We start from the raw sequence: 230,686 nt of genomic DNA on the forward strand, positions 1-230,686 counted from the left end.
ATGCGCCATCTGAATCTGGCTTTAAAAACGCCTTAGTACAACTCGACTTTGCCTTAGACGAAAACTATCAAGCAAATGATTTAATTGAGAAAATTAAAGTTAGTTCGAAATAAGCAGTAACAACTTAAGACCCTAAAGCAAGCGCCTTATTTAAGCCGCTTGCTTTGTGGTTTTTAACTCATAGCCTTGTGACTAAAGGCAAAGTGCAATCATAGCCACAGCACAAACATAACCCACTAGCCAGACTAGTGAGCGCAAAATATCCTGGTTTAAGTAGTAAAAAATACAATACAACACACGGGCAATAACATGCATAATCGCAAGGGTTTCAGTCACCTGATAGATATTATTGCTACCGATTACGACCGCCAGCGCTACTGCAAAAATAATCAACGATTCAAAGCTATTTTGGTGTGCAGCCAATGCACGAGCACCAAAGCCGGTTAGTTTTGCTTGTTGTTCACGTGGGTGCTTGTTGTCATAGCCTGACAACTTATTTTGTGCAAAAGCCACAGGTGCTTTAGCTAAATAGGGAATGAGTACTGCGATGAGTGCGCAGATAATCAGTGTTGTCATGATATTTCCTTATCTTGTTTAAATTACTCTCTACCCTATCGTAAACAAAAAAAAGCCGCTACTTATAACAGCAGCGGCCAGCAATAGCATCATTGTCACTATAGCCTAATGCTTACCTAAAAGCCCTGCGGCATATTGTCACAGCTGAGTTTTTCTCAAGTTGGTCGATAAGCTAATGCTCTCATTCTTTGGTTTTGTTACTCTAATTGCCTCTCCTAATTAATTTATTTTCAATATGACTTGGATTTTCTTAACCATTTTAGCAGCATTTATGCAGTCATGGCGCAATGCGCTGCAAAGTAAACTCAGTGCGACGGTCAGTGTTGCTGGGGTAACACTTGCTCGCTTCATTGTTGCCAGTCCTATAGCGGCCCTTTATTTATTAGCACTATATCAATACCAAGATGCAGCTTTTCCTGACTTTAACTTAGCTTTTATTAGCTACATTGTTGGTGCCAGTATTGTTCAAATCGTTGCCACTGGTTTGATGGTAAAGCTTTTTAAAATGAATAACTTTGCTGTGGGTGCCGGGCTTGCCAAAAGTGAAGCGCTAATGGCAGCGATTTTAGGTGTTATGTTTTTTGGCTCTGCACTTTCATTACTTGGCTGGATTGGGGTATTTATTGGTGCTATCGCCGTACTGCTATTGAGTGGCATCGCGAATGTTAAACACTTTAATTTAGGCACTGCCCTACTTGGGCTGGCTTGTGGCACTTCATTTGCTCTTTCATCTTCATGGATCCGTGAGGCAAGCTTAAATTCAGGACTGACTTTCCCGCACTCAGCTGCGTGGGTATTGCTGCTGATAATTAGCTTACAAACGTTGATGCTGTGCGTGTATATTGCATTCAAAGAGCGCGATACGTTTAAAAAGATGTGGCATCACAAAGGCACTACCACGGCAGTCAGTGTTTGTAGCTGCTTAGGCTCGATAGGTTGGTTTAGTGCTATGAGTTTGCAGCACGTTGCTTATGTAAAAACACTAGGACAAGTTGAAGTTTTCTTTACCATTATGGTATCGATACTTTGGCTAAAGCAGCCATTAAAACGCCAAGATACAGCAGGGCTTCTGTTAATTGCACTGGCAGCCATTCTTGTTATGCTACCTAGTTAGTTACATTTTTGTCATTAAAAAAGCGGCTATGCCGCTTTTAATTTCGTTAATGACTAATTTTAAGAGTTATCACACCACTTATTATTAAAAGTACTCCGGCAATGCGGCCAAATGTCGCAGCATCACCATAAAATAAAATACCCACCAAGAAGGTGCCTGCTGCCCCTATACCAGTCCATACAGCATAGGATGTTCCCATTGGGATATCTTTTTGCGCCAACCACAACATAAAGCCACTTGCGACCATAAAGGCAACGGCTATCGCAATACCTAACCAGCGACTGTCAGCTTCTTGAGACATTTTAAGACCAACTGGCCAGCCAATCTCTAGCAGTCCAGCAACAATTAAATACAACCACGCCATTATTGGTCTCGTTTTTTCAAGATCACGTCATATAAGTCTTCACGGCGGTCTTTTAAGTTTCTAACTGTACCTTCACTGTGAAGGATTTTCAGCTTATCCATATCTAGATCACTGAATAACAGCATTTCAGTATTAGGTGTTGCTTCATTCAAGGTTGCATCATGCGGAAACGAAAAATCAGAAGGGGTAAGAACAGCCGATTGAGAATACTGTACATCTAAACTCTCTACCTCAGGTAAATTACCAACAGAACCCGCAATCACAACATAACATTCATTTTCAATTGCACGCGCTTGTGCACAATGACGAACACGTAGGTAACTGTTTTTAGTATCAGTCCAAAATGGCACAAATAAGATATCTAACCCTTGCTTTGCAAGGATACGTGAAAGCTCAGGAAACTCGACATCGTAACAAATTTGAATACCGACACGACCTGCATCTGTTTCAAATACAGCAATTTTGTCACCCCCTTGGATCACCCAGTCATTTTGTTCGTGAGGCGTAATATGAATTTTACGCTGCTCATCAATCTTACCGCTTCGGTGACATAAATAGCTGACATTATAAATCTTATCGCCTTCAGCTAGCGGCATAGACCCGGTGATAATATTGGCATTATATTCAACTGCCATACGCGACATTGCATCACGAAAAGTTTCTGTGTACTCCGCTAAATAACGAATTGCCTCAGTTTGATTACTTTGCTCAGTGAGGCCCATTAATGGCGCATTGAAGAATTCCGGAAACAGAATAAAGTCACTTTTATAATCAGATACCGTATCAACAAAATACTCCACCTGTTTGAGAAGCTCTTCAACAGACTCAACACAACGCATTTGCCATTGTACGGCACCGACTCGGACAATTGACTTGGTTGACTCAAGTACCGTATCAGTCGGCTCAAACATAATGTTATTCCACTCTAGTAAAGTGGCATAACCGACAGATTCTTGATCTTCAGGAAGGTACTTTTTGAGTAAACGTTTTACTTGGAAGTCATTAGAAAGCTGAAAACTTAAAATCGGATCATAAAGCTCTTTGTGGTCAACTTTTTCGATGTACTCCATTGGCGACATTTCTGCACTGTGATTGTAATAACGCGGAATTCGCCCACCCGCTAAAATAGCGCGTAAGTTATACTGACGGCACAGCTCTTTACGTGCATCGTATAAACGGCGCCCAAGTCGCATCCCTCGGTGAGTTGATGATATAACCACATCTAAACCATAAAGCGCATCGCCTTCAGGGTCACTAAATACTCGGTCATGGCCATCAACAATATCTTCATAGGTATGCGGGTTCGAAAAACGAGCGTAATCTACCTGAACACTTAACGCGATGCCCACTAAAACACCATCGTCAACAATGCCTATTTGTCCTTCTGGAAACTGATCTATCAGCCTAAAAATGGTGTGGCTTGGCCATGCACCGCCAAGCCCTGGATATGCTTGGTCCATAAGAGTTTTTATTTGTGGGTACTGTTCTTTAGTTAGATTACAGATCTCTAAATGCGTTTTTTCGGCCGGCATAGATACTCCTTTTTTAGGCACGAGATAACAAGCAAAGCAAACATTCAGTCAGCATGTTTCTAGATTAGCTTTAACTAGAGTGGCATCAAATCCCCACTCTGCCAAGACCCAAAGCTTAACAAACGTGATGTGAACAAACGCTTATCTTCACTGATAAACATTCGCTGCAAGCGTTTACACAGCAAAAGCGATCAATTATAAACCTGCATTGCTCAACTTTTCATCTATAATTACGCTACACTCCATGTGTATTTGAGGTGGGATTGATCAAACGTCTACTAAAACAATCAAAGCAATCTGGCTTAGAAGAGATTGAGCACGTTAAGTTTCTAATTATTTGTAAAATTGCCTATTTCGCGCTCATTGTTCATGTCTTGCTAATCCCCGCGTTTGCCCATATAGGTGCAAACATGCTTGCTTTAGTTAATATTTTGAGTGTTCTCGCTTGGGCCAGCGGCATCTTTTTAATTAAGCAAGGACTGACTTCCCTGGCACTTCGAGTATTTTGCCTTGAAGTAATTATTCATGCTGTGATTGTCTGTGCCACCCTTGGTTTAGGTGCGGGGTTTCAGTTTTACTTGTGGACAGTCTCTTGTATTTTAATGATCGACTACCAATTAACTTTTAAACGAGCGGCAATCTATAGCTTAGTAATGATTGCCACATTCGCCCTTCTCTATGTGTTTTTTGCGGACGTTCAGTACAGCTTTGCTTACCCAGAATTACTTCCACACGTTAATGTGATAAATATTATTATTGCTGGCTTACCCATGGTATACGGCATGGGTTTAATTAGAGAAATCACCATATCACAACGAATTGAGTTAACAGAAATGGCAGCCCGCGATCCTCTCACCAAACTTTATAATCGTCGTTTTGCAAAAAAATTAATTACCTCAGCACATAAGAAAAGTATTGAGCAAGATAGCAATATTTGTATTGTTATGGCAGATATCGATAAGTTTAAAAATATCAATGACAACTACGGCCATGATAAGGGTGATACGATACTCATTAATGTTGCCAAACTAATTAGCCAATTCATCAATGATGAAGATATTGCTGTACGCTGGGGCGGCGAAGAATTTTTATTATTATTAACCAATACAGATGCAAAACAAGCCTACGCAAAAATTGAAACTTTGCGTATAAAAATCGCCGAGCTAGAAGCGCATCCTGATTTCCCTGATATCAATGTAACTATGAGCTTTGGACTCATTGAGTGGCAACCACTCGCTTCGATAGAAAAAATGTTGCAACATGCCGATGAGGCTCTTTATAGAAGCAAGCATGCAGGACGCAACCAAACGACCGTTGCCAAGGGAGAATGTCCTGCTTTTAAGGATGCTGATGCGGTTAATTAACCGCATCAATGGTGATACTGTGAGCAATCTCTTGAGGCAATAATGGCGTTAAACCATTGCTGACATAGTCGTTGAATCCAGCTCTATAAAATTCCGACAATGGATGTCCCGATTGACCACCAGGTATAGCCATAATGGCATTATCTAAGTGTCCTGGTTGTACAATAAAACGCTGCGAAGCACCAAAGCTTCGCCCTTGTACCGCAGGCATAAAGGTATCACCAAAACCAGGGGCTACAGGCATATTTAACAAGCTTTTAAGTACGGGTATTTGTTTGGCAAACGGGTGCTCAATCACTAATTCGTTGACCTTACCCCATTGCCAACTGTGTGGATTGTTGCCGTACTGCTCTGTGAGTTTAGTAATCACGCGATCAAAGGCGCCTAACATTTGTTGCTGCCAATTTTCGTACTTAGGATTTAACCATGTTTGAGGCTGAGCTTTGATAAGTTGCCAAACGGCAGGCTCTAAGTCTCGTTTTACTGGCTTTAAGCTACTATCGAGAGCTTTTAGCTTATTCTCAATTGGACTAAATAAACCATTGATCACTTCACTGCGATAACGTTTTACCAAGGTATAGCCAACTGAGTCACTACAAGCGCACGCCTGCCAATTGTTTAATTCATTTAAATATAAGGCATATTTATCGCCTGCAGCGCTAAGCTGTTTGACTAGTAATTGATGCCAAGCAGTTAAGAAGCGTGCTTCGTTATCATGTTGTAAGTCATAAAAATCTTGTTCGTTGAACTGCTGTTTTTCAAATAAGCGATCGCGAATTTGTGCAGAGCGAGCCCCCATTGCATAGCCACCATTACCAAAACGCTGATTATCTTGCGCAGAAACAACCCGTGAGTTTCCTGTCCATAACCGACCACTTTCTGGGTTTTTTACAAATGGACGCTGCGTTTCGTTTTCATGCCAAGCAGCAGGATACGCTTGCTCAGAAACAGCTAATTGATGCGGTATTTTACGAGCGGGAACTGCTCCCATATTTTTCCAAGCAGCATTACCTTTATCATCAACAACTATCAGGTTTTGTACTGGAATACCAACGTCCGCAGCAAGCGTTAATGCATCATCAACATTGTTTGCTTGCTCAAGCTTAAGCAACTCCATATCAACCGCATACTCATGGTGAGCAACCCAACTTAAGGCATAAGGTTTGCCGTTAATTTCTTTAACAGGGCCATACTCACTCATGGTTAAAGCATAATTTTCAACGTTGCCATCATTAAGTAAGATGGGTTCATCTATCAGCCAAGTTTTCTCTTTACTCTCAAGAGCAATCCAATCGGCAGTATCTAGATAACCATTAGTAAATCCCCAAGCTATTTTATTATTGGTACCAACAACAATGGCTGGAGCCCCGGGTAATGACACACCAGTTATTTGTTGCATTTCACCATTTAATGGGTAATTAAGCTGCGCACGATACCAAATAATTGGCACTGCAAATGATAAGTGCATATCGTCAGATAGCATTGCAGCACCCGTTTCAGTTAGCTGCCCAGTGACTGCCCAGTTATTACTACCAAGCTCTTTACGGTTTGCAATCTCGGTCGAAGCCCATAAAGCGTCTTTAAGCGCAGGAATACCGCCGTTATAAGGTGCAAGCTGACTGTTATCGAGCGCGGCTTGATATTGGCTTGGCTGAGTAATAAAGTCGACCATCGCTTTGCCATATAGGTCTTCGATTTCGATCAGCGTTTGGTCACGCTCAAACGTAGCAGTTTGTAAATCTAAGTACATGCTAAAAATGATTAGTAAGCTGTCTTCACTTTGCCAAGGTTTTGCTTCAGCGCCAGTGAGCAAATATTCAAAGCTATCATAGCCAACTTGAGCATGGCCTTCATTGACTCCATTTGCATATGCTTGCAATAGCACTTTATCTTTAGCAGGTAATTGCGCGACTGCAATCTGGCTACGTTTTCGTAATTGATGAAAACGCATTTTTTTATCAAGCCCAACAGCAGCTTTACCAAATAACTCACTAAGTTCACCTGCCGCATTGCGGCGCAGTAAGTCCATTTGAAAGAATCGGTCCTGACCATGAGCAAAGCCTAAGGCATAGGCCGCATCTAAACGGTTCTCGGCATGAATAACAGCCTGCCCTAAGGAGTCCCGTTCAATCTTTACTGATTGCGAAATAGCATCACTTTTACCCCGGCCATCAAGTACCGGTAAACTTAAATTTAATACGCCATAAACAAGCCCGGTTGCCAGTAACACCAATACAAACAGGCCTATGAGTAACCATTTGATTATCTTAAACATGCCAATTTTCCTTGCGCTGAAGTAACACTGTATTAACCTGGTATATTAACCTGAGTTTTATGAAAAAATAGTGTTGCGATACAAATAATTAAATTTAACGTCCTAGGTTAGCTGTTCATTGTTAATTACCACAGAAATTGTCTATAGTAGGTAGATAGTATAAAACCTGATATTTCTCATGCCGCTAGCGACCGAAGCAGATAATAAAAAACTACAAAAATTGAAGCTAGCCTTCTGGTTATCACTTGCCTGTATCGTGGTAATTGGTCTTTTAATCGAGCAAATTAATTACAATCGTGAAAAAGATGCTTTTCGCTCTCAAGAACTAGCGAAAATAAGCGCTTATCGCGCAGAACTCGAAGCAAAGATGGTTTCTAACATTCAACTTGTGCGCGGCCTTGCTGTTGCCGTTGCTGCCGAGCCAAATTTAGACCAAGCTCGCTTTACGCAAATAGCTAGCCCCTTATTTTCAACCTCCTCAGAGCTCAGAAACATCGGCGCAGCCCCAGATATGATTATCCAGATGACTTACCCTCTTGCGGGGAATGAGAAATCTATTGGACTAAACTTTTTAGAAGCCCCTCGGCAACGCGATGATGCAATTAGAGCACGAGATGAAAACCGTATTGTTATGGCTGGCCCATTAGAGCTGGTGCAAGGTGGCCAAGCGCTGATAGCAAGAATGCCCGTATTCACACCACCCGAGCTCACTTTTTGGGGATTACTCTCGGTGGTACTCGATATAGATAAGATCTACAGTAACTCAGGTTTAATTGCACTGAGTCAACATTATGAAGTTGCGCTGCAAGGGCGCAACGGCCGCGGTTCAAAAGGTGACTTTTTTTACGGTTCTAAAGACGTGCTCAACACCAACCCTCTGAGTTTTAGAATTAACTTTCCAGGTGGTGAGTGGCAAATGTATGTCACACCTAAATCTGGATGGCAGCCTCCAAGCTCTGCAATTTGGCCACTGAGACTAGCCATTATTTCATTCTGTATTTTGTTTGCTGGCGCTTCAGTATTCTTCTTACGTATGGTTGAACGACAGCACAAGAGCGAGCGAATGCTAGAAACCATGAGTAGCCTCGCCAAAGTCGGTGCTTGGTCATTCAACCTTGAGAAAAAAACCGTATATTGGTCTGACATGACCAAGCAAATATTTAAGCTTCCCCTAAATGTCCAGCCTGAATGGCCTACGAACTATACTCTTTTCAAAGCCGGTGAAAGTCGTGAAAAAATTCGCCGCCTTAACGAGCGCGCAATTAAGTATGGTGAAAGTTTTGAAACACAAGTAGAGATTATCACTGCTGAAGGTGATGAAGTTTGGGTACTGTTACACGGAGAAGCTGAGCATAAAAATGGCCGCTGTATAAAATTATTTGGCTCACTGCAAAATATTGATACCCGTAAGCGAGTAGAGCTCGAAAATAACAAGATCGCCTTACATAACGAGATCCTTGCATCATTAACCGTCAATGATGCTGTACTGACAGGTAACCTTAACCTTTCTAAACATGTCATTGTGCAAGCTATTTGCCATGCATTCGATATTGATCGCGCGAGTATTTGGTTATTCAGTGACGATCGTCAATCGCTCAACACCTTTGCGATTCACGACCAGAGTCAGCCTGAATTTAGTGAAGCAATATCACTACAACAAATTGAATTTCAAAATTATTTTGATGCCATTAATAATCACGCCGTGATAAATGCCAGTGATGCACAGCAACACCCACTGACTAGCGATTTACGTAGCAATTACCTAGATTGGTTTAATATACGCTCAATGCTCACCGTGATAATTCCAACAGGAAGCAAAACGATGGGGGTAGTGTGCGCTGAAAAATGCCATAACCGCAGACATTGGAGTAAAAATGAAGAGAGCTTTTTAATCGCTGTTGCTGCGTTAATTGGAAGTTTACACGCAAGTCAGCGCCGTATAGAGACTGAGCATCAGCTAGTCCAAGCAAAAGAGGCAGCTGAACAAGCAGTAAAAGCCAAAAGTGAATTTTTAGCGAGCATGAGTCATGAGATCCGCACACCCATGAATGGCGTGATTGGGATGCTCAATATCATTAAGCAAACCAAATTAGACAACCAGCAAAGCCATCATATCGATTTGGCGCAATCATCGGCTGAGTCTTTACTGCATATCATTAATGATATTCTAGACTTTTCTAAAATTGAGGCTGGTAAACTCGATATTGAAAATGTGAGCTTCAACGTATTAAAACTACTTGGCGATACGATTGAATCGTTTGCTATCAAAGCAGAGCAAAACAATACCAAGTTACTGTTAGATACTACACAACTTAATCATGGGTTTATTATTAGTGACCCGAATCGTATTAGACAAATCATCAATAATTTAGTGAGTAATGCCGTTAAATTCACCAAAGATGGTGAGATTATCGTCATCGCCAAACTCGAAACAAGCGACGAAGAGTTGTTTTTGAACTGCTCTGTTATTGATTCTGGCGTTGGGATTAAACCTGAAAAACAAGCCACCTTATTTGACTCATTCACACAAGCAGATGCATCAACCACACGTCAATACGGCGGGACAGGACTTGGGCTTGCGATTGTAAAACAGCTCTGCCAGTTAATGGAGGGGGATGTCAGTGTAATTAGCTCATATGGGGAAGGCAGCACCTTTAATTTTTCTGTAAAAGTTAAACGTGATCACACAAAACAAGCACCTGAACCTAGCCACATCTTAGATAAAAAGCATATTTTAATTGCTGATAACTGTAAGCTAAGTATCAATATCACCAAAAAACAGTTGCGGTTGTGGGGTGCTGAAGTAGAAGCATATAGCGATATGTCAAGCTTACTCAATTTTGCTTCAATGCCTGACAATAAAGGTTGTGATGCCATTTTAGTTGATTATCAGTTTTATAGCAGCGCAACAAAAGAGCACCAACAAGCGTTCTTAAAGTACTTTAATGCCACTAGCTGCAAACGAATTCTGATGGCACCAATGAACCTTACGGAAAAACAAACAAGACAAACAATAAAAGTTGAGAGTATTATCTTCAAACCATTAACACAGTCTGATTTATTTAATTCACTAGTAAATGACAAGTACATTGAACAGCAGCAAGTCAGTAAAGAAACGTTAATAACCAAGGCTGTAACCAATAACAGTAATACAGAGTCACAGGTTTTGCTCGTTGAAGATAATAAAGTGAATCAGATGGTCGCCGGCTCATTATTAAAACAAGCAGGCCTTAGTTTTGATATTGCCGAAAATGGTCTTGAAGCAATTGCAAAACTTTCAAGTCGTGAGCAAAGGCCTTATCTTTTAGTGTTAATGGATTGCCAAATGCCAGAAATGGATGGTTACCAAGCAACACGGGCCATTCGTGCTGGTAAAGCAGGTGCAGCTCATCAAGGGGTTAATATCGTCGCACTGACAGCAAATGCAATGCAAGGTGACAAAGAACGTTGTTTAAACGCTGGTATGAACGACTACGTCACCAAGCCCCTTAAATTTGACTCGCTCAATAAAAAGTTAACAGTGTGGCTAAGCACTGAAGAATAAAGAAAGAGAGTAAAACCATGCAATTATCATCAATTCAACAACGCGTTATTGGCTGTTTACTCGAAAAGCAAAGTACAACACCCGAACATTACCCATTATCTTTAAACTCACTTACTAATGCATGTAATCAAAAATCTAACCGTGAGCCAGTAATGTCTCTAACTGAAGCGCAAGTCCAAGATACCCTTGATGAACTTATTGCATCACGCTTGGTAACGGTTGATGAAGGACTGTCAGGGCGTGTAAATAAATATGCTCATCGCTTTTGTAATACCGAATTTGGCAGTTTGCAATTTAGTGAGCAGCAACGCGCCATTATTTGTTTGTTACTATTACGAGGCCCGCAAACACCGGGAGAACTAAGAACTCGCAGCAACCGACTGGCTGAGTTTAGTAATGTCAATGAAGTCGAAGCAGCATTAAATGCACTCATCGAGCAAGAATATGTTGCACGCTTAGCACGAGAGCCAGGCAAACGAGAAAGCCGTTACATGCACTTATTTGTAGACCCAGACAGCATTACTGAAGACATGGCAGCTAATGAGCCTTTTCAGGACAACAGTAGTGAAGTGCAACAATTACGAAGCGAAATCGAAGATCTTAAGCAACAAATTAACGCAATAAAAGCGCATTTAGGTCTTTAATAAAAATCACGCCCGTAACATAATGTATAAAACGCTGACAACCACAACGAAAAATAGGAGCTCTACCATGCGTGCCGACATTCTGGCGGAAATGAAAGTCCAACCAACTATTGATGTAAAAGCGGAAATTACCCGTCGCGTTAACTTTCTTAAAAGCCGACTTATTGCTGCGCACTCTCGCTCACTTGTATTAGGGATCAGTGGTGGTGTTGACTCATCAACCTGTGGCCGTTTATGCCAATTAGCTGTTGATGAACTAAACCAAGAGCACAACACCAACGAATATCAATTTATTGCAGTACGCTTACCTTATGGCGTACAAGCAGACGAAGACGAAGCGCAACTCGCGGTTGATTTTATTCAACCGAGTAAGCGTATGACGGTTAATATCAAAGCTGCTGTAGATGGCATGCATGAGCAAGCAATGGCTGCGGTTGTTGGTGGTAATGCTGAATTACCAGAGCAAGCTAAAATCGACTTTATCAAAGGTAATGTAAAAGCGCGCCAACGCATGGTTGCGCAATACGAAATTGCCGGTTTCTGTCAAGGCTTAGTGGTTGGTACCGATCACAGTGCAGAAAACATCACTGGCTTTTACACTAAATTTGGTGACGGAGCGTGTGATTTAGCACCGTTATTTGGTTTATCAAAACGCCAAGTTCGTGCGCTTGCTGAGCACTTAGGTGCGCCAGCTGTACTAGTACATAAAGCCCCAACCGCTGACTTAGAGTGTGACCGCCCAGGCCTTACCGATGAAGAAGCGCTTGGCTTAACTTACGATCAAATTGATGATTTCTTAGAAGGTAAAGATGTCAGCAATGAAGTCGAAGAAAAGCTAACAGCTATTTACTTACGTACTCAGCATAAGCGCCAAGCAATCCCAACGGTTTACGATGCGCTTTAAATAACGATCAATAATTCATAAATAGTAAACGACACTTCTAGGGCAATGAGTAGCAGTAAAAAGCTAATGAGTTGCCCACTTTTCACTCTTGCACACACATAAGCACCTAGCGGTGCGCCCAGCACCACAACAGGAATAGCAGCTAATAGATAGGCTTGAATTTGTGGGTTAATAGTCTCGAGGTAAAAATAATTCATAACACTTGCTACGACAGACGTCACAGCCATAATGATCACTGTGGTTGCCGTTGCACGTTGAATATTCGCGTTATATGCAATAACTAACAGCGCAAAAACAGCAATATCGGCGCCCGACCCAACCAATCCTGATGCAACACCACCAAGCGTAGCTATCAACGCGACTCGCGTTTTATTTACGGTGATCTTTGTCTGGCTACAAATATGCTGAGCTCGCCGATAAATACGCCACGCTAAGGTCAACGCAAAACATAATAATAGTGCGCTAAAGACCGCTTTCACCGCTAACCTTGGTAAGTGATCAGCAATGAAAAATAAACTCAATATAGCGCCGAAAATAGCCATTGGCGTCGCGATTAATACCACTTGTTTGTAATAAGGGATACGGCTAAAAATAATTGTTAAAGCAGCAGCTGTCATACCAAAGCTTTGTATAGCAAGAGAAAACACTTTCGCTGTCGCAGGTTCTATCGCTAATATTTTGGTCATTACCGGAAACGCTACCGCACCGCCTCCCAGAGCAGTGCCACCAGCGACAAATGAGCCAACCGCCATCGTTGCAGCAATACTCAATTGCGTCACAAAATTACTCACTGCATTAGCGGGGCCTTGCAAAAGCAATAAAGTACAATAAACAGCGATAATAAATAGCCATGGTACGGTTCGTAGCCAGCTAAATGATTTAATGACAGCAAGCATAATGAAAAAGAAAAGTATCAAGTATGGCTATTATGCCTGAGACTGAAAACCGGGCAACTGATCTATGATTGCCAGTATTGCGTAGAATGTTTGGCAACATGAATGCAGTAAAGGTGAAATAGTTCTGTAATTTGGTTTATAGTTGTTACAGTTAAATACATTACTTTTCAAATCAAAAATCTAAGGTTTTATATTAGTTTATGTCATCGCCCATTTTAATTACTGGCGCAGGCCAACGTATTGGACTCGCTGTGGCCGAGCACTTTTTAGCGCAAGGGCAAGAAATAATAGTAACTTACCGTACCCGTCATGAAGCGATTGATGTGCTTGCAGGTAAAGGTGCCATTTGTATCCATGCCGATTTTAATAATGACCAAGCTATCGGGCATTTTATTGAAGAATTAAAAACCCATACCAACCAACTCAAAGCAATTATCCATAATGCGTCTAGCTGGGACTGTGAAGCAAATAACCACGATTACGCAGACCTATTTGACAACATGATGCGTATTCACGCCAAAGCGCCCTATTTAATCAATTTAGCAGCCTCTGACTTGCTATTACATTATCAGCAAAACAGTGGCCAAGCCGCAGATATTATTCATTTAACCGATTATGTCGTTGAGAAAGGCAGTCCTAAACACCTAGCTTATGCTGCAAGTAAAGCGGCGCTTGATAATTTAACCAAGTCGTTTGCTGCTAAATTCGCACCTGCCATTAAAGTAAATGCAATTGCGCCTTCGTTGATCATTTTTAACGAACACGACAGCGACGAGTACAAAGCAAAAACATTAAAGAAATCGCTAATGGGCATTGAGCCCGGCTGCGCCGAGATTATTAACAGCGTAGAACTATTACTAAACAGTCACTACATCACAGGTCGTTCTATGCCTGTTGATGGTGGCAGACATTTAAAATAACGAATTACTGAGAAAGCTATGCACGATGATTTAAAAAACAGTTACCAGCAAATAATTAGCGCAGTGGGTGAAGATCCTGCTCGTGAAGGATTACTCGACACACCAAAGCGCGCTGCAAAAGCGATGGAGTATCTGACTAAAGGCTATCGTCAAACATTAGATGAAATCACCAACAATGCGGTATTTACTTCAGATGCCGATGATATGGTATTGATCCAAGACATTGAGCTTTACTCTATGTGTGAACATCACTTACTGCCGTTTGTTGGCCGCTGTCATATTGCTTATATTCCAAACGGTAAAGTACTTGGCTTGTCAAAGTTTGCTCGTATTGTTGACATGTATGCTCGTCGTTTTCAAATTCAAGAACAGCTAACCCACCAAATTGCTAAAGCGGTTGAAGAAGTGACTGGTGCGAAAGGCGTTGGCGTAATTGTTGAAGCAAAGCACATGTGTATGATGATGCGCGGTGTTGAAAAGCAAAACTCGAGTATGCGTACATCAGTTATGTTAGGTAACTTCAGAGCCGATCCAAAAACCCGTAACGAGTTCTTACAACTAGTTAGAGGGTAATGATGGCCAACGCAATTATTAATGTCACTAATCTCAGGCTACGAACCTTTATTGGTTTTAACCCTGAGGAACGTGAGAAAAAACAAGATGTAGTGATTAATTTAGAAATTCATTACCCTGCTGATCAAGCTTGTGAGACTGATGCGGTTGATAAAGCACTAAACTACAAGACCATCACCAAAGAAGTGATCAGCCTTGTCGAAGAAGGCCACTTTTTGCTGTTAGAAAAATTGGTTGCTGAAATTTTAGCAATTTGCCACCAGCATCAAAGTGTTCACTATGCCAAAGTGCGCGTCGATAAACCTCATGCGCTGCGTTTTGCTGATTCAGTATCACTGACCCTTGATTGGCAAAAAAGCTAAAATAGTTTTTCTAGCCCTACCGCAAAGGCAAGCACAGCTAAATAACGTGCGCCTTTGCCTAGGGTTACGAGAAACAAAAAGAGCGAAAACTTAACCCTAAAAATTCCGCCAACAACCGTTAAAGGGTCCCCGACAATAGGCAGCCAAGCAAACAACAAACTGTAAATACCGTACTTATTGAATTGCTTTTCGGCTTTGTCTATCGACTTTTCTGAAACGGGAAACCATTTGCGGTCTTTAAATCGCATGACTTGCGTGCCCAGCCAATAATTCACGCAACTCCCAAGCACATTGCCCAGGGTTGCACTTAGCCATAACAACCAAAGTAGATAGTCACCACTGGCTATCATAGCAGTCATCACTAATTCTGAAGAGCTAGGTAATAAGGTTGCGGAAATAAACGCGCTGAGAAATAACGATAAATAGGCCATAAACATCACATAAAAAAGCTCAGCAAACGGCTGAGCTTTTAATATACCCAAACCACCTTACTTTATAAATTCTATCGCCATTGGGTATTTAACTTCTTTACCATCGTTGGCTTTAATCGCCGATACTACCACCATAATTAATGAGAATAGCGCTACCAATGGTAGCAGAATGACACCAATGACAACAAACATCAGCATGAAGCAGACAATGTAGGCGATCATCATGGTTAATTGAAAGTTTAATGACTTGCGGCCATGCTCTGCAACGAGCGGCATTTCTTCTTTTTTTACAAGCCAAACAATCAAAGGCCCAATTACCGAGCCGAACGGGAAAAGCAAGCCAGCTAAGGCACTTAAGTGACAAAACATTGCCCACATGCGCTGCTCTTTATCTGCCACAATTATTTCAACTTTTTGATTATCATCCATTTTAAATTCCTTGTTATGGGTCTGTTTATTTCTCTACTATAAACCTTAATGACCTTTTACCCTAGCTAAATTGATTAAATTTAAAGCTCTCAACCAACACAAAAGGCTGTAATCAACGTTGTGATAAAAATGTGATAACTTCGTGAAGGTTTCTGGATATTGCTATTCGATACTGATATTGAATCATCAAAAACAGGAATCTAATATGAAAGCTTTACCTTTAACTTTGTTCGCTGCATGCGCAGTAACCAGCCTTGCAAGCCACGCTGCTGAGCTTGATATAAAACTAACTAACCTCACGCAAGGTTTACACTTTACCCCTATTCTCATTACTGCTCATAACAGTGACAACAAACTTTTCAGCGTTGCAATGCCTGCTTCTACAGCCTTACAAACGATGGCTGAGGGCGGCAATCTCGAGCCGTTAATGAGTGAAGCCACAGCCGCAAACAGCGATATGGTTGCCAACCCAGCTGAAGGTTTACTGGCACCAGCAAGCTCAACGATGGCTAGCTTATCCACCAAGGATGGCAATAACTACTTATCTCTAACAGCAATGCTACTGCCTACCAATGATGGCTTTGTAGGTTTAGATAGTTGGATGATCCCAGCAGAAGCTGGTACCTACACTGTTTATCTCAATGCGTATGATGCGGGTACCGAAGCCAATGATGAGCTTGTTGTTGAGGGCTCAGGCATGCCGGGCACGCCAGGCATTCCTGCTGCACCGGGTGGCAATGCGGGTATGAATGGCAGCGGCGTCACCAGTAGCGAAACAAATATGATGGTGCATATTCATCCGGGTAATTTAGGTGACGACGATTTAGAAGCGGGGATGAGCGATCTCGATAACACAGTACACAGATGGTTAAACCCAGTTGCGATGCTAACAGTTACGGTTAAATAGGAGGTTATTATGCGCTTTTCAAAAAGCTTAATTATCCTCGCATTGAGCGCCGGCCTTGCAGCCTGTGGGGATTCAGATAAATCATCAGACAACATGGATGAAGCGCTTGAAGAAATGACAATGGAAATGGGTGAGATGGCGACAAATCATCAATTTATGGTGGAGGTAGTCAACCTCACTGCTGCCCAGCCATTTTCTCCCATTGCTGTGATTGCTCACACAGAAGGCATGCTTTGGCAAATTGGCGAGCCAGCATCTGAAGCTCTTGAAATTATGGCTGAAGGCGGCGATAACAGCGAGCTACTCGCTGCAGAAATGACAATGCAAGCAGCTTCCGACGAAAGCCCATTACCACCTGGGGAGCAAGTCACATTGACCCTGACGACAGGTGAGCTTGATTCATTAAAAATCAGCTTAGCAACCATGTTGGTGAATACAAATGACGCGTTTACCGGTCTTAATGCTATAGACGTGTCTTCGTTAGCGGTTAATGAGTCACTGTCTCGCACTAGTTTTGCCTATGATGCAGGCACAGAAGCTAACTCTGAAGCACAAGGCACGATCCCTGGTCCTGCTGACTCAGGCGAAGGTTACAACGAAATGCGCGACGATACTAACCGTGTTGCAATGCACCCAGGTGTGGTTAGTCAAGATGATGGCCTTGCAAACTCAGTGCTCACTAGCCAGCATAAGTTTGATAACCCGGTTGCTCGGATCAAGATAACGCGGACGCAATAATAATCGCACTCCTTACACCGAGGTCATAAGGATGTGCCTCTGTGATTTGGAGTAAGCAATGCGCCAAGAAAAATTATTAATCGTCGAAGATGATAGAGCAATACGCCAACTTATCAGCACGCAATTACACTGCCTGAACTTACATATTGATGAAGCATCGAGCGCAGAGGCTGCAATAAAGAAGCTTGCCAGTTCGAGCTATGGCTTAGTACTGCTCGATATCAACCTACCACAAATGGATGGCTTGAGCTTATGTCGCAAAATTAAAGAGCACTACCCAAGCATTGCCGTTATTTTACTAACCGCACTCAGTAGTGACATGGACAGAGTGATTGGTCTGGAAATGGGCGCTGATGATTACATTTGCAAACCTTTTTTCGCTAGAGAGTTACAAGCACGAATAAAAACTCAATTACGGCATAGGTCGCAACTGATAGCAGCCCAATCACATCATGAAGACAGCGCTCAAGCGGCAATTCAACTTGGAGAGCTTCACATTGAATTTACCAGCCACCAAGCATTTTTAGCTGATAAGGCAATTAACTTAACCGCTACCGAATTTGATTTACTCGTTTACTTTGCCAAGCACCCAAATCATGTTTTTAGTCGCCAACAGTTACTTGACCAAGTATGGGGTTATCAACACAGCGGCTACGAGCATACAGTCAATTCTCATATAAACCGTTTACGTAGTAAATTTGAGCAGCATCACCCAGCAACCTTTATAGAAACAGTCTGGGGTGTAGGTTATAAACTAAATCCAGGTCAGTTGAGTGCAAGCTAATGAAATCAATGACGCTTTATCAAAAACTTGCTTGGTCATTGGTGCTTATTTTTAGCCTGTTGTGTGCGCTGGTTTTAAATTGGAGCAAGCAATTAGAGCAAAGCTCTGTACACCATGCCCAGCAAAACTTGCACCTCCAACTAGCCGAGCATTTAGTGCACGACAATCCACTGATCAAACAAGGTGTGTATGACTATGATGCGCTAGAAAACCTATTCCACACACTGATGATACTTGGCCCAGCTTTTGAGTTTTATTTTGTAGACCCTGAAGGTCATTTACTGACTTATTCAGCCAAGCCGGGGCAAGTCGTTAGGCAACAAATAAACTTAGGCCCAATACAGAAACTAATTGAAGACCCAACTGCCACACCGATTTATGGTGACGATCCGCGCAGCAAAGATGGCGTAAAAATATTTTCAACTGCGCCGGTTCATAATCAGCAACAGCTGCAAGGCTATTTATACGTGATTATTGGCGGGCAAGATTACGATACAACCCTTAAAAACATTAAAGCCAATGATAACCTTTGGCTTGCCGCTATGTGGTTTGTAGCCGCCTTAGTTGCGCTCTTTATTGCGATGTTGCTGTTATTTCGGTTTTTCACCTTACCACTAAAAAAACTCAATAAAGAGCTTAATAAAATAGAAGCGGCTAACTACAGCCTAACCAAAATGTCATTGGATTCTAGCTACACAGCTCATGATGAAATAGGCAATTTAAGTAAAGGCGTCAACGCCATGCTGGCGCGTATTGATGAGCAGTTTCAGTCATTACAGCAAGCCGATAAACAACGCCGAGAGTTACTCACTCACTTATCACACGATTTACGTACGCCGCTATCTTCACTGCACGGCTTTCTGGAGGTGATCAATAAACCGAATAGCCACTTAAACGAGCCTGAGCAACGTCATTATCTCAACCTTGCAATGGATAATTGCCAGCAACTAAAACAGCTGATTGAGCAAATTTTTGAATTAGCTAATTTAGAATGCGGCCAAGTAAAAATACAATCCGAGACTTTTAATTTGGGCGAGTTGATTTATGATTGTGTAGCAAAGCTTGCTCTAACAGCGCAATCAGCAGGAATTTCACTCAAGGTTATTCCCGAAATTTGCGATTTTACCGTGACGGCAGACATCGCAAAATTAGAGCGGGTGCTTACAAACTTAATCGAAAATGCCATTCGGCACACACCAAATGGCGGTGAAATTGCCGTTAAGGTTAGCCAACAAAGTGATCAGTTATACGTGGCAGTGTCTGATACCGGGGTTGGTATTCATGAGGATGAACTCAATGCGATTTTCGAACCTCACTATCAGGCGCGTAATAGTATAAAACGAGGCTCAACAGGCTTAGGGCTCGCTATTTGCAAGCAACTGCTCACCCTAATGGATAGTGAAATAAACGTAAAAAGTACCTTAGGAAAAGGCAGTGAATTTCGTTTTAATTTAGCTATGCAGGCACCCGCTTAATCACGGATGCCTGTGTTGTTATTATTTTTCGATACCCGCCAAATCGAGCATAAAGGCGTAATATAAAGCGGTATCTTGCAAGCTTTTAAAGCGCCCAGAAGCACCGCCATGCCCTGCTTCCATGTCAGTTTTGAACAGCAACAGGTTATCATCGGTTTTATATTCACGTAGCTTAGCAACCCATTTTGCCGGCTCAAAATACTGCACTTGTGAGTCGTGCAAACCGGTAGTAACTAACATATTTGGGTAAGCCTGCTTCTTTACTTGGTCGTACGGCGAATATGACAGCATGTAATCATAATAGACTTTATCGTTCGGGTTACCCCACTCGTCATACTCATTCGTTGTGAGTGGTAAGCTGGCATCAAGCATAGTTGTAACTACATCAACAAAGGGTACTGCGGCAATCACCCCTTTATATAGCTCAGGCGCTTGATTAACAACAGCCCCCATTAGCAAGCCACCCGCACTGCCACCCATGGCAAAAATATTATCTTTATCAGCATACTTTTGAGCAGCTAGAGACTTAGTCACATCTATAAAATCATTAAAGGTGTTTTGTTTCTTCAGCAACTTGCCGTCTTCGTACCAAGGGCGACCCAGCATTTGCGAGCCACGAATATGCGCAATCGCAAACACAAAACCACGATCAAGCAAACTTAAGCGTGAACTTGAAAAGCTCGGATCCATGGTCGCACCATACGAACCATAACCATATTGCATAAGCGGATTAGAGCCGTCTTTTTTGAACTTGTCTTTACGATAAACAAGGCTAACAGGAACATCGACACCATCTCGGGTAGTCACATAAACTCGCTCAGAGGCATAGTTGTCAGGGTTAAAATCACCTAACACTTTACGCTGTTTAAGCAGTGTTTTTTCGCCACTTTCTAGGTTGATATCGTAGCTGCTGCCTGGCGTCGTCATACTTGAATAGTAAACACGTAAGTTAGGGTTACCTAACTCACGATTACCATAACTAAAGACCATATAAGTTGGGTCATTAAACGCAACGACTTGCTCTTGTTGGTTACGAAGGTCGCGAATAGTGATTCGGGTTTGCCCCATTTCTCGCTCTTCGTAAACCAAATGATTGTTAAATAACTCAATGCCTTCAAGTTTCACGTTATCACGACCAGCAATTATCGTTTGCCATTGTGCTTTATCATGAGCTTTATCGCGATGCACTTTCATCAGTTGGAAGTTAACAGCATTTAAATTAGTAACGATGTAATACCAATCACCTAACTTTTTGATGTCATATTCAAGCCCTGCTTCGCGTTCAATAAAACGTTTTGGCATTGCTTTGACATCATTAGCATCAATAACCGATACACCCGAAGCACTGGTGCTGCCATGACTAATATAGATTTCTTGTTGGTCTTTACTCTTATAAATACTGGTGTAGTAACTGGTGTTTTTCTCTTCGTAAACGAGTTCGTCGTCGGCTTGCGGGGTGCCTAGCGTATGGCGATATACTTGGTAGCCTAACAGCGTTTGTAGGTCTTTTTTGATGTAGTAAAAGGTTTTGTTGTCATTTGCCCAGACTACATCACCTTCCGTGCCTTCAAGGCTTTCTGTGAGCATTTTACCTGTGGTTAAATCTTTTACTTTAATTGTGTAAATACGGCGACTCACAGTGTCTTCACCATAAGCCAGCAAATTGCCATTTGGGCTGACAGCTAAACCTGTTACGGCAAAATAGTCATGATTTTTAGCCAGCTCATTCACATTTAAGATAACCTGCTTATCCTCTCCTTGGCTATCTTTGCTGCGCACATACACTGGGTATTCGTCATCACCGCGCGTTTGTGAGAAGTAGTAATAATCGCCTTTTTTTGTCGGTACGGTATCGTCATCCTTTTCAATACGTCCTTTAAGCTCTTCGAACAAGGTGTTTTGTAGCGTTTGAGTATGTGCCAGCTTGCTTTCAACATACGCATTTTCTGCATTTAAATGGGTAATAACAGCGGCATCTTTGCGCTCATCATCACGCATCCAGTAGTAGTTATCGATACGTGTGTCACCATGAATGGTCATTTCATGAGGTATTTTTTTAGCAAGCGGAGCTACAACCTGAACTTGCTCTGTTATAACGGCTTGCTCTTTATTATCTGGGACTTTATTACACGCTGATAGAACAGCTAAAGAGAGTGCCGCAAGGCAAAGTGAATGGCCAACTTTCATGGGATTCCTGTATTAGTTTTATTATTCTGTCTCCAATATAAGTAAAAAAACGGCAACATATAAGTAGCCTTTGTGAAGCAATGTAAAAAGGGAGCCGAAGCTCCCTTTTATTGTTTACTTATCAAGTAATTACTTTTGCTTACGACGACGCATAAATGCGAACGGTGCAGCAAGTAATGTTAACCATGCTAGTGAACCTGAAGAAGATTTTTTCTTCGCTGGTTCTTCAGCTACAACATCTTCTGCCGGGTCTTGTGTCACTGCAATAGTAATAGTAACCGCTTCTGACATGTTGCCTGCAGAGTCAACCGCAGTTACTGATACTTCGATAGAGGTTGTTTGCTCATAATCGATAGCGCCAGCAACCATTAACTCACCCGCATCACTGATGCTGATGCTATCACTACCTGTCACTTCATATGTTGCGATAGGAGTCAGGTCTGCATCTGGGTCAGTCGCAGTCACAGTGCCAATTACAGTACCTTCCGCAGCGTTTTCTTGAACCGTGAATTCACCAAGCTCAGCATCGATCACAGGGTTAACTTCTTCTGGCTCGTCAGCAACGTTCATTACCTCAACAGTCACCATCGCTGGCTCAGAGATATTGCCTGCAGAATCTACTGCAACAACTTCAAGTTCAATACTCATCATGCCAGCATCGTAGTCAAGCATGTCGCTATTCATAACAACAACATCACCTGATGCAGTCACTGAAACAGCTGTAGAAGTAGAATTAACTACAATATATTCAGCGATTGGGTTAGCAAGCTCAGCACCATAAGTTGCTTCTAGTGAACCAATCACAGTATCTACCGCTGTGTTTTCGTCTACAGAGAATGACGCGTCAGCAAGAACTGGAGCAACGTCAGCATCTTCGCTTGGTGTTGCTGCGAACGCTTTTGAACCTGAGTCAGATAAGATCATGAAGTCTGCACCAGCATTCAATAATGTTGCAGAAGCACCAGGCTCTAATGAGCTAACGACTTCACCAGCTTCATCAACAAGTGCTGCATATACGTCACTTGATGCATCAGTAAATGTATATGTACCCATTGCAACATCACCTTCACCTGATGCAATTGGCGTCCACGTTTCTTCTTCTGTACGGAAACGTACATTTGCAGTCGCTTTACCAATATCATCAGCAGTAAGGCCAAATGCGCCTAGACAGCTTTGCATTGTAAGGTGGTTGTTACCAATAATTTGATAAACATTGTTGAGGTTACCCGAAGAGCTGCCATAGCCGTGAGTAAAGGTAATCGCAGTACCCGGCTCTACATCATAGAACCACTCTAGTTTACCATTTTGCACTGTAACATCGTATGTACCATCTTGGTCAATATCGAAGTCAGCCATGAAACCACCCACGTAAGAGTGTGTAATACCTTCATTCATAACCATCGTGGTTAATGTAACATAGCCGCTATCACAGATATCTGTTGGTACTGCAAATGTTTCAATAGATGCACCCACTAAATCAAAACGTTGGTCTTCATCTACATCATCAGTCATTACAGTAGGAGCAAACACTGGTTCAAGTGCTACCGCACCTGTATTTGTTATCTGATGAGCAACACCATTGTCTGTCATTACAGGCATGAAGCTCATCGCAGCATTTGCTTTTGGTAATACATGGTAAACAAGGTGGAATGCTTCATCGCTACCATCAGAGAAGATTAGCGCACCATCAAGCTCTAGTTTGGTTAAATCAGCCGTTGCATCTTGTGAGCCGATATTATCATCCGTTAATGTCCATTCTGGTAACGTTGCCGGATCAATTGTTGCTGTCACATCAAATGACATAGTTTGACCCGCAGGAACAGTGATTGAATCTGGGTAATCAAGTGAGAATGAACCACGCTCAACGTCATCTGCATAACGTTGTTCAAGAGAAAGTGTGTAAACTTTGTCTTCATTAGAGAAGTTCTTAACTTGAACAGTTTTCGTTAGCTCAACAGTTTCTGATGCACTTACTAAACCAAACGAAAGTGCCGCTTGCTTAGTATCAGCTGCCCACGCAGCTACAGGTAAATTTGCAGCTTTGTTTACATCAACAAGACCCGCACCGATGTAACTAATTGGCGCAAGTTCTGCATCCGGGTTAATTGCTAACGGCTCCATAGTCACATTTAGGTTAGCAGTGTTCATTAACGTCGCTTTGATTTCAAGCGCATTACGCTCTGGTAGCGCTTCTTTTAATAAGCTCACCGCACCTGCTGTGATAGGACCAGAGAATGAAGTACCTGTTGCGCCAGTAAGGCCATCACCTAGACCAGGATGAGCAGTCATGATGTTTACGCCTGGTGCTGTAATTTCAGGTTTTAATAGACCACCCATTGAAGGGCCACGCGATGTGAAGTCTGCAATTGCACCAGATAGAACTAAACGCTCAACTGTTAGGTTGAATGTACCACCCGCTTTTAAAGCAGTACCCGCTGCAAACGTTACACCTATTGAAGGTATAGTAACAGCAGGATCTGAACCACCCATAGGTGCTGGCGTGCCATCATCAGTGTTGTTTGCAATAATAACAAACTCAGCGCCTTTAGCTTGTGCAGCTAATACCTTAACTGTAAATGCACATGCACCACGGTCGATGATAACGCCTTTACCTGTGAAATCTACGTCATCAGCAAACGCTTCACACGCTGTCTGGTTTGCATCTGGGTAAACAAGATCCAAGTTTTCATTAGTGTAGCTAAATGCAGTTTGCGGACCAAAGCTTGCAGGCTGAACAATTGCTTCTTCGCCATTAATTGTACCGCTACCAATTGACTCTTCACCGGTAGGGTGAGTCATCGCACCTACTGAAAGTGCGTTCTCAGTGGTACTTGGGCCACCAACGATGAAAGGATATGCACCGTCATTACCTGCTGAAATTACAACGTTTGTGCCAAGCTTAACAGCTTGGTTGATGAATAGACCAACAGCATCATTGGCAATATCACCGTAGTCACCACCTAAAGACATGTTAATTACATCAACACGGTCGCTAATGTCACCATTACCATCAGGGTCCATTGCGCTTTCAAGCGCGAGAAGTTGTGCAAGACCAGGACAACCACTGTTACATACAGAGTAAACGAATAGATCTACGTTTGGCGCAATACCGTTAACAGAGTGAGAAACGTGTGTACCGTGGTTAGTTGTCACATCAATTGGATCGTTATCATAATTGATGTAGTCATAACCGCCTAATACTTTACCTTGTGGCCAATCTACAGAAGCAGGATCAGCAATTGCAGCAGCATAAGCTTCATCAGTACCCGCACCACCAAAGGCTTTATGGGTGTAATCGATACCCGTATCAAGAACAGCAACACGAACACCTTCACCTGTCGCTAATCCATTAGATACTAATGGAGTCGCTTCAATATAGTCAGCGCTGTCAGCAACATGCAATTCATAATCGTATACTGGGTAAATACCCTCTACTTGAGAGTTTGATAATAACTTAGCAACATCTTGCTTGTTACCATTAACTACGATTGAGCTTACTAGTGTTGATGTTTTTGCAACAACCTCAAGTGGTAAGTCCATGCTATTAATAGCTTGTTCTACGCTTGCTTGCGCTACTTTTGCTTGTGCTTGAACAGAGGCTACATCAACACCCATTGTTTTAGCATTAATTGATGCTGGAGCATTTAACTTAACTAGCCAACTAGTCGCTTCACTGCGTACTTTTTGTTCTTTTTTTGTTACCGCACTCGCTTTAATTAACTTTTTACCAGCAAGATTATACTTAGAAAAATCATTGGCTTGTGCACTAGCGCACATAGCACTCGTTACAGCCAAAGCAACTGCAGTTCTTTTTATTAGATTTTTAGACATGGGTTCCCCTGGGATATGTTATGTTATCGTCTAAATAGTGATTGAAACAAAGTTTCAGCACCAATATAAATCGGAAACATAAGCAAGAACAACATTACAGTTACAAAACAATTACATTTTTTACAACACAAAGCACGCTTAAAGCTTTAACTAACTGTTTGTTAAGTACTTTATTATGATTTTTTGAGTTGTAAATATTTGTAAATGAATATGATGTATTGAGTTTTGATAAAGTAGAGTACTGTCAGATGAATTCAGAAGTAATCAACATTCTTACCATGGCAAAAGTAATTCAAACAGCGGTTGCACCGGTCTTTTTAATTACAGGTATTGCAGCAACGTTAGGAGTACTTTCCAACCGCTTAGCGCGTATTACCGATCGAGCGAGACAGTTAGAACGTAAGCTTAAAGTCAGTACCGATGAAGACTTCAATAAGTCACTAACAACAGAACTAAGGGCATTGTTGAAACGCTCACGCTGCATCCATATCGCGTTTAGTTTAAGCGTGCTCAGTGCCTTATTAGTGTGCGCTGTGGTTATGTGTCTATTTTTATCACATATCCAATCAATTAACTTGAGTGTGACAATTGCAAGCTGCTTTGTCGCTGCTATGGCACTGTTAATCTGTGGCTTTTTATCTTTACTAGGCGAGGTTTTCTTAGCAACGAGAAGCATGCGCCGAGGTATGATCTTCGCCGATATTGATATAAATGATTAGGCCGTATTGACCTTTTGTGATTAATTTTAATCAACAAAGGTAAACACGCCCTAAATTAAACTTAAGTTAAGATTAACCGCAATACACTTGAATAATACACTAAGCTAAGATACAAACTCAGTTAGTTTATCTTTATGACACCTTAAGGGGCAAAAGGAATGAAATTAAAACAATTAGTATTAGGTGCTATGCTATCGACAATGGCGCTAAGTGCATCTGCAAACTCAGTTTTTGAAGAACCAAGCGATGCAATTGAGTACCGTCAGGCTGCATTTTCAATGATCCGTGTGCAAATTGGCGATATGGGCGATATGTTAAAAGGAAAAGTACCTTTTGATGCAGAACGTTTTCAAAAGCGTGCAAACAATGCAGCAGCGCTATCAAAAATGCCTTGGGAAGCTTTTGTAGCGGGTTCTGATAAAGGTGATACTTCTGCGCTTGCAGCTGTTTGGAGCGACAACGAAACCTTTATGAAAAAAGCGGTTGCTTTCCAGCAATACGCCGATGAATTAGCTGTCGCAGCACAAAGTGGCGATAAAAAAGTTATTGGTAAAGCATTCGGCGCATGGGCTAAAGGCTGTAAAGATTGCCATAAGTCTTTCAAAGACTAGTCTAGTAATAATTTAAACTAAAAAGGCGCTAAGAAGCGCCTTTTTAATGCCTTATAGCAACTTACCCAAGTAAATAGCTGAGCGGTTCAGCACCCCAAGTCGTAAATAACACCACTAAACACACTGCAAAGATAATAAAAGCAATCACTGGTGATTTAGTAACTGGCTCAGTGATTGAGACTTGCTCGCTATTTCCGGTCAACATAGGTTTCACTAAGTTTTTACCCTTAATACGGTAAATAACAATCGCCAAAACGTGCAGCACAATTGCGTACAACAAAATATCAAAATTTAAATGATGTAACCAACCCGCAAACTCTACAGTATCTGAAGAAACATGCTCTACTAGAGGGCCATCCGTTAAAATATCGTCACTGGTCATTAGACCCGAAGTTAACTGCACGATGAGTAAAGCAAAAAAGGCTATCACCATATAACTACCCGCAGCACCATGACCCGCTTTGTGCTCATTGCTTGTAAACGACTTAATAGCAGCAACAGGAGAATGAATGAGCGCAGAGAGCTTCGCCGTTTGACTACCAATAAAACCCCAAATAATACGTGTGATAATAAGCGCCAAGGTAAAGTAGCCTGCAGCAAAATGCAGCTCCAACATACCTTCTTCAGCACTAAAATAGAGTGTTGCGATGGCCGCAACTAATAACCAATGGAAGCTTCTTATAAAGCCATCCCAAACTTTAACTTTAGACATTGTAACTTTCCCTTTAAAAGACGCTAATGACTTGCAGACAGAAATTTCAATAACGGGTTCGGCTATACATTATTACAAACTTCAGTTATTTTGACACACCTCTATTTCAGCTGTTTTGATCTGAGCCATAACAACAAACATGAGCGATAAGATGCATAATTCAACATTAAGAGCCTTACTAAAAGGGTTTTTCGACATGCTTCCTTTATGTCTTGCGGTGTTACCTTGGGGGATTTTATGTGGTTCTTTAGCCGTTCAAAATGGTTTTAGTGCTTTTGAAACACAAGCTATGTCGCTATTGGTATTTGCTGGTTCTGCTCAGCTCGTCGCAATTGAGTTAATGGCTGGAAATACCCCGCTATTAACAATTTTGTTTACCACACTCATTATTAGCTCGCGGCACTTTTTGTATGGTTTAGCTATTCGTCACAAAGTCATAGACCAGCCGTTTCGTTGGCGACTTCCAGTTAGCTTTGTACTTACTGATGAATTGTTTGCTTTTTCGCATCATCACAGAGCGTATAGAACGAAAGTGCGCTTGATTTACGCGCTAAGTGCCGGGTTTAGCTTTTATATTGCTTGGAATATATGGACTCTGCTTGGTATCGTCGCAGGTAGCTTACTACCTGATTTAACGCACCTGGGGCTTGATTTTGCTATCGCTGCTACTTTTATTGCTTTAGTTATTCCTGGTGTAAAAAACCTAGCGACACTAGCTACTGTGATCACAGCAGGTGTTGTTGCAACACTATTAAAAAGTCAGGGCTTTCAACTTTGGCTTGTCACAGCAGCCCTTATTGCCATGACTGTCGGTTACCTAATTAGTCGCTGGCAAGCAAAAGAGGAGCATACACAATGATGACCACTATTTTATTGATGGCGTGTATCACCTTCTTCACACGTTACTTATTTTTGCACCGCGCATTACCCTTTAAAGTTGGCCCGAAAATGCAGCAATTTTTAAGTTTTAGCGCCCCAGCAGTACTTACCGCGATTTGGGTACCCATTGTGTTTATTAATGACGAAGGGATAAATTTAGATTGGCAAAATCCCTACCTAAGTGCTGCAGTAGTATCTGTTATAGTGGCTTATAGAACACATAACATTTACTACACAACACTAGCAGGGATGGGATTATTTATAATCTTAAGTTAAACACTGGCAAGTAAAATTGCGTGGCTTTTCTCAAGTGTAACTTGCTCACGCTCACCTAGAGCCGTCATACCGTGGCGTTCCAGCTGAGCGACAAGTTTATCTGCGACACTTTCATCGAGCTTATAGTCGCTTAAACGAGTTGGCATTTTAACACTATGGAAAAATGCTTCTGTCGCAGCAATTGCGCTATCAATAGCCGCATCTTCATCGCTGATATCAAGGCCTAATACTCGCTCAGCATATTGTAATAACTTGCCACGCTTGGTGTCTTTTTGTTCAGCCATCATACGAGGTAATACAATCGCTAATGTTTGTGCATGGTCCAAACCGTACACCGCGGTCATTTCATGACCAATCATATGAGTCGCCCAGTCTTGTGGCACACCAGCACCAATCAAACCATTAAGTGCCATAGTCGCTGACCACATAATATTCGCGCGTACTTGATAGTTATCTGGCTCAGAGAATGCCTTCGGACCTTCTTCAATAAGGGTCATTAAAATCCCCTCAGCAAAGCGGTCTTGTAATTTGGCACCGACATCATAAGTAAGGTATTGCTCCATTGTGTGCACAAACGCATCAACAATCCCATTAGTTACCTGACGCTCAGGCAATGAGAATGTCACCGCGGGATCTAAGACAGCAAAGCGAGGGCGCACAAACTCACTTGCAAACGGCAACTTATCTTGAGTATCTAAGTTTGATACCACACTGAAAGTGTTTGATTCAGAACCTGTTGCAGGCAGTGTTAGAACAACGCCCAGTGCCACTGCTGATTTCACTTCAGCACCTTTTGCTAAAATATCCCATGGTTCGCCAGCAAACTCAGCCGCAGCAGCAATAAATTTACTTCCGTCCACGACAGAGCCACCGCCGACAGCAAGGATATAGTCAATTTGCTGCTCTTTAACTAGCTCTACAGCTTTCATGCATGTTTGGTAGCTTGGATTTGGCTCAATTCCCGCAAATTCAAACCAAGTATGTTCAATCAATGCGGCTTTAACTTGATCATAAACGCCATTTTTCTTAATGCTGCCGCCACCATAAGTAACAAGTACCTTGGCATTCTTTGGGATCTCGTTTTGAATTTCTTTAATTTGCTGCTCACCAAAATGAATTTTGGTTGGATTCTCAAAGCTAAAATTTAACATGCTTACTCCCTTATATTTGTGAGTATTAATCAGTGACACAACTATTGTATTTATTTTTATACAGGGATAAAGGGAGCAAATAAATAATCACTTTTGCAGACATGCAATAATAAACCACTTAAACTGCTTTAAATTTACTGAAAAACTTAGGGTAAAGATAATGTGGCAAGGCTTAGAGGAATTTTTATATGTTGTTGAGCACGGCAGTTTTACACACGCAGCTAAAGCTATGGAAGTATCAACTTCACATATCAGTCGGCAAGTACAACAACTTGAAAATCGTTTAGGTTCTGTGCTATTTCAGCGCACCACTCGTAAAATTAGTCTCACTGATGCAGGGCGTGAATACGCTGTTAAGTTAAAAGCTATACGCCAAGAGTTAATTGATGCAAACAATCAATTACAAGGTGAGCAGCGCCAACCAAAAGGACTAATAAGAATAACGGGTGCGGGCGAGTTTGTAGCTAACCAAATCGCCCCCAAAGTCGCAGAATTTGTAAAACGCTACCCTGAGGTAGAGGTCGATCTCGACTTTAATAGTCGCAATGTCAACTTAGTTGAAGAAGGCTTTGATTTAGCCATTCGCTTTGGCAGGATGCAAGACTCAAACTTAATTGCACGCCCTTTATGTAAGCGCGTCATGACCCTCGTTGCTAGCCCTGAATACATAGCCAGTCACCCTTCTCTTAAAACGCCTTATGACCTTGCTGAGCATAACTGCTTAATTACCATGCGAAAGCGCTGGCGATTTAATATTGACGATCAAATTAAAGAAGTTCGTATCGATGGTAATTGGCGTAGCAACCACCCGCAGGCTATTTTAAATGCCGCAGTAGCAGGAGTTGGCATTGCCCATTTAGCGTTAGATATCGTGGAACCTTTTTTAAATAATGGGCAATTAGTAAGCATTCTTGAAGAGTTTCAGGTTGGCGATAACGCATCTTGGTTAGTCTACCCAAGAAAAGATCTATTACCGTTTCGTGTACGTTTACTAATAGAACATTTAACCAATGCATTTGCTGATTAATATTTGCTCTTTTAGAAATATGACAAGCAAGTTAGAATCAGTGTAACAATAATAAAAAGTTATCATTATGAACGAATTTCACCAACTCTCTGCCACCAGCCTACAAGGCCAAACTGTCGATTTTTCTGATTTTGAAAATAAGGTCGTACTTGTTGTAAATACAGCGAGTAAATGCGGTTTCACCCCGCAATACGAAGGCTTACAAGTACTTCATGATAAGTACCATGAACAAGGCTTGGTAATAATTGGCTTTCCATGTAATCAATTTGGTAAACAAGAACCTGGTGATGCTAAAGAAATAAAAGAAGGCTGCTTAATTAACTATGGTGTGAGCTTTTTGATGATGAGTAAGGTTGACGTAAATGGCGAGCATGCTCACCCTGTGTTTAGATATCTAAAATCAGAGCTGCCTGGTTTTATTACCCGCAAAATAAAATGGAACTTCACCAAATTTTTAATTGGTAAAGACGGCAAAGCAATTAAACGATACGCGCCACTTACAAAACCTGAGCAGTTCGAATCAGACATTCTTGCCGCTTTGAGCAAGTAATAAGGCCTTAAAGCAATAAAGAGGCAAATAGCCTCTTTATTTAAATTTATGCTTAGTCGTTCAAGTACTCATCAAAGTCGTCATCGCCTAAGTTTCTACGCAAGCGTTTTTGTTCAAGATAGTCTTCCAACTTCTTCTTAACGCGTTGCTTTTTCTTGTCGTGTTGATTACGCCCGACCATTTCGTACTCGTCTTCAACAAAATCGTCATCTAGCGCGTCATAACTAAATGTCTTACCCACAACCCACTCCATAAAGTGTTTGAGACCAATTCTTGAGATTAAAATTTGCTCGATGAATTGGCAAAGATTAAAAAGCTCAGTAGTTATTTAGTATCTAAAAAACCACCAAAATAAAGCCATACACCCATGCTAAATAGGTCATATGTCAATATTGTGAATAAATAGCGCTAAATTTGATTTCTGAAAAGTGAGAGTTTTTTATCGTTTCGATAAAAGTCATTTATGCATGTGTATTTTTTAGTTAATTTGACTAAAAAATGGTTAAAAAATTATTCCGTGCACTTCCAATAAAAACCCTAAAACACCATAAGCCAATGAAATAAATGAATTTATAATATTTGGCATCCTATTTGATTATATTTTTATGTCATTTCAAACAGGAAAGAAAAAAATGAAAAAGTTATTGTTACTAAGTTCTTTATTTATCGCTACCAGCGCAATGGCTCATAACGATAATGATACAAATATTTCATTCAGCGGTGAGCAATGTGATGTCGAATTTATAAATGATGTGCGTATCACTCCAAGTGAGTTAGAAGTATACACAGCCGATAATCGCAGCATGAAAATCATCGACCAACATACTTTATATATCGATGGCCAAAGCGTATCCCTTAATGCTTCACAACAGCAAGCAATTGCAGATTACTCAGACAGCTTGCGCAGCCAACTTCCTGAAGTAGCTAATATCGCACTTGATGGTGTAAAAATAGCCGGCGTAGCAATCGAAGAAGTATCAAATGCTTTCAACATTGATGGCCTAAGTGACATTTCAGAATTAATGGACGATATCAGCGTAGAAGTGCAAAACGCTTTCTACCAACAAGGTGCGTTCACAATGGGTCAACAAAACTTTGAAAAATTTGGCCAAAACTTTGAAGATCAATTCGATGAGCAAATCGAATCAGCAGTAGAGTCAGCCATGATGCAATCGATGGGCAGTATTTTAGTGGCTCTTGGCTCTGAGCTTTTAGGTTCGGGTGGCGACATGGATGAGTTTGAGCAACGTATGGAAAACATGGGCGCACAAATCGAAGCTCGCGTAGAAACCCAAGCAACTCAGCTAGAAGAGCGAGCAGATGCATTATGTGGCAGTTTTGCTGATATCGCTCATAAAGAACAAGAATTAGTGGTTCTAGTACCACAGCTAAAAGAATATCAATTATTTACTTTTAAACAGAACGCAGAGTAATTGACCAGTTAAGAAATTAACATCCCTGAACCAAAACACTTGATCCTTTCGCGCAGAGCTTGCTCTGCGCTTTTTTATTTTTTGGCCAGCACGGTCAGTTGCGATAACGTTTTAATCGCCTGTTCCAAACTTTCAGACCAAGGCAAACCATAGCTTAAGCGAAAACAACTACGGTACTTTTTACCCGCTGAGAATATCAACCCAGGGGTAATACTAATCCCTGCCTCAAGTGCCAAATGAAATAGTTTTACCGCATCATATTGGCTACCAAGATCAACCCAGATAACACAGCCCCCTTGCGGGTTACTAATACGCGCACAACTTGGCATATATTGCTGCAGGCACCAAATCATACGCTCTTTGTTGGTACTCAAGCGCTGTCTTAGCAAGCGTATATTACGGTCGTACTCACCACTGGCTATAAACTCATACAAGGTCCACTGATTTATAAGCGGCGCAGAGCAACTAAGCGCGCGCTTGTGTCGCCTTGCTTGTTCAGCAAACTTACCTGCAATGATCCAACCTATGCGGTAACTAGGTGCGGCTGTTTTTGAAAATGAGGCACAGGTGATCACTAACCCCTTTTTTGAATAAGCTTGTGCAGGAGTGGCACGCTTAGCTGTAAAATGTAGGTCGCCATAAACATCATCTTCAATGAGCACCACCTCGCGCTGCTCTAAAAGTGCCACTAATTGCTCACGCTTGGCATCAGGCATAAAACTGCCAACTGGGTTATTTAATGAGGTTGAAAACACACACGCTTTTATATCATGCTCATCGAGTGCTTGAACCAAGTCATCAAGCCATATTCCTTCATCGGGGCACAGCGGTATTTCCAGTGCCTTCAAGCCTAAGCTTTCGATTAATTCGATAATGCCAAAATAACAAGGCGACTCGATAGCAATAACATCCCCGGGTTTAGCAACGCACTTCAGGGCAATAGCCAACGCCTCTTGGGCACCATTGGTGATCACTAACTCATCGCTATCAACACCAATGCCAAAGTCCAAATAGCGATGAATGAGTTGTTTTTTAAGTGGTGCAAAACCATCCATCGGGCCGTAATTAATTGCCGATGCGCCAGCCAGTGTCATTACTCGGCGCATTGTTCTTGCCAGCGCCTTATCTGTCGGAGCTGCGGCTACTGGGTTAGCAATGCCAAATGGCACCACATTGGCTTTATGGATGGCACCATAAACTTGCTCAATCAATCCTTGCTTGTTTACTGTGGTTGGCTCTCGACTAAGCCTGACTCGCTTTGGCCGAGATTGATTTAACTGAGAAGACTTTAAAAAGTACCCAGACTTTTCTCTCGCTTCAATCAATCCTTGCCCTTCAAGTAATTGATAAGCTTGTTTTACCGTAGGAATGCTAATGTTTAGCTTATCTGCCATTTTTCTGAGCGAAGGTAATTTCTCACCCGGTAATAGCGAGCCCTGCAAGCAAAGATCTCTAACTAGCTGAATAACTTGTTGATATAAGAACTCACTGTTACTGCGACTGATAACTTGTGACATAGCCCACCAAACTGTATAGGTTGCATTTTTAGTTTTCTGTATATGTTAAGTATACAGAAGCAGATTAAAATGAACATACTTTCAATTTTTAGGTACTAACTATGAAAAGCGCCGCTCTCTACCTTGCTACAGTGCTGATCTGGGGATCGACTTGGCTAGCTATTGAGTTTCAACTAGGTGATGTCGCAGTTGAGGTCTCTTTATTTTATCGTTTTGCCATTGCAGCCATTTTAATGTGGACCTTTGTGCTAGCGAAAAAACTACCTATGCAATATTCACTGCGTGATCACGGATTTTTTGCATTATTGGCTTTATTTAACTTTGGTTTAAATTATTTAGTACTGTATTGGGCGCAGAACTACCTCAGCTCTGCAATGGCCTCAATTGCGTTCTCTATGTTGCTATTAATGAACATTATTAATACCAGACTATTCTTCGCAAAGCCGATTGCTAAACGAATTTACTTTGGCGCTTTATTGGGCGTATTAGGTATTGCCAGTTTGTTTTGGCCACAAATTCAGCAATTCGACTTGAGTAATGGTGCGTTGGTCGGGTTACTACTTGCGCTATCTGGGACCTTTGTGGCTTCATTGGGTAATATGGTCAGCGTCCGAAATTCTCAGCGCAATATTGGCGTACTTCAGGGCAATGCCTGGGGTATGTTATACAGCGCTTTAAGCCTAGCAGCTTACGTTTTAGTGAGCGATGTTGAGCTTACATTGAATGCCCCGGCCAGTTATTGGATATCGCTCTTGTACTTAGCAGTGTTTGGTACCGTAATCGCATTTGCTTGTTACTTTGCACTACTAAAAAATATCGGCCCTGAGCGCGCAAGCTATGTCATTGTATTATTCCCGCTGGTTGCGGTGGTATTAAGTACCTTATTTGAAGGATTCGAATGGCAAGCGAACACCTTTATGGGATTTAGCCTAGTGTTATTTGGTAATGCTATCGTGCTGACTCCAACTCGACAAATTAAAGCATTTTTTGCTGCACGTAACCTGCAACAAAAAAGCACCGTCCCCAGTTAGAAGTGACTATGTCGCCTCTAACACCAAGCGCTGGCAAATATTGCCGGCGCTTTTTTATGGTACATGAAAACGTAACGCTTGTTTGTGTACCTTAACTTTAGCAGGTGTAAAACCCACAAACTCACCATCGGCTTCAATAACCAACCCTTTCGTGGTTACTTCAGCACTTGTTAAATGGGTATATTCCAGTGCTTGCAAGCGGTGGTGCTTCACTAGCAGTAAATATAAAAAGCTGATCAGGTTTTTCAACAAGCCGCCAGCTGGCATGCAGTAACAGTCCAGTTGACCATCGTTTAACTTTGCCTGAGGGGCAATTTTCAAACCACCTCCAAAGTAGTGATGATTGGCAAAAATCGTCGCTAAATTACTGTAAGAGAGAGCTTTACCATTAAACTTTCCCTGAAGAGGCTGAGCCTGAAATGAAAATAGCTGTTTAATGCCCTGCCATGTATAACCAAACGAGCTAAAATGACCAGCTTTGTTTAACTCGACGACCACTTCAGCGTCAAAACCAATACCCGCAACATTAACAAAATAGCGCTGATTGATTTGGCCAATATCAATTAACTTAGTACGGCTATTGAAAATAGCCTCATACCAAGCCTGTTGCTGACAAGCAAAGCCACGAGCAAAATCATTTCCCGTGCCAGCCGGAATTAGCGCAATAGAACAGCTACTCGTCATTAATGCATTAACAGCTAAATGCAAAGTCCCATCACCACCAATCACCACAACTTGAGTCTGGCTCTTAGCTAAAAGAGCAATTTCAGCGCAATCATTCTCAAAGTTGCCTGTAGTTAAATATAACTCTGGTTCTATCTCTCTTTTTTTACATTCGTTTAGTAGCCAATCAACACTGTTTTTATGATTTTTTTTATCACTTGGCTTAATTATTATCAACATCAACGGTTACTTCTTTTCTTACGTGGCGAAAACCCAAGCTCACTCAAATTATATTAATCTGAATAATTAGTCACTTTCTCACTTTAAAAACGCATAAATAAAAATACAAAAAGTTAAAAACCTTTATTTACCTGCACTTCACTACAAACACAACTGCATAACCATGCAAACAAGAGTAAGTGCAAAAGCTTAACCCTATGTTAATAAAACACTTTCGGATTAGAAAAAGTTATCTGGCAGACTCAATTTTTATCGTTTTATTTTTGTCCAGTTTGATTGCAAAATACCCACGTTTTCAACCAAACACAACCCGGAGCAAAGTAATGAACCCAATTAATACATTAAACCAAAACGCTGCAACTCATGTTGCCGTAAAACCAACAAACCGCAAAGCTAAAATGTTGGCAAAACTTAATCGCTACGGCAAAAAGTTAGCACTTGGCGGCGCAGTACAACATAAGTAATCCCCAACCATGGTTACTTTTTAGGTGCAGTAAACACCCAACCACTAACGAAGATCCTTCTTTAGCTCCTCCGTTTACTGCCCCATCCCCTTCTTTTCAGTGAAAAACAGCAAAAAATTAAACCTTTTTACAAAAAAACGCCCTCTTTACGCTCAAAAAACAAGCAAACAAACTTTTTCCTATTTACACAGCCGATTCAGCTAAGTATTATTCTCGCATCACGACGTGGAGAGATGGCAGAGTGGTCGAATGCACCGGTCTTGAAAACCGGCAGGGGTTTGTAGCCCCTCTAGGGTTCAAATCCCTATCTCTCCACCACTTATTTTTATTTGCTGATTTATTTCAGCAAATTACAATCAGAATTATGCGCTGGAGAGGTGGCCGAGTGGCCGAAGGCGCTCCCCTGCTAAGGGAGTATAGGGTTTGTAGCTCTATCGAGGGTTCGAATCCCTCCTTCTCCACCATTTTATTGTTAAAAACCGCTTTTAAGCGGTTTTTTTATGCCCAAAAAACTTGCACACCTCATTATATTTCATGCATGCTAAGTATCTATTTGCTACACAAAGTGATGCTATGTTTCGTTTTGCTCTGTTTACTCTTGCTCTATTTGCCAGCACCTACAGCCAAGCCACTATTTATAAGTGCATGATTGACGGGGTTGCCACCTTTACAGAGAAGCCTTGTGGTAAGGATGCTGAAATCGTAAAAATTACACCATCACCAGTAAGTAATCTCACTCCAGCCACAGAGCAAGAACAGAAACAACAAAAACCAACCGACTTAAGTGTCGAGGATTACTTAAAAATTCAAAAAGCGGATCGCGAAATAGACCGCCTTCAGTTAGAAATCAAAGAGCTGCAAAAACAGCAAAATGAGCGTATTAACAGACTTAATAATATGACGCAAGATGCTGCGAACAGGTTAGGTGCAAAGTCTATTGATGACGCTATAAGTAAACAAAGCAAACGTATTAACACCTACTATAAAAGCCAAATAGCTATCCTCGAAAAGCAAGTAGCACAACTAGAAGAACACAAAAAATTACTCAAAGAACAGAGCACACAGTCCAATTAGCTTAACTTACTAAAACTGGTCAGACATGATATAACAGGTTTGCTGACTAAGTTTAGGAATCAATTGTTTTGCAAATTCACACGCTCGAAGGCTATATTCAAAATATCTATTTGATTGAATATTCAGATAAATTGATGCTACTTGATGGTTGTTGCCGCGCGGATGTTAATACCGTGTTTGACTATATCACCGAGCAACTAAAGCGCCCTATCACAAACTTAAAACTGATTGTAGTAACCCATATGCATCCAGATCATGCAGGTGGGGCGCATGCATTAAGAAAGTTAAGCGGCGCCAAAATTGCCACATCAAATGCCCCTGGACAATGGTATCGAGGCATTGATGGTTTCTTAATGCACTTAACCGATATCGCTTTGGCTTGGTGGGTCGCTGGAAGATTAAATAAAAAGCGTCATAACCTTTGGTATAGTCGTCATCTCGATGCTGATTACTACCTTACAACAGATGAAACCCTACCCGGCTTTGAGGATTGGCAGGCGCTACATAGCCCAGGTCATACCGACCGAGATATTAGTCTATACCATATCCCCAGTGAGCGAATTTACATTGCTGATTTACTAGTAAAAGTAAAAGGACAGCTAGTGCCGCCCTTTCCTGTTTTTTATCCTAAGCTGTATTTGAACTCTTTGCTGATGCTAAAAGCGCTGCAACCAAAACGAATTATGTTTGCCCACAGTAATGAAGTCAGTATTGATGACATCGACTTTGAGCAAATTTTGGCGCTGGTCCCCGAAAAACCAATGACCCATTGGCGTTCAGTAAAAGCAAAAGCCCGGCAAGCACTTAATCTAAAACGCTTTTCACAGTCGTAATAAAAGTGTTTATATCCTGCTGATCATTATAAATATGAGCAGAGACTCTTAAACCTAAGTGACGCTCATCAACAGCAATATTCGCAGCCTCAAGCGCTGCTTTAACAGCCGCTTGTTGCTCACCAAAATGCATAATGGCAGTTCCAGAGCATTTATCAGCTTGCCTTGGTGAGCACATATAATCAGCTAATTGCTCATGAAACTGTGCGAGCATTGCTAAGTTATGCGCTCGTACTTTCGCAATACCCAGCTCTGCAAAGTAATTAATACTATGCGAAGCCAAAATATAAGGTGCAACTGAAGGTGTTCCCCCCCAAAAGCGCAACGCGGTTTGATGATAAGCAAAGTGCTTAATATCAAATTCAAATGGATTTTGATGAGAAAACCAGCCAACATCTTGTGGCCGACAAAATGAAAGTTGGTTGCTGTTAACCCATAAATAAGCAGCACCAGGTCCACCACATAACCATTTCACGCTTGAGCCCAGCATAAAATCGGCATCAAGCTTAGTTAAGTCAACCTCTAGAATCCCCGCAGACTGTGCAACATCAAGCAAAGTCAATGTGTTGTGTTGCTTTGCTATATTTATAATTTCACGTATAGGTGCTTGCTGGCCTGTGTTTGAATAAACATGGCTAATGAAGACTAAATCAATTTCATTATTCGCTAAATATGACTGCCAAACGTGAGCATCGGTTAAATCTTCATGTTTTCCAATAAACACGATTTCTGCACTTTCAGGTAAAGCTTTTTGCATTGCAAAGCCCATACTTGGAAAATCACTTTCTGCCATCAACACTTTGCTGTTTTCTTGCTGAAGTCGCGGGTGCGACATCAAAAGCTTGGTTAAGCCACTCGATAAATTAACTTGCGGGCAAAACAACTCCTTTTGCGAGTTAAATAACTTAGCGAGACTGCTTGTAAATGCCTCGACACCTTGCAGCCACTGTTGCCATGGTTCTTTATTTTCATTTTGCCAAGCTGCAAAAAACTGCTGATGGAAGTGCTGCTCAGCTGATTTTAATGGTCGCCCCACAGAATGGTTAAGCAAATAGCTGCCTTGTGGAATTACAAAATCGTTTTTGTTCATTACTTAATCCACTGTTTTAATTTAGTTAAATCATCAAAACGGGTGCGAATATCATCACGTTTTGCTGCCGCACGACGATCTCGTAACTGCTCTAGTGAGTTAAGTAACATGTGTAAAGGAGGCCCACTGGCTGTGACTTTATCCATATGCTGTTGCTGCATTTTCTGTGAAGGTTGTGCAATGTATTTACTAACCAATTGATTATGATGCCCAATCGCAGTATCACCATGCAGTTTGCACACTTGAATAAACAGCTTTAAATTAGTTTGTAGCCATTCGCTATCGCGCTCAGCTTCTGCAGCTAAAAAATCATCCATAATACTTGTCATACGCATGCTTTCACGCAAAATTTGCTGATCTTCAGGCATCATATACAAGAATTTATCCACCAGCATTTGCGAGTAGCTAGGTTCATTTGCAAAACAAAGACCAAGTAATAAATCAATGACATTTATGCCCGCAAAATCACCAGCATTAGCACCACGATACACCTCTTTTCCTACTCGATACGGCTTGTAATAAGGGCGCACACAATAGAAGAAGCGGTCTGTATCAAGCTTGTTGTATAACGCATTGTTCGACTCAATAACATCTAGCAGTGCTTGCTTTGCCACTGCGAGTAAATCTGCTGCTATAGGGTGCGATATGCCCAATGGTTGAATTTTTAATAAAGCATCCGCCGCACGCTTATACGCTAAAATACCCTTGGTATTGTAATCAACAAAGATTTTCTCATCTTCAAGGTCAGTAAAGCGCTTATACAAGCCATCAACAGCTTTATTGTGCGTGGTTAAATGCGCAGTTGCGAAACGAGGAGTTACACCTATAGATGCACCAATATGCATTGCCAGTGCTGAGGCTTCGACAAGGGGGGAGGTTGTTTCACGAGAAGGCTCTGTAATCTCATGACGACGGCATGCCGCCATATACAAACCAACATTACCTAATAAATCGAAGGCGTTGTCAAAGCCTTCATCGGTATTACCTTCTGCAAGTAAGGCACGAATATGCTCATTACCTTCTTGCTCTAATTGACGTTTAAGGTCTTCACCTACACCTTCTACATTCACTTTATCGTCTTGTTGCCAATATAGTTTTTCTAGCTCGCTATTGATCTCAACAAAACGGGTGCGAAGCCAGCTATCAAATGCCTTTGTGTTCTCAGTCACAGGCTCACTCCAAAATAATTATATTGCGATAATGTTAACAGAGTTCAATGAGTGCTAATCGCCAAAATATAGACTAGAATCCATCTAGATTAGTGAAAATCACTCAAATAAAAATGAAATTAGATAAAAAAGACCAACAATTACTTAATGCTTTACAAGATAATGCAAGAACTTCTGTCTCGGAGCTAGCCCATTCTGTCAGCCTGTCAGATACTCCTTGCCTGCGCCGTATTAAAAAACTCGAATCAGCGAATGTGATCAGTGGCTACCATGCTGCCATCAATCCTAAAGCGGTTGATTTAAATGTGTCTGTGTATGCCTTTGTACGCCTAAACCAAAACTCAGTTGCCGCTGCTGAGCAATTTGAACAACAAGTTGAGAAACTTGATCATGTACTTGAGTGTTCTGTTATCTCAGGTAGTTATGATTATCTTCTAAAGATTATTGCCGCTGATTTAGAAAGTTATGAAAGCTTTGTGAAACATAAGCTAGGTAGTATTGATTGTATTGCTAACATCGAGTCGACGGTGGTCTTAAAACAAGCTTTCACTAAGCGTCATTTACCGCTAGCTTGACGCAGCTTGCTTGCAAATCAAAGATAACTCGATAAGCTAAAAACAGGCTTTAAAAGGATGCTTAAAATATGAAATTCATCAATTTAGTTGCTATCTCTTGGGCCATCAGTGGGCTATTTAGCAGCCCATTAATGGCACAGCAACAAACCTGCCTTACTCAGCTTGAAGACCAAGCACTAATGATGAAAAGTAAACGCGAAGGGCTGTTTAGAGAGCCATTACCACGCACCCATAGCACCTTTAGCTATAATATCGAGCAAGCATTTAGTGACTATTTAACCGCTGCGTACCTGCAAATTAGCAGCGAAAATCCGCGTGCTAGTTTGCCATGCCCTGTTTATACCGACACCTATCAGCAGCTTGTTGCACAAGGCGCTCGACCAGCAAACGCGACTGTTGCCGATTTAATAAGCCCATTCGAACTAAAACAGGCCGATAGCCGTAAAGCCGTACTCTTAATCCATGGTTTAACCGACTCACCCTTTACCTATCACGACCTTGCACAAGTGTATTTTCAACAAGGGTATACGGTACGCACAATTTTACTACCAGGGCATGGTACCGCTCCCGCAGCACTCAGAGACATAAATGCCGATGATTGGCAAAAGGCCAGTGTGTATGCCATTGAACGCACATTAAAAGACTTTGATCAGGTGATTTTAGGGGGTTATTCAACCGGTGCTGCACTGGTTATTGATTACTTAACTCAAGGCCCTGTCGATAATAAAATTACAGCTGCTATGTTGTTTTCACCGGCAAGCGAGCCACACAATAAAAACGGTTGGCTGGCTAAATGGGTCGATGCAATTCCATTTGTGAATTGGATTGATAAAGACGCGGATCTTGATTTTGCCAAGTATGAGTCGTTTCCATTTAGTGCAGCCTCAGCTAGCCACGAAGCAATGAGCCGTATCAGCCTTGATGAGCTTCGTTATCGTCAACAGCCTAATGTAGCAATATTTAGCACCTTTAGTGATGTTGACACCACGATAGATAACCAAGCAACCTTTAAATTACTAGCTAAACTGCACGACCCAAAAACGCGCAAAAATAATCAGCTTGATCGCCTTGTATACTATGGTGACGACAATAACATCCCAGCCAGCTTTCCTGCTGATTACCACATAATCCGTGATGACTGCGATACAGATGATTGTAAAAAAATCAAAGGGATGTCACATATTGGTATCGTTAATAAACCCAGCAACCCTTACTATGGCCGTAAAGCTTTGTACCGAAATTGCGGCAGCTATTTAGATGACGATACGCTTTATACAGCCTGCAAATACCAAGAAGACATCGTGATGGGTGAGCGCACAGCCGAAAATTTACAAGCACACAAACCCTTTGCACGACTCACGTTTAACCCTTATTTCGATAAGCTCGCTATGCATATCAGCAGTTTCATTAAAGATATTGAATCGGCAGCACAATGAGTGAGTTTAGCCACCGCTGGTTTAATCAAATAAGCGAGATTGATGCTGCTCTTTGGCAGTCATTTTTTGATGATACACCCTTTACTGATCACGCTTTTTTAGCGGCTCTAGAACAAAGTGGCTGTGTGAGTGAAGAGTCGGGCTGGCAACCCATGCACTTAGCAATTTACCAGCAAGAACAGGTCATAGCCTTACTACCCGGGTATCTAAAACATCATTCTTATGGTGAATATGTATTTGACTGGGCTTGGGCTGAAGCCTACCAACAGCATGGCTTAGAGTATTACCCTAAATGGCTTTGCGGCGTGCCATTCACGCCTATTGCTGGGCAAAGAGTTAGTATTAACTATGCTGATCCTACTGAAGTCTATGCTTACATTCAGCACATACTCACGGCAACAGCAGCGCAGTTAGACTGGTCAGGTTGGCATATAAATTTTTGCCACCAGCAGCAAGCGACTGCATTAACTAGCGACACCGTAATGCAACGTCATGGCGTGCAGTTTCAGTGGTTTAATGAAGGCTATAAATGCTTCGAGGATTTTTTAGCTTCACTCACCGCAAGAAAGCGTAAATCGCTCAAAAAAGAACGCGCTAAAATAACTGAACAGCAGATAGCCGTAGAATGGATCGAAGGTGCTGACATCAGCAAACAGCACATGCAGCAATTTAGTCATTTTTACCGCCAAACCTATTTGAAGCGCTCAGGCCATAATGGTTATTTGAATACCGCTTTTTTCGAGTTATTACAGCAAAGCATGGCCGACAAACTGGTGCTAATGTTCGCTAAATATCAAGGAGAGGTGATTGCCGCCACACTCAGCTTTAAAGATCAGAACTGTTTATATGGTCGTTACTGGGGAACGAACTATGAGCTCGATAGTTTGCACTTTGAGCTTTGCTATTACCAAGGCATTGAATACTGCATTGCCAACAAACTAAAACTGTTCCACTCTGGCGCGCAAGGTGAGCATAAAATAAGTCGAGGTTTTAAACCTGTATATACCTATTCACTGCATCATATTCAGCACGGTGATTTTGCAGCTGCCATCAGTGATTTTATAATTAGAGAACGCCAACATATGGCGCTCTATAAAGCCCAATGCGAAAGCTTACTGCCTTTTAAACAGCAATAATTGGTTGTTTGCAGGCATTTGCACATCTTCAACAAAGGTTAAGCCAGCTTGCTCAGCGAGTTGGCAAATCGCTTCAAAATCACGAATGGCACTATTTTCATCTTGCTGTTTTAAAAAAGCATCAAATTCAGCATTGCTGGCGCTGGTATACTTACCTTGATACTTAAATGGCCCATAAATACACAATTTACCTTTAGCCGCTAAATGCTTTGCTACACCTTGGAAAAAGCTCTCCACAAGCGGCCAGCTAATAATGTGCATCGTATTCGCAGTAAAAATAGCATTCACTGTTTCAACAGGCCAAGGATCATTGAGGTCGAGTGTTAATGGCGCATGCAAGTTAGATAGTTCAGCTTCTTGATGCCACTCTAAAATCCCAGGGTGATTAACCTCGCGATCACTACAATGCCACTGCAAATGTGCTAAATGCGTTGCAAAATGCACACTATGTTGCCCCGTACCAGAGCCTACCTCTAATACATTCGTCACATCAGAAAAGAACTCTTCTAATACGTTTAAAATAGGTAATTTGTTGTTTTCACAGGCTTGAGAGAAGGGTTTATCCATATAAATTAATGCACCATGTTTGGTAATTCGTGCACAACAGTAAAGCAAAAATAAATAGCAAAGTCGCGATGTATTTATTATTTAAAAATATAAAACCACTATTTTCAGCAGGTTACGATTATTAATTAATATTGGTACAGCTTATGCAATTTCTTAAGTGAATTAATCAATAGGAGTAATATTATGTATATCTCACCCTACACTGCTGTAGATGCAGCACTTGCTGCCAGCGAACGCGCTGAAAGCGAAAAAGCCGCCTTAACAAGTTGTGATGCTAGAGCAACTGTGATCGAACTACTTTCTCAATGTAATAAAGAAAATGTACAGGCGCCGAAAAAACATGAAACAGACCAGATTTTTATTCTCGGCTACAATTAATCACTCACAGTTAACCTATCCAGTCTTAGCTTCACTAGATAAGACTTGCACTAAAACCGATTAGCTGTAATGATAACAATTATCATTACAGCTAATCGGTTTTTCTATGCACTCTCACAATGCTATGCTGCAATATCAGCGGCAAATGAAATGTGTTTGCCAAAGACCAGGGCTACATGCCCCTGCACTTGTTGCTAACTATGTTGAAGCGGGTTTAAACATTGCACGCTATTACGAAAAGCATCACAACTTTATTTTGCAAGAGCTGTATCTAAGACGCACCTTTCATGAATTGCTTGAAAAGATGTGTGATTCATTAGTACATAATGCAATTCGTAAACAATGTTTGGCTCAGCTTTATAAACCGCAACTTGCGCTAAAGCGTTATTACAAAACTCATAACTGTATTGAAAAGTATTTCAGTTTGGAGCGAGAAGCATGTCTTCTCAGCCAAGAATTTAACCCGATTTAGGAGTGTTTATGAGCCAATTTAGAACCGAATCAGATAGCATGGGCGAACTACAAGTCCCAGCAGACGCTTTGTATCAAGCTCAAACGCAACGTGCTATCAACAATTTTAAAATTAGTGGCTTAGCCATGCCTAAGCAATTTATCACAGCCCTCGCCTATATTAAGCAAGCCGCCGCACAAAGTAACGCCGCATTAGGTCACTTGAACCAAGGCAAAGCGAAAGCAATTGAGCAAGCATGCCAAGAAATCATCGATGGTAAACACTTTTCAGAGTTTCCTGTTGATGTATTTCAAACCGGCTCTGGCACTAGCTCTAATATGAATGCCAATGAGGTAATAGCGACACTGGCAAGCCAACTGGCAAACGAAACTATTCACCCCAATGATGACGTGAATATGGGACAAAGCTCAAATGATGTGATCCCCACAGCAATTGCTGTAAGTAGCGCTATTAACATCATTTATGAACTATTTCCTAAACTAGATAAACTCAGTCAAAGCTTGCAAAACAAGCAAGCCGAAGTCGGCCATATTGTTAAAACTGGTCGCACTCATTTAATGGATGCCATGCCAGTAAGTTTTGCGCAAACATTAGCTGCATGGCAGTTACAAGTCGATCACGCCATGACAGGTATTCGCCAAGCACTAGAGCGGGTTTGTGAACTTGCACAAGGTGGTACAGCCGTTGGTACTGGTATCAATGCCGATCCAGCGTTTGCCGGTCAGTTTTGTCAGCACTTAAGTGAGAATTTAGGTATTCGCTTTAGCCCGAGCAAAAACTTCTTTTATAACATAGGTTCACAAGATGCTATTGTAGCGCTTTCGGGTCAGCTTAAGGTATTAGCCGTAGCACAGATGAAAATAGCCAATGACCTGCGCTGGATGAACTCAGGCCCCCTTGCAGGCCTTGGTGAAATCGAGCTTCAAGCCTTACAGCCAGGCTCATCAATTATGCCAGGTAAAGTAAACCCAGTAATCCCTGAAGCTGCAGCTATGGTCAGCGCACAAGTTATTGGCAATGACGCCACTATTACTGTGGCTGGTCAAGCTGGTAATTTTGAACTTAATGTGATGCTACCTGTGATTGCCTTAAACATTCTGCAAAGTATCGAACTGCTGGCTAATAGCAGTGAGGCACTTGCAGATAAAGCGATTACCAGCTTTAAAGTAAACCAGAGCAATGTTGATAAAGCACTCGCCAAAAACCCAATTCTGGTTACGGCACTTAATCCGGTGATCGGCTATAGCAAAGCAGCTAAAATTGCCAAATTAGCTTATCAAGAAGGCCGTCCAATTATTGATGTTGCTGCAGAACATACTGATATCTCACGTGAAGAATTGAGTGAGTTACTCAACCCAGCCAAACTAACCCAAGGCGGTTTGTAATCCTTTAATACTCCTGTAGCTCTGTGATAACAGAGCTACTTTCTGAAAACTAACGTTTTTATTGCTCCACTTTGAGCAATGTGTATGATAGTGAGTACTTATTCAACGATTTTTAGGTATGTTATGCGCTATCCTCTATTGGCAATTTTATTTCCTGTGTTATTAACTGCGTGCTCTGACGCTGCAACGGATGGGCAAGCCGAATCAACGGCAACAAGCGATAAACTTGTCGAGACACCAAAAGCCGTAAAAATAGAAAATACTGAAGAAGTGACTAAAGCAGCTCCAGATAAAGCCACTATCAGCTCAGCCCATGAGCAGCTTAAACAATTAATCGATGATCCAAGCTGTGATAACAGCAGCCAATGTAAAGTATTACCTGTTGGTAGCCGTGCCTGTGGCGGCCCAAGTAGCTTCATTGTTTATTCAACCAAAACAGCTGACACGGCTGAAGTTGAAAAACTTGCAAAAGATATCACTGCCCTTGAAAAACAATTTAACGCAGCGAACGACATGATGAGTATTTGTCAGCATCTAACCGCACCAGGTGCGCAGTGTTCTGCTAATACTTGTGTTAAAATCGAAGGCTCAGCGGCAAGTGTATACTAAGGAATAAGCAATAATGGTTCGTTCATCGACTTTAAAGAAACTTTTCATCACTACAACTATGTTAGCAAGTATTGCTTTAACGGGTTGTGAAACAACAACGTCGGGTAGTTCTGTGCGCGTTGATTTGAGTGATTTAAATGATCAGCTGAACGATATCGTTAGTAATAATAGTTGTACAGCTAGTTTTCAATGTAAGGTGTTAGAAGTCGGTGAAAGAGCATGTGGTGGCCCAAGCCGCTATGTGGTCTATTCAACATTGAACACGGCACAAGAAAAAGCAGAGCAACTTGCTGAGCAAATTACAGCAGTTGAGAGGTCATCTGGTCAAGCATTAACAGTTAACGACTGTTCACCTGTCTTACCGGTACAATCGCTGTGTATCTCACAGCAATGCCAAGCCATCGAGATTAAGTAAGTAATGCAATAAGGCCGGATACTATCACCACGCTGATGATACAAATCCCGGCCTTATAAATGTATTTTACATGCATTGTATTATGCACCCAGTAAGCATAAATGTAGCGAACAAAGTAACTTGCTGCAGTGCCAAATAATGCAAAAATAACTAAATACGCAAGTAAAATAATATCCACAGTCATGCCACTTCTTTCAAACATCTAGTCTCAGTGTAAGGGCTTAAAGAAGTAAAGGCAAAACCTTAGCTTTTTTTACTATGTTCAATGAGTAATTCAGCAACCCGCTGCTTTACAGCACGCTTATCATCGGCTGCAACACCAAAACGCTCAGCCAATAAGGCAATCTCTTCATCATTTAAGTTAAACGATAAACGCTGCCTGGTTTTTTTCGATTTAACGTCGAGCTCCAAAATCTTACGGATCATATCTGATGGGGTAAGCTCTTGGTCAATTGCTTGTTTTTTTATTGATTTTTGCACTTCACTGCTTAAATCAAACGCCATTTGCGTGGCTCTTACGGCCTGCTCCTGACGCTGCCACTTGGCTTTTGCATCACTCACTTGGCATCCCCAGGAAATAAATCAACAATATCGCTAATTGGTCTAGTTAACGTGAGTGATACTTCTGTTTCACCGCCTTCCCAGATCTCAATATTTAAACTATGTGATTCATCATCAGAGCTTAAACAAATCATTTCACACGGTTCACCGCCTTCGTCTTCGTAACGAGGTAAAGGCTGATTACGGTAATCCTTATTATGGAAATAACACACATAAGGGGCTTCTGTTTGTTTATAGCTTGATGCTAAAAAGTGGCTAAAGCGTTCAGGGCTATTCTGCACATTAATTGCCGTTAGCTCATCTTCATCAAAAATACGAGCGAACTCATCAAGGGTAAAAATCTCATCAACATCATCACGCTGAATTTTGATCGCAAAGTTTGCCCATTGTTCACCGTCATCTGATTCAATTTGCAAAAACACCACTTGGCCAGATTCACTCTCGAGTACCAGCTCATACTCTGCACTACGTTGATACTGATACGTTTGCACATCAATAACACGCAGTGTCTGTCCTTTTAACCAGCTTGGGTAAGCGAACGAATCAATCACAGTTAGCATATCACCAACGAGTAATTGGCTTGGATCAGTAAGCTGACGCTCTGGGGCTTTTTTAGATTTAAAAAAGTTAAACATTGGCTGACTCCTTGTTGAAGCAAAAAAGGTAACCCAATGCGTGGGTTACCTTTTGTCTTTCCGTTAACTGATTAGCTATTTTGTTTTGCTTTAATACGCGCCAAAATATCTGCGCTTTTTGGGTTGGTATCGCCGATACCCGCTTCAGCCATTTTCGCTTTTAAATCATCGCCGTTAGTATCAGCTTCTAATTGCTTAGCCGCACCTAACTGGTCTTGACGGTCTTGCTGGCGTTGTTTAATACGCTCTAGAGACTCGCGTGCTGATGTCATTGATGAACTATTAGTATTTAGCGTGCTGTTAACAGCCATTGTTGCTTGCTGCACACTTTCAGTCGTTTTAACCATAGTTAATTGACGTTGGTTTTCTTTAATCGACTTTTCAGCTTCTTTAACTTGCTGCTTTAGTTGCACAATGTGGTTACTAAAGCCAGCTAACACTTCTTCGTGCTCTGCTTTTTCAGCTTCGAAATCACCGATTTTTTCTGCGATTTCTAATGCTAACGCTTCGTTACCTTTTTCAAGTGCTTGACCTGCATACGCTTCATGTTCTGCAATTGATGCATCTAGCGCGCTAATTTTACGCTTAGTTTGCATCTCTTTTGCCATTACTTCGGTAAGGCTTTTCTTAGCGCGTTGTAAGGCATTTTGTGCATCAGCAATTTCTTGTTCAAAGATACGGATACCGTTTGCATCAACAACTGCTTGTCCTGCTTCACGAGCGCCACCACGTACAGCTGTAAATAGTTTCTTTAAAATACTCATAATCTTAACTCCAGAAATTGCTAATTAATCGTTTAAATAAATGGTCACGGCTTCAAGTGCATCAATCGCATTGTCCGCCAGTGTTACCAACTCATGGGTAATATCATCAAACGATGAATTAACCGATAGCGCGCCAAAAATAGCGTATTTGTCATCAATTTTTGCAAATGCGCTTAATGGAATTGGCACATTTAAACGTAGTAACGTTTCGTTTAACTCATTACGCATATCTGCTTGTACTTCGTTTTCAGCAAACAGGTAGCTAATACACAGTAATTGCTCTTCTGTTTGAGTAACAAAGATAGGTAACTCATCATTCCCATCGACGATAACTTGTAACACATCTTGTTCACCTTCGTTGGCAATCAAGAAAGACTCAAAGCTCACACCTTCTGTTTCAAAAGAAGCCAGTTTGATTGATAGTTCATTTAATTCCATGTCTCACCTTTTTACGTTTTGACATATTATGTCTGAGTTAAGATTTGCATAGCCGACATATTATGTCAACTATAAAATATCAATTTTTGTACAATTCGGTTTCAACTTGCCACGCTTGGCGGTAATAATCATATAAGGTTCCAGAACCTAATCTATTGACTTCTATCGTGTTTACTTGTTCAAAAAAATGATTCGGGAACACAAAAGAAGCCAATAAATATTCTTTACTTACCCAACGAGATGGCACTGGTAATTCGTTAGTTTCACGAATTCGCTGACTTGCTGATTTGCCAGCCGTGGTCGCGATTGTCCAACCCCATTGACCAAACGAAGGAATATTTTGTTGGTATTGCTCAACATAACCAAAGCCAGCTGCTTTCATTGTTTTAGCAATACTTAAAAACGCTTTTTTCGCATGATAAGGCGATGTTGATTGCACAGCCACAGCCCCATCAGGCGCCAACAACTGACGCACATGATTATAAAAATAGTCACTGTACATCTTATTAAGGTCAGGATGGTTAGGGTCTGGTAGGTCAATCAAAATAGTGTCAAAGCGCATGCCTTTTGCCAACATAGCTTCAACTTCTAAAAAGGCATCTGCAATGCGAATATCAGCGCGAGGATCACTCATAGAATGCTTATTTAGCGCTGTTAACCGTGTTCTTATTTCCTCTGGCGCGTCATATTCACCGGCCTCATTGCCAAATAAGTTTAACAACTGACCATCTAAATCAACCAAGGTGACATGCTTTACTGGCCACTTCAAAACATCGCGCAATGCAAGCCCGTCACCACCCCCGATGATCAACACGCGGTCATGACGATTTGAAGCCAACATAGCAGGATACACAAGCATTGAATGATAAATTTGCTCATCCACACTTGAGAACTGTAGACGGCCATTGAGGTAAAGATCAGTAATTGCATTCGGCTGATTGCGACTTAAACGCTCGGTTAACACTAAGTGCTGATACTTGGTTGCTTGCGAGTATATGACTTTATCTTTGTATAAAACATTGCTGAGGTTTTTCATCCAGCTGGTGCCAAGCACGAGCACAAATGCAAAAAACATCAACAACAGTACATGGCAAACCAACAATAACTTAGCGAAGCGAACATGTTGATGATAGCGCCATAAAAACACCAGACCAGCAATAATATTAAACAACGCCGTCCAAGCTGCCGCTTGCATAATTGGCATTGCAAGCATAATGCTTACCCAAATCGCAGCACCGACACCGGCGCCAATATAATCAGCCCCGTAAATAGTACCCGCATTATTTTCTAAAAAGCGACCATAAACCTGCTGGCGAATACGCGCGATCAAAGGGATCTCCATACCAATTAATAGCCCGAGTAATAGGCCAAACACATAGGGTAAGAAACGTGACCACTCCTGTAGCTTTTCAAATACATAGCCGTTAAGGACAGTATCCGCAGGCAGGTTAAAAATTTCAGAGAAGATATGCGGCAATGAATAACTCACAGCGATAACGCTAGCAATCGCTAAAATACAGCCCATGCCGACCAAAGCAATAATACTCTCAAGCCAAGCAAAAGCAGTAAATGCATCTTTAAACCAACGCGCTAAAAAAGCACCGATACCCATAGCCACAATCATGGTACCAATCATGGCATAAATGGCGCTCTCGACCGAGCCTAGAACCCGACCTGCATAATGAGATAGCAGATATTCATAAATAAGGCCGCACCCAGCGAGTACGGCCATAACAGTTATTAATAGGAAGTCATGCCCAAGTAGATTGGCCCTACTTGGGGCGCTTGTTGTAGTAGACACTTAATTAGGCACCTAACAAGGTTGCCATAGTCGAACCTATCGCAAATGAAACCGCTGCAGAGATAGCAGCTACACCTACGTTTTTCTGGCGGTTTACTTCATCTGAAATATCACAGCCTGATAAGATGATTTTGATAGTCACTAAGTGTAATAAAATGAAGGCAACTAAACTTACCGCTGCACTTAATGCCCAGTAACCTAAACTAGCAGCAATGTTGTCAGCCGCATAAGGAGCGATACCTGATGCAGCAGTTAATGCCAATGCACTACCCACTAAAAAGCCAGCGTAACGAATACCCACCGCTAAGTTGCCGTCGATAACCGCTTGTTGCAAGCAGTCACCACTGCGATTAGTACGCTTGAATAACTGCACTCGATATTGGCTGATCAATAGCATCGCAATGCTGCCAATTGCAAAGGCCGCGATCACGATTGGAATACCATGCCAGCCTTCGGTCGCCACCCAAAATAAAGCTGAGCGAATAACAATAGCTACACTCACTACATGACCAAAATCAATCAATGCAGCAGTTGCGTTGCCTTTTACGATTTCGTCATGCAGACTCACTTTACGAAGCGCTACCTTGTCTTGGAAGAAATGACCAAGCTTAATAAGCACAATAGCCATCACACCATAACCTAGCATTTGTAATGCTTCTTGTTGTAGGGTAGGTGCAAATGCGCCGCTGCTTACACCACTAAGAACAATGGCAAGTGCCACAAGTCCGGCCGCAAAACTAATACCAAAAGCAAAATTGTCGCGCTCAGTTATTTCATCATTAGCATGTAAATTAGATACCCAGCCTTTGATAAATTTTAGGCTGACAAATAAAGCGATAATGATTGCAAAGTCGATTGCTAAAGCTTGCAACGACCAAGTTGTTATTCCATTAAATTCATACATATGTTGTAACTCCGGTGGTTATTCTTTTCACTACTTACCGCGGCTAATGCCACGTGATGTTCTGCTCGAGCTGTTTCGTAATGACCCAGAGCTTTTACTGTAACTACTGCTAGAAGCATAGCTACTACGGGTGCGTGGTGGTGTATAGCTGCTTCGGCTTAATCCAGATGCACCACTGCGTTTAGTGGCATACGGACTAGTGAATTGTTTACCCTGGCGTTGATAAGACTGACGAGTACGCGTCTCTACCGTTTGTTGTGCTTTAATCTGTTTTGGGCTCGAATAACGATAACGGCCATAGTCATTGTAATAGCTGTACTTTCTGTTTCTGCTCCAGCGACCATATTCAACTCGGTCGAATACATCGCCCAACATACGATACATCCCATACCAAACCCAAAAGCTTGTACCGTTGCTATTAGTTTGCCACTGCCCATAGTTAGGGTTACCGACCAATTGGTTACCAACGCTTTCACCTTCAGCTGCTTCACTAATAGCGCCAACCCTTGCTAGTGACCCTTGCGACATGTCTGCAAGCATATTGATAGGATCAGTAAGCGCATCTTGAAATAAAGATGGCTTAGCAGCATCACGAATGAGATCAAGTTGATGAAGGGTATCTTCATAAGGTGGTATTAGATAAGTAGACTTAACATCTGCTAAGCGTTGTGTAAGACCTGTATAAATAGCCCCGTCACGGGTCGCATCAAGACTAATTACTCGTGCGATCTCAGAAAGTTGCGGCTGCTGCTCAGCAAGCACCTGTCCGTATTGTTTAAGTATCGTCGCATTACGCAAAGAGCCATTATCAAGCGCTGTACCAAGCTGATTTAATTCAACCTCAGCTTTTTCTATGGATTGTTGTATTGTTTGTTTCAGCTGCTCTTCTTTCGACTCACAGCCCATAAGCAAGCTTACCAAACAAAACAGGCTAATAAGTTTCCAAGCTTTTATTTGAGACATTCATGTCACCTGATTGTGGTTTAAAAACGCAAATAGTTTTACATAGCTCAGGTACTAAACCAAGATTAAAATTGCAACAAAGGGTAAATTTGGTTGGTACGTTGGGTGGATCGCAGCGAAACCCAACACAGAGCTATCAGCGTTCAGCCGCTTTGTGGAGGTGTTTGGTGCTGAGTCTCCCTCTGCCAGAGGCTCTAGGAAAAGTGTAGTTGTAGCAATGACTTTAGCCATGAATGTGTTGGTTAAGGTCTAGATTCGGCACTGACGTGCCTCCTACAAGGTTTTGTTGCTGAGGGAGTCTCCGCACTATACAACCCCACATTTCAGCTGACGGCTGACGGCTGAAAGCTGACAGCTCCCAAACGCAAAAAAGCCCGACTCTTTCGAATCGGGCTTTCTTTAATTTGGAGCCTGGCAATGTCCTACTTTCACATGGCAAATGCCACACTATCATCGGCGCTGTTTCGTTTCACTACTGAGTTCGGCATGGGGTCAGGTGGGTCCAAAACGCTATTGTCACCAAGCAAATTTGGGTCGTTAATCGCCTTAGCAATCAACTAAAATTCGGAATTCTGATATCAAGTAAATGTCTACTTTAGTTTCTTAACTTCTGTCTGTTACGCTGTCACAAAACGCGTTTGGCGTTGTATGGTTAAGCCTCACGGGTAATTAGTACAGGTTAGCTTAATGGCTCGCACCACTTCCACATCCTGCCTATCAACGTTGTAGTCTTCAACGGCCCTTCAGAGACTTTAAAAGTCTAGTGAGAACTCATCTCGAGGCCTGCTTCGCGCTTAGATGCTTTCAGCGCTTATCAGTTCCGAACGTAGCTACCGGGCAGTGCCATTGGCATGACAACCCGAACACCAGCGGTTCGTTCACTCCGGTCCTCTCGTACTAGGAGCAACCCCTCTCAATTCTCAAACGCCCACGGCAGATAGGGACCGAACTGTCTCACGACGTTCTAAACCCAGCTCGCGTACCACTTTAAATGGCGAACAGCCATACCCTTGGGACCGACTTCAGCCCCAGGATGTGATGAGCCGACATCGAGGTGCCAAACACCGCCGTCGATATGAACTCTTGGGCGGTATCAGCCTGTTATCCCCGGAGTACCTTTTATCCGTTGAGCGATGGCCCTTCCATTCAGAACCACCGGATCACTATGACCTACTTTCGTACCTGCTCGACGTGTCTGTCTCGCAGTTAAGCTGGCTTCTACCATTACACTAACCGTACGATGTCCGACCGTACTTAGCCAACCTTCGTGCTCCTCCGTTACTCTTTGGGAGGAGACCGCCCCAGTCAAACTACCCACCAGGCACTGTCCGTAACCCCGATTAGGGGCCAACGTTAGAACATCAAAACTACAAGGGTGGTATTTCAAGGACGGCTCCACAAAGACTAGCGTCTCTGCTTCAAAGCCTCCCACCTATCCTACACATGTAGGTTCAATGTTCAGTGCCAAGCTGTAGTAAAGGTTCACGGGGTCTTTCCGTCTAGCCGCGGGTACACAGCATCTTCACTGCGATTTCAATTTCACTGAGTCTCGGGTGGAGACAGCGTGGCCATGGTTACACCATTCGTGCAGGTCGGAACTTACCCGACAAGGAATTTCGCTACCTTAGGACCGTTATAGTTACGGCCGCCGTTTACCGGGGCTTCGATCAAGAGCTTCGTCCGAAAACTAACCCCATCAATTAACCTTCCGGCACCGGGCAGGTGTCACACCGTATACGTCATCTTGCGATTTTGCACAGTGCTGTGTTTTTAATAAACAGTCCCAGCCACCTGGTCACTGCGGCTCCCGTCCGCTTAGAGAGCAAGTCTCATCACAGATAGGAGCGTACCTTCTCCCGAAGTTACGGTACGATTTTGCCTAGTTCCTTCACCCGAGTTCTCTCAAGCGCCTTAGTATTCTCTACCTGACCACCTGTGTCGGTTTGGGGTACGATTCGGTATAATCTGAAGCTTAGAGGCTTTTCCTGGAAGTATGGCATCAACAACTTCACACCCTTGGGTGCTCGTCTCGTGTCTCAGTCTTAAGAGTCCGGATTTTCCTAAACTCTCAACCTACTCACTTTCACATGGACAACCAACGCCATGCTTGTTTAGCCTGCTCCGTCCCCCCATCGCAATTATACCAAGTACGGGAATATTAACCCGTTTCCCATCGACTACGCCTTTCGGCCTCGCCTTAGGGGTCGACTTACCCTACCCTGATTAACATGGGATAGGAACCCTTGGTCTTCCGGCGTGCGGGTTTTTCACCCGCATTATCGTTACTCATGTCAGCATTCGCACTTCTGATACCTCCAGCATACCTCCCGGTACACCTTCAACGGCTTACAGAACGCTCCCCTACCACTCAAACAAAGTTTGAATCCGCAGCTTCGGTGCATAGTTTAGCCCCGTTACATCTTCCGCGCAGACCGACTCGACCAGTGAGCTATTACGCTTTCTTTAAAGGATGGCTGCTTCTAAGCCAACCTCCTGGCTGTCTGGGCCTTTCCACATCGTTTCCCACTTAACTATGACTTTGGGACCTTAGCTGGCGGTCTGGGTTGTTTCCCTCTTCACGACGGACGTTAGCACCCGCCGTGTGTCTCCCGGATAGTACTTTACGGTATTCGGAGTTTGCAAAGGGTTGGTAAGTCGGGATGACCCCCTAGCCTTAACAGTGCTCTACCCCCGTAAGTATTCGTCCGAGGCTCTACCTAAATAGATTTCGGGGAGAACCAGCTATCTCCCGGTTTGATTAGCCTTTCACTCCTAGCCACAGGTCATCCCCTAACTTTTCAACGTTAGTGGGTTCGGTCCTCCAGTTGATGTTACTCAACCTTCAACCTGCCCATGGCTAGATCACCGGGTTTCGGGTCTATACCTTGCAACTAAACGCGCAGTTAACGCTCGCTTTCACTACGGCTACCCTAATCGGTTAACCTCGCTACAAAATATAAGTCGCTGACCCATTATACAAAAGGTACGCAGTCACCCTCGAAGGGCTCCTACTGCTTGTACGTACACGGTTTCAGGTTCTATTTCACTCCCCTCACAGGGGTTCTTTTCGCCTTTCCCTCACGGTACTGGTTCACTATCGGTCAGTTGGGAGTATTTAGCCTTAGATGATGGTCCACCTATATTCAGTCAAAGTTTCACGTGCTCCGACCTACTCGATTTCACTTAAGATGCATTTTCGTGTACGGGACTATCACCCTGTATCGTCAAACTTTCCAGAATGTTTCACTAACACATAATAAGCTTAAGGGCTGGTCCGGTTTCGCTCGCCGCTACTTCCGGAATCTCGGTTGATTTCTGTTCCTACGGGTACTTAGATGTTTCAGTTCTCCGCGTTCGCCTCGTTAACCTATGTATTCAGTTAACGATACCTGCAAGCAGGTGGGTTTCCCCATTCGGAAATCCTAGTCTCAAGCGCTTTTTACTAGCTTGACTAGGCTTATCGCAAGTTAATACGTCCTTCATCGCCTCCAACTGCCAAGGCATCCACCGTGTACGCTTAGTCACTTAACCATACAACCCAAACGGGTCTTTGTTAGTGACAGCTGTTAACTTCGCCAGAAGTTAATTCATCAAATAATGATGAGAATACTAAAGTAGATACCAATTAATCTTTCGATTAATGGCATATTTTTTACTTTTGAAAACTCTTTATAGATACAAGTATCTATAAGAATTTTAATATCAGCTTTCCAAATTTTTAAAGAGCAAGAGAATAAACTTCTCAAAATTAAACACACTCTATTCTCAAGCAGTTTATTACCTGATTAAGAATGTTTATTTTTAAGGAGTAAAAGTGGTGGAGCTAAGCAGGATCGAACTGCTGACCTCCTGCGTGCAAGGCAGGCGCTCTCCCAGCTGAGCTATAGCCCCACATATGCTGGTACTTACTGTTTAGTTTCCACTTCAAAGAAGTGGTGGGTCTGAGTAGATTTGAACTACCGACCTCACCCTTATCAGGGGTGCGCTCTAACCAACTGAGCTACAGACCCAAACAATAAGTGTTGTTCTCTTTACAATCAACAATCATCTGTGTGGACACTACGAACAAATAAGTTCTAAATCGTATAAGGAGGTGATCCAGCCCCAGGTTCCCCTAGGGCTACCTTGTTACGACTTCACCCCAGTCATGAATCACTCCGTGGTGAACGTCCTCCCGAAGGTTAGACTATCCACTTCTGGAGCAACCCACTCCCATGGTGTGACGGGCGGTGTGTACAAGGCCCGGGAACGTATTCACCGCATCATTCTGATATGCGATTACTAGCGATTCCGACTTCATGGAGTCGAGTTGCAGACTCCAATCCGGACTACGACGCACTTTAAGTGATTCGCTTACCCTCGCAGGTTCGCAGCACTCTGTATGCGCCATTGTAGCACGTGTGTAGCCCTACACGTAAGGGCCATGATGACTTGACGTCGTCCCCACCTTCCTCCGGTTTATCACCGGCAGTCTCCTTAGAGTTCCCGACCGAATCGCTGGCAACTAAGGATAGGGGTTGCGCTCGTTGCGGGACTTAACCCAACATCTCACAACACGAGCTGACGACAGCCATGCAGCACCTGTATCAGAGTTCCCGAAGGCACCAAACCATCTCTGGTAAGTTCTCTGTATGTCAAGTGTAGGTAAGGTTCTTCGCGTTGCATCGAATTAAACCACATGCTCCACCGCTTGTGCGGGCCCCCGTCAATTCATTTGAGTTTTAACCTTGCGGCCGTACTCCCCAGGCGGTCTACTTAATGCGTTAGCTTTGAAAAACAAGTCCGAAGACCCGAGCTTCTAGTAGACATCGTTTACGGCGTGGACTACCAGGGTATCTAATCCTGTTTGCTCCCCACGCTTTCGTACATGAGCGTCAGTGTTGACCCAGGTGGCTGCCTTCGCCATCGGTATTCCTTCAGATCTCTACGCATTTCACCGCTACACCTGAAATTCTACCACCCTCTATCACACTCTAGTTTGCCAGTTCGAAATGCAGTTCCCAGGTTGAGCCCGGGGCTTTCACATCTCGCTTAACAAACCGCCTGCGTACGCTTTACGCCCAGTAATTCCGATCAACGCTCGCACCCTCCGTATTACCGCGGCTGCTGGCACGGAGTTAGCCGGTGCTTCTTCTGTAAGTAACGTCACAGCTAAGTGCTATTAACACTTAACCTTTCCTCCTTACTGAAAGTGCTTTACAACCCGAAGGCCTTCTTCACACACGCGGCATGGCTGCATCAGGCTTGCGCCCATTGTGCAATATTCCCCACTGCTGCCTCCCGTAGGAGTCTGGGCCGTGTCTCAGTCCCAGTGTGGCTGATCATCCTCTCAAACCAGCTAGGGATCGTCGCCTTGGTGAGCCATTACCTCACCAACTAGCTAATCCCACTTGGGCTAATCTTATGGCGTGAGGCCCGAAGGTCCCCCACTTTGGTCCGTAGACATCATGCGGTATTAGCAGTCGTTTCCAACTGTTGTCCCCCACCATAAGGCATATTCCCAAGCATTACTCACCCGTCCGCCGCTCGACGCCAAAGGTGCAAGCACCTCTTCGTTTCCGCTCGACTTGCATGTGTTAGGCCTGCCGCCAGCGTTCAATCTGAGCCATGATCAAACTCTTCAATTAAAAGTTTTTTCTGTCCCGAAGGACATGCTCAATGAATTCTGAATTTTGATTCTTTCGAATCGAATTGACTGTGCTGAAACAAGTAAACTTGTTTCCGTTGGTCACTCAGTTCAATTGAGACTCTAAATTTGTTTGCGTCATCTAGCTAACTAGAATTTGCTGTTAGAACTCAATCTGTACGAGTGCCCACACAGATGATTGCTTTATATTGTTAAAGAACGTTGCGACGTTGTCGCTAGGGATGCGTATAATACATCCTTAATTTTTCGAGTCAACACTTAATTTCAAACTTTCTTTCGATAATTTGAAACCGAAGTTTCACTTAACTCTCTGCTACGTTGTTCAGCGTCTTTCGTTGCTGCCCGCCGTGTCAGTGGGGTCGCATTATAGGGAGATGGATTTTTTACGCAAGCACTTTTTTCAATAAAATTTAAAAAAATGTACTGTTCGCTCAGCTTTTGAACTAAACACCCTGAAACTGGGTGTTTTACAATCAAATTAGGGGCCTTTTGATGTATTTCTTTGCTTCGCTGTTACACTAGACTGAGCGAATTTTTAAAATTTAAGGTGAATTTATGACTATCCGTTCTTATAAAGGGATCACTCCGACATTCGATAATAGTGTTTATATTGATGAGTCATCAGTTTTAGTAGGTGATATTTCGCTTGGCAAGGATTCAAGTGTTTGGCCTCTTGTTGCTGCGCGTGGTGATGTTAACTATATCCGTATTGGTGAGCGTACGAACATTCAAGACGGCAGTGTTTTACATTTAACTCGTGCCTCTAAGTCAAATCCAGATGGTTACCCCCTTATAATTGGAGATGATGTCACTGTTGGCCATAAAGTCATGCTACACGGCTGCCAACTTGGTAATCGTATTCTTGTGGGGATGGGTGCAATAGTGATGGACAATGCAATTGTTGAAGATGATGTGATCATTGGTGGTGGTTCATTGGTCCCACCTAATAAGCGTTTAGAGTCAGGTTACTTATATGTAGGTAGTCCGGTTAAACAGGCCCGCCCTTTAACAGAACAAGAGCGCGCCTTTTTAAAAATTTCTGCTGACAATTATGTTCAGCTTAAAGATGAATACTTAGCTGAGGGCTAAAACACCTCGGTTAATTCAATTTGTCCTGCCGAGTTATACTGTTCATCTTCGATCAGTTTCTCGGCGAGCTCTTCGTAATCGAAACGATAAGATTCAAAGTAATTAACTGCGCTGTTTTGGGCGGCAAAATCATACTTGCTGGTATCAATAATACACTCCACCATCAAGCCACTTACTTGAGCAAAGAACACCAACTGCTTTTCATCGGGCTTAAATTCAAGTCGGTCGATAAATTGGATAGCTTGATTCACGCAATTTCTCCTGCTTTAAGCGCGTTCACAATGGGAAGAATTTCTGGCATTTTATTGCGCCATACAAAATAAGCTTGTGCAGCTTGACCAACCAGCATGCCACAACCATCGAGTGTTAAACATGTTGGGTTAATCGACTTAACCCAACTAATGAATGCCGTATCATCATTCGCGTAAAACATATCGTATGCGCACTGGCACTTTGCAACGTGCTGCTGTGCTATACCTGGCAAGTCTCCAGTTACACTACTTGATGTAGAATTGATAACCACATTATAGTTACTTGCTGGGATATCATTTAAACCACAACCTTGCACATCTATCTCCCCCTTAAAATGACTTGCAAGTGCTTGCGCTTTCTCAACGGTACGGTTGGCTATTGTTAAGCTTTCGATTTGTTCATTCAATAATGGTTGAATGACACCTCTCGCCGCACCACCCGCTCCAATAAGAAGTACTCGCTGACCTTTTAAAGTGACATTATTGGCTAAAAGGTCTTTAACCAGCCCTACACCATCGGTGTTATCACCGAGTAAGCGGCCATCTTCGAGTTGTTTAATGGTATTAACGGCCCCGGCTATTTTTGCTTGTTCTGTTAGTTCATCTACCATGGCAAAAGCCTGCTCTTTAAATGGCAAAGTGACATTAGCCCCTTTACCACCAGCAGCGAAAAACCCAGTGACAGTTTTTTCAAATGCATCTGTTGGTGCTAAAATGGCGCTGTATTCGATTTGCTCGTTTAATGATGCAGCAAATTGTGCGTGTATTGCGGGTGATTTCGAATGTTTGATTGGATTTCCAAAAACCGCGTATTTGTCCATAGTGAAGCAACCTCTTCGCCCTGTAGAGCTTTATTAATATTATGATTAAACGACTTTTTTCTAAATCGAAACCAATGCCTGAAACGCCTACCCCAGAAAAAACACCTTATGAAATTATTGGTGGTGAAGCAGGAGCTCGAGCAATTGCAAATCGATTTTACGACATAATGGCCACTGATGAATACGCCAAACCATTATATGATATGCATCCTCAGCCTTTAGATAGAATTCGCCAAGTATTCTTTGAGTTTTTATCTGGCTGGCTGGGCGGCCCCGACCTATTTGTTGAAAAATATGGTCACCCGATGCTAAGAAAGCGTCACATGCCTTTCCCTATTGATCAAGACTTACGTGACCAATGGATGCATTGTATGAATAAAACGCTCGATATCGAAATTGATAACCCACTACTTCGCGAAGGGTTAAGACAATCTTTATCGCAACTCGCCAGCCATATGATCAATCAAAACTAACTAAGCTTTGCGCTATATCAATGTACGCTTTTTTTAAATAAAGATAATAAATTTTCCTTAATTTAGAAAAAGCGTCGTCGCATGAAATCAATCCAATTTAAAATTTATGCCCTGTTGGCACTGACAGGCGTATTGGTATTATTTGCCAGTATATTCAGCAGCGCCAAGCAACAACATGAATTAGCGCAAGATACCGTTGAAAGTAACATAAAACTGCTTGCCGATAATTACTTTGATTCTATTAACACCATGATGCTAACTGGCACTATGGCTAATCGTGAAATTCTGAGTACTAAATTAAGAAGCCACCCTAATATTGAAGATGCCCATATCATACGTAGTCCAATCGTTAATAAAATTTATGGGTCAGGAAATGCCAACCAGGTTGCGACTAACGATACTGAGCGAAAAGCACTGACAGGTACTGAAGCATTATTTATTGATAATCAAAATAGCACGATGACCTATCTGAAGCCTATGTTTGCTCGCAGTGATTATAAAGGCACTAATTGCTTAGGCTGCCATCAAGCGCAGGAAGGTGATGTATTAGGAGTAGTAAAAATTAGTTATTCGTTGGCTGATATTGAGCAAGAAGTATCACAAAACACCTTAATGAATACACTGCTATTAACTGCTATTTTCATTTCTGCATTTTCACTGCTGGCAGTGATGTTTAGAAAAGTATTTATTAAACGCTTGAAAGTCATTAGTCATACTATGCACTTAGCAACCACCAATAAAGATTTAAGCCTCACTGTAGACGACAGCAATAATGACGAACTGAGCTCACTTGCCACCAGCTTTAATCACATGATTGGCGCCTTTAAGGATAATATTGCGCAGGTTTCCCACTCTTCTAAGGTATTGATCCATTCAGCCGAAAGCATTTATGCCTCAGCAGATGCCACGGAACAGGCTATCTTAAAGCAAAAGCAAGGAACAGACTCTGTCGCTGCCGCCATCAATGAACTCGAAAGTTCATCAAGCGAAGTTAAAAACACCACGCATTTTGCTTCTGAGAAATCAGAACACAGTAACCAACTTGCACAGCAAAGCTTGCATGTTGCAGAACACACTGAGCAAAGTATCAATCAACTTGCGGCTGATGTTAGAGCGGCCGCCGAGCAAGTAACTCAATTACAAACCCAAACGTTAGACGTTGGTAAAGTACTTGAGGTGATCAGTAGTATTGCTGAACAAACTAACTTACTTGCGCTCAATGCGGCTATTGAAGCCGCCCGTGCAGGAGAAGCTGGTCGAGGATTTGCCGTTGTGGCCGATGAAGTGCGCACTTTGGCAACCCGCACCCATGACTCAACCGACGAAATTCGCCGCACTATAGACAAATTACAAAGTGAAGCGGCACACACCGTTAATACTATGAATAACTCTTGTGAAGAAGCAGACGAGCGTGCAGTCCAAGTTAAGCAAGTAGCTAAAGCATTACGTGATATTTCTTCACAAATGAGTGAGATAAATCAGCTTAACGTGCAAATTGCTGATGCCACTGAACAGCAAAATTTGGCGGCTGAAGAAATTAACCAAAGCGTTATAGCAATTAGTGATAATGCCGAGCACTCATTAGTCGATGCGCATGAAAACCAAAAAGTCAGTGAAGAGCTGTTGTCGTTAGCACGTTCACTGGATGAGCAAGTAAGGCGCTTTAAATTAAGCTAAATTGCACGTTTTTTATGCAACTGCTAGAGTTGTTATGAGTATTTCATAGTAAATAAGGATGTTTAAATGAAATTTATAACAACTCTTTTAGTCTGCATTGGTATTAGTGCGGCGCTACTATTGACCTATCAGTACAGCGTGAATGATTCCGCTAATCAAATAAGCACTATTAATGAATATATTTATCATGACGATATTCAGCAAATTGCTCAATCACTTCTCAGCCAAGGTAAAACGTCACAAAGCGATAAGCTTGAACAAAGTATTGTTGATGGTTTTGATAAGCTTATTCAGCACCCTGAATATTTTGAAGTGAAACTTGATTTCTATGCCTGTGATATCAGTCAGTGCTTAACACAGGTTAGCGCACCTATTGATACAACATCTGATCAGCTAGAGATATTAAAAGCAGAAGTGCTATTTAGTGTATTGGCAGAGCTGCCTAACAGTGACAGTGTTGCCACCCTAGTTGAGGGTGACAACATAATGTTGATTAGAGTGGTTTCAATACTTGATTAAAGCTGCCACTGGCGTGCAACTAGATCAGATTCTTTGCTATTTAACCAGTCTTGAGGGCGTAAATAGTACTGATACAGCTTAGCCTCTGGGCTGTCTGCAGCTGGTACATAGTTATATTCCCAACGTGCTAGTGGTGGCATCGACATTAAGATAGACTCAGTGCGTCCACCTGTTTGTAAGCCAAATAATGTTCCGCGGTCCCAAACAAGATTAAACTCAACATAACGACCACGACGATACAATTGGAAGTCGCGTTGTTGCTCAGTTATTGGCGTGTCTTTACGGCGCTCAATAATAGGTAGGTAAGCATCTAAATAACCATTTCCTACCGCCTGCATGAAAGCAAAGCTTTGTTCAAAGCCAAGCTCATTTAAATCATCAAAAAATAAGCCACCAACACCACGTGTTTCGTCGCGGTGTTTTAAATAAAAGTAATCATCACACCAGTTTTTATATTTGTCGTAAACCTCTGCACCAAATGGCTGGCATAAATCGCTTGCCACCTGATGCCAATGTTGTACATCTTCAAATACAGGGTAAAAAGGCGTTAAATCAAAACCGCCACCAAACCACCAAATTGGCTCTTCGCCTTCTTTTTCGGCAATAAAGAAACGCACGTTGGCATGGCTAGTTGGAATATGTGGGTTATTAGGATGGATCACTAATGACACACCGCATGCATGAAAGCTACGACCAGCGAGCTCTGGACGATGCGCTGTTGCTGATGCTGGCATTGAAGCACCAAACACATGCGAGTAATTCACCCCACCCTGTTCAATGACATTGCCACCTTGGATAACACGAGTACGGCCACCGCCGCCTTCTGCACGTTGCCAATTATCTTCAACAAACTTTGCTTTGCCGTCGGCACTTTCAAGGCCCTGACAAATTGTATCTTGCAAGGCCATTAAATAGGTTTTAACTTGTTCGAGTAGCTCGCTTTGCATGTTTATCCTCTAAATACTTTTCCGGTCGCTGCGTCTTTGATCACACTTGGTTGGCTGTTGCCACCTAACGGCTCATCAACATAAAAATCTACCGTATCAGCAAATTCGCTTTTCGCTTGTGCGATAGTCATTACCGTTTCTTGACCAGTTAAGTTTGCACTTGTTGAAACCAAAGGCTTACCAAATTGCTGACACAAAGCTTTTACCGTCGGATGATCAGTAACACGCACAGCAATAGTATCAAACTGACCTGTTAACCACTTTGGCGTTTCTTTTGCAGCCGGCATCACCCAAGTGATAGCTCCTGGCCATTGTGAAAAGATATCAGCACGTTTATCCATTGGGATTTTGGCATCATCTACATACTTTAATAACTGGCCATAATTGTCAGCAATTAAAATTAAGCCTTTTTCTACAGGGCGTTGTTTGATGGCTAAAAGCTTTTCAACCGCGGCTTGGTTATCAGGATCGCAACCAAGACCAAAAACAGCTTCGGTTGGATAAACAATCACGCCACCTTGCTGCAAAGCATCAATTGCATTGGTTGGTTGTGCAACAGGATCAGACAAAGAAACTCTCCTAAAAAACGAATTACAAGTACATTAAGACTCGACTAACTTATGCATACACGACTTCTGAGGGCATTGTAACACAACACCTGAAGCTGTTTTCTTTTCGGTCATAATTGGCCAATGACAGGCCGGACACTCGGTCGCCACGGGTTTATGATTAAGTGTATATTTACAACGCGGATAGCTATCACAAGAATAAAAGGTTTTGCCAAACTTATTACTACGCGCAACCAGCTGACCTTTTTTGCATTTAGGGCAAGTAGGTAATTTAGGGGCATCGTCAGGCTCTTCATCATGAGCAATATAATGGCATTCTGGGTAACCAGTACAACCGATAAACATGCCATAACGGCCATTTTTAATTACCAATGGTTTGCCACACTCAGGACAGGCACTGTCTTCGAGAACTTTTATTTGTTGGCTATCATGATGTGCTAAAGGACGGATGTAGTCACACTTGGGGTAACTGGCACAGCCTAAAAAAGGGCCTGACTTTGAGTTGCGCATAACCAATTCAGAACCGCATTTAGGGCAAACCTCATACTCTTTTTCGAGTGCATGTTTATCTGCAGAAAAAAGAGAATGGTCGATTTTACTCATAAGATTCCTGTGGGGTTGGCTAATTTTCGCCTAATATACCCAAACTCAACAAAGATACAAGCAAAGTCGAACTAATGTAATACATCCGCTGGTTCGTCAAATATTAAGTCTTCCATTTGCGCGTAAGCTTGCTCTGAGCCCGGCACATTAAATAACACCATAAGGACCACCCACTTTAGATCTTCCAAAGAAATATATGGTTTATCCAAAGCACACAGTCTGTCTATAACCATTTCACGAGTTACGGTGTTAATTACACCAATTTGCTCGATAAACATTAAAAAACCTCGACACTCAACACTCAGCATTTGGCATTCACTATCGGTGTAAATACGCATGGCATGTTGTGGCTGGGCATTAAGGTATGGATAGATGTCGCTTTGTTGCAAATCAGCCAGTTGCTCTAACCAATCAAGGGCTTTGTAGATTTCAGGTTTATTGAAGCCAGCACGAACTAACTCATCGGTAAGCTCATTCTCTTCAGTAAAGATTTCAGCTTCACTATGGATATAGTTTTCAAAAAGATACATGAGGATGTCAAACATGTTTATGTCCTCCTAGTCTTATATAACCATCGAGTACTCGTTCGATTTTATCTGCGAGCTCTAAGTCGAGTAACCGAGCTTGTACTTCGTTTACTGGTAATTGGCTTCGCTGTGTTATTTGATCAACACTTGTAACCTCATACCCTATACTTTTGAACACTGGGCAGTCGGGTTCATCTGCAATAGGCTGTTCTATACTATATAGACTGTTTTCACAGAAAAAGCTCACTTCATCAAGAATATCACTAATATTTTCTGTCAATTTAGCGCCTTGCTTAATTAAAAAATGACTTGCTTCTGAAAGTGGACTTTTTATCGAGCCTGGCACTGCAAACACCTCTTTATTCTGCTCAAGCGCATAGCGTACCGTTACCAGTGAGCCACTTTTAATTTGCGCCTCAACAATCAGTACTCCTAATGACAACCCAGAGATAATACGGTTTCGGCGCGGAAAGTTCGCTGCATTAGCAGCCGTGCCAGGTAGGAATTCAGAAACCAACAAGCCCTGCTCTGCAACTTGTTTGATAAGTAAGCTATGGCGTCTTGGATAAGCAATATCGATACCCGTGCCAAGTACAGCTATGGTATTGCCTGAGCCCGCTAATGCGCCTTTATGAGCAGCGCCATCAATCCCCATAGCCATACCTGATGTAACTGTCATTCCAACAGAACAAAGTTGATGGGCAAACTCGGCGGCTACTTCAATTCCTGTAGGTGTTGCATTACGGCTACCAACAATAGCTATTTGCGGTGACAGTAATAGTTCCGTGTTACCTAAACAAAACAATAATATAGGAGCGCTGGCTATTTGCTTGAGTAACGGCGGATAGCTGTCATCAAAATAACTAATGACCTTGATTTGCAGCTTAGCTATCTGCGCTTGATAGTGTGCAACTAACTGCCAGTCAGTATTAACTAAGTTATCGGCTTGGCTCTTTGATAAGCCGAGCTGCTGCAGCTCTGAGATAGTTAATGTAAATAACTCTCCCAGCGGCTGTTTTTGACTTAATGCAAGAAGACTTTTGATCCCAAGCCCTTTACATAAATAAAAGGCAAGCCAATGGGATAGCTTGCCTGAAACCTGTGCCATGCTCCCTCCTTAGAGCACCCAATTTGTGAGTTAGTTTATAACTGCATAATCTCCAACTCGGATCGGATGCTGATTTTTCACTATCAGTGCATAGCTAACGTTGTCATATACCTTAAACACCATTAGCTCACCGACTTTTTCCTTTGGCATATGCCATACATTACTGTCTTCATCACTTTCAATACCTAAAAGCTCATTTGCATCAGTCATGAACTTCTCTAGGCTGTTAGAATCTTCGCGGTAACGCGGACCATTGCGACCGTCATACACTTCTGGTGATTGACGTTGAATATCAAGTACAAAACCTGGCTTCACTTGGTCAGCACCTAAGTTTAGTACAACAATATCCATGGTACTAAATTCACGCATTTCATTAGCTGCGGCGATAATAGTGCCATCTAAAGCAACTTCTGGGCGCTTCATAGTGAAATAGGCAGGCATCATTTGCCCTTCCATTGCTGGCATTAAGAAGTCATTAGGCTTGATCTCTTGTTTTACCAACTCAACCTTGACAGAGGCAGGTACACCGTTTTCCGCATCACCGCTTCTAAATGCTCGAACAATCGCCACAAGCTCCGCTTTGTTCGCCAGTACTTCATTTGTATTTGGATCGACAAGGTCATTACCTTTACGGTATACACCATAAGCCTCGTTTAGTGTTAAATCACCTTTAACGTAAAGAGTGTGACCAATAGTGTTCATTTTGGTATTAACGCTGGCACCTAAAATATACGGCTTTTGTGCAATAATATCGGCGCTAATTGCTTGCTCATAAGTCAAATATGGGCGTAACAACTCCAAAGGCAACGTTGGCACAGCTTGCTTACCCTTTGGTGTAATTCGCCCTTCAGGAGAGAGCTTTTTATAACGCGGATTTTTAACTAAACGTGGATTTCCGTCTTTATCGTAAATTAAACTGAGCGCATCACCCGGGTATATTAAATGCGGATTCGCGATTTGCGGGTTCATCTGCCACAAATCAGGCCATTGCCAAGGCTGGTCAAGATACACGCCAGAGATATCCCAAAGCGTGTCACCTTTTTTTACAACATATTGTTTTGGCGCATCTTTTTTAATTGTTAAGACATCAGCAGCTACCGAAAAAGCACAGCTAAAGGCTAACAAAGCCGCAACTAGTGGGTATCTCATTTGGCTTCCTTGAGTTGTTTTTAGATTATTATCGACCAAAACCTGTTAAAGGTGAACACGAATGGCTAAAATAAGAGCATACAATACCCTAAATGAATCACAAGTGTAAAAGGTAACTATGGCTAGGTTAGAAGTTTTGAGATTTCCGGATGAGCGTTTGCGTACAATCGCGAAAGAAGTACCAGAAGTAAACGATGAAGTTCGTCAAATCGTCAAAGACATGCTTGAAACTATGTATGACGAAAACGGTATCGGCTTAGCAGCAACGCAAGTAGATATCCACCAGCGAATTGTGGTGATCGACGTATCTGAAGAGCGCGACCAACCGTTAGTATTAATCAACCCAGAAATCACTAAGAAAGATGGCTCAACAGTCAGTGAAGAAGGCTGTTTATCAGTCCCTTATTCATACGCAAAAGTTGACCGCGCAGAAACTGTTACTGTTAAAGCGCTTAATGAAAATGGTGAAGAATTCAGCTTAGACGCTGACGAGCTATTAGCGATTTGTATTCAGCATGAGCTTGATCACCTTAAAGGCACTCTTTTTATTGATTATCTATCGCCTTTAAAGCGCCAACGTATCCGTAAAAAGCTTGAAAAAGAAGCTAAGCTGGCTGCTAAATCATAAGTTCATCAATAGGAATATCTGTGACACAACCATTACGCATTATTTTTGCTGGTACGCCGGACTTCGCTGCGCGCCATTTACAAGCACTGATTGACTCAGAGCACGACGTTGTTGGTGTTTATAGCCAACCAGATCGCCCTGCGGGCCGAGGTAAAAAGCTAAAAGCCAGTGAAGTTAAAGAGCTAGCACTTGCCCATGACTTACCTGTATTTCAACCGCAATCACTAAAATCTGATGAAGCGCTTGCAGAACTTACAAGCCTAAACGCAGATATCATGATTGTGGTGGCATACGGCTTATTATTACCAAAAGCTATTTTAGATGCTCCGCGCTTAGGGTGCTTAAATGTGCATGGTTCTATTTTACCTCGCTGGCGTGGTGCAGCGCCTATTCAGCGTGCTATTTGGGCTGGCGACCGTGAAACAGGTGTAACAATAATGCAAATGGATGAAGGCTTAGATACAGGCGACATGCTGCATATCAGCCGCTGCCCGATTGATAGCACAGAAACCAGTAGCTCTTTATACAATAAACTAGCTGCGCTAGGTCCTGATGCACTGATTAGTACTATTAATCGCCTTGCTGCAGGTGAAATCACGCCAGAAAAGCAAGATGACACGCAAGCAAATTACGCGAAAAAGTTATCTAAAGATGAAGCCAATATTGATTGGTCAATGGATGCTGAGCAAATTGAGCGTAATATCCGTGCCTTTAACCCATGGCCTGTTTGCTTTACCGAAATGGCAGGACAAACAGTAAAAATTTGGCAGGCTGAAGTTGTATCGCAAAGTGCGCAAGCAGGTGAAATCATTGCTGCTGATAAGCAAGGTATCTTAGTCGCCTGTGGGCAAGGTGCACTTAAAATCACCCTTCTTCAACCACAAGGTAAAAAACCAATGGCTGTTAGTGACTTTCTAAATGGTCGCAGTGATTGGGTTGAACCTGGCTCAGTATTAGGTCAAAGCAATGAGTAATGTAAGAGCACTTGCTGCTGAAACCCTCTACAACGTGGTCGATAAAGGTGCATCACTTAATCAAGAACTACCTTTTGCAAGCCAAGGATTATCACCTAAAGATAAAGCCCTGCTGCAACAGATTTGTTACGGTGTGCTGCGCTATTTACCTAGCCTAGAAAATTATTGCCAGCAACTTTTAGATCAACCGCTAAAAGGCAAGCGCCGTATTTTCCAATTCTTGTTGTATGTGGGTATTTACCAACTTCAACACATGCGTGTACCGCCTCATGCGGCAATCAGCGAAACGGTTAATGCGCTTCAGCAAATGCGCGCTCTTGGTTTAAAAGGCCTGATTAACGCTATTTTACGCAGTTTCCAACGTGAACAAGCTGAGCTTGAAGAAAAAGCACAGCAAATTCCTGTTTGCAAATTTAACCACCCAGGTTGGTTTATCAAACAAGTAACCGCTGCCTACCCTGATAATTGGCAAGAAATCCTTGAGGCGAATCAGCTTCAAGCTCCTATGTGGTTACGAGTAAATCAAGCGCAATACAGCACCCAAGAATACAGTGAGATGCTTAAAGCGAATGATATTGAGCATACCCTCAATGCGAATTTTCCTGATGGTATTAAGCTAGCAAAACCTTGTGATGTATACGCATTACCAGAGTTTGATACTGGCGCTTGCTCAGTACAAGATGCCGCGGCACAATTAGCTGCGCGTTTCCTAGCACCAGAAAATGATGATGTCATTTTAGATGCATGTGCAGCGCCAGGTGGTAAAACGTGCCATATTCTAGAGCTTGCTGATGCCGACGTATTAGCACTTGATAGCGACAGCGAACGCCTAGAACGCGTTAAACAAAACTTAGTGCGTATTGGCTTAACTGCTGATCTACAATGTGCAGATGCATCACAGCCACATATTTGGTGGGATGAACAGCAATTCGACCGTATTTTGCTTGATGTGCCCTGCTCAGCAACGGGCGTAATCCGTCGCCACCCTGATATAAAATGGCTACGTCGTGCATCTGATATTGAAGACCTCGCTAATTTACAAGGCGATATACTAAATAGTATCTGGCCTCTACTTAAGCCTGGTGGTACGTTAGTCTATGCAACCTGCTCTGTATTACCGCAAGAGAACCAACAACAAGTTGCTAAGTTCCTTGCCAATAATCAAAGTGCTGAACACATACCTTTGCATGAAAACGACACCCCAACGATACCTGGCCTACAATTACTGCCTGGTGAAAGTGACGGTTTCTACTACGCAAAGCTAGTTAAAAAACACTAATAAGAACAAGCTATGAAAATAATCATACTCGGTGCCGGACAAGTTGGTGGCACATTGGCAGAAAACCTCGTCGGTGAGCAAAATGAGATCACCGTTGTCGATATCGACGGTAACCGTTTGCGAGAGTTACAAGATAAGTATGACTTACAAGGTGTTACTGGCCACAGTGCTCATCCCGATGTATTGCGTCGTGCAGGTGCCGAAGACGCCGATATGATTATTGCCGTAACCAGTTCTGACGAAGTGAACATGGTTGCTTGCCAAGTGGCCTATAGTATTTTTAATACACCAACCAAAATTGCCCGTATTCGCTCAGAGCAATACTTAAAGTATCGTGAGAAGCTATTCCATAACGATGACTTACCTGTTGATCACTACATTGCTCCTGAAGCGTTGGTGACTAAATATATTCGTCGCTTAATCGATTATCCGGGTGCTTTACAAGTATTACAATTCGCTGATGGCATGTTATCGCTGGTTGCGGTGAAAGCGTATTACGGTGGCTTGCTGGTTGGTTATGCACTTTCGGCCTTGAAAGAACATATTCCGAATGTCGAAACCCGTGTAGCGGCTATTTATCGTCAAGGTAAAGCTATAAAGCCGCTTGGCACAACCGTTATTGAAGCTGACGATGAAGTATTCTTTATCGCAGCAACCAAGCACATTCGAGCAGTAATGAATGAACTTCAAAAACTCGAACGTTCATACAAAAAGATCATGATTGCCGGTGGTGGTAATATCGGTGCGGGTCTTGCTCGTTCACTTGAGAAGAACCACAGCGTTAAACTGCTTGAACGCAATAAAGAGCGTGCTGCGCAGCTATCTGAAATGCTTGATAACACCGTGGTGTTTTGTGGCGATGCCTCTGATCAAGAGCTGTTATCTGAAGAACATATTGAACAAGTTGATGTATTCATCGCAGTCACTAACGACGATGAAGCAAACATTATGTCTGCGATGCTGGCAAAGCGTATGGGCGCACAAAAGACCATGGTGCTTATTCAGCGTGGCGCTTATGTTGATTTAGTTCAAGGTGGTGAGATTGATATTGCTATATCGCCCCAACAAGCAACAATCTCGGCGCTATTAACACATGTTCGCCGTGGTGACATTGTTAATGTTTATTCGTTACGTAAAGGTGCAGCAGAAGCAATTGAAGCTGTCGCTCATGGTGATGAGCATACTTCTAAAGTTGTTGGCCGAGCAATTGCTGATATCAAGCTACCAGCAGGAACAACTATTGGTGCTATTGTGCGTAACGATGATGTACTGATTGCCCATGACGATACCGTTATTCAGTCTGGTGACCACGTAATCATGTTTTTGATTGATAAAAAGCATATTACGGTTGTTGAAAAGCTGTTTCAGGTAAGTGCGATCTTCTTGTAAACGAGAGCTTATAAACGAAAAAAGCAGCCATAACGGCTGCTTTACGACTCTTGAAGTGAAAGTACCTAACTTTTCAAAAAGATTCTATTGAATCTGTGCGAACTCTTCTTTCGAAAGCTCGCCATTACCATCGCTATCTAGCTTTGGAAATAACTTTTCAAGCTGCATATTTTCAGACGCTTCTTCTTTACTGATCACGCCATCACCGTCGGTGTCAAAAGTTGCAAAGCTTACACCTTGTGCAAAAGCTGCCGATGATGTTGCTAGTGCTAAAATTGCGATTGTTGTGCTTAACTGCTTCATAATAATTACCTTAAAATTTGAAAAGAGTGAAATCCGTTTCTGAGATCCTTGTTTAGTGGAAACTGGTTTATTACGAGTTAATTACGTTACTCTGCTTCTGAAAATTCTGCTTCAGTAAGAACACCGTCACCATTCACGTCTAAGGTTTTAAACTGCGACATAATTTTTGCATCAACGGCCGCTTCACTTTTACTGATCACGCCGTTACCGTCTACGTCTAAGGTGTCAAAGTCAGTTGCTGCAAAAGCCGCTGAAGAAGATGCAAGTGCGATTAAAGCTAATGTTTTGTTTACTGTTTTCATAATGATATTCCTTCAATATTAAGAGTGTTAGCTGATCGCACTTCCAGTGTTGTCCTCTTTCATGGATTCCCTTATCCACTTAGGCTGTCTTTGGCAGCTCAGAACTAATCAGCTAGATAAACTGGTTTTGCTTAATCACATTAAGCTTTAGAAAATTCTTGTTTCGATAACTCACCGTTACCGTCAGTGTCTAATTCACTGAATTTGCTCATTAGCTCTGCATCAACAGACGCTTCGCTTTGGCTGATAACACCGTTGCCGTCAACATCTAGGGTATCGAAATCACTCATTGCAAATGCTGCTGATGAAGATACAAGTGCCATAAGTGCTAATGTTTTATTTACTGTGTTCATAATGTCATTCCTTCAAAGTGTGTAGTCTTGAGTTAGGAAGTCCTTTTCAATGTGTCCTTACAATGAAATTAAGCTTTAGAGTACTCTTGTTTAGACAGCTCACCATTGCCGTCTGTATCAAGCTCTTTAAATTGGCTCATTAACGTTTCGCTTACTGATGCTTCGCTTTTGCTGATAGCGCCATCGCCATTCACATCGAGTGTGTCAAAATCAGCGGCAAACGCTGCTGATGAGGTTGCAAGAGCTACAAGTGCTAAAGTTTTGTGTAACGTTTTCATAATCACTATTCCTTCAATGTTGTCTCAACTGTGATAGAGGAAATTTTCCTGAATCAGTTTTTCTCTGTGTTCGCTTAGACTATTTCAACTTCGATGCCAAAGTTAAAAAGAATAATAAAATCAGTATTTTGAATTGAACTTTCGAGAATTTATGATGAATAGAGCGATTTATTTGTTGCTGTTTTGCAACAGGCTCAGTGATTGGTTTTACGCTCCCTTTAAAATCAATAAGTTATAAAGATTAAAATGGAGACAATAACGATTAACTCGGATTAGAAAACAAAAAAATGAGGTGTTCGAAAATAAACCCTATCTGAACAACGAAATTTAAAGAAAAAAATCGAAATTAATTTAACTCATAACAGATTGATTTTATTGGTTATTTAAATTTATTTATAAATTAATTTTGATATTTATAGGGTTAAATCGGGGAAAATAGCCATTTTGTTGCAAAATGGCGAATTGGTAGCCGGAATTAGCTGTCTAATACCGAAAGGTCAATTAAGTGCTCTTTCATAAACGCTTTCATCTCATCTTCACTTGTATCAAGCTGTACACCCAGCATAAAACCACCCGCTCTTTTGCGAACGCTACATACTGTGCCACTAAACTCTCGTTTACTGAGTGTGATTTGACAGCTTTGTCCTTTAAAAGCGGTTAAGTCGTTACTGCTATTAATATCAAACTGCACGCCCGTAAGTGAAATATCTTTAATAAGTCCCGCAAGTGTTTGCTCTGCAATCACTAAGTTTGCAGGGAATAACGTAGGAATACGCGCTTCACTACGCAAGCTATAAAGCTGTACTTGCTGAGGAAAGTCGAGAAAAATTAAGCGATGTGGATGCGATGCCAAGGCGTTTATTTGCTGACGAAAAGCAATCACTTGCCCACCTCCCGCTTCAAGTACGGCGCGTATAACGACCATTACACCGTCTTTAATGACATCACTACTATTCGCTAAACGCTTTGCTGATGGATAGTTAAGAATGATGTACTGATCATTCATCAAACCAATAAATTCTGTTTTTACCCGTTTACTGTCGGTTGGTGTGGTAATTTCAACATCCACCAAGCTACCTGCAGGGATACAGGTTAGTTTCTCAAGATTGCGTTGTTTTTGAGTTTTTGGCACAGTAATGCCTCCACTTCTTGATAATCACCTTGCTTTGGTTAGCCTCGCCAGAAGGTAGGCGTAAACAGTACTAGTAGGGTGAATATTTCTAAACGACCAAATACCATTGCAATAGTAAGTAGCCATTTTGCCGTATCTGAAATCGCCCCGTAATGAGCAGCGACTTCACCTAAACCTGGGCCTAAGTTATTTAAGCAAGCAGCTGTAGCAGAGAATGCACTGATGTTATCCATACCAGTGCCCATCAGCGCCAACATGATAATGACAAACACCAAAGCATACGCAGAGAAGAACCCCCAAACCGCTTCGACAACTTTATCTGGCAGTGCCTTTCGGCCTAATTTAATTGAGTAAATAGCACGAGGATGCACAAGGCGGTTAAGCTCTCGAATGCCTTGCAAGTATAACAAGAACACGCGAACTACTTTCATACCGCCACCGGTAGAACCTGCACAGCCGCCAATAAAGCTTGAAAAGATAAGTAAAATTGGTAAGAACAGTGGCCATGCCGAAAAGTTATCGGTCGCAAAGCCTGCTGTTGTACTCATTGACACAGCTTGAAACATGGCTTGATCAAGAGTCTCATCACCATCCGCATAAATATTATTTGATGACAACACAGTAAAGCAGACAATTACCAATGCTAATTGAATCAATAAAAACACTTTAAATTCAGGGTCTCGTAAATAGGCCCGAATGCTGCGTGACGATACCGCCGCATAGTGAAGCGAGAAGTTAATTGCCGCAATAAGCAAAAACACCACACAAATAAAATTAATTACAGGGCTATCGAACTGCCCCATTGATGCGTCATAAGTAGAAAATCCACCAATCGCGATAGTAGAGAAGGCATGACAAATTGCATCAAACCAATCCATTCCTGCAGCCCAATATGCCAGCGTACAAGCAATGGTAAGCGACACATAGATATACCAAAGATGCTTTGCGGTATCAGCAATACGCGGCGTCATTTTCGAGTCTTTAACCGGACCCGGTGTTTCTGCACGGTATAGCTGCATGCCACCGACGCCTAGCATAGGCAGGACCGCCACCGCGAGTACGATGATCCCCATACCACCTAACCATTGTAATTGTTGGCGGTAAAATAGGACTGATTTAGGTAGGTATTCAATGCCTGTAAGTACGGTGGCCCCTGTGGTTGTTAGTCCTGAGAAAGCTTCAAATACAGAGTCCGCTAGCGAAAGATTAGGTTCTTGTAAGAACACTAAAGGTACCGCTGCGAAGGTGCCTAGTACCAACCAGAACAATACGACAATCAGGAAGCCTTCACGAGCTTTTAAATCACCGTGCTCATGGCGGTTTGGATAATAAGCCGCTAAACCAATCACTACACTAAAAATGAAAGCGAGAACAAATGGCACACCACCACCGTCTTTGTAGATCAAAGACACGAGTGCCGGTGGCACCATAGTGATACTAAATAACGCCACCAGCTGGCCGAGAATTTTTATTATGGTACGAAATTGCATCTAGGCGTATCGCTTTCTTATTAATTGTTTAGCTAATACAGTTTATTGTCTTACAGCCTTAATTGTAAGTAAACGCAATGTATTATTTTTAGATTTCAAACTTTTCTGACTTTTAGGCTAACTGCACCGTGAGTCAGTTCATGAATATCATCAACCGCTTGCTCCGCCTGACGACTATCGATTTCGATTTGCCAAGTGATGTTTTCTGCAAACTGTTTTTCGATATGAAGCACCTGGTACTGATTTTTTAATAGCTGCTCTATAGCCCCTTGTACGCTGTAATCACTTTGGCCTATCAGCTCAACACTAGGTACTTTGGTAATAGTTTTAAGCTCACGCATCGCATTATTTAAACTACCACCGTAGGCGCGCACAAGCCCACCAGTACCGAGCTTAATGCCACCGAAATAACGGGTTACAACCGCTGTAATTTCACCAATACCAGATCCAGTTAGTACATTTAGCATTGGCTTGCCGGCAGTGCCATTAGGCTCCCCATCATCCGAAAAGCCATATACATGGCTACCACCGGGATTACCTGCAACATGCGCCCAGCAATTATGACGAGCATCGCTGTATTTATCTTGAATCTCTTTGATAAAGGCTTTTGCTGCCGCAAGATCTGGGGTGTGGGCAATATGCACAATAAAGGTGCTTTTTTTGATTTCTTCTTGGTAAAAAACCGGCTCAGCCGGATATTGGTATTCAGACATAATTGCTTATCTAAAAAAATGGGGCCTAATGGCCCCGATATTCACTAACCTAAATCGTTAATCTAAGTGTAGATCACGGGTCATGTTTTCTAGGCTATCTTCATGAACGATGATGTTATCTTCAATACGGATACCGCCGAATGGCTTAAGCGCTTCAACTTTTTCCCAGTTTATGAACTGCTTGTTGTCTGTTTGCGCAAGGTCACCTAATAATGAGTCGATAAAGTATAAACCAGGTTCAATAGTAAATACTTGGTTCTTTTCAATTAATCGAGTACAACGAAGGAATGGATGACCTTCTGGCGGAGCTTGGTGTGCACCAGTATCATCAGCCATAAAGCCACCCATATCGTGTACTTGTAAGCCAAGGTGATGACCAAGACCATGCGGGAAGAAAGTAGAAGTAATACCACGTTCAACAATTTCAGCTGCTGGTAATTTCACAATATTAAAGTCGCTTAGCACTTGCGCTACACGCTGGTGGCAATCTAAATGCAATTCACCATATAACAAGCCAGGCTTTAATGCTTTACCTAAAGCAATTTGATGCTCTGTCATTACTTTAATTAAATCGCTAAATTCACCCGACTTTTTAAAGTCATAAGTACGCGTGATATCAGCCGCATAGCCATTAAAGTTCGCACCAGCATCAATAAGAAAAGAATGATGTGAATGCGGCGCTTTAGGCTCAAAATGCGTGTAGTGTAAAATTGCACAGTTTTCATTTAGCGCAACGATATTACCGTAAGGCATTTCGTTTTCACTCTGACGCGTTGCCATGAGGTAAGCTTGCTGAATATCAAACTCTGAACCACCAGCAAAAAAAGTATCACGTGCAGCTTTGTGGCCATCTACCGCGATTCGGTTAGCTTGACGTAAACACTCAAGCTCGTACTGGGTTTTATAAGCGCGATGAAAGTGTAGGTAATTCATTACTGGCTCTGGGTTCATAATGCTAAAGCCCAGCGCTTGTGCTACTTCTAGGTATTCACCGATATAGGCAAATTTTTCTTTATCATAAGGAAGCAGCTTTTCGACCTGATCTGGCTGTACTAATAATTCAATATCAAAATACTCAGCCCAAAAATCACGCGGTTCGTCAGGCACTTTATGCCAAAAGTCCACAGGACGATAAAAAATCAGTTTTGGCTTAGATGCACCATCAACCACAATCCAGCAATGTGGGTTGTCGATTACTGGTAACCAAGCTTTAAATTGCGGATTCACCTTAAACGGATAATACATGTCATCTAAAAACTGACGTTTAGCCTGACCTGAGTGAATTACTAACCCTTCTAAACCTTCACGCTCTGTGATTGTACGAGTGCGTTGTTGCAAGGTTGCAATATGTTCGGCGTATAACACCGCTAATTTATCCATAGTAAACCCATCTTTAGTAAATTTAACTTGTTAGCAGTCTAACATAGCCAGCACTATCCCCCAACTGAGGGAGGATAGTGTGACACATCTTGTTTAACCACCCATCGACATATCTAGGATCGGTGCCAATACATTGCCGTCACGACCTAATCGAGTGTGATAAACCTGTCTGTAGGCAAACACATTCTTAACGTAGTTTCGTGTTTCGGTATAAGGAATTAACTCTATCCACAGTTCAGCTGGCATTGCTTGCTCTGGGATCCAGCGTTTAATGCGATGATAACCTGCATTGTAAGAAGCCGTAGCAAGGATTTCATTGCCATGATTTTTCTTTTTCAAATACTGCAAATATTCACTACCTAGACGTATATTAGTACGAGGCTGATATAACTGCCTGCGTGACACTGTACTCTTATTCATATACTTAGCAGTACTTGGTAACAACTGCATCAAACCATGAGCATTGGCATGAGAGCGTGCATCTGGCGCAAAAGAGCTTTCTCGACGCGAGATAGCAATACTCCAAGCAACATCGATATGGCTGCGGTTGCTATAAGTGGCAAACACATCTTTAAACGCAAATGGGAAACGTAAATCGACATAATCCCACTCTTTTATTTGCGCCAAGGTATAAATAGTGCTGTCGTACCAATCTAGCTCAGCAGCAAGTAAAGACGCAGCAAGCTTTTCTTCTTTAGTAGATGTATCCGTTAAATAATTCCATTCACGACGCGCAGATGTATAACGCTCAAGCTCATACAAGGCGCGAGCTCGCTTAAAACCAGGGGCATTTGCCACTTCAAGCTTAAGCTTATTACTAATATTGATATCTTTGTTATTTAAACTAACCGGAATACCCAAGCGTGCAGATGCTAAAAAGCCGTAATAATCACGTTCTTTAGCCACCGTTTGCCAAATTTCACGAGCTCGCTCGACGTCACCACGTTGATTTAAGCTATATGCCAACCAATATTGTTGACCCAAACTCAGGTTTTCTTTACCCGTGAAAAACGCCACAATGCCAGACCAATCTTGTCTCTCTAGCATGTTCCCTAGCTGCCATTGCATTAGTTTACGAGTTTGGCGCTCTTTAGGTACTTTGTTTAACCAAAAGCGTGCTTGTTGATGACCGCTCGAGGCAAGCGAAAGCGCAAAGCTGTAGTAAACATCGGCTTTTTGCTCGTCGGTGTAATCGAACATAGCTTCGAGCTTTTCCCAAGCTCGTAATGCCAAATCTTTATCTCGCCATACTAAGCGCTTAACCCCATAGAGTGCAATTTGCCCTTCTTTAGTCGACTTTTTCTTGTAGCGATAAAGACCCGCAGCAGCACTTGGGTCTCTTCGTACCTTTAAATATAAATCAGCTAAATATTGATCAGCCCGAGGCAATAATGTTTTTAAGTAAGGAATTAAGCTTGATGAGCCCCCTTCAGCAGCCAGACTAATACGCTGCCAAACTCGCTCTTGGGTTTGGTAACCCTTTTTCTTCCACAACGAGAATAATCCATCACACTCTTTTGGCTGTGACTCCCCAACAACCCATAAATCAGTAACTTGGTTCATTATGGCTTTTTCAGGTGCCCCCAAGTCCAATTGAAAGCTTAAGTAAGGGCACGTTAATTCGTTATTGCTCGTTTCGCGATAATTTCGAATATATGCAGCTTTCTTGTTGTACTTTTTTAAGTAATTAAGCCATGCCTTTCGTACAGGCCATTCTAGTGGCGTGTTTTGATAAATATTAAGATAGTTCTCTATTTCCGTTTGGTGTTTAAGGCTTGGGTTGCGTTGCCAATATGCCTTTTCGACATAAGGTTTCAACGGATGATCAAGTCCATTTGCTGCCTCTTTCATGTCTTGATAATCACCGTAACGCGCCTTTTTTTCTGCTTTTAAAAAAGCGTCATGTTTATCGTTGGCTTCAGCTGCAAAAAAAGGAAAAAGTAATGCGGCAGCTGTCCAACCAAGGAGTTGTTTTTTCATGATGACCTTTAACAAAAATTAAAGAATTAATAACAAAAAACTTCTGCTACACCTTAGCACCAAACCAGCTATATTTTAACCAATCGCGATAAAGCGCAGTAAATTTTTCGTTGCATTTTCATTTTAAAGCAAGCACACTGATTGAAATGCAAACTCATCGTACCAGTCTTAGTTAATAAACTAGGGAGAATAATAATGTTATATAAAAGCGATTCATTTGAAGTTGCTTTCATCAAGGACAACATCGCCGAGTTTAAGTTCTGTGCAGACGGCTCAGTAAATAAACTTTCGCAGCAAACCTTGCAAGATTGCGCTTTAGCATTAAAAGAATTGGCAACAAACTCAGATATCAAAGGCATGGTGTTCACCAGCGATAAAGATCATTTCATTATCGGTGCCGATATTTTCGAATTTTTACCTACTTTCACTAAACCTCAAGAAGAACTAGTTGCATGGATCAAAAATGCAACTGATGTTTTTGACGCAATTGAAGATTTACCTTTCCCAACCCTAAGTGCGGTAAACGGCATGGCGCTTGGTGGTGGATGTGAGTGGGCACTTGCTACCGATTATCGCGTTGCTAGCTCTAACGCTAAAATTGGCCTACCAGAAGTTAAATTAGGCATTATGCCTGGTTTTGGTGGCACAGTTCGCCTGCCACGCCTTATTGGCGCTGATAATGCGATGACATGGATCACTACAGGTAAAGAAAACCGTGCTGCGGATGCCCTAAAAGTAGGTGCGTTTGACGCGGTAGTTAGTGCTGACAAACTTTTAGAGTCAAGTATTGCAACACTTGAGCAAGCAATTGCTGGCAAGCTAGATTGGCAAGCAAAACGACAAGTAAAATTACAGCCACTGAAAATGAACCGTGTTGAGCAAGGTATGAGCTTTGCTATGGCAGAAGGTATGGTAATGGGTCAGACAAAAGGTCATTACCCAGCACCTGTTATGGCTGTAAAAACAATCAAAGCTGCTGCAAACTGTGAACGCGCTGAAGCAATGGCTATTGAAAACGCTAACTTTGCTAAACTTGCAGCAACAAGCGAAGCTGCCGCGCAAACCGGTATTTTCTTAGCTGACCAATACATTAAAGGTAAAGCGAAGAAGCAAGCTAAACACAGTGGGCTTGAGATCAAACAAGCAGCTGTATTAGGTGCAGGTATTATGGGTGGCGGTATTGCTTACCAGTCTGCTTATAAAGGCACACCTATTATCATGAAAGACATCAACCAAGATGCACTTGATTTAGGTATGGGCGAAGCATCTAAGCTACTAGGTAAGAAAGTACAACGTGGCCATATGGCGATGGATAAGATGGTTGCCACCTTAGGCAAGATCAAACCAACGTTAAATGATGCAGACCTACAAAGTGCTGATATCGTTGTTGAAGCCGTGGTTGAAAACCCTAAAGTGAAGCAAGCTGTTCTTGCGGGTCTTGAAAAAGACTTACCAGCAGGCACTATCCTAACTTCAAATACGTCAACTATTCGTATTGACGAGTTAGCATCTGCACTTGAAAAACCAGAAAACTTCTGTGGTATGCACTTCTTTAACCCTGTGCCGAAAATGCCATTAGTAGAAATCATCCGTGGTGAAAAAACTTCAGAAGCAACAATTAATGCAGTTGTTGATTACGCATTAAAACTTGGTAAATCACCTATCGTTGTAAACGACTGCCCTGGTTTCTTTGTTAACCGCGTACTATTCCCTTACTTTGCAGGTTTCAGCAAACTTGTTGTTGAAGGTGCTGACTTCACTAAAGTTGATAAAGTAATGGAAAATGTATTTGGTTGGCCAATGGGTCCTGCATATCTACTTGATGTTGTAGGTATCGATACAGCTTACCACTGTACTGGTGTAATGGCTGACGGCTTCCCTGAGCGTATGGCTCGCCAAGATAAAGACCCTGTTACTGTATTTGCAAACGAAAAACGCTTTGGTCAGAAAAATGGTGCTGGTTTCTACCAATACGCGCCGGACCGTCGTGGTCGCCTGAAAAAAGCAAAAGATGCAACAGCAACTGAGCTACTAAGTGCTATCACTGATGCACCTAAAGATTTCGACAAACAAGAAATCATTGACCGTTGTATGATTCCTATGATCAACGAAGTACTACTTTGTTTACAAGAGGGTATCGTAGCGTCACCACAAGAAGCTGACATGGCGCTAATTTACGGCATTGGTTTCCCTCCATTTAGAGGCGGTGCATTCCGTTACTTAGATCAAACTGGTTTAGCGAACTTTGTTGCAACAGCAGACAAGTACGCTCACTTAGGTGCGATTTACCAAGTATCAGATGAAACTCGCAAGTGGGCCGAAGAAGGCCGTGTATTCTATAAGGTGGAAGGATAAGAAACATGAATAATCCAGTAATCGTAGATTGTATCCGCACACCAATGGGTCGTTCAAAGAACGGCGTATTCAAAAACAAGCGTGCGGAAGATTTAAGTGCTCACTTAATGAAAGGTTTGTTAGACCGTAACCCAGCCGTTGATCCAGCATCAATTGATGATATTTACTGGGGCTGTGTTCAACAAACGTTAGAGCAAGGTTTCAACATTGCTCGTAATGCGGCATTACTAGCCGGTATCCCTCACTCTGTACCAGCGGTAACGGTTAACCGTTTATGTGGTTCATCAATGCAAGCATTACATGATGCAGCACGCGCTATTATGACTGGCGCTGGCGATACCTACATCATTGGTGGTGTTGAACACATGGGTCACGTACCTATGACTCATGGTAATGATTTTCACCCAGGTTTATCAACGTCTGTAGCACAAGCTGCTGGCGTAATGGGTTTAACTGCTGAATACCTTGCAACGCTTCACGGCATTAGCCGTCAGCAGCAAGACGAATTTGCTTACCGTTCACACCAACGTGCACACGCTGCAACAGTTGAAGGTCGTTTCCGCCGTGAAATCCTAGCAATGGAAGGTCACGATGCAGATGGTTCTTTAATCTTAGTTGAAGACGATGAAGTAATTCGTCCTGAGACGACTGTTGAAGGCTTATCGCAACTACGCCCTGTATTCAATCCAGCATCAGGTAGCGTAACTGCAGGTACTTCATCTGCACTTTCTGACGGCGCGTCAGCAATGCTTGTCATGAGCGAAGAGAAAGCAAAAGAACTTGGTTTACCAATTCGTGCGCGTATTAAATCAATGGCTGTTGCAGGTTGCGATCCATCAATTATGGGTTATGGTCCTGTTCCGGCATCGCAAAAAGCACTTCAACAAGCAGGTATCACAATTGACGATATCGATGTTGCAGAGCTGAACGAAGCATTCGCAGCACAATCTCTACCAGTATTAAAAGACCTAGGTCTGATGGATGTGGTAGATGAAAAAGTTAACCTAAATGGTGGTGCAATTGCACTTGGTCACCCACTAGGTTGTTCTGGTTCACGTATTAGCACAACGCTTGTTCACCTAATGGAAGACAAGAACGCTAAATACGGTCTAGCAACTATGTGTATTGGTTTAGGTCAAGGTATTGCAACTGTATTTGAGCGCGTAGAGTAACGAGCTCACACCAAACATCTTGGTGATAAAAAGGCGCACTGATTTGCTCAGTGCGCCTTTTTTATTTGCTTTGCTTTAGGTTATTGAAACAGGCGGCAATAGAAAGTTAAAATAGCCGCTTATTAATTGTCTCTTTCATTCAAAAGGTCAGCCATGAGTTTTGATAATCCCGATCACCAATTAGATGCACTTGGCCTTCGTTGTCCAGAACCTGTCATGATGGTGCGTGGCGCAGTGCGTAAAATGAAAGATGGTGAAACATTACTTATCATCGCCGATGACCCATCAACTACCCGTGATATTCCAAGCTTTTGTACTTTTATGGATCACACACTTCTGGCTAAAGATGTAGAACAAGCACCGTATCGATACTTGGTGAAGAAAGGGCTATAACGAGTTACGTTAAACTATTAAAATTAAGAGTGAGCATTAAATCAATATCATATGCTCACTCAATCGGCTTCAAACTGACAGCTGAAAGTTTAGAGCTTTACTTTCGGGTTACCGTCACTTTTGGTTGATTACTGTTACGGTAATCAAAGCTCACTACATACACGCCTTTTGCAGCGGGTTTAAAGCTGAAATAATTGTAGATGGTATTACAGTCTGCATTGGCGGCTTGGCCTAGCACTAATGATTGCCCTGCTGGGTCCATATCACTGTAACCACAGTTATAGCCTTCGCTAAAATCTGCATCCGCTACTTTGAATTCATAAACCTTACCAGGTGTAGAAAACTTAACGTCGGTTTGGAATATGCCTGGTGCAACTTGCTCTAATTGATACTGCGGCTCGGCATCCCACAAGGTAAAATCACCACGTAAGTACATAGTACGGTCAAGCTCTTTACTTGGCAGAATATCGTCAATGCTTGGCATTTGCATTTGGCTAGAACAGGCTGTTAATAAGCCTGCTAATGCTAAAGTAATTACACGTTTCATTACTATTCCTTATGCTACAAAAAAGCCAGCACTGAGCTGGCTTTTATTAATTGGCTACTGCTTACTTCTGAAGTACAGAAATATCAGCAATATCTAAAAACAGACGGCTTAGTTGGCTTAACAATGCTAAACGGTTTTGTTTAACCGCTTCGTCATCGGCCATTACCATAACGTTATCGAAGAAGTTATCAACACTCTCACGGATACCCGCAAGTTGTGACAATGCTTCTTGGTAATCGCCATTTGCATATAAAGGTGCAAGCTCAGTTGCAAACTTAGCAACGTGTGACGCTAATACTTTTTCTGCGTCATCGCTTAATAGGCTCTCATTCACATCACCTTGTGTTGTGATGTCATTCTTAGCCAAGATATTGCTTACACGTTTATTTGCTGCTGCAAGCGCTTCTGCAGCGTCTAATGTACGGAAGTGACTTACCGCTTTAACACGGCGGTCGAAATCAACTGGTTTAGTTGGGCGACGTGCTAGTACGGCTTGAATGACATCAACTTCGATACCTTCATCTTGATACCATGCGCGGAAACGACCTAACATAAACTCAAACACATCTGTTGATACGTTTAGGTTCGTTAGCTTTTCACCGAATAGCGTTTGTGACTTAGCAACAAGGTCTAAGATATCTAGCGGTAATGATTTTTCAACCATGATGCGTAATGCACCGATAGCTGCACGGCGTAGTGCAAATGGGTCTTTGTCGCCTTTTGGCGCTTGACCAATACCAAAAATACCCACCAGCGTATCAAACTTATCAGCAATTGCTACTGCACAGCTGATCACATTGGTTGGTAAATTATCACCCGCGAAGCGAGGCATATATTGTTCATTTTGCGCTAGTGCAACTTCTTCGGCTTCACCGTCGTGACGAGCATAATGCATACCCATTACACCTTGTACGTCGGTAAACTCCATCACCATTTCGGTCATTAAGTCTGTTTTACTTAATAAACCTGCACGCTTAGCCAGCTCGGCATCGGCACCTAATTGCTCCGCAATGTAACCTGCAAGTTCACTGATACGCTCAGATTTGTCTTTTAACGTACCCAATTGCTTTTGGAATAAAACAGTATCTAGCGATTCTAAACGGCTCTCTAGCGTTTTCTTCTTATCTGTTTCGTAGAAGAACTGCGCATCCGCTAAACGAGGACGAACAACTTTTTCGTTACCAGCAATTACCACGCTTGGATCTTTACTTTCGATATTTGAAACAAATAGGAACTTGTTTAGTAAGTTGCCATCTTGGTCTAATAACGGGAAGTACTTTTGGTCGTCCTTCATAGTATAGATAAGCGCTTCTGAAGGAACATCTAAAAATGCTTCTTCGAATGTTGCTGTCAGCGTTACTGGCCATTCAACCAAGGATGTTACTTCTTCAAGTAAGTCTTCATCCATCGCTACTTTTGCATTTACAGCGCTAGCTGCTGCTTCAATTTGTTCGCGAATTTGTGCTTTACGCGCTTCGAAGTCAGCGACAACATAAGCAGATTTAAGAACATCAAACACGTCATCTGCGTGGTTAATTGTTACTTTTTCTGGATGATGGAAACGGTGACCTTGTAATTGGTTGCCAACTTGCTTACCAAGGATTTCACCTTCGATTAGCGTGCTACCAAATAAAATAGTCGCAGTGTGCACTGGGCGGATAAATTGTGTTTTATTTGCACCCCAACGCATTGGTTTAGGGATAGGTAATTTAGCAAGCGCTTTGTTTACAGCATCGCTCATAAGCGAGGTAGTTGCTTGACCTTCAACCTGTGCTTTGTGTAATAACCAAGCACCTTTATCTGTTTCTAGCGTTTGTGCGTCGCTTACATCGATGCCACAACCACGAGCCCAACCCATTGCGGCTTTAGTTGGGTTGCCATCTGCGTCAAAAGCCGCTGCTACTGCAGGGCCGCGTTTTTCTACAACCTTATCACTTTGTTTAGCTTCAAGTGCAGTAACACGTAAACCTAAACGACGTGGTGATGCGTACCAATTAACGCCTTGATGAGCTAATTCTAAGCTTGCAAGCTCAGCTGCTAAGTTCTCAGCAAACGACTCAGCAAGTTTACGAAGTGCTTTCGGTGGCAACTCTTCAGTGCCAATTTCTACTAATAAATTTTCTGCTGACATGCTAATTCTTAATCCTTACAAAGCGGGAAACCAAGAGCTTCACGGGCATCATAGTAACTTTGCGCACATGCTTTAGATAAAGCACGAACACGTAAGATATAACGTTGACGTTCTGTTACTGAGATAGCGTGACGAGCGTCTAATAAGTTAAACGCATGTGATGCTTTCATTACTTGCTCATAAGCTGGTAATGGTAAGCCTGCTTCAATTAGCTTTTCGCTTTCTTTTTCACAGTGATCAAACTGTGCAAATAAGAACTCAACATCCGCTTGTTCGAAGTTATAAGCCGATTGCTCTACTTCATTTTGATGGAATACATCACCGTATGTGACACGACCCATAGGACCATCTGCCCATACAAGGTCATAGATACTATCTACGCCCTGAATGTACATTGCTAAACGCTCAAGACCATACGTGATCTCACCTGTTACTGGTGAGCACTCTAGGCCACCTACTTGTTGGAAGTAAGTGAACTGCGTCACTTCCATGCCGTTCAACCAGATTTCCCAACCTAGACCCCAAGCACCTAATGTAGGCGACTCCCAGTTGTCTTCTACGAAGCGAACTTCGTCAGTTAGCGTATCGATACCTACCGCAGCTAAAGAGCCTAAATAGAGCTCTTGGATGTTCTCTGGTGATGGTTTTAATACTACTTGGAATTGGTAGTAATGTTGTAAGCGGTTTGGGTTTTCACCATAACGACCATCAGTTGGACGACGGCATGGTTGAACATACGCGCTCGACATTGGCTCTGGACCAATCGACTTTAAGAAAGTTAACGGATGAAATGTCCCTGCTCCCACTTCCATATCGAGTGGTTGAGCAATCACACAGCCTTGCTGTGCCCAATAGTCCTGTAAAGCCAGGATCAAACCTTGGAAGGTTTTAACGTCATATTTTTGCATATTTGGCTTATAGTATCTGGTGCGTTTAGTCTGAAAATTGCTCTCAGTATACCTTGTGTGCAGTAAGGTTTTAAGCAGTTTGTGCTTTTTCAGCAATAAAAAAAGGAGCCAGTTGGCTCCTTTTTAATTATCAATTCTAACTTTACACGTCTAAGTTAACTACACGTAGTGCATTCGTTTCAATGAAGTCACGACGAGGTTCAACTTGGTCACCCATTAGTGTCGCGAACAATTGGTCAGCTGCAACCGCATCTTCAATTGTTACTTTCAACATACGACGTGCGCCTGGGTCCATGGTGGTTTCCCAAAGTTGATCTGGGTTCATCTCACCTAGTCCTTTATAGCGTTGGATATAAAGGCCACGTTTCGATTCACTAATTAACCACTCTAATGCATCAACAAAGTTATCAACAGCATGAGTTTTCTCACCACGTTGAATATATGCGCCTTCTTCAAGTAAGTTAGCAATGTTAACACCTGTCGCTGCAATGCGTTTGTAGTCACGAGATGTAATGAAGTCGAAGTTCAATACATGCGCTTTGTCCACACCATGTTGGCGAATATTCACAACAGGATAATACATGTTGCGTTCTGTATCGTGCTCAGTGCTCGCGTGGAAAATAGTTGCATCTTCATCGCGTGCAATTAAGTCTTCAACAAGCGTGTTAGTCCACTCTTTTACTTTTGCTTCATTTGCTAAATCAGCTTCTGTAATTTCGCTTTGATAGATTAAACGTTCCATAACCGAATTTGGATATTTACGTTTTAAACGTTCAATTACTTTTACTGTATTTTGATAATCGTGAACAATTCTTTCTAATTCTTCACCTTCAAGTGCAGTTGCACCTTCACTCGTATACAGTGCAGCATTGTTCAATGCTAATGACGTTAGGTAATCAACAAGCGCTGGGTCATCTTTAATGTAGCGTTCTTGCTTACCTTTTTTCACTTTATAAAGTGGTGGTTGCGCAATATAGATAAAGCCTTTTTCTACAATCTCTGGCATTTGACGGTAGAAGAAAGTCAGTAGCAAGGTACGAATGTGAGAACCATCCACGTCCGCATCGGTCATAATAATGATACGATGATAACGAAGCTTTTCAGGGTCATATTCATCACGACCAATACCACAACCTAATGCTGTGATTAATGTCGCTACTTCTTGCGAAGAAAGCATCTTATCAAAGCGTGCTTTTTCAACGTTAAGAATCTTACCTTTAAGTGGCAAGATAGCTTGATTTTTGCGGTTACGACCCTGCTTAGCTGAACCACCTGCAGAGTCACCCTCCACTATGTATAGTTCTGAAAGTGCTGGATCTTTTTCTTGGCAATCAGCCAATTTACCTGGTAAACCGGCTAAATCCATTGCGCCTTTACGACGTGTCATTTCACGCGCTTTACGAGCTGCTTCACGTGCACGTGCTGCATCAATGATTTTGCCAACAACAGTTTTAGCATCAACAGGATTTTCTAATAAGAACTCTGTTAGTTTTTCTGCCATTGCTTGCTCTACAGCAGATTTCACTTCACTTGATACTAGTTTATCTTTAGTTTGTGATGAGAACTTAGGATCAGGTACTTTAACACTTACAACTGCAGTTAAGCCTTCACGAGCGTCATCACCCGTTGCATTGCTTGTTGTTTTCGCTTTTTTGTTAAAGCCTTCTTTTTCCATGTAGTTATTTAGCGTACGCGTTAATGCGGCTCTAAAGCCAGCTAAGTGCGTACCACCATCACGTTGTGGAATGTTGTTTGTAAAACAATAAATGCTTTCTTGGAAACCATCGTTCCACTGCATTGATACTTCTACACTAATACCGTCTTCTTCACGCTCATGAGTAAAGTGGAAAACACTTTTATGTACAGGTGTTTTGTTACGGTTTAGATATTCTACGAATGCCTGAATACCACCTTCATATTTAAAGTGGTCATTTTTAGCTTCTTCACGCTCATCGGTAAGAATGATACTTACACCAGAGTTTAAGAACGAAAGCTCACGTAAACGCTTTGCTAAAATATCGTAGTGGAAGTTTAAGTCAGTGAATGTTTCACCGCTTGGCCAAAAACGTAATTCAGTACCGGTGTCAGTTGCATCACCAATTACAGCTAATGGTGCATCTGGTACACCCATAGTATAAGTTTGTTGGTGAATTTTGCCTTCACGACGAATTGTCAGTTGTAGTTTTTCAGATAGCGCATTTACAACCGAAACACCTACACCGTGTAAGCCACCCGATACTTTATATGAGTTATCATCGAACTTACCACCAGCGTGAAGTACCGTCATGATAACTTCAGCCGCAGAAACACCTTCTTCTTCGTGAATAGATGTAGGAATACCACGACCGTTATCTCTTACAGAGACTGAACCGTCTAAGTGAATCGTTACAAAAATATCATCACAATGACCAGCTAAGGCTTCATCGATAGAGTTATCAACAACCTCAAACACCATGTGGTGTAGGCCTGTACCGTCATCGGTGTCCCCTATATACATTCCTGGACGCTTTCTTACTGCGTCTAATCCTTTAAGTACTTTAATACTCGACGAATCGTAATTCTCAGACATGGTTAATCCCACTTATCTTGTTATTAGGTTGCCATGTTTCACGTGGAACATTTTTAGTTCTCGTTGCATGGGTTCCACCACAGCAGAAATACTTTCAGATAAAATTGATGAGATAAAAAGTTGCGAATCGCAATGAGTCAAAAGCTGACCCACTTTTTCTTTTGTATCTTCACCCAGTTCTGAAGGTAAGTCATCTATTAGCAATATAGATTGCTTATCTGTTTCTGACTCAATTAAGCTATTTTGCGTTACTTTTAACGCATAAAGCAAGAGCTTCAATTGACCACGAGAAAATGTATTTTCTACACTGTTACCAGAAACACTAAAACTAAAATCAGCTTTATGCGGCCCCTTACTTGTGAAACCTTGTTTGGCATCACGTTCAAAGCTTTGCTCAAGCGCCTCTGAGAGCGTTTCACTCTCTTTCCAGCCCGCATGAAAGTTAATTTCTAAATCGCTTACAAGCGTTAATTCTGCACACATTTTATCAAAAAACTGCTGCTTAAACCTACTTATATACGCGATTCTTAAATTATTTATTTGTTCAGCTAGTCTAACAAATTCTTTATCCCAAAACTTGATCTGTTCGAAATAATCTCGAGGTTTACTTTTTAATAAAGCATTGCGTTGTTTCAGTACTTTATTAAAGGACTGCCATAAATAAAAAAAGTCATGTTCCACGTGGAACAATCCTAAATCGAGAAATTTTCTACGCTCTTTTGGGCCACCAAAAAACAATGAATAGCTTTCAGGTGTAATAACTTGCACCGGTACTAGCTGCGCTAATTCAGAAATTTTACGGCTCGTTTTTCCCTGAATCTTTAAAGATGTTTCACCCGCTTGGTTTTTACTAATACCAATTGGGATAGACAAGTCGTGTAGTGCTTTTCGACCATGTATCACAAACTTGTCTTGTTGATGCTGAATGATATTTTTATGTTTGGCGGTACGAAATGATTTACCGTGAGAAAGGAAATAAATCGCCTCAAGGAGACTAGTTTTTCCGCTGCCATTTTCGCCGTAGATAATGTTTATGCCATTAACCGGCTCAAGTGTCAGCGCCTCAATATTCCGAAAATTATTGAGGCTTAAATGACTTAAACTCATATAAGCTTATAGGCGCATCGGCATAACAACGTACATAGCTTCTTCGTCACCCGCACCTTCAATTAGCGCACTGCTATTAGAATCTGCAAGCGTAAACGTAACATCTTCTGTTTTTAATGTATTAAGTACATCAAGGACATAAGAAACGTTAAAGCCAATTTCAAGTTCGCCGCCTTGGTACATTACTTCAACGACCTCTTCAGCTTGTTCTTGCTCAGGGTTGTTTGCTGTAATTTTTAATAAACCTTCAGACAGGTTTAAACGTACGCCACGGAACTTTTCATTCGATAAAATAGACACTCGCTGAAAAGCACTACGTAGCCATTCACGGTTAGCAGTAATCACCTTGTCACCACCACGCGGCAATACTCGACGATAATCAGGGAAACGACCATCAACTAGTTTACTGGTAAACGTAAATTCAGTATCAATAATACGAATATGATTAGCACCGAATTGAATGGTAACTAGCTCATCATCAGCCACCATTAGGCGCATAATTTCTTGTACACCTTTACGTGGAATAATTAACTGACGTTGCGTATTTAATGATTGCGGTAATTGCTTTTGTGCAATCGCCAAACGGTGACCATCTGTAGCCACTGTTTTAATATCTGCGTTATCAACTTCAAAAGACATACCGTTTAAATAATAACGTACGTCTTGATTCGCCATAGAAAAATGCGTGCTTTCTAAAAGCTTGCGTAACTCTAAACGCGTTAGTTGAAATTCAACTTCACCATCCCACTGCTCAAGATTCGGAAAATCTTCAGCGGCAAGCGTTGTTAAAGAAAAACGGCTTTTACCACTGGTTAGTAGTAACTGATGATCTTGGCTACTTAACGTAAGGTCTGAGCCATCAGGTAAACTTTTACAAATATCGAGTAACTTTTTAGCTGGTAAAGTGAGTTGCGTATCAGTGGTATCTTCACCTACAAACACACTCGCCACTAACTCAATTTCAAGATCGGTACCCGTCATCGAAAGTTGTCCGTTTTCAACAACTAAAAGTACGTTCGATAAAATAGGTAAGGTGTGCTTACGCTCAATCGCACCAGACACTTGAACTAAAGGTTTTAAAAATTGCTCTCTTGATATTGTTATTTGCATAATAAAGTCGGCCTTAAGATGACAAGGTTCTTATTAAGTTTTGATAATCTTCTTTCACTTCGTGGCTTTCATCACGTAGTGATTTAACTTTACGACAAGCGTGTAATACAGTTGTGTGATCGCGACCACCAAAAGCGTCGCCAATCTCAGGTAAACTGTGATTTGTAAGTTCTTTTGATAATGCCATGGCCACTTGACGTGGTCTTGCTACTGAACGGCTTCGACGTTTAGATAATAAGTCTGACACACGAATGCGGTAATACTCAGCAACTGTACGTTGGATATTATCTATCGTTACCAGTTTATCTTGCAGAGCAAGTAAGTCTCGCAGGGCTTCTTTTACAAAGTCGATCGAAATCGGACGACCAGTAAAGTTTGCATTAGCAATAACGCGGTTTAACGCCCCTTCTAATTCACGCACATTTGAACGCAATTTTTTAGCGATAAAAAAGGCCACTTCATGGGGTAAATTAATTTTACTTTGCTGCGCTTTTTTCATCAAAATGGCAACGCGCGTTTCAAGTTCTGGCGGCTCAATAGCAATTGTTAAACCCCAACCAAAACGTGATTTAAGGCGATCTTCAACCCCTTCTATCTCTTTGGGATAGCGGTCTGAAGTTAATATAATCTGTTGATTTCCTTCAAGTAAAGCGTTGAAGGTATGGAAAAACTCTTCTTGTGAGCGCTCTTTATTAGCGAAAAATTGAATATCATCGATCATCAATGCATCAACACTTCGGTAATAACGTTTAAATTCTTCAATGGCATTATTTTGCAGCGCTTTAACCATATCTTGCACAAATCGCTCTGAGTGCATATAGACAATTTTAGCGTCTGGCTTATTTGCCATAATACCGTTACCAACAGCATGTAATAAGTGAGTTTTACCTAAGCCCGTACCACCGTATATAAATACAGGGTTAAATGCTGAACCTGGGTTATCTGCAACTTGAGTCGCTGCAGCTTTTGCTAATTGGTTTGATTTACCTTCAACAAAGCTATCAAAAGTATAATTTTCTTTAATGTTTGATTTATAACCTGATTTTGGTGCAGGTTCTACCGCTGCTTTTTCAGGCTTTGGCTGTTGCTTTTCGGCAGCTTGTTGTGGAACAGATGCGCTAGCTTCTGAAGCAGCCGGTGCTGATGCCACTTGGGCATTTAAAATTGGTTTACTACCAACATCAAAACGTAGCTCAGGTGCTTCATCACCACAAATTTCAACGAGTAGTTCATTAATACGGTTTAAATACTTTTCTCTCACCCAATCCAAAACGAAACGGTTAGGTGCATATATAGTCAACGTATCTTCGGTACTTTCTGCTTGAAGTGGTCTTACCCACATACTGAATTGCTGTGAAGGCAATTCATCTTGCAATACATATAAACAACTTTGCCAAACCGACAGATACACAGTTAAACTCCCAGAGATTTAATTTTTATTCCCGTTCATCTTTAATGATGGAAAATCAAACATTTATTGCTAATCTTTGACCAACTTTCTTGGCCCAGACCGACTATTATGAAGGTACTTTATCCACAAGTACAAGATTGATTTTTATGAAAAATATGATCTCAGCAACATAAAAGAATAAAACACTGATTTTTAAGAAATTTATTTTTTAAGCTCGAACAGTGATCATAACAAATTTGCAGGCAGATCGCGATCAAATTCTACGATCGAATTGGCTTTTCCCAAGCTTTTATTCACTTTTTATACAGAGGCTGTGGAAAACTTCTTATTTATGATGATCCTATATGATCACGAAAAAGGATCCTTTATAATTACTACCTCTGCAGCGTTTTAATGATTGACTTTTATTGTCTTCATCTATAATATCTCGCGCTCGCAATGGCACCTGTGCCAGGATCGCGACCTGCATAGGATGTTTTAACCTTAACCGATCGGATGGAATTGTTATGAAAAGAACTTTTCAACCTAGCGTTTTAAAACGCAAACGTACACACGGTTTCCGTGCTCGTATGGCATCAGCAAATGGCCGTAAAGTATTAGCTCGTCGTCGTGCTAAAGGCCGTAAAGTTCTTTCTGCTTAATATAAGTGGAAGACTTTAGCTTCAGCAGGGAGTTACGTCTGTTAACTCCCTCGCATTACTCTCGAATCTTTAATGAACCAGCACGCGCTGCGACTCCTTTCTTTACTCTATTAGCTAAACGCAATGACCAAACTAATCCTCGATTAGGTCTTACGGTCGCAAAAAAACGCGTTAAAAAAGCCTGTCAACGTAATCGAATTAAACGACTTGCTCGCGAAAGTTTCCGTTTAAATCAACATAAAATCGATAACATTGATATTGTGCTTATGGTTAAAAGTGGTATTGATGAACAGTCCAACGAAGAGCTAACAAAGCAACTAAATAAATTGTGGCGAAAAATTAACGAACGCTGCAAGCCTGGTGCACCTAAACCACCACCATTTAAAAAACGCCCGAATAAATCAGCTAAATCTAATAAACAAGCCTGATAGCAATAGAATTACAGGCTTAATTAAGGTATCTTTAGCTCACCTTTTAATCATGCATTTAAAATTCTACGATGGGAATTTAAATTCATGGTATCCATTGACTAAATTAACGCAGGGGCAGACACATCATGAGGTTACTTAAACCACTTGTTGCTATTCCAAAGCGCTGTTTAGTCATGCTAATACGCGGCTATCAAAAATGGATAAGCCCACTATTAGGCCCGCATTGTCGTTTTAATCCAACCTGCTCTAGTTACGCTATTCAAGCAATTAATTTGCATGGAAGTGTAAAAGGCAGTTGGTTAGCTGTTAAACGCATATTAAAATGCCACCCTTTACATGCTGGTGGGGATGATCCCGTACCGGCAAAAAATCATATTAACCACCAACACGAGAAATAAGAGCTGTTATGGAATCGCAACGCACGTTTTTATTAATCGGCTTGATGCTTGTGTCGTTTTTATTATTTCAAGAATGGAATAACGACTACAACGCACCAAAAGCTGATCCAAGTGCCACAACACAAACACTAGGCGCAACTACACCGGAATCTGATGACTTTATTCCAGCATCATCTGACGGTGAAGTTCCAGCTGTAACGACAGCAAAGCGCTCAGTTATCGATGTAACAACTGATGTATTCACTGTTAAAATTGACACCCAAGGTGGTGACATTATTGAAGCAGACTTACTTCAGTACGAAGAGGTAAAAGGCGGTGAAACACCTTTCATGCTACTTGGTGAGTTTGACGGTAACCAATACTTCTCGCAAAGTGGCTTAATTGGTTTAAATGGCCCAGAGACAACCCTGAAAGGCCGCCCTGTTTATAAAACCACACAAAAAGCATTCACTTTAACGGGTGATGAGCTACGTGTACCACTTGAGTTTACTGACAGTAAAGGTGTGACGTTTACTAAAACTTATATCTTCAAAAAAGGCGACTACGCTGTAGATTTAGAGTACACAGTAAACAACGTAACAGCTGATCCAATTCAAGTTCAGTTATACACGCAAGTAAAACGCACAGTACAAGAAAAAGGTAGTTTAGTAGATCAAAACTACTTAGGCGGCGCATATGGTACTGAAGAAGAGCCATATGAAAAGTACAGCTTCTCAGATATGGCTGATAAGAACCTTAATATCACTACATCTGGCGGCTACATTGCATTTATTCAACACTACTTTGTAAGTGCATGGGTACCTAAGCAAGACCAACAAAACACTCTTTACACTAAGCTTGTATCTGGTAATGCGGCAATTATTGGTACTAAAGGTGAAGCAGTTAACGTACAAGCGGGTACGCAAGCAACACTTAGCTCAACTTACTATATGGGCCCGAAAGAGTCTGACGTACTAGAAGCAATTCACCCAGACTTAGATTTAACCGTAGACTACGGTTGGTTATGGTTTATCTCACAACCACTATTCGTATTACTTAAGTGGTTACACAGCATTCTAGGTAACTGGGGTCTAGCTATCATTGCAATCACGGTTATCGTTAAGACAGCAATGTACCCGCTAACAAAAGCACAATACACGTCAATGGCGAAGATGCGTGCATTACAGCCTAAAATGGCTGCGCTAAAAGAGAAGTATGGTGATGACCGTCAAAAATTCGGTCAAGCTATGATGGAAATGTACCGCAAAGAAAAAGTGAACCCTATGGGTGGCTGTTTCCCGCTGTTACTACAAATGCCAATCTTCTTAGCATTATTCTACGTATTCTTAGAATCAACAGAGCTACGTCATGCTGAATTCTTTTTATGGTTAAATGACTTATCAGCAATGGACCCATACTACGTATTACCGGTTTTATTTGGTTTAAGTATGTTCATCACTCAAAAGCTGCAACCTATGACGGTTACTGACCCTATGCAGCAAAAAATGATGACCTTTATGCCAGTAGTATTCTCTATTTTCTTCTTGTGGTTCCCATCTGGCCTAGTACTTTACTGGTTAGTATCGAACCTTATCTCAATCGCACAGATGCTAATCATCTACCGCGGTATGGAGAAAAAAGGTATTAAGGTAAGAGGCTAAACTCTTAACCCAATAAAAAAGGCGCTAACTGCGCCTTTTTTAATGCCTGAAAATAGCTAACCGAGTATAGGAGAATAAACTTGATTGGGCATACTACGTTCAGTAAAGCTCAAACTTGTAGTTAGCAGCGAAGCAACCACCAAACCGATTGCAATCACCCCAGATAAACCAAGCCACTTTCCAGTCGTTGTTTTACGCTTAACCCTAAGCCAACTCATATAGATGCCAGCAGCGCTTACAAAGCTCATCAATGCACCAAATAATCCCCAAATAAGCTTGGTACCAATTCCTGCAAAGTTACCAAAGTGCAGCGGATCTGCGGTGTCTTTAATTCGTGGAAGCAGGTTTAGTTCTTCCCCTTTTTGTATACCAAGAACTTCACCGGAACTTGGTTTTAAATAAACCCGGTTAGCACGTAGGCGTAGTAAAATATCATCGTTGTAACCACGCACTTCAATAGGCTGATTTGCTTCATTAGGATAACGAATATAGCGAATATCAAGGCTAGTAAATGCCTGTTGAGCGGCTTCATAAGCAGCAGCTAAACTAATTGGCGATAGACCTTTGCGAGGACTTTGTTTTTTAAACTCACTCAAGGCTTGTGGACTAGATACATAGTGAGGTACCTTCGCGGTTTGCAGTCCATGTTCTATCAGATACCAACCCCCTGTGATGGCCATCACAGCAATAAACCATAAACTCCAAAGCCCTAACAGCTTATGCCAATCAGACCAACTACTGCGCTTATCAAGGCTAAGCGCAGCAGGTTTTTTTATAAAACCTTGCCACCAGCGCCGATACACATAAAAACTCGAAACCAATAAAATAACGAGTAAAACACTCAAACTGGTGACGATTAGTTTACCCGTCCAGCCCATCGACAAGTTCATATGCCAGTTACGTAAAAACCGCGATATCCGCGCCCACTCACCTTCACCGAGTAAGCGACCCGTTGCTGCATCTAAATACACAAAACGAAATGAATCACCGACTTTAAGGGCCGCTTCAGTGGCTAGGTAATCTTGCTTATGACGTTGTATATAGAGTAACTGAGCTTGCGGATAATGCTTATTAAGGGTGTTTTCGAGAGCTTGGTAGTTAGTAGAGGCAGAAGAAGTTAAAGCACGGTACTTAGCGTCTGTTAAGTATTCGAGTTCATGACTTAACGTAGCGAGTGTCCCCGATACGCAGGTAACAAAAAGCAGGACTCCAACAAAGAGTCCTGCCCATGAATGTAAGTTAAACCAACTTTTAGCGTTCACACGCCACCATTAAAAGTTGTATTTAGCACTTAAATAGACACGGCGTGGTTCACCAGGAAAGTGCCCTGTTCGCTCGATAAAGCCACTGCTTGCGTATTCTTTATCAAACAAGTTCTTAACTGATAGCTGCCATTGCCAGTTATCAACGGTTGTTTGCCACGCCATGTTGTAAATAGTGTAAGGTTTAACGCGTTGACCCCCTAAACTAAGCTGTTCATCAACATAATCTAAACCAGCAGAAATAGATGACGATAAACTAGCTAGCTCATAGCGTGTCCATATACCTAAAGTATTTTGCGGTGCGTTGGCAAATTTATCGCTATCAGGAATTTGGTTACGAATGCTGTCATTTGCTTCAGTAATACGGGCATCATTATAGGCGTAGCTTGCAGTAACCACCCAGCGCTCAGTGATATCACCAACCACTTCTAGTTCAAAACCTTTACTTTGTACTTCACCCACCGCAACTAAGTCATCAACGCCGTCGCCTGCGACATCACCCAATAAACTAGGCTGCAGAATGTTTTTACGTACGATATCGTACACAGCCATATTAACAGCAAGTATGTCTTCTAATAATTTGGTTCTTAAACCTAACTCATTAATACGGCTAGTCTCTGGCGAGAATGGTCCGCCTTTTGCTGTTTCTTGATCACTGGCACCCTGTGGTACAAAGCCAGTACCATGAAGCGCATAAGGAAAGAACATATTGTTAATGTTATAGCTGGTACCAATACGGTAGGTTAAGTCGCTATCAGAAAACTCGGTTTGATTTAACAGATCTTTATCTTCAAAACGGTCATATCTTAAGCCAGCAGTAACACTCCAATTTGCAGTTATATCAAGCTGATCTTGCAAGTACGCACCAAAGCGAGTGCTATTTGTTTTACCTAACCTTGGTTTAATACTATCAAGATCATAATCATCAGCAGAGGTTAAACCATATTCAGGATCGTTAAGAGCAAGGCCTGGTACAGGGCCTCCTTTACTCTGTTGCTTTGCTGTGCGGTAAGCACTTTCAAAGTCATGCTCATACCAGTCACTACCAAGCAGCACTTGATGTTGCATGTCTGCAATTATAAATTCTGCAATCGCATTAGCAGTTAAACTAAAGCCTTCGTTTTCACGTACTTGATCACGAAACTCACGATGGCTCCAATCTACAATACCGTCGTCATCAGTATCTACAAGCCCTCTTGGCTCATGGTAGTTTTGTACTTCTTTGTTATCAAAATAGCGTGTTGTGACATCTGTTCGCCAAATATCATTAAATTCATGTTTTAAAGTCGCCTGATAGACATGCGCTTCTACATTTTGAAAGTCAGTAGCTTCGTTATGGTTCCAGCTAATATCAGTCAGAAAATGTCCATTATCATCTGCTGCTATACCACGTAAACGTGCTCCACCCAACTCCTGCTCTATATAGGTATACTGAGTGGTCAATTCGGTTGTACTATTTATGAGCCAAGTATAACCAAGATCAACAATGGTATTATCGCTGCTAGTATTAGCACGGAATGGTTTTTCAGTATCACGGTAAATGCCAACACGGTAAGCATGGTTATCAAGTGATTCGCTCAATGTTCCTGTGCTTTCTAATGCCCCACTGAAGAAGTCATCATTACCCACTTCAACTTCAATACTGTGCTCACTGGTGAATTTTGGCTTCTTAGTTACATAGTTAATAATACCGCCTGGATTACCACTACCGTATATAGCGCCAGCAGGCCCTTTTAAAACCGCAACTTGTTCTATATTAAATAATTGCGGCACAGCAAAGCCATTGAAAGGATCGCCCTTTACGCCATCATATAAAATCTCATCTTGGCGAAAACCACGGAATGTCACGCCCGAATAACTAAAAGCATTAACGCCAGCAATATTGCTATAAAGGTCGGTAATTTGACGAGCAGCCTGATCGCTGATCAGCTCCTGCGGCAGAATTTGGATTGACTGAGGAATTTTCTCTAAAGGTGTATTTGTACGAGTTGCAAAGCTTGACTCGGTTGGGCGATATAAAGAAAACGCACGGCCAACAACTTCTATTTTTTCGATCTCTTTAGAATTGGTTTGATCAGAAGTAGTAACTTCTGTTTGAGCATGGACAATGGCCGAAAAACCAGCAGCAAGTGCAATAAAAACAGCAGAAAGACGCATAATAAAAAGGGACAAAATGAATAATGCGCAACATATTAATGAATATAATTATCATTTGCAATGCCGTTTTTTATTAATCGGAGCTAAATAAAGTATTACTTACAATGCGCTTTTAACACTTCATTGGTTAAACAGCTATTCGCATGAAATTAAGCCATAGGTTACAATAGAGCCAGCATTCATTCTTTTATTGGCATTTTTCATCGCATGATTAATCAAGACACAATTGCAGCACAAGCGACCGCACCAGGACGTGGTGGGGTTGGTATTATTCGCGTCTCTGGCAGCTTAGCTAAAACAGTGGCAGAGCACATTATTGGCCGTTGTCCTAAAACACGTTACGCAGACTATGTGCCATTTAAAAGCTTGAGCGGTGAGCAGCTTGACCAAGGTATTGCTATATACTTCCAAGGACCAAATTCATTTACCGGTGAAGACGTACTTGAGCTGCAAGGTCATGGCGGTCCTGTTGTACTTGATATGCTATTAAAAGAAATTAGCCAAATTGACGGTGTTCGTTTAGCAAAGCCGGGGGAGTTCTCTGAGCGCGCATTTATGAATGACAAGCTTGATTTAACTCAAGCAGAGGCAATTGCCGACCTCATCAATGCAACCAGTGAACAGGCAGCAAAAAGTGCCCTCCAATCTCTGCAAGGTGAATTTTCTAAGCACATCGAAACGCTGGTGGAAAAAGTCATTCACCTACGTATGTACGTTGAAGCCGCTATTGACTTTCCAGATGAAGAAATCGACTTCCTATCAGACGGTAAAGTATCAGCAGATCTCAATGCCATTATTGATCAATTAGAAAATGTAACTCAGCAAGCAAAACAAGGTAGCATCATGCGTGAAGGTATGCGTGTTGTTATTGCAGGTCGCCCTAACGCTGGTAAATCAAGCCTATTAAATGCATTAGCTGGCCGAGATGCAGCTATCGTTACCGAAATAGCCGGTACAACACGTGACGTATTGCGTGAACATATCCACATTGATGGTATGCCACTGCATATTATCGATACCGCAGGCCTACGCGAAAGCCCTGATAAAGTAGAACAAATTGGTATAGAGCGCGCATGGGAAGAAATTAACCAAGCCGATCGCGTACTATTTATGTTAGACGGCACAGACACATCAGCCACTGACCCTCATGATATTTGGCCGGAATTTATGGCCAAGTTACCAGAGGGTATGGGCGTTACTGTGATCCGAAATAAAGCCGATATTTCCGGTGAAAATGTCGGAATGGATGAACATGAACAATATCCGGTGATCCGTTTAAGTGCCAAAAATGCAGAAGGTATAGAGTTAGTTCGTACTCACTTAAAGGCATGTATAGGTTTCCAAGGGGCAACTGAAGGTGGATTTATGGCACGCCGTCGTCACTTAGATGCACTTGATCACGCAGCCTATCATTTAAACACAGGCAAAGAGCAATTAGAGATGCATATTGCTGGTGAGATCCTGGCTGAAGAGTTACGCCTAACACAACAGTTCTTAAATGAGATAACGGGTGAATTTACTTCTGATGACTTGCTAGGAAAAATCTTTAGTTCGTTCTGTATCGGTAAATAAATTCCGGTCATCAATATTATAAAAAAGAGTCTTGCGACTCTTTTTTTTGTTTTTAATTCAGCAATCAATTATCGGTTCAGGGCCGAAACCAGCCAGTAATTAAACCCAAATCAATTAGTCTAGCGATGTCATTAAACGGAGGACGTCATGGACAAATATCAACTCTTTCATCAATTACACCACCAGCAAATAGGCTTTGTACTCGCTAATGCGTGGGATCTTAGTTCAGCACAATTCATTCAGGCCGCAGGAGCTAAAGCTGTAGCAACAACCAGCTGGGGCATTGCTGAAAGTTTAGGTTTAGCTGATGGTGAGAACATCTCTTTTCAAACTCAGTTAGCGCTGGTTAAAAGCTTGACCAAATACATACATATTCCACTCTCTGTCGATATAGAATCAGGATACAGTAACGATCCGCTGCAAATTAGCCAAAACGTTCTTGCGTTAGCAAAATTGGGGGTTGCAGGTATCAACATTGAAGACTCAGACAAAGACACGAATGCACTCAGATCTATCAAACAGCAATGCACTATTATTAGTGAGATAAAGAAAGTACTTAACGAAAATGGCTTCGGCAGTTTATTTATTAACGCCAGAACCGATACCTACTTTGTTAGTGACAGCCCTTTTAAAGTCACATTGAAGCGCGCAAAAGCTTATCAAGATGCAGGTGCAGATGGTCTTTTTGTACCTGGCTTAACTAATATAGAGCACATAACCAGCTTAGCTAACGCGATAGATATGCCACTAAATGTGATGGCTATGAACAATTTTAACTCAGCAAAAGCCGCTTTCGCTGGTGGCGCAAAACGGTTTTCATTGGGTAATTCGCTCTATGATCTAGTCGGAAATACGATAAAAACCACCCTAACTCAGATCGCAAATTAACTTAGCGAGCTAAAAAATCAGATCAAAACAGCTTTTAAGATCGACTTTAGCTAAAAATGTTATCCACAATTGAGGTGTTTTTAGATCTAAAGGCTGATTTGATCATAAAAAAACGCTGAAATTTGAACTTATTTACAAACAACAGCCCTTTTTGATAATTAATTTTCTAAAAAGCAGCCTTTATTTGCCCATATTTAAGTTTTTTTCGATCTATTTTATTGATCGCAAATTACAAACCGATCGTTATCAACAAGCGATCTATCCACAAAACGATCATACTCTCCATTTTAATCCGATCTAAAAACTAAAGCGCTTACACACAATTAAAGATCAACAACTTAGCAAAGTTATACAGTTTCTAAATTTTAGCTTGATCAGAACTTTCCCCAAATTTATTAACAGCTTGATCAAAGGGTTTAATTTACGAATAAATATAAAAAACCATTAAAAACAGTAAATTATAAAAAACATTGAATTTAAGCCGTTATTTTAGGCAGAAAAACTTATTCAGATCGTAATTCAACGCTTTACTCACACCCTAACTTAGTTATCATGTGGCCACTTATTTCTATACATGATCAATCACATGCAATCAGTAAATATCATCGTTGGCAGCCAAATGGGATCTGCTGAATACGTGGCAGAGCAACTAGCAGAAGCCCTTGAACAACAAGGGATCCAAGTGCAGCTTCATGAACAGCCTGTATTTGATGATATTGATCAGCAAGATACTATTTGGTTGTTATGTACTTCTACATATGGCGCGGGAGACTACCCAGAGAACCTACTGCCATTTGTTGAATCTATTAACCAACAGGCTGATCTTAAAGGATTAAACTACAGTGTGATCGGATTAGGCGACACTAGCTACGACACCTATAACTATGCAGGCCGTAATCTAGATGAGTTATTAGCAAATAAAGGTGCAAACCGCGTGGCAGAACGCTTAGAGCTAAATATTCTTGATGAAGCGTTACCAGAAGACACAGCTTTAGCTTGGTTACCAAGCTGGATCGAGGCTGTAGGACTCAATTAAGCCGATCGGTGTTGATCGTTGTAATAAAAGTTACCCACAATTTACTGATAATTTAGATCGGATTGTGGATAAACACTGATCTAACTGCGATTTTAACCTAGTTTATCCCTTGGATAAGATCAAACCGATATTGCCCTGTGTATAAATAGCCCTTTTGATCAAAGCTTTTACGCCGGAAGATCCGATCATACTAACACCTTTAGATCTGCCTTAAAGCAATGTTTTAAAAAGTAAATTGAACATTATCAACAGATCTAGCCCTCACTAGTAGTAAGAGTAATAAAAGATCTCTTTAAAAGATCCTTTATATTATTAGAGATCACCCACTTAGATCTTGAGCACTGTTTAATCATTTATCTTCTCTAAATTTCTAGGTAGAATACGCTCCCTTTACAAAGTTTTGCTGGTTGATTAGTAGGATCCCATAAATGATTTTTCACGAACGTTTTGATGTTATTGTTGTAGGTGGTGGGCATGCAGGTACTGAGGCTGCATTAGCATCTGCTCGCATGGGCATGAATACCCTATTGCTAACTCATAATATGGATACTCTTGGTCAAATGTCTTGTAATCCGGCAATTGGCGGTATTGGTAAAGGCCATTTAGTTAAAGAGATCGATGCACTTGGTGGTGCAATGGCTCAGGCTATCGATAAAGGTGGTATTCAATTTCGTACTTTAAACTCATCTAAAGGCCCTGCAGTACGTGCTACACGTGCGCAAGCTGACCGTGCTTTGTATAAAGCCGCTATTCAACACACTTTACAACATCAAGAAAATTTAAAGATCTTCCAGCAGTCATGTGACGATCTAATCGTTGAAGGCGATCGAGTAATCGGTGTTGTAACTCAAATGGGTCTTCGTTTTAGTGCGCCTTCAGTGGTTCTTACTGTGGGTACTTTCTTAGGTGGTCAGATCCATATTGGTTTAGAGAACTTCAAAGGGGGTCGTGCTGGTGATCCACCTTCAATTGCACTTGCAGAGCGTTTACGTGAATTACCGTTCCGTGTTGATCGTTTAAAAACAGGCACGCCTCCTCGTATTGATGCGCGTACTGTTGATTTTAGCAAGATGCAAGAACAGCCTGGTGATACTCCTACTCCAGTATTCTCATTTATGGGTAAACAATCGGATCACCCACAGCAGATCCCGTGTTACATCACTTATACAAATGAAAAAACACATGATGTGATCCGTAATAACCTGCATCGTTCACCTATGTACTCTGGTGTTATTGAAGGTATTGGTCCACGTTACTGCCCATCAATTGAAGATAAGATCGTACGTTTTGCTGATAAAGATAAACATCAAATCTTTGTTGAGCCAGAAGGCTTAACATCATACGAATTATATCCAAATGGTATCTCGACGAGTTTACCATTTGATGTGCAACTTGAAATTGTGCAATCAATTACTGGCTTTGAAAATGCACATATCTGTCGTCCTGGTTATGCCATTGAGTATGATTTCTTTGATCCACGAGACTTAAAACAATCATTAGAAACTAAGTTTATTAATGGTTTATTCTTCGCAGGCCAGATCAATGGCACAACAGGCTACGAAGAAGCTGGTGCGCAAGGTTTAATTGCTGGTATGAACGCAGCATTACAAGTACAAGGTAAAGAACCTTGGACACCTCGTCGTGATGAAGCATATACAGGTGTACTGATTGATGACTTAGCAACATTAGGTACTAAAGAACCGTACCGTATGTTTACCAGCCGTGCTGAATACCGTTTATTACTTCGTGAAGATAATGCCGACATTCGTTTAACTGCTAAAGGCCGTGAACTTGGCTTAGTTGACGATGCTCGTTGGGCTGCCTTCAACGAAAAAATGGAAATCATTGAAAAAGAAACACAACGCTTAAAAGAAACCTGGATCCATAAAGATCACGTGGCTGTTGATCAAGTAAATGCGTTATTAAAAACACCACTGACTCGTGAAGCGAGCCTTGAAGATCTGATCCGTCGTCCTGAAGTTCGTTATAACGACCTAATGGCGATCGATGGTTTAGGCTCTGAGTTCGATAACCAAGCTGCACTTGAGCAAGTTGAGATCCATACTAAGTACGCAGGCTATATTGCTCGTCAACAAGATGAGATCAATAAGCAGCTACGTCATGAACAAACTGTATTACCAAAAGACTTTGATTATTCAACTGTTTCTGGTTTATCAAATGAGGTTATCGCGAAACTTACTGATAGTCGTCCAGATACAATTGGCCAAGCATCACGTATTTCAGGTATCACCCCTGCAGCTATTTCGCTATTATTAGTCTATCTGAAAAAGCAAGGCTTACTGCGCAAGACTGCGTAGTTGGTGAGGAATACAGTGTTACAACAACAATTAACTTCACTGTTAGCGCAAACTGATATTGCGCTAACAGAAAAGCAGCAACAACAACTTGTACAATATGTTGAATTATTAGACAAGTGGAACAAAGCATATAACTTAACCTCTGTTCGTTTACCTGAAGAAATGATGGTTAAACATATCATGGATAGCTTAGTTGTTGCGCCACACCTTAAAGGCAAACATTACATTGATGTTGGTACGGGTCCTGGTTTACCGGGTATCGTATTAGCCATTGCTTTACCTGATACACAATTTGTATTGTTAGATAGTTTAGGTAAACGCGTGCGCTTTTTGATGCAGGTAAAACATGCACTTGGCCTTGAAAATGTAACCCCAGTGCAGTCTAGAGTTGAAGAATATCAACCAAGTGTTAAATTAGATGGTGTATTAAGTCGTGCATTTGCCTCTTTACAAGATATGGTTGACTGGTGTGCGCACTTGATTGATCATTCAGGTAAATTTATCGCCTTAAAAGGCGTATTTCCGAGCGAAGAACTAGACTCATTACCTAAAGGTATTAAGTTTGATGAAAAAATCAGCTTGGAAGTACCTGAGTTAGATGCGCAAAGACATCTAATCATTCTTTCTAAAGACTAGGGATCAGAGCACTGTGGCAAAAGTCATCGCATTAGCAAACCAAAAAGGTGGTGTTGGTAAAACAACCACCGCTGTGAATCTTGCGGCATCGATGGCCGCGACGAAGCGTAAAGTGTTATTAATCGATCTTGATCCGCAAGGAAACGCTACCATGGGTAGTGGTGTCGATAAATACGGTGATGTTGCGACTATTTACGATTTATTGATTGAAGAAACACCAATCGATGAAGTTATCAATAAAGAAACCTCAGGTGAGTATCACTTAATTGCTGCTAATGGCGATGTGACTGCCGCTGAAGTTAAATTAATGGAATTGTTTGCGCGTGAAGTGCGTTTACGTAATGCGCTTGAACAAATTCAAGACCAATACGATTTCATTTTTATCGACTGCCCGCCTTCACTTAACATGCTTACTGTTAATGCAATGGCTGCCGCAGATTCGATTTTAGTTCCGATGCAATGTGAGTATTATGCCCTTGAAGGTTTAACGGCATTAATGGATACCATTACTCAGCTATCTAAGCTAGTAAATCCAGCGTTAACAATTGAAGGGATTTTGCGCACCATGTATGATCCGCGCAATCGCCTTGCAAATGATGTATCAGAACAACTCAAACAACATTTTGGCGATAAAGTATATCGTACCGTTATCCCACGTAATGTCCGTTTAGCAGAAGCGCCGAGTTTTGGTGCCCCTGCCATGTATTATGACCGTGCATCAAGTGGTGCTAAAGCTTACTTAGCCCTAGCCGGCGAAATGTTACGTAGAAAAGAGAAAACATCTTCAGCAGTAGCCTAACTTCGAGGTAAAAAAATAACATGTCTGCTAAAAAACGCGGTTTAGGCCGAGGACTCGACGCTTTATTAAGTTCATCAAAACCTGCCCCAAGTGCAAATAATCAGCAACAAGCGACAGCAACACCAGAGCAAGTCTCTGAGGTCGTTGCAGAGCAAAGTAAAGGTGAGCTGCAAAAGTTAGCGATTGAGTTTTTACAATCGGGTAAATATCAACCGCGTAAAGACATGTCTGAAGAAGCGCTTGAAGAGTTAGCTAACTCAATACGTGCTCAAGGCATCATTCAGCCGATTGTTGTGCGCCAAATTGGTGCAGAAAAATATGAGATTATCGCCGGTGAACGTCGTTGGCGTGCTGCTCAACTTGCAAAATTAGATGCTGTTCCATGTATCATCAAAGATGTACCTGATGAGGCGGCCGTTGCTATCGCGCTTATAGAAAATATTCAACGTGAAGATCTAAATGCGATGGAAGAAGCGATTGCGTTAAATCGTTTACTTAACGAATTTGAACTAACTCATCAACAAGTCGCCGAGGCAGTTGGTAAATCTCGTACTACTGTGACTAATTTACTACGCCTAAATAATCTCAATGAAGATGTTAAAATTTTGTTAGAGCATGGCGACATTGAAATGGGTCATGCACGTTGTTTATTAGCACTTGAAGGCGAATCGCAATCAGATGCTGCTCGATTAGCCGTTGCTAAAGCTTTAACTGTTCGTGAAACTGAAAAGCTTGTGCGTTCTATTTTAGAACCAGCCCCAAAGAAAGAAGTGCAAGAAAAAGATCCTGATGTCAAACAGTTAGAACAAAAGCTTGCTGAAAATTTAGGCGCTAAAGTAGAAATAAACTACAATAAAAAAGGCAAAGGCAAACTGGTTATCTCTTATACAACTCTTGATGAGTTAGATGGCATTTTAAGCCGTATAAATTAAGACTATTCCCGTCATTAATTAATAACATGTCCAAAAAGAGACATTTGTGGTGTTTTTGCACTACAAAGGGTCGACTCAAGTTGCAAAACTGGTAGGAATCAGTATAATTTCGCCAGTTTTCATACCCTGACAATTTAACGTTCTAAAGGTTAACAAAACGTGACTAATAGGTTAGCAAAGCCGTATAGGCTTGCCGCATTTAAATTAATTTGTCTTCAGGGTATCGTAGCATTTATCGCTGCAGTAATTGTTTTTATAGGTTGGGGAGTCAATGCCGGCCAGTCAGCGCTTGCTGGCGGAGCTGTTGCACTACTCCCTAATTTTGTATTTGCTGTCTATGCATTCCGTTATATGGGTGCAAGTCGAGTAAATCAAGTGTATGCCTCGCTAAAGCGCGGCAACGGATTAAAATTTATGCTAACAATCGTTTTGTTTGCACTGATACTGAAGTCTTATACGGTCGTTTTATTACCGTTTTTCTGTGTGTATGTATTGGTGTTATTTAGCGGATTGTTTGCGCCCGTTTTTTTTAATCATTAACTTTTGGGATATAACATGGCTGCAGAAGAAGTAACTCTATCAAGCCATATTCAGCACCACTTAACTAACGCTAAGATGTGCTCGACCGACGCTGGTCTTGCCTTCAACAAAGCGTGTGCAGACAGTGGTTTCTGGACATGGAATATAGATACCCTCGCATGGTCAATCGGTTTAGGTCTGGTATTTTTATGGATCTTCCGTGGTGCCGCTAAAAAAGCAAATACCGGTGTACCGGGTAAATTTCAGTGTTTCATTGAAATGATTGTTGAGTTCGTTGGCGACAACGTACGTGACACATACCATGGTAAAAGCGCATTAATCGCTCCATTAGCTTTAACGATTTTCGTTTGGGTGTTCTTAATGAACTTAATGGACTTGATTCCGGTTGATTTCCTACCTGCATTAGCTGGCTTTGTTGGCGAGCAAGCATTTGGTATGGATTCTCACGACGTTTACATGAAGATTGTACCTACAACAGACATCAATATGACTGCTGCACTTGCTATTGGTGTATTCATTCTGATGATCGGTTATGCAATCAAAATCAAAGGGATTGGCGGATTCTTAGCTGAATTAACGCTTCACCCGTTCAGCTCTAAAAACAAGCTAGCGATGGTGTTCTTAATCCCATGTAATTTATTACTAGAAACAATCGCTTTAGTTGCTAAGCCGTTCTCGTTAGCATTGCGTTTATTCGGTAACTTATATGCTGGTGAGTTGATTTTCATCTTGATCGGCGCAGTTGGTTTAATGCAACTACCGTTGCACTTTATTTGGGCTGTATTCCACATCTTAGTAATCGTACTGCAAGCATTCGTATTTATGATGCTTACAATCGTTTACCTAAGCATGGCAAGCTCAGATAATCACTAATTTTTTACACTTTTAAATTTTAACTTTAATTTACAATTGAAACTTTGGAGAAAAAAATGGAACTAATGATTGGTCTTAAGTACATCGCTGTTGCTCTACTTATCGGCTTCGGTGCAATCGGTACTGCTATCGGCTTCGGTAACATGGGTGGTAAATTCCTAGAAGCTTGTGCACGTCAACCTGAGCTTGCACCTTCATTACAAGTTAAGATGTTCATCCTTGCTGGTCTAATCGATGCCGTAGCTATGATCGGTGTTGGTATCGCAATGGTATTGTTGTTCGTACTTTAATATTATTTTTTGAACAGCTTACTATTTTAAGGAGGAGCGGTCGTGAACTTAACAGCCACTCTTATCGGTGAATTAATTGCATTTACGGTTTTCGTACTTTTCTGTATGAAATACGTATGGCCACCACTAAATGGTGCAATTGAAGCTCGCCAGAAGAAAATCGAAGATGGTTTAGCTGCCTCTGATAGAGCCGAAAAAGACTTAGAACTTGCGCAAAAGAAAGCTGCTGAGCAGCTTAAAGAGGCAAAAGCTCAAGCGGCTGATATCATTGAACAAGCTAAAAAGCGTGCCACGCTAATCGTTGACGAAGAAACTGTTCGTGGTCAACAAGAGCGTGAAAAAATTATTGCTCAAGGGCACTCTGAAATCGAAGCAGAGCGTAACCGTGTAACAGAAGAACTACGTAAACAAGTAGCGACGCTGGCCGTGGTTGGTGCTGAGAAGATTTTAGAGCGCGAAATCAATCAAGCCGCACACAGTGACATCGTTGAAAAACTTGTCGCTGAGCTGTAATTAGGAGGGTATGAGCATGTCTGAATTGGCTACTATCGCTCGCCCATACGCTAAAGCGGCTTTTGAACTTGCCGTTGAAAAAGGCACTGTTGAAAGTTGGAACGACATGCTGTTCTTTGCTGGCCATGTTGCCAGCAATGAGCAAGCCGCTGCCGCGCTAGCTGGATTGCCTACTGCTACTGAAAAAGCAGATCTGTTTATCAAGATCTGTGCAGAGCAGCTCAACGAACAAGGTCAGAACCTAATCAAGGTGATGGCTGAAAATGGACGTTTAGTTGCACTGCCTGCTGTTGCAGAGTTATTCGCTGAATTTAAAGCGGACTACGATAAAGAAGTTGACGTTGACGTGACTTCTGCAACACCGCTAGCTGCTGAGCAGCAAGCATCATTGGTAGCGGCACTTGAAAAACGTTTCGCACGCAAAGTTAAGCTGAATTGTAGTGAAGATACTACAGTTGTTGGCGGTCTTATCATTAAGGCGGGTGACACTGTAATTGACGGCTCAGTACGTGGCAAATTAGCCCGCTTAGCTACATCACTACAATCGTAATTGGGAAAAAGAGCATGCAACTTAATTCCACTGAAATTTCAGATCTGATCAAACAACGTATTGAGCAGTTCGAAGTTGTAAGTGAAGCTCGTAACGAAGGTACTATCGTATCTGTTACTGACGGTATCATCCGCATCCACGGTCTTGCTGACTGTATGCAAGGTGAGATGATCGAGCTTCCTGGCAACCGTTATGCTATCGCACTAAACCTTGAGCGTGACTCAGTAGGTGCTGTAGTAATGGGTCCTTACGCTGACCTTAAAGAAGGCGTAAAAGTTAAATCAACTGGTCGTATCCTAGAGGTTCCTGTTGGTCGTGGTCTACTTGGTCGTGTTGTAAACACACTAGGTGCACCTATCGACGGTAAAGGCGCTTTAGATAACGACGGTTTTGAACCTGTTGAGAAAATCGCACCAGGCGTTATCGAACGTCAATCAGTAGATGAGCCAGTACAAACTGGTTATAAATCTATCGATGCGATGATCCCAGTAGGTCGTGGTCAACGTGAGCTTGTTATCGGTGACCGCCAAACTGGTAAAACTGCATTAGCAATCGATGCAATCATCAACCAAAAAGGTACAGGCGTTAAGTGTGTGTACGTTGCAGTTGGTCAAAAAGCATCTACAATCGCTAACGTAGTACGTAAATTAGAAGAGCACGGTGCACTTGAAAACACTATCGTTGTTGTTGCATCTGCTTCTGAATCTGCGGCACTTCAGTACCTAGCACCATTCTCTGGTTGTACTATGGGTGAATACTTCCGTGACCGTGGTGAAGACGCGCTAATCGTATATGATGATTTATCTAAGCAAGCTGTTGCTTACCGTCAAATCTCATTACTACTTAAGCGTCCACCAGGCCGTGAAGCATACCCAGGTGACGTATTCTACCTTCACTCACGTCTTCTAGAGCGTGCATCACGTGTAAACGCTGATTACGTTGAGAAGTTCACTAATGGTGAAGTGAAAGGTAAAACAGGTTCACTGACGGCATTGCCAATCATTGAAACTCAAGGCGGCGACGTTTCTGCGTTCGTACCGACAAACGTTATCTCTATCACCGATGGTCAGATCTTCTTAGAAACTGACTTATTCAACTCAGGTATCCGTCCAGCTGTTAACGCTGGTATCTCGGTATCTCGTGTTGGTGGTGCAGCGCAAACTAAAATCGTTAAGAAACTAGGTGGTGGTATCCGTCTAGCGTTAGCTCAGTACCGTGAATTAGCTGCGTTCTCGCAGTTCGCGTCTGACCTTGACGATGCAACACGTGCTCAATTAGAGCATGGTGAGCGCGTAACAGAGCTAATGAAGCAGAAACAGTACGCACCAATGTCTGTTGCTGAAATGTCTCTGTCGCTATTTGCAGCTGAAAAGGGCTACCTAAAAGACATCGAAATCGCGAAAATCATGGATTTCGAAGCTGGCCTAATTTCTTATGCAAACAGCACATACGCAGAGCTAATGGCTCAAATCAATGAAACTGGTAACTACAACGCTGAGATTGAAGCTCAACTTAAAGAACTTCTAGAGAAGTTCAAGTCGACGCAAACTTGGTAATTTAGTTATGAATGGTGAGCTTTAGGTAACTAAAGCCCACCTGATTCGGAGAGAGAGTCATGGCCAGCGGAAAAGAGATTAAAAGCAAGATCGGGAGTATCAAGAATACTCAGAAGATCACCAGCGCGATGGAAATGGTTGCTGCGTCTAAAATGAAAAAAGCGCAGGAACGTGTGGCGTCAAGCCGTCCATACGCTGAAAACTTACGCCAAGTGATTGGTCGTGTTGCTCAAGCAAATCTTGATTTTACTCACCCTTTCTTAGAAGAGCGTGAAGTAAAACGAGTTGGTTATATTGTTATCTCTACTGACCGTGGTCTATGTGGTGGCTTGAACTCAAACGAGTTCAAAAAAGTTGCCCTAGACGTGAAAGCGTGGAAAGAAAAAGGCGTTGAAGCTGAGTTTACTACTTTAGGTAGCAAAGCAGCTGGCTTTTTCCAACGTTTTGGCGGTAAGTTAGTCGCTAAAAAAGCGAACTTAGGAGATACACCTTCATTACAAGACGTTATTGGTCCTGTAAAGACAATGCTAGATGCATACTCTGAAGGTAAAATTGACCGCTTATACGTAGTATTTAACAAGTTCGTTAATACTATGAAGCAAGAGCCAACAATCGATCAGTTACTCCCTTTGCCAAAAGCTGAAGAAGAAGTATCTCAACATTCTTGGGATTACTTATATGAGCCAAACCCAGATGCGATTTTAGAAGCTCTGTTAGTACGCTTTATTGAGTCTCAAGTATACCAAGGTGTAGTTGAGAACGCTGCCTCTGAACAGGCTGCCCGTATGGTTGCAATGAAAGCTGCAACAGATAACGCAGGCGACCTTATGGATGAGTTACAGCTTGTTTATAACAAGGCTCGTCAAGCTGCAATCACACAAGAAATTAGTGAGATTGTTGGCGGCTCGGCAGCAGTTTAACGCTTCGGCAAAGTTTAATGAGAGGAATAGACATGAGTTTAGGTAAGGTCGTCCAAATTATCGGCGCCGTTGTGGATATCGAATTTCCACAAGACAACGTGCCAGCCGTATATGACGCACTAAAAGTAACAGATGGCGACTTAGCTGGTTTAACTTTAGAAGTTCAACAACAGCTAGGTGGCGGTGTGGTACGTGGTATCGCACTTGGTACTACTGACGGTTTACGTCGTGGTACTGCAGTAGAAGGTACAGGTCAGCCAATCCACGTTCCTGTAGGTACGAAGACACTAGGTCGTATCATGGACGTATTAGGTAACCCTATTGATGAAGCTGGTCCAATTGGTGAAGAAGAGCGTATGTCTATTCACCGTGCAGCACCTTCTTATGAAGAACAATCAAGTTCAGTAGAACTTTTAGAGACTGGTATCAAGGTAATCGACCTTGTATGTCCATTCGCTAAAGGTGGTAAAGTTGGTCTATTCGGTGGTGCCGGTGTTGGTAAAACCGTAAACATGATGGAACTTATCCGTAACATCGCAATCGAGCACAGCGGTTACTCAGTATTCGCAGGTGTTGGTGAGCGTACTCGTGAGGGTAATGACTTCTACCATGAGATGAACGACTCAAACGTACTAGATAAAGTATCTCTAGTATACGGTCAAATGAATGAGCCACCGGGTAACCGTTTACGCGTAGCGTTAACTGGTCTTACTATGGCAGAGAAGTTCCGTGACGAAGGTCGTGACGTACTTTTCTTCGTTGATAACATCTACCGTTATACTCTAGCGGGTACAGAGGTATCAGCACTTCTAGGTCGTATGCCTTCAGCAGTAGGTTACCAACCAACTCTTGCTGAAGAAATGGGTGTACTTCAAGAGCGTATCGCATCTACTAAGACGGGTTCAATCACTTCAATCCAAGCGGTATACGTACCTGCGGATGACTTAACTGACCCATCTCCAGCAACAACGTTTGCTCACTTAGATGCAACAGTAGTACTTTCTCGTGATATCGCTTCACTTGGTATCTACCCTGCGGTAGACCCACTTGATTCATCTTCACGTCAACTTGACCCATTAGTAATCGGTCAAGAGCACTACGATACTGCGCGTGGCGTTCAAACAGTTCTTCAACGTTATAAAGAACTTAAAGACATCATCGCAATCCTAGGTATGGACGAGCTTTCTGACGAAGATAAGCAAGTTGTATCTCGTGCACGTAAAATCCAGCGCTTCCTATCTCAGCCGTTCTTCGTTGCTGAGGTATTCACAGGCGCGCCTGGTAAATACGTGTCACTTAAAGACACAATTGCTGGCTTCAAAGGTATCTTAAACGGTGAGTTTGATGATATGCCAGAGCAAGCGTTCTACATGGTTGGCTCTATTGAAGAAGCTCAAGAAAAAGCCAAAAGCATGTAATTAGGAGGGTAGTATGGCGGCTATGACTGTACATCTTGACGTAGTAAGCGCAGAAGAGAGCTTGTTCTCTGGTCTGGTTGAATCGATTCAAGTGAGTGGTAGTGAAGGTGACCTTGGTGTTAACTATGGTCACGCTCCATTATTAACTGCCCTAAAACCTGGTATGGTACGTTTAGTTAAGCAATTTGGTCACGAAGACGTGATGTATATTGCTGGCGGTACGCTAGAAGTTCAACCGGATCGCATCACGATTCTTGCAGATACTGCAGTACGTGGTGAAGACCTAGACGAGCAAGCGGCTGAAAAAGCTAAACGTGATGCTGAAGAGCAAATGGCGAATACGTCAACTGCTGAGTTAGATTATCAACAAGCTGCAGTGCAACTTGCTGAAGCAATCGCTCAACTTCGCGTAATTCAACAATTACGTAAAAAGTAAGCCTACTCGGTTTTCAAAAAGCCCACTTAATGTGGGCTTTTTTGTGCCCGAAATTCACGGCTTTCTACCCTACTTAATATTTATACTTATATCCTTCATCAAAGCTCGCTACAATAGTGTAAATTAATAGTGAATAGCTGTTTCATCCAAGGTTCAGTCCAACTCATTAGGATTGCGTATTTACACATGATGTGACTTACACAACTTTGTATGTTTCCCAGAACTCACAAAATATTGCACACCTAAAACAAAGAAAGAAGGATATTGTTTTAATGTCTCTGACTACCGTTATTCTTGCTGCGGGTAAAGGCACTCGTATGCGCTCTGCTCTACCAAAGGTTTTACACAAAGTTGCTGGTAAACCTATGGTGCAGCACGTTATTGATAATGCCACTGCCCTTGGCGCTCGTGAAACGAACCTTGTTTACGGTCATGGCCGTGAACAGCTGCAAGATGCCCTATCGCACAATCAAGTAAACTGGGTATTACAAGAAGAACAACTAGGTACGGGTCATGCCGTGGCAGTTGCTAAAGAACACATTGCAGATGATGACACTGTATTAATTCTCTATGGTGATGTGCCACTGACAAAACGCGCTACCTTAGAGAAGTTACTCGCAGCGACACCAGAAAAAGGCTTAGCTGTATTAACCGTTACCTTAGATGACCCATCAGGTTATGGTCGTATGATCCGTGAAAATGGCAAGCTAGTGGGTATTATCGAACAAAAAGATGCCTCTGCTGAGCAACTTGCAATTAAAGAAATTAATACCGGTATTATGGCTGCCAATGGTGAGCTACTTAAACGTTGGTTAGGTAACCTATCGAACAACAACGCTCAAGGTGAATACTATTTAACAGATATCGTTGCTATGGCACATAGCGAAGGTGTTGAAATTACTTCTGCACAGCCCGAGCACCCGATGGAAGTCGAAGGCGCAAATAATCGCGTTCAACTTGCAGCTCTTGAACGTGCATACCAAGCATGGCAAGCCGAAGAGCTAATGCTTAATGGCGCTACACTTGCTGATCCTGCGCGTATTGATGTGCGTGGTGAAGTTACTACCGGCGAAGATGTACTAATCGACGTTAATGTTATTTTCGAAGGTAAAGTAACACTAGGTAATAACGTGCAAATTGGCCCTAACTGCGTACTTAAAGATTGTACTGTTGGTGATAACGTTGTAATTAAAGCTAACTCACTTGTTGAAGAAGCGAGTGTTGCTGCTAAATGTACTTTAGGCCCTTATGCTCGCCTTCGCCCTGGTGCGATTATGGAAGAAGACTCGCATATCGGTAACTTTGTTGAGATGAAAAAGACTCGCTTAGGCAAAGGCTCAAAGGCAAATCATCTTACCTACTTAGGTGACACTGAAGTTGGTGAAAAAGTGAATATTGGCGCAGGTACTATTACTTGTAACTATGATGGCGTAAACAAATCAAAAACTATTATCGGTGATAACGCCTTTATTGGTTCAAACTCATCACTAGTAGCACCGGTGAATATTGGCTCAATGGCAACGATTGGCGCAGGTTCTGTTATTACTAATACTGTTGAAGACGAGCAGCTTGCAGTAGCTCGTGGCAAACAACGTAATCTAACTGGCTGGAAGCGTCCAACCAAAAAGTAGTGAGCTACCCTACTAATTTATAAATAAAAGCGAGTTTATACTCGCTTTTTTTGTGGCTAAATTTTGTTCTCATAAAAGTGCCATATAGTTGTAATGCCTGCGTGTTGTAATTGCCTCAATACAATACCAAGGAAAAATAATAATGTTAAAAAGATCAATTATTGCGCTATCACTTTTAACTATTCTTACAGGTTGCTCGTTAGACGGTGACGACGGCAGAGATGGCCTACAAGGTGAACAAGGTCCTGCAGGTCAAAATGGTACTAACGGAATTGATGGGGAAAATGGCACCGATGGTACTAACGGAGCTGACGGAGCAAATGGTACAGATGCAAACGCGGCTTTAAGTATAAACCTTATCGGTCGTGCAGTGCTTAACGCAGAAAGTCCGGAAGGTGCAGCAGAGATTGTCGCTTATCAAGCTTCTAAACAACGCATTTTTGCTATCAATAGCTCCGGTGATTCGGCAGTTGTGAATATCATGAAAGCCGATAGCTTTGACCGTGCAGCTTTAGTTAAAGATAACGAAGGGGTTATAAACGGCACTAATTTAACCTCAGAGATTACCCTTGCACTTAATAAGTACAGTGCGGGTGATGCAAACAGTATCGCTATTGATGCTAATAATGAACTTCTTGCAGTTGCAATGGCCGCAGATATTACCGGTGATGAAGGTTTAATCGCATTTTATGATATCAGTGGCGATGAGCCTCTGTTTATTAAGAATGTAACGGTAGGCGCCCTACCCGACATGGTTACTTTTAGCCATGATGGCAATAAGGTACTGGTTGCAAATGAAGGTGAGCCTAATGGTGATTACAGTATTGACCCTGAAGGCTCAATTAGCATTATTAATATCAATGATGGTGTAATTGCAGATACTGCTATTAGCATTACTTTTTCAGCTTATAACGACAAACAAGCAGAGCTTGAAGAGCGAGGGATTGTATTTGCTAACCCGACAGGTCGAACAATCAACGGTAATTTGATTAATACAACCGTGGCTATGGATTTAGAACCTGAATACATCAGCGTTTCGAAAGATAATAAATTTGCCTACGTGTCACTACAAGAAAATAACGCCCTTGCTATCGTCAATCTTGAAGATAATAGCCTAGAGCTTAAAGGCTTAGGTTTTAAAGATTGGTCTAATTTGCTTTTTGATGCATCTGATAAAGACGGTGGGGTTAACTTTAAATCATACCCTGGCCTCTATGGCATGTATCAACCAGATACTATTTCAAGCTTTACCTGGAAAGGTGCTAACTTTATTGTCACAGCGAACGAAGGTGATGCACGAGAATACTTCTTTGATACAAACGACGAAGCTGATTGCATAGCTAAAGGTGGTCTTGATTATGATAAAGATGACGGTTGTTTATCATATATAGATGAGACAAGAGCTAAAGACTTAACACTAGCAAGCAATTTTGACTATCTGAACAATGACAACAGTGATATTGGCCGTTTAAAAGTGACCACTGTTAAAGGTGATGAAGATAATAATGGCGAATACGAATCACTCTATGCATATGGTGCCCGCTCCTTTACCATCTGGGATAGTAACGGCATGGTAGTTTTTGACTCTGGCGATCAAATTTCACGCATTACTGCATCAGTTCACGGAGCAGCATTCAATAATAACGAAGATGAAAATGACGGTGATAGTCGCTCTGATGACAAAGGTGCAGAACCAGAAGCATTAGCACTAGGTACTATTGGCGAGCGTACATTTGCATTTATTGGTTTAGAGCGTATGGGTGGCATTATGGTGTTTGATATTACTAATCCATACAATGTGACATTCCAAGATTACTTTTTTAATCGTGGTCTAGAAACTGATGCAGATATTACGGGTGATCTTGCCCCTGAAGGTATGGCATTTATACCAGCAGAACAAAGTGCAACGAATGAAGCATTGCTAGTTGTTGGTAATGAAATTTCGGGTTCAATCGCTGTTTGGGAAATTTCTACTAACTAATCCGCCTTATAAAAATAAAAAGCGACATAGCTAATTTAAAGCATGTCGCTTTTTCTATGCCATTTTACCTTCACAAAAATGACTGCTTTTTGAGCTAAAACCCCTTTGTAGCCCTTTATTTGTATGGTTATTGTACTAATTTGAAAATAATCAAAAAAACCTTCAAAAAGTGCTTGCGTTAATTCTTCGCATCCCTATAATGCGCATCCACTGACACGGCGGGCAGCAACGAAAGACGCTGAACAACGTAGCAGAGAGTTAAGTAAAACTTCGGTTTAAAACGGTCTAAAAAGAAAGTTTAAAATTAAGTGTTGACTCGAAAAATTAAGGATGTATTATACGCATCCCTAGCGACAACGTCGCAACGTTCTTTAACAATATAAAGCAATCATCTGTGTGGGCACTCGTACAGATTGAGTTCTAACAGCCGATTCTAGTTCGCTAGATGACGCAAACAAATTTAGAGTCTCAATTGAACTGAGTGACCAACGGAAACAAGTTTACTTGTTTCAGCACAGTCAATTCGATATCGAAAGATATCAAAATTCAGAATTCATTGAGCATGTCCTTCGGGACAGAAAAAACTTTTAATTGAAGAGTTTGATCATGGCTCAGATTGAACGCTGGCGGCAGGCCTAACACATGCAAGTCGAGCGGAAACGAAGAGGTGCTTGCACCTCTGGCGTCGAGCGGCGGACGGGTGAGTAATGCTTGGGAATATGCCTTATGGTGGGGGACAACAGTTGGAAACGACTGCTAATACCGCATGATGTCTACGGACCAAAGTGGGGGACCTTCGGGCCTCACGCCATAAGATTAGCCCAAGTGGGATTAGCTAGTTGGTGAGGTAAGGGCTCACCAAGGCGACGATCCCTAGCTGGTTTGAGAGGATGATCAGCCACACTGGGACTGAGACACGGCCCAGACTCCTACGGGAGGCAGCAGTGGGGAATATTGCACAATGGGCGCAAGCCTGATGCAGCCATGCCGCGTGTGTGAAGAAGGCCTTCGGGTTGTAAAGCACTTTCAGTAAGGAGGAAAGGTTAAGTGTTAATAGCACTTAGCTGTGACGTTACTTACAGAAGAAGCACCGGCTAACTCCGTGCCAGCAGCCGCGGTAATACGGAGGGTGCGAGCGTTAATCGGAATTACTGGGCGTAAAGCGTACGCAGGCGGTTTGTTAAGCGAGATGTGAAAGCCCCGGGCTCAACCTGGGAACTGCATTTCGAACTGGCAAACTAGAGTGTGATAGAGGGTGGTAGAATTTCAGGTGTAGCGGTGAAATGCGTAGAGATCTGAAGGAATACCGATGGCGAAGGCAGCCACCTGGGTCAACACTGACGCTCATGTACGAAAGCGTGGGGAGCAAACAGGATTAGATACCCTGGTAGTCCACGCCGTAAACGATGTCTACTAGAAGCTCGGGTCTTCGGACTTGTTTTTCAAAGCTAACGCATTAAGTAGACCGCCTGGGGAGTACGGCCGCAAGGTTAAAACTCAAATGAATTGACGGGGGCCCGCACAAGCGGTGGAGCATGTGGTTTAATTCGATGCAACGCGAAGAACCTTACCTACACTTGACATACAGAGAACTTACCAGAGATGGTTTGGTGCCTTCGGGAACTCTGATACAGGTGCTGCATGGCTGTCGTCAGCTCGTGTTGTGAGATGTTGGGTTAAGTCCCGCAACGAGCGCAACCCCTATCCTTAGTTGCCAGCGATTCGGTCGGGAACTCTAAGGAGACTGCCGGTGATAAACCGGAGGAAGGTGGGGACGACGTCAAGTCATCATGGCCCTTACGTGTAGGGCTACACACGTGCTACAATGGCGCATACAGAGTGCTGCGAACCTGCGAGGGTAAGCGAATCACTTAAAGTGCGTCGTAGTCCGGATTGGAGTCTGCAACTCGACTCCATGAAGTCGGAATCGCTAGTAATCGCATATCAGAATGATGCGGTGAATACGTTCCCGGGCCTTGTACACACCGCCCGTCACACCATGGGAGTGGGTTGCTCCAGAAGTGGATAGTCTAACCTTCGGGAGGACGTTCACCACGGAGTGATTCATGACTGGGGTGAAGTCGTAACAAGGTAGCCCTAGGGGAACCTGGGGCTGGATCACCTCCTTATACGATTTAGAACTTATTTGTTCGTAGTGTCCACACAGATGATTGTTAGTTAGCTAAACCGCTTGGTTTAACTAATTAATATGCTCTTTAAAAATTTGGAAAGCTGATATTAAAATTCTTATAGATATTCGTATCTATAAAGAGTTTTCAAAAGTAAAAAATATGCCATTAATCGAAAGATTAATTGGTATCTACTTTAGTATTCTCATCATTATTTGATGAATTAACTTCTGGCGAAGTTAACAGCTGTCACTAACAAAGACCCGTTTGGGTTGTATGGTTAAGTGACTAAGCGTACACGGTGGATGCCTTGGCAGTTGGAGGCGATGAAGGACGTATTAACTTGCGATAAGCCTAGTCAAGCTAGTAAAAAGCGCTTGAGACTAGGATTTCCGAATGGGGAAACCCACCTGCTTGCAGGTATCGTTAACTGAATACATAGGTTAACGAGGCGAACGCGGAGAACTGAAACATCTAAGTACCCGTAGGAACAGAAATCAACCGAGATTCCGGAAGTAGCGGCGAGCGAAACCGGACCAGCCCTTAAGCTTATTATGTGTTAGTGAAACATTCTGGAAAGTTTGACGATACAGGGTGATAGTCCCGTACACGAAAATGCATCTTAAGTGAAATCGAGTAGGTCGGAGCACGTGAAACTTTGACTGAATATAGGTGGACCATCATCTAAGGCTAAATACTCCCAACTGACCGATAGTGAACCAGTACCGTGAGGGAAAGGCGAAAAGAACCCCTGTGAGGGGAGTGAAATAGAACCTGAAACCGTGTACGTACAAGCAGTAGGAGCCCTTCGAGGGTGACTGCGTACCTTTTGTATAATGGGTCAGCGACTTATATTTTGTAGCGAGGTTAACCGATTAGGGTAGCCGTAGTGAAAGCGAGCGTTAACTGCGCGTTTAGTTGCAAGGTATAGACCCGAAACCCGGTGATCTAGCCATGGGCAGGTTGAAGGTTGAGTAACATCAACTGGAGGACCGAACCCACTAACGTTGAAAAGTTAGGGGATGACCTGTGGCTAGGAGTGAAAGGCTAATCAAACCGGGAGATAGCTGGTTCTCCCCGAAATCTATTTAGGTAGAGCCTCGGACGAATACTTACGGGGGTAGAGCACTGTTAAGGCTAGGGGGTCATCCCGACTTACCAACCCTTTGCAAACTCCGAATACCGTAAAGTACTATCCGGGAGACACACGGCGGGTGCTAACGTCCGTCGTGAAGAGGGAAACAACCCAGACCGCCAGCTAAGGTCCCAAAGTCATAGTTAAGTGGGAAACGATGTGGAAAGGCCCAGACAGCCAGGAGGTTGGCTTAGAAGCAGCCATCCTTTAAAGAAAGCGTAATAGCTCACTGGTCGAGTCGGTCTGCGCGGAAGATGTAACGGGGCTAAACTATGCACCGAAGCTGCGGATTCAAACTTTGTTTGAGTGGTAGGGGAGCGTTCTGTAAGCCGTTGAAGGTGTACCGGGAGGTATGCTGGAGGTATCAGAAGTGCGAATGCTGACATGAGTAACGATAATGCGGGTGAAAAACCCGCACGCCGGAAGACCAAGGGTTCCTATCCCATGTTAATCAGGGTAGGGTAAGTCGACCCCTAAGGCGAGGCCGAAAGGCGTAGTCGATGGGAAACGGGTTAATATTCCCGTACTTGGTATAATTGCGATGGGGGGACGGAGCAGGCTAAACAAGCATGGCGTTGGTTGTCCATGTGAAAGTGAGTAGGTTGAGAGTTTAGGAAAATCCGGACTCTTAAGACTGAGACACGAGACGAGCACCCAAGGGTGTGAAGTTGTTGATGCCATACTTCCAGGAAAAGCCTCTAAGCTTCAGATTATACCGAATCGTACCCCAAACCGACACAGGTGGTCAGGTAGAGAATACTAAGGCGCTTGAGAGAACTCGGGTGAAGGAACTAGGCAAAATCGTACCGTAACTTCGGGAGAAGGTACGCTCCTATCTGTGATGAGACTTGCTCTCTAAGCGGACGGGAGCCGCAGTGACCAGGTGGCTGGGACTGTTTATTAAAAACACAGCACTGTGCAAAATCGCAAGATGACGTATACGGTGTGACACCTGCCCGGTGCCGGAAGGTTAATTGATGGGGTTAGTTTTCGGACGAAGCTCTTGATCGAAGCCCCGGTAAACGGCGGCCGTAACTATAACGGTCCTAAGGTAGCGAAATTCCTTGTCGGGTAAGTTCCGACCTGCACGAATGGTGTAACCATGGCCACGCTGTCTCCACCCGAGACTCAGTGAAATTGAAATCGCAGTGAAGATGCTGTGTACCCGCGGCTAGACGGAAAGACCCCGTGAACCTTTACTACAGCTTGGCACTGAACATTGAACCTACATGTGTAGGATAGGTGGGAGGCTTTGAAGCAGAGACGCTAGTCTTTGTGGAGCCGTCCTTGAAATACCACCCTTGTAGTTTTGATGTTCTAACGTTGGCCCCTAATCGGGGTTACGGACAGTGCCTGGTGGGTAGTTTGACTGGGGCGGTCTCCTCCCAAAGAGTAACGGAGGAGCACGAAGGTTGGCTAAGTACGGTCGGACATCGTACGGTTAGTGTAATGGTAGAAGCCAGCTTAACTGCGAGACAGACACGTCGAGCAGGTACGAAAGTAGGTCATAGTGATCCGGTGGTTCTGAATGGAAGGGCCATCGCTCAACGGATAAAAGGTACTCCGGGGATAACAGGCTGATACCGCCCAAGAGTTCATATCGACGGCGGTGTTTGGCACCTCGATGTCGGCTCATCACATCCTGGGGCTGAAGTCGGTCCCAAGGGTATGGCTGTTCGCCATTTAAAGTGGTACGCGAGCTGGGTTTAGAACGTCGTGAGACAGTTCGGTCCCTATCTGCCGTGGGCGTTTGAGAATTGAGAGGGGTTGCTCCTAGTACGAGAGGACCGGAGTGAACGAACCGCTGGTGTTCGGGTTGTCATGCCAATGGCACTGCCCGGTAGCTACGTTCGGAACTGATAAGCGCTGAAAGCATCTAAGCGCGAAGCAGGCCTCGAGATGAGTTCTCACTAGACTTTTAAAGTCTCTGAAGGGCCGTTGAAGACTACAACGTTGATAGGCAGGATGTGGAAGTGGTGCGAGCCATTAAGCTAACCTGTACTAATTACCCGTGAGGCTTAACCATACAACGCCAAACGCGTTTTGTGACAGCGTAACAGACAGAAGTTAAGAAACTAAAGTAGACATTTACTTGATATCAGAATTCCAGATTTTAGTTGATTGCTAAAGCGATTAACGACCCAAATTTGCTTGGTGACAATAGCGTTTTGGACCCACCTGACCCCATGCCGAACTCAGTAGTGAAACGAAACAGCGCCGATGATAGTGTGGCATTTGCCATGTGAAAGTAGGACATTGCCAGGCTCCAAATTAAAGAAAGCCCGATTCGAAAGAGTCGGGCTTTTTTGCGTCTGGAGCTGTCAGCTTTCAGCCGTCAGCCGTCAGCTGAAATATGGGGTTGTATAGTGCAGAGACTCCCTCAGCAACAAAACTTTGTAGGAGGCACGTCAGTGCCGAATCTAGACCTTAACAAACACATTCATGGCTGAATCCATTGCTACAAGTACACTTTGCCTAGACCCTAGACCCTAGACCCTAGACCCTAGACCCTAGAGCTTAGAGCCTAGAGCTTAGAGCCTTCGGTAGATGAAGGCGCAGTACCAAACACCTACCCACGCGGCTGATCGCTGACGGCTGAAAGCTGATAGCTCGGTGTCACTCACACTGCTGTATTTCTCTCACATCGCCGCGGCCATCGCTTAGGTAGCATTGTTCTAGCAACGAGCAGTAGCAGATCTCGGTTTTAATGCTATTACGCTGCTTGTTTACTTTGTCCCATTGAGTTTCATTAAATCCCGTTCGCTTGAAACGAAAAAGTTTAATTTCGCTGCCAGATGCCAGCAACCGGTTATCACTGGCACTCGTCATAATCCAGCCAAATGCTTCGAAAATATTTATGTCGGGAGAATCTTCTTGCAGAGTTTGTAGCTGTGTTTCATATGCTTGTGTATCAAAACAGCATGCAGAAATTACTTTATAGATATCTAAATATGATTGGTCGTTATAGTGATACTTCACGTACTTTACTATCGCAGGTCCTGATCCTGAATTAGTGAGTTCAAAGGTGATTTCAGGTAGGTTTTTTTCTTCATCAAAATTCCCCGTTATCACTTCAAGCCAAGGCCATGTGGCGGCTTTTACTTGTCGTTCTGCAGCGTTGGCTTGCAAGTAAGTAGCATAAAAGGAGGCTGCGGAGATAATAATGGCACAGAGTGCGAGAAATAGGTTTAGTCGCTCGTTGGTAAACCATGCCTTATGCTGGTTGCTAGCAGGTTGAGTTTTTTGCTGGGTGGTCTTTGTTTGCTCTTCAACGTTAGAGTCTTGCTCTGTTTTCACTGTTGAACAGCTTACGTCCTGTTGCTGATTATCCATAATTATTGATTGTTGTTTTTATAGACTAATAAAGATACAACTTTAATTGGATAGATAAAAGAGACAGGGAGTAAAACTCCCTGATTTGGTATTAACTATTTGAGATAAACACCGTGAGCTTTTCACCTACTCTTAAATTATCTCTTGAAAGGTTATTCCATTGTTTAAGCTTAGTGATACTGACTTTGTATTGCTTTGCTATCTTCCAAAGGCTATCGCCAGATTTCACCTTATACTCGATTTGCTGATCCGCTAATTGCGGCAATATCAGCTTTTGACCAATACGAATGGTGTTTGTTTTTAGGTTATTGAAGGTTTTCAGTTGGCTAACTGTTACTTTATAGTTCTTTGCAATCACACTTAAACTATCACCGCGTTTAACTGTGTAATGTTGCCACTGGCTATAATCATTGCTCTTTTGATTAGCTAATAGAGTTTGATAACTTGCTTGCTGATCTTTGGGGACCACAATATGTGGCGCATCAATCACCGCTGGGTATCGGATAACACCATGGTTTAGCTCTTCAAGCTCTTGCCACTTCGCTTTATCTGCTAAGATCACTGCACCAGTCACTGGTAAGGTTGCAATAGCTTGCTCATTCTTAATCGCAGGGAATACCATTCTTTGGTGTTTTAATAATTGTGCTGCGGCCAGTAACTTAGGTACGTACTGTTTGGTTTGTGATGGTAGTTTTAAACTAAAGAAGTCCGTCGACTTACCTTGTTTTTTATTACGAGCAATTGCCTGTAATACTCGCCCTTCACCAATATTGTAGGCAGCAATAGCGTGATACCAATCGCCATCAAAGCGTTTATAAAGGTATTCCATAAAATCCAAAGCTGCACGGGTGCTGTCGACCACATCTTGGCGACCATCATACCAAGGGGTAATTTTTACTTTGAAGTATTTGGCGATTGAGGGGGTGAGTTGCCATAAACCCGATGCATGTTTGTGTGAATAGGCACTGGCATCAAAATCGCTCTCTATAAGCGGCATTAGAGCGAGTTCTATTGGTAAGTCACGGTTTTCTACTTCTGTGACGATATGATACAAATACGGCGCTGCACGGCGGCTTATTTCTTCCATGTAATTTGGATGAGTAAGGTACCAAGCAATGCGCTTTTGTACATCTGGGTGACTTGAATCGCTAAACTGCAGTTGAATGCGAATACGTTGCCATACGTCATCAAGCTCACTTGGTTTGAGCGGTGTCACCGCGTCTACTTGTTTTGTTTTAGCTTCTGCAACCACAGTACCAGGATTGGTTTTGATGGTGGGCTTCTTTTCGGGAAGAGACTCAGGGGCAGTCTGACAGCCTGTTACAATGAGAGAAACAACAACAAGGCCTAAAAATCGATTTAAAAACACGTATTAAAATACTCCGTTAACTTAGGTGCGGGTAAACTAAAGCGCCTAAGCTTAACATAGGGTGAGCTAAAAATGACCATTAGATTAACAGCTCGCTAACTTACTCACCCAATTGAAATTAAAACGAAATACTAACTTGTAACCCAGCATAACCATGGTTTTGTGCTTCCCAATAGCGGCTGTCTATTTCTCTGGCTCTGGCATAGACCTCTATTCTGAATGGCTTTGAGTCCACGCCCATACCCACACCAACATAGCCATCAATATTATTGTGATTGTCATCATAGCGGTCGCTGTAGTCGTGGTCATCGCGGTCGTCGTATACAGCAAGCTCAATTAAATCTAAGCCCACTTCGCCATAGACAAAAAAGTCGCTGAAATAACCAAATTTGATGCCGCTATCTAAGGTTAGAAATGTCTCCCGATCACCTTTTTTAGTAAATACTTCTGCTGAGCCTAGTGCCGTTGTAAATGCTGCGCCGAAATTGCTGTAGTTATTTTTAGCCATAAATTCGATGCCGGCTGAGGTGATTGAATCAGTACTATTATGCTCTGACTTAACAAACAGGTTCATATTAGGGCTGTCATAAATACCAGCAAAGCTTTTTGTAGGAATAAAGGCAAGTGATGAGAGCAGTGCTAAGGCGAGGTACTTCATATTGGTTAATCCATTAAACGTTAATGGGTACATGATACCAAACAGCGCCTTAGCAAATTGTAAGTAAGTGTTCTAACTATGTAAGCTAACCGAACACGCAACGAAAGCAGGCTCCTTGCTGGCGTTTGATATATACCAGATCGCCGCCATGATTGAGCATGATCTGGCGCGATAAACTTAAGCCTATTCCTGAGCCTTGTTGCTTGGTAGTAAAAAATGGCACGAAAATCATCTCAATCACATGATCGCTGATACCTGTACCATTGTCGCTGACCTCTAAATACAGTTGCTGATTAGCATTTTGTGCAATATTTACCTCTATGCATTTAGTTGTCTCTGGATTATTTAATTGTTTAAGTACATCAAGGGCATTTTTAAGCAGGTTTATTATCACTTGCTCAACTTGGCCTCTATCTATCATTACTAACTGTTGGCTTTGCACCGATAAATTCAAAGTAATATTAAGTTGCTTAGCTTGTTGTGAGTGCAGAGCGACAACTTGCTTGGCAAGATCTGCCAGAATATGTGGCTGTAAGTGTGGGGCGGGTAAGCTACTAACCTTTTTAAATTGCGCTATAAACTCGCCTAAATGCTCGGTTCGTGATGCGAGTGTTGTTAGGGCGAGTTGCAAGTCTTGTTTATCTTCCTGATCATCAAAACTAAGCTCATTTGGCAGCAGTGCCGTACAAGTTTGTGCTAACGAAGAGAGTGGCGTAATCGAATTAGCAATTTCATGAGTCAGTACTTTGGTGAGGCGCTTATAAGCTTGTTGCTCTTTTAATTGCAGCTGATCATGAATAGATTGCAAACTGATCACTTTACGAACTTTACCTTGGATCTCGGCAATACTGATCTGCACAGATAACGTATCGTGCTGCTCACCATTTTGCCATGGCACGGTATTACGGCTATTTTGTTTAGCGTCTTGGACTAGGTTGGCTATTACACCTAAATCATCGATGTGCTTTACAGCTTGCCCAAGCAAACGACTAACCGCCGGATTGCTTTCAATAATAGTGCCTTGTTCGTCACATACTAATACTGCTAAATCGATATGAATTAATAGCGCTTGTAAGAACTGGGCTTGTTGCTCTGCATTAAAACGTGCAGCCTGAATTTGTTGTTTAACCTGCTCAAATTGTTGCTGCATAGGGTGTTGGTCACCAAAGCCTAATGTGCTGTCTCCATTCGCTAAAGCGCGAAAAACCATATCTGCACGCCTTGTTTGGCGTTTAAATAAATTAAAAATTTGCGCGGCACATACCAAATTTAAAATAACTAAAAGTGCCGAAATTGCAGAAAACCCGCTTTGCTGTACTTGCCAAAACAAAGCAATTGAGAAACCAATTAGTGCAGCTAATAGGCCAGCTAAGCTAATGAAATTTCGCATAGATTAAAGTCCATATTTTTCTAAACGACGATACATGGCTCCGCGTGTCAGGCCGAGTGCTTTAGCTGCGTGACTAACGTTGCCTTGAAAATGCTTTAAAGCTGCACGAACGGTTCTCTGTTCGATGATTTCAAGATCAAAAGTGTCGTAGTCAGCAGCGTTTGTAGAGAGTTCATTTGTGCTTACACTGGTACTTGGTGAGCTTATCACTGAGCTTATATCGAGCTCTGAACCTTCTGAGAGGATGACTGCTCGCTCAATTGCATGCGCAAGTTCACGGACATTGCCTGGCCAATGATACTGACTTAAACGTGTCATATCAGATGCCGTAATTGATAACTCTCGTTTGTATTTATGTGCAAAGTGTTGCAAGTAGTAGTTACACAGTAATGGAATGTCTTCACTGCGCTCACGCAGAGCTGGCAAATGGATCTCTACCGTATTAACACGGTACAGTAAGTCTTGCCTAAACTTGCCTTCAGTCACTGCTTGTTCGAGGTTTTCATTCGTTGCACAGATCAAACGAATATCAATATCGAGGACTTTTGAGCCACCAACCGGTGTTATTTGCCTGTTTTGTAGTGCCGCAAGTAGTTTAACTTGTTGGTTAAGCGGTAAATTACCTAGCTCGTCTAAAAATAAACTACCACCATGGGCCAGCTCAAATCGGCCAATGCGATCTTCTTTCGCGCCAGTAAACGCCCCTTTTTTATGGCCAAATAGTTCGCTTTCAAACAGGCTTTCGGCTAGTGAGCCCATGTCTAGGCTTATGAAGGGTTGGCTTTGGCGCTGGCTTGCATTGTGGATTGCATGTGCGGTGAGTTCTTTACCTGTGCCACTTTCGCCACTAATCAATATGTTGGCATCTGTGTTGGCTGCTTTGTCGATAACCGAAAAAACCTGCTGCATGGCATCACTTTGGCCTAAAAACTCAAATGGTTGATTGCCGATTGACTGCTGCAAGGCCTGCTTTTGTTTTGTGAGCTTACCAACTTGCTGTTTGTCTTTAGCGTGTGAAAATGCCGCTGCAACAGCACCAAGTAATTGCTCATTTTGCCAAGGTTTGGCAATAAAGTCAGAGGCACCAGCTTTAATTGCTTCGACAGCTAGCTGAATATCGCTGTAGGCCGTCATAAGCAGTACCGCAATGTTAGCGTCTTGGCTCATGATTTTTTTTAGCCAGTAGAATCCTTCTTTGCCACTAATTGAGTCTTGCGTGAAGTTCATATCGAGTAACACAACATCAATAGCCTGATCCGCCTCATGCTGTGCGTTAATAATACCTTCAATATCAAAGGGGTTATCTGTGGTTTTTACAACCTGATAATGCTGCTTTAAAAGTAATCGTGCGGCGATAAGTACGTCGGGGTTATCATCGACGATAAGAATTGATCCTGCTTGTTTCATAGCTATTTATTATTATTCCTTTATGGGAACACTAAGACTAATTGAAAATAGTAAGAGTGTCCATTTATGGACGATATATGGGTTTTGAAGTGTTCTATAAGCGGACACTTGATTATATATATCTTTATTGGTTTTTATATAAGTTGTTGTAATTTAATAAAAATAAAAGTTGGCACAAGAGTTGTTTTATCTATAGGTAATTAGCACCTAGATAACTTAAAGGCGTCAACATGGATAAGAAAATTACACGCTCAAATAACAAAGCATTTTTTAAGAAATCAGTAATTGCAGCTGCGTGCTTAGCTGTTGCGGCTGCAGCTTATGGTTTCACGCAAACTGAGCAAACAGGTCGAAGCCAGCAAGTAAGCGCGACAAGCTTAACGATTAGCACAGTACAACAAGGTGAATTTGTTGATGCTTTAAGTCTTCGTGGTCAGGTTATGCCTCGCACTACCATTTATCTCGACACCATTGCCGGAGGCCAAGTTGAAGAGCGACTTGTTGAGCAGGGGGAGTTTGTTAAAAAAGGTCAACCACTTGTGCGTTTAAGCAATACTAACTTGCAGCTTGATGTAATGAGCCGTGAAGCACAGGTGACTGAGCAGCTTAACTTTTTACGTAACACGCAAATGAATATGGAAACCAGCCGTTTAAACTTACGCCGTGATTTGCTTGAAATCGATCTTAAAATCACACATTTATCGCGTCGCTTAAAACAGACTCAGCCGCTAGTGAAAACGGGTGTGTTAGCACAAGAACAATTATCTGAAATTCAAGAAGACTTAGCGTATTACAAAGCGCGTAAAGAACTAACCCTCGAGCGTCAAAAGCAAGAAAACAGCATTCGTGAAGTTCAGGTAGCTCAGTTAAAAGACAGTGCCGACATGCTAGAGAAAAACCTTCAGTTTGCGCGTAAGAACCTTGAAAACCTACTCGTAACAGCACCTGCCGATGGCTATTTAAGTGAACTTGATGTTGAAATTGGTGAATCAAAAGGCCGTGGTGCTCGCCTAGGACAGATTGATATTCCTAATGAATACAAGCTAGTTGTGCGACTAGATGAGTTTTACCTAAGCCAAGTTCAAACAGGTATGCAAGTGCTTATTGAACACGAGCAAGGCGAAATTGCGGCGACGGTTAGCAAAATTGATAGCCGTGTTCAGCAATCACAGTTTCAGGTTGAAGTCGATTTACCTAATGGCACGAGTAACATAAAACGTGGGCAAAGCCTTGATGTACAGCTGATGCTAGGTGATAGCAAAGGCACTGCTTTATTACTTGAACGCGGCGCATTTTTTACCAGCTCAGGAGGTAACTGGGTTTATGTCATGGATAAAGATGGCAATCGTGCAGTACGAAAAGACATTCGTCTTGGCAAAAAGAATCAAAACTATTATGAAGTGTTAAGTGGCCTAAGCGCCGGAGATCGCGTGATCACCTCTAGCTACAGCAACTTTGATAAAGCCCAACAACTACAATTTTAAGGATAAAAACAATGATTAAATTAACTAACTTATCACGCGTATTCCGTACTCAAGATGTTGAAACAACAGCGCTTAACAATATTAACTTACATGTAAACGAAGGCGAATTTCTTGCCATTATGGGGCCATCTGGCTGTGGTAAATCAACATTACTCTCTATTTTAGGTATGTTGGATTCGCCATCTGCAGGCAGTTTTGAATTTTTAGGTGAAGACATCGCAGGGTTTGGTGAAAAGCAATTAGCAACACTTAGAAAAGCGTCGATTGGTTTTGTTTTCCAAAGCTTTAACTTAATTGATGAATTAACAGTATTTGAAAACGTTGAGCTGCCATTACAGTATCAAAACATCTCAAAAAGTGAACGTAAACAGCGAGTAGACGCAATCTTAAAACGTGTTGCAATCGACCATAGAGCAGATCACTTACCGCAGCAGTTATCGGGTGGTCAGCAGCAACGTGTAGCAGTAGCCAGAGCTCTCGTGATTAATCCAAAACTAATCTTAGCGGATGAGCCTACGGGTAACCTTGATTCAAAAAATGGTGATGAAGTCATGGCGATGCTACGTGAGCTAAATCGCGAAGGTACCACGGTAATTGTGGTTACTCACTCAGAAAAAGAAGGCAATTATGCTGACCGTTTAGTGCGCTTACTTGATGGCCAAGTGATGGTTGATAAAGCTAACCGTGTTCAACAAACAGCAGAGGTGGCATAACATGATTTTAAGTTATTTGATCACCGCGCTGCGTGCGTTTAAAAACCAAAAACAGCACTTTATTTTAAATGTTCTGGGTTTAAGTGTGGGCTTAGCTGCGGCAATTCTAGTTGCTTTGTTTGCAAAAAATGAGCTTTCGTACGATAGCCAACAGCCTCATGCTGAGCGTGTTTATCGCGTTGGCCAAGACTTCTCAAAACTTGGTTTAGCTGTGGTGCCTATTTTTAATTATGTGCAGTCAAAGCAGGCCGAAGATTACAGCCAAGTTGAAGAAGTATTCGGATTAACTATGGTCGAGCTGACCCGTGAAGCTATGGTTGATGTGAGTTATCGCAACCAAGGCTATAAGTTAAATGCTTTATATGGTGCTTCAGCAAATATTGAAAACTTTATTGCTCTAGAAACGCTTGCAGGTGACTTAACAACAGCAATGAGTACACCAGACAGCCTTGCTTTAAGTGAATCAGAAGCACTGCGCATTTTTGGTCGCACCGATGTGATTGGTGAAACACTAACACATGAACAAGGACAGTACACAGTGCGTGCCGTGTTTGCAGACTTAACAGATAACACTCACTTTGCTTTTAAAAACCTTGTTTATGTTAAGCATGATCCAAGCAAAATAGACATCAACAGTAGTTATGTTTATATGCGTGTAGCTGAGGGCACCGATACCGATGCATTAGCTAAAACCTTAACAGAGCGCTTTTTTAGCGGTTCGATGCTGGAACAAGTTAGTTTAGAGCTGCATCCATTACTTGATTTGCACCTAACGGCAAAATCACCGTTTGAGATGAAAGCAGGTGGTGCTAAACAAGTGGTCATGATCTGTGTTGGTTTAAGTGTGTTACTTATTCTTATTGCAGGTTTTAACTTCATTAATATGACCGTCGCTCAATCGACTAAACGTGCAAAAGAAGTGGGTGTGCGTAAAGCGCTTGGCGCAAGTAAAGGCCAGTTAGTAACGCAGTTTTTATCTGAATCTGTGTTGGTATCAATGCTTTCAATGGTGATTGCATGTGCTTTAGTGGAGCTATTTTTACCAAGCTTTAATCAGCTAGTAGACCGCGAATTGGGCGTGAATTATGCCTCTGAATTTGGCATTGCAATTATTGTGGTCGCAATTGCTGTGGGCATATTAGCTGGGCTTTATCCTGCATTCTTTATTTCGTCATTCAGTGCAAAACGCGTTTTAAGTGGTGACTTACAGCGTGGTAATACTGCAATATGGGTTCGTAAGAGCTTACTAACCTTACAGGCTTCGCTAGCAATAGGTTTAATCATTGCCTCTATTACCTTGTTAAAGCAATTAACTTACTTACAAAGCTTACCTTTAGGCTATGAAACAACACAAAGATTGGTTATTTCAGAGCTACCTGTAGGCGAAGTATTCACAAAAGAAAAAAATGCCTTAGTTAACCGTATTAGTGCGATTCAAGGCGTACAGCAAACAACAGTGATTGATACTCGTTTGACGGTTTCAATCAATAATACCCTCATGCCAACGTGGCCAAATGGTGAAGCGTCTGGCAGCTTAACGCCTGTTGTAGGTGCAAGCTATGATGTTGTAAAAACGCTAGGATTAAAACTGGTTGCTGGCCGTGACTTTAGCCGTGAGTTTGCTGGTGATTGGGCAAGCCGTGAAAATGGGGTAACAAGTACGGGTACCATTGTGACTGAATCTGTCGCAAGGCAAGCGGGTTACACTAACATGAGTGATATTATCGGTAAGGTAATTAAAGACTCAGGTCGCGGCGTAGATATGCGTGTTGTGGGTGTGGTTGAGGATGTAAAGGTAGGTAATGCTAAAGATGCCAACTCAAATATTATGTTCTTATGTGGCTTTAACTTTTTATCACCTGTATCAGAATTAATTTTAACGATTGATCAGCAAAACTTGCCTTACATTAAAGCTCAGATCGCTGAAGTATTAGCAAGCTCAGCCAATATCTATGAGCCGAAAATTAATTTACTCGCAGACAACTACAAAACCCTGTTAAAAGGTGATGAGCGAATTTCGAATGTCGTTTTAATCTTTACTGGTCTTGCTGTGTTCTTAACTTGCTTAGGTACCTTTGGTTTGGCTTCGTTTGCAACAGTGCGTCGTCAAAAAGAAGTGGCAGTTCGAAAAGTGCTAGGTGCATCTCGCATCAGTATCGTAAATATCATTGCTAAAGAGTTCTTAGTGCTGGTGGGCGTGAGTATTGCTATTGCTTACTCGGTTACTTACTTCTTAGTAGGAGATTGGTTAGCAAACTTTAACGACCGCATTGAACAAGCTGTGTGGGTGTATGGCGCTGCGGCTGTGGTCGTTGCGGTTATCACGTGGGCAACGGTGGCAAGCCTAGCATTTAAAGCGGCCAGCACCCGTCCATCATTAATCCTTCGTTATGAGTAAATTGAGTTTTTAGTCAAGACTATGCTCTATCGGCGTAGCTGATGGGGCATTTTTAGGTAGAACAGGTAAGGTCTAAAGGTAAAACATGTTAGTATCACACATTACCACGGCATTTAGGGTATTTAAGCGGCATAAGTTGTACGCGCTTTTGAATGTCTTTGGACTAAGCATAGGTCTTGCTGGGGCGCTTTTAGTGGCGTTATTCGCAGAGTACGAATTGTCGTTTGATAAAATGCAGCCCGATCATCAGCAAGTATATCGTTTGCATGTTGATGTAAATGTACCCGGCTTAGAAGAGATCCCATTAACGGTTGTAAGCATTGCGCAAACAGTGTCTTCACGCAGCGATGTAAGCGATTTATTGGTGTTGGCAGATGTGGTTGATAGCGATTTGCTTTCCGCTCATATTAATGTTGCAGGGCAAGCATTTAAGCTGCGTAATTTATATGGTACATCGGCTAATATTCGCGATTTTATTCATTTAGAGGTGATGCTTGGCAACCTAGAACAAGTACTCTCTGTGCCCAATCAAATAGCTCTGAGTAACAGTGAAGCCACAAGGCTGTTTGGTAGCGCCAGTAAAGCGTTCAGACAAACGTTATTGATGGGCGAGCAAAGTGTCACTGTGGGTGCTGTTTTTGATGATTTACCCGATAACAGTCACTTTTTGTTCCATGCTTTAGTGTCTGTTGATTTCACCATACATAACGATATATCGAGTTATGTTTATCTAAAAACTCAGCAAGGAGCTGATTTAAAAGACATCGAAAAGCTGTTAGCTAGTCGTCTTATCGAAAAATATCAGTTAAAGAATAGCCAACTTGAGTATCGTTTAGTGCCGATGCGAGAGGTGTACTTTAAAGCCCATTCGCCCTTTGAATTTAAACCAGGCGGCTCGGCTTTTTTAGTGAACTTGAGCTTGGTGCTAAGTGTCTTACTACTCGCTATTGCTGCAGCCAATTACATTAATATTGCGGTATCGCAATTGCTTTATCGCATCAAAGAAATTGCCATGCGCAAAACCTTGGGGGCGAGTAAGCGACAATTAATACTGCAATTTTTGTTAGAAGCCTTGCTATTGGTGATCCTTGCTACGTTGTTAGCGTTGTGTTGGGTTGAGATGTTATTACCAAGTTTTAGTGCCTTTGCGAATCGACCATTGCAGCTTATTTGGGACTGGTCACAATTGCTAGCTGTATTGGGCGTGGTGTTTTTATTGGCTTTAATATCTGGTGCTTATCCGGCTTTTTGTGTCGCACGCGCATCGCTAAAAAGTTTACTTGCAGGGCAATTGCAAACAGGTCAAGCGGTGCGTAAAGGCCTGTTAGTATTTCAAGCAGCCATGGCAATGGCCTTAATTGTTTGTACTATGGTGAGCTTACAACAGTTAACGTTCTTGCAAAACTTGTCGCTTGGTTATGATGCGACAGATCGCATTGTGATACATGATTTAAGCAGCAAGCAATTGATGGAAAAAGAACACGCGATACTTAATGAGATCCGTGCGCTGCCAGGTGTCATGCAAGTGACCACTACAGACACAGATTTAACCGACAGTATTCTTGAAAGCTTTTATTTCCGTTGGCCCAATGGCTACGAAGAAAGCGAACTGCCACCGACCATAGGCACAGGTTTCCATGCCGTTGAAACCTTGGGTCTGACACTACTTGCAGGCCGAGATTTTTCACCACAGTTTCAGAGCGATTGGCTGCACTCTACCGATGAGCATACTGAGGCGCAGCAGGGCGAAGGTAACCTTCAAGCAATGGCTATTTTGGTGACCGAACAAATGGCAAAGCGTGCTGGCTACGATAATGTGGATGAGGTGGTAGGTCTGCATGTTCAGGGGCTTTATCGCAATATTAATGCAACCATTGTCGGTGTGGTAAAAGACATTAAAGTCGGTTCGGCGAAAGATGATTGGCTGCCTGTGTCATTTTCAGCAGGGTATAGCTCGCAATCAACCGTTCGATTGGTGGTAAGCACCGAACAAGCAAACTTTTCTCAGTTATTTAATCAGTTACGCCAGCTTTTAAAGCAGTTTAATTTAACCGCCGATCCGCAATTTAGCTTGATGCAGCAAGACTTAGCCAAGGTTTATAGCGTCGAGCATGATTTGTTTGTGCTCATTCGAAACTTCTCTGTGCTGGCCATGTTTTTAAGTTGCTTAGGTTTATTTGGACTTGCTGCGTTTGCAGCGAAACGTCAGCAAAAGCAATTAGCCATTCGAAAAGTATTGGGTGCAACCCGTTTAAGTTTAGTTAACCTACTTGCCCGTGAGTTTTTAATCGTAGTATTCGCAGCAGCGGCAATTGCTTTGCCTCTAGCTTATTGGCTAATGGATGACTGGTTGCAAGGTTTTAACGACCGTATTGAGCAAGCCGTGTGGGTGTATGGCACTGCGGCACTTTTGGTCGCACTCTTTACTTGGCTGACTGTCGCAACCCTTGCCTTCAAGGCGGCCAGCACCCGTCCATCATTAATCCTTCGTTATGAGTAACACACAACTCATGATCCATTCCAAGCCTAGCAATACAGCTGGGCTTTTTTACACCTTTAAATGGCCACCAAGTCCAGCAAATTCTTTATGCAGAAAAACGTCATATACAGTTAGCTAAAAATGAGCGGCAGACGAATTAACCTGTTTTTTAAACTGCTCTTTGTAACGACGTGATAAGTTAAGTATTTTTCCCGTTGTAAGTTTCACTTCACTATCACCACTTGGCAATGGCGTGATTGATTCAATCACATCGAGTCTAATAGCATGAGAACGGTGAATACGGCAAAAACCTTGCGGTTCTAACCGAGATATAAGATGGGTCATGGTTGTACGTAGCGGATAAATACGTGAGCCAATATGTAGGTTTACGTAATTGCCGCTAGATTCAAGCCAGTCAATTTGATCTGTACAGATGATGAACTCTTTGCCTAGTTTTTTAACCAGTAATCGGTCGAAATTCAAATCCTGTTGGGCGTTTTCTTCATGATTGATTGGCTTGGCTTCGCCGGTTAATTGGCTAACAATGTATTGATACGTTTTAATAATCACAATTAAAGATAAAAACCCCCATAAGTCTTTACGGTATTCATAAAGTAACTCAAACCACAGCAACCCGAAGTCATACTGCATGTCTTGAATTGTGTAAATGAACTCACGGATAGCGACCATGATCCCTACGTGTAATAAGGAAAAAATAATGCTTGCGAATAAATAAGTGAGCAATGAGCGAGTGATCTTTTGCCAATTAAAGGGTTGGGTTTGCAATAACCAAACTAAAGCAGGAAATAATAGTAAGGTGCCGATAGCGCTTGAATATTCCCAGACAAAGGGCTCCCAAAGCAAAAATGACAGTTCACCATCGCGTTGGGCTTCCATGATATCTGAGCTGGCATTAATAGTGTTATTTATAAAAATATAACTAAATAAAAATAATGTCGCATACCAAGTTCGGTTACGCTGAAAATGCATTAAGGTGATCATTATTATTGTTACTCTTTGAAGACCGTAATTAGACTAACAAGATAGTGATAAATCACCAAACATACTATCCCTGATATCCACCGTTTATCCCTACTGATTGTTTTATCGACCTTTTCTGATAGCTTAACGTTATGTGTTGTTCATAGTTGTTATTAACTTGTCGTAACCATAATCAATCATGAAACTTAAAATAATAATTAAAAACACAACACGCACGTTATTACAGCCATGGCAAAATGCGTTTAATCAAGCCGTTGAGTTACCACCGCGTCGTTATGATTTAGATTGGCTAAGAGTACTTGCCTTTGGCTTATTAATTTTTTACCACACAGGTATGTTATACACTCAAAATTGGGGCTTTCACTTTAAAAGTCAGTATTTATCCAGCAATATAGAAAACATCATGCTCTTATTGTCGCCTTGGCGGATGGGGTTAATCTGGTTTATCTCAGGTGCTGCACTGAGGTTCATAATTGCGCGCGCTAGCTTAGGTGGTTTTTTAATATCACGCAGTGTCAGAATATTACTGCCATTATTAATTGGAGTTTGGTTTATTGTGCCAGTTCAGCTATATGCGCAAATGAGCCAAGAGACCGGTTTAGCGATAAGTTACTGGCAGTTTTACTTGCAGTTTTTTGATTTGACAAACCCTCTATTTGAATATTATCAAGCAGGTATTTGGCCTCATGTTGATGTAAACCATCTTTGGTACTTACGCTCGTTATGGCAATTTACCTTATTGCTCGTGTTTGCTCTGCCACTGCTTCATCACCATTATGTTCAAACAGTGATTACACGTCTATGTGAACAGTCGTTATTAATTATTTTTATCGTATTGCTATTGCCGCTTTGTATTTTAAAGTTGAGCTGGCCGAGCGATACATTTCGATACCCCATGGGTGCTTTATTTTTACTTTATGGTTACTTACTTGCGTGGCACTCAGTATTTTATAGTCGGCTACTTCTTCATTGGAGGGCATTATGCGTGGTATTTATTGTAGGTTACCTGATTGTAGTGGCGGGCTATAACATGATTTGGCAAAACTCAGCTGCCAGTCAGTGGCAAATTACGGGCATGGATATGTTGTATACCGCGCAACGATTAGTTGGTGTGTTAATGATGTTGGCACTAGCACAACGTTTTTTAAATCACGATCACCCTAAATTGGCTTTATTGAACTCAGCGGTATTTCCTTTTTATCTCTTACATCAAAGTGTGATTATTGGCCTTGCCTTTTATTTATCGAAGCTGCAATTAGGTGGTTTCATGGAGTCACTACTTATACTAAGTCTCACTTTTATTCTTTGTTGGCTAGTGTTTATAGGTGCGCGTCGCGTCGATTTATTAAGTCCATTTTTAGGGATTAAAGTCACAGGTAAATATAAAGCATGGCAAGTAAAAGTTGGTTTTGGTTGTGGACTAATCCTAGTAAGCCCATTGATTATCAGGTTAATCTAAACAACTATACCATTGGTATAAAATATACGTAGCGGGCTCGTGTAGTATGTGCTTTAGCGAACGATGTGACTTAAGTGTGTACTTAAATATCTTTTATCTTCACCGCGGGGTTACCTGCTACTAGGGTGTTTGCCGCGACATCTTTGGTAACTATTGCCCCTGCGCCAATCACGGCATTATCAGCAACTGTAATACCTGCAAGTATCATAGCGCCTGCACCAATCCATACATTGTTGCCGATGCTAATCGGTGCTGCAAAGTTAGCTTTTGCTAAACGCTCGGTTGGGTTTACTGCATGCGATACCGCGAGTATTTGCACATTAGGGCCTATTAAGCAGTCATCGCCTATCGTAATTTGCGCATCAGATAGCGGTGCATCAAGCATTGTACAGTTAATATTGATGAAGGTGCGATCACCTATTTTAATACCACTGCCATAATCACAATGAAAACCAGCTTCAATAACAACCTGTTCGCCACAGTGAGCAAACATGCTTCTTAGTCGTTTTAAATTGCCTTTACTTGGGCTTTTGGCAAATAAACGGCAAATTTCATGGGCATTTTTTCGTTGTTTTATAAATGACTCTTCTAAACTATTAAATGCTTTCATAATTTATTATGTAATGCGTAGAGTAGTCACATTTTACGCTGTCCTTTACCGATTGCAAAAGAGCATGTGATATTACGTCAGAACTTTGCATTGGGAGGTCTTAACCATTTATTGAGCCAAGCAGACTATTCTTTAAGTAAGTATGTTAAATTCTCTTTCGCTCTATAAGAGTGGCCTTCATAAGGGAGCATAATGAGTTGAGTTGTCTTTTTATTCGCAACCAATGCTTGATACATTCTCATGGATTGCATGGGGTAAGTACCGGAGTTTTGATCATTTTCGCCATGAATAAGCAGTAATGGCGAATGTATTTTATCTGCGAACATGATTGGTGATAAGTCTATATATGTCTCTTTTGCTTGCCATAACGTACGCTTTTCACCCTGAAAGCCAAAAGGAGTTAATGTTCTGTTGTAAGTGCCACTGCGTGCAATACTATAAATATAAGAAATCTATTCATTGCGTAATGCCTTTATTGGATCTTGTCTAAGTGTTTTATTGATTGGAAAAAAGCTCGTGATGACAGCCATAGTTAAAAGGCCAAGCCAGATGGATAGTGTCAGCCACCAGTTTATAGTCAGGGTTACATTTGGTAGTGAAAAGCAATAACCAATGATTAAAAATGCTAATGAAAAGGCGAGTACCAAGCTCATCGTTATGGGTTGCATAAGCTCTAGTAAACTTTCTTTTAACAATCTTAGGTTATCAGCGCCCATAGCAAGCTTAACGCCTAAACTATATTTGCGTACTTTAATTAGGTAGTTAACAATGCCGTTTATGCCAATACACACCATAAGCAATGATGTTGATGCAAGGACAATAGCAAGCCAGGCAGCGTTTAAATGGCGTTGTCGTTGCTCATCAAATTGAGTTGTTAATGACGCTAATGAATGTATATCTAAGCGTTTATCAATCCCGTAGATCAGTTGCTGAATTTGCGATATTGATGCGGAATCTTTCATTGTTAGAAGGTAGGTATATTGACTCCAGCCTGGGAAATCTTTGGGTGTGAACACTTCAAAGTTTTCACTTTCAGGTCTTCCTGGTACGTAGGTATTACTGACTACACCTACGATAGAATAAAACGTTTTGCTGTCAAAGCTGACTTTACTATTTAGTACATTTTGTGTGTTTTTATCCAACATATCCGCAAGGCGTTGATTGACTACAATTGGCGGATTTTTGAGTTTTTCATCACCTTTGTTAAAGCCCTTGCCTGTTAATTTAAGATCTAATTCTGCAAAATAATTGTTGGAAACTAAGCTATTACGCGCTTGCGCAATATATTGACCAGCTTCATCATATATTTGATTGACGTTAACCGTATCGGGTAAGCGCTGTTCTGATGAAGTTGCCAAACTGCTCACATTATTGAGGTTTAATAACTGCTGGATAACCGCTTTATGAATATTGATTCGCTCATTAGATTTGTCGATATTACTGTAATTTATTGTAAGTGAGTATTTACCTTTAGTGTTTATGCCATTATCTCTCAGTGCTTCAGAGAGTGTAACCAAAACAACGTGACTTGCGGCAGTTAATACTAAAAAGGAGAATAAGATCTGTAAGCCAACTAACAAGTGGCTTGTCGCTGAACTCATTTGTTTTCCGGTTCCTTTACCGCTGCTTTGCAAGCTACTAATTAAGTTTTTCTCTTTTACGACACTCAATTCTATAAATGAATACAGTGCAGCAATAGTAACAATCAAAAATGTTGAAAAGAGAAGCGTATTAATGCTTAGCGAAAGCGTATCTAATCGTTGTATGGCGTTTGCGGCTAAGCTTTGAATAACCATAAACCCTATTTGGGTGAGTGTTAATGCTAGTATGACAGCAATGCTAATGAGTAATAGGTTATGTTTTAGTGTTTCAACAATGAGTTGTTTTGTACTTGCCCCAAATGCAAAGCTAATAGCAATAGGTTTTATACGGGTAATTGCTTTTGCAAGTTGCATACTAGACAGGTTGATCAGTGCAATGATTAATAATAAACAAACGCCTAAAAGCAACATAAGTACTATTTTTCCGCTATCACCTTTTAATGCTTCACTAAATGTCGTGATACGTGCGTTAACAGTAAAGTCTTTCAGAATATTAGGAGCATAGAGCTGAGCGCCTTTCAGTGATAGATCTGATAACTGTTGTGTGATTGCAGATTCTGATACTGTACTTTTTAATCTAACCACACTTTTGTATGCACCCATAAACCCATTTGCTGTTTTGGGATCAAATACCTCGTCGACATCAATAGGTAACCATATTGCATCGTTTATATTTTTGTAGTGGGGCAGAACAAGATTATCTGTAGCTACACCAACAATAGTAAATCGGCGTTGATTTAACTGTATTTTTTGACCAATGATATCACCTCGCCCCTGGAAAAGTTCTTGCCATGCCCTATAGCCTAAAACGACAGACATGTGTTTACTGCCGAGCGCCTCGGTGTTATTAAATAATCTGCCAAGTTCAGGTTTTACACCAAGCAGGTCAAACAAGTTATTAGATGCAAGAATAACGTCTACAGCGGGTCTAGTTGGCCTGTCTAATAATTTATAACTGGTCCACTTATGGTAGGTAGCCATGTCAGTAAAGAGAGTATTTTCATTCTCTATATAACTCATTACTTTTGAATTACTAGCAGGGCCTGAATAGCTTTTTGAGTTTACGGTGCCTTCCAGTAAATATAAATTATCACTTTGTTGATAAGGTAAGGGGGAGAAAAAGACTAAATCCACTAAGCTAAATGCACTTAGTACCATGCAAAGAGTGAGCGCTAATGTAAATACGGTAGTTAAATAGTACTGTTTAGCACGTTTGAAGGTATTGTAGGCTACTTTTAACATGGCTGAGCAACTCGATTTGCCTCTATTGGCGTATTGATATCATCATTTTCAGCTATTACTGAGCCATCTTTTAATTGAATATTACGAGATGCCATGTTGGCATAACGCGGGTCATGGGTCACTAAAACGATAGTTGTGCCTTGCTGATTAAGGTCTTTGATCAATGCCATGATGGCATCACCGTTTTTAGAATCTAAGTTACCTGTTGGTTCATCGACAAGCATAATTCCTGAATCACCAGCTAAAGCGCGAGCAATGGAAACGCGTTGCTGTTGACCCCCTGATATTTGGTTAGGGTATAAATCAGTTTTATCTGCAAGGCCTACTTTTTCTAAGCAATCTAAAGCTCGTGCATGGCGCGTTGAAAGCGAATCCCCTCTGTATTTTAAAGGCAGTGCTACATTTTCTAAGATGGTCATTTCATCTATTAGATTAAAAGATTGAAATACAAAGCCGATTCTGTTTCCACGAACTTTAGAGCGCTGCGTTGAGTCCATATCAGAAACCAGTAAGCCGTCGATGTAATATTCACCGCTTTGTGGGGTGTCGAGTAATCCCATAATATTCAGCAGAGTTGATTTTCCGCACCCTGATGGGCCTGAAATAGAAATAAATTCGCCATCATAAACAGTGAAGCTAATTCCTTTTAAAATTTGACTAACTTGATCGCCATTGGTAAAGGACTTAGTTAAGTTATTAACCCTTAAAATTTCAGTGTTCATACTTCTAGCTCTCTATTTTTATCATTTTTGTTTCAGCAGGAATATCTAAGGTGGAAATAATAACTTGCTCGCCAGGCTCTAAGCCTGATAACACTTGAATTAGCTGTCCTGATGTTTTGCCATATTGCACATCAACTCTAACAGCCCTGTTATCACTCGTTAGCTTGAATAGTGAACCATAGGCTCCCTCTTTAGCATCACTGGGTTGTTTTATGTAATTCATATCTTTTTGTACGTCAGCGTAGATGGTTGCATCAACCTGTTGCATTGGTTTCATGCTGCCATGCTCAATTGCTTCAAGTTCAATATCAACCTGTACAGCACCATCATTGATAACAGGGTCAACACGAACGACTCGTCCATGCACCTGCTCATTGAGTGTTGTAATGTCGGCTTTCATGCCCATTTGAATTAAGTGCGCTTGAATTTGCGGAACTTTTATTTCCCCAACTAATGGCGATAGGCTGCCAATGAGTGCAAGCTCAGAGCCTGCTGTTACACTTTGCCCTAAACTGAGAGGAAGGCGCTGGATGACCCCTTTCATTCCTGCTTTTACAGATAATTGCTCGACCATAAGTTTTGCGACGTTGAACTCATCTTCAGCTTGAGAAATAAGATCATCTTGAATTGAAAGTGCTTCTTTTTGCATTTCAGTGAGCTTGTCTAATTTTGATTCTTCGAGGCTGATGCGTTTAAGTAACTGCTTCGCTTCCAATTCATTTTTTTTAGCACTAATCCCAGAGACTATTCCCGACTTAGCTAAAGAGCGTTCGGCTTCTACTTGGAGCATGGCAATTTCTGCTTGTGCTTTTAACTCAGAGATACTTGATTCATTGTTTAACAGCTCCCGTTGTTGCACTAACAAAGTTTGACGTTTCTGTGTCTTTGCATTTTTGAGCTTTGCTAAAGCTAGACGAAGCTTACTCTCAAGCTCAGGGTTGTTTAATGTCAGGATAACTGTATCAGGCTCTACAACGGCCCCTGCTTTTAGCTTTATTTCGTCGACAACAGCATTGCTGGTGGCTGTGAGCAGTCTTTTATTAATTGATTGAAGAGAACCATAACCTTCAACTTTAATAGAAAAGTCACCTCGCTCTACTTTTGCCATCGTTACAGATTCAAGAGAGAGCACTTCTGCATTATCTGCAAACCCTAACCGCCAACCAGATAAAAGCATAATGGCTGACAAACCAATTAACCCCTGATAAATAAGTTTAGATGTGAGTTTCATTATTTTTTTCCTTCCTAACTCATGTGATCATTTCTCTGCTATCAATGCACGTTTTATCAATATAAATATTTTTAACTTACTAATGCTGTGGCAAAAGGCTTGAAGTCGAGAAGGTAAAATACGTAAAGGCAATCATGAAACCAATAATCTTCCTCTGATTTTACTGTGACTAAACTGTAACTTTTTTATTTATCAAGTGTTTATATTGTTTGTAGTAACCTAGTTAATAGTAAAGTACAATATTTTGTAGAGGGATCATTAAGGTAGATGAGTGACTCAGTTGTATGCTTATTCGGATTGGAAAGTGCTATTTAAATACAGAAGAGATGTCTCTTCTGGTTGATGAACAGTCAATTATATTAGAGCCAAAGGTATTTGCTGTTTTAATGTATTTTATTGAGCATAACGACCGTTACATTTCAATGGCTGATTTACACCAAAACCTATGGCAAGATCGTTGTGTTTCTGATGCTGCTGTTAGACGAGTTATTAGTAAAATCCGTAGTGTATTAGGTGATGATCACAAAGAACCTACTTTTCTTCAGTCTCTTCCGAAACGGGGCTATAAGCTTATTTGCACTATTGAAGAAGTGTCCTCTATAGAAACAGAGCAACCTTCGAATACACACATCCCAACTAGTCAAAGAAAAAAATATAACCTTATATTAGCAACCTTTTCGATAGCATTTATTTGCGCTCTGTTTGTATATTTTCTACCTAAAAAAAACCATGACGATCCCCTGACAGTTATTGACACTATTACTTCTGAAAAGCGATCACTTGGCGTATCGAATAATGGTAAGTACATCGCTTTTAGCAATCGATTAAGTCACGAGAGTAATTATCAAATTTACTTGAAAAATCTAGATAATCAGTCAATTAAACCTCTCACAGACACTGCAACCTTGCCTATTGGATTAGCATTTTCAAATAATGATCGATATTTATACTTTTCGGATAATGATGTTGGCTCTGCAAAAATTAAGAGGGTATCTCTAATAAACCCAGCGAATAACGTAGAGGTGTTAGTTTCCGATTTTCATTTTATTACCAGTGTATTTTTTAATAAAAATGATAATAGCCTATTTTTTACAGGGCAAAAGCAACCTCACGGTAGCATGCTTCTTTATAAGTTAAATAGAGTAGGCGGCCTTATAGAAGAAGTGACATCTGTGGCTCAAAAAGGGGTGTATGACTCATATGCTGATATTTCACCTGATATGAGTAAAGTTGCTGTGCTTAGAGTATTTTTAGACAGTAAACGTAATAACATACGTATTCTTGATCCTGAAACCGGCAACACGCTTTTTAATTATGATCATCATGATGTGATTTACAGCTTGCAATGGCTTAATGATGAGCACCTTGTTTTTGCTGATAAGAAACAACTGATAAAGTTAAATATTAAAACAGGCAATACAGAAGTGGTTATGAATACCACTGTTACAGCTCTAAACGTACTTGACCCACATACTTTATTGGCGATTAAAACTCGCGAAAGACTTAATACTTTTATTGAAAAAAAGCTTCCTATGGAGGTATTTAAAACCACAGAAGTGATACAAAGTAATAACACTGAACAGGGGCGTATTACCACCTATCACTCTTTAGGCAATAAAGTGTGGGTGATAGAAAAACGCAATAAAGTTAATTATTTAACCCTACATGAAAAGCATAACTCTGCAAGTAAAGTTGAATTATTTAAAACCGAGCAGCCACTTAAATTGATCAGTCCTTCAAAATCTGGACAATATGTATTACTCAAGCATCATAACCGAACCGCTATATTCAATGTCATAACGAATACATTGAATTACGTATCGAAAACAGATGAATTGATCGGGGATGTCAGCTTTTCCGATAATGAAGACTCTATCCTCTATTCTATCAAAACAGATGGGGAGTGGCAGATTTTTGAACAGACTATGGCAGATAGAACGAATACGCTCCTTTTTAAAGGTTATCGTTATATTCGCGAATTTGAAGGAGGGTACATAGTGGGTGACGAGTGGGGGAATTTATCTCGATTTGATGCTTATAATAATAGCTTTACGGCCTTACCGATAACGCTGCCTAACGATGCAATTGTAAACTGGGCTATTGTTGAAGATAGAGTGTTATGGAGTAATTATAACCTTATTGGCAATACAACTTTCTATGAAATGAATATAAATGATGTTGATGGCAGCACTCTGTTAACACAGGAGTTTCCATTTAATGAAGTTTGGCCTTATTTCTATGTGGATAAGATAAATAATTTAATTATTATTAAAAGGTTAGGAAAGCAATCTACAGAAATAGTTTCTTTAAGCATTTAATCAATGGCTCTATAGGCCACATATCTTAATAAGGTGTGTTCTCAAAACATTGACTTGCCATTTATATTGTTTCGTTTAAAATCCAAAAACTTTCGAAACGAAACTTATGTGATCATATAAATGACAAAACGAAACACTCAACAACGTCGCCATACAATCTTAAGCCAAGTGAATGAACTTGGTGAAGTTGCTGTTGAAGCGTTAGCTGAGCAGTTTCAAACTTCTGAAGTGACCATTCGTAAAGATCTGACAGCACTTGAAAAAAGTGGCTTATTACTGCGCCGGTACGGTGGTGCTATTGCACTGCCGCAAGAAATCGTTGCAAATAGCAATGAGAAAAGCGACTCGCTTCGCAAAATGGCAATCGCACAGGCCGCTGCAAAGCTGATTAAAGATCATAACCGCATCATCATTGATAGCGGTCGCACTACCGCGGCGATGATCCCAGAGCTTGCGAGTAAACGCGGTTTAGTGGTGATGACCAATGCTATTAATGTCGCTAACCGACTACTTTCATTAGAAAATGAGCCAACATTATTGATGACTGGGGGAACCTGGGATCCGCATTCAGAATCGTTTCAAGGCCAAGTTGCGGAGAATGTTCTACGCTCTTACGACTTTGACCAACTCTTTATTGGTGCCGATGGCATTGATATTGATAGAGGTACCACAACCTTCAATGAATTAGTGGGGCTTAGCCAAGTGATGGCTGAAGCTGCCCGAGAGGTAGTGGTGCTGGTAGAGTCAGAAAAAATTGGCCGAAGAATACCTAATTTAGAACTGCCTTGGCAGCGTGTTACCACTGTTATCACAGACAACAATCTAAGCGCAGATAAGCGTGAGGCGATAACAGCATGTGGAGTACAGCTGATCTGTGCAGAAATTGAATAACCCGTAATAAGACCGACAACACCTTATTACATTAAATTTATGACAACACATACCGCCCAAAGTAAAACGCTTTGGCATGTGCAAAAGGAGAAATTATGTGTGGAATCGTTGGGGCTGTTGCAGAACGCCCAGTAAACAAAATACTTGTTGAAGGCCTAAAGCGTCTTGAATACCGTGGTTATGATTCGGCTGGTGTGGCTTTACTTAAAGGTACTGAGCTAAACACTGTAAAGTCAGTGGGTAAGGTTGCTAATCTTGAAGCGGCACTGAATGATGCAGCAGTAAATGGTACTACAGGTATCGCACATACACGCTGGGCAACTCATGGTGGCGTAACTGAAGCGAATGCTCACCCACATGTTTCGAACAGCGAAATTGCCTTAGTTCATAACGGTATTATCGAAAACCATGCCAGTCTACGTGATGCGCTTAAAGGCGACGGTTATGAGTTTTTATCAGAAACAGACACTGAAGTAATGGTGCACCTTATTCACCAACTTCGCCAACAGCACGATACGCTTTTAGCAGCTGTACAAGCTGCTGTGAAGCAGTTTGAAGGTGCATTTGGTACCGTTGTTTTTGATAAAGCGAACGACAACGAAATCATCGTAGCGCGCTCTGGTAGCCCATTGGTGATTGGTTTGGGTCTTGGCGAAAACTTTATTGCCTCTGACCAACTTGCTCTATTACCTGTTACACGTAGCTTTATTTACCTTGAAGAAGGCGATGTTGCTCGTATTACTCGCGACAGTGTTGAAATTTTTGATGCAAACGGCGATGCAGTAGAGCGCGAAGTGATTGAATCAAACATTACGCAAGATGCATCAGGTAAAGGCGAATATCGTCACTACATGCTGAAAGAAATTTACGAGCAGCCACTTGCTGTACGTAACACGCTTGATGGCCGCCTAGTTAATGATACTGTAGCGATTGATGCCTTCGGCGATAGTGCTCAGCAAATCTTTAAAGACGTAAAACACGTACAAATTATTGCCTGTGGTACATCATATCACTCAGGCATGGTTGCTCGTTACTGGCTTGAGCAGTTTGCAGGCGTAAGCTGTAATGTCGAGATTGCTTCTGAGTTCCGTTACCGTGAATCATTTGTACATGAAAACAGCTTACTTGTGACAATTTCACAGTCTGGTGAAACAGCCGATACGCTTGCTGCACTTCGTCTTGCAAAACAGCAAGGTTACATGGCTTCAATGACCATTTGTAACGTACCGGGTTCATCGTTAGTACGTGAATCTGATTTAGCCTTTATGACAAAAGCAGGTGCTGAAATTGGTGTTGCATCAACTAAAGCTTTCACCACACAACTTGTTGGCTTATTAATGCTAACGGCATCTATTGCCCAAGAAAAAGGCCTAGATCAAAGTGCGATTGTGAATGCAATTAAAACACTTCCTAACAAGTTAGAAGAAGCATTACTACTTGCTGAAGGGATTGAAGATTTAGCTGAAGAATTTGCTGACAAGCACCACTCACTATTCTTAGGTCGTGGCTCACAATACCCAATCGCGATGGAAGGTGCGCTTAAGCTGAAAGAGATTTCATACATTCACGCCGAAGCATACGCAGCGGGTGAGCTTAAGCATGGCCCTCTCGCGTTGATTGATGCCGACATGCCTATCATTGTTGTGGCACCAAACAACGAACTACTAGAAAAGCTTAAATCAAACGTAGAAGAAGTACGTGCCCGTGGCGGTATTATTTATGTATTCGCAGACAAAGACTCAGCGTTCAATTCTGACGAAACGATGCGTGTAATCAACGTAAATCATGTCGATGACGTGATTGCCCCAGTTGTATATACAATTCCACTACAGCTGCTTTCATACTATGTTGCGGTTATTAAAGGCACCGACGTAGACCAACCTCGAAACCTAGCAAAATCGGTAACGGTTGAGTAAGTTAAAGTATAAAGAGCCGGCTGTGGATTCTAAATAAAGTTGGAAACTACAGAACAAAGTTTGAAATATATTAAAACGGCCAATTTCATGGCCGTTTTATTACTTTAATGATATTTAGTATTCGTATACCTCTCCCACACCTCCAGACTTACCTTGTTTCTTTGTAGGAATGTCATAAACAGCCCTAAATTGTCTTTTGGAAGATGGTTTATCTAAAATATGGCAGCAGCTAAAGCTGCTGGCTTACCATGCCATTCGATTTCTGGTTGCGCACGCAGTTTAAGTTTAACGATTCACATAACGAAGAGTCCAATAAAGCTGAATATTGAAAATATAAAAAGCGTGATGATGCTATAGTTAAAGATGCCCAATAACATTAGATGAAGTCCAAAAAATTGAATTTCAAATATTAAGGCAGCCATTTTTATTTGAACAAGTGGACTTCCCACCCCTCAGAGCACAATCTACTACCCTTATTGTTAACTTGTTTTTATCACAAGGTTGATAAGTAATAAGGGGGATTTTATGTGGTTTTATATTATATAGCTTAATGATATTGTTATAAGTTTTGATAGAAATGATTAAACGTTCGGAGCAGCAAGTTATCAAAAAAATAAGTATTTGGTTGGCATATATTGCACTAACTCTATTCTTTGCGAATTGCAAAGCTCAACCTCAAACACCGCAGCAAATTGCTGGGGAATACAGCAAACTTGTTTATTTGGCATCGCAGGTTATTGAAGAGGTCAATGGGGCTGGACGTGTTGAACTTATTGAAAAAATAGAGAATTCAAACTTATTAGCGGACGATTCTATACTTGGTAAAATATTTCAAACGATAATTAGGGAAACTCTTGCTTCTCGGGGCCTGTTATCTTCAACTTTAACAATCAACCAATATAATTTATCTGAGCAAAACTGGGCTTATTTACAATCTATTGATACAGAGTTATACGCTGCGAATAGAAGTTTTTACATTTATATTCAAGGTGTTAATGTCGAATCAACTCCTAATAAAAGAGTTGCCATCACTATCCCACAGTTACAAAACTTGAAACAGCAGATTATTGAACTTGGAGACAAGCATGCAATTGCAATTGTTAGTGCTCGTTTAGGAGAAGAAATAGAAGAAATTTCATTGCTCAAAGCGTTATCTGAATATGAATATGCTTTACCTTATTTGAGAAAATTTGACCCGTTGAGGCCTATGGAAACCCAAATGTCATCAATCCGTGTTCATCACTGGATTGCAGACATTTATAACGATTTGCAACTGCATATGGCTGCTTTAGAGCACGGTAATGTATTGTTATCATTATTAAGTGAAGAAGAAAGAAAACCTCTATACATCAATCCCAGTATTTATGCACTTAATAAACTGGGTCGGTTTGACGAGGCGCTTAAATTAAGTGACGAAGCAATTAGAAGAGCTGAACGCAATAAAAATGATATCGAACTGTTTATTTCTAAGATGTTGAAAATTTCTGTATTAACTCATCGAAATCAACAGCAGGATGGGGTAACTATTTTAAAGCTTTCTAAACAAATGGAACAACTCATTGGTAATCAACCAAATGAATCATTAGTTATGTATTTAAAGCTTGCTAGAGCTCTAGCATCGGCAATAGAGGAAAGCAAAGAAGTCGAATTTGAGCGTATAGTTAAAGACTATGCCGATCAGGCAAATTCTTTCATGAATAACAGTAATCACCCGGGGGATGTAAGTTTAACTATTAATCATAACTTAAGACGATTATATGAGTTAAATGGTAATTATGATAAAGCGTTTTACTTTGGTAAGTTATACCAATCTGCTAGGGTAAATTACAACTCAGAACATTTTGGGATAGGGAACATTACGCCGATTGATTCTTTAACTAGGGATATTGAAATAGCAAAGTTTAGAAATGAATTATCCATGCAGGAAAAGGCAGAACTAAAGAAGGAAAACCTTAACCTACAGCTCATCATTTTTATTCTATTATTTTCTTTGCTGGCGACAGCTACATTTATGTTTTGGCGTGATAAGAGGGCCTTAAAAAGAATAGCAGAAACAGATACATTGACTGGTGCAAAAACAAGAAGAGCAATGTACAAATTGGCCGAGAAGGCACTGCAAGTTAATAACTCGACCTGTTTCGTTCTAGTGGATCTGGATCATTTTAAGCAAATAAACGACTCCTATGGTCACCTAGCCGGTGACGAAGTTTTAAAAGGGTTTAGTAACGTAGTTTCAGAACGTATTAGAGAAACAGATTTATTTTGTCGTTATGGCGGTGAAGAGTTTTTATTAATATTAAACAACTTAGATAAAAAGACAGCGGTTACGCTCGTTGATGGCATTAGAGAAAAATTTGAAGGTATTAATAGCTGGAAAGAATTGGACTCTACGACAAATGTTAGCTTTTCAGCAGGTGTTGTCGAAATCAATCAGGTTTCTAATATAGACAGTATTATTAAACAATGTGACGGCTTACTATACAAAGCCAAGGCGAATGGACGAGCAAAGACAGAGTCATAAAAATAGATTGTATTGTTAATGGCGTTTAAATCGATCGTAATTAGCAATGCAAAATAGAATACGTTTAACTTTTTCAGTTGAAATCATCTGACGTAAGATATATCAACAGAGTTTTTGTTTCCAACTTTGATATATAAAATTAGAGCGATTTTTGCTCACTCAAATGCTCGCGTTATTTTTGTTTCTGACTTTGTTAAGCATCTACATCGGCTAATTAGCCGGCTTTTTTGTGACTGTAACTTGTTTGATTACTGTTCACTGATGCAATTTGTATTGCAATTGATTAGGATGGTTAAACACTCAGGCTAAGGATAATAACAATGAAAAAGCGCAGTGTTTTAACCTCAATAGGATTGTTCGTATTAGTGCTCAGCTCCGGCATTGCTTATGGGCAATCTTTTGATCTCATAATCAAAAACGCTATGTTGCTCGATGGTCTTGGTGGCAAAGCGGTTCACGCAGATGTTGGCATTGAAAGCGGCAAGATCACTAAAATTGGTGACATGACGGCTGACAAAGCTCAACAAGTTATAGATGCCAAAGGCAAGATTGTTGCCCCTGGCTTTATTGATTTACATTCCCATGCTGAGCGCTCAATTGCAGAGCTGCCTCGGCTCGATAACTTAGTACAGCAAGGCATTACCACTATTTTGGGCGGTAACTGTGGTTTTTCACCTGTCGACTTTAAGCAATTTTTTGCGCAAACCGAGCGTTCACCTCTAGGACCTAATTTAGCCTTATTAATTGGCCATAATGATGTTCGTAAAGCTGTAATGGGTGAAGAGCAGCGGCTTGCCAGCGCTGATGAGCTAAAAGCAATGCAAGTGCTGGTAGATAAAGCGATGCAGCAGGGGGCGTTTGGTTTATCGACTGGGCTTAAATATGTTCCTGGTGTGTACTCAAACTTTGCTGAAGTAAAGGTGCTTGCCGAAACCGCTCATGCTCAGCATGGATTTTTTGCCTCTCATATGCGGGATGAAGGCGCAGAGATTGTCACGGCGATGAATGAAGTGCTCGATGTTGCAAAAGAGACCGGTATTCCTGTGCATATCTCTCATCATAAGCTGATTGGTCATCCAAATTGGGGTGAGAGTAAGCACACTATTCAGATGATTCGCGATGCTCGCAAAGCGGGTTTCGATGTCACCCTCGATCAGTATCCTTACACGGCTTCTTCTACGCGATTTGCTATATTATTTCCTGCATGGTCATTGGCTGGTGGCCAAGCTGAAGTTGAAAAGCGTCTACAAGATCCAGAGTTAAGGCAAAAAATAAAACAAGGCTTGATCAAAAATATCCGTGAAGACAGAGGCGGTGGTGACCCCGCAAGGCTGCAAATAGCGCATTATACGGCAAACCCTGCATGGGATGGGCTAACTTTTGCTGAAGTATTAAAACGAGAAGGGCGAGCGCAAAGTATTGGTGAAGCCGCTGAACTTGCCATGGAAATTCAAGCAAATGGCGGTGCTCAGGGGATCTTCCACGCTATTAATGAAGATGATGTTAAGTACATCATGGCTTACCCAATTACTGCAATCGCCACCGATGCGGGTGGTTCAGAACTTGGTAAAGGCAACCCGCATCCAAGAGGATACGGCACCTTTCCTAGAGTACTAGGTCATTATGTGCGTGAACAAGGGGTGATTTCGTTACCTGATGCAATACGTAAAATGACCAGTTTACCCGCAGCAAGAATGGGCCTAACTGACCGAGGAGTGATAGCACAAGGCTATGCTGCTGACATTGTCATACTCGACCCTGCGACGGTTGCTGATAAATCAACGTTTAGCGCACCTCATCAGTACGCAGAAGGAATTGAATACGTCATTATTAATGGCCAAGTCATTAAATCACCAGATGGCATGACAGGTAAAAGTGCTGGGCAAATATTGCGTCATACGCTTTAGTTAAAATAATGACTTACATATACTTTTTTACGAAAAAGTTCATAAGTTATCTTTGTTTGTACCTGCAATTCTGTTAGCTTAAAAAATTACCAATATTTCTTAAGGATAAGTCGTGCGACTATTTAAGTTACTCTATATTAGTGGTTTTTTATTCTGTACTAGCCATGTTATGGCTCAACCAGCCGCTGATGAGGCGGTTACAAATTACAGCCAACATACGCATACTATCGAATCAAGTAATCTTAGTGAGCAGCGCACAGTCGTTGTGCAATTACCAAAAAGCTACCAAACAGATCCAAACAAAAGATATCCCGTTATTTACCGTTTAGATGGGGCCGGTAATTTACCATTGATTAATGCTGTGCTTGAACGCTTACAACAAAATGATCAAGCGCCAGAGGTGATTGTCGTTGCGATTGAAAGCACTAATCGACTTAGAGATTTTTATCCCACAGTGAACAAAGAACCACAAGGGCCTGTTGGTGAAGGCGGTGGTGCAGCAAAGTTTTTAGCTTTCGTAGAGCAAGAACTGATGCCTTTGGTTAATAAACAGTATCGTACTCATGATTATAGAGTTATCGCAGGGGCCTCAGCTGCGGGTGTATTTGCTCTTTACGCAATGCAGGCTGACCCTGAGCTATTTCAAGCGCATATTGCTTATAGCCCTGCGGTATGGTGGAACTATGGCGCCCCGGCTAAGAGCCTAAAAACCTTTGTTACTAAAGCCAAAACTATTAACAGCTATGTATATATGAATATCGGCGAAGAAGCTGGCATTATGCGCGAAAGATACGATGATATGCAGCAAACAATGCAAAATAGTACGGTGCAACATTTGCGCTTTAAGAGCGATGCCTTTGCAGGCGTTTCGCATAACCTAACCTCAGCTGCTGGGGCATTTAATGCGTACCATGGCTTATTTTTATCTAAACATATGCCTCTGAGTGCATTGGGCGATGATGTTTCATCAATTGATGCTTATTATCAACGTTTATCTCAGCAATGGGGTGAACAAATAGCGCCACCAGACCGCGCTGTTAGGCTACTGGGTTACAGCTTAACGGATAACCAGCAATTTGAGCGGGCTATTGAGGTGTTTAAGTACAATATCAAAAACTACCCTAAATCAGCGTATGCACTGTCAGCTTTGTCATATGGCTATGAAATGCAAGGTAATATTCGCCAAGCATTAGTTCAAATCAAGGCTGCAATAGCCGTTGTAGATGACTCTTATCCTTACCCTGATTACTTAAAAGAGACAAAAACGAGGTTGCAAGCACAGTTGAGCAAGAGTTAAAAATATGGCCAACTTAAATGTTGGCTTTAAAGCACTCATTTTAATATTGAGCAATTACCATAAACCAGTTGCTGTTATTTAAAAGGTATTTAAAATCACTAATCCCTACTTAACGGCCAATAAATACGCTAAAATCGCAGGCTATTTTAGTAATGAGCCTACACCTTTTATGACCTCAACCGCAAACTCTAGCAATTTCAACGAACTTGGCCTTATTCCAGAGCTACTTGCTCGATTGGCTGATCTTGAATATACCCAGCCTACACCTATTCAGGCAAAAGCAATTCCAAGCATTTTAGCGGGTAGTGACTTAATTGCTGGAGCAAATACAGGTTCAGGTAAAACAGCGACATTTGCTCTGCCTATGCTGCAAAAGTGCTTTTTAGATAAGGGACTTAAAAAAGCACAAGGCAAAGGTAACTTTGTATCAGGGCTTATTTTAGTGCCAACCCGAGAACTCGCGGTGCAAGTGGCCGATAGCGTTAAATCGTACTCTGCAAATTTTAATGGTGCGATTAAAACTGTCGCGGTATTCGGTGGTGTGTCGGTGAATGCGCAAATGCAAGCATTGCGAGGCGGTGCCGATATTATTGTGGCAACCCCTGGGCGTTTACTTGATTTAATTTCAAGCAATGCTATTAAGCTTGATAACGTAAACACCTTAGTGCTTGATGAAGCAGATCGCATGTTGAGTCTTGGTTTTACCGAAGAACTTGCTGAGCTATTAGCACTTATGCCCGCTAAAAAACAAACAATGCTGTTTTCAGCGACGTTCCCAGATCAAGTTAAGCTATTAACCCAAAAGCTGTTAAATGACCCTGTAGAAATACAAGTTCAAAGCAAACAGGAGAGCACTCTAGTACAGCGTGTATTTACCGTAAATAAAGGTGAGAAGACCACTGTTTTAGCGCACTTAATAAAAAATCATAAATGGCGCCAAGTGTTGATTTTTGTGAATGCAAAGAAAGATTGTGGGCACTTGGCGAGTAAGCTTGAAAAGCGTGGTATTAATGCGCAGGTATTTCATGGTGATAAGGGCCAAAGTGAACGTACTCGCGTAATCGAAAAGTTTAAAAATGGCGAAATTGAGGTGTTAATTGCCACTGATATTGCTGCTCGTGGTTTAGATATTGCTAAATTGCCTGTAGTGATTAATTTCAATTTACCCCGTAGCCCTGCCGATTACATGCACCGTATTGGCCGAAGTGGTCGCGCCGGTGAAATTGGGTTAGCGTTATCACTGATTGATTACGAAGACTTTCATCATTTTAAAATTATCGAAAAGAAAAATAAATTTCGTTTAGAGCGCGAAGAAGTCCCTGGTTTTACCGTAAATCAAGCAAACCTCGATGCCGCACAAGCACTTAAAAACGACAAGCCCGTAGCGAAACCTGCGGGAACAGGTAAGAAAAAGAAAAAAAACAAAGCCAACCAAGAAGACGATGTTTGGAGTGGCTGGAAGAAACATTAAAAACCCTAAAAAACCCCGCATCTTTGCGGGGTTTTTACTTTTTAACAACCAGTTAAGAATTAAAAGTCAGTCGGTGCTGGTGGCACGGTGAGAGGCTTTTTCGGATTGTCTTTTAGCTCTTTTAAAAGCTCTTCTACGGCACGTTCAATCGATGGATCTTTACCTTGGTAGATTAGCTCTGGGCGGTCAACTACCTTGATATCAGGGGTGACACCTTCGTTTTCGATGATCCAGTTGCCATCGTTATCTAAAATGCGGAATGTTGCCGCGATAACTTGGCCGCCGTCGACAAGACTTGGGTTACCCGAAATACCAATTAAACCACCCCAAGTACGGGTACCAATGAGCTTACCTAACCCAGCTTGACGGAAGTAGTAAGGAATAGCATCACCGCCAGAACTTGAGTAACCATTGATCAGCATGGCTTTTGGACCATCATGAGCAAATTGTGGGGTTTTAGTTGGCTCAACGCCGCGGCGTTTCCAATAGTTAAGCGGTTTACGGGCAAGCCAAGTGATCATGTGTTCAGGAATAAAGCCGCCGCCATTGTATCGGTCATCAATAATCATGGCGTCTTTGGTGGTTTGCGGCATGTAGTTTTTGAACATGGCGCGGTTACCTTCGTAGGCTGTATTTGGTAAGTGAACATATCCAATACGACCATTTGATAGCTTATCAACGTAGGCTGCACGAGAGTTAACCCAGTCTAAATAGCGCAAGCCTTGCTCGCTAGCTACAGGCTTAACGGTAACTTGCCATGCACCTTTGCTGCGCGGTTTACTGTTAAGGACTAGCTCAACTTGCTCACCTTGCGTGTTCTCTAGTAATTCGTAGAAGTTAGCAACGTCTTTTACTGAGCGGCCATTTACGGCAATGATATAGTCGCCGTTATGTGCTTTTACCCCTGTTGTACCAAGTGGTGAACGGAAGTCTTCATGCCAGTTTTCACCTTGGAAAATTTGCTCAATTTTTACGTATCCAGATGGATCGCTGGCAAGTTTTGCACCTAATAAACCATGCTTTTTACGCTCTGCTTTAGGCATATCACCCGACTGCACATAAATGTGGCCTGAGTTAATTTCACCTGCGATTTCACTGAGAATGTAATCTAAGTCACTACGGTGTGAGATAGCATCAGCCATAGGTTGATACTTGGCTAAAATTGCGTCCCAATCTTGGCCGTGATGGTTTTCATCGTAGAACCAATCACGCAATGTACGCCAGCCTTCAACATACATTTGTTGCCATTCAATCTGTGGCTCAATTTTTAAGGTCATCTTACTAAGTTCTAGCTTATTTGCTGCTAGGTCTTGTTTTGCTTTTGGCTCAATTAAGCTGTAATCGTTACCCGCATGCACAAGCAGGTGTTCACCGTTGCTTGAAATAGTGTAGCTGCTTACCCCTTTAGCCACAGTTTCAAGCTCGCTGTCGTGAGCTGTGCCTATTAATTGTAGGCCGCCATTAGCCAGTGTTAGCACGCCATCTTTGACTGCCGTTAAACTGCGATAATCCCCTGCTGGTGCATTTAAAGCGGTTACACGTTGCATAAAGTCGCTGCTTTGCAGGGTATTTTTCGCTTTCTTGTCTTCATTTTTTTGTTTATCGCTGACGATCGCTGTTTCGTCACTTTGTAGCGCGATAAGCGGTTTGATACTGTCATTTACGGCAGCGGCATAAATACGCGTTGCACGATTAAACATGTAGTCAAACTCATAGCTGCTGAAGGCTAAGTTAAAGTCGCGCTCTGAGCTAAAGTAGAGGTATTGGCCATCAGGAGAGAAAGTTGGGTTTTGCTCATTGGTCATTTCATCCGTTAAGCGAGTCACTTTCTTTTTATCAATATTGTAGTGCCACAGTGAGGCATAGCGGTTTTCATTGTTTTTCACAAACACAATGTCTTCGCTATTTGGCGACCAAGTATATTGGCGAATGCCTTCTTCATCGTAGATGCTGGTATCAATCTTGTGTTGTTTACCCGATTTTGCGTCTATCCACCAGAGTGTGTGGTTCTTATCTGCAAATAACAGCTTTGAGCTATCTGGTGACCAAATTGGCGTAAAGCGCCAAATAGTTCCATTGCTGGTTAGCTGCTTTGTGGCATTATTTTTACTGCGATCTTTTAAGTAAATTTCGTATTCGCCACTTTCATCGCTCATATAAGCAATATAACGACCATTTGGCGACCAACTTGCGTCAATTTCGCGGCCTTTTGCTGTGTAAGATAAGTTACGCGTTGGGCCCTGTTTAACTGGTACGCTAAATAGCTCACCGCGGGCAGTAAAGAGCGCACGTTTACCGTCATGAGAAATCGACATTGAGTCGATAAAGTCGCTGACATTTTTTGTGTACGGCATGGCATATTGACGCACACCAGCAATGTTAATGCTCAGCTTAGTGCTTTTTTGAGTTTGTGGGTCAAAGCGATAAAGGTAGCCACCATTTTCATAGACAACAGCATTAGGGCCAGCTGATGGCCACAGTACGTCAAAGTCTTTATGGTTGGTTAGTTTTTTCGGCTCAGCGCCTTTTTGGTATTGATATAGGTTAAGGGTGTAATCACGATCAGATACAAAGTAAATGTTATCGCCAACCCAGGTTGGTTGCTGATCGGTAGCGCGGTTACTGGTTAGCTGCTCTGAGGTATTGCTTTTTAAATCGTAAACCCAGACATCTTGTGCACGACCGCCACGGGTGCGCTTCCAAGTACGAAATTCACGGTCAATTGGCGTGTAAACATATTTACTCCCATCTGGCGAAAGCATACCGCCGCCGGTTTCTGGAATAGCTAGAGGCTGTTCAAGGCCACCGTCAGCAGGCACCATGTATGGACGACCCATACGCTTACCCCACGGTGTGCGATTAGCACGAAATACCACATTTTTGCCATCTGGTGTCCAATCGAGAACACGATAATCAAAACCGCCGCGTGGTGGCATTGGGCCAACATCGTTGTAGTAAGTCAGTTGTTTTAAGCCTGAGCCATCGCTGTTAATGACATAAATTTGGCGGCTGCCATTGTACTCAGCCGCAAAGGCAATGCGTTTACCGTCAGGTGAAAACTTAGGGAAGGTTTCAAAGCCAATATGGTCAGTTAAGCGTTTGCTCTCGCCTGTTTGCGTATTAGCAATGTAAATATCGCCACCGTAAACAAAGGTAACATTTTGATTATGAATATCTGGAAAACGCAGTAAGCGCGTGTCTTTAGTTTCGTAAGCTGATGCCCAAGGTGCCAGTGTCGCAGCCATGGCCAGTGCCAACGTTGTTAGTTTTTTCATGGGATTACATCCTATATTGGGAACTGTTACATCATAACCATTAAGGCTTAAATAGCGATGCAGTTGCGATGAAAGGTCTGTTACAAAATATGAATAAAAAAGGTTGGCAGTAAATGCCAACCTTTGCGAGCTATGTCATACCATAAAACATAACTTCTCAGTGGTCGTGATCATCACTTTCTTCTGCGATACCTAACCAAGTGATGGCGCTTGGTGCAAAGGTCAATTCAAGATCACCTTCAATTTCAAGGTCTTCGATATGTACTTTTAGTACGTGCTGAGCAATCGGGTCAGCAACGTAAGCAAACTCGCTATTTTGTGACACAGTCATGCTAAAGTTCATGCCTTCTGGCATCGCTGTTATGTCTTCTTCAGTAATATCTACTTTACCTGCAAGCTCCCAGTGCATGTGGCCGTCGTGCTCATGGGCTGCAAGCACGTTTAAAAAGCCTAAGCTATCAAGAACCAAAAAGTGCTCACCGCTTCCTGAGAATGAGTAAGAAACAGCGCTTGCGCCTTCATCAAGTTGCCACTCTAGGGCTTCCATTTCAGCTTCGCTCGGATTGATGCTCACAAAAACTGCGGCTCCGCCACCATGACCAGATGCAACACCAATAAAGCTGTTGCTTGATTCATGACCATATAAAGTACCGATTCTTAAATCGCCAACCGCTTCAATATTTGCGATTTTTTCTGCATGGTATTCATCGTCATGCTGGTGTGCTACCAGAACACCGTCGCCACAACCAAATGCTACATAATCATGGTTTTGCGCTGCACCGTGTAAATCAGGGCAGGTAACTTCAATTGTTTGTTCAAGCTCATATTCACCATCATGTAGATGGAAAACACCAATTTGATCCGGCAGGATTTTCGCATTAGAAGTGCTTTCGCTATCAGCGCGTCGCAAGGTTGCAATTAGGTGCTCGCCACGTGGCTCTGCAACACCATGCATATTGATGTCGTACTGAATACCAGTAAGTGCTGTTGTTTCGTTTGCAATGTCGTTATCGGTTAATACTTCTACTGAGGCAACGGTACCTGTATCGGCATTACCATCGTAAAACACGGCCATTTGGCCATCATGTTTAACGATGTGAGTAGGGCGACTGCCGGTTGTTAGCTCATAGTTACTAAATGCTGGGCCTTGTTTATAGTCATGTAAATGGTCGCCATGATTTTCGCGCCATAAACCGCTATCAATAAAGCCTAAGTAATCTTGGCTGCGGTTAGCAATAATTGCATAACGGTAGTTTGGTGAAACATTTAGTGAGCTTGAATCATGGATAAGCGAAAACGTTTCTAGTAATGAGTCGTCATCTAAATCAAAGATATTCGCTTCGTTGCTATTTGCTGCTAAAACCGCTAAACGACCCATTGAGTCAATGGCATAACCGTCATCATGATCGTGATCATGGCCATCACCACTGTCGTCAGGAACCTCGATAGGGTCTTTCTCAACAATATTTGTTTCTGCGTCACCACATGCGGTGATCAGGGTGCTACTAATTGCCAGTGCCAATAGCTTTAATCTAAATAAGTGTGTCATGTAGGTTTCCTTTATTTGTAATTATGTTTTAGAAGTAGCCGCGAACACCAAGCGCAAAACTGCGCCCAGGACGTGGTGCAATATTTTTTAAGAATGAGCTATGAACGCGAGCTTCTGTGTCCGTTAAGTTTGTGCCTTTTAAATACAGCGATAGGTCTTGGTTCAGTACCGATAAGTCATAAGAGATGCTGGCATCAACGAGGGTGTAGCCGTCAGTTGTGGTTTCTTCATGCGCTATGCGGTCTTGTTCTTGGTAGCGTGTAACGTGAATATTTGCCGTTAGATTCTCTGTTTGATAGCTAAACTCGGTACCAAAACGCAGTGGTGGAGTACGCGGTAAATCTCCACCGTCTTTTAGACGAGCACGTACATAATCTGAGAATAAATCGACTTTTAATTCGTCGGTTAGCTGCCAAGCAACTTGCGCTTCAAAACCATGTAAAACAACATCGTCTGTTTTAAATAAATAAACGGGTAGTTCAGATGAATGATCGTGCTCATCTTCGTGGTTATGTTCGTCACCATGGTCGTGGTCATGACCGCTTTCAGCGTAAAAACCTGTGTTGATCTGGTAATAATAGTTATCTACTTGGTTGTAAAATGCATTGAAGATAAAACCAACATCACCCTCGGTTTTACGAAATGTAAGGTCGATATTATTTGCAGTTTCTAAATCAAGAGCTTCTTGTGAAAGCTCAAAATGACCGTCATGAGTATCGAAAAGCGCACCGACTTCATAGGTTGCTGTGCCTATGTGTGGGCCGAAAGATAACAGCTCAGAAGCAGACGGAGCTCGCTCAGAACGCGATACCGATAAACCAAGGTTATAACCCGGAGTAAAGTCCCATACCACCCCTGTTGATAAACTCACCGGTGTGAACTCTTGGGCAACATCAAATACACGTGTGTAGTTTGATTCTTCGTGTTCATGTTCGTGGTCATGGTCGTGCTCATCGCCTTCTTCATCATGAGCATGGGCGTCAATTTCTGGTAACAGCACATTGTTAGCATCAATAGTGACTCGCTCAACACGGCCACCTAATTGCACTAAAAAATCACCAAAATGCTTTTCTTCCATAATTGCAAAGGCAATACTTTCAGTAACAGAAGGGGGGGTGAAGGCTTCAGAGCCTTGTGCTTCAACATCACTTTTTTTGTAATGAAAGCTAACGCCACCATTCCACTCATCAAATTGGCTATGCAGAATGTCAACGCGAAGCTCATTGGTTTCGTTTTTGAAGGTTGTGCCTACTGAACCGTGTTCGATTTCAGCGTGTTCGTAGTCTGTGTGGCCAGCACGTAAGTTAATTTTGCTTAGCCATTCACTGTCGATATTGTATTCACCAAGTAGCTGGATTTTGGTTTGCTCGAGGTCTGCAAAAACGGCTTCTTCTTCGCTGTGCACCTCTTCGTGGTCATGTTCTTCATGCTCTTCTTCACCATGTGTATGGCCAGGAATACCGTATTGGCGGTTAAACTGCTCAACCGCAACGCCAACGTAACCTTGCTCAAATAAGTAGCTAGTGCCTACAGTAAAGCCATCTGAGTCTTCATTACTGTTTTCTACTACGTACTTTGAGCTGCGCTCGGTGTCGTCAATATCGGCAGCTACAGGTACTTCGTAATCGTCTGATTCACGCCAGAATGCATCAGCATAAAAGGCAAACGACTCTGTTCCTGTAGTAGCATTAAACGAAGCAATTTTTTGCTCATCTACAGAGTTATGTTCTAGGTTCCACTCGCCACGTGTAGTGCTGTCAGTTGGCACTCGGCTATCAACCACGTTGACGACACCACCAATTGCGCCGCTGCCATAAAAAAGAGTTGCTGGGCCACGTAAAACTTCAATTTGCTGCGCCGTTGATGCTTCAGATGCAACTGAGTGATCAGGACCAACACGTGACACATCACTCACATCTAGGCCATTTTGCGTTATTAAAACACGTGGGCCGCTTAAACCACGGATCACAGGGGTACTGGCAACCTTGGCATGGAAGTTTGTGTTAACGCCGGGTAGTTTTTCAAGGCTATCACCAAGCGTTGATGCTTGTTGGCGCCTTAATTGCTCGCCAGATAACACACTAACTGGTGAAGCAGATTCCATTGCCGACATATGAATCGGTGTTGCTTCAATATCAATAACTTCAATGGGTGAACGTTTTAGATTAAAAGTTGTAGTGTGGTCTTGGTCATTGGCAAGTGTGATATCTCGGTGCAAGTGAGCGTAACCTGGGGCTGAAATATGCAGCTCTTTTAAGCCGTTATTTAAGCCGCTGATTTCAAACTCACCTTTGTCATTAGTTGTTACTTTTTGATCTGAGCCTTCAAGGTCAACTGTTGCATTAGCAACTGCTTTACCTTGGTTATTTAAAACAACGCCTTTGATTGATTGCGCCAAGACACTGGCTGGTAATAATGCTGCTATGACGACAGCGACTCTTGAGATGTTATTCATTATGCATCACTCTTTGGTATGTTATAATGTATCAATTGTGCTTTAATTGTTATAATGTATCAAGTATGAATCGACGAATGAGTTTTATTCTTTTTTGTAACAGTATGCTTAAAGAGAGGTAAATGGAGTGATTGTGGTTATGAAAGCAGCAAAATTGGTAGTGATATGCTTGATGGTTGGATGTATTTTTTCAGCTCAAGGGCATCAACACCATCATCATTCACATGGTGAGGGAGTGCTTTTTGTGGTTCATGACCAAGGTAAGTGGCAAGTTAAGTTAATTTTGCCGGCTGGAGATATTTTTGGCTTTGAGCATCAGCCTGAAACCGCTGAGCAAAAGCAAATTATCAAACAAACATTAGCCCAGTTAGCAAATTCAGAGCAGTTAGTGACATTTAACGGCGAATGTAAGCTTATTCATGCAAATTTTGAAAACCCATTTGAGCATCACTCTCATCATTCACATCAAGACCTTGAAGTTGAATACTCGTTTAGTTGTGATAAACCGGTCTCTAAAGTCACTGTTACTTTGTTTGCATGGGCTGAAGCGATATCTGTTATTGAAGCGCAGTGGATTACAGAGCAAGCGCAAGGGATAGCCGAGCTTACAGCAACAAAACCTTATATTGAGTGGCCGCTATGAATAAACAGCGATTAACCAGCACACTTAATAAAGCAAAGCAGGTTTGCCTTGAACATGGCAGAAAATTCACCATTCAGCGCAAGCAAATACTGCAAATATTACTAACCACAGACGTACCGCTATCGGCCTACGAGTTGGCCAGTTGTTATAAGCTGCGCACAAGCTCGAGTGTATCTGTCATGTCTGTTTATCGAATCTTGAGCTTTTTAGAATCGGTAAACCTTGTTCGCAGGCTTAATAGTGCTAACAAATATATCGCTTACGGTACCGACAGTGAGGTTTTTAAGCGTGAGATTTCTTTGTTTTTGATTTGCCGTCATTGCCAAAAAGTAGAGACTTTAGCGGTTTCACAGAGTGATGTTGCAAAGCTTTTCCCTCATTTTGATGATGCAGGTTTTACCTCACAAACAAAGCAATTTGAAATGATGGGTGTATGCAATGAGTGCCAAGCAAAAATTGCTTGATGCGTTTTTAATAATTCATGTGTTCAATTTTATAGGAATTATTCAGTGAAATTACAAGAAAAGATGGACAAATTTGCCATAGGGTTATCAGCTATGTGTGCTATTCACTGCTTAGCTGTGCCTGTGTTATTGGTTTTATTACCAAGTGCTGCAGCATTGGGTTTAGGTAACGAACAGTTTCATTTTTGGATGTTGGTTGCGGTACTGCCAAGTAGCTTATTAGCACTGTTTTTAGGCTGTAAAAAACATAAGCGTTACCGATTATTGATGCTAGGCGGTGCAGGGCTGGTGTTGTTGTCTGCGGCAGTGCTGCTTGGCGAAAATATTATTGGTGAGGCGGGAGAAAAAATACTTACTTTATTGGGCTCGCTATTTGTCGTCATTGGGCATTGGTTTAACTTTCGCTTGTGCGGAAAAAAACGAGGGAATGAGTGCCTTAGTTCGTAGAGATATAAACTTGTTGGCCAAGCATTGATTGGCCAACAAGCTCATTCAGTAATAACTGAATTACTTGTAGAAGACTTCTACAGACCCTTTTACTTTTAATAGTAAAGGTTGGCCACGGCGATCAAGCGCTTTTGGAGAAGCGACTTTGATCCAGCCTTCGCTGATATTATATTCTTCAACGTCAAAACGCTCTTTGCCGTTAAGTTTTACACCAATTTCATGTTCGAAAACTTCTTCCACATAAAATTTACTACGTGGGTTGATAGAAAGTTGGTTTGGTAATTCTGGTTTTTGTGTATCAGTCATAGTTGCGATCTGCATTGAATAAATTGTGCGCCATTGTAGGCAATAGCTGGCATTGGCTCAAGTATCTGCATGGCAAATATATTGTTTACTCGCAGGCTTGTTCTGAATGTTCGACGCACATGGCAACGGCTTCACTCTTTTTGTCGAAGTCGTGTGTTAAGCAGTAGTCAAAACGCATGGTTAACTCAATCACTTGTTCGCCCTTACGCTCTGGCCAATGCCAGTCTCTCACTATTTGTCTTGCTGCCTTTCTAACATCTTTACTAAAGCGCTTAGGTGCTGAATTTTCTATATTTAGATTTTTCACATCGCCTTGTGGTGTTACCTGAAAGTTGACAATTGCGCAGCCACTGCCTTGTCGATTCAACAGCCCTGTCGGGTATTGTACATGAGACATTGGTGGGAGTCGTTGCCAGCTAGGCTTATCCGTAGTGGTATCGAGTACCTGTGCTTGAATATCAACAAATGGAAATTTACGTGATAAGTCAGGGTTTGCGAATGAGCTGATTGATGCGCATGTAAGCGTTAATGCTAAAAGTGATTTATACATAGTTTTCCTTAACTTGTTTGTTTTTTAGTCATTTATTAATACTAATGATGAACTTGTATTATGTAAACAATAAAAAGATAGTAAAAATTCGGTACTAAATGATTTGTTATACTATATCAGCTTGGTTATTTGTGTTATTTTATAACAAAACGTTTTCCCTTAATCTCTACAATTAGACCTTATGAAGTACTCAACTCTTAGTTTAGCCTTAGCTGCGGCATTTGCAGCAAATACACATGCAGCTGATAACAGCGATATGGAAACGATCACTATCGAGCATAAACAAGCGTTTCGTGGTGATATTCCAACAAAAGATTTACCGCAATCGATCACCACATTAAGTAAAGACATGATGACTGATAACGGTATCACTAAGTTTCGCGATGCACTCGATTTTTCTGCCAGTATTAGTCGTAAAAATAATGGCGGTGCGTTATGGGACAGCTACTCTATTCGTGGCTTGTCGGGTAACGAAAATATGCCATCTGGCTATTTAGTTAACGGCTTTAGTGGTGGTCGCGGTTTTGCAGGTCCGCGTGATGTATCAAATATTGAATATATTGAAGTGTTAAAAGGGCCTGGCTCAGCACTCTATGGTCGCTCAGAGCCGGGTGGTACAATTAACATCATCACTAAAAAACCGCAGTTTTATCAGCAAGGCCAACTTCAAGCCGAATTTGGCAGTGATGACCACAAGCGTATTCAAGGTGATTACACCAATGGTCTGACCGATGATTTAGCATTTAGAATCAACGGTGCATGGCAAGATAGCGACAGCTTTAGAGACTATGTACATCACGACAAATTCGTCATTACGCCTTCTCTTTATTACCAGATTAACGACAAGTCATCGCTTACTTATGAATTTGAATATGTTGACCAACAGCAAATGTATGATCGCGGTATTGTGGTACTTAATGATGATTTTGATACCGTTCCTGAGTCACGCTTTTTAGGTAACCCAAATGATGCGCCAACTAAAGTTCACTCTAGAGGCCATCAGATTAATTATAATTATGATTTTAATAGTCAGTGGTCATTACTAGCAGGGGCTAACTATCGTTCAGCAACCCTGACAGGAGAATCATCTGATGCTGAACTATCGCCATCTCGCCAATCTTTGTTTGATGATGGTAGAACGTTAACTCGTCAACATCGTTACCGTGATTATGAGTCTGAAGATACCTCTGTACGCTTTGAATTAAGTGGTCATTTTGATTTTGCAGGTATTACGAACCATGTACTCGTTGGTGCTGATGCGTATGATTATGAATTACGCACGGGGTTATATCGCTATCGTGGTGGTAATGGTACCTACACTATTGATATCTATGAGCCAGATTACAGCACTGGCAAAGGCCCTGAAATGGGCATGCAATACGAGAATAAAGAAGAGCAAAATGCTTATGGTATCTATTTGCAAGACCAGCTTGATTTAACCGATAACCTAAAAGTGATGCTAGGTCTGCGTTTTGATGAAATTGAGCAAGACATCTTTGAAACTAAGTCAGGTGTTGCTTCTAACAGTAAAGAAAATCGCATTAGCCCACGTTTGGGTGTGGTTTACGCTCTTAATGACGATATTAACTTTTACTCAAGCTACTCAGAAGGCTTTTTACCACTTAGCGGTACCGACGCAGAAGGTAAGCCATTCGGTTTTGAAGAAAGCGACTCGTTTGAAATCGGTGTTAAATTTAGCTATGCCAATATCAGCGGCACGCTTGCTTACTTTGATGCAAACAAGAGCAATATGCTGGTGGCAGACCCAGTCAATGTGGGTTATTCAACGCCAGTAGGTAAAGCAAATAGTACAGGTTTTGAGTTAGATTTAACGGGTTCATTGGGTGACAATACCGAATATAATTTATCGTATGCTTATGTTGATGCCGAGACAGCAACAGACAGTTTAAATGTTGACTGGTTAGTACCAATTCCGAAAGGCAGCCCACTTGTTAACGTACCAAAAAATAACCTTTCAATTGGTTTAAACCATGACTTAAGTGTATTTGAACAAGAAATAAAGATTGGTGGCCATTACCAATATGTGTCTGACCGTTTAGGCGACCCTGCTGATTTGACTTTTCGTCTGCCGAGCTATCAAACCGTTGGTTTATTTGCTAAATGGCGAGCGACTGAACGTACAACGGTATCATTAAATGTTGATAATGTGTTTGATGAAAAGTACATCGCAAGCTCATACAATGCATTGTGGGCCTACCCGGGCGCTCCTACGCAATTTAAACTTGGCGTGAGTTATGACTTCTGAGCACGTTAAAAGCCGTATTCACAGTATCGACATCATGCGTGGTGTCGTTATTTTGCTGATGTTACTTGATCATGTGCGAGAGCGCTTTTTCTTGCACATGCAGGTGGCTGACCCTATGGTGGTTGATACGACATCGCCGGGGCTTTTTTGGAGTCGCTTTGCTGCACACTTTTGTGCGCCGACCTTTATCTTTTTAACCGGTTTATCGGCGTGGCTTTATAGTCACCCAGCAAGTGGTGTAGCGCGCTCTGCACGAAGTTTTTTAATAAAGCGAGGGCTATTTTTAATCGCGCTAGAAGTAACCCTCATTTGTTTTTCGTGGATGGGTTACTACCACACCATTTGGCTACAAGTGATGTGGGCGATTGGCCTTTGTATGCTGGTGTTAGCATTATTGATTAAGCTGCCACGTAATCTATTGCTGGTACTTGGCTTAGTTATTGTATTTGGTCATAACTTACTGACCCCAATCAGCTTTACTCCTGATGAGTTTGGATATTCGCTATGGACGATTTTGCATGACCGAGGCTATCTATCTCAAGGTGGTTTAATCGACGTAAAAATTAGCTACCCAGTGCTGCCTTGGATTGGCGTTATTTTATTGGGTTACTGTGCGGGTCCTTTATATGCGCACACTCAAACGGCGGATTCGCGTAAACGAGCATTGCTGCTGTTAGCGCTGTTATGTGTGGGATTATTTGCTGTGCTGCGTGGTTTTAATATTTATGGTGAAACCCTGCCTTGGCAAATATTTAGCACCACAACAGAAACTATGATGTCGGTGTTTAACGTGACTAAGTACCCTCCATCACTAAGCTTCTTGCTTATCACTTTAGCAGGCATGTTTGTTGGTTTATGGTTCTTTGAAAGGCCGCTTAATCGCTTTACCAATGCACTACGTGTATATGGATCTGTGCCTATGTTCTTTTATATTTTACACCTCTATGTGCTTTTAATTATGTATCAAATTGGTATGTTGATATGGGGTGCAAATCAAGGACAGTATTTGGGAGTAAGTGATATATCCGGTATTTGGTTTATTACTTTACTGTTGGCAATAGGGCTTTATTGGCCAACCAAGAAGTTTAGTGAATATAAACGTAAGGCTAATAAGCCTTGGTTAAAGTATTTATAACTAACAATAAATAGACAGCTAGCTCTCCTAGTACGGGGGCTGGCGGTTTATTAAGTTGCTATTTGGGTGAGTTTTTGCGATATTAATTATATTATAATATTAACAGGAAGCTAATTAGATGACTCTGCCTAGTTCTCAATCTGCAAATGCTATTCGCATACTTGCTGTCGATGCCGTTCAACAAGCTAACTCTGGCCACCCAGGTGCGCCTATGGGTATGGCTGATATTGCAGCTGTATTGTGGCAAAACTTTCACCGTCATAATCCACTAAATCCAGACTGGTCTAACCGTGACCGCTTTGTGTTATCAAATGGCCATGGTTCAATGCTTCAATATGCATTGTTACACCTAAGCGGTTACGACGTAAGCATCGAAGATATTAAGCAATTCCGTCAGCTTCATTCTAAAACACCGGGTCACCCAGAATATGGTTACACACCAGGTGTTGAAACAACTACAGGTCCATTAGGTTCAGGTATTGCTAACGCGGTTGGTATGGCCATCGCTGAAAAAACCTTAGCAGCGCAATTTAATAAGCCACAGTTTGATATTGTTGATCACTTCACTTACTGCTTTATGGGTGATGGTTGTTTAATGGAAGGTATCTCGCACGAAGCATGTTCGCTGGCAGGTACATTAGGTCTTGGCAAGCTAATCGCATTCTGGGATGACAATGGCATCTCTATCGATGGTGAAGTAGAAGGTTGGTTCACCGACGATACACCTGCACGTTTTGAATCTTACGGTTGGCAAGTTATTCGTGATGTTGATGGCCACGATATGCATGCGATTGCTGGTGCAATCGAAGCGGCACAAAGCAACACCACGCAACCAACACTAATCTGTTGTAAAACAGTGATTGGTTTTGGCTCGCCAAATAAATCAGGTAGCCACGACTGTCACGGCGCACCACTTGGTCACGACGAAATTGCCGCAGTACGTGAACAGCTAAACTGGCCACACCCAGCATTTGAAGTTCCACAAGAGGTTTATAACGAGTGGAATAATCAAGCGAAAGGACAAGAGCTTGAAGGTGCATGGCAGCAAAAGTTTGCAGCTTATAGCAAAGCACATCCTGAACTTGCAAAAGAATATACTCGTCGTGTCTTGGAAAAAGCATTACCAGCTAACTTTGCTGAATTAGCTGATGAGTACATTGCTAAATGCCAAGCTGACATGCAAAACATTGCGACACGTAAAGCATCACAAAATGCGATCACTTTCTTTGCTAACCAGCTTCCTGAACTAATGGGTGGCTCTGCTGACCTTGCAGGTTCTAACTTGACCTTATGGCCAGAAGCAAAAGGCTTACAAGATGCAGCTGATGGTAACTACGTATTCTATGGCGTACGTGAGTTTGGTATGAGCGCAATCATGAATGGTATTGCATTACATGGTGGCTTTATCCCATTTGGCGCAACCTTCTTAATGTTTATGGAATACGCACGTAATGCAGTACGCATGGCAGCATTAATGAAAGCACAGAGCATTTTTGTGTATACCCATGACTCAATCGGTCAAGGTGAAGATGGTCCAACTCACCAACCAATCGAGCAAATCGCTAACCTTCGCATGACACCAAATATGACTGCATGGCGTCCATGTGATGAAACTGAAACAGCGGTAGCTTGGCGCCAAGCGTTATTAAAAGAAACCGGCCCAAGTTCACTGATCTTCAGCCGTCAGGGTACAAAAGCAATGGCTCGTGATGCACGGCAAGTTGCTGACATTGCAAAAGGGGGTTATGTACTTGTTGATAGCGAACAAGCTGCAGAGCTTATTCTTATTGCAACGGGTTCTGAGGTTGAACTAGCTGTGAATGCCGCTGCTGAATTAACAGCACAAGGCAAGCAAGTTCGCGTGGTATCTATGCCATCAACGAATCAGTTTGACAGCCAAGACAAAGCATACCGTCAAAGCGTGCTACCAACTGGTACACCAAAGATTGCTGTTGAAGCTGCGCACCGTGACTTCTGGTTTAAGTATGTTGGCCAAGATGGTGATGTACTAGGCATGGATACATTTGGTGAGTCAGCGCCTGGTGCCGTATTGCTTGAGCATTTTGGTTTCACAGTGGCAAACCTAGTTGCAAAAGCAAACGCATTACTTGCTGAATAATGTGACAGGCGAAAAAATTATCGTAATCGCAACACGATAAGCCTGCTTTTACTAAAAGGCAGGCAATAAAAAGCCCGCAAACCTTGGTTTGCGGGCTTTTTGCTGCTTAAACAATCGGTTTAAACTAGTTCGCTTAAGATTGACTCTAGTTTCTCTTGGTCAATTGCGAATTGACGAATACCTTGGCTTAGTTTTTCAGTTGCCATGGCATCTTCATTCATTTCCCAGCGGAAAGCCTGCTCAGTCATTGCTGCTGGCGCTTCTGCTTTTTCTGTTGCTGGTAATAGTTTTTGAGTTAATGGTGCGTCAGTTGCAGCTAGTTCAGCAAGTAGCTTAGGGCTGATAGTTAAACGGTCACAACCTGCTAATTGTTGGATTTCACCGATGTTACGGAAGCTCGCGCCCATTACAATCGTGTCGTAGCCGTGCTTTTTGAAGTAGTTGTAGATATGCGTTACTGACTTAACGCCCGGATCGTTAGCACCGTCGAAATCAGCGCTTGCATCTTGTGCTTTGTACCAATCAAGAATACGGCCAACGAATGGTGAAATTAGGTAAGCGCCCACCTCGGCACAAGCACGTGCTTGAGCAAATGCAAATACCAGCGTTAGGTTACAACGAATACCTTTTGCTTCAAGTACTTTAGCCGCTTGAATACCTTCCCATGTTGAAGCAATTTTAATTAACACGCGCGATGTGTCGATGCCTTGCTCTTTATATAGAGCAACAAGCTCAAGTGCTTTATCAATGGTTGCCTGAGTATCAAATGATAAACGCGCATCAACTTCTGTTGAAACTAAACCTGGCACTTGCTCCATTAATTTAGAGCCAATTAATACCGCTAGTTTGTCAGCTGCTTTTGTTACAACTTCAGCTGCGTCACTGCTTTGTGCTTTTGCCCATGATACGGCTTCTGCAGCGAGTGGGCGATATTTCTCAATTTGAATCGCGTTTAAGATGAGTGATGGGTTTGTTGTTGCATCTTGCGGTTTATATTCGTTGATTGCTTCAAAATCACCCGTGTCAGCAACAACGGTTGTCACTGCTTTAAGTTGTTCTAATTGACTAGACATAGTTATCCCATTCTTATCATACAAAAGTTAATGTAGTGGCTTTAACCTATTATTTGTGCTGAAAAAACAATCTAATCTTCCAGAGAAAGTGCGCAAAAAATCGCCCTCCAGCAGCAAATAATCCTGTTAATAATATTTTTATAATACCTTTACAATCTGGTATTGTTGATATTATCATACAAATAAAGATAATGACTAACAATGTTAGTAAGCAATTAGTGAAAGGTAATTATGTCTCGTTATACGTTGGGATTAGACTACGGGTCGGACTCGGTAAGAGCATTACTCGTTGATGTTGCGACTGGTGAAGAACTTGCCAGCCATTTAGTAAACTACCCGCGCTGGGCACAAGGTTTATATTGTGACCCAAGTAAAGATCAGTTTCGTCAGCATCCACAAGACTATATCGATAGCCTTGTAGAAGTAGTAAATGGTCTTTGGTCACAAGTTCCAGCAGGTACTGCAGACAAAGTAGTGGGTATGAGCTTTGATACGACTGGCTCAACACCTGTAGCAATTAATAGCCAAGGTACACCACTGGCATTAACTGAAGAATTTGCAGAAAACCCAAATGCAATGTTCATTTTGTGGAAAGACCATACGTCTATTAAAGAAGCAAATGAAATCACTGCAGCTGCAACTAACAACGATGTGAACTACCTTTCACACATGGGCGGTATCTACTCTTCTGAGTGGTACTGGGCCAAAGCATTACATATTTTCCGCGTTGATAGCAGTGTTAAAGCAGCCACTTATTCATGGGTTGAGCACTGCGATTGGATGACCGCGCTAATGTGCGGCACTACACACCCTGAAGCATTAAAGCTAGGTCGTTGTGCAACGGGCCACAAACAAATGTGGAACGAGCAGTGGGGCGGTTTCCCACCAAACAGCTTCTTCAGCAATATCGATCCACTATTAGATGGTGTTGTTGATACGTTAAATGCAACGACAGAGCCAAGCGACCAAGTTGCTGGCAACTTAACTGCAGAGTGGGCCGAGAAGCTAGGTTTACCACAAGGTATCGTAATTGGTTACGGTGCATTTGACTGTCACATGGGTGCAGTCGCTGCCAATGTTCGCCCTGGTGTTCTAACCAAAGTAATGGGTACCTCAACGTGTGACATCACAGTAACGTCTAAAGAACAACTAGGTGATACTTGCGTTAAGGGTATTTGTGGTCAAGTTGATGGCTCAGTGATCCCAGGGTTAATTGGCTTAGAAGCCGGTCAATCTGCATTCGGTGACTTATACGCATGGTTCAAGAACTTAGTACTTTGGCCAACTCGTCAACTTACAAATCTATCTGACGCTGAACAAGCGTTAGTTAACAAGCTAGAAGATTCAATCTTAGTTGATCTATCAAAAGCAGCGGCAGCACTGCCTGTAACAAGCAACGATGTAACTGCGCTTGATTGGGTAAATGGTCGTCGTACGCCTGATGCTGACCAAAGCGTTGCCATGGCATTAACAGGCTTAAAGATGGGCACTGATGCACCTAAGTTCTTCAAAGCACTTGTTGAAGCAACTGCCTTTGGCGCACGTGCTATCACTGAGCGTTTCCGTAGCGAGGGCGTGCCAATCGAGTCAGTAGTTGTTATCGGCGGTATTTCTAAAAAATCAGACTACGTAATGCAAACGTGTGCTGATGTTTGGAACTGCCCAATTGACGTTTTAGAAAGTGAGCAAAGTTGTGCATTAGGTGCGGCAATTATGGCTGCGGTTGCTGCGGGTGAGCACGCAACAGTGGCAGATGCTCAAAAAGTGATGGCGTCGTCAGTATGTCATCAGTACTTACCAAACCCTGAGCGCGTTGCTGTGTATGACGAGCTTTATGCTAACTACCAAGCACTTGCAAGCTATGTAAACGGAGACAAGGCATGAGTTTTACTGAACTAAAACGTGAAGTCTATGAAGCGAACATGGAGCTGCAACGTCGTGGCTTAGTAATTTATACCTTTGGTAACGTATCACAAATCGACCGAGACAAAGGCGTGATTGCGATTAAACCAAGTGGTGTATCGTACGACCAAATGAAGGCCGACGACATGGTGATCGTCGACCTTGAAAACAACATTGTTGAAGGGTCTATGCGTCCGTCTTCTGACACAAAAACACATGTTCATTTATATCGCCACTTTGATTCAATTGGCGGTGTAACACACACCCATTCGACCTATGCAACTGCATGGGCGCAAGCAAAACAAAGCATTCCTTGCCTTGGCACAACTCACGCTGACTATGTACACGGTGACATCACCTGTACCCGTGAGCTAACCGATGAGCAAGTGAATGGCGATTATGAATTAGAAACCGGTATTCAAATTACTGATGCGTATCAAGACCGCGATCCGAAAGCTGCACCTATGGTGATTGTTGCGGGTCATGCGCCTTTTACGTGGGGTAAAGATGCCGCTCAGTCTGTATACCATGCCGCGCTACTCGAAGAGATTGCACGCATGGCGTATTTAACACGCACTTTAGATCCACACGCAGCTGAACTTAAAAAAGCAGTGATGGATAAACATTATCTACGTAAGCACGGTAAAAACGCGTATTACGGTCAGAGCAAATAGCAAGAATTTAGAGGATTATTAACATGACGACGATGACGAAAGAAGTCTGGTTTGTTACCGGCTCACAACATCTTTATGGTCCTAAGGTGTTAGAAACGGTTGCCAAAGACAGCGAAGCAATTGTAGCGGGCTTAAACAGCGAAGCGAATCTACCGGTAAACTTGGTATGTAAGCCTACCGTTAAGTCACCTGAAGAAATTCATGCTGTTTGCCAGGCGGCAAATACGGATCCTAACTGTGTTGGTTTAGTATTATGGATGCACACTTTCTCACCTGCGAAAATGTGGATTGCTGGCCTAAGCGAATTACGTAAGCCTTGGTTACACCTTCATACTCAGTTCAATGCAGCCCTTCCTTGGTCTGACATCAACATGAATTACATGAATACGCACCAAAGTGCACACGGTGACCGTGAGTTCGGTTTCATCGGTACTGTCATGCGTAAAGAGCGTAAAGTTGTTGCGGGTCACTGGCAACGTGCTGATGTACAACAGCAGTTAGATGACTGGTGTCGTGCGGCGAAAGGTTGGGCAGAAAGCCAAACACTTAAAGTTGCGCGTTTTGGCGACAACATGCGTCAAGTTGCGGTGACTGAAGGTAACAAAGTTTCAGCACAAATTACATTTGGTTATGAAGTACACGCGTTTGGTGTCGCTGAGCTTGTAAAAGTGGTTGATACCATCACTGAAGAAGAAGTTGATGCGCAGTTAGAGCTTTATAAGCAAGACTACGTAATTGCTGACGAAACGCTACAAGACGATTACGCAGTGAAAATGCTACGCAACGAAGCGCGTTTAGAGCTTGGTATGGAGCGCTTCTTAGAGAAAGGCGGCTTTAAAGCATTCACAAACTGTTTTGAAGACTTATCAGGTCTTTCTGGTCTTCCGGGTCTTGCTACACAGCGCCTAATGTCGAAAGGCTATGGTTACGGTGGTGAGGGTGACTGGAAAACAGCTGCTATGGTTCGCATCATGAAAGTAATGGGTGAAGGCCGTGACGGCGGTTGTTCATTCATGGAAGATTACACTTACAACATGGGTGAGACTGACCAAGTACTTGGCGCGCACATGTTAGAAGTGTGTCCTTCAATTGCAGCGCAAAAACCACGCCTTGAAGTTCACCAGCACACGATCGGTGTGAAATGTGATGTAGGTCGTTTATTGTTTACTGCAAAACCGGGTGCAGCAATTAACGTATCACCAATTGATATGGGTAACCGTTTCCGTATTCTAATTAACGAAGTAGATACAGTGGCCCCGCCAGCTGATTTACCTCACTTACCGGTTGCTTCAGCGCTTTGGGAACCAAAACCAAATCTATCTGTAGCATCAGCTGCATGGATCCACGCCGGTGGTGCACACCACACTGCATACAGCCAAGCAGTAACAACCGATATGATTGTCGATTTTGCAGAAATGGCTGGCGTTGAAACGATGATCATCGATAACGATACGACGATCCGTGGTTTCAAAACAGAGCTTCGTCATAACGCAGCTTACTACATGCTAAAACGTGGCCTGTAAGAATTAGTACTTTATGTACTAGAACGTGCTGTGTGTGAGCACGTTCACCCCAAATTTTGTTGTCGATTAAGCCAGTGATGAGCCACGCTCTTCGCTGGCTTATGCTATTGTGAAGCGAAACTTTTTAGGAGTAGATATGATCGATTTAAGCGCCTACCAAGGCATTATTTTTGATATGGATGGCACCTTAATTGACTCAATGGGCAGTCACTTACAGGCATGGCAGAAAGCTTGCGAAGCCTATGGCTATCCATTCGATTACGACTACATGTACAGCTTAGGTGGCATTCCGACCGTTAAAACAATTGAAATGCTTAATGAAAAATTTGGCTTAGATCATGACCCTCTAGTTGTGGCAAAAGATAAACACCAATTTTGGGTTGATTTACAGCACCAACCGCTAGTGATTGACGAAACCGTCGCAGTACTTGAAAAGTACCATGGTGTATTACCGATGGGTGTGGGCACAGGTGCTGACCGCGAACATGCAATTGATCATTTAACTGATACCAATTTAATAAATAAAATTGGAGCGTTAGTGACTGCCAGTGATGTAAGTAAAGGCAAGCCAAACCCTGAAACATTCTTAAAAGTGGCAGAGCAATTAGGTGTTGAGCCAAGCCTGTGTGTGGTGTTTGAAGACACGCAAATTGGCTATCAAGCTGCCAAAAGTGCGGGAATGGATTGCATCATGGTGAAAGACGGAAAAATCCAACTTTAGCGATTAAATTTGCAATGGCACCCTTATTTGTATTATAAAACTATAAATACAATTACAAAAAGGTTATTCATATGTCATTGCAATGTGTTTTCCAAGGTTTAAAAACAACTCATCAAACAGCCAGTTCGAACACGAAAAAGTCGCGCGGGCTTTATGCATTGTTGGTGACATGTGGGATTGCCCTTACACCAGCTTGTGCTCATCAAGGAGACAATATGACTACTTCCCCTTCAGCATCAATGACGGCCTATGGCGTACTCGCTGATCAAACGCCAGTAAATCAAGTAACGCTGACTAACAGCAATGGTATTAGTGTTGATGTAATCAACTACGGCGGCATTATCACGCGTATTGAAACACCTGATGCAAAAGGTGAAATGGGTAATATTGTTCTCGGTTTAGATAACCTAGAAGCGTACACAAAAGCGACAACTTACTACGGTGCAATCATCGGTCGTTTTGGTAACCGTATCGCAAACGGTAAATTCACGTTAAATGGCACTGAATACCAATTAGCAACCAACGATGGTGACAACCATTTACACGGTGGTGTGCAAGGTTTCGATAAAAAAGTGTGGAACATGACACCGTTCACGACGCAAAACAGCGCAGGTGTTACCTTAAGCTTAGTGAGCCCTGATGGTGACCAAGGCTACCCGGGTGAAGTGACGACAGAAGTGACTTACACGCTAACGAACAACAACACGCTAGATATGCAGTTTATTGCTACAACAAGCAAGCCTACTATCATCAATATGACACAGCACAGCTACTTCAACCTAGCGGGTAAAGGCGACATTCTTGATCACCAAATGCAAATTAACGCAAAAGCAATTACGCCTGTGGATGGCGGCTTGATCCCAACTGGTGAGGTGATGGATGTGGCTGGCACACCGTTTGACTTCCGTACAGCTAAAGCAATCGGTCAAGATATCAAAGCAAGCAACGAACAACTGAAACTTGGTAAAGGTTATGACCATAACTTTGTGCTTAAAGACACGCCAAGCAATGAGCTTATTGAAGCTGCTACGGTTTACGAAGCAAACTCTGGCCGTACGTTAAAAGTTTACACAGAAGAGCCTGCAGTACAGTTTTATTCAGGTAACTTCTTAGACGGTAGTACTGTGCAAGCGTCTGGCTTAGTGCATAATTTTAGAAGTGGTTTTTGTTTAGAGCCACAGCATTTCCCTGATGCACCAAATCAGCCAACGTTCCCAAGCACAACATTATTACCGGGTGAAGTGTATTCAACACGCATCGTGTACGAATTTGGTACAAAATAAAGGAACACAATCGTGAAAACAACAAAGCTTAAAAGCGCAATGCAAAAGGCTGGTTTAGCTAGCCTATTTGCCTTGTCGTTTGGTGCTCTGACGGGCTGTCAGACTACGGCTGAAGACAACACAGCCAAAGCAGATGTCGCAGCCGCAGCAAAAGCACCAATCCAAGATAATGGTATTTTTACCAATCCACTTTTTCCAAATGGCGCCGATCCATGGCTTGAGTACTGGGATGGTAACTATTACCTGACCACAACAACATGGACATCTGAGTTAGTGATGCGTAAATCACCAACACTAGCTGGCCTTGCTGATGCAACCCCTGTCAATGTTTGGTCTGATTCAAACCCTGAGCGTTGTTGTAACTTCTGGGCGTTTGAATTCCATCGTCTAAAAGGGCCAAACGGTTACCGTTGGTACATGATGTACACAGCTGGTACTGATGGCACTCTAGATAACCAACACTTAAATGTATTAGAAAGTGCTGGTGATGATCCTATGGGCCCATATGAATACAAGGGCGCATTAATGCCTAACGTATGGAACATCGACGGTAACTACCTAACGTATAAAGACAAGCTATATGTGATCTACTCACAATGGCAAGGCGATCAGCAATTAAACATTATTGCTGAAATGGAAAACCCATGGACACTGAAAGAGAACTCACCGCATACGGTGATCACGCGTCCTGAGCTAGATTGGGAAATCAGTGGTCGTAAAGTAACTGAAGGCGCTGAAATTTTACAGCACAATGGCCGTACGTTTATGACGTACTCAGCAAGCTTCTGTAATACGCCAGATTACAAACTAGGCATGCTTGAACTTGTTGGTGACGATCCGCTTAAAGCGAGCAGCTGGAAAAAATACGACAAGCCAGTATTTGAGCGTACAGAAGAAGTGTTTGGCCCTGGCCACAACGGCTTTTTCACATCGCCAGACGGCACAGAAGATTGGTTAGTTTATCACGGTAATGATTCGGTAGAGCACGGTTGTAGTGCGACTCGCTCATTACGCGCACAAAAATTTACTTGGAATGACGATGGCACGCCAAGCTTTGGTAAACCATTAACACCAGGCGTTGAAGTAGCACCGCCATCAGGTGAATACGGTCCACTGGTAACACGAGTGCAAGGTCAGCGCTACCAATTAGTGAATGCAACAAGCGGCTTATGTTTAGATATTGCAGCTGATCCACAAGATGCACGTGCTGTACAACGTCAGTGTGCGAGCACCAATGGTCAATGGGTTATTGATGCAACAACAGATGGTTTTGTTCGTTTAGCTAACCGTGAAGATAGCAAGTTTTTAGAACTTGAAAGCTGTAATGATGCCGATAACGCTAAAGTGCAATCTGCAGCATGGCGCAATAACTTCTGCCAGCAATGGAAAGTAGCACCAAGCACAGATGGTAATGTATCTATTACTAACCGTTACACAGGCAAGCCATTAGCGGTTGCGGGCTGTTCTGCTGCACAAAACCAAGCAGTTTTACAGCAAAGCGACGCAACAGCGTGTGGCGACTGGCAATTACGCCCTATGGGTAGTGTTGTAGTATTAAGCCAACAAAGCGGTAAAGCACTTAGTGTGGCCGGTACGGATAAAGTGGGTACCAATGTTGAGCAACAAGCCTATACACATAAAGATGCACAACAATGGTTCTTCACACCAACAGATACAGGTTATGTGAGCCTTAAACAAAGCGCTGACAGCGAGTTCTGTGCTGCGGTAGCTGATAACGCCTTAGTACCTGGTGCCAACGTAGAAATGGCTTCTTGTACGGCGAAAACAGCACAGTGGCGTATTGCTCCGGTAGAAGGCGGTGGCGTGATGCTAATCAACCGCTACACAAAACAAGCGCTTGGTTTAAGTAACTGTGGTTTAGCTGAAAACACTAACTTCGCACAACAACCTGATTTAGGTAACAAGTGCCAAGTGTTCCATCTGCGTGAACCAAATTAAGTTATAAGTAAAAAATCGACTCAACCAAAGCCACTTCATTTATGAGTGGCTTTTTTTGTGGCTGTCAGCCTTCAGCTGTCAGTTTTTAGCCGAGCGATGTTGTATGTTGGTGATATGTTTGTCTGCTTGATGGGTGTTGATTTCATGACGCGCCAAGCAAGCGTGACGCCTACCACACTACTTGCCTTGCTCATTCTTCGGGTAGGTTGGTTTGAGCGAAGCGAAACCCAACATACCCCATCTAAGCCTCTGCAAATCTTTTAATTAATAAAATAACCCAAAGGTTGCCACTGGCCACTATTTTTACTTAGGCTAATTGTTTCAACCGCTTGCTCTTTATTCATGAACTGGCTTTGAAATTGAATGATCACGTATTCGCCATCAGGTGTTCCGGGTAAAGAATCGTACTTCATCAGGCTTAAATTCTTACGTAAAATCACTTTGCCAAGTGGGACACGAACTTGTTTTAACACGTTACTCCAGTTACTTTGCGGCATTGCTTGTTTAAACAATGAGTCTGTTTGCTGCCAGCTTTGCTGATACTGACCATTATCAATTAATACGAGCCAGCTTTTAGCGCGATTTATAACCTCGAGTTCTTCAGCGTTTGCACAAAAGCAGCTTAAAAAAGTGATCAGTAAGAGCATTTTTCTCATAGCAATTCCATTTACTTGTTGTTTATTGAATTCGTCTTGAAGTGTTTTTATGTTACGGCGACGAACAATAAATACTATTCATCAATTGTGCGGTTTATTTTCCCGCAGATAAGCATTTTGACTGCCGATAAATCTTACAGCACATAGCTCAAGGTGCTTTGTACTGTTTTAAACTAATTGATCAAGTAACCCAGCGGATGCCAGCCGTCAGCAGCTTTACTAAGACTTAGCGTTTCAATCACAGCTTCTTTATTCATGAACTCGGTTTGAAACTTGACCACTAAATACTCACCATTTGGCAGACCGGGTAATGAGTCATATTTTGCTGTGCCAAAATAGGTGCGAGACATAACTCGGCCTAAAGGAACGCGTATTTGATTTAAGGCAGTTTGCCAGCGAGCTTTGGGCGTGGTGCTTTGAAAGACCTGATCAGCTTGCTGCCAGCTCTCGTGGTACTCACCCGAATCAACCAAGTTTAACCATGCTCTGGCAGTTGCAATAGGGTTTTCCTCTTCAGCATTGGCAAATAAACAAACCAATAATGATGTCAGTAAAAATAGTTTTTGTAGCGTAAATCCATTTACAGAAAGTAATAAAATTTGACGCATAAGACGCCCTCACTTCGTTCATAGGGTGAATTCATAATACGAATGAGTTGGTTAATTTCTATACTAAAAAAGTGTTAGTAAAGGTGTTTTGGTGAGATTTAAGTGTTGTTTTTTATTTGAACGATCTTTGCAACTGAGTCCTCAAAGTGGCGATGTAGATTAAATTATTAAGTTTATACTGTTGATTTGTTGAGCAAAAAAAGTCGTGTTAACAGCTGCTAAATGTAACGACAATGACCATAAATAACTCTTATTTTTACTGCTAAGGAAGTTTCGTATTTGCGTGCTCGATATTTCAGAGCCCGCATAGTTACTGGGTTTTTGACCCTTTTTTGGGTTTTATGGGAGAAATAAGCGAGGGGAAAGCGACAAGAGTAAAGCTTGAGACGTAAAGCTTATAGCTCAAAACTTACAGCTTCCATCAAACCAGCACACTCATTAGCACTCCTGGGTCGCTAATACCTGCTTCTTTTAGCGCGTCGCTAATTGATTGGCTAAGAGTCATTATTTGCGTTTGAATTTCCATGACCATTTTGGTCTGCGTTTCAACTTGCACTTTTACAGCTTCATCTTCTTGGTTTTTAAGTGCTTGCAGTTTGGCTAATTGCTCTTTGGCAAGTTCAAGTTGCTCTTTAAGCTTTTCTAGCTGTTCAACCATTTTGCGAATATGAGCAGGGAGTTCGCTAGTTATTTCTTCTTTTTGAGCGGGCTCTGTTTCACGACCAGAGAGTTTATTTATCTCTAGGTTGCTGAGTTTGTAGCCTACTTTTGGGTTGGTATTACCGCTTGCTGTATCTGCGTTTGAGATAGTTAACGCACTTGCTAATGAGTTAATAGCCATAATGATAGCGATGAAAGTGAATGATATGTACGTATCGGCAAGGGGTACTAAAGCTTTAGAAAAAAGCCGGGTTTTCACCCGGCCTTTCCAGACAACAAATAGTTGAGGTGAGGCAGCTCACCTCACTTTGTTACTCTTGTGCAGCAGCTGCATCGTAGAGTGCTTTTATTTCTTCAGCACTAATCGCACCGTTGAAAATTTTCAGTTCATCGATAGCACCGTTATAAGGTGTATCCCAGTAGTTAACACCGAGTGCAAACTCATTTGTTTCACCAGGAACCGTGAATACGCGCGGGAAGCCACCGGTTTCTAGCTGTAGTTCACCGTTAACATACATCTTCAACACGTCACCGTTGGTACCATCAACAGTGAATGCAACGTGAGTCCACTCTTTTGCAGGAATACGGCTATCTAGTTCTGCATTATCGAAGAAGGCCCCGTTATTTGCCCATAAACGAGTTAGGCCTGTACCAGCCATAGATGGCACATAACTTAACCAAGCGTTAGCACTTGCTCCGGCAAAAAATACGGATGTGTAATCTGTGAAGCTTTCAGGTTTAAGCCACATAGATACAGAGTAGTCATTGGTTGTGATTAGGTTATCCGGTAGACGAACACCTGAACCTTCAAGGAATACTGCTTGGCCAATAATACCGTCAACATAGCTCACGCTACCGCCTGTATTATTGATGAAACCACCGGTTGATTTACCTGCCGCGTATGCGCCGTTTAATGCACTTAGGTCACCTTCAAAGCTGTATTCAGCAGGCGCAAGTGATTTTAAGGTTACATCGAATGACTTAGTATCAGTAAAGTCTTTGTACTTAATGGTTGCAGTTAATGTCACAACTTGGTCGCCAGCAGACGCGCTAGGTTGTGTCACAACAGCAGTGCCATTAACAGGTTTTAAGTACTCTTCGTTGTTTGACGTCCAGCTAATACCAGACACGAATGGACCTACACGTGGTAACTCAAAGCTTTCACGTACTGCAGATAAGTCACCTAAATCAAGTGCACTCTTAATGAATGCAGGGAAGTTATCTGGGTTGGTTTGGTTTGTCATTGCTGCAGCATTAATATTAAAACTATTAAGGGCATAGTCATATACAATGAATTCATCAATTTGACCTTGGAAAGGTAAATCCCAGCCGTAGTTCACACCCAGAGCAAAGTTACTAGATTCATGGCTGAACATATCTGGGCGAGGCATAGAGCCAACTAAGACCCCATCCGAGTAATAGTTCATAATCCCTTCATCATAGCTAATGGCCACATGAGTCCATTCGCTTTGAGTTGCTTTTTGCGTATGAACTATTTGATTCCATAGCTCTTCACCATTATCACCAAGATAAAAACTCCAAATTAATGGGTTTTCGGTAAAATGAGCAGCTCCACCAGGTATGTAGCTAATCCAACGATTGGCATTTTCTGCTGCAAAGAATAGTGGTGTGTAAGGAGTGAGTGTGTCTGGTTTTGACCAAAAAGAAACGGTAAAACTGTCAGAGTTAATGATTTCATCAGGTAAGCGTACGCCGGTTGCACCATCAAAGTTAAAGGCTTTACCTGTTTGACCTTCTGCGTATGCAGCTGTACCAGCACCCACATTTAACAGGTTGTTATCTGTTACACCAGCATCATCAAGGTTACCTAAGCCATCACTTAACGAATCTTCAAACGCATAGTGTGCAATCGCATTTTTAAACTCAGGGCGCGCCTCAAGGTTTACATTAAAAGTCTTGGTTGTGCTCTCGCCATTTAAAGAGATATTAGCCGTTAAAGTAACCGCTTTATCGCCGCGGTCTGGTGTTGGAATAAATACAGAGCCTTCACTGGTGATGTAGTATTCATCACTACTTTCCCAGTTAATTGCAGCACCATCTTTACCTTTTGTTGGTAATGAATAGCCTTCGTCTGCAATTGATAATTCCGTTTTAATATCAAGCGCTTCTTGAACAGTACCCAGTACGTTAGCAGTATCTGTGATTTCATCACGTTTACTTGCCCAAATGGTAGCACCTTCGCTTGATGTGGCCGATACAGTGACCGCCATCGCATTAGTTGCATCATCCCATTGCCATTTAGCTACGCCAAAGTAAGTACCAGAATCTAACTCAAGTTTAATATTTGAGTCATCAATCATGTACCAGATACCTGGATCATCACCCGTTACTGAGTGATCTTCGTTTAATGCAATATGCATTGAACGAATAGCATCTGTGTTTACATCGTTACCATGGTTGATAAATTTGTAGTAACCATAAAGTTCATCAGCAACAACCATGTTGTCGCCTTCAAGCGGCACATAACGTTGCGGTGAAGCCATTGGCCAACCTAATGAGTTAATAAACATTTCATGTACACGAACTTGGTGCGCTGCAGTATTTTCAGGGAACTCAGTAGACGTTTGTGGGAAACGTGTATGCGTTACTAAGATATGACGACCTGTCGCTTCATCATAGTAAGCAGAGTTATGGCCTGGTGATTGGTAGCCCCACGCTGGTGCTGTTTCGCCAAGTTCTTGCGTGTACTCAAAGCCGCCCATTAGTTTTTCGCCGACCTCTAGGCCGCCTATAGCTGCAATGTCATTACCTGCGTTATCGAAGTAAGGGCCATCAGGTGTTTTAGAGCGAGCAACACGGATGTTGTAACCACCGTTAAGATCAAACCCTGCAACTGAGAAGAATAGGTAGTAGTATTCACTTTCTGGGCTGTACATTACAAATGCCCCTTCCATTGCGCGGAAGTCACCGCCTACTAGCTTTTTACCATACCCTTGGCCTGCTTCTGGCATACCCGTTTCTTCGTCCATTGCTAGCACGAAAATACCGCCAGAGTAAGAGCCGTAAACCATCCAAAGTTTGCCGTCAGCATCGTAGAAGGCAGCAGGATCAATGGCATTAGGATCAACGGCACCGTTCCATGTTGTTTGGCCGTTATCAAGTGGGTATGCTGTAAATTCTGCTTCTGAGCGATAACCGCTGCGTAAGAAAATGCCTTTGTTTTTATACGGGCCTTCAATATTGTCCGCTTCAGCTAAACCAAGGTAAGAGCGATTCCAGCACACTTCATCAACAACATCCGGTGTATCTGGGTTGTCTTGTGCACAGTGGTTATAGTAGAACCAAAACTTGCCATTTGGTGCCTGAATAACATCAGCAGCCCAGTTTCCAGTGAAACCGTCTGTCCATTCGATGCCTTCGGCAATTTCAGCTGTGTAGTTGTAATCAAATAGCGGACTTTCATTAACAGCTTCGTTAGCTGAAAGACTCGAAATCATTTCCCAGTTCAAGAGATCAGTTGATTTAGCGGCAGCAAGGTGTGAACCAAAAATATAATAAGTGTCGTCAACTTTAACGACAGAAGGATCGTGCACGCTTACATTGGTAACCATTACGCTACCTGATTCAGTGTATTCAACACTGCTGCTTACTGTCGGTTTTGCACTTTGCGGGTCGGCAACCGCTGGTGCTGTGTCAAGCTTAGTACCATCTTCTTTGCCACAACCTGTAACAGCCAAAGAGCAGGCTATGACCATGGCTAATTTATTTAATTTCATTTTATGTGTCCTCTTGAAACTGGGATTCATTTTTTATTCGATTGTTGTCAATAAAATTGCCGCGTGCCTATATCAAACTAATAAGAACGTAGTATTGTAATTTTATAGTATGATTTAAAATGTGCAAATACTTTTGCAAAGGTAATTGATATGTAAACACGAAGTGTCAGTGTTTACAATGTGTGCAGCGGGGTTTTAATTTTTTCAAGCTGTCAATTTTGGCGTTTTTTCGCTGTTTTTGCTCTTTTCGGAGAAGTTTTTTGCTTAGCTTAAAGTGAGGGGTTTCCGGTAAATTTGTTTATTTGTATTACATTTGAGCACTAAAAAGGGCTCTTTAAGAGCCCCTCTTGAGATTACTTGTCTTGTTTACTTAGACCTTCAGTGGTCATGATAATACGTTTAAGTGTGCCATCTTCGTTGTAATAAAGCGGCTCAATCGCCACTGAACGGCGAAAACGCCCGCCACTTGGTTTGCCATCAATTGGTGGTACGGCACCAGTATGGTAAATAAAGTAGTCTTTACCTTTGTATTCGATGATTGATTGGTGGTTGGTTTCGCTGTTACCTGCGATCTCATTCAAGATACCTTTATATTCCCACGGGCCATGAATGCTTTTACTCATGGCATAACAGATCTTCTCAGGGAACTCACATGCGTACGATACATAGTAGTTGTCGTTTTTCTTATGAACCCATAACGCTTCGGTAAAGTTAGGTAAGTCTAGCGTTTTAATTTCACCATCAAGAGAGAGTAAATCGTCGCTTAGCTTTACGTATTTTGGCATTAAGTTACCAAAGAACATGTAAGTATCGCCGTTTTCTTCTGTATATATAGCAGGGTCGATGTCGTCCCAATCATTTGGCGTATGCTTGGTCATGTCATCGGTAACCAGTGCATGGCCAATTGCATCTTTAAATGGACCCGTTGGTGATTTAGAAGTAGCAACACCAATTGCAAAACCTGGTTTTGTATCGTTGTGGCGAACAGTTGTAAAGAAGTAGAAAGTGCCATCACGCTCAATCATATGTGAAGCCCATGCTTCACCTTTTGCCCATTTAAAGTCTGTTGCTTTCATGATTGGACCGTGTTTTTTCCAGTTAACCATATCTGTTGATGAAAAGGCTAACCAGTCATGCATTTCAAAAAATACGTCATTATTAGGTGCTTCATCATGACCTGTATAAAGGTATACGGTGTCGTTATGAACAAGTGCTGCAGGATCTGCAGTAAATACATCGGTGAATAATGGGTTTTGTGCAACGGCTAAGCTGCTCGAAAAAAGCAATGGCAGCGCTAACGCTTTCAATTTCTTCATGAGTGTCCTCTGTGATTAATAATTGTTGTTCGAACTGCTGCTTTTGTACTTAAGGCTCGCTCTAAGTGACCAGATAATACACAGTGTACGCCTGATTATACTGAGTAACTGATTGTTTACATCAAAACAAATCAGCAAAAGTGCAGCAAAAAATAGCTCTATATTGTATTATTGTATTTTAATCATAGTAGCACCAAAATACGCCGAGTAAATAACTTGTTAGCCCTTTTTTGTTGCTCTAGATGAGTGAAAGACAAATTAAATAAGCAAACCAGTAAACGCTAAGCTACTGATAATAATGGGCCTTAATAAATTCCCAAAACAAAAACGCAGCACGCTTTGAGTTTGTAACATGTTATAATTGCAACGTTTTTTGTAAACATAATGACAGTTATTTTAATTTGGCTTTTTGAGTTGACTGTTAAATAATCATACAATATGATTAAAGTTCAGGCAGCAATGTATTAACATAAAAAATATAGACACACTCGCGCACCGTTTTGACAACACACGATGCACAATGCAGTGGTCACTCTTCGGTAACTGAATGGGGAAAGTTCAGCGGACCGATATAACTATAATTTGGAGAACACCGCTTATGTTTAAAAGAACACACATAGCCAGTGCTGTAGTTATGGCATTTACCTGTCAATTTGCTTTTGCGCAGGAGGAAACACCAAAAACTCCTGATAATAACGTCGATGAGATGGAAGTCATTCAAGTATCAGGTATTCGCGGCAGTTTAAACAAAGCGCTAGATGAAAAACGTGCAAGCGTTCAAATCGTGGATGCAATTGTTGCTGAAGATATTGGCAAGTTCCCTGATAACAACGTAGTTGAAGCACTACAACGTGTAACAGGTGTACAAACAACGGGCCGTGGTGCAGGTGAAGTAAGCGCGGTTTCAATCCGTGGTCTTACTGATGTTAATACCACAGTTAATGGTCGTGCTATCTTTACAGGTGCGGGTCGTGATGTGGCACTGCAAGACATTCCTGCAAGTTTACTTTCAGGCGTAACAGTTTATAAAACCCGTTCGGCGGATCAAATCGAACGTGGTATCGCAGGTGCGATTGATATTAAAACTCACCGTCCTTTCAACTTCGAAGGTGAAAAAGTTGTTTTAGCGGCACGTGCGATTTACTCTGATCAACCCGATGAAGTTGATCCAAATATCAGTGCATTACTCTCTAACCGTTGGGAAATCGACGGTGCTGGTGAGTTTGGTGCGTTAGTTAATATTTCATACGCTGAAACACATTACCGCGATGATTCTATGACTGCGGGCGCTGCATTTCCATTCTTTACTGATAAACCGCAGGCTAATTATTCGCCGTATTCACGTATACCGAATGAATTTTGGACTCAAGGTACTGAGTTAGGCCTACCTACTGCATCAGGTTCTACTTTAGATGTAAATGGTGAGCCAACTGAATATTTACTAGCGCGTGATGCAATTTTTGGTGCTTCATACACAGGTCTTCGTAAACGTCCTGCCGCGTCTGTATCTTTACAGTGGGCACCAGATGAAACCCTCGAAATTACAGCAGAAGGTTTCTATACAGGTTACGAAAACGAATCGCAAAATGCGATGTGGTTCTCAAATACTTTTGAAAACGGCAACGGCTTTATTGAAACGCCAACCGTGTTTGATGGCACTAACGTAATTAAAGAAAAGCAAGCAATTGGAGCAGGTGGCTTCCAAAGTGGCGATTTTTCATACGGTAAAACAGATAGCTACTTATATGCTCTAGGAGCCGAGTGGCAAGCAAGCGATTATCTCACCATCAACACTGAAGTTGTTTACCAAGACAGTGAGTACGAAACAGATTTTTTTGCAATGCGCTTTGACCGTAGAGCTTATGGCTTAGACGTTGACTTTAACGATAAAGACGGTGTACCAGGTATCGCGTTTTGGGATAACCCAAATACAGCGGTAAACGAAGCAGATATGGCTGCTATCGAAAACTGGAATGCCGGCACTATTTATGACAATGGCGGCGGTAATGCCGGTGATGCACTAACCTTCACATTTGATGCAGAATATCTTATTGGCGGCGCTATCTTCGATAAAGTTAAGTTTGGTGGTCGTTACGAAAAACGTACAGCGCAAGAATACACACGTGGTCAAGATGCTGGCATTGCTAACACTTCTTTAGCAAGTTTTATTGAACAGCTAGCAGCAGCGGGTGCATCTGGCGATGGTACAGGCGTTGTATTCCAGGTTGATGATTATTTCGATGGCCGCGCTGACGTATTCAACAGCTTTATAACTGCTGATGGTGGATACATGCTAGATAACGGCGATGCTGTTCGTAGTGTTTATGGCATTGAAGCTGAGGACGTATACAAAACATTTGATATCGAAGAAAATTCATACGCGCTTTATGCAACAACTAACTTCTTCTTAACGGAAGATATTAGCGGTGAATTTGGCTTACGTTATGTAAGCTACGAGCAAGATATGGACTTTGTCGCTGAATCTGGCGGAATGAACTCAAACGTTTTTGAAGAAAGCTCAGCAAGTGCTGATAGCAGCGCATTACTACCAAGCTTTGTGCTTAACTGGAACATCACAGATGATGTAGTGGGTCGTGTTGCGTACACAGAAACATTACGTATGCCTAACTTTGCTGACTTAAACGCGCTGCAATACTGGTACGATCCTCTAACAGAAGGTGCAACATACGGTACAGGTAATGGTGGTAACCCAGAGCTTAAACCTACAGAATCAAAGAACTACGACGTATCACTTGAGTGGTACTTCGCAGATACAAGCTCACTTTATGCTGCTTATTTTAAACGTGAAATTGAAGGCTTAGTTGTTGCGGGTCGTAAGCAAGTTGTGCGCGAAGGTGATGACGGCGTAACACGTCCATATGTATTAAGCGCACCAGTGAATGCTTCAAACGGTGAGTTGTCTGGTTTAGAAATTGGTTTAGTTTACTTCCCTGAAAATTTACCAGATTACTTAAACGGTTTTGGTGTGCAAGCAAGCTACACGATGCTTGATTCAGAACAGGATACACCTGAATTCAATGAGCTAGGTGAAATCTCTGGTTATGTTGATTCGCAAATGGCCGGTGTTTCTGATGAATCGTACAGCATCGTAGGTATCTACGAGCGTGATTCATTCGACATGCGTTTATCTTATGTGTGGCGTTCTGAGTTCTACACAGGTAACGAAGCGGCAATCTTTGCTAATCCAATTCAGTTTTGGAGTCGTCCTGAGCAAAGCTTAGACTTCCAATTTAGCTACAATGTGAATGATGATTTAGTGGTTACTTTTGATGCAACGAACATCCTAGATGACGTATATCAAAACTACTATGGTGAAGGTAACGACAACCTATTTAACTTTGGTAATGGTATCTACTCACGAACGTTTGCACTTGGCGCACGTTATTCTTTCTAAATTTCTAAAATAGACCCAAAACCCCGGCTTTGCTGGGGTTTTTTATTGGTTTTTATAAACCAAACTATCGGTCGAAAAGAGTTGCGATTTAATAAGTATGATAATACTATTAATTAGATTAGCATTAAATTTACAAAAATAACGAACGCTATGGCCAAGCTGTGTAATATCTAAGGCTGTAAATTTATTTGATGCGCAATGTTGATGGTTTTCGACATTGCTTGAAATAGTGAGTTGCGACTCATTATTGACCAATTAGGGTGTTGTTGTATGGAATCTCAAAAGTTATCCGTTGTAGAAAAGGTCGGCTTTGGTGCCGGTGACATGGCAGTGAATGTCATGGTTGCAGCGTTATTCTATTTTATGTCTTTCTTTTACACCGATATCTACGGGCTTGATCCGGTTGATATGGGGGTGTTGTTTTTAGTGGCGCGTTTTGTTGATGCCTTTACCGATCCATTAATGGGAGTGATCACCGACAAAGTGAAAACTCGTTGGGGTCAGTTCCGTCACTGGTTCTTATTTTTATCTGTGCCATATGGTTTGTCGGTCGTACTGTTATTTACTACGCCTGATTTCGACTACAACATGAAGTTGGCTTGGGCTTATGCCACTTACCTGTTTGCAACCTTGATGTTTACCGGTGTTGCCATTCCTTATATTTCTTACATTGGTGTATTAACCGCTGATCCTAAAGAACGTTTGTCAGCCAACGGCTACCGTATGTTCTTCGCTAAAATTGCTAATGTAATAATCGTATTTTCAGTGCCGCTACTTGCCTCATATTGGGGTGATGGCAGCTTGTCGTATGGTTATAAACTGGCAATGGCATTGGTATCGGCATGTGCCGTAGCACTATTTTTGTTTTGCTTCTTTACTACTCGCGAACGTATTACTCATGAGCCACAAACCGAAGGTGTACTTACGCAATTAAAAGTACTTATTAAAAATGACCAATGGTTACTACTGTGTGCAGCATGTGTGCTTGGTACGCTTGGCTATGCGATCCGTGGCAGTGTTGCTATGTATTATGCAACGTATTATTTAGGTGTACCAGATTTAGCGGGGGCCTTTACGAGTGCGGGTATTGCAGCATCTATTGTCTCAATGGTGGCAAGTACGTGGATCACCCAGCGTTACTGTAAAATGAAGCTATTCCGTCAATCACAAATTGCCGTGCTATTCATCTCATTGCTAATGTACTTTGTGGTGCAACCGGGCGATGTAATGATGGCGTTTGTGCTTTATATCATCTTGTCATTTGTGGTTGATTTACATGCACCTGTGTTCTGGTCTGCTATTGCTGAAGCCGTAGATTACGGTGAAATTAAAGACGGCGTCCGTGCATCGGGTCTATCGTTTGGTGGTATTTCATTCTGCCAAAAAGCAGGGGGCGGTTTAGCTGGCTTAGCGGGTGGTTTATTACTGGCATTTTTTGAGTACAAGCCTAACGTTGAGCAAACCGAATTTACCCTAATGGGCTTAGCACTGATGCTAACTATCATTCCTGGTGTATTCCACGCCTTGCTAGGTCTGATCTTGAAAAAATACAAAATAACCGATGAGTACTATACGGATATGGTTATTCATAAACGCCTACCAAAATAACTACTCTTTAAACGCACACACTTAAAAAGTGTGTGCGCTTTGCTCTTTAAAATAACAATTCGCAGGGAGACAACAGTATGAACACATTCAAAGTTAGCTATTTGGCAAGCGTTTGCGCTGCAATATTAACTGTGAGCGGTTGCAGTGAAATGCCAACTGACAGTAAACAAGCTGCTTCTGTTGAGCATGCTGAACATACCAGCGAACAACATTTATTTGCCCTAAACCAAGTAAGTTTAAGCGCCAGCCCATTTTTACATGCACAGCAAACGAATGTGCGTTATTTATTAGCACTTCATCCTGATCAGCTGCTTGCTCCTTATCTGCGTGAAGCAGGCCTTGAGCCAAAAGCGCCAAACTATGGCAACTGGGAAAGTACAGGCCTTGATGGTCATATTGGCGGTCATTATCTTTCTGCCTTGAGCCTTGCGTGGGCTGCCACAGGTGATGAAGAATTAAAGCAGCGTTTAGATTATATGCTGAGTGAGCTTGATCGCACTCAACAAGCCACAGGTGGTTACTTAGGCGGTATCCCAAATGGCGATGAAATGTGGCAGCAGATTGAAAGAGGTGAAATCAAAGCCGACTTATTCAGCTTAAACGACCGCTGGGTACCACTTTATAACATCGATAAAATTTTCCATGGCTTGCGTGATGCATACGACGTGGCAGGCAATGATAAAGCCAAACAAATGCTATTTAAGTTAGGCGAATGGTTCTTAGCGACCACTGCTAAGCTAACTGATGAGCAAGTTCAACAAATGCTGTATTCAGAGCATGGTGGCTTAAATGATGTTTTTGCTGATATGTATTTTATCAGTGACGATGAGCGCTACTTAAAACTAGCCCGACAGTTCTCTCATAACATCATTATTGAACCGTTGTTACATAAAGAAGATAAGTTAACTGGCCTGCATGCCAATACACAAATACCAAAAATTATTGGTATGTTGAAAGTGGCTAATGCCAGCGATGATAAAGCATGGCAGCAAGGTGCTGACTTTTTCTGGAAAACAGTAAGCCAAGAGCGCTCAGTATCTATTGGCGGTAACTCGGTACGTGAGCATTTTCATGATAAAAGTGACTTCACGCCAATGGTTGAAGATGTTGAAGGCCCAGAAACCTGCAACACTTACAACATGATGAAACTGAGTAAATTATTGTTCTTAAAAACCGGTGATACGCGCTATTTAGACTATTATGAGCGCGCCACATATAACCATATATTATCGTCACAACACCCAGAGCATGGTGGTCTTGTTTACTTTACCTCAATGCGCCCTGGGCATTACCGCATGTATTCGTCAGTGCAAGATTCTATGTGGTGTTGCGTAGGCTCAGGTATTGAAAATCACAGCAAATATGGTGAGCTGATTTATAGCAATACCGGTAAAGAGTTATGGGTAAACTTGTTTATTCCAAGCACGTTAAATTGGCAGCAGCAGGGTTTACAGATCACGCAAGACAGCCAATTCCCAGATGATAACAAGGTCTCACTTACTGTGAATCGCTTGTCTGAAGAGCAAAGCTCTGAGTCGGTAATTCATATTCGTAAACCGTCTTGGCAACAGGGTGAGCTGAGCTTTACTTTAAATGGACAGGCTGTAAGCGCAATCGAAAATGACGGTTATTACAGTATCAGCCATGCATGGCAAAGCGGTGATAAGCTTGCTTTTGAACTTAGCCCTAAGCTTTATACTGAGCAGCTACCTGATGGTCAGCATTATTATTCTGTGATGTACGGACCTGTTGTAATGGCTACTAAAGTACACGCTTTTGCAAATGAAAAGCTTAACTTTGTTGCTGACAATAGCCGCATGGGCCACATAGCCGCAGGACCAACATGCCCGCCAGAGGCTCTGCCAATCATGCTGAGTGAGCCTGAAAAATTTATTGCCGATCTCACACGTAAACCGAGCCAAGAGCTTGCATTTATCGCCGATAAAAATGTGGCGATTGCTAAACAAGGTATCGATAACACCAAAAGTACTGAGCTAATTCCGTTCTTCCGCTTACACGATAGTCGTTATCAAGTGTATTGGCCGCAGCAAAGCAAAGCTCAGTTCACGCAATTTGTTGCCAATGCAAAAGCTGTTGAACAAGCGAAAGAGCAACTTCGTTTATTAACCGTTGATCAAATTACGCCGGGTGAGCAACAACCTGAAGTTGAACACGACTTTAAAGGTGAAGGAACCCGTGCAGGTGTCAATAATGGTCATCACTGGCGCGATGCGACAGGTTGGTTTGAGTATCAGCTTAGTAACCCAGAACAAAAAGCGGTTGCTTTGCGTGTTCGCTATTTTATTGGCGATGTGGACCGTCATTTCTCTATTAATTTAAATGGTGAGCAATTAGCTGCAGTCAGTTTGCCCGTAGGCAAGCCAACTGATGAGTTCTACACCATTGATTACCCATTAACAGAGGCAATGAAAAAGTCGAAAACGCTTACCTTACGTTTTGCTGCCGACAAAGACTCTGTTGCTGGTGGTATCTATGGTATTCGTTTAATCAATACACAATAAAGAGTTGGCTATGTTAAGCAACAATGTGTTTGCGACGGCTAAAGAGCAAATCTTACCGTCGCTTATAGATAACAACGCTGAGCAACACAGTTTTTATCACACACCCACAGGGCTTGGTTATCGAATAATTGAGCAAGGTCAGGGGGATAAACCTAGTTGGGATGCCACAGTGGTTGTGCATCAACGGGTTACACTTAAAAATGGTCGGGTGTTATTCGATACTCGCAAGCAAGGTGCTGCTGTAGAGTACGAAATTGCAGAGGCGATAGTGGGCTTACAAGAGGCGCTGCAATTAATGAATAAAGGCAGTCGCTTTGAGATTTTAATACCTGCGCACCTTGCACGTGATGTGTATAGCTCGTTTATTGACGAGAAGCATCAGCAAGGCTGTCAAAGCCCCATGCTAGTTGATATTACTTTGCTTGATTTTAATTAATAGTACCTTCTTGGAACCTCAAACTAGGTCACTTAAGTAAATAAAAAACCTGCAATTTTGCAGGTTTTTTACGTTTGAATAATTACTTTTTAAGCTTGGTTGTAAGCTTATTTAGGTCGGCTGGGTTAACAACAGGCCAATCGTTTTTCCAACTCATAGGTAAAATACGTAGCTTTTGCACGCCATTATCTGCTGTTTCGTAGGCGTGTAATACTAAATAGTCTTTACCATCAAAGGTATATGCAGCATTGTGACCAAGGGCTGCCCAATCTTTGTTACCTTCAATAACTAAGCTACCACCACCATCAATCATTGAGCGACCTTGCTTATCTAAATATGGGCCTTCAACATTTTTGCTGCGACCTACGCGAACATTGTAAGTACTTTTTACACCTTGGCAGCACTTATCAAATGATACAAATAGGTAGTAATAGCCGTTCTTTTTAAAGATATAAGGTGCTTCAATCGGACCATGCTCCGTGTTTGGACGACTCGCAATGTGGTGCCATTTTTCAGGCTTTGCTAAGCGAACCATGTCATCATCAAGTTGTACTAGCTTTAAGCCCCCCCAAAACGAACCGAAGCTCATCCACGGTGTACCCTTGTCATCTACGATAATCGCAGGGTCGATAGCGTTCCAATCGTCACGCTCTGGCACTGATTCAACCACAATACCGTAGTCAATCCACTTGTAATCAGGTGAGGATGGGTCAAGGGTTTCGTTAACCGTTACACCAATTGCAGAGGTATTTTTGCCAAATGCAGAGACTGAATAATAAAGGTAAAATTTACCATTTTTCTCGTACACATCGGGTGCCCATAAGTGGCCCCCGAAATTAGGGGAAACACGCTTTGCCCAACTTGGCTCATCTTTAAAAACGCGACCTGTGAGTTTCCAGTTGGTTAAATCTTTCGATTCATAATAGGTAATGCCAGGGCCTGTGCTAAATACATAATACGTGTCACCTTCTTTGGCCATGACCGGATCGTGTACTTCAACTTGCTTTGCAGATACGGCTGCGGCAGAAAAAAGTAGCCCTGTTGAAAGCCACTTCATCGCTTGTGTCACGTTACTTACGAGTCTCATGCTTGAATACCTTTTGTTGTTTTAACTCTTGTGTTCATTCAGCTACTATATAATATGTAATACAATATTAACAATAAAATCGAGACGAAATACAGGACACATTATGCTCAAAAAAATATCTCGGCTAACGCTTGTTAGTGCGTTAAGCGCCTCGTCATTGTCAGCCTTTGCTGATGCTAATAGTAGCAAGACTCTTGCGCCAATTGATAACCCCATTGTACTCAAACGTGCTGATCCATGGTTAGTTCGTGATGATAAAAGTGGTTGTTACACGTTTATTGGTAGTTCGCCGAAATTTGATGAAATTGAGCTGCGCCAAGCTTGTCGTTTAAACGATTTAAAATTAGCAGAGCCGAAAGTTATTTGGCAAAAGCGCGATAAAGGCCCAATGAGTGTCAATATTTGGGCCCCTGAGCTACATCAGATTGATGGCAGTTGGTATATCTACTTCGCCGCAGGTGATATCGAAAAGCCGTTCAGTATTCGTATGTATGCGCTTAAAAACGACAGTGCTAACCCGATGCAAGGTGAGTGGCAAGAAATGGGGCAAGTAACCAGCCACCTTGATAGTTTTTCGCTTGATGCCACAAGTTTCACGCACAAGGGTAAGCGTTATATGATTTGGGCGCAGCAGAACCAGCCTGCAACCTATAACTCAGCTTTATGGTTAGCTGAAATGGACTCACCAACATCAATTAAAGAGCCTATTATCACGATTACAGAGCCAACCCTTGATTGGGAAGTGCAAGGCTATAAGGTTAACGAAGGTGCCGCAGTTATTACCCATGGCGATAAAATATTTGTTACTTATTCAGCCAGTGCCACCGATCATCGATATGCGATGGGTTTGCTATGGGCAGATGTGAATGCTGATTTACTTGATCCTGCAAGTTGGCATAAGAAGGCTGAGCCGGTGTTCACCACCAATGTTGAGCTAGGTCGTTTTGGCCCTGGGCACAACAGTTTTGTAAAAGCTGAAGATGGTGTAACCGATTTAGTGATTTATCACAGTCGTGATTATAAAGAGCTGAAAGGCACACCGCTTACAGATCCAAATCGCCATGCGCGAGCACGCATTATTACGTGGGATAAAAACGGCTTTCCAGTGTTTTCACCAGAACTCGCCGATTAAAAATTTTTAAAAAAAGGGCGCCAATTGGCGCCCTACAACTTTGGGAACGAACGATTACCAGAAGCGGTAGTAAATAAAGGCAGTAATACCAATAATACCCGCGGTATGAATGTAATCCCACTTATCTAAGCCAGCAGCTACTTCTTTCATCGTTGCTTTATCTAGGCTTGAGAAAGTAAGACCTTTCAATTGTTCTTCGTCTGCTTGCTTGGTGAAAATACTCACCACAATCATAATCGCAACGACCACGACAAATAGCAGAATACAGTAATATAACCAGTTCATCGTGGTGATCCACGCAAATGATGAACCTGCTAAATCATCTTTAAATGGCAGCAACACTAAGCGGATCATACCAAGCACAAAACCTGATACTAAACCCACAAAACCAGCAGTTGGAGTGATGCGTTTACTGCATAAACCTAGTAAGAATACTGCTGCAATTCCCGGTGCAATAAGAGACTGCACACTTTGCAAGTATTCATAAAGCACATCGGCTATTAAACTCATGACGGGTATCCACAGCAAGCCTAATATAACAATAACGATAGTGGCAATACGGCCTACTTTAAGAAGATGCTTTTCACTCGATTCAGGTTTGAATTTTTTATAGAAATCAATCGTGAACAAGGTCGCTGACGAATTAAATAATGATGCTAAAGAGCTCATTAAAGCCGCTACTAAACCACCAATTACAATCCCCTTAACACCAGCTGGTAATAGCTCAGCAACGAGAGTTGGGAATGCTTGGTCAGCACTGTCATAGCTAATAATACCTTTAACATTCAATGCGTATGCAATCATGCCCGGCACTAAGAAGATAAATACAGGAAGTAATTTTAAGTAACCAGCGAACATGGTACCGCGACGTGCTTCTTTAATGCCTTTTGCAGATAAAACACGTTGTACGATGTATTGGTCGGTACACCAATACCAAAAACCAATAATGAATGAACCAAATACAATGCCAGGCCAAGGGAACTCAGCATCTGAAGCACTACGAATAAGATGCATATTAGCATCGTTGATACGCTCAACTTCTGCCCAGCCACCTACTTTATCTAGACCAACAACGAGTATGACTAAGGAGCCAATAATGAGCACCGGAGTTTGCAACACAGAGGTCCACATAATGGCTTTCATACCACCAAGCACCGTATAAATACCCGTGATCACTACAAGGCCAATGGCTGAGATCCAGAAGAAATCGATACCCCAAATACTCTCAATACCTAAGATTGTTTTAAATGCGATACCGCCGGCATAAACCGTTACTGCGACCTTGGTTAATACATAGCTAATCAATGAGATTACAGATAAGAAAGTACGTGATTTAGAGTTAAAGCGGCGCTCTAAGAATTCAGGCATGGTGTAGACTTTACTACTCCAATAGAAAGGCACGAAAATCCAACCGAGTAGTAGAATGATCCACGATTGCATCTCCCAGTGAGCTAGTGCCATACCCGATTGTGCACCTGAACCTGAAAGACCCACTAAATGTTCTGAGCCAATGTTTGATGCGAAAATAGAGGCACCAATCACTAACCAACTTGCATTACGACCCGCTAAAAAGTAATCAGCGGTGTCTTCTTCTTTTTGTCGCATAGACATCACGACAACGCCAAGTAACAGGACAAAAAATCCTGCTAGCACTGCCCAGTCTAAGGTACTTAGTTCGACCATCGTGTGTTCCACCTAATTTTGAAAAGAGAGTTTAGCTTTATAATTGTTGAATAAAAATATTATATTATAAATAGGCCGAGTGAAAGAGATTTGTTAAAATAAGGTGACAGTCTGTGTTCTAAATGGTGACTATACTGTGTGAATTTTAGACACTTGTATTAGGTTGTTTTTTGTTTGCTATTGATTTTAATAGATTATTTGCAGGATGACGGAATAGCTTTATAGATGTATCATATTACTCAGATCTTTTGAGGAACACACATGGCGCGTTTAGAAAATTTAAACTTATCACAACAAGTTACCAATGAGCTCGGTAAAGCAATTATTGTTGGTGATTATAACACTGAAACGGGGCTACCAACTGAAGCACAACTATGTGAAGTGTATGGTATTAGCCGCACAGCTGTCCGTGAAGCAGTGAAAATGCTTGCTGCAAAAGGACTGATTTCTTCTCGTCCACGACAAGGTATTCGTGTTGAATCGGCGGAGAACTGGAACTTATACGACACAAGCGTATTAAAATGGTTACTAGAAAGCAGCCCTTCACTTTACGTACTTAAAGAATTCTTACAAGTGCGCTTGGCTATCGAACCTCAAGCAGCAGCACTTGCAGCAAGAAAAGGCGACCAAGCGGCAATTGCAGAAATTAAAATGGCACTAGATAAAATGCAAGCTGCGGCAGAAGAGCCTGAAGGCGTGATGCATGAGCCTGATCTTGCATTTCACACGGCAATTTTACATGCCAGTGGTAACCGTTTTTTCTACCAATTACGTGATTTTATTCGCACAGCGCTGCACGTGAGTATTCAGCATACTACGCCAGCTAAAGGCAATAAAAAGGCCATCGCTGAGGAGCACTTTAAAGTGTATAACGCAATTGCGAGCGGCGATCCTGAGCGTGCTAAAAACATGATGACGTACATGATTGATGAAGCAATGGCGTTTATTGAAAAAGAAATCGCTGATAAAGAAGCGGCTCAATAAGTATCGCTTCTTTACGTTGTAATGACTTTTAAAACATAAGGTTATCATGCCAAATTCAAACGAGCTAAAAACAGTTTACCCAAGCCTTGCTGGTAAGAGTGTGTTTATTACTGGCGGTGCATCGGGAATTGGTGAAGTAATGGTAAGGCGGTTCTGCGAGCAGGGCGCGAAAGTCACCTTTGTTGATATTGCAACTGAGCAAAGCGATGCGTTGTGCGCAAAATTAGCTGGTAAATATGAATTTGACCCACAATTTATCCATTGTGATATACGTGATGTTGAAGCTTTAAAAGTGGCCATTGAGCAAACTCGCCAGCAGCAAGGTGATATTGGTGTGTTAATTAATAACGCAGCCGATGACACTCGTCATGCTGCAGAGAATATGGATGTGAAATATTGGGAAGACAAGTTTGCAGTTAACTTACGCCCGTGTTTCTTTTCATCTCAAGCAGTGGTTGAGCAGATGCAGCGTTTAGGCGGTGGTAGCATTATCAATATGGGGTCGGTAAGCTGGCGTATTAAGCAGACCGGCATGCCAGCCTACACAACCGCAAAAGCGGGTATTGAAGGTTTAACCCGTTCATTAGCTGCTTCATATGGTAAAGATAATATTCGTGTGAACTCACTGGTACCAGGTTGGGTGATGACAGAGCGCCAGATTACGCATTGGCTAACCCCAGAAATGATTGAAGATGTTCGTTTAAGTCAGTGTATTAACGAAACTATTCAACCAGACCATGTAGTGAATGCCGCGCTATTTTTGGCCGCAGATGACAGCTGTATGATGACTGCACAATCATTGATAGTGGATGCGGGTTGGACATAATCTTGCGAAACGATAACAAAATGACTAGCGTGAAATAAAAATTTTACATAATTAAAATGATACTATAATAATAAAATATACGATTTAGGCTCAGCAGAGCTCATACTTAGGAAGGTGGTAAGAAAGTTTGACCGACTTTGTACTTGTTTATTTAATTCTGATTATTGGTGCTTGCCTACAAAGTGTTATTGGCTTTGGTTTAGGAATGTTATGTGTGCCTGTGCTTTACTGGCTAATGCCAGATCTGGTGCCTGGGCCAATGATTTTGAATGCGCTGTTTTTAACGTCGGTATTAATGATTAAGCACCGTGGCGCGATAGACATGAAGCAAACTGGTATATCTATTATTGGCGGTGCTATAGGTGTCATTTTAGCTGCTGTCGTGATGTGGTATGTCAATGCGAAGCAGTATCAGCTTCTGCTAGGGGTGAGTATTTTGGTGGTGGTGGCTTTGTCTATCATAGGTATGAAACCGAAAATCTCAACAATTACTAGTTTACTAGCATCAATGTCGTCGGGCTTTTTGGGTACCACAACTTCTGCAGGAGGTGCACCAATGGGGCTACTCTACCAAGCTGAAGATAAAGAAAAAATTAAAGCTAACTTGAGTGCATTTTTCGTGTTTATAAACCTGTTTGGCATTATCGTATTGATGCTTACAGGTTCCGCCGATATGACTGATGTAAAGCTATTCTTTTTTTGTTTGCCAGCAATTTTAATTGGCTGGGGCTTGTCGTTTGTGATTAACAATAACCTCAACGAGAAGGCCATTCGCGGCATAATCTTACTCGTTGCGGGGTTATCTGGCCTAGCACTTATTTTCATACATAGATAGAATGAGAATAGTTCAGCTGTTCGTGTAGTGAAGCCAATGCTCGATGACACCATCAAAATGATTATTTCTAGCCAGTGCCAATTAGGCGAAGGGGCCTATTTTGCAAAAGCACATAACTGCTTATTTTGGGTAGATATTTTAGGGCAGCGCTTGTTTCGCTTAGATTGCCAATCAATGCGAGTTAGCCAGTTTTCCATGCCTGAGCCTATTTGCTGGGTTATGGAAACCGAGCAGGGTGAACTAGTTGCAGGCTTTGCCAAAGGTATTTATAAACTTTGTAGTGAAAATTTCAGCCGCGAACTACTTTATTCAATAGACCATGAACCCTCACAAAATCGTTTAAACGATGGCAAAACATCTCGCCAAGGCTTTGGTTTTTTTGGCTCTATGGACTCTCAAGAGCAAACCAATAGTGGTAAGTTATATCGTTTTGGACATGGGCAAGCTCCGATTTCTGTTGATCATAACTACACCATCAGCAATGGCCCTGCGGTGAGTAAAAATGGCTATTTTCTATATTCTACTGACTCAGATAAACAAACTATCTATCGTTTTGTTCTGAATAAGCAGGGCGAGCTTTCTGATAAACAAGAGTTTATTCGCTTTAGTGAAAGTATGGGCTTTCCAGATGGCATGACCGTTGATAACGAAGACCATTTATGGGTAGCCGCTTGGAATGGCTATGGTGTTTATCGTTTTTCACCAAGCGGCGAGCAGGTGCAGTTTATTCGCTTGCCCGCACCGCGTGTTACGAGTGTCGCATTTGTTGGCGAGGAGCTAATGCATTTAGCTGTGACTACCGCTGCAGTGGGTCTGGAGGACTCAGTTCTCGCTGATTACCCGCACAGTGGTGGCGTGTTTATTCTTGAGCCGGGCGTTAAAGGCATTGCTGAAACGCCCCTGAAACTATAGGTTCTCCATCACTTGGTAACGCAATTCTCCAAGGAAAGCGCGTGCTGCTGGACCAAGCTTATCACCATCTTTAAAGAGCAAGTGTAACTTAGCGCTGCGACTACTGTTATGGGTTAAATTAAGTGCTTTCATTTGCCTCGCCGCAAGGTGTTTTTCTATTGCTATTTTTGGCAACCACGCAAAGCCAAGTCCATTACTGATCATATCAATAGAAGTGCGCAAATGAGTTACCGTCCAGCGCTGATCGGCACCTAACCATCCACCATCTTGCTTGTGTTTATTGGCTGAATCGCGGACAACAATTTGGCGGTGTGATTTTAAATCTTCGAGGGTTATTTCACGCTCTATTGCATGCAAAGGGTGATCTGGGTGTGCAACGGCAATAAACTCAATATCACATAATTCTTCGTGAAAGTTTGCCGCAATTGGAAAGCCGGTAATAGCAATATCAACCTGATCGTTTTCGAGCAGTTCATTCCCCCCCATCAGCACAGACTCATGGAGTTCAATACGCAGTTGCGGGTATTGTGACGAGGTATCGTTAAGCACTTTATAAAGCAATTGCTGTGGGAAAATAGCATCAACAGCAATTCGTAATTTGCTTTCGATGCCTTCACCTAACGTCTGGCCTATTGCCTCAACTTTTGCGGCTTCATCAAGTAAGTAATTGGCACGGCGTAGCATCATTTCACCAGCTTCAGTGAGCACGGTTTTGCGGCCTTGAATGCTGAATAACTTTACATCGAGTGCAGATTCAATTTTGCCAACAGCATTATGAATACTTGATTGGCTTTTATGAATGCCTTGTGAGGCTTGGTTAAAGCCCCCAAATTCGACAACAGCACGAAACATGCGCCACTGTTCTAACGTAATTCTTAGCATGATGTTCCTTTGCTTACTTAACTACCTAATAGTACCTGTAAATACTGAAAAAGTTTACTTTTTAGGTGAGGGCAACTCAATATACTCAAGCTCATCACCGGGGATTTTAGCAAAACGCTGTGCTTGCCAATCTTGTTTTGCTTGCTCGATGCGCTCTTTGCTGTAAGCAACAAAATTCCAGTGTAAATACGGGACTTTATTGAATTTACTGCCACCGAGTAAAATAAAGCGGCTGTGCACCAGAGTCGTTATTTCGTGTTCGCTGTCATCAAGTAGTACAAAGTCGCCTTGGGTATAGCGCGTATCACCCACACTAATTTCACCATAAATAACATACACTGCGGTTTCATGATGAGGATGCGGTTTAGTTATATGGCTACCTTGCTCTGCTACCGTATCGACATAAAACATCGGTGAGTAGCTTTTCACAGGGGAGCTTAAGCCATAGGCATCACCGACAATGAGTCTCATCAGCACGCCTTTTTCGATTTTCTCAGGCAATTGCTGTTTTTTGATATGTTCAAAACGCGGTGCTATTTCGGTTATACTCTCAGGTAAAGCAACCCAGCATTGCAGACCATTGATGTCGTGCTCGCTCGCCCGCACTTCAAGGCTTTCTCTTTCTGAGTGCACTATCCCGCGACCTGCGGTCATCCAGTTAACATCGCCGGGTTCTATTTGCAGGCTATTACCTAGCGAATCGCGATGGTAAATACTGCCCGTAAATAAATAAGTGAGCGTTGATAGGCCAATATGAGGGTGAGGCTTCACATTTATGCCCTCACCGCGAGGAAAGTGATTTGGTCCCATGTGGTCAAAAAAGATAAATGGGCCAACCATTTTTTTGTCAAAATGAGGCAAGATGCGTTTTACATCGAGCCCACCAATATCATGGCTGGTTGCTGTTAATAACGTTGCCATATTCGCGCCCTCTTAAAAACAAATTCAGCCAACAACCTAGGTTATTGGCTGGGATAAATGTTAAGCCTGACTACGTTTTAACACTAGTTGATCTAGGCTGATTTTGCCTGCACCAACACTGGCTAATGCTAAAAAGCCGCCTGCCATTGCAATGTTTTTGTAGAACATTAAAAATTGCATTTGATCATCAAGTTGAAAGTGGAATAACAAAGCACTAACTAGGCTGAAACCAGCAAAAGCGACAGCGGTTAGTTGTGTTAAAAAGCCTAGTAAAATAAATAATCCGCCAACAATTTCAAAGGCAATCACAAACGGCAGTAAGAACTCTGGTAAACCGACACTACTCATATATTGCGCTGTAGCATCGAAAAACTCTATTTTGCTAAAGCCGGTTAGTAAAAAGATGGCCGATAAACCAATACGTGCCAATAAAGTGCTAATATTTTGTAAGTGTGGTTGAGCTGAGATTAAAGTAAAAAGTTTCATAGTAGGTATCCTGTTTCGTTAAGCAGTGTGTCTGCGATGGAGTAACTATAAGTTCACTTTAAAAGAATTAAAAATTGTAAAATCAGTATTTATCATTCTCTAAAAAAGAATCCAAAAAGAGGTTGAATATGAAGTTGTTGTTATTGATAGGGTTTTGTTTTTCGGTGGCTACAAGTAGCTTGGTGTTTGCTGAACAAAATTTACCAAATAGTCGTCATTATGAGTTGCTAGCTTCAGATATTGCGGTGCAGCAAAGCTGGCAAGTTAAAGACACAATTAAAGGTTATGAGATGCTGGAATATCAAATTAACCTTAATAAAGGCACTACCTTAACGGTTGATTTTGCTCCATCAAATTCAAGCAACTACTTTAATATTTTACCAAAAGGCAACCCAACAGCTTTGTTTGTTGGCCCGGTAAAAGGTGATCATGCTGAGATTAAAATCTCTGATGATGGCGATTATGTGATTCGGGTCTTTTTGATGCGCAATGCCGCGCGCCGTGATGAGCAAAGTGAATTTACTGCCGATATTAGCGTCGTAAAAAGTACATTAAAAGGCATGCACCCAAGCTGGGATGTCGATGGTGATGGGGTTAATGATTGCGAGAAAGACGGTAGCTGCGATCACACTGTTGACTACCGCCTTCCTCGAAAGTCGAATTAGGCCAATTTTAAGGCCTAATTAGCAAACTACTCAGGCGCCACTTCAAGCGTTGTGAATAATGAGTAGCGTACATTATCGATATCGGCCTCTGTTGGTTTTTGATCAACAGATGCTTCAATCAGATACATATCGGCATGAGCGAATGTCACAGTAAAGAAGCCTTTTTTATCGGTTGTTACTTTCACTTCGTCACGCTCATTACGGTAGCGTGCACTACCACGAACAATAGCAAGCTCAACGTCAGCGGCTGGTTTGCCATCCATTAATAATTGGAACTTAGCTTCTTCACCAGCAAATAGATCGTTCGGGTGAGTTGGGCCTGAAATTTCTAAACCTTGACCAAGCAATGTTGGCTTAGAAGTACCATTACGGCTTACAAAAGTATCAACCGTTGCGATTGATTTTACAGTGCGTACATCGGTTGCGCCTGCTGGTAGGTCTGCTTCTTTTTTACCTGCGAACACACGGCCACGGTTGCCATCTTTGTCTTTATAGAAAGTCATTAGCATTGGTTTTTGCTGCATAGCAATATGGTAAGTACCGTCTTGAGATAAACTCACTGCCGCTGAGTTTTTGCGTTTTAAGTAGTATGCGCGGATCGTTTCTTTAACCGGCTTACCATTTGGAGCAAGGGCAATTAATAAGTTGTCGTCATACTCTGCGCCTTTTTCTTTCGGGCGGTATGCTTTATCTGGGCTAAACAACTCATTCGAAATACTGGCATCGATCATCACATAGTGAGTTTTCTCACCAGATAAAGAAGTGTGAGATGGCATTAACCAACGGGCGTGTGCTTGTGCATAGCCAGAGGCAAGTGCTGTGAAGGTTACTGCGCCAATCAGCGCCGTTTTTAATAATTTTAATTTCATTGTTTGTCCTTAATTACTGGTAATGGTAACAAAGCTAGTCGCGAACTCTTTTTCGCCTTTAATTGTGACTTTGCCGTCTTTCGTTAAGTCGATTTCAACGCGGGTGTAATCTCGGCCACCTTCCTCACGTACAACTTCAACATTAAGCAGGTAGCTACCAGGTTTAACTGGATTACCTTTTAAATCTTTACCTTGCCACTCAATGGTGTAAGTGCCTGGGCGTTTTGTTGCACCTGTTACACCATCAAAGCTGTCGTTGCTACGACCTGTTTTTCGCCACCACTGACGTAAGTCTTTAAACCATTCAGCTTTTTCGACCCAAAGTGCAATAGTGGTAACGTGTTTACGTTCAGGTGTTTCTAGCCATAGCGCCACGTAAGGGCGATGATATGGAGAAACATCTAGCTCAGGTAAAGTGAACTCAACGGTGAGGTTGGGATCTTTTGCAAAGCTCAGTGGGCTGAATAAACAGCCAATTAGTAGAGCTGCGATTAAGTGGGCTTGTTTCATTAAGATACTCCTTTAAGTTGAGGCACCCAAACTAGATAAATGACCAAAGGCGTGGCAACACCAAGAAGCGTTAACCAAAGGCCTGCGGCCCGTTTTTTACGGTTTTGAAAGAGAATAATTAATCCGGTGATGGCAAACAGAATCATCAAAACAGCCGAGATATCAATGACCCAGCTCCATGCTTTACCTGTATGGCGGCCTTTGTGTAGGTCGCCAATCAGACTCATAAAGCCGCCGGTTTGATAATCAATATTGAGCTCGCCCTTTTGAAAATCGATTTCGGCGTAAGCAAAGCCTGCTGGCAGCGGATAGTCGAGCATCACCAAAGCATCTTCTTTTTCCCACTCAATACTTTTTACATTACTAAGTGAAAATTTTTGCTGCATGTACTGTTCTATTTCAGGGTATAGGCTCGGTAACGTGTCGAGATTAGCTTGTGCTTTTTCGAATAACTTTGCAGAAACAAGTAGTTGGTTCTGACCATTATGTTTATCATTTTCGAGCCAACTAACGTGATTAAGAATGATGCCGCTGACACAAAATAAAATAAGTAAAAAGAATAAGGCCGTTGAAAGGTATATGTGTAAGGCGCGGCTAACGCTATAAAAGCTACGTTTGTTAAATGAGAACATAATGCGGTTTATTCGTTAAAGATACGGGCATGATAATGATTTGCATTACCAATAACAAGCGTGTTTACGTTCTTTACATTTCTTTGTTTTAGAAATGAATAGCGAGATAAGCAACTACAGCAAGTTGCGAACTGAGAAAACAGGCAAGCAGCATTAAACCGGTGTGTGTAGTCAGTTTAACTTGTAAGAGTGTTGATTTTTTTGGTGCAGAGGGGCGATTAATTAAATAGGCTAACACGCTCAATTCAATTACTGCCACTAAGTACATCACCCAAATTGGTGCGGCACTTTGTAGTAAAAAAGCATACCCGATAGCCATACCAAAACCAGCTAAGAACTTAGCACGAGTAGGAACAACCTTATGTTCTTGCCAAAACCTCAGAGGCTGGCCGTACTTTGGATGGTGTAGCAGCCAGGCAGAGAGCTTAGGTGATGAGCGGCTAAAGCACGCCAATGCTAGTATAAAAAAGATAGTTGTAGGCATCACAGGTAATGCAATACCTATGATACCTAAACCCACCATCAATAACCCGAGTAATTGATAGCAGCCATTTTTATAGGCGGTAAACGCCGCTTTCACATTCATCAATAAAGTTGGGCCTGATAAAACTTAAATCGTTGCAGTGCTTGCTCGGCACCCTCTATCAAAGTGGCTTGTTGCTGTTCACAGAGCTCAAGGCTATCAATAAGATGACTTAGTTGACAGCCCTTTTTGTACACACTGGCTTTAGCAAGGTAGCTTGCACCACATTGATTATTTAACTTTAGCTCAGCTTCAACTTCTTTGCCTAATGTAGCTGCAGAAAATTGCGATCCTTCAATTACATACAGCTTTTGTCAATAAACCATGTTTAGAATGGCGCAATATAATAATGATTTACATTTGTATAGCCAGAAAAACGTGCTTGCAAAGGTACAGAACGGACCTGAAATATGAGCATAGTGGCTATCAAGGAGTAAGGTATAAATTAAGCTAGTTATTACTCAAGCTAAGAAGATCGTGAAATTATTGTGAGTTTTTGAGTAAAGTAAAGAAAGGCAAGGAGAACATCTCCTTGCCTCTAAATAGCTCGCTAAATTAAGCGGGTATATTACTATTAGAAATAATAACCTATATTGATATTGAAGCGGGTTTCAGTCTCATCGCTGTCGCCAGCAATTGAACCACCAACGAATGGTTGGTTTTTCGCTTGTACAAAATCAAAGTAAGTGAATAAGCCGCCTGCAGCAACAGATACACCGGTTACATTCATCCATGTATCTTCGCTGTTGTCTGACTTGTCATAAATAATGCCGTAGTCATTGTAAAACTGTAGGTTTGTTACCGGACCCCATTCTACAGGAAGGCTGTAAGCGATATTAGCATTAGTCATGGTCGCTTCTGCGGCAATACTATCGTAAAACGCATAAGCACCCACGGCCATACGGTCGACGTTGTCGATATCGTAGTTATATTCACCATGCTGAAGTTGGAAATTCCATGGACCAATTGTGCTGTTTAAGTGCACAGCCCAAGCGTAGTAGTCGCCAGCTTTATCTTCACCATCATGTAAGCCGCCAGATAAGGCTGAAACACCTAGCTCGGTGGTGCCGCCATCATGCTCAAAGTGATAACCATAACGACCAGAGAAGGTGTTGTACTCACCAATCGCATTGGTTGGTTCGGCGTATACACCTTCACCTGCAGAGCGGAAACCCACTACGTCGTATGAGTAACGGTCGCTTCTGTCGTCCACATAGCCGTCAACGCCACCTAGTTCATCATTTTTGAAAAAGCCAAGGTCAATTTGCCAGTTGTCAGCAATTTTGCGTTTGAATAGCACACCCAGGTCATGGTCATCTTCAAGACCAATATAATAAGTGGTGCCAAAGAAGTAGTTGTGTGAGTTATAAGGCCAGTTACCAAAAGGCACTTTGGTAATACCTGCCTGCACCTGCCAGTCTTCGGCAAAGTCATAGGCTGCATAGGCATACTTAACTGCGGTCATGTAATCGAAAAAACGGATCTCAGCGTTAAGCTGCACATCACCGACATCGCCTGCAAAATTTAGCCTGAAGATGTCAAAATCGAAGTCACCACCGCGGTTTTTATTGCCATCGTTATACGACGTATGGCTGAAGTTGGTACGTACAGCCCCACCGACTTTAATGCCAGATTCTTTTTTAGGTGCTTCTACGGCCGCTGTTTGCTGCTCAAGTTGCTTTTGTTGTTTTGCTACTTGTGCATCAATTTGCGCTTGTTTCTCGGCTTGTTGCTGCGATTTTGCTTCGGCAGCATCAAGTTTGCTTTGCAGTTGCTGCATTTGCTGTTTCAGTAATTGCAGTTGTTCTTGAAGGTCATCAATTTCAGATGCCTGACTAAGACTTGAAGTTGTGCCCAAGGCTATAGCAAGGGCTAACTTTGATAGTTTAAGCATGAATTTTCGCTAGTGTTGGAATGGGTACTGTTAAGAATAGTTGATATTCAGGCTGAACCCAAGCCTAGACACAGAAAATTAATATTAATCAATCAGTTTAAATTTTTACTGTGCTTCTAATGTCTTGGTGATTGCGCCAACCTCAAGCAGCGGTGAAGCATCGAGTTGATCCGCATCCATCATTGCAGCAATGCGTTGCATTGATGATAGTAGTAAACTTTGCTCCCACTCTTCTAGTGCTGAGAACTTTTCGATGAAGTGCTCTTGCAATGGTTGAGGTGCTTGCTCTAGTAGCTGTTCTCCCGCTTCTGTTAGATGCAAACTAACTCGACGCTTGTCTAATTGGCTACGCACACGAGTGATCAGATTACGGTTTTCTATACGATCTAATATATTGGTAACCGTAGCCGGGCTTAAGTTTACATTTTGTGCGATGCGGCTGGCGGTAATACCATCGGTTTGTGCAACCTCATTCATGATAAGTAATTGTGGGCCGGTTAGGCCTGAGGTTTTGTTGAGCTGTTTTGAATGAAGGTCGATGGCTCTGATCACTTTACGCAGCGACACTAATAACTCGTCATACTTTTGCATGTTTCTGTCTCTTAAAAAAGGCGGCATGAGGCAACCGCAATCGCGAAATATTACACATCTAATAAATTGAGTTCAAATAAATAATAACTATGTAGCTTATAATTTTCGGCGATAATGCTTATTATCGTGTTTGGTGATTAATTAGAGTAGAAATTAAAAGGTAAAGTTTAAAAATTAGATGGAGTAATTGTTGTTAATACTTAAAATGCTACTCGAGGTGACATCATCACTTTGTAGTAAAACAATTCATACAAATAACTAAATATTATTTACTAATAGCCACTGCATTGGGTATGGTGGATTTTTCTTTCATTAAATGGGACGAATTATGAAGTTATCGCCATCAGTTACGATTGAGCAAAGTGAAACCGGGCTTGAATTTATTAAAGTTGCTAGTGAGTTTTGTAGCGCAACTATTTTTCTGCAAGGTGCGCAGATCACTGAGTTCACGCCAACCGATAAAAAGCCATTATTATGGGTCTCTGAACTAGAAGATTACCAAGAAGGCAAAGGTGTGCGAGGTGGTATTCCGATTTGTTGGCCATGGTTCGGAGTAAGCCAACATGAAGGCTGGCCTGCTCATGGTGTTGCTCGCACAAGTTTGTGGCGCGCAGAAGAAGTGAAAGAGCAAGACGATTCTATTTATATCAGTTTGTCGCTGCCGATGACGCAAGTTGATGAAAAGTATTGGCCTTATAAAACTAAGTTGTTAGCTGAGTTTATATTAACCTCTAGTTTAGAACTGCGTTTAACAACCACTAACTTAGATAACCAAACTGTACAGTTTACTCAAGCATTGCACACGTATTTCCCAACACCTGCAATTGAAGAAACTAAAGTAGATGGTTTGCAAGGTGCGAAATACATTGAATTTGCTGAAGGTCCATTTGAGCAGAATGAATTAGTGTCGTTCGCTCGTGAAACAGACATGGTTTACACCGAAGCGAAAGATATTCAGCGTATCATCACACCTGATGGCATTATTGAAGTGGGACGCGAAAACTCAACATCGTGTGTGCTTTGGAATCCTTGGATTGATAAATCAAAACGCCTTTCTAATTTTGCTGATGACGAATACCACGTAATGCTGTGTTTAGAAGCGGCTAATGTCCTTGATGACAGTGTTGAACTTGCACCTGGAGCAAGCCACACACTTGCAACAAAACTACGCTGGGTATAATTTATAACATATAACAACTCAGTGTTAGCACGTAAGGCCGGCACCGCTGGCCTTTACAAGGAATTACCGTGTTTAGTAATCAACAAATAGAAACCCTTCCAAAGCATCAAACTATTCAATTCCAACCACTTGCAGATAATGCGATATGGCATGTACAACTAAATTGGTTGCTGTTTTATGTGCCTCTCATGGCTGTGATTATAGCTGTACGGCATTTTAATCCAGCCGTTAGCGAAGCTATTGCTACACCTTGGCTGCTGGTTTTGCCATTGCTGGTAATCCTATCAATGGTTTACAACCTCTACAGTATACGCGCCAAAGGAGTTGCAGTAAGAGAGCACGATATCGCTTTTAAGCGAGGTTTGATTTGGCAACAAATCACCTTATTACCTATTTCTCGCGTGCAACACACCGAAATTCATCGCGGTCCAATTGAACGAAAGTTAGGCTTGGCAACACTTAGACTCTACAGTGCCGGTGGCATGAGTGCTGATTTACATATCAGTGGTTTAACTGACGAACAATGTAATGATGTCCGACAGTTCGTGCAAAGTTATGGTGATAATACAACAACTCAAGATAATGAGCTTGCCGATGAGTAATCAACAATGGCAACGCGTGTCGCCATGGGCACTACTGTATTTTATTGTTCATTTTGCACTGCGCTTTATAAAAGATGGCTTACTTAACTTACTGCCAATTTTAGTGTTATTTGTCACGCAAGTTGAGCAAAAGCTGTTTTGGGGGCAAATAGCAGTTGCCGCAGCCTCTGTAGTTTTAGTGCTGTATGCCTTTGCTTATTACCGTAATTTTAAATACCGAATTACTGATGACAACGAAATACTGCTAAATAAAGGAGTGTTTAAAAAAGAGCGATTAACCTTAAAGTTTGCTCGAGTGCAAAACGTAAATATTGCTGAGCCTTTTTATTTTCAGCCGGTTAATTTAGTTAATTGTATTTTTGATGCAGCTGGGAGTAGTGCTCAAGAAGCTGTGATCCCGGGAGTAAAGCTTAGCTATGCCGAGCAAGTGCGCGAACAAGTCATGGCATTTAAAGCTCAGTTACAACAAGAAGATCTGCAGCCTATTGAGCAGAGTGAAGCAACAGACAAGCAGCAAAGCTTAACGATCAGCAATGGTGAAATTGCTAAATTTGGTTTGATGTCGAACATGGCAATTTTAGCATTGGCTGCACTTGCCCCATTTATGAATGTGATTTTTGAGTATCTCGAAAAAACCATTATAAATCGCCTAGAGGCCATACTGAATGAGCAAGCTGCCTTTGTTGGTAGTGCTGCTGCAATAGCCGTGTTAATTATGGTTATCACAATTGTTTTGTGTGCCATTTTACTGTCTGTTGTTATGGCTTTAGTGCGCTTTTTTAATTTTCAGCTCTATTTTCAGGATGATAAATTTAAGCGTGTAGCTGGTTTATTTGAGCGTCAGCAACTCTCGATAAGTGTTTCGAAAATTCAAAGTGTGCAAATTAAACAAAATATTATTGCTCGGCTACTTAATCGCTTTACCTTAATTTGCCCGCAAGTGAGTAGTGGCGGTATGGCCGCAGGGGTTGCCGCACATAAAAGTAAACAAACTTTAGTAATGCCGGTATTAACTAAAGAGCAAATACAAGTTGTGTGTCGTTGGTTATTTCCTTGGTTTGTTGATTTAACGGCGCTTAACTTTATTAAGCCTGAGCGGGCTTTACTTTATAAAAATACGCTTTTATATGTTATGTTGCCAACCATACTTTCAGCACTAATTCTCAATAGCTTATTTGATGCTGCTACGATGCTTTGGAGTGTTGCGGTTGGACTAACTTTGATGCTCGGTGTGTTTTTAAGTTATCAAAAAACCGGTATGGCAATGTATCAACACGACGGTCGTTTCTTCGCTGTATTTAAAACGGGCATGTTGGGTGTTCAATATCGTGTTTTTGAAATCTACAAAGCGCAAAGCGTCACAACAACTAGTACTTACTTAATGCGAAGATCGCAGCTTAAGAGCTTGTATATACAACTGGCTTCTGGTTCAGTATCAATGCCTTACCTAAAAGCTGAGTTGGCTGAGCGGTTTACTGATTTTGCGCTATATGAAATCGAAGGTGTCGAGCGTAACTGGTTCTAAATGAAAATAATTATCAATACCGTTGATTCGTATTGTTATTGAGGTATACTAACGCAACGTTAATAACTACGGTGCTCAATGATTTATTTTCTACCTATTTTAGCTATTTCAGGTGTTGTTGCCTTATTGTGTTATGCACGTTCTCAGCAAGAGTGTAAAGGCTTGTGTGTGAGTGTCGCTGTTACAGTAATAGCGTTACTTGTAACCGCAGCTTTAGTCATCGCGGGGATCGGTGCATTAAGAAGCAGCCTGATGTTTGCCGTGACTATTTTTATTATTTATCAATTGTTAGACTTGGTTCGCCCGATTAAAATCGAGTAATTTCTTACACTTTTTAACTTCAGCCTTTTAAAAAAGCATCGCATACTAATTCTTAAATTAAGCAACTTGCTAATCAAGGATTGTGATGAAAAAAGCTCTGTTATCAGTGGCGTTACTTGCCGCTGGCCATGCCTCAAGCCAAGAGACTTGGCAAACTATTCATACTGAACACTTTAACGTGCATTTTAGTACTGAGAATCAACAATGGGCACGCTCTGCTGCTACAGAGCTTGAAATTGTTCGCAATAAGGTATTAAAGCAGCAAAACCGTGCCCTTGATGAAGTGGTCGATGTGCTGGTTTTCGACCCGTTTAATGCTTCTAATGGGTTCGCTTTGCCGGTGACGAATAAGCCTTTAATGGCCTTGTTTACAACGCCTCCGCAATCTGACACCGTGATTTCTAACACCGATAGCTGGCAGCAGTTATTGATTTTGCACGAATATATTCATTTAGTTCACCTTGCTCAACCGACTCGTAGCGATTTGCGCCAAGCTATTCGCGATAGTTGGGATATTTATGATTTAATCGAAAGTGACATGCCGCGCTGGGCTGCAGAAGGATATGCAACCTTACTTGAGTCGAAAATGACAGGCCGAGGCCGTTTATACGATAATCTATCAGAGGCAATACTAGTTGAATTTGCACAGCAGGGTGCATTGCCCCGATATAGCCAGTTAAATAGTACCGAAGGCGGTTTTTTAGCTGGCTCAATGGCTTATTTAATAGGCTCTCGCTTTCTTGCTTGGCTTGAAGAGAATCATTCACCGCAAACCCTTGATGCAGTTTGGACGCGTATGCAAGCAGTTAAATCGCGTGATTTTAATGAAGCCTTCAGCGGTGTATTTGGTAATTCTCCTGAGCGTCTCTATCGTCGTTTTATTGCCGAGTATACCTATAAAGCAATGGCTAAAGAAGTGAGTGAGCAAGCACTTACAAGCAAGCTTTGGTTAGAGCTTGAATTATATGCTTCGAACCCTGTTTTAAGTTTAGATAACAGTAAGCTTGCCATCGTTGAGCGAAACAAAGATGGTGAAACGCGTTTAGTTATTTACAGTACTGGTGACAATCAACAGGCTGCCGATGATTTTGCAAAGCAGCAACAAGCGTTACTTGATGATGATCCCGTCGATATTGCTGATCAAGCCCCCAGTGTTTTTAAGCGTAAGCAAAAACACGTGCTTCACCAAATTAATAGGCAGGGTATAAAAAACCCGCAGTGGTTAGATGAAAATACACTGTTTTTCACAGCCACAACAACCGTTGCTAAAGGCTCCATTCAAGGTATTTCTGATCTATACCGCTATGATATCGACACAGGAAAAGTGAGCGCATTGACGCATCATGCAGGGCTTCGCCGTTTTAGTATCAGTGGTAACGGGCAAACTGTTTATGCTGAGCAAACTAAGCATGGCTTCTCTGAGCTAGTGCGCCTTGACCTCAATACGGGTGTCGCTACGCCTTTATTTGAGAAAAGCCTAGAAACGGTTTATGACTACCCATTACTAAGCCCTAATAAAACTCAACTTGCTTATTTAAAAGCGACATTGAATGCCAATTGGCAGTTGTATATACAAGATGTGAGCTCTCAGCAATCACTTGCTGTGCCTATGCCCGCAGGCTATCAATATGTGTCACAACCTAATTGGCAAGCAGATGGCAAAGGGATTTATTTTGTCGCGGGTAAAAATAAAGCTCTCGATTTGTATCATTATGATCTTAATAGCAATTCACTACGCCAATTAACACAAGGCCAAGAAGCTGTTGCGCACCCAATGGCAATGCATAATGGTGAACTTTTGTATTTATCGATCACTGCACAAGGGCCGAATATCAAGCATTTTGCTGAGCAACCACAAGGATTAGAGGTTGTTGAATTTGCTAAAAGTGCAGCGCCACCGCGAGGACAGGTAACGAGCGAAGTATTACCTGAGGCGAAAATCTACCCGCAAAGCCCAACTGAGCCAATCAATTATGATATATGGCAGCAAAAACCAACCTTTTCGTTGGCATCTCAGTATTATTCGGCTTCATCATCGCTTCTTACCCTTGGCCTGAAAAGTAGTGATTTCTTGAAACAGCTCGATTTACAAGCCGGCTATAGTGCTGATTTACATGACAAAGCACTAGAAGGGATGTTCGCGGCCGCTAAGTATTCTGCGTTTGATTTAAAATTTAAAGCGCTGCTATTTGATTACGACCTCGAATCAGCAAAACAGTACCATTCACAAACGTCGCTGAACATAAGTAATACAGGGGCACATTTTGCCATGAGCTACCCGTTGCAGTTTCAGCAGCTCAGTATTACACCGAGTTTGAGCTATAACTACAGTGATTTTAGTAAAGGTGATGATCAATGGTTAAAGTTTGGACTTGAACAAAAATGGCAACATGACAGACAACGATATGGTTTTGCTCAGTCTGTAAGTGCCGAGTGGCTATCCGGTGATGCTGACTCGAATAATTGGCAGGGCTATAACTTTGCCACAGTATTGAGCGGTTATGCCTTTGATATTCCTGTTTATGTTAATTTTGCTCAGCAATATCGCGATGACAGTAACCTTACGCTTGGAGGATATGAGTCAAACTTAATTAATAAAGACACGCAAAGCGGCTTTGTTGTTGCCCCTGAGCTGCCGTTTATTAGCCAATTAGGTAACCGCTATAAAGGCTATGGCGGGGGTATTAGTTACAAAGATTCATTACCTTGGCTTTACTACCAACAGCATCAAGTCGATAACCGAGTTTATGCACAAAGTTACGGGCTAAAATGGCGAGGAGACTTTAGCTTTGGTATGGGGCCTGCAGGTTTGAACGATGTAAACCTTGATTTTGGCGTCGCCCGGGTAGAAGGCGACGACTTTGAAAATGATTTACGGGCTTGGCTAAGCTTCTATTACTCGTTATAGCCTAGTGTTGGTCTTTTAAGGCGAAAAGCTTGGCGTGGTATAGCGCTAGCTTTTCGTCTTTATTTTCTATCTCAATGGCTTTTTCTAGCCATTCTTTACTGCTTTGTTCATTTCCTTGCTGATAACTAATAATCGCTAACTCTATATAGGGTTCAGATAAATAAGGGGCTAATGCAATCGCGTCTTCGAGCTGTTGTTTTGCCTTGTAAAGCTTACCATTGTTACGGGCGTTAATTGCCGTTGCCAGTAACTCGAATGGATCTTGTTCAAGCATCGCTAACTGTGAATTGAGTTGCTCTGCCAAAACCTGATCATTAAGTTGCTCGGCCAGAACTGCGTAATTATGTAGTAAATTCGTATCGCTAAAGCCATACTGCATTGCTGTTTGATAAATATGTTTTGCTCCAGCTAAATCACCCGATTGGCGATGTAATACGGCAGCTAGATTATAAAGTGATGCAGCATTTGGGGTGTATTCATTGGCTTTTAATATATAGCTGTAGCTTAAATCGAATTGTTGCAAGGCCAATGCTTTTGCAGCCAAGTTGCTGTAATAACGGCTAATTAAGTCTTTTAACTCAGCTCGGCCAGAGTAAAAACTGCCGCGAGCAGGAAAGTAATCAATGACAGTACCTGGCGGCACCAAGTAATTATCGTCCTCATTTAAAGGGGCGTAGACTTTGGTGCGAAAGTGCCCTGACACATACACTATGTTATTTTGTTTGCTATAAACAGGCTCACTTGAGACCGCTTGAAAGCCCGTTTGAAGTCCTGCTAGTTGAGCATATGCATGGGTCAAAATTGCCAAGCTAATACAGTTACCTTGATGACCTTGAAGAGTCTGCTGGGCATTGAGTGTGGCACTAAAGTAATTAAAATTGGTGAGCTTCTTTTCTAAATAGTGATAAAGGATTTGGTCATCTCTAAAATCACCACCTTGACGTTTGGTAAAATAATCAAGAAAACGTTTTTGCTCATCCGCAGGGAGTGTAAATAGCTCAGGGTCGCTTAGTTCAACTTGAGTAAAATGTGCGGCGTTGAGTAAGCTGCCCACACTAGGCGGTGGCGTAGGTTGTTTCGTACTCTTACATCCAACTAAAAAGGCACTCAAAACAAGTGCATATAAAACTGACTTCATGGCTTTACTCTATTGAGTGCTATTTAATCAATTTACCCAGTTAACTTTGATTATTCAAGTTAGTAATTAGTGTCATCAGTTCTAAACAGCCTGTATGGATATCTTGCCAATAGACTGTTGTTTATTTTTTATTCTTAATTGCATTCTAATATTCTCTCATTACAATGCCGCACTCTTTTAAATTGCTTAAAAAACAAATGTTTACCTTGATTTTATGGGCGATTTATAAACTGCTAACTTATTAACTAAATTGTAACGAGAGAGGTCTGTTTTGGCGCACTTTTTGCCGATTATTTCATGCTTTATTTTGGCGTTTAGCTTTTATCCGCTTTTAAATAAGATCCGTAAAAATCGCAGTGTGTCGGGCGTTTCGCTGTTAATGATGAGCTTTGGTGTCGCGCAAAGCTTGTATTTCATCACCTTTAACCTGTATTTCCAGCGTTTTTACATGGCCATGCCGTTTGTTGTAACAGGCATGCTAAGTGGTGTGATTCTTTATTACTTTGTTCGTTACAATGCTGCGCGAAAGCAACGTATGCAACTAGCCGGGTTATTAGCCATGTCGGTCGTGCCTTTTAGTTTGTTGCTTAACCCTCATTATGAAACAGCAACAGTGCTGAACTGGCTAACCTATGTGGGTTTAGTGATGAGCTCTATTCGTGTTATGCCGCAAACTTATAAAACCATCAAAAGCGGTAATATTAGTAATTTAAGTGCTCGTTATTTTAGTCTGCAATTTGTTGCAGGTAGCTGCGGCCTCGCTGCCGAGCTTTCAATGGCCACACCGAGCGTGTCTCACATACTGACCTTTGTAATGATTTTACTAACTAATGCCGCTCAATTAGGTTGTATTCAGTATTATAAATCGCGCCCAGCAATGGCTTGATTGATTAATAAATGAACTATTTATTAACTCTTCGCTTTATGGCACGATTATCTTATCGCTATTGAAAGGATAAGATATGAATTGGATTCAATTAGGCTATTTATGTCGATTAATGTCGCCAATAAGTGGCTTAAACAAAGTACAACAAGAAGCGCTTAGTGCACCGCAGCACTTAGAAATTTATAATGACGGACAAAAGAGCAGCCCATTAGCCACTAAAATCGCAAAAGAACTTAAAGCTGCAGAAGGTGAACAGCTGCAAAGGTTAGCGTTAAATTATGTAAAGTTATCATCAACACTCAAAGAGCACACTTTCGACTATAAAACCAAGTTGCTTTATTTGTGTGTACTTTTCTCAGTTTTTATCCTCGTTAACTTTATTTACCAGCAATTCGTTATTCCTTCACTCTCTGATGTATTTGGTCAATTTGATGTGCAAGTAATAGAACATATGGCTAATTTAGCCAGGTTCTGGCTGATAGCAAGCATTGCGCTCGGCTTATTCTTGGTGATCATTTTATTGACTATAAATGGGCTTCGACAGTTTGCAAACCTGTCTTTACTGAGTGCTTCATCAGCCCAGTTTGGGTTAATAATCCCCAATAAAATTAGGCAAAATTATGATGCTTTAGTCGCTCTAATTGAGTTCCCACTATACGGAACATTACAGAAAGATAATCGTGAGTTATCTCATTTAAAAGCATGCCAAAGTAATGGCTTGGATATTACCGAAGAGCTAGAGCTCCTTGTGGCCAATAAGCTTGAAAGCTTACGAGGCGATATCACAGCGCACATTAACAGACTCATCACTATATTTAGTATTTTATTGGTTATATTAATTGCCAATTTCTTAATGGGAGCATATGAGCCTCTATTCTTGATAGGAGAGATAGTATGAAAAATAAAGGATTTACGTTGATTGAGTTAATGATTGTAGTCGCCATCATTGGTATTTTAGCTTCGGTTGCATTACCACAATACAGTCAATATATTCAGCGTAGTGAACTCGTTGATCCCTTAGCAATGGCTTCAACAATTCGAGAAGATGTTACAGCTTTTTACTTGGAGCACGGCCGCTTTCCAAAAAACAATGAGCAAGCAGGTGTCCCTGCAAGTAAGTTTTTAATTGGTAATCGGGTTACCGGGATCTCTGTTGAAGGCGGAGCGATTCATATTAGCTTGGGCAATAAGGTATCTATGCCTTTGCAAAATACAGTATTGACTTTTCGTCCTGCCGTTGTGGTCGGAAGCCCTACAAGCCCTATCGCTTGGCTTTGCGCATTCGATAAACCTGTAACTGGTATGCAAGCGGTTGGTGAGAATAAAACGACCGTGCCAAAAGATATATTACCTTCGTCGTGCATTGATCGGCGCTAACTTTTAAAAACAAAAGGCTGCCAATTGGCAGCCTTTTTTGTGTTGTTTTACTTATGCTTCGAGGGCTTTACTAATTAAGCGATCGATATATTGCTTATGCGCTTTTGCTGCGGTGTCTGCACCCCATGGCACGCTCATATCAGCAATTTGATTTAACTGATAAAGCGCGGCAGCTTTGGCTAGGTTGTCGTGCTTACTCGCTTTACCTAAACCAGCAATCGCGATTAGCTGATTCACATATTCAACTTGTAGATTGTGACTTAGAGTATTTGCTTTTTTGCTATCTACAAAAATGCTTGTCGTTAAGTCATTCATAAATTGATTAAGTGAGTACTCGTTGCCATACATTGCACTGTCTGAAATTCGCAGCATTACAGCCGGGTGTAATAACTGAGCCAGTACCAGCTTTTGCATGCCTAAAATCATGCCATGTGGTTTAGGGTCTTCATTTTTACCGTAATGATTAAAACCACGACGTTGCTGTAGCAGGTAGTTATAAAGCGGTTGCATGTTAGCAAGTACATTAGGCGAGAATACTTTGTCGGCTAACACTTGCATTGCATGTTGCTGGCGCTCAAGTGGCACTGGCGTAAATGGTGCGCCATTTTTGTCATCGCCCACCACATTACGTTCTACATAAACACCACCAATTTGACGAGATACTACGCCGGCTTGTGTTCTGTAGCTTCTAAATAAAATGTTCGCGGAGGTAACAAGCTGTTGGTATGACTCACCATTAACAGTGGCTTTGTCTTTAAGCTCAGTAAACAACTTATTGATAAGATCCATGCGATCATCAGCATAAGCGGCAGGATTAGATGACATATCACCAATCATTACACGTGGGTCGATATGGCGGCCTGGGGCACGCATATCATCAGCATCATTACCAAAAGCTAAAGCATGCTCTGATGAGCGAGCGAGAATTTTTTCAAGACGCTGCTGCTCAGCGGCTTTATCAGCTAAAGCTTGGCTATAGCCATATTCAATTGCCCAATCATCATAAGGGCCTGGTTTTGTTTGGAAGATATCACCTTGCTGCATGCCAATAGGGGCGATATTTGCTGGGGCATAGTCCATAACTGACCCAGTTACGATACCTTGAGTTTTACTCTTATCGTGAACTTCTTTTTCATCCCACAAGATAGATGATTTCATATTGTGGTTAAGACCAAGGGTATGACCCACTTCGTGTAAAACAAGCTGAGTTAAACCTTGACGTAAAATCTCTTTGTCTTCAATACTTGCACCTGTGCCTAAGCCTTTTGCAAGTAACATGTTTTCTTGAATGCTGTGACCTAGTGAGCAATGTAATTCTGTGCTGCTTTGGCTAGTTTCAAGCGTAGCTGCACCTTGGGTATATAAGGTGTCGTACATCCAACGGTTTTTCATGAAAACGTACTCTAACATGATGTCAGAGCCTAAGATTTCACCGGTTAATGGGTTCGCAAGGGCAGGACCATAACCGCCAAATGGTGGGCGTGGTGATGCAGTCCAACGTAATACGTTGTAGTTAATATCGCCTGCATCCCAATCAGCGTCATCAGGTTGTACTTTTACTTCAATGGCGTTTTTAAAGCCCGCTTTTTCAAATGAGCTATTCCACGCGAGCACTGCATCACGAATAGTGTCTCGCCACTCAACTGGCGTGGTATTTTCAATCCACCAAGTAATCGGTTTAACTGGCTCAGAAAGTGCCGCTGTTGGGTCTTTCTTTTGTAAGTCCCAGCGTTTGATTACATCTTCATAAGGTGCCCAATCAGCGGATGTCATATTGTCGAATTCGTTAGTGAAATAACCAATACGCGCGTCATCTTGGCGAGCTTGATAATCATTTTTTGGTAACGCGACAAATGAATGCTGTACTTTAATTGAAACATTACGAGGATCGCTTACGGCGTTTGAACCTCGTACTGTTGGGTTGGCATTAGAAAATACGTAATCAACCACAACATCTAGATTATTTGGATAAGGTCGTTGCTTAACAATTCGTGATTTTTTGTCATCTAATTTACCAAGTTTAAAGCGTTTGCTGGCATTTTTATCTTTTGGGTTCGACCAAGGTGACACTTTATGAAGTGCTTCACTTAAAAATAGCTTATCAACATTAAATGCGATTTTACCATCTTCTTCTTTTTCAATTTTGATACTAGCAAGTACAGCTTCGCTAATATTGGCATCAGCAGATCGTGCTAGGGCAGAGCTTTCATCAAATTTATAGCGTGGCGTTTTGCTAATAATGTCGATACGGTCAAAATACTTACGAAACTCAATGAGCTTTGTCTCGCGGTATGCCCCTCTGAAGTGACCTGCATCAGTAACACCATCGACCGTGTGAGCAAAATACACAAACGGGGTATCTAGTTGTGATTGGTCGATCACCATTAAGTTGTCGCCCGTTTTCGCATCTTGGTAAATGCTGAAAACACCAGCAAACTCGCTTTTATCTTTGATCATTTCAGCCAGCGTCTTTGGCTTTTTTTCTTCTTTTTTAGCTTCGGCTGCGTGGCCATTCATGGCAAGTGCTAGGCTTAGTGCCAGCGCAATGTTTGTTATTTTCATTGTTAACTCGTTCCTTTAATTATTTCTCAATCAAGTTTAATGAATTAACTCTTTGATAAAAGGCTATTTGTTAACAAGTGTGAAAGTATGGTTGTAAGTTTTTGATATTTCTTTTGTTTTGTTTGTAACAAATTGTTCTTAAGTCATTTTTCTGATTTATATTTTTTATTTAACCGTTTTTGTAACAGTTCCTTACAAATGTCGCATTAATGTTTCTGTCAGCTTTGGTATGATAGAGCCAGTTAAAATATTATAGGTGTAAGTTATGCGCACAAGTTTATTAAAATGGATCTTACCATTTGTTGCATTAATTGTTGGTGTTGCTGGTTTTATGGCAATCAACGCTATTGCTCAAGAGCCTAAAGACAAGGATGTAGTTGATGTGCGTCCTTTGGTGCAGGTTGAGCCAGTAGCAAGCGATGATCATCAAGTGATCATTAACAGTTACGGCGAAGTTAAACCGCTAGAAAGTACTTTGATTGCCTCGCAAGTGGCAGGTGAAGTAACGAGCTGGCATCCAAACTTTGTTGCTGGTGGTATCGTAGCTCGCGGTGAAGTGTTATTCACCATCGAAAAAGATAACTACGAAGCGGCTGTACTTCAAGCTGAAGCAGCACTTGCCAGTGCTCAAGCGGCACTGATTGAAGAGCAAGCACAAGCTAAAGTAGCAGAAGATGAAGCAAGACGTTACCCAGAACGTGAGCGCACTGACTTATTCCTACGTAAACCTCAAGTGTTAAGCGCGCAAGCCGCTGTTAAATCAGCGCAAGCTGCATTAAAACGTGCCGAGCGTGACCTTGCTCGCTGCGAAGTGAAAGCACCTTATGATGCACTTGTGATTAGCCGTGAAATAGGTGTCGGTCAATACATTAATGTGGGCAGCCAAGTTGCTGAAATTAATAATATTGAAAGCGCAGAAATCATCGTACCAATCGCTGGTTTCGATAGTGTATTTTTACCAAAACGCTTAAAAGGCGTAAAAGCGACCATTATCAATAAAGGATTAAACAGCTTTACTCGTGAAGCTGAAATTGATCGTGACTTAGGTGTTGTTGATAACGCGACTCGTATGAGCAACCTAGTAGTTCGTGTTGATGACCCATATGGCTTAAAGCACGATGTGCAACCAATTAAATTTGGTGCTTACGTACAAGTTAACTTTGCTGGTGCAACGTTACAAAACATCTACCGTTTACCGCAGTCTTTGGTGAACAACCAAACAGTGTGGATTGTTAACGATGAGAATAAACTTGAACCACGCAAAGTAACCGTAGTGCGTGAAGAAGGTGAGTACTTTTATATTAGTGATGGCCTTGAAGTGAATGACCAGTTGGTTCTTACTTTACCTGAGTATCCTCAAGAGGGTATGGAAGTGAAGATTGCTGGTATGAAAGAAATGACAAGCGATGCAGAAACTGCAGCGGTTGAAAAGCTTTAAGGTAGCATTATGACTGATACAAACACAGAAAAACAGTCTGGCCTTATTGCCTATTTTGCCAATAACTCGGTCGCTGCGAACTTAATGATGGTGTTTATCATCATCATGGGGATTATTAGTTATTTCACTATTCAACGCCAGATGTTCCCGAATGTTGAAATTAACTATATTGAAGTACAGGCCAATTATCCGGGTGCTTCGCCACAGGAAATTGAAGAAAGTATTCTGATCAAAATTGAAGAGTCACTAAAAGACGTTACCGAGATTAAGCGTGGTGTATATCGCTCGTTTCGAAATAGTGGCCGTGCGAGTTTAGAGATCAACACTGACGCAGAACTTACTGATGTTCTCGATAAAGTGAAACTACGTGTAGACAGTATTGCTACTTTCCCTGCGGGAATGGAGCCTGTCACCATCAGCCAGGTTGAATTTCGCCAGGACGTGATCGGTATGACGCTCGTTGGTGATATTCCGCTTACTGAGCTAAAGCCAGTTGCAAACAGAATTGAAGATGAATTACTGCAATTATCAAATGTATCACTTGTACAAAATGATGTACCACTCGATGAAATTGCGATAGAAATCGATCCTGACTCACTGCGTCAATACAACCTTACACTGAGTGATGTGGCCAGTGCTGTGCGTCGTTACTCTGCTAATATTTCAGCAGGTCAATTACGTACTGACGCAGGTATTATCTCGGTGCGCGTTGAAAACCAATATTATAACGGTGATGAGTTCCGCCAGATCCCAGTAAAAATTGGTGCTAATGGCGCTAAAGTGCTTTTAAACGATATTGCTGTAATCAAAGACCAATTCATTGAAGGTGAGCGTTACTTTAAATTTAATGGTGAAAATGCCGTTTATTTATCAGTAAAAGCAACCAAAGAACAAAATATGATCCCGGTTGCTGATTCGGTTAAAGCGTTTATCGAACAAAAGAATAAAGAGTTACCAGCGGGTCTACGTCTAGAGCCATTAATGGACATGACCTACTACCTTAACGCACGTTTAGACATGATGAAAACCAACCTAATTCAAGGTGCTATCTTGGTTGCCATTATGTTGTCTATCTTTTTACGCTTTAAGCTAGCACTTTGGGTAATGATTGGTTTACCTGTGTGTTTCTTAGGTGCAATGATGATGATGCCATTATTTGGTATCAGTATTAATATCGTGTCGTTATTTGCCTTTATTATGGTACTCGGGATCGTGGTCGACGATGCCATAGTAATAGGAGAGAGCGCCTATACCGAAATTGAGAAAAAAGGCGGTGGTGTTGTGAACGTGGTAAATGGCGCAAAGCGTGTTGCTACCCCGGCAACATTTGGTGTTTTAACAACAATTGCCGTGTTCGCACCATTTACATTATCAAGTGGACCAGAGAGCGCATTCTTCTTCGGTATCGCGGTTGTGGTAATTTTGTGCCTAATATTTAGTTTGATTGAATCGAAACTTATTTTACCCGCTCACATTGCTCATACTAAGTTTCCACCAATTAACCCCAATAGCTGGCGAGCTCGTTTTAACAAACGTTTCTTTAGCTTTGTTAATGGTCCATATAAACGTTTTATTGAGCTTTGTGTAGAGTGGCGTTGGTTTGTTCTATTTGCATTTATCGGTTTATTGATTTTGACGTTTGGCTTAATTTCATCAAACCAAGTGCGAGTGGTGCCAACACCAAAAGTACCTCATGACTTCCCGCAAATTCGCCTAGAAATGAATGAAAATGCATCTGATATACAAACAATCAATGCTATTCGTGACATAGAAGCCATGGTGCAAAAAGTAGATCAAGAGACAGAGCGAGAATTTGGTCAAAAGCTTATTCGCGATATCTTAGTGTTCAACCAAGGTCGTACTGAAGCACAGTTACTTGCTCCGTTGGTAGACGAAGAGTTGCGTCCGTACAACGCGTTTGAATTATCTCGTCGTTGGCGTGAACAAATGCCAAGTATCCCTGGCGTGAAATCACTGCAAATTTACGATGACGTGAATGGTGGTGGTATGGATGGTGAGTTTGGTTATTTACTGTACGGCCCAGATATCGATACCTTAAATGATGCTGGTCGTCGTTTTATCCAACTATTACAACAGCAAAAAGGCTTGTTTGATATTAGTTCGACCATCGATCCGGCGAGCAAAGAAGTACAATTAAGCTTAAAACCTGTGGCATACGATCTAGGTTTAGACCTTGCCAATATTGCTAACCAAGTAGGCGCAAGCTTCTATGGTGGTGAAGCACAACGTGTTATTCGTCGCGGCGAAGAAGTGCGTGTCATGGTTCGTTACCCTAAACTAA

195 protein-coding genes, 4 tRNA genes, 6 rRNA genes and 1 pseudogene (2 of these 206 running past the window's edge) are annotated in these 230,686 nt (G+C 42.0%); 115 read left to right on the forward strand and 91 right to left on the reverse strand.

The window, feature by feature from the left end:
• On the forward strand, positions 1 to 113 hold the 3' end of the coding sequence (locus EVU92_RS03645) for a M56 family metallopeptidase (protein WP_130050054.1). It extends 1,093 nt beyond the left edge of the window; only the last 113 of its 1,206 coding nucleotides appear in the window; its start codon lies off the left edge, out of view; it ends in the stop codon at positions 111 to 113.
• Between the two features lie 79 nt (positions 114 to 192).
• Here the strand turns inward: EVU92_RS03645 and EVU92_RS03650 are convergent, their stop codons facing one another.
• On the reverse strand, positions 193 to 576 hold the full coding sequence (locus EVU92_RS03650) for an MAPEG family protein (protein WP_130050055.1): 384 nt from the start codon (positions 574 to 576) through the stop codon (positions 193 to 195).
• A gap of 235 nt (positions 577 to 811) precedes the next feature.
• On the opposite strand from EVU92_RS03650, the gene EVU92_RS03655 reads away from it, so the two are divergent.
• Complete coding sequence (locus tag EVU92_RS03655; protein WP_130050056.1) at positions 812 to 1,690, forward strand: DMT family transporter; 879 nt, start codon at positions 812 to 814, stop codon at positions 1,688 to 1,690.
• Positions 1,691 to 1,736: 46 nt separating this feature from the next.
• Here the strand turns inward: EVU92_RS03655 and EVU92_RS03660 are convergent, their stop codons facing one another.
• Both EVU92_RS03660 and EVU92_RS03665 read right to left on the reverse strand, forming a co-directional pair.
• Entirely contained in the window at positions 1,737 to 2,054 is a 318-nt protein-coding gene (locus EVU92_RS03660) for a multidrug efflux SMR transporter (RefSeq protein WP_130050057.1), read from the reverse strand.
• The gene (locus EVU92_RS03665; RefSeq protein WP_130050058.1) at positions 2,054 to 3,586 is read right to left on the reverse strand and encodes a carbon-nitrogen hydrolase family protein; all 1,533 of its coding nucleotides are present in this window, start codon (positions 3,584 to 3,586) and stop codon (positions 2,054 to 2,056) included. Before EVU92_RS03665 ends, EVU92_RS03660 begins: the two co-directional genes overlap by 1 nt.
• A 263-nt stretch (positions 3,587 to 3,849) precedes the next feature.
• On the opposite strand from EVU92_RS03665, the gene EVU92_RS03670 reads away from it, so the two are divergent.
• Positions 3,850 to 4,950, forward strand: coding sequence for a GGDEF domain-containing protein (locus tag EVU92_RS03670; protein WP_175580476.1), 1,101 nt, complete (start codon positions 3,850 to 3,852; stop codon positions 4,948 to 4,950).
• Here EVU92_RS03670 and EVU92_RS03675 read toward each other — a convergent pair.
• Positions 4,943 to 7,225 (reverse strand): penicillin acylase family protein, encoded by a 2,283-nt coding sequence (locus EVU92_RS03675; protein WP_130050059.1) that lies wholly within the window; start codon positions 7,223 to 7,225, stop codon positions 4,943 to 4,945. The genes EVU92_RS03670 and EVU92_RS03675 overlap by 8 nt on opposite strands.
• 178 nt (positions 7,226 to 7,403) lie before the next feature.
• Between EVU92_RS03675 and EVU92_RS03680 the strand changes: the two genes are divergently transcribed.
• The 3 genes from EVU92_RS03680 to nadE all read left to right on the forward strand — a co-directional run bounded on the left by EVU92_RS03680 (position 7,404) and on the right by nadE (position 12,317).
• On the forward strand, positions 7,404 to 10,769 hold the full coding sequence (locus EVU92_RS03680; RefSeq protein ID WP_130050060.1) for an ATP-binding protein: 3,366 nt from the start codon (positions 7,404 to 7,406) through the stop codon (positions 10,767 to 10,769).
• Between the two features lie 17 nt (positions 10,770 to 10,786).
• Positions 10,787 to 11,413, forward strand: coding sequence for a DUF480 domain-containing protein (locus EVU92_RS03685; protein ID WP_130050061.1), 627 nt, complete (start codon positions 10,787 to 10,789; stop codon positions 11,411 to 11,413).
• A gap of 67 nt (positions 11,414 to 11,480) precedes the next feature.
• Positions 11,481 to 12,317: an ammonia-dependent NAD(+) synthetase gene (gene nadE, locus EVU92_RS03690; protein ID WP_130050062.1), complete on the forward strand. Its 837-nt coding sequence runs from the start codon at positions 11,481 to 11,483 to the stop codon at positions 12,315 to 12,317.
• Here nadE and EVU92_RS03695 read toward each other — a convergent pair.
• The gene (locus EVU92_RS03695; RefSeq protein WP_240701295.1) at positions 12,314 to 13,108 is read right to left on the reverse strand and encodes a sulfite exporter TauE/SafE family protein; all 795 of its coding nucleotides are present in this window, start codon (positions 13,106 to 13,108) and stop codon (positions 12,314 to 12,316) included. The genes nadE and EVU92_RS03695 overlap by 4 nt on opposite strands.
• Positions 13,109 to 13,413: 305 nt before the next feature.
• On the opposite strand from EVU92_RS03695, the gene folM reads away from it, so the two are divergent.
• From folM to folX, 3 genes are read left to right on the forward strand one after another with little or no spacing between them, the layout of a single operon-like run.
• The gene (gene folM / locus EVU92_RS03700; RefSeq protein ID WP_130050063.1) at positions 13,414 to 14,133 is read left to right on the forward strand and encodes a dihydromonapterin reductase; all 720 of its coding nucleotides are present in this window, start codon (positions 13,414 to 13,416) and stop codon (positions 14,131 to 14,133) included.
• Between the two features lie 18 nt (positions 14,134 to 14,151).
• Positions 14,152 to 14,706, forward strand: a complete 555-nt coding sequence (folE, locus tag EVU92_RS03705) for a GTP cyclohydrolase I FolE (RefSeq protein ID WP_063700628.1) — start codon at positions 14,152 to 14,154, stop codon at positions 14,704 to 14,706.
• A 2-nt stretch (positions 14,707 to 14,708) separates the two neighbouring features.
• On the forward strand, positions 14,709 to 15,068 hold the full coding sequence (folX, locus tag EVU92_RS03710; protein ID WP_054554637.1) for a dihydroneopterin triphosphate 2'-epimerase: 360 nt from the start codon (positions 14,709 to 14,711) through the stop codon (positions 15,066 to 15,068).
• Here the strand turns inward: folX and EVU92_RS03715 are convergent.
• Together EVU92_RS03715 and EVU92_RS03720 are read right to left on the reverse strand one after the other, a co-directional pair.
• A complete protein-coding gene (locus tag EVU92_RS03715) occupies positions 15,065 to 15,499 on the reverse strand; it encodes a YqaA family protein (protein ID WP_130052219.1) in 435 nt (144 codons plus the stop codon). The genes folX and EVU92_RS03715 overlap by 4 nt on opposite strands.
• Before the next feature lie 57 nt (positions 15,500 to 15,556).
• Positions 15,557 to 15,928: a DUF4870 domain-containing protein gene (locus EVU92_RS03720; RefSeq protein ID WP_130050064.1), complete on the reverse strand. Its 372-nt coding sequence runs from the start codon at positions 15,926 to 15,928 to the stop codon at positions 15,557 to 15,559.
• Positions 15,929 to 16,133: 205 nt separating this feature from the next.
• Between EVU92_RS03720 and EVU92_RS03725 the strand changes: the two genes are divergently transcribed.
• The 4 genes from EVU92_RS03725 to EVU92_RS03740 are packed head-to-tail and all read left to right on the forward strand — an operon-like array spanning position 16,134 to position 19,832.
• Complete coding sequence (locus tag EVU92_RS03725) at positions 16,134 to 16,835, forward strand: spondin domain-containing protein (RefSeq protein ID WP_130050065.1); 702 nt, start codon at positions 16,134 to 16,136, stop codon at positions 16,833 to 16,835.
• Between the two features lie 9 nt (positions 16,836 to 16,844).
• A complete protein-coding gene (locus tag EVU92_RS03730) occupies positions 16,845 to 17,573 on the forward strand; it encodes a spondin domain-containing protein (protein ID WP_130050066.1) in 729 nt (242 codons plus the stop codon).
• A gap of 58 nt (positions 17,574 to 17,631) precedes the next feature.
• On the forward strand, positions 17,632 to 18,357 hold the full coding sequence (locus tag EVU92_RS03735; RefSeq protein ID WP_130050067.1) for a response regulator transcription factor: 726 nt from the start codon (positions 17,632 to 17,634) through the stop codon (positions 18,355 to 18,357).
• Complete coding sequence (locus EVU92_RS03740; RefSeq protein WP_130050068.1) at positions 18,357 to 19,832, forward strand: HAMP domain-containing sensor histidine kinase; 1,476 nt, start codon at positions 18,357 to 18,359, stop codon at positions 19,830 to 19,832. The genes EVU92_RS03735 and EVU92_RS03740 overlap by 1 nt, the downstream gene beginning before the upstream one ends.
• Positions 19,833 to 19,853: 21 nt before the next feature.
• Here EVU92_RS03740 and EVU92_RS03745 read toward each other — a convergent pair whose 3' ends face one another.
• Positions 19,854 to 22,019, reverse strand: coding sequence for a S9 family peptidase (locus tag EVU92_RS03745; RefSeq protein ID WP_130050069.1), 2,166 nt, complete (start codon positions 22,017 to 22,019; stop codon positions 19,854 to 19,856).
• A gap of 129 nt (positions 22,020 to 22,148) precedes the next feature.
• Complete coding sequence (locus tag EVU92_RS03750; RefSeq protein WP_130050070.1) at positions 22,149 to 25,850, reverse strand: S8 family serine peptidase; 3,702 nt, start codon at positions 25,848 to 25,850, stop codon at positions 22,149 to 22,151.
• 248 nt (positions 25,851 to 26,098) lie between these two features.
• Between EVU92_RS03750 and EVU92_RS03755 the strand changes: the two genes are divergently transcribed.
• Positions 26,099 to 26,569 carry a DUF2721 domain-containing protein gene (locus tag EVU92_RS03755; protein WP_063700612.1) on the forward strand — a complete coding sequence of 157 codons (471 nt, stop codon included), beginning with the start codon at positions 26,099 to 26,101 and terminating at the stop codon, positions 26,567 to 26,569.
• 158 nt (positions 26,570 to 26,727) lie between these two features.
• On the forward strand, positions 26,728 to 27,180 hold the full coding sequence (locus EVU92_RS03760; protein ID WP_130050071.1) for a cytochrome c: 453 nt from the start codon (positions 26,728 to 26,730) through the stop codon (positions 27,178 to 27,180).
• A 61-nt stretch (positions 27,181 to 27,241) separates the two neighbouring features.
• Here the strand turns inward: EVU92_RS03760 and EVU92_RS03765 are convergent, their stop codons facing one another.
• On the reverse strand, positions 27,242 to 27,892 hold the full coding sequence (locus EVU92_RS03765; RefSeq protein ID WP_130050072.1) for a cytochrome b/b6 domain-containing protein: 651 nt from the start codon (positions 27,890 to 27,892) through the stop codon (positions 27,242 to 27,244).
• A gap of 151 nt (positions 27,893 to 28,043) precedes the next feature.
• Here EVU92_RS03765 and EVU92_RS03770 point away from each other — a divergent pair, with 151 nt between their 5' ends.
• On the forward strand, positions 28,044 to 28,751 hold the full coding sequence (locus EVU92_RS03770; protein ID WP_130050073.1) for an AzlC family ABC transporter permease: 708 nt from the start codon (positions 28,044 to 28,046) through the stop codon (positions 28,749 to 28,751).
• Complete coding sequence (locus EVU92_RS03775; RefSeq protein ID WP_130050074.1) at positions 28,748 to 29,047, forward strand: AzlD domain-containing protein; 300 nt, start codon at positions 28,748 to 28,750, stop codon at positions 29,045 to 29,047. Before EVU92_RS03770 ends, EVU92_RS03775 begins: the two co-directional genes overlap by 4 nt.
• Here EVU92_RS03775 and EVU92_RS03780 read toward each other — a convergent pair.
• A complete protein-coding gene (locus EVU92_RS03780; RefSeq protein WP_130050075.1) occupies positions 29,044 to 30,198 on the reverse strand; it encodes an iron-containing alcohol dehydrogenase in 1,155 nt (384 codons plus the stop codon). The two genes, EVU92_RS03775 and EVU92_RS03780, sit on opposite strands and share 4 nt — an antisense overlap.
• Before the next feature lie 160 nt (positions 30,199 to 30,358).
• On the opposite strand from EVU92_RS03780, the gene EVU92_RS03785 reads away from it, so the two are divergent.
• Positions 30,359 to 31,225 (forward strand): LysR family transcriptional regulator, encoded by an 867-nt coding sequence (locus EVU92_RS03785; protein ID WP_130050076.1) that lies wholly within the window; start codon positions 30,359 to 30,361, stop codon positions 31,223 to 31,225.
• Between the two features lie 67 nt (positions 31,226 to 31,292).
• Positions 31,293 to 31,775 (forward strand): glutathione peroxidase, encoded by a 483-nt coding sequence (locus EVU92_RS03790; protein WP_130050077.1) that lies wholly within the window; start codon positions 31,293 to 31,295, stop codon positions 31,773 to 31,775.
• 52 nt (positions 31,776 to 31,827) lie between these two features.
• On the opposite strand, the gene EVU92_RS03795 is transcribed toward EVU92_RS03790, so the two are convergent.
• Positions 31,828 to 32,016: a hypothetical protein gene (locus tag EVU92_RS03795; RefSeq protein WP_082389337.1), complete on the reverse strand. Its 189-nt coding sequence runs from the start codon at positions 32,014 to 32,016 to the stop codon at positions 31,828 to 31,830.
• 391 nt (positions 32,017 to 32,407) lie between these two features.
• Here EVU92_RS03795 and EVU92_RS03800 point away from each other — a divergent pair, with 391 nt between their 5' ends.
• Positions 32,408 to 33,208 (forward strand): YggN family protein, encoded by an 801-nt coding sequence (locus EVU92_RS03800; protein WP_130050078.1) that lies wholly within the window; start codon positions 32,408 to 32,410, stop codon positions 33,206 to 33,208.
• A 74-nt stretch (positions 33,209 to 33,282) separates the two neighbouring features.
• Here the strand turns inward: EVU92_RS03800 and EVU92_RS03805 are convergent, their stop codons facing one another.
• Positions 33,283 to 34,725, reverse strand: a complete 1,443-nt coding sequence (locus EVU92_RS03805) for a PLP-dependent aminotransferase family protein (protein WP_130050079.1) — start codon at positions 34,723 to 34,725, stop codon at positions 33,283 to 33,285.
• A gap of 101 nt (positions 34,726 to 34,826) precedes the next feature.
• Between EVU92_RS03805 and EVU92_RS03810 the strand changes: the two genes are divergently transcribed.
• The gene (locus EVU92_RS03810; protein ID WP_130050080.1) at positions 34,827 to 35,756 is read left to right on the forward strand and encodes a DMT family transporter; all 930 of its coding nucleotides are present in this window, start codon (positions 34,827 to 34,829) and stop codon (positions 35,754 to 35,756) included.
• A 54-nt stretch (positions 35,757 to 35,810) separates the two neighbouring features.
• Here EVU92_RS03810 and EVU92_RS03815 read toward each other — a convergent pair whose 3' ends face one another.
• Positions 35,811 to 36,659, reverse strand: a complete 849-nt coding sequence (locus tag EVU92_RS03815; RefSeq protein ID WP_130050081.1) for a YegS/Rv2252/BmrU family lipid kinase — start codon at positions 36,657 to 36,659, stop codon at positions 35,811 to 35,813.
• A gap of 323 nt (positions 36,660 to 36,982) precedes the next feature.
• Between EVU92_RS03815 and EVU92_RS21545 the strand changes: the two genes are divergently transcribed.
• The 5 genes from EVU92_RS21545 (at position 36,983) to EVU92_RS03835 (ending at position 39,030) form a co-directional block, all read left to right on the forward strand.
• Entirely contained in the window at positions 36,983 to 37,123 is a 141-nt protein-coding gene (locus tag EVU92_RS21545) for a hypothetical protein (RefSeq protein ID WP_166341396.1), read from the forward strand.
• A gap of 227 nt (positions 37,124 to 37,350) precedes the next feature.
• Positions 37,351 to 37,441: transfer RNA gene (locus EVU92_RS03820), tRNA-Ser, on the forward strand.
• Between the two features lie 53 nt (positions 37,442 to 37,494).
• Positions 37,495 to 37,587 (forward strand) — tRNA-Ser (locus EVU92_RS03825).
• Positions 37,588 to 37,696: 109 nt separating this feature from the next.
• Positions 37,697 to 38,197: a DUF4124 domain-containing protein gene (locus tag EVU92_RS03830; RefSeq protein ID WP_167658791.1), complete on the forward strand. Its 501-nt coding sequence runs from the start codon at positions 37,697 to 37,699 to the stop codon at positions 38,195 to 38,197.
• 68 nt (positions 38,198 to 38,265) lie between these two features.
• Positions 38,266 to 39,030: an MBL fold metallo-hydrolase gene (locus tag EVU92_RS03835; protein WP_130050083.1), complete on the forward strand. Its 765-nt coding sequence runs from the start codon at positions 38,266 to 38,268 to the stop codon at positions 39,028 to 39,030.
• Here the strand turns inward: EVU92_RS03835 and EVU92_RS03840 are convergent.
• Complete coding sequence (locus EVU92_RS03840) at positions 39,002 to 40,120, reverse strand: aminotransferase class V-fold PLP-dependent enzyme (RefSeq protein WP_130050084.1); 1,119 nt, start codon at positions 40,118 to 40,120, stop codon at positions 39,002 to 39,004. The genes EVU92_RS03835 and EVU92_RS03840 overlap by 29 nt on opposite strands.
• Positions 40,120 to 41,289, reverse strand: a complete 1,170-nt coding sequence (locus EVU92_RS03845) for a monodechloroaminopyrrolnitrin synthase PrnB family protein (RefSeq protein ID WP_130050085.1) — start codon at positions 41,287 to 41,289, stop codon at positions 40,120 to 40,122. Before EVU92_RS03845 ends, EVU92_RS03840 begins: the two co-directional genes overlap by 1 nt.
• Positions 41,290 to 41,402: 113 nt before the next feature.
• Between EVU92_RS03845 and EVU92_RS03850 the strand changes: the two genes are divergently transcribed.
• From EVU92_RS03850 to EVU92_RS03860, 3 genes are all read left to right on the forward strand, one after another.
• The gene (locus EVU92_RS03850) at positions 41,403 to 41,864 is read left to right on the forward strand and encodes an Lrp/AsnC family transcriptional regulator (RefSeq protein WP_130050086.1); all 462 of its coding nucleotides are present in this window, start codon (positions 41,403 to 41,405) and stop codon (positions 41,862 to 41,864) included.
• A gap of 68 nt (positions 41,865 to 41,932) precedes the next feature.
• Complete coding sequence (locus tag EVU92_RS03855; protein ID WP_130050087.1) at positions 41,933 to 43,300, forward strand: alpha/beta fold hydrolase; 1,368 nt, start codon at positions 41,933 to 41,935, stop codon at positions 43,298 to 43,300.
• Positions 43,297 to 44,436 carry a GNAT family N-acetyltransferase gene (locus tag EVU92_RS03860; protein WP_130050088.1) on the forward strand — a complete coding sequence of 380 codons (1,140 nt, stop codon included), beginning with the start codon at positions 43,297 to 43,299 and terminating at the stop codon, positions 44,434 to 44,436. The genes EVU92_RS03855 and EVU92_RS03860 overlap by 4 nt, the downstream gene beginning before the upstream one ends.
• On the opposite strand, the gene EVU92_RS03865 is transcribed toward EVU92_RS03860, so the two are convergent.
• Positions 44,413 to 45,003 (reverse strand): DUF938 domain-containing protein, encoded by a 591-nt coding sequence (locus EVU92_RS03865; RefSeq protein WP_130050089.1) that lies wholly within the window; start codon positions 45,001 to 45,003, stop codon positions 44,413 to 44,415. The two genes, EVU92_RS03860 and EVU92_RS03865, sit on opposite strands and share 24 nt — an antisense overlap.
• A 183-nt stretch (positions 45,004 to 45,186) precedes the next feature.
• On the opposite strand from EVU92_RS03865, the gene EVU92_RS03870 reads away from it, so the two are divergent.
• The 5 genes from EVU92_RS03870 to EVU92_RS03890 all read left to right on the forward strand — a co-directional run bounded on the left by EVU92_RS03870 (position 45,187) and on the right by EVU92_RS03890 (position 48,262).
• The gene (locus EVU92_RS03870; protein WP_130050090.1) at positions 45,187 to 45,381 is read left to right on the forward strand and encodes a hypothetical protein; all 195 of its coding nucleotides are present in this window, start codon (positions 45,187 to 45,189) and stop codon (positions 45,379 to 45,381) included.
• A 106-nt stretch (positions 45,382 to 45,487) separates the two neighbouring features.
• On the forward strand, positions 45,488 to 45,853 hold the full coding sequence (locus tag EVU92_RS03875; RefSeq protein WP_167658784.1) for a hypothetical protein: 366 nt from the start codon (positions 45,488 to 45,490) through the stop codon (positions 45,851 to 45,853).
• Positions 45,854 to 45,861: 8 nt separating this feature from the next.
• Positions 45,862 to 47,238: a class II fumarate hydratase gene (locus tag EVU92_RS03880; RefSeq protein ID WP_130050091.1), complete on the forward strand. Its 1,377-nt coding sequence runs from the start codon at positions 45,862 to 45,864 to the stop codon at positions 47,236 to 47,238.
• A gap of 123 nt (positions 47,239 to 47,361) precedes the next feature.
• Entirely contained in the window at positions 47,362 to 47,847 is a 486-nt protein-coding gene (locus EVU92_RS03885) for a hypothetical protein (protein ID WP_130050092.1), read from the forward strand.
• A 13-nt stretch (positions 47,848 to 47,860) separates the two neighbouring features.
• Positions 47,861 to 48,262 carry a hypothetical protein gene (locus EVU92_RS03890; protein WP_130050093.1) on the forward strand — a complete coding sequence of 134 codons (402 nt, stop codon included), beginning with the start codon at positions 47,861 to 47,863 and terminating at the stop codon, positions 48,260 to 48,262.
• On the opposite strand, the gene EVU92_RS03895 is transcribed toward EVU92_RS03890, so the two are convergent.
• The 13 genes from EVU92_RS03895 to EVU92_RS03955 all read right to left on the reverse strand — a co-directional run bounded on the left by EVU92_RS03895 (position 48,255) and on the right by EVU92_RS03955 (position 59,955).
• Entirely contained in the window at positions 48,255 to 48,440 is a 186-nt protein-coding gene (locus tag EVU92_RS03895) for a hypothetical protein (RefSeq protein WP_130052220.1), read from the reverse strand. The two genes, EVU92_RS03890 and EVU92_RS03895, sit on opposite strands and share 8 nt — an antisense overlap.
• Before the next feature lie 65 nt (positions 48,441 to 48,505).
• On the reverse strand, positions 48,506 to 48,823 hold the full coding sequence (locus tag EVU92_RS03900; protein ID WP_054554605.1) for a hypothetical protein: 318 nt from the start codon (positions 48,821 to 48,823) through the stop codon (positions 48,506 to 48,508).
• A complete protein-coding gene (locus tag EVU92_RS03905) occupies positions 48,820 to 49,458 on the reverse strand; it encodes a hypothetical protein (protein WP_130050094.1) in 639 nt (212 codons plus the stop codon). The genes EVU92_RS03900 and EVU92_RS03905 overlap by 4 nt, the downstream gene beginning before the upstream one ends.
• A gap of 71 nt (positions 49,459 to 49,529) precedes the next feature.
• Positions 49,530 to 50,222 carry a PspA/IM30 family protein gene (locus EVU92_RS03910; protein ID WP_130050095.1) on the reverse strand — a complete coding sequence of 231 codons (693 nt, stop codon included), beginning with the start codon at positions 50,220 to 50,222 and terminating at the stop codon, positions 49,530 to 49,532.
• Positions 50,223 to 50,246: 24 nt separating this feature from the next.
• Positions 50,247 to 50,660 carry a DUF2170 family protein gene (locus EVU92_RS03915; protein WP_054563728.1) on the reverse strand — a complete coding sequence of 138 codons (414 nt, stop codon included), beginning with the start codon at positions 50,658 to 50,660 and terminating at the stop codon, positions 50,247 to 50,249.
• Between the two features lie 79 nt (positions 50,661 to 50,739).
• Positions 50,740 to 52,461 (reverse strand): polyamine aminopropyltransferase, encoded by a 1,722-nt coding sequence (locus tag EVU92_RS03920; RefSeq protein ID WP_130050096.1) that lies wholly within the window; start codon positions 52,459 to 52,461, stop codon positions 50,740 to 50,742.
• Positions 52,462 to 52,465: 4 nt separating this feature from the next.
• A complete protein-coding gene (locus EVU92_RS03925; protein WP_130050097.1) occupies positions 52,466 to 53,365 on the reverse strand; it encodes a DUF350 domain-containing protein in 900 nt (299 codons plus the stop codon).
• 30 nt (positions 53,366 to 53,395) lie between these two features.
• Positions 53,396 to 54,328: a CHAD domain-containing protein gene (locus tag EVU92_RS03930; protein WP_130050098.1), complete on the reverse strand. Its 933-nt coding sequence runs from the start codon at positions 54,326 to 54,328 to the stop codon at positions 53,396 to 53,398.
• Between the two features lie 409 nt (positions 54,329 to 54,737).
• Positions 54,738 to 54,852, reverse strand: a 5S ribosomal RNA gene (rrf, locus tag EVU92_RS03935).
• A gap of 124 nt (positions 54,853 to 54,976) precedes the next feature.
• A 23S ribosomal RNA gene (locus EVU92_RS03940) occupies positions 54,977 to 57,859 on the reverse strand.
• A gap of 284 nt (positions 57,860 to 58,143) precedes the next feature.
• Positions 58,144 to 58,219, reverse strand: a tRNA-Ala gene (locus tag EVU92_RS03945).
• Positions 58,220 to 58,261: 42 nt separating this feature from the next.
• Positions 58,262 to 58,338, reverse strand: a tRNA-Ile gene (locus EVU92_RS03950).
• A 76-nt stretch (positions 58,339 to 58,414) separates the two neighbouring features.
• Positions 58,415 to 59,955, reverse strand: a 16S ribosomal RNA gene (locus EVU92_RS03955).
• 575 nt (positions 59,956 to 60,530) lie between these two features.
• Between EVU92_RS03955 and EVU92_RS03960 the strand changes: the two genes are divergently transcribed.
• Positions 60,531 to 61,064, forward strand: a complete 534-nt coding sequence (locus tag EVU92_RS03960) for a gamma carbonic anhydrase family protein (protein WP_130050099.1) — start codon at positions 60,531 to 60,533, stop codon at positions 61,062 to 61,064.
• On the opposite strand, the gene EVU92_RS03965 is transcribed toward EVU92_RS03960, so the two are convergent.
• Entirely contained in the window at positions 61,061 to 61,315 is a 255-nt protein-coding gene (locus tag EVU92_RS03965) for a DUF1488 domain-containing protein (RefSeq protein ID WP_130050100.1), read from the reverse strand. The genes EVU92_RS03960 and EVU92_RS03965 overlap by 4 nt on opposite strands.
• A complete protein-coding gene (gene aroE, locus EVU92_RS03970) occupies positions 61,312 to 62,136 on the reverse strand; it encodes a shikimate dehydrogenase (RefSeq protein WP_130050101.1) in 825 nt (274 codons plus the stop codon). The genes EVU92_RS03965 and aroE overlap by 4 nt, the downstream gene beginning before the upstream one ends.
• 41 nt (positions 62,137 to 62,177) lie before the next feature.
• Between aroE and EVU92_RS03975 the strand changes: the two genes are divergently transcribed.
• From EVU92_RS03975 to EVU92_RS03985, 3 genes are all read left to right on the forward strand, one after another.
• Positions 62,178 to 62,609 carry a group II truncated hemoglobin gene (locus tag EVU92_RS03975; protein ID WP_130050102.1) on the forward strand — a complete coding sequence of 144 codons (432 nt, stop codon included), beginning with the start codon at positions 62,178 to 62,180 and terminating at the stop codon, positions 62,607 to 62,609.
• 81 nt (positions 62,610 to 62,690) lie between these two features.
• Positions 62,691 to 64,286: a methyl-accepting chemotaxis protein gene (locus EVU92_RS03980; protein WP_130050103.1), complete on the forward strand. Its 1,596-nt coding sequence runs from the start codon at positions 62,691 to 62,693 to the stop codon at positions 64,284 to 64,286.
• Positions 64,287 to 64,352: 66 nt separating this feature from the next.
• Positions 64,353 to 64,805: a hypothetical protein gene (locus EVU92_RS03985; RefSeq protein ID WP_130050104.1), complete on the forward strand. Its 453-nt coding sequence runs from the start codon at positions 64,353 to 64,355 to the stop codon at positions 64,803 to 64,805.
• On the opposite strand, the gene hemF is transcribed toward EVU92_RS03985, so the two are convergent.
• The 6 genes from hemF to EVU92_RS04015 all read right to left on the reverse strand — a co-directional run bounded on the left by hemF (position 64,802) and on the right by EVU92_RS04015 (position 69,708).
• Positions 64,802 to 65,752 carry an oxygen-dependent coproporphyrinogen oxidase gene (gene hemF, locus EVU92_RS03990; protein ID WP_130050105.1) on the reverse strand — a complete coding sequence of 317 codons (951 nt, stop codon included), beginning with the start codon at positions 65,750 to 65,752 and terminating at the stop codon, positions 64,802 to 64,804. The two genes, EVU92_RS03985 and hemF, sit on opposite strands and share 4 nt — an antisense overlap.
• 2 nt (positions 65,753 to 65,754) lie before the next feature.
• Complete coding sequence (locus tag EVU92_RS03995) at positions 65,755 to 66,321, reverse strand: L-threonylcarbamoyladenylate synthase (protein ID WP_130050106.1); 567 nt, start codon at positions 66,319 to 66,321, stop codon at positions 65,755 to 65,757.
• A gap of 33 nt (positions 66,322 to 66,354) precedes the next feature.
• Positions 66,355 to 66,924, reverse strand: a complete 570-nt coding sequence (locus tag EVU92_RS04000) for a type I DNA topoisomerase (RefSeq protein WP_130050107.1) — start codon at positions 66,922 to 66,924, stop codon at positions 66,355 to 66,357.
• Positions 66,925 to 66,995: 71 nt separating this feature from the next.
• Positions 66,996 to 67,469 (reverse strand): DUF494 family protein, encoded by a 474-nt coding sequence (locus EVU92_RS04005; RefSeq protein ID WP_130050108.1) that lies wholly within the window; start codon positions 67,467 to 67,469, stop codon positions 66,996 to 66,998.
• A complete protein-coding gene (gene dprA, locus EVU92_RS04010) occupies positions 67,462 to 68,559 on the reverse strand; it encodes a DNA-processing protein DprA (RefSeq protein ID WP_130050109.1) in 1,098 nt (365 codons plus the stop codon). The genes EVU92_RS04005 and dprA overlap by 8 nt, the downstream gene beginning before the upstream one ends.
• 30 nt (positions 68,560 to 68,589) lie before the next feature.
• Complete coding sequence (locus EVU92_RS04015; RefSeq protein ID WP_130050110.1) at positions 68,590 to 69,708, reverse strand: LysM peptidoglycan-binding domain-containing protein; 1,119 nt, start codon at positions 69,706 to 69,708, stop codon at positions 68,590 to 68,592.
• Between the two features lie 118 nt (positions 69,709 to 69,826).
• On the opposite strand from EVU92_RS04015, the gene def reads away from it, so the two are divergent.
• From def to trkA, 4 genes are read left to right on the forward strand one after another with little or no spacing between them, the layout of a single operon-like run.
• Positions 69,827 to 70,336 (forward strand): peptide deformylase, encoded by a 510-nt coding sequence (gene def, locus EVU92_RS04020; protein ID WP_054554770.1) that lies wholly within the window; start codon positions 69,827 to 69,829, stop codon positions 70,334 to 70,336.
• A gap of 20 nt (positions 70,337 to 70,356) precedes the next feature.
• The gene (gene fmt / locus EVU92_RS04025; protein WP_130050111.1) at positions 70,357 to 71,310 is read left to right on the forward strand and encodes a methionyl-tRNA formyltransferase; all 954 of its coding nucleotides are present in this window, start codon (positions 70,357 to 70,359) and stop codon (positions 71,308 to 71,310) included.
• Entirely contained in the window at positions 71,303 to 72,589 is a 1,287-nt protein-coding gene (rsmB, locus tag EVU92_RS04030) for a 16S rRNA (cytosine(967)-C(5))-methyltransferase RsmB (protein WP_130050112.1), read from the forward strand. The genes fmt and rsmB overlap by 8 nt, the downstream gene beginning before the upstream one ends.
• Before the next feature lie 12 nt (positions 72,590 to 72,601).
• A complete protein-coding gene (gene trkA, locus EVU92_RS04035; protein WP_054563775.1) occupies positions 72,602 to 73,978 on the forward strand; it encodes a Trk system potassium transporter TrkA in 1,377 nt (458 codons plus the stop codon).
• Positions 73,979 to 74,062: 84 nt separating this feature from the next.
• On the opposite strand, the gene EVU92_RS04040 is transcribed toward trkA, so the two are convergent.
• The 9 genes from EVU92_RS04040 to EVU92_RS04080 all read right to left on the reverse strand — a co-directional run bounded on the left by EVU92_RS04040 (position 74,063) and on the right by EVU92_RS04080 (position 81,909).
• Positions 74,063 to 74,281, reverse strand: a complete 219-nt coding sequence (locus EVU92_RS04040) for an EF-hand domain-containing protein (protein WP_130050113.1) — start codon at positions 74,279 to 74,281, stop codon at positions 74,063 to 74,065.
• 86 nt (positions 74,282 to 74,367) lie between these two features.
• On the reverse strand, positions 74,368 to 74,583 hold the full coding sequence (locus EVU92_RS04045) for a calmodulin (protein WP_130050114.1): 216 nt from the start codon (positions 74,581 to 74,583) through the stop codon (positions 74,368 to 74,370).
• 140 nt (positions 74,584 to 74,723) lie between these two features.
• Positions 74,724 to 74,936 carry a calmodulin gene (locus EVU92_RS04050; protein WP_054554776.1) on the reverse strand — a complete coding sequence of 71 codons (213 nt, stop codon included), beginning with the start codon at positions 74,934 to 74,936 and terminating at the stop codon, positions 74,724 to 74,726.
• A gap of 68 nt (positions 74,937 to 75,004) precedes the next feature.
• Entirely contained in the window at positions 75,005 to 75,214 is a 210-nt protein-coding gene (locus EVU92_RS04055; RefSeq protein WP_054563772.1) for a calmodulin, read from the reverse strand.
• A 475-nt stretch (positions 75,215 to 75,689) separates the two neighbouring features.
• Positions 75,690 to 76,346, reverse strand: a complete 657-nt coding sequence (locus EVU92_RS04060; RefSeq protein ID WP_130050115.1) for a flagellar brake protein — start codon at positions 76,344 to 76,346, stop codon at positions 75,690 to 75,692.
• Between the two features lie 38 nt (positions 76,347 to 76,384).
• Positions 76,385 to 77,836: a TrkH family potassium uptake protein gene (locus tag EVU92_RS04065; RefSeq protein ID WP_130050116.1), complete on the reverse strand. Its 1,452-nt coding sequence runs from the start codon at positions 77,834 to 77,836 to the stop codon at positions 76,385 to 76,387.
• Positions 77,837 to 77,931: 95 nt separating this feature from the next.
• Complete coding sequence (locus tag EVU92_RS04070) at positions 77,932 to 78,549, reverse strand: YigZ family protein (RefSeq protein WP_130050117.1); 618 nt, start codon at positions 78,547 to 78,549, stop codon at positions 77,932 to 77,934.
• Between the two features lie 57 nt (positions 78,550 to 78,606).
• Positions 78,607 to 79,929, reverse strand: coding sequence for a Xaa-Pro dipeptidase (gene pepQ / locus EVU92_RS04075; RefSeq protein ID WP_130050118.1), 1,323 nt, complete (start codon positions 79,927 to 79,929; stop codon positions 78,607 to 78,609).
• A 93-nt stretch (positions 79,930 to 80,022) separates the two neighbouring features.
• Complete coding sequence (locus EVU92_RS04080) at positions 80,023 to 81,909, reverse strand: transglycosylase SLT domain-containing protein (RefSeq protein WP_130050119.1); 1,887 nt, start codon at positions 81,907 to 81,909, stop codon at positions 80,023 to 80,025.
• Between the two features lie 195 nt (positions 81,910 to 82,104).
• Here EVU92_RS04080 and fadB point away from each other — a divergent pair, with 195 nt between their 5' ends.
• The 3 genes from fadB to tusA all read left to right on the forward strand — a co-directional run bounded on the left by fadB (position 82,105) and on the right by tusA (position 85,829).
• Positions 82,105 to 84,264, forward strand: a complete 2,160-nt coding sequence (gene fadB / locus EVU92_RS04085; protein ID WP_130050120.1) for a fatty acid oxidation complex subunit alpha FadB — start codon at positions 82,105 to 82,107, stop codon at positions 84,262 to 84,264.
• Between the two features lie 5 nt (positions 84,265 to 84,269).
• Positions 84,270 to 85,436, forward strand: a complete 1,167-nt coding sequence (gene fadA, locus EVU92_RS04090) for an acetyl-CoA C-acyltransferase FadA (RefSeq protein ID WP_130050121.1) — start codon at positions 84,270 to 84,272, stop codon at positions 85,434 to 85,436.
• 153 nt (positions 85,437 to 85,589) lie between these two features.
• Entirely contained in the window at positions 85,590 to 85,829 is a 240-nt protein-coding gene (tusA, locus tag EVU92_RS04095) for a sulfurtransferase TusA (protein WP_130050122.1), read from the forward strand.
• 97 nt (positions 85,830 to 85,926) lie between these two features.
• Here tusA and EVU92_RS04100 read toward each other — a convergent pair whose 3' ends face one another.
• The 7 genes from EVU92_RS04100 to dnaA form a co-directional block, all read right to left on the reverse strand.
• A complete protein-coding gene (locus tag EVU92_RS04100; RefSeq protein ID WP_054554787.1) occupies positions 85,927 to 86,376 on the reverse strand; it encodes a hypothetical protein in 450 nt (149 codons plus the stop codon).
• 61 nt (positions 86,377 to 86,437) lie between these two features.
• Positions 86,438 to 88,507, reverse strand: coding sequence for a glycine--tRNA ligase subunit beta (glyS, locus tag EVU92_RS04105; protein ID WP_130050123.1), 2,070 nt, complete (start codon positions 88,505 to 88,507; stop codon positions 86,438 to 86,440).
• 8 nt (positions 88,508 to 88,515) lie between these two features.
• The gene (gene glyQ, locus EVU92_RS04110; protein ID WP_054554789.1) at positions 88,516 to 89,415 is read right to left on the reverse strand and encodes a glycine--tRNA ligase subunit alpha; all 900 of its coding nucleotides are present in this window, start codon (positions 89,413 to 89,415) and stop codon (positions 88,516 to 88,518) included.
• Between the two features lie 142 nt (positions 89,416 to 89,557).
• Entirely contained in the window at positions 89,558 to 91,984 is a 2,427-nt protein-coding gene (gene gyrB / locus EVU92_RS04115; protein ID WP_130050124.1) for a DNA topoisomerase (ATP-hydrolyzing) subunit B, read from the reverse strand.
• Between the two features lie 12 nt (positions 91,985 to 91,996).
• Positions 91,997 to 93,091 carry a DNA replication/repair protein RecF gene (gene recF / locus EVU92_RS04120; RefSeq protein ID WP_054563761.1) on the reverse strand — a complete coding sequence of 365 codons (1,095 nt, stop codon included), beginning with the start codon at positions 93,089 to 93,091 and terminating at the stop codon, positions 91,997 to 91,999.
• 6 nt (positions 93,092 to 93,097) lie between these two features.
• Positions 93,098 to 94,201: a DNA polymerase III subunit beta gene (gene dnaN / locus EVU92_RS04125; RefSeq protein WP_054563760.1), complete on the reverse strand. Its 1,104-nt coding sequence runs from the start codon at positions 94,199 to 94,201 to the stop codon at positions 93,098 to 93,100.
• Between the two features lie 13 nt (positions 94,202 to 94,214).
• Entirely contained in the window at positions 94,215 to 95,612 is a 1,398-nt protein-coding gene (gene dnaA / locus EVU92_RS04130; protein ID WP_130050125.1) for a chromosomal replication initiator protein DnaA, read from the reverse strand.
• A gap of 506 nt (positions 95,613 to 96,118) precedes the next feature.
• Between dnaA and rpmH the strand changes: the two genes are divergently transcribed.
• From rpmH to yidC, 4 genes are all read left to right on the forward strand, one after another.
• Positions 96,119 to 96,253, forward strand: coding sequence for a 50S ribosomal protein L34 (gene rpmH / locus EVU92_RS04135; protein ID WP_045980711.1), 135 nt, complete (start codon positions 96,119 to 96,121; stop codon positions 96,251 to 96,253).
• Positions 96,254 to 96,258: 5 nt separating this feature from the next.
• Positions 96,259 to 96,681: a ribonuclease P protein component gene (gene rnpA, locus EVU92_RS04140; RefSeq protein WP_130050126.1), complete on the forward strand. Its 423-nt coding sequence runs from the start codon at positions 96,259 to 96,261 to the stop codon at positions 96,679 to 96,681.
• Positions 96,682 to 96,809: 128 nt separating this feature from the next.
• Positions 96,810 to 97,082 (forward strand): membrane protein insertion efficiency factor YidD, encoded by a 273-nt coding sequence (gene yidD, locus EVU92_RS04145; protein ID WP_054563758.1) that lies wholly within the window; start codon positions 96,810 to 96,812, stop codon positions 97,080 to 97,082.
• Positions 97,083 to 97,090: 8 nt separating this feature from the next.
• On the forward strand, positions 97,091 to 98,722 hold the full coding sequence (yidC, locus tag EVU92_RS04150) for a membrane protein insertase YidC (RefSeq protein WP_130050127.1): 1,632 nt from the start codon (positions 97,091 to 97,093) through the stop codon (positions 98,720 to 98,722).
• A 56-nt stretch (positions 98,723 to 98,778) separates the two neighbouring features.
• On the opposite strand, the gene EVU92_RS04155 is transcribed toward yidC, so the two are convergent.
• Together EVU92_RS04155 and EVU92_RS04160 are read right to left on the reverse strand one after the other, a co-directional pair.
• The gene (locus tag EVU92_RS04155) at positions 98,779 to 99,984 is read right to left on the reverse strand and encodes a PepSY-associated TM helix domain-containing protein (RefSeq protein WP_130050128.1); all 1,206 of its coding nucleotides are present in this window, start codon (positions 99,982 to 99,984) and stop codon (positions 98,779 to 98,781) included.
• Between the two features lie 9 nt (positions 99,985 to 99,993).
• Complete coding sequence (locus EVU92_RS04160) at positions 99,994 to 102,141, reverse strand: TonB-dependent siderophore receptor (RefSeq protein WP_130050129.1); 2,148 nt, start codon at positions 102,139 to 102,141, stop codon at positions 99,994 to 99,996.
• Between the two features lie 207 nt (positions 102,142 to 102,348).
• Between EVU92_RS04160 and mnmE the strand changes: the two genes are divergently transcribed.
• From mnmE to rrf (EVU92_RS04265), 21 genes are all read left to right on the forward strand, one after another.
• A complete protein-coding gene (gene mnmE, locus EVU92_RS04165; protein ID WP_130050130.1) occupies positions 102,349 to 103,713 on the forward strand; it encodes a tRNA uridine-5-carboxymethylaminomethyl(34) synthesis GTPase MnmE in 1,365 nt (454 codons plus the stop codon).
• A 147-nt stretch (positions 103,714 to 103,860) separates the two neighbouring features.
• Positions 103,861 to 104,601 (forward strand): isocitrate lyase/phosphoenolpyruvate mutase family protein, encoded by a 741-nt coding sequence (locus tag EVU92_RS04170; protein WP_130050131.1) that lies wholly within the window; start codon positions 103,861 to 103,863, stop codon positions 104,599 to 104,601.
• A 586-nt stretch (positions 104,602 to 105,187) separates the two neighbouring features.
• Entirely contained in the window at positions 105,188 to 105,637 is a 450-nt protein-coding gene (mioC, locus tag EVU92_RS04175; RefSeq protein ID WP_130050132.1) for an FMN-binding protein MioC, read from the forward strand.
• A gap of 428 nt (positions 105,638 to 106,065) precedes the next feature.
• On the forward strand, positions 106,066 to 107,955 hold the full coding sequence (mnmG, locus tag EVU92_RS04180; RefSeq protein WP_130050133.1) for a tRNA uridine-5-carboxymethylaminomethyl(34) synthesis enzyme MnmG: 1,890 nt from the start codon (positions 106,066 to 106,068) through the stop codon (positions 107,953 to 107,955).
• Between the two features lie 15 nt (positions 107,956 to 107,970).
• On the forward strand, positions 107,971 to 108,591 hold the full coding sequence (gene rsmG, locus EVU92_RS04185; RefSeq protein WP_054554802.1) for a 16S rRNA (guanine(527)-N(7))-methyltransferase RsmG: 621 nt from the start codon (positions 107,971 to 107,973) through the stop codon (positions 108,589 to 108,591).
• 13 nt (positions 108,592 to 108,604) lie between these two features.
• A complete protein-coding gene (locus EVU92_RS04190; protein ID WP_054554803.1) occupies positions 108,605 to 109,390 on the forward strand; it encodes a ParA family protein in 786 nt (261 codons plus the stop codon).
• 20 nt (positions 109,391 to 109,410) lie between these two features.
• Positions 109,411 to 110,322, forward strand: a complete 912-nt coding sequence (locus tag EVU92_RS04195; protein ID WP_130050134.1) for a ParB/RepB/Spo0J family partition protein — start codon at positions 109,411 to 109,413, stop codon at positions 110,320 to 110,322.
• 159 nt (positions 110,323 to 110,481) lie between these two features.
• Positions 110,482 to 110,862 (forward strand): ATP synthase subunit I, encoded by a 381-nt coding sequence (locus EVU92_RS04200; protein ID WP_130050135.1) that lies wholly within the window; start codon positions 110,482 to 110,484, stop codon positions 110,860 to 110,862.
• A 15-nt stretch (positions 110,863 to 110,877) separates the two neighbouring features.
• Positions 110,878 to 111,735: a F0F1 ATP synthase subunit A gene (gene atpB, locus EVU92_RS04205; protein WP_130050136.1), complete on the forward strand. Its 858-nt coding sequence runs from the start codon at positions 110,878 to 110,880 to the stop codon at positions 111,733 to 111,735.
• Positions 111,736 to 111,791: 56 nt separating this feature from the next.
• Positions 111,792 to 112,025 carry a F0F1 ATP synthase subunit C gene (gene atpE, locus EVU92_RS04210; RefSeq protein WP_010561330.1) on the forward strand — a complete coding sequence of 78 codons (234 nt, stop codon included), beginning with the start codon at positions 111,792 to 111,794 and terminating at the stop codon, positions 112,023 to 112,025.
• Positions 112,026 to 112,067: 42 nt separating this feature from the next.
• Positions 112,068 to 112,538, forward strand: coding sequence for a F0F1 ATP synthase subunit B (atpF, locus tag EVU92_RS04215; RefSeq protein ID WP_054554807.1), 471 nt, complete (start codon positions 112,068 to 112,070; stop codon positions 112,536 to 112,538).
• 16 nt (positions 112,539 to 112,554) lie between these two features.
• Positions 112,555 to 113,088: a F0F1 ATP synthase subunit delta gene (atpH, locus tag EVU92_RS04220; RefSeq protein WP_130050137.1), complete on the forward strand. Its 534-nt coding sequence runs from the start codon at positions 112,555 to 112,557 to the stop codon at positions 113,086 to 113,088.
• A 14-nt stretch (positions 113,089 to 113,102) separates the two neighbouring features.
• Entirely contained in the window at positions 113,103 to 114,644 is a 1,542-nt protein-coding gene (gene atpA, locus EVU92_RS04225; protein ID WP_054554809.1) for a F0F1 ATP synthase subunit alpha, read from the forward strand.
• A gap of 59 nt (positions 114,645 to 114,703) precedes the next feature.
• On the forward strand, positions 114,704 to 115,564 hold the full coding sequence (gene atpG / locus EVU92_RS04230; RefSeq protein ID WP_062568484.1) for a F0F1 ATP synthase subunit gamma: 861 nt from the start codon (positions 114,704 to 114,706) through the stop codon (positions 115,562 to 115,564).
• A gap of 32 nt (positions 115,565 to 115,596) precedes the next feature.
• Positions 115,597 to 116,982 carry a F0F1 ATP synthase subunit beta gene (gene atpD, locus EVU92_RS04235; protein WP_054554811.1) on the forward strand — a complete coding sequence of 462 codons (1,386 nt, stop codon included), beginning with the start codon at positions 115,597 to 115,599 and terminating at the stop codon, positions 116,980 to 116,982.
• A 13-nt stretch (positions 116,983 to 116,995) separates the two neighbouring features.
• Positions 116,996 to 117,418, forward strand: coding sequence for a F0F1 ATP synthase subunit epsilon (locus EVU92_RS04240; RefSeq protein ID WP_054554812.1), 423 nt, complete (start codon positions 116,996 to 116,998; stop codon positions 117,416 to 117,418).
• Positions 117,419 to 117,690: 272 nt separating this feature from the next.
• Positions 117,691 to 119,049: a bifunctional UDP-N-acetylglucosamine diphosphorylase/glucosamine-1-phosphate N-acetyltransferase GlmU gene (glmU, locus tag EVU92_RS04245; RefSeq protein ID WP_130050138.1), complete on the forward strand. Its 1,359-nt coding sequence runs from the start codon at positions 117,691 to 117,693 to the stop codon at positions 119,047 to 119,049.
• A gap of 142 nt (positions 119,050 to 119,191) precedes the next feature.
• The gene (locus EVU92_RS04250; RefSeq protein ID WP_130050139.1) at positions 119,192 to 121,030 is read left to right on the forward strand and encodes a choice-of-anchor I family protein; all 1,839 of its coding nucleotides are present in this window, start codon (positions 119,192 to 119,194) and stop codon (positions 121,028 to 121,030) included.
• A gap of 588 nt (positions 121,031 to 121,618) precedes the next feature.
• Positions 121,619 to 123,159 (forward strand): 16S ribosomal RNA (locus EVU92_RS04255).
• A gap of 278 nt (positions 123,160 to 123,437) precedes the next feature.
• Positions 123,438 to 126,320: ribosomal RNA gene (locus EVU92_RS04260) — 23S ribosomal RNA — on the forward strand.
• Positions 126,321 to 126,444: 124 nt separating this feature from the next.
• A 5S ribosomal RNA gene (gene rrf / locus EVU92_RS04265) occupies positions 126,445 to 126,559 on the forward strand.
• Positions 126,560 to 126,910: 351 nt separating this feature from the next.
• Here rrf (EVU92_RS04265) and EVU92_RS04270 read toward each other — a convergent pair.
• The 5 genes from EVU92_RS04270 to EVU92_RS04290 form a co-directional block, all read right to left on the reverse strand.
• Complete coding sequence (locus tag EVU92_RS04270; protein WP_130050140.1) at positions 126,911 to 127,627, reverse strand: hypothetical protein; 717 nt, start codon at positions 127,625 to 127,627, stop codon at positions 126,911 to 126,913.
• A 91-nt stretch (positions 127,628 to 127,718) separates the two neighbouring features.
• Positions 127,719 to 128,996: a LysM peptidoglycan-binding domain-containing protein gene (locus EVU92_RS04275; protein ID WP_130050141.1), complete on the reverse strand. Its 1,278-nt coding sequence runs from the start codon at positions 128,994 to 128,996 to the stop codon at positions 127,719 to 127,721.
• 118 nt (positions 128,997 to 129,114) lie between these two features.
• The gene (locus EVU92_RS04280) at positions 129,115 to 129,654 is read right to left on the reverse strand and encodes a hypothetical protein (protein WP_130050142.1); all 540 of its coding nucleotides are present in this window, start codon (positions 129,652 to 129,654) and stop codon (positions 129,115 to 129,117) included.
• A gap of 85 nt (positions 129,655 to 129,739) precedes the next feature.
• Positions 129,740 to 131,044: an ATP-binding protein gene (locus EVU92_RS04285; RefSeq protein WP_130050143.1), complete on the reverse strand. Its 1,305-nt coding sequence runs from the start codon at positions 131,042 to 131,044 to the stop codon at positions 129,740 to 129,742.
• A gap of 3 nt (positions 131,045 to 131,047) precedes the next feature.
• On the reverse strand, positions 131,048 to 132,451 hold the full coding sequence (locus EVU92_RS04290) for a sigma-54 dependent transcriptional regulator (protein ID WP_130050144.1): 1,404 nt from the start codon (positions 132,449 to 132,451) through the stop codon (positions 131,048 to 131,050).
• Positions 132,452 to 132,681: 230 nt separating this feature from the next.
• Between EVU92_RS04290 and EVU92_RS04295 the strand changes: the two genes are divergently transcribed.
• The 4 genes from EVU92_RS04295 (at position 132,682) to EVU92_RS04310 (ending at position 139,546) form a co-directional block, all read left to right on the forward strand.
• The gene (locus EVU92_RS04295) at positions 132,682 to 133,935 is read left to right on the forward strand and encodes an efflux RND transporter periplasmic adaptor subunit (protein ID WP_130050145.1); all 1,254 of its coding nucleotides are present in this window, start codon (positions 132,682 to 132,684) and stop codon (positions 133,933 to 133,935) included.
• 11 nt (positions 133,936 to 133,946) lie between these two features.
• Positions 133,947 to 134,648: an ABC transporter ATP-binding protein gene (locus tag EVU92_RS04300; protein ID WP_063528939.1), complete on the forward strand. Its 702-nt coding sequence runs from the start codon at positions 133,947 to 133,949 to the stop codon at positions 134,646 to 134,648.
• 1 nt (position 134,649) lies between these two features.
• Positions 134,650 to 137,046 carry an ABC transporter permease gene (locus tag EVU92_RS04305; RefSeq protein WP_130050146.1) on the forward strand — a complete coding sequence of 799 codons (2,397 nt, stop codon included), beginning with the start codon at positions 134,650 to 134,652 and terminating at the stop codon, positions 137,044 to 137,046.
• A gap of 85 nt (positions 137,047 to 137,131) precedes the next feature.
• A complete protein-coding gene (locus EVU92_RS04310; protein WP_130050147.1) occupies positions 137,132 to 139,546 on the forward strand; it encodes an ABC transporter permease in 2,415 nt (804 codons plus the stop codon).
• Positions 139,547 to 139,660: 114 nt separating this feature from the next.
• Here EVU92_RS04310 and EVU92_RS04315 read toward each other — a convergent pair whose 3' ends face one another.
• Positions 139,661 to 140,524 carry a LytTR family DNA-binding domain-containing protein gene (locus EVU92_RS04315; RefSeq protein ID WP_130052221.1) on the reverse strand — a complete coding sequence of 288 codons (864 nt, stop codon included), beginning with the start codon at positions 140,522 to 140,524 and terminating at the stop codon, positions 139,661 to 139,663.
• A 181-nt stretch (positions 140,525 to 140,705) separates the two neighbouring features.
• Between EVU92_RS04315 and EVU92_RS04320 the strand changes: the two genes are divergently transcribed.
• The gene (locus EVU92_RS04320) at positions 140,706 to 141,986 is read left to right on the forward strand and encodes an acyltransferase (protein WP_130050148.1); all 1,281 of its coding nucleotides are present in this window, start codon (positions 140,706 to 140,708) and stop codon (positions 141,984 to 141,986) included.
• Between the two features lie 82 nt (positions 141,987 to 142,068).
• On the opposite strand, the gene EVU92_RS04325 is transcribed toward EVU92_RS04320, so the two are convergent.
• The 5 genes from EVU92_RS04325 to EVU92_RS04345 form a co-directional block, all read right to left on the reverse strand.
• The gene (locus EVU92_RS04325) at positions 142,069 to 142,596 is read right to left on the reverse strand and encodes a sugar O-acetyltransferase (RefSeq protein ID WP_130050149.1); all 528 of its coding nucleotides are present in this window, start codon (positions 142,594 to 142,596) and stop codon (positions 142,069 to 142,071) included.
• A gap of 125 nt (positions 142,597 to 142,721) precedes the next feature.
• On the reverse strand, positions 142,722 to 143,048 hold the full coding sequence (locus tag EVU92_RS21755; protein ID WP_130052222.1) for a prolyl oligopeptidase family serine peptidase: 327 nt from the start codon (positions 143,046 to 143,048) through the stop codon (positions 142,722 to 142,724).
• Complete coding sequence (locus EVU92_RS04335; protein ID WP_130050150.1) at positions 143,049 to 145,439, reverse strand: ABC transporter permease; 2,391 nt, start codon at positions 145,437 to 145,439, stop codon at positions 143,049 to 143,051.
• Positions 145,433 to 146,161 (reverse strand): ABC transporter ATP-binding protein, encoded by a 729-nt coding sequence (locus EVU92_RS04340; protein ID WP_130050151.1) that lies wholly within the window; start codon positions 146,159 to 146,161, stop codon positions 145,433 to 145,435. Before EVU92_RS04340 ends, EVU92_RS04335 begins: the two co-directional genes overlap by 7 nt.
• 4 nt (positions 146,162 to 146,165) lie before the next feature.
• Entirely contained in the window at positions 146,166 to 147,392 is a 1,227-nt protein-coding gene (locus EVU92_RS04345) for an HlyD family efflux transporter periplasmic adaptor subunit (RefSeq protein ID WP_240701297.1), read from the reverse strand.
• Between the two features lie 284 nt (positions 147,393 to 147,676).
• Here EVU92_RS04345 and EVU92_RS04350 point away from each other — a divergent pair, with 284 nt between their 5' ends.
• From EVU92_RS04350 to EVU92_RS04380, 7 genes are all read left to right on the forward strand, one after another.
• Positions 147,677 to 149,710, forward strand: a complete 2,034-nt coding sequence (locus tag EVU92_RS04350; RefSeq protein WP_130050153.1) for a winged helix-turn-helix domain-containing protein — start codon at positions 147,677 to 147,679, stop codon at positions 149,708 to 149,710.
• 120 nt (positions 149,711 to 149,830) lie between these two features.
• A complete protein-coding gene (locus EVU92_RS04355) occupies positions 149,831 to 150,601 on the forward strand; it encodes a DeoR family transcriptional regulator (protein ID WP_054552250.1) in 771 nt (256 codons plus the stop codon).
• Positions 150,602 to 150,696: 95 nt separating this feature from the next.
• Entirely contained in the window at positions 150,697 to 152,517 is a 1,821-nt protein-coding gene (gene glmS, locus EVU92_RS04360) for a glutamine--fructose-6-phosphate transaminase (isomerizing) (protein ID WP_130050154.1), read from the forward strand.
• A gap of 577 nt (positions 152,518 to 153,094) precedes the next feature.
• Positions 153,095 to 155,038, forward strand: coding sequence for a GGDEF domain-containing protein (locus tag EVU92_RS04365; RefSeq protein WP_130050155.1), 1,944 nt, complete (start codon positions 153,095 to 153,097; stop codon positions 155,036 to 155,038).
• 320 nt (positions 155,039 to 155,358) lie between these two features.
• Positions 155,359 to 156,945: a D-aminoacylase gene (locus tag EVU92_RS04370; protein ID WP_130050156.1), complete on the forward strand. Its 1,587-nt coding sequence runs from the start codon at positions 155,359 to 155,361 to the stop codon at positions 156,943 to 156,945.
• A 112-nt stretch (positions 156,946 to 157,057) separates the two neighbouring features.
• A complete protein-coding gene (locus EVU92_RS04375; protein WP_130050157.1) occupies positions 157,058 to 158,242 on the forward strand; it encodes an alpha/beta hydrolase-fold protein in 1,185 nt (394 codons plus the stop codon).
• Positions 158,243 to 158,411: 169 nt separating this feature from the next.
• Positions 158,412 to 159,713 carry a DEAD/DEAH box helicase gene (locus EVU92_RS04380; RefSeq protein ID WP_130050158.1) on the forward strand — a complete coding sequence of 434 codons (1,302 nt, stop codon included), beginning with the start codon at positions 158,412 to 158,414 and terminating at the stop codon, positions 159,711 to 159,713.
• Between the two features lie 59 nt (positions 159,714 to 159,772).
• Here EVU92_RS04380 and EVU92_RS04385 read toward each other — a convergent pair whose 3' ends face one another.
• From EVU92_RS04385 to EVU92_RS04395, 3 genes are all read right to left on the reverse strand, one after another.
• The gene (locus EVU92_RS04385; RefSeq protein WP_130050159.1) at positions 159,773 to 162,988 is read right to left on the reverse strand and encodes a S41 family peptidase; all 3,216 of its coding nucleotides are present in this window, start codon (positions 162,986 to 162,988) and stop codon (positions 159,773 to 159,775) included.
• Positions 162,989 to 163,145: 157 nt separating this feature from the next.
• Positions 163,146 to 164,537 carry a 5-methyltetrahydrofolate--homocysteine methyltransferase gene (locus tag EVU92_RS04390; RefSeq protein WP_130050160.1) on the reverse strand — a complete coding sequence of 464 codons (1,392 nt, stop codon included), beginning with the start codon at positions 164,535 to 164,537 and terminating at the stop codon, positions 163,146 to 163,148.
• A gap of 28 nt (positions 164,538 to 164,565) precedes the next feature.
• Complete coding sequence (locus tag EVU92_RS04395; RefSeq protein WP_130050161.1) at positions 164,566 to 166,992, reverse strand: TonB-dependent receptor; 2,427 nt, start codon at positions 166,990 to 166,992, stop codon at positions 164,566 to 164,568.
• Positions 166,993 to 167,131: 139 nt separating this feature from the next.
• Here EVU92_RS04395 and EVU92_RS04400 point away from each other — a divergent pair, with 139 nt between their 5' ends.
• Genes EVU92_RS04400 through EVU92_RS04410 form a run of 3 tightly spaced genes read left to right on the forward strand, consistent with a single transcriptional unit; the run spans position 167,132 to position 168,546 of the window.
• Positions 167,132 to 167,635 (forward strand): DUF2796 domain-containing protein, encoded by a 504-nt coding sequence (locus EVU92_RS04400; RefSeq protein ID WP_130050162.1) that lies wholly within the window; start codon positions 167,132 to 167,134, stop codon positions 167,633 to 167,635.
• Complete coding sequence (locus EVU92_RS04405) at positions 167,632 to 168,099, forward strand: transcriptional repressor (RefSeq protein WP_130050163.1); 468 nt, start codon at positions 167,632 to 167,634, stop codon at positions 168,097 to 168,099. Before EVU92_RS04400 ends, EVU92_RS04405 begins: the two co-directional genes overlap by 4 nt.
• Before the next feature lie 45 nt (positions 168,100 to 168,144).
• The gene (locus EVU92_RS04410; protein ID WP_130050164.1) at positions 168,145 to 168,546 is read left to right on the forward strand and encodes a MerC domain-containing protein; all 402 of its coding nucleotides are present in this window, start codon (positions 168,145 to 168,147) and stop codon (positions 168,544 to 168,546) included.
• A gap of 60 nt (positions 168,547 to 168,606) precedes the next feature.
• Here the strand turns inward: EVU92_RS04410 and EVU92_RS04415 are convergent, their stop codons facing one another.
• Together EVU92_RS04415 and EVU92_RS04420 are read right to left on the reverse strand one after the other, a co-directional pair.
• Complete coding sequence (locus EVU92_RS04415; protein WP_175580416.1) at positions 168,607 to 168,852, reverse strand: DUF3297 family protein; 246 nt, start codon at positions 168,850 to 168,852, stop codon at positions 168,607 to 168,609.
• Between the two features lie 85 nt (positions 168,853 to 168,937).
• On the reverse strand, positions 168,938 to 169,402 hold the full coding sequence (locus tag EVU92_RS04420; protein WP_130050166.1) for an energy transducer TonB: 465 nt from the start codon (positions 169,400 to 169,402) through the stop codon (positions 168,938 to 168,940).
• A 181-nt stretch (positions 169,403 to 169,583) separates the two neighbouring features.
• On the opposite strand from EVU92_RS04420, the gene EVU92_RS04425 reads away from it, so the two are divergent.
• The 3 genes from EVU92_RS04425 to tkt all read left to right on the forward strand — a co-directional run bounded on the left by EVU92_RS04425 (position 169,584) and on the right by tkt (position 174,922).
• On the forward strand, positions 169,584 to 171,668 hold the full coding sequence (locus tag EVU92_RS04425; protein WP_130050167.1) for a TonB-dependent siderophore receptor: 2,085 nt from the start codon (positions 169,584 to 169,586) through the stop codon (positions 171,666 to 171,668).
• The gene (locus tag EVU92_RS04430; protein ID WP_130050168.1) at positions 171,658 to 172,803 is read left to right on the forward strand and encodes a heparan-alpha-glucosaminide N-acetyltransferase domain-containing protein; all 1,146 of its coding nucleotides are present in this window, start codon (positions 171,658 to 171,660) and stop codon (positions 172,801 to 172,803) included. Before EVU92_RS04425 ends, EVU92_RS04430 begins: the two co-directional genes overlap by 11 nt.
• Before the next feature lie 118 nt (positions 172,804 to 172,921).
• Positions 172,922 to 174,922, forward strand: coding sequence for a transketolase (tkt, locus tag EVU92_RS04435; protein ID WP_130050169.1), 2,001 nt, complete (start codon positions 172,922 to 172,924; stop codon positions 174,920 to 174,922).
• Positions 174,923 to 175,041: 119 nt separating this feature from the next.
• Here the strand turns inward: tkt and tal are convergent, their stop codons facing one another.
• A complete protein-coding gene (tal, locus tag EVU92_RS04440; protein ID WP_130050170.1) occupies positions 175,042 to 175,995 on the reverse strand; it encodes a transaldolase in 954 nt (317 codons plus the stop codon).
• A 231-nt stretch (positions 175,996 to 176,226) separates the two neighbouring features.
• On the opposite strand from tal, the gene EVU92_RS04445 reads away from it, so the two are divergent.
• From EVU92_RS04445 to EVU92_RS04475, 7 genes are all read left to right on the forward strand, one after another.
• Complete coding sequence (locus EVU92_RS04445; protein ID WP_130050171.1) at positions 176,227 to 177,879, forward strand: ribulokinase; 1,653 nt, start codon at positions 176,227 to 176,229, stop codon at positions 177,877 to 177,879.
• Positions 177,876 to 178,571: an L-ribulose-5-phosphate 4-epimerase gene (locus EVU92_RS04450; protein WP_063528078.1), complete on the forward strand. Its 696-nt coding sequence runs from the start codon at positions 177,876 to 177,878 to the stop codon at positions 178,569 to 178,571. Before EVU92_RS04445 ends, EVU92_RS04450 begins: the two co-directional genes overlap by 4 nt.
• 23 nt (positions 178,572 to 178,594) lie before the next feature.
• A complete protein-coding gene (gene araA / locus EVU92_RS04455; RefSeq protein WP_130050172.1) occupies positions 178,595 to 180,094 on the forward strand; it encodes an L-arabinose isomerase in 1,500 nt (499 codons plus the stop codon).
• Positions 180,095 to 180,230: 136 nt separating this feature from the next.
• The gene (locus tag EVU92_RS04460; RefSeq protein ID WP_130050173.1) at positions 180,231 to 180,815 is read left to right on the forward strand and encodes a beta-phosphoglucomutase family hydrolase; all 585 of its coding nucleotides are present in this window, start codon (positions 180,231 to 180,233) and stop codon (positions 180,813 to 180,815) included.
• A gap of 71 nt (positions 180,816 to 180,886) precedes the next feature.
• Entirely contained in the window at positions 180,887 to 182,098 is a 1,212-nt protein-coding gene (locus EVU92_RS04465) for an aldose epimerase family protein (protein ID WP_130050174.1), read from the forward strand.
• A 12-nt stretch (positions 182,099 to 182,110) separates the two neighbouring features.
• Positions 182,111 to 184,057: an RICIN domain-containing protein gene (locus EVU92_RS04470; RefSeq protein ID WP_233786773.1), complete on the forward strand. Its 1,947-nt coding sequence runs from the start codon at positions 182,111 to 182,113 to the stop codon at positions 184,055 to 184,057.
• A 57-nt stretch (positions 184,058 to 184,114) separates the two neighbouring features.
• On the forward strand, positions 184,115 to 184,321 hold the full coding sequence (locus EVU92_RS04475) for a hypothetical protein (protein WP_130050175.1): 207 nt from the start codon (positions 184,115 to 184,117) through the stop codon (positions 184,319 to 184,321).
• On the opposite strand, the gene EVU92_RS04480 is transcribed toward EVU92_RS04475, so the two are convergent.
• From EVU92_RS04480 to EVU92_RS04500, 5 genes are all read right to left on the reverse strand, one after another.
• Complete coding sequence (locus tag EVU92_RS04480) at positions 184,318 to 184,713, reverse strand: DUF4019 domain-containing protein (protein WP_130050176.1); 396 nt, start codon at positions 184,711 to 184,713, stop codon at positions 184,318 to 184,320. The two genes, EVU92_RS04475 and EVU92_RS04480, sit on opposite strands and share 4 nt — an antisense overlap.
• Positions 184,714 to 184,886: 173 nt before the next feature.
• On the reverse strand, positions 184,887 to 185,321 hold the full coding sequence (locus tag EVU92_RS04485) for a DUF4019 domain-containing protein (protein WP_130050177.1): 435 nt from the start codon (positions 185,319 to 185,321) through the stop codon (positions 184,887 to 184,889).
• Positions 185,322 to 185,742: 421 nt separating this feature from the next.
• On the reverse strand, positions 185,743 to 186,240 hold the full coding sequence (locus tag EVU92_RS04490) for a hypothetical protein (RefSeq protein WP_233786772.1): 498 nt from the start codon (positions 186,238 to 186,240) through the stop codon (positions 185,743 to 185,745).
• Between the two features lie 52 nt (positions 186,241 to 186,292).
• Positions 186,293 to 189,718, reverse strand: a complete 3,426-nt coding sequence (locus tag EVU92_RS04495) for a LamG-like jellyroll fold domain-containing protein (protein WP_130050178.1) — start codon at positions 189,716 to 189,718, stop codon at positions 186,293 to 186,295.
• Positions 189,719 to 190,071: 353 nt separating this feature from the next.
• On the reverse strand, positions 190,072 to 191,034 hold the full coding sequence (locus EVU92_RS04500) for a glycoside hydrolase family 43 protein (RefSeq protein WP_054562986.1): 963 nt from the start codon (positions 191,032 to 191,034) through the stop codon (positions 190,072 to 190,074).
• Between the two features lie 598 nt (positions 191,035 to 191,632).
• Between EVU92_RS04500 and EVU92_RS04505 the strand changes: the two genes are divergently transcribed.
• The 4 genes from EVU92_RS04505 to EVU92_RS04520 all read left to right on the forward strand — a co-directional run bounded on the left by EVU92_RS04505 (position 191,633) and on the right by EVU92_RS04520 (position 199,015).
• Complete coding sequence (locus EVU92_RS04505; RefSeq protein ID WP_130050179.1) at positions 191,633 to 194,449, forward strand: TonB-dependent receptor; 2,817 nt, start codon at positions 191,633 to 191,635, stop codon at positions 194,447 to 194,449.
• Between the two features lie 270 nt (positions 194,450 to 194,719).
• Entirely contained in the window at positions 194,720 to 196,057 is a 1,338-nt protein-coding gene (locus EVU92_RS04510) for an MFS transporter (protein WP_130050180.1), read from the forward strand.
• A 77-nt stretch (positions 196,058 to 196,134) separates the two neighbouring features.
• Entirely contained in the window at positions 196,135 to 198,579 is a 2,445-nt protein-coding gene (locus tag EVU92_RS04515; RefSeq protein ID WP_130050181.1) for a glycoside hydrolase family 127 protein, read from the forward strand.
• Positions 198,580 to 198,589: 10 nt separating this feature from the next.
• The gene (locus EVU92_RS04520; protein ID WP_130050182.1) at positions 198,590 to 199,015 is read left to right on the forward strand and encodes an FKBP-type peptidyl-prolyl cis-trans isomerase; all 426 of its coding nucleotides are present in this window, start codon (positions 198,590 to 198,592) and stop codon (positions 199,013 to 199,015) included.
• Between the two features lie 82 nt (positions 199,016 to 199,097).
• On the opposite strand, the gene EVU92_RS04525 is transcribed toward EVU92_RS04520, so the two are convergent.
• On the reverse strand, positions 199,098 to 200,072 hold the full coding sequence (locus EVU92_RS04525) for an arabinan endo-1,5-alpha-L-arabinosidase (protein WP_240701330.1): 975 nt from the start codon (positions 200,070 to 200,072) through the stop codon (positions 199,098 to 199,100).
• Between the two features lie 133 nt (positions 200,073 to 200,205).
• Between EVU92_RS04525 and EVU92_RS04530 the strand changes: the two genes are divergently transcribed.
• On the forward strand, positions 200,206 to 201,234 hold the full coding sequence (locus EVU92_RS04530; RefSeq protein WP_130050184.1) for a family 43 glycosylhydrolase: 1,029 nt from the start codon (positions 200,206 to 200,208) through the stop codon (positions 201,232 to 201,234).
• Between the two features lie 54 nt (positions 201,235 to 201,288).
• Here EVU92_RS04530 and EVU92_RS04535 read toward each other — a convergent pair whose 3' ends face one another.
• Positions 201,289 to 202,917: a sodium:solute symporter gene (locus EVU92_RS04535; RefSeq protein ID WP_130050185.1), complete on the reverse strand. Its 1,629-nt coding sequence runs from the start codon at positions 202,915 to 202,917 to the stop codon at positions 201,289 to 201,291.
• Positions 202,918 to 203,178: 261 nt separating this feature from the next.
• On the opposite strand from EVU92_RS04535, the gene EVU92_RS04540 reads away from it, so the two are divergent.
• The 4 genes from EVU92_RS04540 to EVU92_RS04555 all read left to right on the forward strand — a co-directional run bounded on the left by EVU92_RS04540 (position 203,179) and on the right by EVU92_RS04555 (position 206,474).
• Complete coding sequence (locus EVU92_RS04540) at positions 203,179 to 203,901, forward strand: FadR/GntR family transcriptional regulator (protein ID WP_054552285.1); 723 nt, start codon at positions 203,179 to 203,181, stop codon at positions 203,899 to 203,901.
• 46 nt (positions 203,902 to 203,947) lie between these two features.
• Positions 203,948 to 204,727, forward strand: a complete 780-nt coding sequence (locus EVU92_RS04545; RefSeq protein ID WP_130050186.1) for an SDR family oxidoreductase — start codon at positions 203,948 to 203,950, stop codon at positions 204,725 to 204,727.
• A gap of 127 nt (positions 204,728 to 204,854) precedes the next feature.
• Positions 204,855 to 205,562 carry a sulfite exporter TauE/SafE family protein gene (locus EVU92_RS04550; RefSeq protein WP_130050187.1) on the forward strand — a complete coding sequence of 236 codons (708 nt, stop codon included), beginning with the start codon at positions 204,855 to 204,857 and terminating at the stop codon, positions 205,560 to 205,562.
• A 36-nt stretch (positions 205,563 to 205,598) separates the two neighbouring features.
• Complete coding sequence (locus EVU92_RS04555; protein ID WP_130052225.1) at positions 205,599 to 206,474, forward strand: SMP-30/gluconolactonase/LRE family protein; 876 nt, start codon at positions 205,599 to 205,601, stop codon at positions 206,472 to 206,474.
• Here EVU92_RS04555 and EVU92_RS04560 read toward each other — a convergent pair.
• From EVU92_RS04560 to EVU92_RS04570, 3 genes are read right to left on the reverse strand one after another with little or no spacing between them, the layout of a single operon-like run.
• Entirely contained in the window at positions 206,469 to 207,356 is an 888-nt protein-coding gene (locus EVU92_RS04560) for a LysR family transcriptional regulator (protein ID WP_130050188.1), read from the reverse strand. The genes EVU92_RS04555 and EVU92_RS04560 overlap by 6 nt on opposite strands.
• A gap of 54 nt (positions 207,357 to 207,410) precedes the next feature.
• Positions 207,411 to 208,277 (reverse strand): pirin family protein, encoded by an 867-nt coding sequence (locus EVU92_RS04565; protein WP_130050189.1) that lies wholly within the window; start codon positions 208,275 to 208,277, stop codon positions 207,411 to 207,413.
• Between the two features lie 60 nt (positions 208,278 to 208,337).
• Entirely contained in the window at positions 208,338 to 208,763 is a 426-nt protein-coding gene (locus EVU92_RS04570) for a DoxX family protein (protein WP_105173868.1), read from the reverse strand.
• 128 nt (positions 208,764 to 208,891) lie between these two features.
• On the opposite strand from EVU92_RS04570, the gene EVU92_RS04575 reads away from it, so the two are divergent.
• Complete coding sequence (locus EVU92_RS04575) at positions 208,892 to 209,428, forward strand: hypothetical protein (RefSeq protein ID WP_130050190.1); 537 nt, start codon at positions 208,892 to 208,894, stop codon at positions 209,426 to 209,428.
• Positions 209,429 to 209,454: 26 nt separating this feature from the next.
• On the opposite strand, the gene EVU92_RS04580 is transcribed toward EVU92_RS04575, so the two are convergent.
• The 6 genes and pseudogenes from EVU92_RS04580 to EVU92_RS04605 all read right to left on the reverse strand — a co-directional run bounded on the left by EVU92_RS04580 (position 209,455) and on the right by EVU92_RS04605 (position 214,447).
• Positions 209,455 to 210,297 (reverse strand): DUF4198 domain-containing protein, encoded by an 843-nt coding sequence (locus EVU92_RS04580; RefSeq protein WP_130050191.1) that lies wholly within the window; start codon positions 210,295 to 210,297, stop codon positions 209,455 to 209,457.
• Between the two features lie 9 nt (positions 210,298 to 210,306).
• Positions 210,307 to 210,807: a DUF2271 domain-containing protein gene (locus EVU92_RS04585; RefSeq protein WP_130050192.1), complete on the reverse strand. Its 501-nt coding sequence runs from the start codon at positions 210,805 to 210,807 to the stop codon at positions 210,307 to 210,309.
• Positions 210,807 to 211,439, reverse strand: a complete 633-nt coding sequence (locus tag EVU92_RS04590) for a PepSY-associated TM helix domain-containing protein (protein WP_130050193.1) — start codon at positions 211,437 to 211,439, stop codon at positions 210,807 to 210,809. The genes EVU92_RS04585 and EVU92_RS04590 overlap by 1 nt, the downstream gene beginning before the upstream one ends.
• A 196-nt stretch (positions 211,440 to 211,635) precedes the next feature.
• Positions 211,636 to 212,025 (reverse strand): annotated as a pseudogene (locus tag EVU92_RS04595) (YbaN family protein); the annotation flags it as partial.
• A 511-nt stretch (positions 212,026 to 212,536) separates the two neighbouring features.
• Positions 212,537 to 213,856 carry a porin gene (locus EVU92_RS04600; RefSeq protein ID WP_130050194.1) on the reverse strand — a complete coding sequence of 440 codons (1,320 nt, stop codon included), beginning with the start codon at positions 213,854 to 213,856 and terminating at the stop codon, positions 212,537 to 212,539.
• Between the two features lie 105 nt (positions 213,857 to 213,961).
• Entirely contained in the window at positions 213,962 to 214,447 is a 486-nt protein-coding gene (locus EVU92_RS04605) for a MarR family transcriptional regulator (RefSeq protein WP_130050195.1), read from the reverse strand.
• A 328-nt stretch (positions 214,448 to 214,775) separates the two neighbouring features.
• Between EVU92_RS04605 and EVU92_RS04610 the strand changes: the two genes are divergently transcribed.
• The 5 genes from EVU92_RS04610 to EVU92_RS04630 all read left to right on the forward strand — a co-directional run bounded on the left by EVU92_RS04610 (position 214,776) and on the right by EVU92_RS04630 (position 220,983).
• Positions 214,776 to 215,627, forward strand: coding sequence for a D-hexose-6-phosphate mutarotase (locus EVU92_RS04610; protein WP_130050196.1), 852 nt, complete (start codon positions 214,776 to 214,778; stop codon positions 215,625 to 215,627).
• Positions 215,628 to 215,695: 68 nt separating this feature from the next.
• Positions 215,696 to 216,229 carry a PH domain-containing protein gene (locus tag EVU92_RS04615; protein ID WP_130050197.1) on the forward strand — a complete coding sequence of 178 codons (534 nt, stop codon included), beginning with the start codon at positions 215,696 to 215,698 and terminating at the stop codon, positions 216,227 to 216,229.
• Entirely contained in the window at positions 216,222 to 217,754 is a 1,533-nt protein-coding gene (locus EVU92_RS04620) for a PH domain-containing protein (protein ID WP_130050198.1), read from the forward strand. The genes EVU92_RS04615 and EVU92_RS04620 overlap by 8 nt, the downstream gene beginning before the upstream one ends.
• Before the next feature lie 78 nt (positions 217,755 to 217,832).
• On the forward strand, positions 217,833 to 218,075 hold the full coding sequence (locus EVU92_RS04625; protein ID WP_130050199.1) for a hypothetical protein: 243 nt from the start codon (positions 217,833 to 217,835) through the stop codon (positions 218,073 to 218,075).
• 85 nt (positions 218,076 to 218,160) lie between these two features.
• The gene (locus EVU92_RS04630; protein ID WP_130050200.1) at positions 218,161 to 220,983 is read left to right on the forward strand and encodes a hypothetical protein; all 2,823 of its coding nucleotides are present in this window, start codon (positions 218,161 to 218,163) and stop codon (positions 220,981 to 220,983) included.
• A gap of 1 nt (position 220,984) precedes the next feature.
• On the opposite strand, the gene EVU92_RS04635 is transcribed toward EVU92_RS04630, so the two are convergent.
• Positions 220,985 to 222,121: a hypothetical protein gene (locus EVU92_RS04635; RefSeq protein WP_130050201.1), complete on the reverse strand. Its 1,137-nt coding sequence runs from the start codon at positions 222,119 to 222,121 to the stop codon at positions 220,985 to 220,987.
• 271 nt (positions 222,122 to 222,392) lie between these two features.
• Between EVU92_RS04635 and EVU92_RS04640 the strand changes: the two genes are divergently transcribed.
• From EVU92_RS04640 to EVU92_RS04650, 3 genes are all read left to right on the forward strand, one after another.
• Positions 222,393 to 223,007 (forward strand): PQ-loop domain-containing transporter, encoded by a 615-nt coding sequence (locus tag EVU92_RS04640; RefSeq protein ID WP_130050202.1) that lies wholly within the window; start codon positions 222,393 to 222,395, stop codon positions 223,005 to 223,007.
• Positions 223,008 to 223,083: 76 nt separating this feature from the next.
• A complete protein-coding gene (locus tag EVU92_RS04645) occupies positions 223,084 to 223,905 on the forward strand; it encodes a hypothetical protein (RefSeq protein ID WP_130050203.1) in 822 nt (273 codons plus the stop codon).
• Positions 223,902 to 224,384, forward strand: coding sequence for a pilin (locus tag EVU92_RS04650; RefSeq protein ID WP_130050204.1), 483 nt, complete (start codon positions 223,902 to 223,904; stop codon positions 224,382 to 224,384). The genes EVU92_RS04645 and EVU92_RS04650 overlap by 4 nt, the downstream gene beginning before the upstream one ends.
• 51 nt (positions 224,385 to 224,435) lie before the next feature.
• Here EVU92_RS04650 and EVU92_RS04655 read toward each other — a convergent pair whose 3' ends face one another.
• On the reverse strand, positions 224,436 to 226,946 hold the full coding sequence (locus tag EVU92_RS04655) for a zinc-dependent metalloprotease (RefSeq protein ID WP_130050205.1): 2,511 nt from the start codon (positions 226,944 to 226,946) through the stop codon (positions 224,436 to 224,438).
• Between the two features lie 265 nt (positions 226,947 to 227,211).
• Here EVU92_RS04655 and EVU92_RS04660 point away from each other — a divergent pair, with 265 nt between their 5' ends.
• Both EVU92_RS04660 and EVU92_RS04665 read left to right on the forward strand, forming a co-directional pair.
• Entirely contained in the window at positions 227,212 to 228,384 is a 1,173-nt protein-coding gene (locus EVU92_RS04660) for an efflux RND transporter periplasmic adaptor subunit (RefSeq protein ID WP_130050206.1), read from the forward strand.
• Positions 228,385 to 228,393: 9 nt separating this feature from the next.
• Positions 228,394 to 230,686, forward strand: partial view of an efflux RND transporter permease subunit gene (locus EVU92_RS04665; protein WP_130050207.1) — the 5' portion only. Its footprint extends 845 nt past the window's final position; the window shows 2,293 of its 3,138 coding nt (coding positions 1-2,293); it begins with the start codon at positions 228,394 to 228,396; its stop codon lies beyond the right edge, outside the window.

It is taken from the genome of Pseudoalteromonas sp. MEBiC 03485 (assembly GCF_004195145.1).
Lineage (GTDB): Bacteria > Pseudomonadota > Gammaproteobacteria > Enterobacterales > Alteromonadaceae > Pseudoalteromonas > Pseudoalteromonas apostichopi.

Coding starts and splice junctions, on each gene's coding strand:
- yidC (WP_130050127.1), top strand. CDS start 97,091: ATGGAATCGCAACGCACGTTTTTATTAATCGGCTTGATGCTTGTGTCG.
- EVU92_RS04570 (WP_105173868.1), bottom strand. CDS start 208,763: ATGAAACTTTTTACTTTAATCTCAGCTCAACCACACTTACAAAATATT.
- EVU92_RS03815 (WP_130050081.1), bottom strand. CDS start 36,659: ATGTTGATAATAATTAAGCCAAGTGATAAAAAAAATCATAAAAACAGT.
- EVU92_RS04395 (WP_130050161.1), bottom strand. CDS start 166,992: ATGAATAACATCTCAAGAGTCGCTGTCGTCATAGCAGCATTATTACCA.
- EVU92_RS04065 (WP_130050116.1), bottom strand. CDS start 77,836: ATGCAATTTCGTACCATAATAAAAATTCTCGGCCAGCTGGTGGCGTTA.
- atpB (WP_130050136.1), top strand. CDS start 110,878: ATGGCTGCAGAAGAAGTAACTCTATCAAGCCATATTCAGCACCACTTA.
- EVU92_RS04445 (WP_130050171.1), top strand. CDS start 176,227: ATGTCTCGTTATACGTTGGGATTAGACTACGGGTCGGACTCGGTAAGA.
- EVU92_RS03750 (WP_130050070.1), bottom strand. CDS start 25,850: ATGTCTAAAAATCTAATAAAAAGAACTGCAGTTGCTTTGGCTGTAACG.
- EVU92_RS04565 (WP_130050189.1), bottom strand. CDS start 208,277: ATGGCAACGTTATTAACAGCAACCAGCCATGATATTGGTGGGCTCGAT.
- EVU92_RS04055 (WP_054563772.1), bottom strand. CDS start 75,214: ATGAAAACGTTACACAAAACTTTAGCACTTGTAGCTCTTGCAACCTCA.
- EVU92_RS04485 (WP_130050177.1), bottom strand. CDS start 185,321: ATGCGTCAAATTTTATTACTTTCTGTAAATGGATTTACGCTACAAAAA.
- EVU92_RS04600 (WP_130050194.1), bottom strand. CDS start 213,856: ATGCTTAAACTATCAAAGTTAGCCCTTGCTATAGCCTTGGGCACAACT.
- trkA (WP_054563775.1), top strand. CDS start 72,602: ATGAAAATAATCATACTCGGTGCCGGACAAGTTGGTGGCACATTGGCA.
- EVU92_RS04040 (WP_130050113.1), bottom strand. CDS start 74,281: ATGAAGCAGTTAAGCACAACAATCGCAATTTTAGCACTAGCAACATCA.
- mnmE (WP_130050130.1), top strand. CDS start 102,349: ATGATTAATCAAGACACAATTGCAGCACAAGCGACCGCACCAGGACGT.
- EVU92_RS04170 (WP_130050131.1), top strand. CDS start 103,861: ATGGACAAATATCAACTCTTTCATCAATTACACCACCAGCAAATAGGC.
- EVU92_RS03800 (WP_130050078.1), top strand. CDS start 32,408: ATGAAAAAGTTATTGTTACTAAGTTCTTTATTTATCGCTACCAGCGCA.
- EVU92_RS04540 (WP_054552285.1), top strand. CDS start 203,179: ATGGCGCGTTTAGAAAATTTAAACTTATCACAACAAGTTACCAATGAG.
- EVU92_RS03765 (WP_130050072.1), bottom strand. CDS start 27,892: ATGTCTAAAGTTAAAGTTTGGGATGGCTTTATAAGAAGCTTCCATTGG.
- EVU92_RS03960 (WP_130050099.1), top strand. CDS start 60,531: ATGACTATCCGTTCTTATAAAGGGATCACTCCGACATTCGATAATAGT.
- EVU92_RS04080 (WP_130050119.1), bottom strand. CDS start 81,909: ATGAAAAAACAACTCCTTGGTTGGACAGCTGCCGCATTACTTTTTCCT.
- EVU92_RS04555 (WP_130052225.1), top strand. CDS start 205,599: ATGCTCGATGACACCATCAAAATGATTATTTCTAGCCAGTGCCAATTA.
- EVU92_RS03925 (WP_130050097.1), bottom strand. CDS start 53,365: ATGTATGAATTTAATGGAATAACAACTTGGTCGTTGCAAGCTTTAGCA.
- EVU92_RS04405 (WP_130050163.1), top strand. CDS start 167,632: ATGAATAAACAGCGATTAACCAGCACACTTAATAAAGCAAAGCAGGTT.
- EVU92_RS03725 (WP_130050065.1), top strand. CDS start 16,134: ATGAAAGCTTTACCTTTAACTTTGTTCGCTGCATGCGCAGTAACCAGC.
- EVU92_RS03985 (WP_130050104.1), top strand. CDS start 64,353: ATGAAATTTATAACAACTCTTTTAGTCTGCATTGGTATTAGTGCGGCG.
- EVU92_RS03790 (WP_130050077.1), top strand. CDS start 31,293: ATGAACGAATTTCACCAACTCTCTGCCACCAGCCTACAAGGCCAAACT.
- EVU92_RS03650 (WP_130050055.1), bottom strand. CDS start 576: ATGACAACACTGATTATCTGCGCACTCATCGCAGTACTCATTCCCTAT.
- tkt (WP_130050169.1), top strand. CDS start 172,922: ATGACTCTGCCTAGTTCTCAATCTGCAAATGCTATTCGCATACTTGCT.
- EVU92_RS04465 (WP_130050174.1), top strand. CDS start 180,887: ATGTCATTGCAATGTGTTTTCCAAGGTTTAAAAACAACTCATCAAACA.
- EVU92_RS04545 (WP_130050186.1), top strand. CDS start 203,948: ATGCCAAATTCAAACGAGCTAAAAACAGTTTACCCAAGCCTTGCTGGT.
- EVU92_RS04325 (WP_130050149.1), bottom strand. CDS start 142,596: ATGAAAGCATTTAATAGTTTAGAAGAGTCATTTATAAAACAACGAAAA.
- glmS (WP_130050154.1), top strand. CDS start 150,697: ATGTGTGGAATCGTTGGGGCTGTTGCAGAACGCCCAGTAAACAAAATA.
- EVU92_RS04460 (WP_130050173.1), top strand. CDS start 180,231: ATGATCGATTTAAGCGCCTACCAAGGCATTATTTTTGATATGGATGGC.
- EVU92_RS04370 (WP_130050156.1), top strand. CDS start 155,359: ATGAAAAAGCGCAGTGTTTTAACCTCAATAGGATTGTTCGTATTAGTG.
- EVU92_RS04590 (WP_130050193.1), bottom strand. CDS start 211,439: ATGTTCTCATTTAACAAACGTAGCTTTTATAGCGTTAGCCGCGCCTTA.
- EVU92_RS04050 (WP_054554776.1), bottom strand. CDS start 74,936: ATGAACACAGTAAATAAAACATTAGCACTTATGGCACTTGTATCTTCA.
- atpH (WP_130050137.1), top strand. CDS start 112,555: ATGTCTGAATTGGCTACTATCGCTCGCCCATACGCTAAAGCGGCTTTT.
- EVU92_RS04515 (WP_130050181.1), top strand. CDS start 196,135: ATGAACACATTCAAAGTTAGCTATTTGGCAAGCGTTTGCGCTGCAATA.
- EVU92_RS03855 (WP_130050087.1), top strand. CDS start 41,933: ATGAAATTCATCAATTTAGTTGCTATCTCTTGGGCCATCAGTGGGCTA.
- EVU92_RS04650 (WP_130050204.1), top strand. CDS start 223,902: ATGAAAAATAAAGGATTTACGTTGATTGAGTTAATGATTGTAGTCGCC.
- EVU92_RS04320 (WP_130050148.1), top strand. CDS start 140,706: ATGAAACTTAAAATAATAATTAAAAACACAACACGCACGTTATTACAG.
- EVU92_RS03665 (WP_130050058.1), bottom strand. CDS start 3,586: ATGCCGGCCGAAAAAACGCATTTAGAGATCTGTAATCTAACTAAAGAA.
- gyrB (WP_130050124.1), bottom strand. CDS start 91,984: ATGTCTGAGAATTACGATTCGTCGAGTATTAAAGTACTTAAAGGATTA.
- EVU92_RS04575 (WP_130050190.1), top strand. CDS start 208,892: ATGAAGTTGTTGTTATTGATAGGGTTTTGTTTTTCGGTGGCTACAAGT.
- EVU92_RS03910 (WP_130050095.1), bottom strand. CDS start 50,222: ATGAGTATTTTAAAGAAACTATTTACAGCTGTACGTGGTGGCGCTCGT.
- EVU92_RS04635 (WP_130050201.1), bottom strand. CDS start 222,121: ATGAAGTCAGTTTTATATGCACTTGTTTTGAGTGCCTTTTTAGTTGGA.
- EVU92_RS03675 (WP_130050059.1), bottom strand. CDS start 7,225: ATGTTTAAGATAATCAAATGGTTACTCATAGGCCTGTTTGTATTGGTG.
- EVU92_RS04480 (WP_130050176.1), bottom strand. CDS start 184,713: ATGAGAAAAATGCTCTTACTGATCACTTTTTTAAGCTGCTTTTGTGCA.
- pepQ (WP_130050118.1), bottom strand. CDS start 79,929: ATGGATAAATTAGCGGTGTTATACGCCGAACATATTGCAACCTTGCAA.
- EVU92_RS04495 (WP_130050178.1), bottom strand. CDS start 189,718: ATGAAATTAAATAAATTAGCCATGGTCATAGCCTGCTCTTTGGCTGTT.
- rsmB (WP_130050112.1), top strand. CDS start 71,303: ATGAGTAATGTAAGAGCACTTGCTGCTGAAACCCTCTACAACGTGGTC.
- EVU92_RS04250 (WP_130050139.1), top strand. CDS start 119,192: ATGTTAAAAAGATCAATTATTGCGCTATCACTTTTAACTATTCTTACA.
- tal (WP_130050170.1), bottom strand. CDS start 175,995: ATGTCTAGTCAATTAGAACAACTTAAAGCAGTGACAACCGTTGTTGCT.
- EVU92_RS04290 (WP_130050144.1), bottom strand. CDS start 132,451: ATGAAACAAGCAGGATCAATTCTTATCGTCGATGATAACCCCGACGTA.
- EVU92_RS03975 (WP_130050102.1), top strand. CDS start 62,178: ATGATTAAACGACTTTTTTCTAAATCGAAACCAATGCCTGAAACGCCT.
- EVU92_RS03880 (WP_130050091.1), top strand. CDS start 45,862: ATGAGCCAATTTAGAACCGAATCAGATAGCATGGGCGAACTACAAGTC.
- EVU92_RS04310 (WP_130050147.1), top strand. CDS start 137,132: ATGTTAGTATCACACATTACCACGGCATTTAGGGTATTTAAGCGGCAT.
- def (WP_054554770.1), top strand. CDS start 69,827: ATGGCTAGGTTAGAAGTTTTGAGATTTCCGGATGAGCGTTTGCGTACA.
- yidD (WP_054563758.1), top strand. CDS start 96,810: ATGAGGTTACTTAAACCACTTGTTGCTATTCCAAAGCGCTGTTTAGTC.
- folE (WP_063700628.1), top strand. CDS start 14,152: ATGCACGATGATTTAAAAAACAGTTACCAGCAAATAATTAGCGCAGTG.
- EVU92_RS04380 (WP_130050158.1), top strand. CDS start 158,412: ATGACCTCAACCGCAAACTCTAGCAATTTCAACGAACTTGGCCTTATT.
- EVU92_RS03760 (WP_130050071.1), top strand. CDS start 26,728: ATGAAATTAAAACAATTAGTATTAGGTGCTATGCTATCGACAATGGCG.
- EVU92_RS03860 (WP_130050088.1), top strand. CDS start 43,297: ATGAGTGAGTTTAGCCACCGCTGGTTTAATCAAATAAGCGAGATTGAT.
- EVU92_RS04585 (WP_130050192.1), bottom strand. CDS start 210,807: ATGAAACAAGCCCACTTAATCGCAGCTCTACTAATTGGCTGTTTATTC.
- EVU92_RS03840 (WP_130050084.1), bottom strand. CDS start 40,120: ATGAACAAAAACGATTTTGTAATTCCACAAGGCAGCTATTTGCTTAAC.
- atpG (WP_062568484.1), top strand. CDS start 114,704: ATGGCCAGCGGAAAAGAGATTAAAAGCAAGATCGGGAGTATCAAGAAT.
- EVU92_RS04530 (WP_130050184.1), top strand. CDS start 200,206: ATGCTCAAAAAAATATCTCGGCTAACGCTTGTTAGTGCGTTAAGCGCC.
- EVU92_RS03865 (WP_130050089.1), bottom strand. CDS start 45,003: ATGGATAAACCCTTCTCTCAAGCCTGTGAAAACAACAAATTACCTATT.
- mnmG (WP_130050133.1), top strand. CDS start 106,066: ATGATTTTTCACGAACGTTTTGATGTTATTGTTGTAGGTGGTGGGCAT.
- EVU92_RS04535 (WP_130050185.1), bottom strand. CDS start 202,917: ATGGTCGAACTAAGTACCTTAGACTGGGCAGTGCTAGCAGGATTTTTT.
- EVU92_RS04425 (WP_130050167.1), top strand. CDS start 169,584: ATGAAGTACTCAACTCTTAGTTTAGCCTTAGCTGCGGCATTTGCAGCA.
- EVU92_RS03720 (WP_130050064.1), bottom strand. CDS start 15,928: ATGGATGATAATCAAAAAGTTGAAATAATTGTGGCAGATAAAGAGCAG.
- EVU92_RS03915 (WP_054563728.1), bottom strand. CDS start 50,660: ATGGAATTAAATGAACTATCAATCAAACTGGCTTCTTTTGAAACAGAA.
- EVU92_RS03755 (WP_063700612.1), top strand. CDS start 26,099: ATGAATTCAGAAGTAATCAACATTCTTACCATGGCAAAAGTAATTCAA.
- EVU92_RS03745 (WP_130050069.1), bottom strand. CDS start 22,019: ATGAAAGTTGGCCATTCACTTTGCCTTGCGGCACTCTCTTTAGCTGTT.
- EVU92_RS03680 (WP_130050060.1), top strand. CDS start 7,404: ATGCCGCTAGCGACCGAAGCAGATAATAAAAAACTACAAAAATTGAAG.
- EVU92_RS03780 (WP_130050075.1), bottom strand. CDS start 30,198: ATGTTAAATTTTAGCTTTGAGAATCCAACCAAAATTCATTTTGGTGAG.
- atpA (WP_054554809.1), top strand. CDS start 113,103: ATGCAACTTAATTCCACTGAAATTTCAGATCTGATCAAACAACGTATT.
- EVU92_RS03730 (WP_130050066.1), top strand. CDS start 16,845: ATGCGCTTTTCAAAAAGCTTAATTATCCTCGCATTGAGCGCCGGCCTT.
- EVU92_RS04500 (WP_054562986.1), bottom strand. CDS start 191,034: ATGAAGAAATTGAAAGCGTTAGCGCTGCCATTGCTTTTTTCGAGCAGC.
- araA (WP_130050172.1), top strand. CDS start 178,595: ATGACGACGATGACGAAAGAAGTCTGGTTTGTTACCGGCTCACAACAT.
- EVU92_RS04390 (WP_130050160.1), bottom strand. CDS start 164,537: ATGACACACTTATTTAGATTAAAGCTATTGGCACTGGCAATTAGTAGC.
- EVU92_RS04655 (WP_130050205.1), bottom strand. CDS start 226,946: ATGAAAATAACAAACATTGCGCTGGCACTAAGCCTAGCACTTGCCATG.
- dprA (WP_130050109.1), bottom strand. CDS start 68,559: ATGGCACAGGTTTCAGGCAAGCTATCCCATTGGCTTGCCTTTTATTTA.
- EVU92_RS04355 (WP_054552250.1), top strand. CDS start 149,831: ATGACAAAACGAAACACTCAACAACGTCGCCATACAATCTTAAGCCAA.
- EVU92_RS04620 (WP_130050198.1), top strand. CDS start 216,222: ATGAGTAATCAACAATGGCAACGCGTGTCGCCATGGGCACTACTGTAT.
- EVU92_RS03875 (WP_167658784.1), top strand. CDS start 45,488: ATGCACTCTCACAATGCTATGCTGCAATATCAGCGGCAAATGAAATGT.
- EVU92_RS03890 (WP_130050093.1), top strand. CDS start 47,861: ATGGTTCGTTCATCGACTTTAAAGAAACTTTTCATCACTACAACTATG.
- EVU92_RS04610 (WP_130050196.1), top strand. CDS start 214,776: ATGAAGTTATCGCCATCAGTTACGATTGAGCAAAGTGAAACCGGGCTT.
- EVU92_RS03905 (WP_130050094.1), bottom strand. CDS start 49,458: ATGTTTAACTTTTTTAAATCTAAAAAAGCCCCAGAGCGTCAGCTTACT.
- EVU92_RS04000 (WP_130050107.1), bottom strand. CDS start 66,924: ATGAGTAAAATCGACCATTCTCTTTTTTCTGCAGATAAACATGCACTC.
- EVU92_RS03830 (WP_167658791.1), top strand. CDS start 37,697: ATGTTTCGTTTTGCTCTGTTTACTCTTGCTCTATTTGCCAGCACCTAC.
- EVU92_RS04160 (WP_130050129.1), bottom strand. CDS start 102,141: ATGCGTCTTTCTGCTGTTTTTATTGCACTTGCTGCTGGTTTTTCGGCC.
- EVU92_RS04580 (WP_130050191.1), bottom strand. CDS start 210,297: ATGAAATTAAAATTATTAAAAACGGCGCTGATTGGCGCAGTAACCTTC.
- EVU92_RS03805 (WP_130050079.1), bottom strand. CDS start 34,725: ATGTCACAAGTTATCAGTCGCAGTAACAGTGAGTTCTTATATCAACAA.
- EVU92_RS04300 (WP_063528939.1), top strand. CDS start 133,947: ATGATTAAATTAACTAACTTATCACGCGTATTCCGTACTCAAGATGTT.
- EVU92_RS04525 (WP_240701330.1), bottom strand. CDS start 200,072: ATGAAGTGGCTTTCAACAGGGCTACTTTTTTCTGCCGCAGCCGTATCT.
- EVU92_RS04560 (WP_130050188.1), bottom strand. CDS start 207,356: ATGCTAAGAATTACGTTAGAACAGTGGCGCATGTTTCGTGCTGTTGTC.
- EVU92_RS04520 (WP_130050182.1), top strand. CDS start 198,590: ATGTTAAGCAACAATGTGTTTGCGACGGCTAAAGAGCAAATCTTACCG.
- folX (WP_054554637.1), top strand. CDS start 14,709: ATGGCCAACGCAATTATTAATGTCACTAATCTCAGGCTACGAACCTTT.
- EVU92_RS04335 (WP_130050150.1), bottom strand. CDS start 145,439: ATGTTAAAAGTAGCCTACAATACCTTCAAACGTGCTAAACAGTACTAT.
- glmU (WP_130050138.1), top strand. CDS start 117,691: ATGTCTCTGACTACCGTTATTCTTGCTGCGGGTAAAGGCACTCGTATG.
- atpE (WP_010561330.1), top strand. CDS start 111,792: ATGGAACTAATGATTGGTCTTAAGTACATCGCTGTTGCTCTACTTATC.
- atpD (WP_054554811.1), top strand. CDS start 115,597: ATGAGTTTAGGTAAGGTCGTCCAAATTATCGGCGCCGTTGTGGATATC.
- EVU92_RS03715 (WP_130052219.1), bottom strand. CDS start 15,499: ATGGCCTATTTATCGTTATTTCTCAGCGCGTTTATTTCCGCAACCTTA.
- EVU92_RS03810 (WP_130050080.1), top strand. CDS start 34,827: ATGAAAAGCGCCGCTCTCTACCTTGCTACAGTGCTGATCTGGGGATCG.
- EVU92_RS04430 (WP_130050168.1), top strand. CDS start 171,658: ATGACTTCTGAGCACGTTAAAAGCCGTATTCACAGTATCGACATCATG.
- EVU92_RS04510 (WP_130050180.1), top strand. CDS start 194,720: ATGGAATCTCAAAAGTTATCCGTTGTAGAAAAGGTCGGCTTTGGTGCC.
- EVU92_RS03775 (WP_130050074.1), top strand. CDS start 28,748: ATGATGACCACTATTTTATTGATGGCGTGTATCACCTTCTTCACACGT.
- recF (WP_054563761.1), bottom strand. CDS start 93,091: ATGAGTTTAAGTCATTTAAGCCTCAATAATTTTCGGAATATTGAGGCG.
- EVU92_RS03785 (WP_130050076.1), top strand. CDS start 30,359: ATGTGGCAAGGCTTAGAGGAATTTTTATATGTTGTTGAGCACGGCAGT.
- glyQ (WP_054554789.1), bottom strand. CDS start 89,415: ATGCAAAAATATGACGTTAAAACCTTCCAAGGTTTGATCCTGGCTTTA.
- rpmH (WP_045980711.1), top strand. CDS start 96,119: ATGAAAAGAACTTTTCAACCTAGCGTTTTAAAACGCAAACGTACACAC.
- EVU92_RS03885 (WP_130050092.1), top strand. CDS start 47,362: ATGCGCTATCCTCTATTGGCAATTTTATTTCCTGTGTTATTAACTGCG.
- tusA (WP_130050122.1), top strand. CDS start 85,590: ATGAGTTTTGATAATCCCGATCACCAATTAGATGCACTTGGCCTTCGT.
- mioC (WP_130050132.1), top strand. CDS start 105,188: ATGCAATCAGTAAATATCATCGTTGGCAGCCAAATGGGATCTGCTGAA.
- EVU92_RS04280 (WP_130050142.1), bottom strand. CDS start 129,654: ATGAAGTACCTCGCCTTAGCACTGCTCTCATCACTTGCCTTTATTCCT.
- EVU92_RS04420 (WP_130050166.1), bottom strand. CDS start 169,402: ATGTATAAATCACTTTTAGCATTAACGCTTACATGCGCATCAATCAGC.
- EVU92_RS04630 (WP_130050200.1), top strand. CDS start 218,161: ATGAAAAAAGCTCTGTTATCAGTGGCGTTACTTGCCGCTGGCCATGCC.
- EVU92_RS04005 (WP_130050108.1), bottom strand. CDS start 67,469: ATGTTTGACATCCTCATGTATCTTTTTGAAAACTATATCCATAGTGAA.
- EVU92_RS03655 (WP_130050056.1), top strand. CDS start 812: ATGACTTGGATTTTCTTAACCATTTTAGCAGCATTTATGCAGTCATGG.
- EVU92_RS04645 (WP_130050203.1), top strand. CDS start 223,084: ATGAATTGGATTCAATTAGGCTATTTATGTCGATTAATGTCGCCAATA.
- glyS (WP_130050123.1), bottom strand. CDS start 88,507: ATGTCAGCAGAAAATTTATTAGTAGAAATTGGCACTGAAGAGTTGCCA.
- EVU92_RS04285 (WP_130050143.1), bottom strand. CDS start 131,044: ATGCGAAATTTCATTAGCTTAGCTGGCCTATTAGCTGCACTAATTGGT.
- EVU92_RS03685 (WP_130050061.1), top strand. CDS start 10,787: ATGCAATTATCATCAATTCAACAACGCGTTATTGGCTGTTTACTCGAA.
- EVU92_RS03770 (WP_130050073.1), top strand. CDS start 28,044: ATGCATAATTCAACATTAAGAGCCTTACTAAAAGGGTTTTTCGACATG.
- EVU92_RS04070 (WP_130050117.1), bottom strand. CDS start 78,549: ATGTCTGAATACCAATATCCGGCTGAGCCGGTTTTTTACCAAGAAGAA.
- dnaN (WP_054563760.1), bottom strand. CDS start 94,201: ATGCAAATAACAATATCAAGAGAGCAATTTTTAAAACCTTTAGTTCAA.
- EVU92_RS04305 (WP_130050146.1), top strand. CDS start 134,650: ATGATTTTAAGTTATTTGATCACCGCGCTGCGTGCGTTTAAAAACCAA.
- EVU92_RS04365 (WP_130050155.1), top strand. CDS start 153,095: ATGATTAAACGTTCGGAGCAGCAAGTTATCAAAAAAATAAGTATTTGG.
- EVU92_RS04385 (WP_130050159.1), bottom strand. CDS start 162,988: ATGAAAAAACTAACAACGTTGGCACTGGCCATGGCTGCGACACTGGCA.
- EVU92_RS04415 (WP_175580416.1), bottom strand. CDS start 168,852: ATGACTGATACACAAAAACCAGAATTACCAAACCAACTTTCTATCAAC.
- EVU92_RS04240 (WP_054554812.1), top strand. CDS start 116,996: ATGGCGGCTATGACTGTACATCTTGACGTAGTAAGCGCAGAAGAGAGC.
- EVU92_RS04625 (WP_130050199.1), top strand. CDS start 217,833: ATGATTTATTTTCTACCTATTTTAGCTATTTCAGGTGTTGTTGCCTTA.
- folM (WP_130050063.1), top strand. CDS start 13,414: ATGTCATCGCCCATTTTAATTACTGGCGCAGGCCAACGTATTGGACTC.
- EVU92_RS04270 (WP_130050140.1), bottom strand. CDS start 127,627: ATGGATAATCAGCAACAGGACGTAAGCTGTTCAACAGTGAAAACAGAG.
- EVU92_RS04350 (WP_130050153.1), top strand. CDS start 147,677: ATGCTTATTCGGATTGGAAAGTGCTATTTAAATACAGAAGAGATGTCT.
- EVU92_RS04605 (WP_130050195.1), bottom strand. CDS start 214,447: ATGCAAAAGTATGACGAGTTATTAGTGTCGCTGCGTAAAGTGATCAGA.
- fadB (WP_130050120.1), top strand. CDS start 82,105: ATGTTATATAAAAGCGATTCATTTGAAGTTGCTTTCATCAAGGACAAC.
- EVU92_RS21545 (WP_166341396.1), top strand. CDS start 36,983: ATGAACCCAATTAATACATTAAACCAAAACGCTGCAACTCATGTTGCC.
- EVU92_RS03850 (WP_130050086.1), top strand. CDS start 41,403: ATGAAATTAGATAAAAAAGACCAACAATTACTTAATGCTTTACAAGAT.
- EVU92_RS04660 (WP_130050206.1), top strand. CDS start 227,212: ATGCGCACAAGTTTATTAAAATGGATCTTACCATTTGTTGCATTAATT.
- EVU92_RS03980 (WP_130050103.1), top strand. CDS start 62,691: ATGAAATCAATCCAATTTAAAATTTATGCCCTGTTGGCACTGACAGGC.
- EVU92_RS04505 (WP_130050179.1), top strand. CDS start 191,633: ATGTTTAAAAGAACACACATAGCCAGTGCTGTAGTTATGGCATTTACC.
- fadA (WP_130050121.1), top strand. CDS start 84,270: ATGAATAATCCAGTAATCGTAGATTGTATCCGCACACCAATGGGTCGT.
- EVU92_RS04045 (WP_130050114.1), bottom strand. CDS start 74,583: ATGAAAACAGTAAACAAAACATTAGCTTTAATCGCACTTGCATCTTCT.
- EVU92_RS04015 (WP_130050110.1), bottom strand. CDS start 69,708: ATGAGATACCCACTAGTTGCGGCTTTGTTAGCCTTTAGCTGTGCTTTT.
- EVU92_RS04340 (WP_130050151.1), bottom strand. CDS start 146,161: ATGAACACTGAAATTTTAAGGGTTAATAACTTAACTAAGTCCTTTACC.
- EVU92_RS04345 (WP_240701297.1), bottom strand. CDS start 147,392: ATGAAACTCACATCTAAACTTATTTATCAGGGGTTAATTGGTTTGTCA.
- EVU92_RS04100 (WP_054554787.1), bottom strand. CDS start 86,376: ATGAAACGTGTAATTACTTTAGCATTAGCAGGCTTATTAACAGCCTGT.
- EVU92_RS03735 (WP_130050067.1), top strand. CDS start 17,632: ATGCGCCAAGAAAAATTATTAATCGTCGAAGATGATAGAGCAATACGC.
- nadE (WP_130050062.1), top strand. CDS start 11,481: ATGCGTGCCGACATTCTGGCGGAAATGAAAGTCCAACCAACTATTGAT.
- EVU92_RS04195 (WP_130050134.1), top strand. CDS start 109,411: ATGTCTGCTAAAAAACGCGGTTTAGGCCGAGGACTCGACGCTTTATTA.
- aroE (WP_130050101.1), bottom strand. CDS start 62,136: ATGGACAAATACGCGGTTTTTGGAAATCCAATCAAACATTCGAAATCA.
- EVU92_RS03870 (WP_130050090.1), top strand. CDS start 45,187: ATGTATATCTCACCCTACACTGCTGTAGATGCAGCACTTGCTGCCAGC.
- EVU92_RS04400 (WP_130050162.1), top strand. CDS start 167,132: ATGAAAGCAGCAAAATTGGTAGTGATATGCTTGATGGTTGGATGTATT.
- EVU92_RS03740 (WP_130050068.1), top strand. CDS start 18,357: ATGAAATCAATGACGCTTTATCAAAAACTTGCTTGGTCATTGGTGCTT.
- EVU92_RS03930 (WP_130050098.1), bottom strand. CDS start 54,328: ATGTCTCAAATAAAAGCTTGGAAACTTATTAGCCTGTTTTGTTTGGTA.
- EVU92_RS03660 (WP_130050057.1), bottom strand. CDS start 2,054: ATGGCGTGGTTGTATTTAATTGTTGCTGGACTGCTAGAGATTGGCTGG.
- EVU92_RS04450 (WP_063528078.1), top strand. CDS start 177,876: ATGAGTTTTACTGAACTAAAACGTGAAGTCTATGAAGCGAACATGGAG.
- hemF (WP_130050105.1), bottom strand. CDS start 65,752: ATGCAAAGCGAGCTACTCGAACAAGTTAAAACCTATTTAATGGCCTTG.
- EVU92_RS04295 (WP_130050145.1), top strand. CDS start 132,682: ATGGATAAGAAAATTACACGCTCAAATAACAAAGCATTTTTTAAGAAA.